This window comes from Granulicella paludicola, from assembly GCF_025685545.1.
In the GTDB taxonomy this organism is placed as follows: domain Bacteria; phylum Acidobacteriota; class Terriglobia; order Terriglobales; family Acidobacteriaceae; genus Granulicella; species Granulicella paludicola.
Genome location: NZ_JAGSYC010000022.1, coordinates 115,344 through 346,029 on the forward strand (window position 1 = coordinate 115,344; position 230,686 = coordinate 346,029).

The 230,686-nt window shown below is 59.2% G+C and carries 150 protein-coding genes and 2 tRNA genes; 67 read left to right on the forward strand and 85 right to left on the reverse strand.

Annotated elements, in window-relative coordinates; translation table 11 throughout:
- Positions 1-212 precede the first annotated feature (212 nt).
- Both OHL14_RS06590 and OHL14_RS06595 read right to left on the reverse strand, forming a co-directional pair.
- Entirely contained in the window at positions 213-425 is a 213-nt protein-coding gene (locus tag OHL14_RS06590; RefSeq protein WP_263378537.1) for a DNA-directed RNA polymerase subunit omega, read from the reverse strand.
- A gap of 543 nt (positions 426-968) precedes the next feature.
- Positions 969-2,573: a YifB family Mg chelatase-like AAA ATPase gene (locus OHL14_RS06595; protein WP_263378538.1), complete on the reverse strand. Its 1,605-nt coding sequence runs from the start codon at positions 2,571-2,573 to the stop codon at positions 969-971.
- 102 nt (positions 2,574-2,675) lie between these two features.
- Between OHL14_RS06595 and OHL14_RS06600 the strand changes: the two genes are divergently transcribed.
- Entirely contained in the window at positions 2,676-3,026 is a 351-nt protein-coding gene (locus OHL14_RS06600; RefSeq protein WP_263378539.1) for an MmcQ/YjbR family DNA-binding protein, read from the forward strand.
- Positions 3,023-4,519, forward strand: a complete 1,497-nt coding sequence (locus OHL14_RS06605; protein ID WP_263378540.1) for an L-serine ammonia-lyase — start codon at positions 3,023-3,025, stop codon at positions 4,517-4,519. The genes OHL14_RS06600 and OHL14_RS06605 overlap by 4 nt, the downstream gene beginning before the upstream one ends.
- Positions 4,520-4,541: 22 nt before the next feature.
- Here the strand turns inward: OHL14_RS06605 and OHL14_RS06610 are convergent, their stop codons facing one another.
- Complete coding sequence (locus OHL14_RS06610; RefSeq protein WP_263378541.1) at positions 4,542-5,303, reverse strand: class I SAM-dependent methyltransferase; 762 nt, start codon at positions 5,301-5,303, stop codon at positions 4,542-4,544.
- A gap of 422 nt (positions 5,304-5,725) precedes the next feature.
- Between OHL14_RS06610 and OHL14_RS06615 the strand changes: the two genes are divergently transcribed.
- Complete coding sequence (locus OHL14_RS06615; RefSeq protein ID WP_263378542.1) at positions 5,726-6,433, forward strand: RsmE family RNA methyltransferase; 708 nt, start codon at positions 5,726-5,728, stop codon at positions 6,431-6,433.
- 63 nt (positions 6,434-6,496) lie between these two features.
- Here the strand turns inward: OHL14_RS06615 and dnaJ are convergent, their stop codons facing one another.
- The 5 genes from dnaJ to OHL14_RS06640 all read right to left on the reverse strand — a co-directional run bounded on the left by dnaJ (position 6,497) and on the right by OHL14_RS06640 (position 10,936).
- Positions 6,497-7,621: a molecular chaperone DnaJ gene (dnaJ, locus tag OHL14_RS06620; RefSeq protein WP_263378543.1), complete on the reverse strand. Its 1,125-nt coding sequence runs from the start codon at positions 7,619-7,621 to the stop codon at positions 6,497-6,499.
- Positions 7,622-7,683: 62 nt separating this feature from the next.
- Positions 7,684-8,226, reverse strand: coding sequence for a nucleotide exchange factor GrpE (locus OHL14_RS06625; protein WP_263378544.1), 543 nt, complete (start codon positions 8,224-8,226; stop codon positions 7,684-7,686).
- Between the two features lie 206 nt (positions 8,227-8,432).
- Positions 8,433-9,512, reverse strand: coding sequence for a heat-inducible transcriptional repressor HrcA (hrcA, locus tag OHL14_RS06630; RefSeq protein WP_263378545.1), 1,080 nt, complete (start codon positions 9,510-9,512; stop codon positions 8,433-8,435).
- Positions 9,513-9,552: 40 nt separating this feature from the next.
- Positions 9,553-10,383: an Mrp/NBP35 family ATP-binding protein gene (locus tag OHL14_RS06635; protein ID WP_263378546.1), complete on the reverse strand. Its 831-nt coding sequence runs from the start codon at positions 10,381-10,383 to the stop codon at positions 9,553-9,555.
- A 31-nt stretch (positions 10,384-10,414) separates the two neighbouring features.
- On the reverse strand, positions 10,415-10,936 hold the full coding sequence (locus tag OHL14_RS06640) for an acyl-CoA thioesterase (RefSeq protein ID WP_263378547.1): 522 nt from the start codon (positions 10,934-10,936) through the stop codon (positions 10,415-10,417).
- A gap of 59 nt (positions 10,937-10,995) precedes the next feature.
- On the opposite strand from OHL14_RS06640, the gene OHL14_RS06645 reads away from it, so the two are divergent.
- A complete protein-coding gene (locus OHL14_RS06645) occupies positions 10,996-11,304 on the forward strand; it encodes a tetratricopeptide repeat protein (RefSeq protein ID WP_263378548.1) in 309 nt (102 codons plus the stop codon).
- A gap of 9 nt (positions 11,305-11,313) precedes the next feature.
- Here OHL14_RS06645 and OHL14_RS06650 read toward each other — a convergent pair whose 3' ends face one another.
- The 3 genes from OHL14_RS06650 to ftsY form a co-directional block, all read right to left on the reverse strand.
- Positions 11,314-11,967, reverse strand: a complete 654-nt coding sequence (locus OHL14_RS06650; RefSeq protein ID WP_263378549.1) for a riboflavin synthase — start codon at positions 11,965-11,967, stop codon at positions 11,314-11,316.
- A gap of 17 nt (positions 11,968-11,984) precedes the next feature.
- Positions 11,985-13,151 (reverse strand): bifunctional diaminohydroxyphosphoribosylaminopyrimidine deaminase/5-amino-6-(5-phosphoribosylamino)uracil reductase RibD, encoded by a 1,167-nt coding sequence (ribD, locus tag OHL14_RS06655; RefSeq protein WP_263378550.1) that lies wholly within the window; start codon positions 13,149-13,151, stop codon positions 11,985-11,987.
- 343 nt (positions 13,152-13,494) lie between these two features.
- Positions 13,495-14,478, reverse strand: a complete 984-nt coding sequence (gene ftsY, locus OHL14_RS06660) for a signal recognition particle-docking protein FtsY (protein ID WP_263378551.1) — start codon at positions 14,476-14,478, stop codon at positions 13,495-13,497.
- A 439-nt stretch (positions 14,479-14,917) separates the two neighbouring features.
- Here ftsY and OHL14_RS06665 point away from each other — a divergent pair, with 439 nt between their 5' ends.
- Positions 14,918-16,681 (forward strand): alpha/beta hydrolase-fold protein, encoded by a 1,764-nt coding sequence (locus OHL14_RS06665; protein WP_263378552.1) that lies wholly within the window; start codon positions 14,918-14,920, stop codon positions 16,679-16,681.
- Between the two features lie 101 nt (positions 16,682-16,782).
- Here OHL14_RS06665 and OHL14_RS06670 read toward each other — a convergent pair whose 3' ends face one another.
- Entirely contained in the window at positions 16,783-17,886 is a 1,104-nt protein-coding gene (locus OHL14_RS06670; RefSeq protein WP_263378553.1) for a mechanosensitive ion channel family protein, read from the reverse strand.
- Between the two features lie 187 nt (positions 17,887-18,073).
- Between OHL14_RS06670 and OHL14_RS06675 the strand changes: the two genes are divergently transcribed.
- The 6 genes from OHL14_RS06675 to OHL14_RS06700 all read left to right on the forward strand — a co-directional run bounded on the left by OHL14_RS06675 (position 18,074) and on the right by OHL14_RS06700 (position 25,756).
- Positions 18,074-20,881, forward strand: a complete 2,808-nt coding sequence (locus OHL14_RS06675) for a choice-of-anchor D domain-containing protein (protein WP_263378554.1) — start codon at positions 18,074-18,076, stop codon at positions 20,879-20,881.
- 112 nt (positions 20,882-20,993) lie between these two features.
- Positions 20,994-22,571, forward strand: coding sequence for a sigma 54-interacting transcriptional regulator (locus tag OHL14_RS06680; protein ID WP_263378555.1), 1,578 nt, complete (start codon positions 20,994-20,996; stop codon positions 22,569-22,571).
- 18 nt (positions 22,572-22,589) lie between these two features.
- The gene (locus OHL14_RS06685) at positions 22,590-22,814 is read left to right on the forward strand and encodes a hypothetical protein (protein WP_263378556.1); all 225 of its coding nucleotides are present in this window, start codon (positions 22,590-22,592) and stop codon (positions 22,812-22,814) included.
- A 2-nt stretch (positions 22,815-22,816) separates the two neighbouring features.
- Positions 22,817-23,731, forward strand: a complete 915-nt coding sequence (locus tag OHL14_RS06690; protein ID WP_263378557.1) for a DNA-formamidopyrimidine glycosylase family protein — start codon at positions 22,817-22,819, stop codon at positions 23,729-23,731.
- 59 nt (positions 23,732-23,790) lie between these two features.
- Positions 23,791-24,465, forward strand: coding sequence for a class I SAM-dependent methyltransferase (locus tag OHL14_RS06695; protein WP_263378558.1), 675 nt, complete (start codon positions 23,791-23,793; stop codon positions 24,463-24,465).
- A gap of 67 nt (positions 24,466-24,532) precedes the next feature.
- Entirely contained in the window at positions 24,533-25,756 is a 1,224-nt protein-coding gene (locus OHL14_RS06700; RefSeq protein ID WP_263378559.1) for a vWA domain-containing protein, read from the forward strand.
- Positions 25,757-25,821: 65 nt separating this feature from the next.
- Here OHL14_RS06700 and OHL14_RS06705 read toward each other — a convergent pair whose 3' ends face one another.
- Together OHL14_RS06705 and OHL14_RS06710 are read right to left on the reverse strand one after the other, a co-directional pair.
- The gene (locus tag OHL14_RS06705; RefSeq protein ID WP_263378560.1) at positions 25,822-26,706 is read right to left on the reverse strand and encodes a hypothetical protein; all 885 of its coding nucleotides are present in this window, start codon (positions 26,704-26,706) and stop codon (positions 25,822-25,824) included.
- A 45-nt stretch (positions 26,707-26,751) separates the two neighbouring features.
- Positions 26,752-27,318 carry an NUDIX domain-containing protein gene (locus OHL14_RS06710; protein ID WP_263378561.1) on the reverse strand — a complete coding sequence of 189 codons (567 nt, stop codon included), beginning with the start codon at positions 27,316-27,318 and terminating at the stop codon, positions 26,752-26,754.
- A 129-nt stretch (positions 27,319-27,447) separates the two neighbouring features.
- Between OHL14_RS06710 and OHL14_RS06715 the strand changes: the two genes are divergently transcribed.
- Positions 27,448-29,481, forward strand: coding sequence for an alpha-1,4-glucan--maltose-1-phosphate maltosyltransferase (locus OHL14_RS06715; RefSeq protein ID WP_263378562.1), 2,034 nt, complete (start codon positions 27,448-27,450; stop codon positions 29,479-29,481).
- Positions 29,482-29,503: 22 nt separating this feature from the next.
- Here the strand turns inward: OHL14_RS06715 and OHL14_RS06720 are convergent, their stop codons facing one another.
- A complete protein-coding gene (locus OHL14_RS06720; RefSeq protein WP_263378689.1) occupies positions 29,504-30,421 on the reverse strand; it encodes an MBL fold metallo-hydrolase in 918 nt (305 codons plus the stop codon).
- 63 nt (positions 30,422-30,484) lie between these two features.
- Between OHL14_RS06720 and OHL14_RS06725 the strand changes: the two genes are divergently transcribed.
- From OHL14_RS06725 to OHL14_RS06735, 3 genes are read left to right on the forward strand one after another with little or no spacing between them, the layout of a single operon-like run.
- A complete protein-coding gene (locus OHL14_RS06725; protein WP_263378563.1) occupies positions 30,485-32,878 on the forward strand; it encodes a xanthine dehydrogenase family protein molybdopterin-binding subunit in 2,394 nt (797 codons plus the stop codon).
- Entirely contained in the window at positions 32,875-33,354 is a 480-nt protein-coding gene (locus tag OHL14_RS06730) for a (2Fe-2S)-binding protein (protein ID WP_263378564.1), read from the forward strand. The genes OHL14_RS06725 and OHL14_RS06730 overlap by 4 nt, the downstream gene beginning before the upstream one ends.
- 5 nt (positions 33,355-33,359) lie before the next feature.
- Positions 33,360-34,235: an FAD binding domain-containing protein gene (locus OHL14_RS06735; protein WP_263378565.1), complete on the forward strand. Its 876-nt coding sequence runs from the start codon at positions 33,360-33,362 to the stop codon at positions 34,233-34,235.
- Between the two features lie 175 nt (positions 34,236-34,410).
- Here OHL14_RS06735 and OHL14_RS06740 read toward each other — a convergent pair whose 3' ends face one another.
- Both OHL14_RS06740 and OHL14_RS06745 read right to left on the reverse strand, forming a co-directional pair.
- A complete protein-coding gene (locus OHL14_RS06740) occupies positions 34,411-34,968 on the reverse strand; it encodes a nucleotidyltransferase family protein (RefSeq protein ID WP_263378566.1) in 558 nt (185 codons plus the stop codon).
- Complete coding sequence (locus OHL14_RS06745; RefSeq protein ID WP_263378567.1) at positions 34,965-36,050, reverse strand: XdhC family protein; 1,086 nt, start codon at positions 36,048-36,050, stop codon at positions 34,965-34,967. The genes OHL14_RS06740 and OHL14_RS06745 overlap by 4 nt, the downstream gene beginning before the upstream one ends.
- A gap of 373 nt (positions 36,051-36,423) precedes the next feature.
- On the opposite strand from OHL14_RS06745, the gene OHL14_RS06750 reads away from it, so the two are divergent.
- Together OHL14_RS06750 and OHL14_RS06755 are read left to right on the forward strand one after the other, a co-directional pair.
- The gene (locus OHL14_RS06750) at positions 36,424-38,100 is read left to right on the forward strand and encodes an OmpA family protein (protein WP_263378568.1); all 1,677 of its coding nucleotides are present in this window, start codon (positions 36,424-36,426) and stop codon (positions 38,098-38,100) included.
- Between the two features lie 219 nt (positions 38,101-38,319).
- Positions 38,320-38,396 (forward strand) — tRNA-Pro (locus OHL14_RS06755).
- 285 nt (positions 38,397-38,681) lie between these two features.
- On the opposite strand, the gene OHL14_RS06760 is transcribed toward OHL14_RS06755, so the two are convergent.
- The 6 genes from OHL14_RS06760 to OHL14_RS06785 all read right to left on the reverse strand — a co-directional run bounded on the left by OHL14_RS06760 (position 38,682) and on the right by OHL14_RS06785 (position 49,143).
- Positions 38,682-39,779 carry a nucleotidyltransferase family protein gene (locus OHL14_RS06760; protein WP_263378569.1) on the reverse strand — a complete coding sequence of 366 codons (1,098 nt, stop codon included), beginning with the start codon at positions 39,777-39,779 and terminating at the stop codon, positions 38,682-38,684.
- Positions 39,780-39,787: 8 nt separating this feature from the next.
- Positions 39,788-40,351, reverse strand: a complete 564-nt coding sequence (locus OHL14_RS06765) for a hypothetical protein (RefSeq protein WP_263378570.1) — start codon at positions 40,349-40,351, stop codon at positions 39,788-39,790.
- Between the two features lie 271 nt (positions 40,352-40,622).
- Positions 40,623-42,293 (reverse strand): NHL repeat-containing protein, encoded by a 1,671-nt coding sequence (locus tag OHL14_RS06770; protein WP_263378571.1) that lies wholly within the window; start codon positions 42,291-42,293, stop codon positions 40,623-40,625.
- 229 nt (positions 42,294-42,522) lie between these two features.
- Entirely contained in the window at positions 42,523-43,011 is a 489-nt protein-coding gene (locus OHL14_RS06775) for a PqqD family protein (RefSeq protein ID WP_263378572.1), read from the reverse strand.
- A 31-nt stretch (positions 43,012-43,042) separates the two neighbouring features.
- A complete protein-coding gene (locus OHL14_RS06780) occupies positions 43,043-44,368 on the reverse strand; it encodes an NHL repeat-containing protein (protein WP_263378573.1) in 1,326 nt (441 codons plus the stop codon).
- A 2-nt stretch (positions 44,369-44,370) separates the two neighbouring features.
- A complete protein-coding gene (locus tag OHL14_RS06785) occupies positions 44,371-49,143 on the reverse strand; it encodes an IPT/TIG domain-containing protein (RefSeq protein ID WP_263378574.1) in 4,773 nt (1,590 codons plus the stop codon).
- Between the two features lie 371 nt (positions 49,144-49,514).
- Between OHL14_RS06785 and OHL14_RS06790 the strand changes: the two genes are divergently transcribed.
- On the forward strand, positions 49,515-51,770 hold the full coding sequence (locus OHL14_RS06790) for a winged helix-turn-helix domain-containing protein (protein ID WP_263378575.1): 2,256 nt from the start codon (positions 49,515-49,517) through the stop codon (positions 51,768-51,770).
- 517 nt (positions 51,771-52,287) lie between these two features.
- Here OHL14_RS06790 and OHL14_RS06795 read toward each other — a convergent pair.
- Genes OHL14_RS06795 through OHL14_RS06805 form a run of 3 tightly spaced genes read right to left on the reverse strand, consistent with a single transcriptional unit; the run spans position 52,288 to position 59,888 of the window.
- Entirely contained in the window at positions 52,288-52,908 is a 621-nt protein-coding gene (locus OHL14_RS06795; protein ID WP_263378576.1) for a hypothetical protein, read from the reverse strand.
- 9 nt (positions 52,909-52,917) lie between these two features.
- Complete coding sequence (locus OHL14_RS06800; protein ID WP_263378577.1) at positions 52,918-58,005, reverse strand: beta strand repeat-containing protein; 5,088 nt, start codon at positions 58,003-58,005, stop codon at positions 52,918-52,920.
- Between the two features lie 23 nt (positions 58,006-58,028).
- Positions 58,029-59,888: an FG-GAP repeat domain-containing protein gene (locus OHL14_RS06805; protein ID WP_263378578.1), complete on the reverse strand. Its 1,860-nt coding sequence runs from the start codon at positions 59,886-59,888 to the stop codon at positions 58,029-58,031.
- Positions 59,889-60,211: 323 nt separating this feature from the next.
- Here OHL14_RS06805 and OHL14_RS06810 point away from each other — a divergent pair, with 323 nt between their 5' ends.
- Positions 60,212-60,793 carry an ECF-type sigma factor gene (locus OHL14_RS06810; RefSeq protein ID WP_263378579.1) on the forward strand — a complete coding sequence of 194 codons (582 nt, stop codon included), beginning with the start codon at positions 60,212-60,214 and terminating at the stop codon, positions 60,791-60,793.
- Positions 60,794-60,842: 49 nt separating this feature from the next.
- Entirely contained in the window at positions 60,843-63,623 is a 2,781-nt protein-coding gene (locus tag OHL14_RS06815) for a serine/threonine protein kinase (RefSeq protein ID WP_263378580.1), read from the forward strand.
- A 102-nt stretch (positions 63,624-63,725) separates the two neighbouring features.
- Here OHL14_RS06815 and OHL14_RS06820 read toward each other — a convergent pair whose 3' ends face one another.
- The 3 genes from OHL14_RS06820 to OHL14_RS06830 form a co-directional block, all read right to left on the reverse strand.
- Positions 63,726-66,884, reverse strand: coding sequence for a DUF4450 domain-containing protein (locus tag OHL14_RS06820; RefSeq protein WP_263378581.1), 3,159 nt, complete (start codon positions 66,882-66,884; stop codon positions 63,726-63,728).
- A gap of 440 nt (positions 66,885-67,324) precedes the next feature.
- Complete coding sequence (locus tag OHL14_RS06825) at positions 67,325-68,620, reverse strand: hypothetical protein (RefSeq protein ID WP_263378582.1); 1,296 nt, start codon at positions 68,618-68,620, stop codon at positions 67,325-67,327.
- A gap of 75 nt (positions 68,621-68,695) precedes the next feature.
- Positions 68,696-72,418: a TonB-dependent receptor gene (locus OHL14_RS06830; protein WP_263378583.1), complete on the reverse strand. Its 3,723-nt coding sequence runs from the start codon at positions 72,416-72,418 to the stop codon at positions 68,696-68,698.
- 276 nt (positions 72,419-72,694) lie between these two features.
- Between OHL14_RS06830 and OHL14_RS06835 the strand changes: the two genes are divergently transcribed.
- Positions 72,695-74,698 carry a TPR end-of-group domain-containing protein gene (locus OHL14_RS06835; RefSeq protein ID WP_263378584.1) on the forward strand — a complete coding sequence of 668 codons (2,004 nt, stop codon included), beginning with the start codon at positions 72,695-72,697 and terminating at the stop codon, positions 74,696-74,698.
- A 78-nt stretch (positions 74,699-74,776) separates the two neighbouring features.
- Here OHL14_RS06835 and OHL14_RS06840 read toward each other — a convergent pair whose 3' ends face one another.
- From OHL14_RS06840 to OHL14_RS06860, 5 genes are all read right to left on the reverse strand, one after another.
- Entirely contained in the window at positions 74,777-75,952 is a 1,176-nt protein-coding gene (locus OHL14_RS06840; protein ID WP_263378585.1) for an FAD-dependent oxidoreductase, read from the reverse strand.
- A 435-nt stretch (positions 75,953-76,387) separates the two neighbouring features.
- Complete coding sequence (locus OHL14_RS06845) at positions 76,388-78,382, reverse strand: S9 family peptidase (RefSeq protein ID WP_263378586.1); 1,995 nt, start codon at positions 78,380-78,382, stop codon at positions 76,388-76,390.
- A gap of 89 nt (positions 78,383-78,471) precedes the next feature.
- Positions 78,472-81,435, reverse strand: a complete 2,964-nt coding sequence (locus tag OHL14_RS06850) for a TonB-dependent receptor (protein WP_263378587.1) — start codon at positions 81,433-81,435, stop codon at positions 78,472-78,474.
- 148 nt (positions 81,436-81,583) lie between these two features.
- Positions 81,584-84,244 (reverse strand): M14 family metallopeptidase, encoded by a 2,661-nt coding sequence (locus OHL14_RS06855; protein WP_263378588.1) that lies wholly within the window; start codon positions 84,242-84,244, stop codon positions 81,584-81,586.
- 263 nt (positions 84,245-84,507) lie between these two features.
- Entirely contained in the window at positions 84,508-86,823 is a 2,316-nt protein-coding gene (locus tag OHL14_RS06860; RefSeq protein ID WP_263378589.1) for a GH92 family glycosyl hydrolase, read from the reverse strand.
- A gap of 309 nt (positions 86,824-87,132) precedes the next feature.
- Between OHL14_RS06860 and OHL14_RS06865 the strand changes: the two genes are divergently transcribed.
- Positions 87,133-89,355 carry an alpha-galactosidase gene (locus OHL14_RS06865; protein WP_263378590.1) on the forward strand — a complete coding sequence of 741 codons (2,223 nt, stop codon included), beginning with the start codon at positions 87,133-87,135 and terminating at the stop codon, positions 89,353-89,355.
- Between the two features lie 68 nt (positions 89,356-89,423).
- Here OHL14_RS06865 and OHL14_RS06870 read toward each other — a convergent pair whose 3' ends face one another.
- The 5 genes from OHL14_RS06870 to OHL14_RS06890 all read right to left on the reverse strand — a co-directional run bounded on the left by OHL14_RS06870 (position 89,424) and on the right by OHL14_RS06890 (position 99,692).
- A complete protein-coding gene (locus OHL14_RS06870; RefSeq protein ID WP_263378591.1) occupies positions 89,424-91,829 on the reverse strand; it encodes a glycoside hydrolase family 2 protein in 2,406 nt (801 codons plus the stop codon).
- 36 nt (positions 91,830-91,865) lie between these two features.
- Complete coding sequence (locus OHL14_RS06875; protein WP_263378592.1) at positions 91,866-93,086, reverse strand: hypothetical protein; 1,221 nt, start codon at positions 93,084-93,086, stop codon at positions 91,866-91,868.
- A complete protein-coding gene (locus tag OHL14_RS06880) occupies positions 93,083-94,276 on the reverse strand; it encodes an alkaline phosphatase family protein (protein ID WP_263378593.1) in 1,194 nt (397 codons plus the stop codon). Before OHL14_RS06880 ends, OHL14_RS06875 begins: the two co-directional genes overlap by 4 nt.
- A gap of 30 nt (positions 94,277-94,306) precedes the next feature.
- Positions 94,307-95,731: a tetratricopeptide repeat protein gene (locus OHL14_RS06885; RefSeq protein ID WP_263378594.1), complete on the reverse strand. Its 1,425-nt coding sequence runs from the start codon at positions 95,729-95,731 to the stop codon at positions 94,307-94,309.
- Positions 95,732-95,849: 118 nt separating this feature from the next.
- Positions 95,850-99,692 carry a TonB-dependent receptor gene (locus OHL14_RS06890; RefSeq protein ID WP_263378595.1) on the reverse strand — a complete coding sequence of 1,281 codons (3,843 nt, stop codon included), beginning with the start codon at positions 99,690-99,692 and terminating at the stop codon, positions 95,850-95,852.
- A gap of 262 nt (positions 99,693-99,954) precedes the next feature.
- Between OHL14_RS06890 and OHL14_RS06895 the strand changes: the two genes are divergently transcribed.
- A complete protein-coding gene (locus OHL14_RS06895) occupies positions 99,955-103,767 on the forward strand; it encodes an FG-GAP-like repeat-containing protein (RefSeq protein WP_263378596.1) in 3,813 nt (1,270 codons plus the stop codon).
- A 263-nt stretch (positions 103,768-104,030) separates the two neighbouring features.
- Positions 104,031-105,794: a CRTAC1 family protein gene (locus tag OHL14_RS06900; protein WP_263378597.1), complete on the forward strand. Its 1,764-nt coding sequence runs from the start codon at positions 104,031-104,033 to the stop codon at positions 105,792-105,794.
- Here OHL14_RS06900 and OHL14_RS06905 read toward each other — a convergent pair whose 3' ends face one another.
- Positions 105,795-106,856 carry a tetratricopeptide repeat protein gene (locus OHL14_RS06905; protein WP_263378598.1) on the reverse strand — a complete coding sequence of 354 codons (1,062 nt, stop codon included), beginning with the start codon at positions 106,854-106,856 and terminating at the stop codon, positions 105,795-105,797. It lies immediately after the preceding gene.
- 402 nt (positions 106,857-107,258) lie between these two features.
- On the opposite strand from OHL14_RS06905, the gene OHL14_RS06910 reads away from it, so the two are divergent.
- On the forward strand, positions 107,259-109,853 hold the full coding sequence (locus OHL14_RS06910; RefSeq protein ID WP_263378599.1) for a beta-glucosidase: 2,595 nt from the start codon (positions 107,259-107,261) through the stop codon (positions 109,851-109,853).
- 532 nt (positions 109,854-110,385) lie between these two features.
- Here OHL14_RS06910 and pyrB read toward each other — a convergent pair.
- The 5 genes from pyrB to OHL14_RS06935 are packed head-to-tail and all read right to left on the reverse strand — an operon-like array spanning position 110,386 to position 115,098.
- Positions 110,386-111,315, reverse strand: coding sequence for an aspartate carbamoyltransferase (gene pyrB, locus OHL14_RS06915; protein ID WP_263378600.1), 930 nt, complete (start codon positions 111,313-111,315; stop codon positions 110,386-110,388).
- On the reverse strand, positions 111,315-112,565 hold the full coding sequence (locus OHL14_RS06920) for an amidohydrolase family protein (RefSeq protein ID WP_263378601.1): 1,251 nt from the start codon (positions 112,563-112,565) through the stop codon (positions 111,315-111,317). Before OHL14_RS06920 ends, pyrB begins: the two co-directional genes overlap by 1 nt.
- A complete protein-coding gene (gene pyrF / locus OHL14_RS06925; protein ID WP_263378602.1) occupies positions 112,555-113,385 on the reverse strand; it encodes an orotidine-5'-phosphate decarboxylase in 831 nt (276 codons plus the stop codon). The genes OHL14_RS06920 and pyrF overlap by 11 nt, the downstream gene beginning before the upstream one ends.
- Entirely contained in the window at positions 113,382-114,041 is a 660-nt protein-coding gene (gene pyrE, locus OHL14_RS06930) for an orotate phosphoribosyltransferase (protein ID WP_263378603.1), read from the reverse strand. The genes pyrF and pyrE overlap by 4 nt, the downstream gene beginning before the upstream one ends.
- Entirely contained in the window at positions 114,031-115,098 is a 1,068-nt protein-coding gene (locus OHL14_RS06935; RefSeq protein WP_263378604.1) for a beta/alpha barrel domain-containing protein, read from the reverse strand. Before OHL14_RS06935 ends, pyrE begins: the two co-directional genes overlap by 11 nt.
- Before the next feature lie 251 nt (positions 115,099-115,349).
- On the opposite strand from OHL14_RS06935, the gene OHL14_RS06940 reads away from it, so the two are divergent.
- The 6 genes from OHL14_RS06940 to galE all read left to right on the forward strand — a co-directional run bounded on the left by OHL14_RS06940 (position 115,350) and on the right by galE (position 124,417).
- Positions 115,350-116,531: an efflux RND transporter periplasmic adaptor subunit gene (locus OHL14_RS06940; protein ID WP_263378605.1), complete on the forward strand. Its 1,182-nt coding sequence runs from the start codon at positions 115,350-115,352 to the stop codon at positions 116,529-116,531.
- Positions 116,528-119,740 carry an efflux RND transporter permease subunit gene (locus OHL14_RS06945; protein WP_263378606.1) on the forward strand — a complete coding sequence of 1,071 codons (3,213 nt, stop codon included), beginning with the start codon at positions 116,528-116,530 and terminating at the stop codon, positions 119,738-119,740. The genes OHL14_RS06940 and OHL14_RS06945 overlap by 4 nt, the downstream gene beginning before the upstream one ends.
- Positions 119,741-119,751: 11 nt before the next feature.
- Positions 119,752-121,125 carry a TolC family protein gene (locus OHL14_RS06950; RefSeq protein ID WP_263378607.1) on the forward strand — a complete coding sequence of 458 codons (1,374 nt, stop codon included), beginning with the start codon at positions 119,752-119,754 and terminating at the stop codon, positions 121,123-121,125.
- Between the two features lie 110 nt (positions 121,126-121,235).
- Positions 121,236-122,393, forward strand: coding sequence for a galactokinase (galK, locus tag OHL14_RS06955; protein WP_263378608.1), 1,158 nt, complete (start codon positions 121,236-121,238; stop codon positions 122,391-122,393).
- Positions 122,394-122,396: 3 nt separating this feature from the next.
- The gene (locus OHL14_RS06960; RefSeq protein ID WP_263378609.1) at positions 122,397-123,434 is read left to right on the forward strand and encodes a UDP-glucose--hexose-1-phosphate uridylyltransferase; all 1,038 of its coding nucleotides are present in this window, start codon (positions 122,397-122,399) and stop codon (positions 123,432-123,434) included.
- 8 nt (positions 123,435-123,442) lie between these two features.
- Positions 123,443-124,417: a UDP-glucose 4-epimerase GalE gene (galE, locus tag OHL14_RS06965; protein ID WP_263378610.1), complete on the forward strand. Its 975-nt coding sequence runs from the start codon at positions 123,443-123,445 to the stop codon at positions 124,415-124,417.
- On the opposite strand, the gene OHL14_RS06970 is transcribed toward galE, so the two are convergent.
- Positions 124,414-124,908, reverse strand: a complete 495-nt coding sequence (locus OHL14_RS06970) for a DUF2165 family protein (protein ID WP_263378611.1) — start codon at positions 124,906-124,908, stop codon at positions 124,414-124,416. The two genes, galE and OHL14_RS06970, sit on opposite strands and share 4 nt — an antisense overlap.
- Positions 124,909-124,994: 86 nt before the next feature.
- Between OHL14_RS06970 and OHL14_RS06975 the strand changes: the two genes are divergently transcribed.
- The 3 genes from OHL14_RS06975 to hpxZ are packed head-to-tail and all read left to right on the forward strand — an operon-like array spanning position 124,995 to position 126,807.
- Entirely contained in the window at positions 124,995-125,468 is a 474-nt protein-coding gene (locus tag OHL14_RS06975) for a RidA family protein (RefSeq protein ID WP_263378612.1), read from the forward strand.
- Between the two features lie 2 nt (positions 125,469-125,470).
- Complete coding sequence (locus tag OHL14_RS06980) at positions 125,471-126,418, forward strand: acetamidase/formamidase family protein (protein ID WP_263378613.1); 948 nt, start codon at positions 125,471-125,473, stop codon at positions 126,416-126,418.
- Entirely contained in the window at positions 126,415-126,807 is a 393-nt protein-coding gene (gene hpxZ, locus OHL14_RS06985) for an oxalurate catabolism protein HpxZ (RefSeq protein ID WP_263378614.1), read from the forward strand. The genes OHL14_RS06980 and hpxZ overlap by 4 nt, the downstream gene beginning before the upstream one ends.
- Here hpxZ and OHL14_RS06990 read toward each other — a convergent pair.
- The 7 genes from OHL14_RS06990 to OHL14_RS07020 form a co-directional block, all read right to left on the reverse strand.
- On the reverse strand, positions 126,797-127,618 hold the full coding sequence (locus tag OHL14_RS06990) for a DUF3891 family protein (RefSeq protein WP_263378615.1): 822 nt from the start codon (positions 127,616-127,618) through the stop codon (positions 126,797-126,799). The two genes, hpxZ and OHL14_RS06990, sit on opposite strands and share 11 nt — an antisense overlap.
- Before the next feature lie 74 nt (positions 127,619-127,692).
- Positions 127,693-128,466: an ABC transporter permease gene (locus OHL14_RS06995; protein ID WP_263378616.1), complete on the reverse strand. Its 774-nt coding sequence runs from the start codon at positions 128,464-128,466 to the stop codon at positions 127,693-127,695.
- Positions 128,463-129,221, reverse strand: coding sequence for an ABC transporter ATP-binding protein (locus tag OHL14_RS07000; protein ID WP_263378617.1), 759 nt, complete (start codon positions 129,219-129,221; stop codon positions 128,463-128,465). The genes OHL14_RS06995 and OHL14_RS07000 overlap by 4 nt, the downstream gene beginning before the upstream one ends.
- A 5-nt stretch (positions 129,222-129,226) precedes the next feature.
- Positions 129,227-130,915, reverse strand: a complete 1,689-nt coding sequence (locus OHL14_RS07005; protein WP_263378618.1) for a CocE/NonD family hydrolase — start codon at positions 130,913-130,915, stop codon at positions 129,227-129,229.
- 8 nt (positions 130,916-130,923) lie between these two features.
- Positions 130,924-131,718 carry a creatininase family protein gene (locus OHL14_RS07010; RefSeq protein ID WP_263378619.1) on the reverse strand — a complete coding sequence of 265 codons (795 nt, stop codon included), beginning with the start codon at positions 131,716-131,718 and terminating at the stop codon, positions 130,924-130,926.
- Positions 131,715-133,085 carry an FAD-binding oxidoreductase gene (locus OHL14_RS07015; RefSeq protein ID WP_263378620.1) on the reverse strand — a complete coding sequence of 457 codons (1,371 nt, stop codon included), beginning with the start codon at positions 133,083-133,085 and terminating at the stop codon, positions 131,715-131,717. The genes OHL14_RS07010 and OHL14_RS07015 overlap by 4 nt, the downstream gene beginning before the upstream one ends.
- Before the next feature lie 54 nt (positions 133,086-133,139).
- Positions 133,140-133,685, reverse strand: coding sequence for a nucleoside deaminase (locus OHL14_RS07020; RefSeq protein WP_263378621.1), 546 nt, complete (start codon positions 133,683-133,685; stop codon positions 133,140-133,142).
- A 68-nt stretch (positions 133,686-133,753) separates the two neighbouring features.
- Between OHL14_RS07020 and OHL14_RS07025 the strand changes: the two genes are divergently transcribed.
- The 3 genes from OHL14_RS07025 to OHL14_RS07035 all read left to right on the forward strand — a co-directional run bounded on the left by OHL14_RS07025 (position 133,754) and on the right by OHL14_RS07035 (position 137,542).
- Positions 133,754-135,025: an amidase gene (locus OHL14_RS07025; RefSeq protein ID WP_263378622.1), complete on the forward strand. Its 1,272-nt coding sequence runs from the start codon at positions 133,754-133,756 to the stop codon at positions 135,023-135,025.
- A 31-nt stretch (positions 135,026-135,056) separates the two neighbouring features.
- Complete coding sequence (locus tag OHL14_RS07030) at positions 135,057-136,034, forward strand: ABC transporter substrate-binding protein (protein ID WP_263378623.1); 978 nt, start codon at positions 135,057-135,059, stop codon at positions 136,032-136,034.
- A gap of 155 nt (positions 136,035-136,189) precedes the next feature.
- Positions 136,190-137,542, forward strand: a complete 1,353-nt coding sequence (locus OHL14_RS07035; protein WP_263378624.1) for a sugar MFS transporter — start codon at positions 136,190-136,192, stop codon at positions 137,540-137,542.
- A 170-nt stretch (positions 137,543-137,712) separates the two neighbouring features.
- On the opposite strand, the gene OHL14_RS07040 is transcribed toward OHL14_RS07035, so the two are convergent.
- From OHL14_RS07040 to OHL14_RS07060, 5 genes are all read right to left on the reverse strand, one after another.
- Complete coding sequence (locus OHL14_RS07040) at positions 137,713-138,066, reverse strand: hypothetical protein (RefSeq protein WP_263378625.1); 354 nt, start codon at positions 138,064-138,066, stop codon at positions 137,713-137,715.
- Positions 138,067-138,089: 23 nt separating this feature from the next.
- The gene (locus OHL14_RS07045) at positions 138,090-138,275 is read right to left on the reverse strand and encodes a hypothetical protein (RefSeq protein WP_263378626.1); all 186 of its coding nucleotides are present in this window, start codon (positions 138,273-138,275) and stop codon (positions 138,090-138,092) included.
- A gap of 5 nt (positions 138,276-138,280) precedes the next feature.
- Positions 138,281-139,999, reverse strand: a complete 1,719-nt coding sequence (locus tag OHL14_RS07050) for a hypothetical protein (protein WP_263378627.1) — start codon at positions 139,997-139,999, stop codon at positions 138,281-138,283.
- Positions 139,986-140,612, reverse strand: coding sequence for a hypothetical protein (locus OHL14_RS07055; protein WP_263378628.1), 627 nt, complete (start codon positions 140,610-140,612; stop codon positions 139,986-139,988). The genes OHL14_RS07050 and OHL14_RS07055 overlap by 14 nt, the downstream gene beginning before the upstream one ends.
- A 90-nt stretch (positions 140,613-140,702) precedes the next feature.
- Positions 140,703-140,903 (reverse strand): allantoinase, encoded by a 201-nt coding sequence (locus OHL14_RS07060; RefSeq protein ID WP_263378629.1) that lies wholly within the window; start codon positions 140,901-140,903, stop codon positions 140,703-140,705.
- A gap of 65 nt (positions 140,904-140,968) precedes the next feature.
- Here OHL14_RS07060 and trxB point away from each other — a divergent pair, with 65 nt between their 5' ends.
- From trxB to msrA, 4 genes are all read left to right on the forward strand, one after another.
- Entirely contained in the window at positions 140,969-141,937 is a 969-nt protein-coding gene (gene trxB, locus OHL14_RS07065; protein ID WP_263378630.1) for a thioredoxin-disulfide reductase, read from the forward strand.
- 45 nt (positions 141,938-141,982) lie between these two features.
- Positions 141,983-142,909: a hypothetical protein gene (locus OHL14_RS07070; protein ID WP_263378631.1), complete on the forward strand. Its 927-nt coding sequence runs from the start codon at positions 141,983-141,985 to the stop codon at positions 142,907-142,909.
- A gap of 192 nt (positions 142,910-143,101) precedes the next feature.
- Entirely contained in the window at positions 143,102-143,944 is an 843-nt protein-coding gene (locus tag OHL14_RS07075; RefSeq protein WP_263378632.1) for a transporter, read from the forward strand.
- Positions 143,945-144,112: 168 nt separating this feature from the next.
- Positions 144,113-144,787, forward strand: coding sequence for a peptide-methionine (S)-S-oxide reductase MsrA (gene msrA, locus OHL14_RS07080; protein ID WP_263378633.1), 675 nt, complete (start codon positions 144,113-144,115; stop codon positions 144,785-144,787).
- Between the two features lie 27 nt (positions 144,788-144,814).
- Here the strand turns inward: msrA and OHL14_RS07085 are convergent, their stop codons facing one another.
- The 6 genes from OHL14_RS07085 to mreC all read right to left on the reverse strand — a co-directional run bounded on the left by OHL14_RS07085 (position 144,815) and on the right by mreC (position 155,399).
- Positions 144,815-146,302: a SulP family inorganic anion transporter gene (locus OHL14_RS07085; protein ID WP_263378634.1), complete on the reverse strand. Its 1,488-nt coding sequence runs from the start codon at positions 146,300-146,302 to the stop codon at positions 144,815-144,817.
- A gap of 62 nt (positions 146,303-146,364) precedes the next feature.
- Positions 146,365-149,880: an Rne/Rng family ribonuclease gene (locus tag OHL14_RS07090; RefSeq protein ID WP_263378635.1), complete on the reverse strand. Its 3,516-nt coding sequence runs from the start codon at positions 149,878-149,880 to the stop codon at positions 146,365-146,367.
- A gap of 619 nt (positions 149,881-150,499) precedes the next feature.
- Positions 150,500-151,597, reverse strand: coding sequence for a rod shape-determining protein RodA (gene rodA, locus OHL14_RS07095; RefSeq protein ID WP_263378636.1), 1,098 nt, complete (start codon positions 151,595-151,597; stop codon positions 150,500-150,502).
- Positions 151,598-153,538 (reverse strand): penicillin-binding protein 2, encoded by a 1,941-nt coding sequence (gene mrdA, locus OHL14_RS07100; RefSeq protein WP_263378637.1) that lies wholly within the window; start codon positions 153,536-153,538, stop codon positions 151,598-151,600. It lies immediately after the preceding gene.
- A gap of 96 nt (positions 153,539-153,634) precedes the next feature.
- On the reverse strand, positions 153,635-154,159 hold the full coding sequence (gene mreD, locus OHL14_RS07105) for a rod shape-determining protein MreD (RefSeq protein WP_263378638.1): 525 nt from the start codon (positions 154,157-154,159) through the stop codon (positions 153,635-153,637).
- A 4-nt stretch (positions 154,160-154,163) separates the two neighbouring features.
- The gene (mreC, locus tag OHL14_RS07110; RefSeq protein ID WP_263378639.1) at positions 154,164-155,399 is read right to left on the reverse strand and encodes a rod shape-determining protein MreC; all 1,236 of its coding nucleotides are present in this window, start codon (positions 155,397-155,399) and stop codon (positions 154,164-154,166) included.
- 141 nt (positions 155,400-155,540) lie between these two features.
- On the opposite strand from mreC, the gene recG reads away from it, so the two are divergent.
- A complete protein-coding gene (gene recG, locus OHL14_RS07115) occupies positions 155,541-157,955 on the forward strand; it encodes an ATP-dependent DNA helicase RecG (protein WP_263378690.1) in 2,415 nt (804 codons plus the stop codon).
- A gap of 3 nt (positions 157,956-157,958) precedes the next feature.
- Here the strand turns inward: recG and OHL14_RS07120 are convergent, their stop codons facing one another.
- Both OHL14_RS07120 and OHL14_RS07125 read right to left on the reverse strand, forming a co-directional pair.
- Positions 157,959-158,393: a response regulator gene (locus OHL14_RS07120; RefSeq protein ID WP_263378640.1), complete on the reverse strand. Its 435-nt coding sequence runs from the start codon at positions 158,391-158,393 to the stop codon at positions 157,959-157,961.
- A gap of 695 nt (positions 158,394-159,088) precedes the next feature.
- Entirely contained in the window at positions 159,089-160,000 is a 912-nt protein-coding gene (locus OHL14_RS07125; protein WP_263378641.1) for a PhzF family phenazine biosynthesis protein, read from the reverse strand.
- 396 nt (positions 160,001-160,396) lie between these two features.
- Between OHL14_RS07125 and OHL14_RS07130 the strand changes: the two genes are divergently transcribed.
- The 6 genes from OHL14_RS07130 to OHL14_RS07155 all read left to right on the forward strand — a co-directional run bounded on the left by OHL14_RS07130 (position 160,397) and on the right by OHL14_RS07155 (position 164,763).
- Entirely contained in the window at positions 160,397-161,053 is a 657-nt protein-coding gene (locus OHL14_RS07130; protein ID WP_263378642.1) for a peroxiredoxin, read from the forward strand.
- A 46-nt stretch (positions 161,054-161,099) separates the two neighbouring features.
- A tRNA-Cys gene (locus OHL14_RS07135) sits at positions 161,100-161,175 on the forward strand.
- A 165-nt stretch (positions 161,176-161,340) separates the two neighbouring features.
- Positions 161,341-162,516: a phosphoserine transaminase gene (locus OHL14_RS07140; RefSeq protein ID WP_263378643.1), complete on the forward strand. Its 1,176-nt coding sequence runs from the start codon at positions 161,341-161,343 to the stop codon at positions 162,514-162,516.
- A gap of 94 nt (positions 162,517-162,610) precedes the next feature.
- The gene (locus OHL14_RS07145; RefSeq protein ID WP_263378644.1) at positions 162,611-162,895 is read left to right on the forward strand and encodes a hypothetical protein; all 285 of its coding nucleotides are present in this window, start codon (positions 162,611-162,613) and stop codon (positions 162,893-162,895) included.
- A 90-nt stretch (positions 162,896-162,985) separates the two neighbouring features.
- Positions 162,986-163,435 carry a BlaI/MecI/CopY family transcriptional regulator gene (locus tag OHL14_RS07150; protein WP_263378645.1) on the forward strand — a complete coding sequence of 150 codons (450 nt, stop codon included), beginning with the start codon at positions 162,986-162,988 and terminating at the stop codon, positions 163,433-163,435.
- Complete coding sequence (locus OHL14_RS07155; protein ID WP_263378646.1) at positions 163,432-164,763, forward strand: M56 family metallopeptidase; 1,332 nt, start codon at positions 163,432-163,434, stop codon at positions 164,761-164,763. Before OHL14_RS07150 ends, OHL14_RS07155 begins: the two co-directional genes overlap by 4 nt.
- A 26-nt stretch (positions 164,764-164,789) precedes the next feature.
- Here the strand turns inward: OHL14_RS07155 and OHL14_RS07160 are convergent, their stop codons facing one another.
- Positions 164,790-166,094, reverse strand: a complete 1,305-nt coding sequence (locus OHL14_RS07160) for a hypothetical protein (RefSeq protein WP_263378647.1) — start codon at positions 166,092-166,094, stop codon at positions 164,790-164,792.
- 276 nt (positions 166,095-166,370) lie between these two features.
- On the opposite strand from OHL14_RS07160, the gene OHL14_RS07165 reads away from it, so the two are divergent.
- Together OHL14_RS07165 and OHL14_RS07170 are read left to right on the forward strand one after the other, a co-directional pair.
- The gene (locus tag OHL14_RS07165; protein WP_263378648.1) at positions 166,371-169,892 is read left to right on the forward strand and encodes a TonB-dependent receptor; all 3,522 of its coding nucleotides are present in this window, start codon (positions 166,371-166,373) and stop codon (positions 169,890-169,892) included.
- A gap of 104 nt (positions 169,893-169,996) precedes the next feature.
- Positions 169,997-171,448 (forward strand): GH1 family beta-glucosidase, encoded by a 1,452-nt coding sequence (locus OHL14_RS07170; protein WP_396271067.1) that lies wholly within the window; start codon positions 169,997-169,999, stop codon positions 171,446-171,448.
- Between the two features lie 3 nt (positions 171,449-171,451).
- Here OHL14_RS07170 and OHL14_RS07175 read toward each other — a convergent pair whose 3' ends face one another.
- Entirely contained in the window at positions 171,452-172,477 is a 1,026-nt protein-coding gene (locus OHL14_RS07175; RefSeq protein WP_263378650.1) for an acetamidase/formamidase family protein, read from the reverse strand.
- 70 nt (positions 172,478-172,547) lie between these two features.
- Positions 172,548-173,261 (reverse strand): TetR/AcrR family transcriptional regulator, encoded by a 714-nt coding sequence (locus tag OHL14_RS07180; RefSeq protein ID WP_263378651.1) that lies wholly within the window; start codon positions 173,259-173,261, stop codon positions 172,548-172,550.
- A gap of 160 nt (positions 173,262-173,421) precedes the next feature.
- On the opposite strand from OHL14_RS07180, the gene OHL14_RS07185 reads away from it, so the two are divergent.
- The 3 genes from OHL14_RS07185 to OHL14_RS07195 are packed head-to-tail and all read left to right on the forward strand — an operon-like array spanning position 173,422 to position 179,329.
- Positions 173,422-174,618, forward strand: coding sequence for an efflux RND transporter periplasmic adaptor subunit (locus tag OHL14_RS07185; protein WP_263378652.1), 1,197 nt, complete (start codon positions 173,422-173,424; stop codon positions 174,616-174,618).
- 11 nt (positions 174,619-174,629) lie between these two features.
- Positions 174,630-177,857 carry an efflux RND transporter permease subunit gene (locus OHL14_RS07190; protein ID WP_263378653.1) on the forward strand — a complete coding sequence of 1,076 codons (3,228 nt, stop codon included), beginning with the start codon at positions 174,630-174,632 and terminating at the stop codon, positions 177,855-177,857.
- Positions 177,854-179,329, forward strand: coding sequence for an efflux transporter outer membrane subunit (locus OHL14_RS07195; protein WP_263378654.1), 1,476 nt, complete (start codon positions 177,854-177,856; stop codon positions 179,327-179,329). The genes OHL14_RS07190 and OHL14_RS07195 overlap by 4 nt, the downstream gene beginning before the upstream one ends.
- A 133-nt stretch (positions 179,330-179,462) precedes the next feature.
- Here OHL14_RS07195 and OHL14_RS07200 read toward each other — a convergent pair whose 3' ends face one another.
- Both OHL14_RS07200 and OHL14_RS07205 read right to left on the reverse strand, forming a co-directional pair.
- Entirely contained in the window at positions 179,463-180,629 is a 1,167-nt protein-coding gene (locus OHL14_RS07200; protein ID WP_263378655.1) for an ROK family transcriptional regulator, read from the reverse strand.
- Positions 180,630-181,003: 374 nt separating this feature from the next.
- A complete protein-coding gene (locus OHL14_RS07205) occupies positions 181,004-182,263 on the reverse strand; it encodes an alginate lyase family protein (RefSeq protein ID WP_263378656.1) in 1,260 nt (419 codons plus the stop codon).
- Between the two features lie 403 nt (positions 182,264-182,666).
- On the opposite strand from OHL14_RS07205, the gene OHL14_RS07210 reads away from it, so the two are divergent.
- Positions 182,667-183,836 (forward strand): GntR family transcriptional regulator, encoded by a 1,170-nt coding sequence (locus OHL14_RS07210; protein WP_263378657.1) that lies wholly within the window; start codon positions 182,667-182,669, stop codon positions 183,834-183,836.
- Positions 183,833-185,335, forward strand: coding sequence for a glycoside hydrolase family 32 protein (locus OHL14_RS07215; RefSeq protein WP_263378658.1), 1,503 nt, complete (start codon positions 183,833-183,835; stop codon positions 185,333-185,335). The genes OHL14_RS07210 and OHL14_RS07215 overlap by 4 nt, the downstream gene beginning before the upstream one ends.
- Positions 185,336-185,530: 195 nt before the next feature.
- Here the strand turns inward: OHL14_RS07215 and OHL14_RS07220 are convergent, their stop codons facing one another.
- Both OHL14_RS07220 and OHL14_RS20030 read right to left on the reverse strand, forming a co-directional pair.
- Positions 185,531-186,091 (reverse strand): DUF4199 domain-containing protein, encoded by a 561-nt coding sequence (locus tag OHL14_RS07220; protein WP_263378659.1) that lies wholly within the window; start codon positions 186,089-186,091, stop codon positions 185,531-185,533.
- A gap of 149 nt (positions 186,092-186,240) precedes the next feature.
- Entirely contained in the window at positions 186,241-186,684 is a 444-nt protein-coding gene (locus tag OHL14_RS20030; RefSeq protein ID WP_317890398.1) for a response regulator transcription factor, read from the reverse strand.
- 146 nt (positions 186,685-186,830) lie between these two features.
- Between OHL14_RS20030 and OHL14_RS07230 the strand changes: the two genes are divergently transcribed.
- The gene (locus tag OHL14_RS07230) at positions 186,831-188,159 is read left to right on the forward strand and encodes a sugar porter family MFS transporter (RefSeq protein WP_263378691.1); all 1,329 of its coding nucleotides are present in this window, start codon (positions 186,831-186,833) and stop codon (positions 188,157-188,159) included.
- 770 nt (positions 188,160-188,929) lie between these two features.
- Here OHL14_RS07230 and OHL14_RS07235 read toward each other — a convergent pair.
- The 4 genes from OHL14_RS07235 to cysD all read right to left on the reverse strand — a co-directional run bounded on the left by OHL14_RS07235 (position 188,930) and on the right by cysD (position 193,140).
- A complete protein-coding gene (locus OHL14_RS07235) occupies positions 188,930-189,766 on the reverse strand; it encodes a sulfite exporter TauE/SafE family protein (protein ID WP_263378660.1) in 837 nt (278 codons plus the stop codon).
- A gap of 65 nt (positions 189,767-189,831) precedes the next feature.
- A complete protein-coding gene (locus tag OHL14_RS07240; protein WP_263378661.1) occupies positions 189,832-190,545 on the reverse strand; it encodes a phosphoadenylyl-sulfate reductase in 714 nt (237 codons plus the stop codon).
- Positions 190,542-192,176, reverse strand: a complete 1,635-nt coding sequence (gene cysN / locus OHL14_RS07245; protein WP_263378662.1) for a sulfate adenylyltransferase subunit CysN — start codon at positions 192,174-192,176, stop codon at positions 190,542-190,544. The genes OHL14_RS07240 and cysN overlap by 4 nt, the downstream gene beginning before the upstream one ends.
- Before the next feature lies 1 nt (position 192,177).
- Positions 192,178-193,140, reverse strand: coding sequence for a sulfate adenylyltransferase subunit CysD (gene cysD, locus OHL14_RS07250; protein WP_263378663.1), 963 nt, complete (start codon positions 193,138-193,140; stop codon positions 192,178-192,180).
- A gap of 569 nt (positions 193,141-193,709) precedes the next feature.
- Here cysD and OHL14_RS07255 point away from each other — a divergent pair.
- Entirely contained in the window at positions 193,710-196,919 is a 3,210-nt protein-coding gene (locus OHL14_RS07255) for a TonB-dependent receptor (RefSeq protein WP_317890399.1), read from the forward strand.
- A 50-nt stretch (positions 196,920-196,969) separates the two neighbouring features.
- Here OHL14_RS07255 and OHL14_RS07260 read toward each other — a convergent pair whose 3' ends face one another.
- Positions 196,970-198,208 (reverse strand): MFS transporter, encoded by a 1,239-nt coding sequence (locus OHL14_RS07260; RefSeq protein WP_263378664.1) that lies wholly within the window; start codon positions 198,206-198,208, stop codon positions 196,970-196,972.
- Between the two features lie 103 nt (positions 198,209-198,311).
- Here OHL14_RS07260 and OHL14_RS07265 point away from each other — a divergent pair, with 103 nt between their 5' ends.
- Complete coding sequence (locus OHL14_RS07265; RefSeq protein WP_263378665.1) at positions 198,312-199,997, forward strand: fucose isomerase; 1,686 nt, start codon at positions 198,312-198,314, stop codon at positions 199,995-199,997.
- 155 nt (positions 199,998-200,152) lie between these two features.
- Positions 200,153-202,753 carry a glycosyl hydrolase 2 galactose-binding domain-containing protein gene (locus tag OHL14_RS07270; protein WP_263378666.1) on the forward strand — a complete coding sequence of 867 codons (2,601 nt, stop codon included), beginning with the start codon at positions 200,153-200,155 and terminating at the stop codon, positions 202,751-202,753.
- Between the two features lie 70 nt (positions 202,754-202,823).
- On the opposite strand, the gene OHL14_RS07275 is transcribed toward OHL14_RS07270, so the two are convergent.
- A complete protein-coding gene (locus OHL14_RS07275) occupies positions 202,824-204,365 on the reverse strand; it encodes a GDSL-type esterase/lipase family protein (RefSeq protein WP_263378667.1) in 1,542 nt (513 codons plus the stop codon).
- 228 nt (positions 204,366-204,593) lie between these two features.
- Between OHL14_RS07275 and OHL14_RS07280 the strand changes: the two genes are divergently transcribed.
- A complete protein-coding gene (locus OHL14_RS07280; RefSeq protein ID WP_263378668.1) occupies positions 204,594-207,026 on the forward strand; it encodes a hypothetical protein in 2,433 nt (810 codons plus the stop codon).
- A 36-nt stretch (positions 207,027-207,062) separates the two neighbouring features.
- The gene (locus OHL14_RS07285) at positions 207,063-208,346 is read left to right on the forward strand and encodes a sugar MFS transporter (RefSeq protein ID WP_263378669.1); all 1,284 of its coding nucleotides are present in this window, start codon (positions 207,063-207,065) and stop codon (positions 208,344-208,346) included.
- 66 nt (positions 208,347-208,412) lie between these two features.
- Here OHL14_RS07285 and OHL14_RS07290 read toward each other — a convergent pair whose 3' ends face one another.
- Positions 208,413-209,462: a glycosyl hydrolase family 18 protein gene (locus OHL14_RS07290; protein ID WP_263378670.1), complete on the reverse strand. Its 1,050-nt coding sequence runs from the start codon at positions 209,460-209,462 to the stop codon at positions 208,413-208,415.
- 91 nt (positions 209,463-209,553) lie between these two features.
- Positions 209,554-213,012 (reverse strand): TonB-dependent receptor, encoded by a 3,459-nt coding sequence (locus tag OHL14_RS07295; RefSeq protein WP_317890400.1) that lies wholly within the window; start codon positions 213,010-213,012, stop codon positions 209,554-209,556.
- A 415-nt stretch (positions 213,013-213,427) separates the two neighbouring features.
- On the opposite strand from OHL14_RS07295, the gene OHL14_RS07300 reads away from it, so the two are divergent.
- Positions 213,428-215,494 carry a beta-N-acetylhexosaminidase gene (locus tag OHL14_RS07300; RefSeq protein ID WP_263378693.1) on the forward strand — a complete coding sequence of 689 codons (2,067 nt, stop codon included), beginning with the start codon at positions 213,428-213,430 and terminating at the stop codon, positions 215,492-215,494.
- Here the strand turns inward: OHL14_RS07300 and OHL14_RS07305 are convergent, their stop codons facing one another.
- Positions 215,495-216,280 carry a DeoR/GlpR family DNA-binding transcription regulator gene (locus OHL14_RS07305; protein WP_263378672.1) on the reverse strand — a complete coding sequence of 262 codons (786 nt, stop codon included), beginning with the start codon at positions 216,278-216,280 and terminating at the stop codon, positions 215,495-215,497.
- A 185-nt stretch (positions 216,281-216,465) separates the two neighbouring features.
- Here OHL14_RS07305 and OHL14_RS07310 point away from each other — a divergent pair, with 185 nt between their 5' ends.
- Genes OHL14_RS07310 through OHL14_RS07320 form a run of 3 tightly spaced genes read left to right on the forward strand, consistent with a single transcriptional unit; the run spans position 216,466 to position 221,183 of the window.
- Positions 216,466-217,563, forward strand: a complete 1,098-nt coding sequence (locus OHL14_RS07310) for an SIS domain-containing protein (protein WP_263378673.1) — start codon at positions 216,466-216,468, stop codon at positions 217,561-217,563.
- Positions 217,564-217,588: 25 nt separating this feature from the next.
- Positions 217,589-218,503 carry an N-acetylglucosamine kinase gene (locus tag OHL14_RS07315; RefSeq protein ID WP_263378674.1) on the forward strand — a complete coding sequence of 305 codons (915 nt, stop codon included), beginning with the start codon at positions 217,589-217,591 and terminating at the stop codon, positions 218,501-218,503.
- Positions 218,504-218,549: 46 nt separating this feature from the next.
- Entirely contained in the window at positions 218,550-221,183 is a 2,634-nt protein-coding gene (locus OHL14_RS07320) for a glycoside hydrolase family 3 C-terminal domain-containing protein (protein WP_263378675.1), read from the forward strand.
- 68 nt (positions 221,184-221,251) lie between these two features.
- Here OHL14_RS07320 and OHL14_RS07325 read toward each other — a convergent pair whose 3' ends face one another.
- Positions 221,252-222,619: a glycoside hydrolase family 125 protein gene (locus OHL14_RS07325; protein ID WP_263378676.1), complete on the reverse strand. Its 1,368-nt coding sequence runs from the start codon at positions 222,617-222,619 to the stop codon at positions 221,252-221,254.
- 216 nt (positions 222,620-222,835) lie between these two features.
- Here OHL14_RS07325 and OHL14_RS07330 point away from each other — a divergent pair, with 216 nt between their 5' ends.
- Positions 222,836-225,145: a GH92 family glycosyl hydrolase gene (locus OHL14_RS07330; protein WP_263378677.1), complete on the forward strand. Its 2,310-nt coding sequence runs from the start codon at positions 222,836-222,838 to the stop codon at positions 225,143-225,145.
- A gap of 59 nt (positions 225,146-225,204) precedes the next feature.
- Here OHL14_RS07330 and OHL14_RS07335 read toward each other — a convergent pair whose 3' ends face one another.
- Positions 225,205-226,128: a dihydrodipicolinate synthase family protein gene (locus OHL14_RS07335; RefSeq protein WP_317890401.1), complete on the reverse strand. Its 924-nt coding sequence runs from the start codon at positions 226,126-226,128 to the stop codon at positions 225,205-225,207.
- Between the two features lie 51 nt (positions 226,129-226,179).
- On the opposite strand from OHL14_RS07335, the gene OHL14_RS07340 reads away from it, so the two are divergent.
- On the forward strand, positions 226,180-226,992 hold the full coding sequence (locus OHL14_RS07340) for a GntR family transcriptional regulator (protein ID WP_263378678.1): 813 nt from the start codon (positions 226,180-226,182) through the stop codon (positions 226,990-226,992).
- A 58-nt stretch (positions 226,993-227,050) separates the two neighbouring features.
- Here OHL14_RS07340 and OHL14_RS07345 read toward each other — a convergent pair whose 3' ends face one another.
- Entirely contained in the window at positions 227,051-230,647 is a 3,597-nt protein-coding gene (locus tag OHL14_RS07345) for a TonB-dependent receptor (RefSeq protein WP_263378679.1), read from the reverse strand.
- Positions 230,648-230,686 lie beyond the last annotated feature (39 nt).

Consider the following 230,686-nt stretch of genomic DNA (forward strand, 5'->3'; position numbering starts at 1 on the left):
TTTCGAACGGGAAGGATGCAGCAAGAGTGCAGCGTTTTACGAGATCCTGATTCCTTCGGGGTGATTATCAATTACTGTAGCAGACGCCTCAGGTTGTGACCTGGGTTACATCCTCTATCCAGTTTTTGAGTGTGGAAAATCAGGGGAAGTGTGATTGCGGGCAGTGTGCCGGGGACACAGTAGGCATCTCCCGGCCTGAACCTTGGAGAGATTTATGCGGCGCGACGCTCGGGAACTACCTCGCCCGACTCACTGACGGGAGCCATCGGGACAGTATCCTTAAAGCGGTCCAGAACGTCGTTGGTCGTATCCTGCAGGCGGGTATTGGGCTTGTGAAGCTTGCGGGTCGCCTTCGAAGCGAGTTGACAGAGCTTGTAGCGATTATTGACGTGCGTGAGTGCTCCAAAAATCAAATCTGAGCGCATAAATATTTCTCCTGTAAGTGCGAGGCGAAGGACGTCGGACACGATTGAGTCCAGTTGTCTTGCCTCGAGGTCAGGCTGCCAGAAGCGACGGGCCGAACCGGGAAGTAGTTAAGTAGATGCAGCGGATAGAGACAAGTTGCATCGAGACATTGGCACATGCGAATCATCCTGTTGAAACTGAATGAGCCGCAGGGCTTTAAGCTTGGTGCAACGATCTGCTCAACGGACAAGGAGATCTGCACCCGCTGAACTGCAGGACGTACGCCCCGGAACAACGGCAAGATACGGCAAAGGAGGGAAGTTCTTCCAGCTGAGGATACGGCTAACGGTAGGGGTAAGTCTCAACTGAAGCTACGTCGCTAGGGGAAAAGCTGGATTGTTTCCTACTTAAGCACCATAAATTGTCCAGCCAAGTGGGTCAATCCTTTTTTCCGGACTTCACTGGGCCCCGTATACACAAAACAGGATTTTCTATGCGTTAGGTGCAATTCGATTCAAATCGGGACGATCTGCCCGCATCCGGCGTATCGTACGAAGCTGGCGTCACGACCAATAGCTCCGATCCAGTGTGCGGTATTGGATGGCCTCCGCGATGTGCTTGACCGCAATGCTCTGCGCAGCCTCGAGGTCAGCGATGGTTCTGGCCACCTTCAGAATGCGGTCGTGCGCTCGCGCCGACAGTCCCTGCTGCTGCATCGCTCGTTCGAGCAGGCGTTCCGCGTCGGTAGAAAGCTCGCAGAAGGTCCGAATCTGCTGCGTGGTCATCTGTGCGTTCGCGAAGGTGAAAGGTTTAGCTCCCGTCCGACCTCGCAAAGCCAACTCAGGGCTGCTGGCGTATTGCAGGAAGCGGTCATGCTGTCGCTCTCGAGCAGCCAGTACCCGGGCGCGGATCTCCGCCGAACCCTCACTCGCAGTACCGCTGCGCAGTTCCTTGTACTGCACCGCGGGGACTTCGATGTGAATGTCGATGCGATCCAGCAGCGGCCCGCTGACCTTGCTGACGTAACGCTGAATCATCGGCGGCGTGCAGCTGCAATCACGCGAAGGGTCGTTGAAGTAACCGCAAGGGCAAGGATTCATCGCCGCAGCCAGCATGAAGCGCGCTGGAAAGCTCAGCGACATGGCGGCACGCGCAATCGTCACCGTGCCGTCTTCGAGCGGCTGGCGAAGGACCTCAAGCACGTTGCGCGGAAACTCCGGCAGTTCATCCAGAAACAGCAACCCGTTGTGAGCAAGCGACACCTCACCCGGACGCGGGATCATGCCCCCGCCGATCAACCCGGCATCGGAGATCGTGTGGTGCGGCGACCGAAAGGGGCGATGCGTCACAAGCCCTTGCTCCGTATCCAGAACGCCGGCAACGGAGTGGATCTTCGTCGTCTCGAGTGCTTCCTCAAAACGCAGTGGCGTAAGGATTGAAGGCAGTCGCTTCGCGAGCATGGTCTTGCCGCTGCCGGGCGGCCCGATCATCAGAATGTTGTGCCCGCCCGCGGCAGCAACCTCAAGCGCGCGTTTGGCGACGTGCTGACCACGGACATCGCGGAAGTCCGAGTGATACTCGGCCGCCTCATTCAGCAGCGACGCGCTATCGACCGTAAGCGGCTGAATGAAGAGGCTTCCCTGCTTCGTCGAATTGAGGAGTTCGCGCACCTCGAGAAGCGAGCGCACGGGATAGACATTCACCCCTTCCACTACCGCCGCTTCGCGAGCGTTCGCCGCAGGAATGACGAGATTCTTGATCTTCGCATTGCGCGCAGCGATAGCGATGGGAAGCATGCCCTGCACGGCGCGAAGCGAGCCATCAAGCCCCAGCTCGCCCACGAGCACGAAGTCGGCAAGGGCGTCGCTCTGGATTGCAAGCGCTCCATACGCCCCCAGAATGCCGATGGCGATAGGTAGATCGAACCCCGAACCTTCTTTCTTCAGGTCGGCGGGCGCAAGGTTGATGGTGATGCGTGTCGGCGGGATGTCGAACCCGGAATTCTTGATAGCGGAGCGAACGCGATCCCGGGATTCTCGCACGGCGGCGTCCGGCAAACCGACGGTGGCGAAGATCTCTTTTTCCACCTGGGCGCCAAAGTCGACCTCGACGTCGATGATGTGGGCGTCGATGCCGTAAACGGCTGCGCTGCGTGCTTTGAAGAGCATGTGCCTGATGTGTCCTTGAGGCAGAAGATCCAGTTGCGGGAAGTTCGGCAAGTGTAGCATTGCCCGCACTAGAATTGTGGGTGAGATCCGAGGTTGGCAGCTATGGCTAAAGCTCACAAGGTTAAAGCAGGGGAGGGGGAGTTTCGCAGGCTCGCGCTGGAACTACCCTCCGTTCTAGAAAGCGCGCATATGGGCCATGCCGACTTCCGGGTAGTGAAAGGAAAGAAGACGAGAATCTTTGCAACGCTCTCAGGACTGGAGAAGGGCTACGGTGTAGTGATGCTCACGCTCGAACAGCAACAGGAGTTTAGGAGAGAGAGGCCAGAGATATTTGCACCTGTGCCGGGAGGCTGGGGCCGCGGTGGTTCTACGATGATGAGACTGGTCGCGGATGAAGAGACGATGCGCGGAGCCTTGAACACCGCACACGGAAACGCAGAACGGAAGCTATGAATACGAGTTTGTTTGAGTTGTTCAAGATTGGCATTGGCCCTTCGAGTTCTCATACGGTGGGTCCAATGCGGGCTGCATTACGCTTTGTACGTGAACTGGCGGCGCGAGGTGAGCTCGGTTCTGCCATCACGGTGGATCTCTACGGATCGCTCGCGCTGACCGGAATAGGGCACGGGACTGATCGAGCGGTGCTGATGGGCTTGCTCGAAGAGTCGCCTGACACTGTGGAGTTGGAGACGATCGATGCGCGGCTCACGCAGCTACGAGAGTCTCGCGAGCTGAGATTTACCGGCGGACATGATGTGCGGTTCGATCCGGCGACGGATTTGCGCTTTCGCCGAGACCAGATGTATCCCGATGCCGGAGTGGTCACTCACCCAAACGGGATGCGGATGAACTCTCTGAATGCAACCGATGAGGTGATCTACACCCAGACCTACTACTCCATCGGCGGCGGCTTTGTCCTGTCAGCTGACGAGCTCGCGAACGCGAACACGGCAACGAGCAAGCGCGTTGTGCCCTACCCCTTCTCAAGCGCTGACGAACTGCTGAAGCTCGGCGAAAAGCATGGGCTCACGATCGCAGAGATGGTCCGAGCGAACGAGGTCGCATTACTAAGCGATCCGACGATCACGCGACGGATCGATCGCATCGTGTCGCCGCTACGCCCTGGCAACGAAGCTCCACCGCAGATGGACACGCTCACGCCCGTGCAGCAGGTCGAGGCAGCGATTCTGACCTTGTGGCAGACGATGAGCGACTGCATCGCGCGCGGCATCACGACCGAAGGCACGTTACCAGGAGGCCTGAATGTCCGTCGCCGCGCTCCCGGCCTCGCACGTCGACTCGCAAAGATGGATGAGGTAGGGGCAGTACGTGATCCTCTCGCTCCGCTCGACTCGGTCACGCTGGTAGCGATGGCTGTGAACGAGGAGAACGCAGCTGGCGGTCGAGTCGTCACCGCTCCAACGAACGGCGCCGCAGGAGTCGTACCGGCAATTGCGTATTACTATCTGCACCATGCCTCCGACGCGCTAACGGAGGAAGAGCGGAAGGCAGGATTGCTGCGGTACTTCTATACTGCGGCGGCCATCGGCATTCTCTACAAAGAGAATGCGTCGATCAGCGGAGCGGAGGTAGGTTGCCAGGGTGAGGTTGGCGTTGCCTGCTCCATGGCTGCTGGCGGACTCGTAGCCGCGATGGGTGGCGATAACGCTGCCGTCGAAGGCGCCGCAGAGATCGCGATGGAGCACAATCTGGGCATGACTTGCGACCCAATTGGCGGTCTGGTACAGATTCCCTGCATCGAACGCAACGGTATGGGCGCAGTGAAGGCGGTGAACGCAGCTCGGCTCGCCATGAACGATCAGGGCGTTCACAAGATCTCGCTGGACCAGGTGATCGAGACGATGTATCGCACAGGCATGGACATGCAGTCGCGATACAAGGAGACGAGCCTGGCCGGACTCGCCCTGAACATCATCGAGTGTTAAACCGGACTGCACACCGAAAACGTCAGTCCAGACGGCCAGCAGTGATCCAGCATTTGCTGAAGATCGTAAGCTCATCCCCGCGTGCGAAGCGTTCGAAGTGGACGCGCAGCGCCTCCTCGAAGGCAGCGTAACGCGGATCCTCAGGCAATGGCACCATGGATAGCGACAGCGTCTGGCGGAGATAGCTCATCCAGTCGAGTTGCTGCTGTCCTTCGATGCTTGCCTGGTAAAAAGCACCTCTGAAAATCTCCTCCATCTCTTCGTGAACGCGATAGCCAGAGCGCACGTATTTGTAGTCCGTGCCGAAGTGGTGAAGAAGCTGCTCGAAGGCGAGCGCCTGCTCATCCGCATCCTGTAAACGCCCCAGGGAGGCGAGCACTACCCAACTTTCCGGCTTGAGGATTCGGCGAAACTCGGGAATCGCAAGCTCCTGATTGAACCAGTGGAACGCTCGCCCTGCGGCGATGATGTCGACCGAGTGATCGGCGAGCGTCGTGGCCTCGGCGGTGGCATTGACCACGGAGAGAGCGGGCCACTGCACCTCGAGCTTTGCGCAGACGGAGCGCATCTCCTCATTCGGCTCGATGGCAATCACATGGTTACCGTTGTTGAGAAACACCTCGCTCAACATGCCGGTGCCCGCTCCAATATCGGCAACAATTCTTTGTGACGTGAGGCCACACCACTCATGCAGATGCGGAAGTATTTCTGCCGCGGGATAGCGCTGACGGTAACGATCGTAATCCTCCGCGCGACCTGTGAAGCGATGCGTGTTGCTGGACATACTCACTTAGACGCGAACGAAGCGACGAAGGTCGATCCTCTTTGCAGCCATGCAAGCGTGAAGTTGAAGGAGACGATGCGCGATGAGAGTGCGTGTGTTACCGAAAGATGTCTTTGCATCGAAGAGCTGCGCTCTCCCACAAGAAAAAATCGTGACGATTGCATCGTTTTTTTCTTGACTCTTCCGCTGCGGAAAACAATACTCTCGTTAGTTGCTTCACGCACGTGAACGCGACGTCGATGGTGACATCGAATGGGAGCGCAGGCAAACGCAACCAAGGCAAAGGCATCAACCTAAAGGCAACACATTCAGGGAGCGCACACGATGCGCTCCCTGAAGTGTTTTTACGCCAGTGTTCATGCATGTTTGCGCTACACATCATGCCCGTCGCCGATACGCGTGCCGCATCGTATTCTAGACACATGACACGACGCCGATGGATCGCCGACAGCCGTACCGACACAACCGCAACCCTTACCGGTGATCAGGCGGTCCACCTTGCGCGTGTGCTGCGAGCGCAGCCTGGACAAATCTTTGATGTAGTTGCGGGCGGGTTTTTGCACCGCGCCGAGGTTCTGTCGGTGAACGAAGAGTCCGTCGTCTTCACGCTCCATGAAGAACTCGAAGCCGAAGCTGCGCTACCCGTGCACCTGCTGATGGCGGTCTTCAAGTTCGATCACATGGAATGGGGCATCGAGAAGGCGACTGAGCTTGGCGCAGCGCGGATCACTCCTGTACTCGCACGCAGAACCGAGAAGCACCTGGCGCAGGCAGCAGCCAAACGCGTGGAGCGCTGGCGACGCATCACACTCGAAGCTTCGAAGCAGTCGCGACGAACGGATGTGCCGACCATCGACGAGCCGATGCCATTGAAGCTCGCGCTTAGTCACGTGACCTCGGAGACGAAGCTGCTACTTGCAGAGACCGAACAGGAAAATTCTTTGCGCGCCGCCTTACAGGGTGAAGTTTCGCGTGTCTCGCTCGCCATTGGCCCCGAAGGCGGATGGACGCCAGAGGAGATGAGCCTCTTCAGCGGGAGCGGCTGGCAGCCTGTAACCCTTGGCCCAAGAATCCTGCGAGCGGAGACAGCAGCCATCGCAGGCCTCGCTATCTGCGCCGCCTTGCTTTAAGAAGCTCCGCACAATAAAAAGCCCCACCTTGCGGCGGGGCTTTTTTGTTTCGGTCCATAAGCGCTAGCTGAACATCTCTTTCACCTTGCCGAAGAGACCGCGGGAATGCGGTGTGTTCTCCACGGCAATGGTTTCGCTCAGCTGCTTCATCAATTCCCTCTGCTGCTTACTCAGCTTCGCCGGGGTCTGTACACGGACCTCGACGATGAGGTCGCCCTTGCCATGCGAGTTCAGGTGAGGCACCCCCTTGCTGCGGAGTTTGAACTCGCGACCGCTCTGAGTGCCTTCAGGAATCTTCAGTGTCTCGGTGCCATCAAGCGTCTCAATGTCGATCTCCGTGCCGAGCGCCGCCTGCGGGAAGCTGATGGGAATAACGCAATGCAGGTCATCGCCATCGCGCTCGAAGAACCTGTGCGCCTTCACGTCCAGCACCACGTAGAAGTCGCCAGCCGGACCGCCAAAGCGGCCGGCTTCACCTTCACCGGAGTAGCGGATGCGCGTCTCCTGCTCCACGCCGGCGGGCACCTTCACGTTGATCGTATGCTCGCGAGTGACGCGCGTATCGCCCTTGCAGGTAGTGCAGGGATTGCGAATAACCGAGCCCGTACCACTGCACACCGGACAGGTGCGCGCAACGGAGAAGAATCCCTGCTGCGATCGGATCTGGCCGCGTCCACCGCACTGCTGGCAGGCCTCCGGCTGCTTGCCGTTAGCGGAGCCTGTGCCCTTGCAGTCGTCGCAGGTTTCTGCGCGACGGATCGTGATCTCGCGCTCGACACCAAAAACAGCCTCTTCGAACTCGAGCTTCATCTGGAACTGCATGTCGCGGCCACGCTGCTGCCGTGACGGACGGCGACCACCGCTGCCGCCCATGTTGAACATCTCGCCGAAGAGATCTCCGAAGATGTCCCCTAGATCGCCCTGTCCCTGGAACGGATTGCCGCCGCCGGGGAAACCGCCTGCGCCATTTACACCAGCATGACCGTAGCGGTCGTAGGCTGCGCGCTTGTCCGCGTCGGAGAGCACCGAGTAGGCCTCGCTGCACGCCTTGAACTTCTCCTCGGCCTCGGGATTGTTCGGGTTGCGGTCGGGGTGGTACTGCATGGCAAGCTTGCGATACGCGGTCTTGATTTCGCCATCGGAGGCGGTGCGCTCGACGCTCAGGATTTCGTAGTAATCGGTCTTCATAGTTGCAGGCATAGGAATGGATCGGCACTTCGTACTTCGGCAGAAAGTTGTCTACAGAATAGCTACTCGCTCTTTTGTGCGGTGTTAACAGCAATGCGAACCAGGGCAGGGCGAAGGAGTTTGTCGCGCAACTTATAGCCACGACGAATCTCTTCGAGGACCTGATGGTCAGGATGCTCAACGGTTTCGATGCTGCCGAGCGCCTCGTGGATTCGCGGATCGAACTGCGAGCCGACTGTCTCGACGGTTTGCACCTGGAGCGTGCGCAGCGCCTCTTCCATTTGCTTGAGGATCAGTTGCACGCCAGCCCGAAGCTGGGCGACATCGCCATCGGCCTTCAACGCCAGAGCGAAGTTGTCCATTACGCCGAGGAACGGCTCGATCGCCGACTGCGTGGCGTGATCGCGGCTGTCCTGACGCTCCTTCTGCTCACGTTTACGGGCATTATCGAATTCGGCCTGCAGGCGAGCGAGGCGATCGGTCAGCTGATCGCGTTCGCCACGCAGCTGCTCGAGCTCCGCGCCGGTCTCTTCTCCCGCATTGATGGTTTCGACATTGGTCTGATCGTTGGTCTCGGTCGGGTCTTGAATCTGCTCGGTACTCATAGATGTGTCCTTTTCGTTGTTCGTGCTTCTTGAAGACCACTGCTCGAAGCGGGCTTTCAAGTCTGCCAAAGTCGTCATGGGGAGATTCCTGTCTCGGCGCTGCAGCGCATCTTGCCGAACGCGACAAACTCGCGCTTGGGCGAATATCCCACCATCTAGTGTCTCTTAATCTGCTGGCAAACGTCTTGGGTCGTTTTTGAAACGCTTTACGGAATTACACCGTCCACCAATTCCCCTGAGGTATTTCGATGCAGAATCCGGGCGATGTACCCGACAGCGTCGATTGCATTCTGATAATGCATGCGCTGAGGACCGAGAATAGCGACGGTTCCCAGCGCCTCACCCTCCAGACCGGCAGCACGTGCAGGGGCAGCAATCAGCACCAGACCCGCCATGCTCGGGTCCTGCTGGTCGAGATCGAAGACGACACGAACGGAGTCCTGCCGAGCATCGACATAGGCGCTCAGCAGCTCGATCAGCCTCTGTTTCTCTTCAAGCGCCGACAGCATCGCACGCAGACGCTCGCGATCTTCCGGCAGGCCGATCAGGTTCGTCACACCGCCAATATAGACCGCCTGCTGCGTGCTGCCAGGAGGTACCGCCTGCGACCATAGTGCGCTGGCATCAGCAAGTTGCTGATAGGCATTGCGCTCCTGCTCGATGCGGCGCGATAGCTCCGAGCGAACGCGATCGATGTTCCAGCCGCGAAAGTGCTCGTTCAAGAAATTAGCGGCCGTCTCCAGCTGCACGCTCGATAAGTCCTGATCGAGCGCCAGCACGCGATCACGGACCATGCCGCTGCGCGTGACGACCACCGCGAGCACACGCTGCGCGGTGAGGCGACTGAAGTGGATGTGCTCCAGAAGATCCGTCGACGCAGCAGCACCGATAGCGAGACCTACTCCGCTCGAGAGCGCGGCAAGTACATGCGAGGTGCGTTCGAGCAGCGCCGACGCGCCTGCAACGCCCGCAAAGGAGGTGTCGATCTGAGAGTGCAACTGCGTCTGCAGCGCGGTGTGCGGCGCCGCTTGCCGGCCGGTGAGATTGGCTACATAGAGGCGAAACGCCGCCGCCGATGGAATCCGCCCGGCGGAAGTGTGTGGTTGCTCGAGCAGCCCTGCGTCGGCCAGCTCGGCCATCTCATTACGGATAGTGGCCGAACTGATCGATCCGGCAAAGACCGTCTGCGCAAGGGTGCCGGAGCTCACAGGCTCGCCAGTGGCAATGTAGCTGTCGATGATCGCGGTAAGGATCTCGCGCTGCCGGGTTGTGATGGGTCTCGCCATACCTGATTAAAGCTTACGCTCCTCGTCAAGTGGCTACGGCCTAGCTGATCTCGAAAACGTCCTCGGAGTTCGCTGCGATCTGCTCGGCGCGGGCAACAACCTTCTCCGCAATGGCGAGGAACTCCCTGCCGCGGGCCGAGCTATCGCCAGCGAGCGATGCAGGCAAGCCACGATCACCGCCTTCGCGCACAGCGGGGTCCATATCGATCGAGCCGAGGAACGGCAGCTTGTACTGCTTCGCCGTCTGCTCCGTCGAGCCAGCGCCAAAGACATCGAGTACGGTGCCATCGGGCAGCGTCATCTGGCTCATGTTCTCCACGAGACCGATGACCTCAACGTTCACCTGGTGGAACATCTCCAGGGCCTTGCGCGCATCCTGCAGCGCGACGGACGAGCCTGTCGAGACGACGACAGCTCCAGTGAGCGGCACAGTCTGCACGAGCGAGATCACGACATCCCCGGTTCCCGGAGGCAGGTCGACGACGAGGTAATCGAGTTCTCCCCAGAGCACCTGCTGCAGGAACTGGCGGATGATCTGATGCAGCATCGGCCCACGCATCACCATAGGCTTGTCGCCGGGGCTGATGAGCGCCATCGAGATGAACTTCACACCGTGGCCGACGAGCGGCTCGATCATGTTGCCTTCGAGGATGTTCGGCTGACGCGTCTGTCCAAGCATGGTCGGCACATTCGGGCCGTAGATGTCCGCGTCGATCACGCCTACACGATGACCCAGCTTGGCGAGCGAGATGGCAAGGTTTACCGCGACGGTCGTCTTACCGACTCCGCCCTTGCCTGAACCGACGGCGATAACGTGCTGAATTCCGGGCAGAGCCTGCGGGCCCGGCGCTGCTGCTTGCGAATGTGCCATGCGTTGCCTCTTCTTTAGTTCTGAATGCTGTTTAGATGTGCCACTCGGGGGTGAGCGTCGCGCGGTTTTCTTTCTTGCGCGCAACCTCGCCGGAGCGCATCTCGCGGCGGTTGCCTGCATCTTCGAAACGTCGCTTCTGGTGCTCGGTCTCAGGAATGATGTGCGGCACGGTGAGGCGCTTACCGGTATGATCGAGCGCTACAAAGGTGAGATAAGCGGAGGCCACGTGGCGATAGGTCTGCTCGCGGACATCCTCGACCATGGCCTTCACACCGATCTCCATCGAGGTGTTGAAGGCGCGATTGACGCTGGCCTTCAGGATCAGGATGTCGCCGAGTTTCACCGGCGCGACGAAGTCGATGTGATCCATCGAGACGGTGACAGGAATGCCGCGAGCGTGGCGCGTGGCGGACATCGCCGCCACAAGATCGATGAACTGCATAAGGCGACCGCCAAAGAGGTTGCCGAGGGGGTTGGTGTCGCCCGGAAAGATGATCTCGGAACGCTCGGACTGCGAGGCGGAGACGGGCCGGGCTGGGTATTCTTCACTCATGTCTCTATTCTAAATGGCCGTGATTGAGGCGGTGAGACAGGGACAGCTAAGATGGAACCATGGACAAGATTGGAATGTTGACCGAGATACTGCAGCAAAACCCCGCAGACTCCTTCGCACGGTATGGATTGGCGATGGCGTATGTCGCCGATGGGAAGAGCGACGAGGCGCTGCGCGAGTTTGCCGAGACGATCGAGCGCAACCCGGATTATGTGCCTGCGTACCAGATGTCGGCACAGCAGCTGATGAAGGCCGGCCGCGTGGAGGAAGCGAAAGCGCGGCTCGAAGCCGGTCTCGCTGCGTGCGACCGCACCGGCAACAGCCACGCCGCGAGCGAGATGGGCGGCATGCTCGACGAGATCGGCTAGACGCTCTCCTTAGTATCCATTCGCCAGCAGATACGCTGGCGTCAGCCAGCCGTCGTCGATCGGCTTGTGCTGTGCGGCTGCATACTTCGCAAGTACATCCGTTTCCACGTTGATCTTTGCGCCTGGTTTCAGGCTGTGCAGGTTGGTCGCAGCGTAGGTGTGCGGAATCACGGCGATCTCGATGCGCAGACCGCTAACCCGAGCGACGGTAAGGCTGATGCCGTCGAGTGTAATCGAGCCCTGCGAGATGACCTGCGTTGCGAGCTGCGCGGGCAGCTCCACCGTCATGCGCCAGTCGCTCGTGGCGAGGTCATGATGTAGCGGCAGCAGCGAGACGAGCGTAGCCGTGGCATCGACATGACCCTGCACGACGTGTCCACCCAGCGGCGAGCCAGCGGGTGTCGGCAGTTCGAGATTCACAACGGTTCCAGTGGCGAACGAGCCGAGCGTTGTGCGTTCAAGAGTCTCGGTTGCGAGGTCAGCAGCGAAGTGCTCGGGATTGCCCGCATCGAGCGCGGTGAGACAGACGCCGTTGACGGCGATGCTGTCGCCGACGCGCCAGCGATGGGCTAGATCGGGGGCGTTGAGGATGAGCCGCGTTGCTCCTTCTCCAGGAGTGAGCGAGACGACGTTGCCGGTGGCTTCGATGAGGCCTGTGAACATGGCTCTAGTTTACGGTCTCATTCCATCCTAGACCAGGGATCGTGCAGGTAGCCGATGATGCGGATGTCTTCCGTGGGCTCGTTCGCAAAGGTCTCGCGGCGGGAGCGAGTGAGCCGTTGCTGCATGATATAGGGAGATTCGAAGCCTTCGGCAAATGGGATGCCATCGAGCCCGAACTCCTGCTCGGAGTAATAGAGGACCAGCTTGTCGACGAGGTCGGCGCGAAGCAGAGCGCCATTCAGCGCAGCTCCGGCTTCGATGAGAACACTTAGAAGTTGGCGGCTCGCCAGCTCTGCGAAGAGAGCGTTGAGATCGAGGTGGTCATTGCTTAGATTGATGCGAAGGACCTCTGCTCCGCAGGCTGTGAGCGCTGCTTCGCGCTCAGCCGGTGCGCTTGCAGCAGCGACGAGAAGAAGATTCTTCGCTGCTGAGGTGACGAGCGCGCTCTCGACTGGCGTGCGCAGCTGGCTGTCGAGCACGATGCGCAGCAGAGGTCTACGGCGCGGAAAGCCGCTGCGATCGGTGAGCGAGGGATTGTCCGCTAGGACCGTTCCGATGCCCGTGAGGATTGCGTCCGATGCGTGCCGCAGCGGCTGAACACTGGCTCTCGCAGCTGACCCGGTGACCCAATGCGGTGCGGTTTCAGTGCGTGCAGACGCGGGGGGAGCGAGCTTGCCGTCAACGGAAAGCGCGGCCTTCAAGGTGACGAAAGGGCGCTTGTGCTGGATGAAGTGAGCGAAGGCATCGTTGAGATGACGTGCTGCGAGCGCCAGCGCTGATGTGGGAGCAGCGATGATGGTTTCGATTCCTGCTGCGCGGAGCTTCGCGATGCCACTTCCTCGCACGAGCGGATTGGGATCGATGGTGGCAATGACGCAGCGCGCGATGCCCACGGCGATGAGGGCATCGGCACAAGGGCCGGTGCGACCATGATGCGAACAGGGTTCAAGCGTGACGTAGGCAGTCGCGTTGCGGAGGTCGTGGTGCTGGGCAGCAGCCTGTTTAAGCGCTGCGATTTCGGCGTGGTCGCGAGCGTCGTAGTGATGCGCGCCCTTGCCGAGAACCGTTTCGCCGTGCGCCAGAACGCAGCCGACGGTCGGGTTTGGGGAGGCGAGACCTACCGCTGCGCGCGCAAGATCAACTGCGGTTGCGAGATGGCGTTCGTCGAGCGGCAGGAGGCACATGCATCTTCAGAATAGCTGTTGAAAGCACCATGGCGCGCGAGCGAGTCGTGATGAGAGACCGGAACCTCGAAGCCAGCACTGACAGAATCGGCTGGCGGAACGAACGGGTCGTTGTGATGCGCGGCGTTGGTGCTGCAGCGTCCGAACGAACAGATCATAGCGAAGAGCACGGTGATGAGGTGGCCCAAGGTAGTTCTCCCTGTGGTGATGCTGATTGCTAGAGAGAGAATCGGCCACGCAGACCGCGGTGTAGATACCACTTTCGGGGTGTAGTTGTCGCTTTCTAATACAGAGACAGGTTGCCGTTCCAGATTGGAGAAACGAAGGTCATAGGCTGCGGCAGTTAATCGATCAGCGAGTCGACAAAGGATGCAGGATCGAAGGGGATTATGTCTTCGAGCTTCTCTCCAACGCCCGCGTAGCGGACCGGAAGGCCGAGTTCGTGGGCGATGGCGACGACGATTCCGCCCTTGGCCGAGCCGTCGAGCTTGGTGAGCACGATGCCGGTGACGTGCGCGGCTTCGGTGAAGATGCGGGCTTGCTGGAGGCCGTTCTGGCCTGTCGTGGCGTCGATGACGAGCAGCGTCTGGTGCGGCGCGCCGGGAATGAGCTTCTCGGCGGTGCGGCGCATCTTGTCGAGCTCCTTCATCAGGTCGGATTTTGTGTGCAAGCGACCTGCGGTATCGACGAGAAGGATTCCAGTGCTGCGGGCTTTTGCTGCGGCGAGCGCGTCGTAGAGCGCGGCGGAAGGATCTCCGCCTTGCTTGGTCTTGATGAGATCGACGCCGGAGCGATCGGCCCAGACTTGCAGCTGCTCGATGGCGGCGGCGCGGAAGGTGTCTGCCGCGCAGAGCAAGACTGTGTGGCCTTCGCGGCGATATTGCGCGGCGAGCTTGCCGCTGGTGGTGGTTTTGCCTGCTCCGTTGACGCCGACCATCATGATGACTTCTGGCGGCGCTGAAGGATGCTTGATCGGCATTTCGACCGAGTTCAGGATGCGGAGCAGCTCGGCCTTGAGCAGCGACTTGAGCTCTGCGCCGTCGCTGATTCCCTGGCGAAGCGCGCGGTCGCGCAGGCTGGTAATGATCTGCTGCGTGGTCGCAGAGCCGATGTCGGAGGCGAGCAGGGCGAGTTCGAGGTCGTCGAGCGAGGCGTCGTCGACTTCGCGGGTGAGCGCGACGACGGAGGAGATCGAGTTTGAGAGCGATTCACGCGTGCGCGTGACCGCTTGCTTCATGCGGTCGAAGAGACCGCGCGGCTGCTCGGGCTGTTCTGCTGGTTCAGGAGTTTCCGGGGTGTTGCGCTTGCCGAAGATCGAAAAAGCCATCGTGACTTCAGTCTAGCGGAGGCGGCTGATACCGGGGTACCCCCCTTCCCCCCTCTACTTTTTGAGGCAAAGTCTTGAAAACAAAAGAGAAGAGTGGCAATGTTGCGCGAAAGTATTGAAAAGGATGGAGTTACACGACGAACGGAGCGAATGCGGTGGCTCGAGCTTTGAGTTTCCGCGGCGTCGTCCATTTGTGCGCGGATTCTTTTCTTCTATCTCTATGTTATCAAGCGGGGCACAGCAAACATGCAAATACTTTTCGTGGCTTAAATGTTTTATTTTGTGTTGTTTGCGAAAGATGCGGTCGCCCTGGGGCTTGACACCTTTTCCCTAGTGAACAGCTCGTCGCCGCGGCAGTTCGGCGATGCATAGAAGCTTTCTATCAACGGCATGAGGTGTCGCATACAGGGGAGCAGCGACTGCTAGGCTTACTAGCAATATGCCCAACCCTTTCAAGCTTTCTCTGGCCGCTCTCGCCTTCGTTGCGTTTCCCTTCTACGGCTTCTCGCAGTCGCCGCTGCGGATTGAGGTGACCGTTCCTTCCGATGCGCCGCTCAATGGGCATCTGATTCTGGCGATTGCGAAGGTTGAGGGAGCAGCGGCTGGTCGGGGTGGGCGTGCCGGTGGTGTGCGGGAGCCAAGGATGATGCTGTCGGAGACGTATACCTCGGCGCAGGGGTTTGGTGTGGATGCGGTCGATGCCGCGCCCGGCAAGCCGCTGGTGGTGGATGCGAAGACGATCGGGTATCCGTTGCCGAACCTTGGGGTACTGCCCGCTGGCGACTATCTCGTGCAGGCCGTCTTCAATAAGTACGAGAGGTTCAACCTGGCCGATGGCCGCAAGCTGCTGCTACCTCCCGACCAGGGCGAAGGCCAGCACTGGAACCGCAAGCCGGGCAATCCCTATAACGAGCCGGTGACGGTGCATCTTGACCCGGCTTCAAAGACCCCGATCAAGATCACGCTGGACAAGGTGATCCCTCCGATTGCGGGGACGGACGACGACCCCGAGGTGATTGCCAAGCGCGATCCTGAGGCAGCGAAGTATCTGAAGTACATGCGATTCAAGAGCGAGAAGTTGAGCAAGTTCTGGGGCCGCGATATGTATCTGGGAGCGTGGGTGCTGTTGCCTGCGGGCTATGACGAGCATCCCGATGCGCACTATCCGCTGGTGGTGTACCAGGACCACTTTCATGCCGGCTCGATTGCATTCAACAGCAAGCCGATGGCTGGCGGTCGTGGACGGCGCGGTGGGGGCGCGGACCGTGGCTATGTGCTGTACCAGGACTGGACGAACGGGACGATGCCACACGTGATTCTGCTGTATGTGCAGAATCCGAATCCGTACTACGACGACTCGTATGCGGTGGATTCAGCGAATGTGGGGCCGTATGGATCAGCCATCAACGAGGAGCTAATTCCGGCGGTGGAGAAGCAGTACCGCGGCATTGCACAGGGATGGGCGCGGGCGACGTATGGTGGGTCGACAGGTGGATGGGAGTCGCTCGCGACGCAGGTGTTCTATCCGGAGATGTACAACGGCGTGTGGTCGGCTTGCCCAGACCCGGTGGACTTTCACGCGTATCAGAACATCAATCTGTATGACGATCCGAATGCGTTCTACCGGCGCGGGGACTTTGGCGAGGTGCCGGTGGGCGGCGATCGCAAGCCGGATGGTTCGCTGACGGCGACGGCTGAGGGTGAGTTCCGGTTCGAGTACGTGCTGGGCACGCACACGCGGTCGACGGAGCAGTGGGCGATCTGGCAGGCGGTGTTCTCTCCGGTGGGAGCGGATGGATATCCGGCCGATGTGCTCGATCCGCTGACGGGCAAGATCGATCCGAAGGTGGTCGCATACTGGCATGACCACTGGGACCTGAATGCAATTCTGCAGCGCGACTGGAAGACGCTGGGGCCGAAGCTCGAAGGCAAGATCCATGTGGCGGTGGGCGATGGGGACACGTACTTTCTGAATAACGCGGTGCATCTGTTACAGAGGTCGCTGGACACGACGAGCGATCCACATTCGGATGCGCAGTTTCAGTACGGTGCGGGGGAGCCGCACTGCTATACCGGTGGGCCGACGGAATACACGATGCAGCAGAACAGTGCGAACTGGCTACAGCGGATTCTGCCGCAGATGACGGCGCATATGGTGGCGACGGCGCCTGCGGGGGCGGATACGAAGAGCTGGAGTTATTAGTGTTGTGGAGCGGAGAGAGTTGTGGGGTTCAACTGCAGGTCTCTCCGCTACGCTGCGCTTCGGTCGAGACGACAAAGTTATGGGTGGGGGTCAGGCTGCTGCTAGATTCGGGGCTTTGCAGCGGCGTCCAGCGGGATGCTGCCTGATGAGCCATCGGGGATGCCGGCGAGGCGGGTGGTGGGCAGGGCTGTTGGGTGGTGTTCGCGAACGTAGGACATCATGGCTTCACGGACGAGGCAGCGGAGGTCGAAGCTTTCGCTGGAGTTGCGGGAGCTCATGAGGCAGCGGAGTTCCATGGATCTTTCGGTGAGGTTGGTGACCTGCAGGCCGAGCACCTTGCCGTCCCAGAGAGGGGAGGCACGGACGATGCGGTCGAGTTCGGCGCGGAGTTCTTCGACGGGGATGGTGTAGTCGACGTAGAGGAAGGCCGTGCCGAGGATGTCGGAGCTTTCGCGGGTCCAGTTGGCGAAGCTGTTTTCGATGAACCAGCTGAGCGGGACGATGAGGCGGCGGAGGTCCCAGATGCGGATGACGACGTAGGCCGAGGTGATCTCTTCGATCTTGCCCCACTCGCCCTGCACGACGACGACATCGTCGATGCGGATGGGTTCGGTCATGGCGATCTGCAGGCCGGCGAGGAAGTTTTCTGCGGTGGACTTCGCGGCGGCGGCGAGGATCAACGAGGCGACGCCTGCGGAGGCGAGCAGACCGCTGCCGTAGTGCCAGATGCGGGGGTCGTTGAAGGTCCAGAGCAGCGCGCCGATGGTGAGGACGATGACGAAGGTGACAGCGATGCGGCGGAAGACGGCGAACTGCGTGTGGACACGGCGGGCCTGGAAGTTGTTTTCGGATTTGAGGTCGTATTTGCGGGTGAGGTAGACCTGCACGACGTACACGATGCCAACGCAGAACCAGCCCAGCGCCGCGACGATGGCGAGCACGAGCCCCTGGCGAATGATGCCTTCGTAGCGATCGGGAAGATCGGGCACAAAGGGCAGAGCGATGGCGATGCAGGTGAGGAGAAAGATGGCCCGCGCGGGGCGGCCGAGGTAGGTCTGCAGGCCCCAGCCGAGGCCGGGTTTGTCCTCCTGGCTTTTGCGCAGGAAGCGAAAGATGACGAAGTGAACGAGGTTCGCGAGGACAAGCGCGGCGCAGAACAGGAAGATGGCGAAGAACCATCTGTGATGCAACTGCAGGGTATGCATACTTTGATCGATCTCCAAAGAAGGTTGGTTATGCCGACCTGCGGCTTCCCTGTTTTGATGCGATTCAACGAGCGGCGACGAGCGGAGTTTCCTCTATTGACAGCTTTAGGTCGTATGCCCTATGTTATCGTTCCGCAACAGAAACTAATTCTGATTCGGAACGAAAATTTGTTCCTGGAGATGTGCCATGCTGCGTTCTTTGGCGATGAAATCCTGCGTTTTCACCTTCGGGCTGGCCTCGGCGCTGGCCCTCACAGCGACGGGCTGCGGCTCGGGCAACAGTTCACAACGCGCCCTGCTGATCAGCGGCGCGCTTGGCTTTACAGCACTGACTACAACGCCAAGCGCGACCCAGACGACCCAGATTGAGAACATTGGAACGCAGACGGTGCATGTCTCTTCGGTGTCGATTACGGGCACGAATGCGGCGGACTTTACGCAGACGAGCAGCTGCGGCGATATTGCTCCGGGAGCTGCATGCAATGTCTCGGTGACGTTTGCTTCGAGCACTGCGGGGAGCTTTCTGGCGTACCTGAACGTGGCGAGCAATGCGGGTGGTGGCGGGTCGCTGCAGGTGGCACTGACGGGGACGGCCACGGTGCCGGTTCCGGGCGCGACGCTCTCGACGACGACGCTGAATGTGGGCTCGGTGACGGCGGGGACCTCGACGACGGCGATGGTCACGCTAACCGATAGCGGCACGGCCCCGCTGACGGTGGGTACGATTTCGCTCTCGGGTACGGGCGCGAACCTGTTTGCGGATACGACGACCTGCGGAGCGACGGTGGCGGTGAACGCGTCGTGCACGTTCAACGTGAGCTTTACGCCGCAGGTACCGGGCGCGTATGCAGCGACGCTGAATGTGCCGAACAATGCGACGGGCGCGCAGAGTGTGTCGCTGGCGGGCACGGCGACGGCGGCGGGGATCACGATCGATACGACGGTGGCCGGGGACTGGAAGATCTCGAACGGCATCCTGAACATCGACTTCGATTCGACGCGCAGCAACATCTGGAGCATGGTGATGGCGGGAACGACGGACCAGCTGGTGGATACGACAGTGACGAACAGCAGCGGGCACCCCTCGGGCTTCTACATGGACAACTCGGGATTTGGAACGGTGACGGGAGTTCCGGGGTACACGAATGTGCCTGCGACGGCAACGACGCCTGCGTATCTCGACTGGTGGGTGACGTATCCGTCGAGCGCGGCGAATGCGTATACGTATAGCGAGCACTGGATCGTGACGGCGAGCGATCCGGGGCTGCATGTTTACTTTGTGGCGAACCATGCGACGACGGACATTGCGGGGAGCATCGGGCAGGTGCAGTGGGTGTTCCGCGATTCGTTGAGCGCGTTTCCGAATACATACTCGGTGGATGCTTCAGTGAACAATCCTGGCGTGACGACGGTGCCGCTGCCGACGGCGGCGCAGGACTTTTCGACCGATCCGGGGCGTGCCGTGCAGGATGCGACGGTTGATCTGCATGGGTTTGCGCTGCCTGCCGGATTTACACGCGAGTTTTATACGAAGTACGACCACGACGGCTATGAGTATCTGCACAAGGCGCATGGTCTGTACGGATCGCAGTACGGGATATGGACGGTGTTTCCGAGCCACGAATCGATGGTGGGCGGGCCGACGAAGCAGGACCTGTATTTCACCGGGAACCTCGACATGATTGAGGCGTACTCCAACCATCTGGACAATCCGCTGACGCTGACGACTGCTTCGGGCACGGCGAGCTCCCGTCTGTTCGGGCCGTTCTATGTGCGGTTCAACAAGCTGGGGACGGCGTTCACCACGACGGGCAACACGCTGGCGACACCGGATGATCTGTATGCCGATGCCCTGACGGCGGGCAACAGCTTTGGAACGTTTTACAACAACGAGGCGCAGTTGCTGACGGCAGGGTATGTGCCGACGACGAACCGCGGCTCGCTCAGCGTGTCGGTAAATGGGATCAGCGGGCTGGGTTCGACGGCGACGAAGGCTGCCTGGGCGGTGCTGAGCGATCCGGGCAAGAACTTTCAGTTCTCGAGCGCGGGAGCGCAGTACTGGGCGGATGTGACGACGACGGGAACGGCGACGTTCAACAATGTGATTCCGGGAACGTATCGGCTGTCGGTGTTTGTGCTGGGGCAGTTTGGCGAGTACCGGAAGGACGGCATTGTGGTGAATGCGGGAGGGACGACGAATGTGCCAGCGGTGACGTTTGTGCCGGAGAACTTCGGGACGACGGTGTGGACGATCGGCACGCCGGACCGCTCGTCGCATGAGTTTCTGCACGGGCACGATGCGAAGGGATTCGACGACAAGGAGTACTGGGGCACGTGGAACTACTGGTCGGATTTTGCGGCGAACAAGGGATCGGTGGTCTATAACGCGACCTCCGGTCCGGCGGGTGCGGCGACGAATGATCCGAACCAGTGGAACTACAACCACTGGGGCACGTTCGATCCGGGTCTGTATGACGCAGCGAACGACACCACCGACAACTACACGCACACGATTCCGACGTACGTAGCTTCGTTGAGCACAGCTGCGGGGACGAATGGTGTGACGACTCGCACGCCGACATGGACCGTGCATTTTGCAACGCCGCAAAATGTGACGAACTACACGTATGCGGTGCTATCGGTGGCGCTGGCCTGCGACTACGGGTCGTATGTGACGACGCTCAACACGACGTCGCGGACCTGGGGGTATCGGACGGGTGTAGCTTCGGACTGCTCGATTCGGAGCGGGCTTTCGGGGTACTACCAGTGGATTGCGCTGCAGTTTCCGATCAGTGCGCTGAACCCGGCGGGGCAGGATAACGTGCTGACGCTGGGCGTGAGCCAGACGTATGGCGCGATGGACGACGCTCTTCGATTTGAACTCACCAACAATCCGGCTACGCCTTCCACAACGGGATGGAGCGACTACGAGTTCGTTCCCACGTCGAGTACGTCGGGGAACATTCCGGCGAACGATTCTGTGGCGAATCCATAGGACTTAGCCGCCAGCTGTTGCATTTTGCGGGGGCTGGCGGCGGTTCTGCTGCGCATTAGGAGGAGCGAGGGGTTGCGACCTTCGCGGCTGACGAACATCTATACTCAGATATATGTCGGAAACCACCCTACCGCGCACACTCGGCCAGCTTCGCTCTTCTGAGTTCACCCCTGAACGCGTCAGCCGCAGCGTGAAGGACGAGATTCGTGACAACCTGATCGTGCGGCTGCGGGAGATTGCTCCCGGTGGTAAGCGCGAGGGCGAGTCGCTCTTTCCGGGCATCGTGGGCTATGACGATACCGTGGTGCCGCAGGTGGTGAACGCGCTGCTGTCGCGGCACAACTTCATCCTGCTGGGACTGCGTGGACAGGCGAAGAGCCGTATTCTGCGCGCGCTGACCACGCTGCTCGATACGCATTGCCCGTATGTGGCGGGATCGGAGTTGCGGGACAATCCGTATGCTCCGCTCAGCAGGTTCAGCAAGGATTTGATTGCCTCCTTGGGCGATGACACGCCGATTGCGTGGATGACGCCGGTGGAGCGCTATGTGGAGAAGCTCGCGACGCCCGATGTAACGGTGGCTGATTTGATTGGTGACGTCGATCCGATCAAGGCGGCACGCAGTGGACATGAGCTCGGCAGCGAGTTGACGATGCACTATGGCCTGCTGCCGCGAGCGAACCGTGGCATCTTCGCTATCAACGAGGTGCCTGATCTCGCGGGCAAGATCCAGGTGGCGCTGTTCAACATCATGCAGGAAGGCGACGTTCAGATTAAGGGCTACCCTGTGCGGCTCGAGCTGGATGTCGCGATCGTATTCAGCGCGAACCCTGAGGACTACACGGCGCGCGGCAAAATCGTGACCCCGCTGAAGGACCGCATCGGTTCGGAGATTCGCACTCACTATCCGGAGAGCGTGGATGAGGCGATCAGCATTACGGAGCAGGAGGCCTGGACGGCTCGCACGTATGCACCGGGCGATACGGCGATCCAGAATATCGTGATTCCGCATTACATTCGCCAGATTGTGGAGCAGATCGCATTCATCGCACGTGAGGACAAGAAGGTCGACAAGCGGTCGGGTGTGTCGCAGCGCCTGCCGATCTCGACGATGGAGCTGGTGCTTTCGAATGCCGAGCGCCGCGCGTTGATGCATGGCGAATCGCTGGTGGTGCCGCGCGTGGGCGATCTTTTCGCTGCGCTGCCGGGCATCAGCGGCAAGATCGAGCTGGAGTACGAAGGCGAGATGAAGGGCGCGGATGTAGTGATCCGCGAGATCATTCGCCAGTCCGTCGCGGCGATCTATGACACGTACTTTGCGGACACAAACACGCAGCAGATCGAGCAGTGGTTCAACCTAGGCGGTGCGGTGGAGTTGAACGACAAGCAGCCTTCGCAGACGGTGTTTACCGAGATGAAGGGTATCCAGGGGCTGATGGAGAAGCTGTCGCCGCTGAAGGTGAACTCGCGCACGCCGGTCGAGGTGGCTGTGTCGGCTGCGGAGTTTCTGCTGGAAGGCATGACGGCGCATAAGAAGATCTCGCGCTCGGAGGCCCGCACGTTCACGGCTGGCGAGAAGCGGCGTCGGAATGAAGATGCTGCGGAGATGGCAAGCCGGATGCGGGATAAGCTGCAGGAGCGGGATACGGATGATCTGCCACGGAATCGGACTCGGCGGGGATTCAATTAAGCCTTACAATCTCATTTCATGTGGGATGAGAACGACTCTTTCGGGCGGTGGTTTCAAGGAGTTCTGGCATTGATCCTTGTGCCGATTGGGCTGGCTGCCGAGTACTACGACTGGACACGGCTGTCTGGGAGCTCTTACCGATACGGTATTGGCGGAATTTTTGGCGGCGCACTTTATCTGGGCTATCGCTGTGCTCGCTACGCTATTACGGGGCGAGGCAACATCAATCGCGATAACTACTAACTATGCCCGAGCTGCCCGACATTACGGCATATCTCACAGCGCTTGAGCCGCGCGTTGTGGGGCGGGTGTTGGAAGGGCTTCGGATTACTTCGCCGCTGCTGTTGCGGACCGCTGTGCCTCGGATTGATACGGTAGAAGGCAAGACAGTGCTGTCGCTGCGAAGGATTGGCAAGAGGATCGTGTTTGTTTTCGACGATGAGCTGTTTCTGGTGCTGCACCTGATGATTGCGGGGCGGCTGCACTGGCGGGAGCTGGATGCCAAGAAGGGGCGGCCTTCGCTGGGTGGGCGGAGCAATCTAGCTGCGTTCGATTTTCCAAATGGCACGCTTACGCTGACCGAGGCCGGAACGAAGCGGCGGGCATCCCTGCACCTGGTGCAGGGTGAGGCGGCGCTGGCGGAGCTTGATCCGGGTGGGCTCGATGTTCTTTCGCTGAGCGAAGAGGCGTTTGTGCAGACGCTTTCGGCGGATAACCGGACGCTGAAGCGTGCGCTGACCGATCCTCGGGTGCTGTCGGGGATTGGCAATGCGTACTCCGATGAGATTCTGTGGGCGGCGCGACTCTCGCCGCTGGCGCAGACACGTAAGCTGAAGGCGGAGGAGTCTGCGCGGCTGTATGCGGCGACGCGGGACACACTGCGGCTGTGGATCGATCGGTTCGACGCAGAGGCAGCGCAGGCGTTTCCGGAGAAGGTGACCGCGTTTCGGCCAGAGATGGCGACGCATGGGCGATTCAACCTGCCGTGTCCGCGGTGCGGGACGCCGATCCAGCGGATTCGGTATGCGGACAATGAGACGAACTACTGCCCTACGTGCCAGACGGGCGGCAAGGTGCTGGCGGACCGCAGCCTGTCACGACTGCTGGGGGCGGACTGGCCGCGGACGCTGGATGAACTCGAGGCGCTGAAGCGGAAATAGCAATATCAATTCTGCTTATATGAATTGCGTATCACATCAGCGAGTCTTATGGTCTAACTATGAGACCGAACAATACGCAAGCCGTCTTCGATGCCACTGCTGCCACCTATGACCGCGACCGGATGAAGCTGATTCCGGGGCATGAGGGGTTCTATGCTGCGGCACTGGAGCTGATTCCTGCGGATGCAAAGACGATTGTCGACCTGGGTGCGGGGAGTGGGTTGTTTTCTGCAATGCTGCATGCGGCGTTTCCTGCGGCGGGGCTGTATCTGATCGATTTCTCAGAGGCGATGCTGGAGCTGGCGAAGAAGCGGCTGGGCGATGCGCCCAATCTTCACTATGTGCTGGCGGACTACTCAACCGTGGCGCTGCCAGAGGCTTGCGATGCGGTGGTCTCGGCGCTGTCGATTCATCATCTTGAAGATGAAGGCAAGCGGGCGATCCTGGGGAACATCTACTCTGCTCTGCGGCCGGGTGGGGTGTTTGTGAACGCCGATCACATTGCGGGGCCGACGGCAGAGCTGGAGGTGACGTATCAGCAGCGGTGGCTGGCTGAGATTCGGCGGCTGGGAGCGACGGAGCAGCAGATTACGGACTCGCTGTATCGGCAGCAGGAGGACCGCCGGACGCCGGCGGAGCTGCAGCTGGCATGGCTGCGGGAGGCTGGGTTTGCGGATGTGGATTGCTGGTTCAAATATTCGAGCTTCGCGGTGATGACAGGCACACGGGCATGACATCGTGGCCGTCTACGCATCCAAGCGAGCCTCCGACCATCTAAGCTAGTAGGTGACGGAGACCTGCATGAAACTGACCCGCTACACGAAGTTCACCGGCGATCTTTCCTCGAGTATTGACCTCGAGGACCTGATGCAGGCGCTGTCTGATTTCCTGCTGGATTCCGGGTTCGACGATCCGTACTCGCCGTTCCAGGCGAATGATGACTCGATGGAGGGCCTGCGGGAGTCGATACGGCAGGCGCTGGAGTCGGGCGAACTGCTGGATGAGGATGCGCAGGAGCATTTCGACAAGCTGGAAGAGCCGCAGGTGGAAGAGTTGATCGACAAGATCATCCAGCGGATGAAGGACGAGGCGTACCTGAACGCAGAAGAGCCTAGCGCAGGCCAAGGCGAGCAGGGTGACGGCGAAGGTGAGGCCCGGTTCGAGGTGACGGACAAGGGCATGGACTTTTTGGGTTTCAAGGCGCTGCGTGAGTTGCTGGGGCCTTTGGGCAAGTCTTCACTGGGTCGGCATGACACGCTGCATGAAGCAGCGGGCGTGGAGACGAATGGCAGCTCGAAGCTGTATGAGTTTGGGGACTCGCTGAATCTCGACATTACGGCGACGCTGAACAGCGTGTTTGCGCGTGAGGGCGGGCCGAACAGCTCGGGCACGATCAACCTGGAGTATAGCGATCTACATGTGCAGCAGGCGGACTATCAGTCGTCGTGCGCGACGGTGGTGCTGCTGGACTGTTCGCACTCGATGATTCTGTATGGCGAGGACCGGTTTACACCTGCGAAGCGCGTGGCGATGGCGTTGTCACACCTGATTCGCACGCAGTATCCGGGGGATTCGCTGTCGCTGGTGCTGTTTCATGATTCGGCGGAGGAGATTCCGATCTCGCAGCTGCCGCGCGTGAAAGTGGGCCCGCACTATACGAATACGCGCGAAGGTCTGCGTGTGGCGCAGAGGATTTTGAAGTCGAGCGGCAAGGACATGAAGCAGATCGTGATGATTACCGACGGAAAGCCTTCGGCGCTGACGATGGAGGACGGTCGCATTTATAAGAATGCGTTCGGGCTCGATCCGATCGTGATTGCAGAGACGTTGGAAGAGGTAGGTCGCTGCAAGCGGTCGGGCATCATGATCAACACGTTCATGCTGGCGCAGGATTTCCAGCTGGTGCAATTTGTGCAGAAGATGTCTGCGATGTGCCGAGGCAAGGCGTATTTCACCACGCCTGAGACGCTTGGGAATTATCTGCTGATGGACTTCATGTCGCGGCGCAGCAAGCACATCAACTGAAGCCAACAAAGACACAACGCCCTCCTTCGAATAACAAGGAGGGCGTTGTTCCACGAGACTGCAACTTACGACAGCTTGGGTGGTCCCGACGGTGGCGTGGGTAGGTTCTTTTTTGCAGCGTAGGCCTCATAGGCAGTGATCAGGTCGTTCATCTCCACCTGCGAGAGAAAACCTTCCTGCACACACTTTTTGAGGGCTGCCTGCTCGTTGGTCCATTCTTCGACGGTGAACAAGGGTCCGGGGATTCCGATTTGAATTAAGGAGCGCAGGCCAGCCACTGTCTGATTGCAGGAGGCTTGAGCTGCGGATGGAGCTGGAGGAGACTTGTAGAAGGCGAGCGCAGACATCGAGACGCCCTTCCCTACCGCGAGGTTTGCCGAGGTACTGGACGCGGCCGGAAGGAGAGTTACCCACTTGTCGAAGATTGCGCCGCTCGACGTGGGGGTGATCGCCGTGATCGTCTCAGCAGTCGAGGTGGTGTTGACGTAGCCGTCGACGTTGGCCTCTGTGGTTGCAGAGCCTGCAGGATTGTCAGGCGCGACTTTCACGAAGGTATCGTTGATCAGCGCACCTGTTGTCTCATTAAATTGATCGATCGTGGCGCCGGAGCCGCCTTCCAAACCGCCGCCTCCAACGGGAACGTAGACCACGAGCACAGATATGTCTGCTGTACCGACGGTGACACTGGGCGGTGGAATTGTGTTCTTTGTGGAACTCTCGCCGCCCTGCGTTCCTCCACTGACGTTTACAAAGGAAAAGTCATACTGAGAGGTTCCTGCAGTGAAAGTGGCAGGCTGGACACCGGCCTGGAAGGTATCACCGGCAGATAAAGTTCCGCCGGACAGTGTTTGAAGCGATTCAAAGCCTCCTGAGGAAGATCGTGGCTGACGCGTGTGGGGCCCGCTGGCGAAGAAGACGTAATCGTACGTTAGCTTGGGCATAGCAGCCATGCTGCTCCGCCGTGGGTATCTCGTCAAGATTTTTTTGCGTTAAATTTAGTGGCTCACCGCAGCGTACTGTCGATCGCGCCAGATGCGGTAGACGCCCCATGCAGAGACGGTGCAGTTATCCCGGATACGGCCGTCGAGGATCATGGATTCGAACTCTGTCACGCTGACGCGATGGACGGTCATGCCGTGCTCTTCGGGCTCACGGTTGGTCTCTCCCTGCGTGAGATCTTCGGCGAGATAGATGTGGTGCAGCTGGCGCATGGCACCGTAGGCGATCCAGAGGTCAGTGAGCGGGGTCATCTTTCCGGCACGTAGGCCGGTCTCTTCGGCAAGTTCTCCGCGCGCGAGCTCTTCAGGGATGACATTGCCCTGCTCCCAGCCACCCTGCGGAAGTTCGAAGTAGCTTTCTCCGACGGTGTAACGGAACTGGTGGACGAGCCAGAGGAACTCACCATCAGGAGTCTTCTCAAGAGGGATGACGATGACGGCTGGATCTTTGTCCAATACCCCATACATTCCTCGGTGGCCGTCGGGATATTCGATGATGTCCTCGCGGACGCGGGACCATTTGTTCCGGTAGACCTCGCGGCTGCTGATGGTGCGGATCGTCATGCTCTTTCCTCAGACTTCATGGTATGCGAACGGCATAGCTTCGCTCTGCATCTAAAACGGTGTAAGGTGGAGAGCGCGATTGCAGCCACCATCCCCCCTGAATTATTTGCATAGGAGTATGTCCCGGTTATGAAGCCACAAGAAGGTCGCAAACGAGTCATCATTGAAGAGATCCAGCCCAGCGTCGATGCGGGCCGCTATCCTGCCAAGCGCGTTCTCGGCGACCAAGTGGAGGTGACCGCTGCGATCTTCGGCGACGGACACGATCACCTGGGAGGACGGCTACTGTTTCGACACAGCTCGGAGCGCACGTGGCAGAACCAGTACTCGACGTTCAAGGAGATGGGCAACGATCTGTGGTCGGCTAGCTTTACGGTGGACCGTGCGGGCTTGTGGTACTTCACGATCGAGGCGTGGGTGGACCACTTCGACACGTGGCTGAGTGATTTTGGCAAACGGCTTGCGGCGCAGCGGGATTCCGAGCAGGACATACCGCTGGCTCTGGAGATTGGTGCAGGTCACCTTGAGACTCTGAGCAGCCGTGCGAAGGGCGATGATAAGAAGCTGCTGAAGGAAGCGGCGACGAGTTTGCGAGGATTGGCTGCGGAGAAGTGGGCGACGTATGATCTGCCTCTCGTGGGAACGGCTGAGGGTGCGGGGATGCTGCAGTCCTCGGTTATTGAGACGGCGGCGAAGTATCCGAACCTGCCTTTTGCGACGCGCTATGAAAAGGAGATTCCGCTGTGGGTGGATCGCAAGCGCGCGCAGTACTCGAGCTGGTATGAACTGTTTCCGCGATCGTGTTCACCTGTCGCCGGACAGCACGGCACGTTCCGCGATGTGGAGGCTCGCGTGCCGGAGATTGCGGCAATGGGGTTCGACGTGCTCTATCTGCCGCCGATCCATCCGATTGGCGTGAACTTCCGCAAGGGTAAGAACAACGCGGTGAGTGCGCAGCCGGGTGATGTGGGCAGTCCATGGGCTGTAGGCGCTATCGAAGGCGGGCATACGGAGATTCTGCCGGAGCTCGGCACGTTTAATGATTTCGATGCGTTGTTGAAGACTGCTAAGCAGAACGGCATGGAACTGGCCCTGGATATTGCCTTCCAATGCGCGCCGGATCATCCGTGGGTGAAGGCGCATCCGGCGTGGTTTATCCAGCGGCCCGATGGCTCGATTCAATATGCGGAAAATCCGCCGAAGAAGTACCAGGACATCTATCCGCTGAACTTTGAATCGAGCGACTGGCGCGGGCTTTGGGATGCGTTGTACAAGGTGTTCAAGTTCTGGGTCGACCGTGGCGTACGCATCTTCCGCGTAGATAATCCGCATACCAAGGCGCTGCCTTTCTGGGAGTGGTGCATCGCGGAGATTCACGAGACGGCGCCGGATGCGTTGTTCCTTGCTGAAGCGTTCACACGTCCGCACGTGATGTATTCGCTGGCAAAGGGGGGGTTCACGCAAAGCTATACCTATTTCACGTGGCGCAACACGAAGGCGGACCTGCAGGAGTATTTCGAGGAGATATGTAACGCGCCGGTGGCTGATTTCTTTCGACCGAACGTGTGGCCGAATACGCCGGACATCCTTCATGCTCAGCTGCAGATTGAAGAGCCGGTGGAGCGGCGGTCGATGTTTATGCAGCGCGTGATCCTGGCGGCAACGCTTTCGGCGAACTATGGCATCTATGGGCCGTCGTACGAGTTGTGCGACTGGAGACCAGCGAAGCCGGCTGCGGGTAAGACGAGCAGCGAAGAGTACATGGACAGCGAGAAGTATCAGATTCGGGCGTGGGACTTGAAAGATCCTATCTCGATCGCTCCCTTGATTATGCAGCTAAACCAGATACGCAAAGCTAACGTGGCGCTGCAGGCGAACAGTGGGCTGCATTTTCACGATGCGGAGAACGATCAGATTCTCTGCTATTCGAAGACGACGGCGGATAAAGCGAACTCGATTCTTGTGGCGGTGAACCTGGATGCGAAGAACGAGCAGGCGTGTTTCGTCGAGCTCGATCTAGTGGCGCTGGGGCTGCAGGAGGGGACGCCGTTCGAGGTGGAAGACCTGCTGACTGGGGCGAGGTATGAGTGGAACGGGACGCGCAACTATGTTGCGCTGAAGCCCGCTCTGCCTGCGCATATCTTCCGCATCAATAGAACGTAATGCGAGTGCGAAGCTCGCAGGTTCATTGCCACGCGTGCGGCAGTGAGCCTGCGGGCTTTCCGGACTTGATCTCTGCGTAGATGATGCCTATGTGCTGCGACATGTCCGGTCGCGTCCAGTTCGCATCGCGCTGCGGCAATGTAACCTTGAGCTGGTTCAATGGCAGATTGATCTGAGCTTTCACGGCGGCATAGAGGTCGCGGAGGAACGTGGCCTGACCCGTGACGATCTCAACCCCGCCAGCCGCGCCGTGGCCGGGCAAAACAATCTTCGGGCCCAGAGCTGCGGCCTTGCCTAACACCTTCGGCCAGTTGGCTACGTTGGCATCCCACAGCTTGTTGCGCGGGCCATTCACGGCGGCGTCGCCGGTGCAGAGGATCTTCTCTTTGGGTAGCCACACGTAGCCATCGCCCTGGGTGTGTCCCCAGCCGAGATGCAGGAAGTCGACCTCGCGATGGCTGTCTCTGAGTACGAACTTTCGTCCTTTGAACACCTGCATCGGTGGCTGCACAGCCGGCTCGTGGAGGGCGCGCACATCCTCGCGCTTCTCCATCGCAGCTTGCCAGCGTTGCGGCTCATAGCGAAGCATCTCGTTGCGCACGCCGACGTACGCGAGGGTGGTAGCTCCGGCCTTGGTCCAGAGGGCGTTGCCGTAGGCGTGGTCGCCGTGGGCGTGCGTGTCGAAGACGTACTTAACGGGTTTGGGCGAGAGCTTCGGGATCTCGTCCATGAGTTCGCGCGTGCGACCGGGATAACTCGGATCGACCAGCACGAGATAGGTATCCATCTCAATCAGAATGGAGTTGCAGTAGCCCGCGTGGGCATCGCCTTCGAGAAACCATACGCCCGGCGCGACCAGCTTTGGCGGCAGCGACTGAGCCGAGGCCACGCCGGACGCAGTGATTATCAGGGCTATTACCGTCCGCAGCAATCGATGCATCACAAAAAGACTCCACTTGTACTATTCTCTTCTGATACCTGAATCCGCAAGGCGAACCAGCTTATGCCTCAACGCAACGCCATTCTCGGAGCCTCTCCCATTCGTAAGGAGGGCCGCGCCAAGGTCCTTGGTGCCGCACAATATACGGATGATCTGGCGCTGCCGGACATGTGGCACGGAGCGACGGTACGGTCGACGGTTGCGCGTGGATATATCCGCAACATCACGTTTGCGCACGAGGTGAACTGGGACGAGTTCTGCATCGTGCGGGCGTCGGATATTCCGGGTAAGAATGTGATTGTGCATCTGATGCAGGACCATCCGTGCCTGGCGAATGGCTACGTGAATCATCCCGATGAGCCGATCCTGCTGATCGCGCATCCGGAGAAGGCGGCGCTGCTGCGTGCGCTTAAAAATATTCACATCGACTACGACGAACTGCCGGGTGTCTTCACGATCGAAGAGTCCGAAGCGGCGGTGAAGGCGCTGGTAGAGAAGAACGATGATTCGCGCATCATCTGGCCGACGCCGAAGGCTGATTATGAGGGCGGACCGAACTGCTTCAAGACCTATGAGATGTACTCGGGCGATGCGGAGAAGACCGAGACGGGGCTGGAGGCTGCGTTTGAGACGGCGGACTTTATCGTAGAAGGCGAGTACGCGACCGGCGCGCAGGAGCAGTTGTACATCGAGAACAATGGCGTGATCGCCGAATGCTTTTACACGCAGCAGGGCGAGGTGGAATCGGTGTGTGTGCGCGGGTCGATGCAGTGCCCGTTCTATCTTGTTCATGCGCTGACGCTGGTGTTTGGACTGCCCGATGACAAGTGCCGCGTGATTCAGGTGGAGACCGGTGGAGCTTTTGGCGGCAAGGAGGACTTCCCTTCCGTGATCGGCTCCCACGCTGCGCTGCTGGCGATGAAAAGCAAGCATCCGGTGAAGATCATCTACGACCGCGCCGAGGACATGGCGGGAACGACCAAGCGGCATCCTTCGCGCACGCGACATCGTACGGCAGTGCGCAAGGATGGAACGTTGCTGGGTGGAACGATTGAGGTGACGCTCGATGGCGGAGCGTATGCAACGCTGTCGTCGACGGTGCTTTCGCGTGCGACGATCCATGCCTCGGGGCCGTATAAGTGGCCGCATCTGCGTGTGCGTTCGAAGGCGATGGCAACGAACCTTCCGCCGCACGGCGCGTTCCGCGGCTTCGGTGCGCCGCAGTCGCTGTTTGGTGTGGAACGGCACATGGACCGCATCGCGCATACGCTCGGACTTACGCCGGAAGAGGTGCGCCGCAAGAACTTTCTGGGTACGGGCGATACGACGGCGACGGGACAGCCGCTGGTCGATAAAGTGGACATGCAGCACATGTTGACGCGGGCGCTCAATGAGGCTGGCTATCACGAGAAGGTCGCGCGGTTTGCGGAGGAAAACAAGCACTCGCTGATCAAGCGTGGCGTGGGCTTCGCTGCGTTCATGCATGGCACGGGCTTTACGGGGTCGGGCGAGCGTCGCTTGAACTCGCTGGTGTATCTGGATGTGCTGGAGGATGGGCTGCCACAGATTCTGGTGTCGTCCACTGAATTTGGACAGGGGACGAATACGATTCTTTCGCAGGTGGCCGCGCAGACGTTGAACCTTCCATACGAGGACATTCGACTGGCTCAGCCGGATACTAGCGTGGTGCCGAACTCCGGGCCGACGGTCGCGAGTCGCACGGCGATGATTGTGGGCAAGCTGGTGGAGCGCGCGAGCCTGCAGATGCTGGAGACCCTGCGGCTGCAGGTGCATCTGCCTGCGGATCACACACGCGAGGAGTTTATTGCAGCAGCGAAGGCGTATCGCGCACAGTATGGAACGCTGCGCGCTTCGGCTCGATATGAACCGCCGGCTCCGATCTTCTGGGACGATGAGAAGTATCGAGGCGATGCCTATCCCGGCTATGCGTGGGCTGTGTATGTTGCCGAGGTCGCCGTCGATATGAGGACGTATATGGCCACCTGCACGCGTTTCGATGCGCTGCAGGAGGTGGGCAAGGTGATGCATCCGGTGCTTGCGAAGGGACAGGTGGAAGGCGGCGTGGCGCAGGGTATCGGCTATGCGCTGTACGAGAAGTGCGTGTGGAAGGATGGACATTTGGCGAACAACCAGATGACGAACTACATCATGCCGACGAGCGCGGACCTGCCGCCGATCCATGTGCACTTTGAAGAGGTGCCAAGCATCCACGGGCCGATGGGAGCGAAGGGTATCGGCGAGCTGCCGATGGATGGGCCTGCTCCAGCGATCATGAATGCGATCGAGAACGCGACGGGGATTTCGTTCTGTACGATTCCGCTGCTGCCGGAGGATATCTTCGAGCGCGTGCAATCGCTGGGACATCCGCATGGCGGGACGGAAGATCTCGATCCGAGCGTCGACCGCGATACGCGCGTGGAAGAGGTGAGCGCATGAGTCTGGTCCACCTTACGATCAACGGTGAAAACAAGAGTGTAGAAGTGCCGCCGATGAAGCGGTTGCTCGATGTGCTGCGCGAAGACCTGCACCTGACCGGGACAAAGGAAGGCTGCGGCGAGGGCGAGTGCGGAGCCTGCGCGGTGCTGCTGAATGGCGAGCTCGTGAACTCATGCCTCATCCCTGCACTACAAGCCAATGGCACGAGCCTGTGCACGATTGAGGGTGTGAGTACGGAGGGACATCTGCATCCGATTCAGCAATGCTTTTTGGAGAAGGGTGGAGCGCAGTGCGGCATCTGCACGCCCGGCATGATTCTGGCGACGCAGCATCTGCTGAACAAGTATCCGAATCCGACGATGGAGCAGATTCAGGAAGGCCTCGCCGGGAATCTGTGTCGCTGCACGGGGTATATGCGCATCTTCGAATCGGTGCAGGAAGCGGCCAAGCTGCAGAACGCGGGAGCCGGGGCTTAGATTTCATGCATTCAGACGTGACACAGTTCGATCTTGCGGCGCCGCCTTCTCTACAGGCTGTGCTGAAGCAGCTGGCGGCCGAGCCAGGTAAGCACGCTCCGATTGCCGGAGGCACGGAGATGATGGTGGCGCTCGGCGCGGGGCGACTGCAACAGAGGTCGCTGCTGTCGATCCAGCATCTGCGGGAGCTGCGGTTTATTCGCGTGGAGGATCGCCTCCTCCACATCGGATCGGGGACGACGTTCACGGACATTCGCCGCAGCGCGGAGATCGCGAAGCATCTGCCGCTGCTGGTGCAGTCGGCATCGTGGACGGGGTCGGTCGCGAACCAGAACCGCGGCACGATCGGCGGCAATATCTGCAATGCGTCGCCTGCTGCGGACACGCCGCCTGCCTTGCTGGCGTATGGTGCGACGGTGACGCTTGTGAGTGCGAGTGGCGAGCGCACGATGCGCTATGTCGACTTCCATCTGGGCTACAAAAAGACGGCGCTGCGACCGGATGAGTTGCTGCATAGCATCCACGTGCCGCTAGTGTTTGGCGATCATCGGCAGTACATCCGCAAGGTAGGAACGCGGAATGCGCAGGCGATCTCGAAGATTGCGCTGGCGGCCGTTGCGAAGGTGGAGGAGCAAAGGCTTGCAGATGTGCGGCTCGGTGCGGCTTCACTGACGGACCGGCCTGTGCGTTGCTCTGCGACGGAGGCTGTGCTCAGCGGTGCTTCGCTTGCGTCGGATGCGCTGGAAGAGACGATTCGCCTTGCACGCGCGGCGCTTGCGGGCGAGACGCATGCGATCGACGACATCCGCTCGACGGCGCGTTATCGGGGGGCGGTTGCTGGCAATTTACTGGAGGAGTTTCTTCGGTCGCTGGCCGGGTAGTTTTTCAGTTTGAAGATCCGCAGCCTCCGGGGCTAAAGCCCCTTATTTTTAGACCTGACTTTACGTACGGGCTGAAGCCCATACCCTTCAAAGCAGATTTGTTCATGAACTTTCAGGGCGCGACGGGTAGCTTCCTTGTACTGGCTAAAGCCCGTGACCTTCAAAGCAGATTTGTTCAGAGCTTCTTCAGGGCGCGCTGCAGGTCCTGCTCGGTATCGATGTCGAGTGCCAGATCCTCGTTGTCGAGCGCGGCGGCGTTCCGTAACAGATCACGCGCGCCTGCATCGCCTTGCAACTTCAGGAGGTCTGCAAAGACGGCTGCGGGAAAATAGGCGGGGACGCCGATCCTGCCCGCGTAGTGCGAGCCTGTAACGACCTCCACATCCTTGCAGAGAGCTTCGAGGTGCTGCGGTGTCAGCAGCACCTGATCGCAGGTCATCACTACGGCGCCGGTTGCGTTCTGCTGCTGTGCTACCTGGATGCCGAGGCGAAGGGATGAGGCCATGCCTTCCGCGGCTTGATCGTTCTGGATCACGATGAGGCCTGTTTGGTGCGGCGCGTCGATGGGAATGCTGGTGGGGCGAACGACGACGAGGATGGGATGAAGAGCGGCTTCGATGGCGACTCGAATGGCACGAGCCAGCAGCGTTTCACCGTTGAGGACGACGTCCTGCTTGGGCCGGCCAAGCCTTGTAGACGCACCAGCCGCGAGGATGATGCCGGCGATGCTCACAAGGCGCACTGTGCCTGGAGATATTGCGAGGCTCCGCCTTTGGCGATCAGCTCTGCGACGGTGGCTGGCGTCATACGGCCACCCTTGGGAATCTGGCAGACACCGAGTTTCCCCTCGCAGCAGGCCTGGATTTCGGCGACGGTGGCGAGCGCGATAGCCTCGGCTCCGTCCCCACCTAGATCGAGGCCGATGGGAGCGAATACGCGTTCGCAGACCTGCTCTACGTCCCAGCCGAGTATCACAGCCGATTCGCTGAGCAGCAGAGCGCTGCGATGGCGAGCTCCCAGCAGACCGAGGTAGCGGGGGGATCGGGGCAGAACCTCCGTCAGCCAGGCGCGGTCCTGTTCGTAACTGTGGGTCATGATGACGACCGCATCGTGGTCTGTCACGGAGATGCCGTTGAGAGTGGTTGCAACCAAAACCTGCTCGGCCTGAGGAAACCGCTCCGGCCTCGCCCAGCTTGTGCGCCCATCGACGACGGTCACGGTCCAGCCCATCTGCGCGGCGAAGCTGACCATGGGCTGCGCGTCATTCCCTGCTCCCAGCAGCAGCAGACGCTGCGGCGGCTCCATCCGTTCGGTGAACGTCTGCGCGGCGTCGGATAACGGCAGAATGTTTCCTGCGATCAGGCGTCCGGTAGCGTCCTGCACGAAGCGGTTGAGAGGTGTCCCATTTCCAGGCAGAAGGGTGACGACCTCACGCGCTTCGCCATGTCGACTTCCATCGGGCAGCGAGGCTTCGATGGCCTCCATCAGCGCGGCGAACTCTGGCGTATCGGCCGGCTCCAGCAACAGATACAGCGTGCCGCCGCACCCCAGGCCGTAGGGAATCTCCTCGGTGTCGTCGAAGAGCGTGGAAAACCGTTCGACGACAGCGCCGGCGCGCACCCTCCAGGCAGCGCGGCGGAGCAAATCCGCTTCGAGACAGCCGCCGGAGATCCCGCCGACGTAGGTGCCGTCCTCGCAGATCAGCATGCGGGCGCCGACGCGACGATAGCTCGATCCCTCGACGCGCACCAAGGTGACCAGCGCACGGGCTGTACCGCTGCGCCACGCCTCCAACAGTCTGCGCCTCTCGAGCATCCGACTCCTTCTCGCTTGGTACGGACCGTCCTCTTAGACAGAAGCGGACGTCGCCCAGCGTTATCTGCAAGGTTAATAGACGATGCATCACCCCGTCATCTTTCGCGCGGACTCGACATTGATATCACTACGCCGCACGGACACTTTGCGATACACTTCTATGGAAATACACCTGTTTTTTTGATCCCTGCCTCGCTCAGCGGAGATGAAGCTTGACCGACTCTGCGGTGCCGGGACTGATCTTCTCCAGCTTCCGGTCTCGCACGCTGGATGACAAAAAGGCTTTAGGAATCAAACAAATCCATTCAAGTAATGGCTCGACACGAGTAGTATCAAACTGTCACCAATAGTGCATTTTGGAGGAATTAGTATCATGCGTCTCCTCAGCCGGCGTTCTCGCCTTGCTTTAACTCTTCTCTGCCTGCAGTTCGCAGTGGCTGCAGCCTGCTTCGGTCAGGCCAAGCCCCAGGCGGCACGGCACTTCGATTCCGGGATCGATATCTATGGTGGATACGGTCTCTATCAGCCGCTGAACTCGTATGTGAACGGGTACCAGTACCATGCCATCTCCAGCCCGAACGTGACTGCCAGCTTCGCGGACTACATAACGCCGAGCTTCGGCGTTCAGGTGGAAGGTAGCTACTTTACGGGTAACAACAATGTAAACGGCCAGTATGGCGCGTGCGGCACCATCACCTGCAACCAGCGCATCTACACCGCTGAGGCCGGCCCGATCTATCGCTGGGTAGAAGGCCCGTTCGTCCCGTTTGTGCATGTACTTGGCGGCGGCGTTCGTATGAACGGCCCCGCGCAGCAGTCGCTCACCTGGGGTGAGGGAGCTACGGTCGGCGCAGGTGTCGATTATGTTCTGCCGATCCTGCACCATCACTTCGCCATCCGTCCGGCGCAGGTGGACTATCAGTACGCACACATCAGCTATCCCGGTGCCGCGCCCCTCAAGGGCGGCGAAGCCAACATCAACGCCGTGAAGATCTCAGCCGGCCTGGTCTTCCACCTCCGCGAAGCAGACGAGCACATCACACCCCTGGTGTACGGATGCTCGGCCTCGCCGATCGACGTCTTCCCTGGCGAAACCGTCACCGTCACCGGCAGCACGGTTGGTCTGCGCAGCAAGCGCACACCGGACTACAGCTGGGCGACCAAGGGCGGCGTCCTGACCTCGAATGGCCAGATCGCGACCATCGACACGACAGGTCTCGATGCCGGACAGTATGACGTCATCGGCCGCATCTCCGTCGGCAGCCAGCCCGGCCAGCAGTCGTACTGCTCGGCTCCGTTCAACGTGAAGGCTTACAGCGCTCCGACGATTGCCTGCACCGGCTCGACGGAACAGGCTGAGGCCGGTACGACGCTCGAGGTCGATTGCACTGGACGCAGTGAGCAGAACCGCCAGCTCACCTACTCGTTCACCACCTCGGCCGGACAGCTCGCCGTCGATCGCAACAAGGCGATGCTCTCCACCGCAGGTCTGCCTCCGGGCAATATCACGGTCACGGGCACAGTCAAGGACGATAAGGGCAAGTCGGCTACCTCCACGGTCGTCTTCGTCATCACCGCTCCGAAGCCGCCGCCGGTCTCGCCGGTCACTCAGCTCTGCGTCCTCAACTACTCGCGTGACGTTCATCGTCCGGCTCGTGTAGACAACGAGGCAAAGGGCTGCCTGGATCAGATGGCACTGGCTCTCAACCGCGAGTCTTCCTCCAAGCTCGTCGTAGTCGGTAACTCCGACCCTGCCGAGAAGCCCGAGGTCGCTGCTGAGCGTGCGATGAATGCTCGCCAGTACCTGGTCAACGAGAAGGGCATAGATTCGGCTCGCATCAGCGTCCGCGTCGGTGAAACCTCCGGTAAGACGGTCAAGAGCTACCTGGTACCTGCAGGCGCGACCTTCGCTGAACCGAACACGCAGCGTTTCGATGAGAAGCGGATCGTGCGTCACGGTCAGGCGTACGGCGTGCCCCGCAAGCCGGGCAGCAAGCCGGTTCACCATAAGGCAGCAGCGAAGAAGGCTGCGGCACCCGCAACCAAGTAACTCACACAGACAGCTGTAAAAACGAGGGCCGTAGGGGATCAGGAAAACCTGATCATCTACGGCCCTCAAACTTCTGGTAAACTAAATTTCGTTGGCAACCAGCGGGAAGTTCCTCAGCTGGTCAGCGGACGGTTCGGCTCAAGCATCTTCCCGGAGCCTGCAACCTCCTCTCTTAGGCTGGCATACCACCTCATCCGAAGTTCTTCGGTTGCATGGCGTCGGGGCGTAGCGCAGTCTGGTAGCGCACCTGCTTCGGGAGCAGGGGGTCGGAGGTTCGAATCCTCTCGCCCCGACCATTTCTTCATTTTGGCCCTTTCGTAGATCACATCGAACGGGTAAACATATGAAGGCCTGATAGTTAGAACACCGATTGAATCGTTCGAAAGGCCGCCTAGCGGTCTGGCCTCCTATTACGATCTCTCCCTAAAGCTAAGTAATTATGCCCCAATCGCGAGTTCGAAATAGCTCCCACCGGCTATCCGCGCTTGCGCCTCGAGAGCCATCAAGAGACGATTTAAACTGCTGCTCGCTCGTCTCACGGTAGTTGATCTTTTGCTTCCAGAAGTCACTCTGGGTTCTTTTCAGAGAGCTTTAGACAAGCCCACCCCACCGCGGCGAACACTCTTGAAGACCAGGCGAAGCTTACGGATACAAGCAATTAGCCATTGGTTTTCGATGTGAAACCTGGCTGCAAGCGCACGATCCTCACTGCTGTTTGCTCCCAACACATAGAGCAAATAGCGCACCTGAGCCACTCGGGTCGGTCTCAAGATAAAAAAGAGCCGCCTTGGAGAACACCAGAAATTCTGCGTGTTTGAGGACTCAAAGAAACGTGACCAGAGACTCTCAGCAATACGGTCTATCCGAATCGCCGCCTTTGAATTGAGACTCAATTCCGCGCTGGTTTCTAAGCTATATAACTTTCGCGCCATAGCGTATCCGAGTTCCAAGATAGGTGCGACGAATTCTATGTCGCCCGCACGCACGGCACAAGCTGATGGGGTTCCCCACTTCTCGATCGCAAGAGCTACATCGAGGATGTAGCACAACTGCTCATAGGAGTGCTTGATGCCGTGAACACACAAGAAAAGCAACTCATCCGACGGTGAGAGGACGTAAGCAGGCTGTCCGGCGAACGTGACAGGGGTCGAGTTCGCGAAGATGCGATCAAGATCGATACATAAGTCCTCCTGGCAGATGAGATCGAAATGAAGTTCGACCATGGTCGCGCCCCGTATCCATGTCTGATGTCGCCCTTCATCGTCGATGCCACGGATAAACCCTAGGGCAGTGAAGACATCCCCCGCTATTGCAAGGTCTCTATGCCGGACCAGCAGGTCGATATCTCGGCTCGTCCGCAGATTGGTGCCTCCATACAAACGTTCCGCCATGCTGGTTCCCTTGAGCAGAATGACCGGTAAGAACTCGGCAGCGAGCGCTTGCAGGATAGCTTTCACTTGAGAGGTCCACCAGAAGTTGCTGATGGTTATTTCGCGCTCAGCAGCGGCGCACCGGAGGTCGAACTCTTGGGGCAGAGCAAAGTCGGCGCTTCGTAATTTGAAAAGGAAGAACGGGAGAACTCTTTCCAGTTCGGCGCGATCAAAAGCCTCCTGTAGCTGCACAGGAAGGAGCGTCGAGACATCTTCGCCTTCGCGCAATACAGAGAGAAGTGCTTCCATTCCTCGTGTCATCGAAGGCCCTGAATATTGTTGTTGTTATGTGCACATGAAAGGCTTGCAAGCAACGCAGCGCTCGTCGCATCCGCCTCGCCTCGGGAAGAAGTCCATGCCGTGGCGTTGCGCAGCATGGCGGCGAGCGTTGCCATTACGCGGATCGGGGTTCGCTGAACGGGTATGGAATGCTTGAGCATCTCGAGCAACGCCAGGCCGTGGCTGACGCTCTGCGCGGACCAGTGAGAGCCTTTTACATAATGAGTGAAGACGATCATGGATACAGGCAAACGGCCCGCACCAATCGAGCCGCCTAGTTCTGAAACAGGCATACTTCGTTGCAGGGCATCGCCCGGTTTCCGCATGGACAGGTCTCGGGCATAGGGGTGCACAAAGCCCTCATCGTCGAGGACGGCGTACTCGTCCGAGTAATACGCTGCACCAGCACGAACGAGCGCGGCAGTCAGGGTGCTCTTGCCCGCAAAGCTTGTACCAGGAAGAACGAGAGCTTTGCCATTGAGAGCAACCACGCCTGCGTGCACGAAGACATATCCTTCAGCGTAGTTGGCGACGTGAATCATCAGCGCCTGCCTAAGGGCATCGCAGACAGAGGTCAAGTCTTGCGACTCGAGAAGGACCTCTGTTCCCTCGCAGCAGCGAAAGCGAGTAACTTCTCCGAATGATGATAGGGAGAAGCTTTGCGCAGCTGGATTTGCACTCGAGCCCATTTCTGTCCCGAAAGGTAAAAGCGAGGACAGCTCTGCGAACAACTCGGGAGTCTCCGCAGCGAGGCACATAGGCACGCCATAGGCGGTACAGTGCAGTAGGTTCGCCAATATCATGGGTAATAGCTCACGGTTGAGAGGGTGGCCCCAACAGAGGTGTCTTTACAGGACTTGCCAGCCCGACGAACTCGGTCATTGTGTTGCTGCCCGAGTTAGATAGCCATAGGTTGCCGCTGGCGTCGATGGCGATACCATACGGCTCATGCAAGGGAGCGTCCAACCCAAAACCCGCGGCAGGCGAACGAAGCGTTGCCGTGTTCGCAGTGAGTGCCGTGATGCTGTTACCGAAGTAGTTTGCGGCCCATACGGTTCCGGCGCTGTCGATGGCGATGCCCTTTGGAGAAACGCCGGTGCTTGCGGTACTGATCGTCGCGACAGTCTGACCTGCCGACGAAAGCTCGATGACACTGTACGCTCCGTAGTCTGCTATCCATACGTCGCCGGACGGGTCGACTGCTATGCCTTCGGGATCAACACAGCAGGAGTAGGTGCTGACGTCGCCGAGAGGAGTTACATGCGCGATTCCCTTTTGCAAGGCGAACCAGGCGTTCTGCGAAGCGTCGATGGCTACCGCGGACGTAAACGGAAGTTGCGAAGCTGCGTATCCGGATGCGCCAGAGACAGCAGTACCATCGGATGCAAGCAGGCTTGCCGAAGAGCTGCCGTAGTCCGCAACCCAGATAGATCCACTGGACGTCGCCGCGACTGACAGTGGATAGTAAACCCCACCAGCGGTGTAGCCAAGGCCGGACAGCTCCGCACCCAAGGAGCTGAATTTACTGATGCTTCCGGAGTATCCGTTTGTCGGGGTGAAACTCTGCTGGTTCGTGACCCATGCGTTATCGGAGCCGTCTACCGTTATCCCATAGGACGCGTATAGTCCCGCACCATGAAATCCATCGGGCGCAGCTGGAACGCCGGTAGAGGAGAACTTCGAGACAGCACCGCCAGCGTAGTTGGCGACCCACACGCTTCCACTCGAGTCGATCGCGATACTTCCTGGAGTGGATAACCCCCCGCAGCCAGAGGTGCAGTTGCCGTAGGTCACGGACAGTGTCCAGTCCTGTGGCGCGGCACTGAGTTTCGGCTGAAACGTGGTCTGCCCTGCGCTAGCCATGAACACAGCTGCGACATTTCGAGCGGGATTACGAATGATATTCAGGACTGCCTGCAGGATCGTCGAGGGCGCCGATCCTCCTTGCGTGGCGCCTGCGAAGAGCGATCCACAAGACGTTCCACCATTAGACCCAGTGCACCCCGCCAGCGCATCCGCGAGCGTATTGATCTTGGCCGTCTCGAGTTTCGCGGCGACGGGCAGACTTGCTCCTGGCGAGAGTCCGGTTGACGTGTTGGCGAGGTTTTCCGCGAGGGCGAATGCATTGCGCAGACCCATAGCGTTGGTGGCGGATGCGCCGATACTTGCATCCGTCCCGAAGAAGGATGTCAGAGCCCAGGCCGCAGCTGCCGTTGTTGCCTCATTCACGACAGTGTTCCCTGCTGTTGATATGTTGCCACAGTCCCCCAACACAGCGACAAGCACGATGGCCTGATTCGTTGTGCCGCTCGCTGGTCCCGGAATGCCGCCTCGCGCTACGAAATAGGTCTGTGTCGTGGCGGTGGAACAGGTGAAGCTCTCAGCGATGCTGAACAGCCCCGAGCTATCGGTGAGGGGTGCCTGCCCAGACAGCAGAGCGACCGCACCCATTCCGTTACCTGAGGCTCCAGCAGCAAAGAGCATCACAGAGGCTCCGATCACCGGTTGCCCCGCTGCGTACACATGACCAGTCAACGTGCTACCCAGAGGGGTGACAGGACTGACCACCGTGCCAGGCGCGGCCCCGCAACCCGAGAGAGCCGCGATGACACAGAGAGCTATGATCGCTGTTACTGCGCTTAGCCATCGTCTAGTTGGATTCGTCAGCGATGCATACATGGTCAACCTTTCCCATCGGTTTAGCCGTGCTTCACTACTGAGAGACGCCCGACGAGGAGCCGCCGTCCTTCGTGGAAAAGATATCAGTGTTGGGATTGGCGCGATTGGGTGCTGGCGCAGTGCAATTTGCGCATCCGCTGTAGGCCTGCGCCGCAGTGGGGGCGGTGATGGCTATGACGACAGGCAACAGCATGGCGGCACGGGCTCCTAGCTTGAGCATGGCATCGCGGCGGGAGAGAGTCACCGAAGCAAGATGTGCGTTTGACTCGAGCAGGCCATCGCGCATCAAGTCCGCGAGTGCGTACTGCACGAGTTCTTCGGTGACAGGCATAGCCAGAGCGAGCGAAGCTGCAGCTGCGATCACAGCTGCAGTCGTCGCGCCGTCGCAGCAGCTCCAGATGGCCGCGGCAACAGGGTTCAGGCAGTATGCCTTGTGCGTTTGTTCGTCGTAAATCAGCGTCTCCTGGCCTACCTGCTGGATGGACAGTTGCAGCGTTCTGCGGCGTGGTAGCGGGTTCGACATTGGTATCTCCTTGGCCCAGCTTGCGGATCGTTTACTTGGGGTTGATCGCGATGGCGAGCGGTGTCGTGATGCCGCTGCCTGTGTAGGGTGAGCCGGTGAGCGCTGCTCCCGAAGAACTGAACGCGCTCACGCTGGCGTTGCCGCTGTTACTCACCCACACGTTGCCCGTGCCGTCGATGGCGATGCCCTTTGGCGCGTTGAGCTGTGCACTGCTGCCATATGATGTGCTGGAGGTGCCGAGCGGAGCGAGCTTCGTGATCGTGTTGCCGCCGCTATTCGCGACCCAGGCGTTGCCGCTCTGATCAATCGCCAGTGCGTACGGCACGCTAATGTTCTGCGTGAACCCTGTTGCCGTCGAGAGCGCAGTGCCAAGCGGATTGAACTCGGAGACACTGCTGTTGCCCGCGTTCGCAACCCATATATTGCCCTCCTGGTCGGTCGCGATGCCCTGCGGATTGCTCAGACCTCCGCCCGAGTGCGTGATCACGATCGACCACGATAGCGGCGGTAAGTTCACATCAAGTGCCGGCGAAAACACCGGCGAAGCCGAGCGAAGCATATTCAGCGACGCAACATTCGTCGAAGGATGCTGCGCGATGAACAGCGCTGCTGAGATCGTGTCCGACGTGCCGCCCGTAAGATAGAACAGCTTATCGCAACCGTTGCCCGTCGACGTTCCGTTCGAGGCAACACCATCGCTTCCGCCGGAGTTGATGCACTGCTCGAGGATGTCGGCGAGCGTGTTGATCTGCGCAAGAGGCAGCACCGCGCCGCTCGGCAACGATGGTCCGGAGACAGCGCCAGTCGCCGTGTTGACCATCTTGTTGATGTTCGCGAACGCGTTTGCGATGCCGACTGTATTTGTTGCTGAAGAACCGATATGCGTTGCGTTCGTCATGAACGGAGACAGCGCCCAGACTGTAGCGACGGTTGTCACTTCATTCATGTCGATGAAGTTATTCGCGATCGTTGAGCACTTCCCAAGGCCGACCATCAGCGCAAGGTTCGTATTCGTCACCGCCGGCGTGCTGCCAACCGCCGCGATCGGCTGGCCACCTGTGCCGACAATATACGTCATTGCATCGCCTGGGCAGGTGTACGCAGGCAGGTTGAAGTTGCCATACGCTGTGGTCACGAACGGAGCTCCAAGCGGAGTCGCCGCCGAACCATAGCCCGTCATGCCAACGGTGTATAGCTGCAACGAGATCCCGCCTACCGGCTGCTGGCCACCCATCACGATTCCGTTCACCTTCGTCGATGCTGGAACCGTGATAGGCGACGTGCTTGTAGACGAGAGAGTGCCAAGACCGCAACCCGTCGTGAGAAGAAGAACTGCGCTGACTACAAGAAGCTTCATGTTCATGGACGTGCTCCTGGGGTACCGCTCGTGACCGCTGTAGACAGTGGCGCTGCCGGTCCAGCTCCGCCGATGATCTCGTCAACCGTATTGGTCGTAGGGTTGGCGATCCACACATCGCCAGAAAGGTCGATCGCGATGGAGGATGGTGCAGCCGTCGTGCTGCCTTGCGCAACAGAGGCGACAGCACCGGCATTCGACAGCAGCGTAAACTTGCCGCTGCTGTTGGTCACCCATATCTGGGAGTTGCCATCGATAGCCAGCGCCGACGCCCCAACCAAGCCAACATTGTTGTATTCGTTGACCCCTGCGCCCAGAGACGAGAAGCGCGAAATACTCGTGCCGGTGTTCACGATGGACCACATGTGCCCAGAGGAATCGACGGCCGCGCCCACCCCACCGTAGGCCGTTCCCGGGGATGTCAAGCTGCCGTTGTTGGCGAACGATTCGATTTTGCCGCTACCCGCAACAAAGACGAGTGGAACGAGAACGGCGTAGCTTTGCGAGACCTGCGTCGCTGCGGCGTAGTTGCCGCTGGCAGCCTGCGATGCCGTGATGCTGCAGGTGCCTCCCGCAACGTCGGTGATAACACCCGATGCCACGGTGCAGACCGATGTCGTGGTTGACGTGTAGGTGATCGCCGCGGGCGAGTTGGAGGCGGCGGCGAGTACCGGAGGCGTTGCCGAAATCACCGTGTCGGCGAGTGCGGGAAAGGTGATCGTGGAGGCGATTGCCGTATAAGTGAACTTATCGGCCGTGACGACTGGCGACGTACCGGCTGCGGTGGTAACGGTGATGTCAACAACGCCAATATCACCAGGGGGCGAGACTGCAGTAACTCGAGTTGCGCTGACATACGTAACGCTGCTTGCCGCCGCACCGCCAAACGATACCGTCGCGCCACTTGCAAACTTCGTTCCTGTAATCGTCACGGTGGTGCCTCCGGCAGCCGACCCGCTCGTCGGAGAGATCGCCGTCACCGTCGGTGGCAGATAGGTGAACTGGTCAGCCGGAGTCGTTGTGCTGGTGCCTTGGTAGGTCACGGTGATGTCCACCGTGCCCGAACTATGGGCAGGCGCCGTTACGGTTATCGAAGTCGTACCATTCACCGTCACTGTAGTAGCCGCTGTTGTGCCAAACGACACTGTCGCTCCGGTGAAGAACTTGGTGCCTGTGATCGTCACAGTCGTGCCAGCAGATCCACTCGCTGGCGAGACCTTAGTCACGGTGGGTGGCCCATAAGCATAGCCGGTCAGGTTGATTGCCTGGGTGGCAGAGACAGCATTCAGATTATTGTTCGTGAGAGTGAGCGTCCCGGTAGTTGTGCCATCGGCGGGAACGACCGGTGCAAATATGATCGGCAGGTTGCAGGTGGCGCCGGACGCAAGCGAGGCCGTCGTGGAAGAGGAGGTGAGCACAGGACATTCTCCAGAGTCGCCAACCTGCAGACCGAAGTTTGTGGACGCGCTGGGGTTGACGCCGCTCGAAGGAACACTAAAGATAAGCGGCTGGGTGCCGTAGTTGGTAATCGAGGTTGTCAGCGGTTGCGAGGAAGATCCATCATTTTCTTGGAATTCAAAGGACAAGGTGGGTGGGCTTGAGCGAGTGAGTTCGAAGATACCGGCCACTCCGCCGGTGGTAAATCCATCACTGGAGACATACATATTTCCTTGTTCGTCCAGGCTAATCCCGAACTGTGACGTGATCTGAAAGATGCTCTGGACACAGGAAGAACTGAAGCAGTTCGGCGGCATTATGTCGATGCTGCCGGTTCCGTAGTCGGCGATGTAGACATTTCCGTTGGGATCGACTGCCACTCCCATTGCACTCGCGAAGCTGCCGCCTCCCAGCGCGGTGACGCAGCTTGCCGAAAGGCAGTCCGGAGACAGCATATCGACGACGGGTGTGCCGGGAACGACGAAGTAAACATTTCCCGCGAAGTCGATCGTCATTGTCTGGTAGGTGGAGAGACTGCCGACGCCACCGCCCAGATTCTCATAGCAACTGGAAGACAAACAGTCCACTGGAATCTCCGTAAGGCCCTTCGTGCCGGGGACATAGATATTGCCGCTCATGTCTACGGCAAGCCCTGTTCCACCCGTAACGGTTGCGCGTGTGGAGGCACAGGAGCCGCGACATCCGGGTGGCAGGACGACCACATCCGTGGAGCTCAATACATATATGTTGCCGATTCCATCGACCGCCAGAGCCGTCGGCTGCAGACTGGGCAAAGAGATCTGCGACTGGCAACCAGAGCCCAGGCAGCCTGCCGGGATGACGGTGATGTAGTATGCGTTTGTGCCATTGGATGATGGCAAATACAACGTACCGGCGCCATCCATCGCAAAACCTTGCTGCGATCCATAGATCTGGGTAGGCGACGACGCTGGATAGATGATCTGGGGTCCCATCCCCTGGCCGGCGATATAGGCACTCGCGACGATTGCCGCGGATGTTCCGGAACCTGTCGAAAGCGCAATGCCTCCGCTGCGAATACCTGGATAAAGCGGTTTGAAGGTGTAGTTGACGGTGCAGGTCGCGCCTACGGCATAGGCCTTGCCGCTCACGCAGCTACCGCCTGTGGCGAGGTTGTAGTCCAAGCCGCTGGCGCCCATAGTCGTCACGCTTGTGGTCAAGGCCGCACCCGCGCTTACCGCTGTGGTAAAGGTCAGGGTTGCGGTCAGCGTGGGGCTCGAGGTTCCGACGTTCTCTACCAGAACCACCTGGAAGCTCTGTGGCACAGACGCAGCCGCTCCATAGTGTCCCGTTGCACTCTGCGATGCTGTGATGGTGCAGGTGCCCAGCTTGAGATCGGTAATAGAGGTTCCAGCGACCGTGCAGACCGCCGGTGTATTTGTGGTGTAGGTAACCGGCTGACCCGAGGTAGCGGTGGCCGTGAGTGCCGGAGGAGCGCCTCCTAGAGACGCGTCCGCCAACACCGGAAAGGTGATCACATTCAACAGTGTGTTCGTGTAGGTGAACTGATCGCCTGCGGTTTTGATGCTCTCACCCTGTGCGTTGGTGGCTTGGATATCAACGACGCCGACCGCCTCGGCGGGTGCAACGGCGGTCATCTGGGTGGCACTCACCAGATGAAAACTACTCGCGGGCGCGCTGCCGAATTTGACTGCGTTCACCGCACCCAGGAAAGTACCATTGAGGGTGACCGTCGTTCCCCCTGCGGGCAAGCCGTCGGTAGGCGAGATAGAGGTGATGGCAGGAACGGTCGTGGTGGCGCTTCCGCTCAACGCAATCGTCTGTGTCGATGCCGAGACATTAGCATTGTTGTCGGTCAGGACCACGCTCCCAGCCACCGTGCCGCTTTCCGGCAAAACTGGGGCGAAGTTGATGGTGAGTGTGCAACTCGCATTGGCGAGCAGAGTTGCCGCGGAGCCACCGGCGCTGACAGAAGGACAAGCACCCGTGCCACCGGTTGCCAGTGTGAAGCTCGAGGAGACACTTGGATTCACGCCCGAAGACGGCTCGGAGATAGTGAGCGGTTCGTTGCCAAAGTTGGTCAACGTGACGGTCTGAGGCGTTCCAGTCGAGCCGTCGTATACGTTTGGAAATGTCACGGATGGCACGGTTGCCCGAAGGATCTCGCTTATCGTGGTGTTACCGTCATCCGCAACATAAAGATTTCCACTTCCATCCAGGGTTACACCGATGGGATTGCTGAACGCGCTGCTAATGGTCGTGACACAAGTACTCGCGTCAGCAGGAGTGCAGTTGGGCGTCATCACCTTGACTTCGCTGTTGCCCGAGTCGCCGACGTAGACGTTTCCGTTGGCGTCCACGGCCACCCCCGAGGGGCCGTTGAAACCACCCCCAAGCGTCGTGATAGCACAGCCGCTGATGCAGTTTGCAGGCGTTGATTTGATGGCATTGTGGCCGTAGTCCACGATGTAGATAATCCCATTGGCGTCCACCGCAATGTCCTGGGGGTCCAGGAAGCCGTATTCTATCGTCAACACGCAGGAAGAGGACGTACAGCCGCCCGGAATCTCCTTAATCGCGTTGTTTCCGGAGTCCGCAATGTAGACCAGTCCATTCGCATCCACCTTGACGCTTGTGGGTTTGTAGAATCCGCCCGCCAGGGGCAACGCACAAGTTGCGACGGCGCAATCAGGTGCCATCTCTTTGACAAGGCTGGCGGTATAGTCCGCAACGTAGATGTTTCCGGCACCATCCAGGGCGACGGAAGCTGGTCCTTCAAATCCTCCGCCTACAGTCGTCACGCAACTCGCGGTCGTGCAGCCCACAGGAATCTTCAAGACGTTTCCGCCTCCGAAGTTGGCGACATAGATATCGCCAGCACCGTCTATAGCTAAGTTTTTAGGGCGGCTGTAAGTTCCCGGCAATGTGTTGGTCGTCGTCTGCGGAAAGATCGTTTGTGGGCCGGTACCTATGGCGGAGATGAGCGTCGTCGCCATCACCGCGCCTCCGTTCGAAATCAGTTCCACCGCGCCGTAGCGTATACCGGAATACTTCGGCTTGAAGGTGTACTTGATAGTGCAAATAAAACCACTGTCTTCGACAGTCGAGACCGGACAGGTGCCTCCACTCGCATAACTGAACTCCTGATTTGGCGACCCCTCCGTCAATACAACGAACGCGGTTGCCGGTGTCGTGCCGGTTGTATTCGATAGCGAGACCGAGACTTCGACGGTAGCAGTTTGCACCGCGCTGGTCGTCCCGATCGGCACGGTCAACTGCGCCATGGTGGTTTGCGCCGCACCCGCCAGCAGCACCAGCGTGGCAAGTCCCGTGACCATAGAAACCTTTGAGCGGTGAAGAATAGAACCTGATGATGGGGAGACGTGGATCATGACGTGGGCCTCAGACTGGTTGAGAACGCGGGTGACCGGTTGCTTTGTACAAGTCATTGCGCTCGGCGGACAGACGCTCACGAAAAATGCGAGCGCAGAAGGAGTTAAACCAACTGGCACTGCTGAGGGAACCGGCAGTTATGCAGTTCAGATTCCCGGTGATATGGCGCTGAAAGAATCTCTGTAGACGAACCTTAGGCGATTGCGCGCGACAGGACGATGTATTCCAGCTAAAATCGGTCTAACTTCGACATAACGGTCCAACCGCATTCTTTTCAACGCCAGACTCAACGCCTTAGGGCCCATGACTCGGATTTATGGCCACGCACGTGAACGATGACTCCTCTTCGAAGCAGAACAGGGTACGCTTCGGGGCATTCGACTTCGACCTTCGACGCCAGGAACTACGCAGGCAGGGGCACCTCATCCGGCTGCCAGCCGCTCAACTTCGCCTGCTCAATCTGTTCCTGGAGCGGCCCGGCGATCTGATCACGCGTGAGCAGATCAGCTCCCACCTGTGGAACGATACCGGCACAATCGATGTGTCGAGCGGCATCAACACCTCCATCAATCGGCTGCGTGGCAACCTCAGCGACCCACTGAACTCTGCCGAATACATTGAGACAGTGATTGGTCTCGGCTATCGCTTCGTAGCCGAAGTGGTGCCCGTATCTGCGCCTAGGGCCGAGTCGCACGAAGCTGCAACGCCACCCCCAACAACGCTCGATATGGCGCCACCTGCACCGGCTGCTCTTCACGAATTCGCGGAGACGTCTGCCGCGGCACAGCGCCGATCATTTTCACATCGACAACGGCTGGCGGTGGGGAGCCTCCTGCTTCTGGTTGTCGCCGGTTCAGTCGCACTGTGGCGCAGGGGCCGATCCAGGCCGAGCATTGTCGCCTTGTCCGCAACGAGGCCCTCTCCGCTCTTTCACCTTAGGCCTGTGACTTCGACCGCCCCGGGTGAGGCGATCTCCGCAGTCGCCGTATCGCCGGACGGAAGATCCGTGGCTTTCAGCAACCGCGCGGGCGTCTCCGTGCATACATTTGGAGGCGGGGACATACTGCTGCCCTCGCGACCGTTCTTTCAGGTCAGCCGCATCTCATGGTTTCCGGATGGAACTCACTTATTGCTGAGTGGAATGGATACCCAGACGCATCGGCATCAGGTATGGGGTGTACGCCTCGGAGAAGGTTATCTGCGATTCTTTGCGGATGATGCCGATCTGGCGACGGTCTCTCAGGATGGAAGCTCCGTTGCCTATACGCGGCAGAACGGCATGGAACTTTGGGTGGCAGGTGCTGGCAACGACGGCGCGCATCAGCTTCTGGCTGATCCTCGAGGCAGCTTTCCCTACCTGATCTGGTCTTCGGCGGGCGATCATCTGCTGGTCGACCATCGAGCAGCATCCCCGGGCTCCGACAGCTATGAATCAATCGACGCCCGAAACGGAATAGTGCTGGCCCGCGAGAGCCACATGGTCTTCTCGTCGGGCTACCTGCTTCAGGATGGACGGCTCTACTTCCCGCTCACGGAGTCGGCTAATCCTGCAGCTGGGCAGACACAGTTAATGCTGGTTCACACCGATCCTAAAACGGGGAAGGCGCTGGATAAACCGCAGATGCAGCAACTCTTCAGCGGATACGGCAGAGCCCTTTCGGCCTCACTTGACGGCAAAAGAATCGCGCTTGCGCTCGATTACGCCACGGTAAACGTCTTCGTTGCGGACCTTCGTCGGCCCGGCCCTACGCTTGAGAACGTTAGAGAGTTGCCGCACAAAGTAGAAGAGAGCTATCCCCATGCATGGACGTCCGACAGTCGAGCTGTTTTGTCCGAAAGCAGCGCGCTGGGTGTATGGGCCATCTTCAAGCAACCTCTGGACGCTGCAGAATCCCAGCTTGTTGCGAAGCTTCCTACCGGCGCCGCCATGGCCCAAATCTCTCCGGATGGGCGCTGGATATTGTTCCTTCAGTTCGCGAAAAGCAACACCCCGCCAATTGGCTTCTTTCGGGTCCCGGTAACCGGGGGCGTGGTCTCGCAGGTCCCGGTCAGCACCCAGCTTGAAGACTTTGTGTGTTCTGTCTCCGCCAACGGGAGCTGTGTCGTACGTGAAACAATCGGCAACACGGAATTGGTTTACTCTGCGCTCGATCCTCTCACGGGCGTCGGACGGGAACTGGCGCGAACTCCCTGGCATCCTATCGTGCTGGGTGACTGGGGTCTCTCGCCGGATGGCTCCACTCTCTCAATAACCGATCACGACGTCGTTCACCCTAGCATCCACCTGGTAAGTCTGGCCGGCCGACGCGCGGAAGGCCCCAGCGAACTACCGCTCCGCGGACATGGGACGCTGTGGGGCTCAAACTGGGCTGCCGACGGGCGTTCGCTCTTCGTTGAGTGCAGAACCAAGGATGGCTTTGAGCTGGTGAACCTAGATCTCGGCGGTAAAGCCGTCGTGCTACGCAAGAGTTCCGTAACGCTGTGGGGCATTCCATCACGAGATGGAAAGAAACTTACTTTCCCCGACCGAACTAGCAGCAACAATGTATGGGCCTCTGACACCATGCAGTGATCGAAGCATCACAATCAAGTAAGGACCGCCCACACACGCTAAAGGGCATGGGCTGCAATGCTGGTTTCTGCTCGTACAGCGACTGCCGAGCCAGAGTGGGACCAGCAATTCTTCTCATGCGTGTACTGACTTAATTTTAATTACCACCGATGCTCTAGCTGGGACTGTGTGGAATGGGTCAGGAAGTTCGAACCTGCGCCCTATCCGTCAGACCGCGCAAGCCGAAAAATTCGAAAATCGTCCACCAGGGCCGACCATTTCATCATGTTGGCCCTTTCGTAGATCATATCGAACGGGTAACGAATGAAGGTTCACCCTTTAAGCACCCACTGAAAAGTCCGAAACAGCTCCCGCTCCTATGCTGTCGCGCATGAGAAGACGAAGGTAGCCACAAGCTTGTCGGCGTACAAGAGCCTGTTAGCGTAGCAGGGCCGAAATGGCAGGTTGGCCACTTTCCTTCGCGACCTAAAATCCCTCTGTCACTGCGGACCCTACGTCTTCCCCCATCGTCGGCGTCTCAGTGTTTCGTGGAAAAGAGTGAGAAAATCACGCCGCTACTGAGACGCAGGTCATTCTGATGATCCGTGTCACCATTTGCGTAGTTTGTGGTCAGGTACTCGATGTCGATCAATTTGAAGGATAGGCGGTGATGCAGTTTAAGGTTGATGCCTCCGCCGACCGTCGCTGCGAACGAATTACCGATGCCATCGCCAGCCAGACTTGGAGCTTTGGATAGACTGCCGCTAGCATACGCGCCGCCGATCGCGAGCTCGCCGTAAGGCTGCAAGTACGTATGCCTAAGCCGAGGTGAATAGCGTGCACCCGCCGTGTAGGTGAGGAGCGTGAGATCGTAATTGAGCGTACCGATCCCGCCCGCGTGTGTCGCTCCAACTTGAGCGACCAAAGAAACGGTCGAATCGTGTACAGGGCGCACATACGCAACACCGCCACCATTGAGATGAATGCATCCGCAGTTGCCGGGAGGGCCGTTGGTCCGCGTGTAGTCGTAAGTCAACTCGAGCGCGGAGGGTGTGCCGTGCCTGGGCTCTGCTTGTTGAGCCACCGCGAGGCGGAGCGCTGGCACGGCAAGACCAAGCAAAACGAGGGTGACGGGGCGAATGGCTCTTGTTATCTGCATAGAAATCCTTTAGTAGTTCACCGTGATCCTGATTGTGGTGGATTGCTGCGTGGTCCCGCTGGTGCCGGTCACGGTGACGTTGTAAGTCTGCGGATGATCGCCGAAGTACGAGATGCCACCATTGCAGCCAACCAAACCAATGCTTCCGATCAGCGCAAAGAAAATCAGCAACAGCCTCTGAAGGCGTTTTCTCTTCGCCGCAAGCAGAAAGGTGAGGAGCGGGAGGGCGGATGCAAGAATAGAGATGCCCGGAGCGCGGTGCGCTGTGGCAACCGCCTGCGCTGTCTGAATGGTGAGCGTGGAGGATACGGCGGTGCTTCCCGGAGTGAGGGAAGCCGGCGCGAAGAGTGCGGTAGCGCCGCTAGGTAGTCCGCTCGCGGAAAGTGCGATCGGGTTTGTATATGTGCCATTTACCGCAGTCACCATGATCGAGTACTGCGCAGAGCCGCCCGGGAAGATCGTCTGCGGAGCAGTGTTGGAGGACAGCGCGAAGCTAGCCGCAGACGGACTGGAGATCGCGAAAGAGATCGCGTTCGACGTTCCCCCACCTGGCGCCGGGTTCGTGACGGTCACGGGGACATTTCCTGCGGTAGCTACATCCGATGCAAGGATCGCTGCCGTAAGCTGCGTGGCGCTAATGACCGTCGTTGCGCGGGACACGCCGTTGAAGTTGACGATAGCTCCAGCCGCGAAGCCCGTTCCGTTGACCGTTATGGGGAACGCTGCCGACCCAGCCGCCACACTGGACGGCTGCAGAAGAGTCACCGTCGGGAGCGGGTTCGTTGCGATGGCGTTGATAGTGAACGTGACTGCGTTCGAAGTGCCGCCGCCCGGCGCTGGGTTAGTCACTGTTATTGGGACTGTGCCAGCGGCCGCTACATCCGTTGCAAGGATGGACGCCGTGATTTGGGTAGCGCTGACGAACGTTGTCGTGTGCGCGGTTCCATTGAAGTTGACGACAGCTCCACTCACAAAGCCGGTGCCGGTCACATCCAACGTGAACGCGGCTGCACCCGCCGTCACACTGGAAGGCTGCAGAATAGTCACTGTCGGGGTCGGATTCGTTGCGATGGCGTTGATGATGAACGCCACTGCGTTCGAAGTGCCGCCGGCCGGCGCTGGGTTCGTCACCGTTATAGGGACTGTACCTGCGGCCGCTACATCCGTAGCAGGGATGGACGCCGTGACTTGGGTAGCGCTGACGAATGTCGTCGCGCGTGCCGTTCCGTTGAAGTTGACGACAGCTCCGTTCACAAAGCCGGTGCCGGTCACTGTCAGCGTAAATCCAGCCGAACCCGCATTCGCGCTCGACGGCAGTAGCGAACTGAGTACGGGCAAGGGATTGCCAGGGGCATTAATGGTGAAGGTAAGAGCGTTCGAGGTGCCGCCGCCAGGTGTAGGATTCGTCACTGTCACAGGAATAGTGCCAGTGTTGGCCACATCCGCTGCGAGAACTGATGCCGTGAGCTGGGTGGCACTGAGGAAGGTGGTCGCGCGCGCTGTCCCATTGAAGTTGATGACAGCTCCGCTCACGAAACCGGAACCGTTCACAGTGAGTGTGAATGCGGCCGAACCTGCCAGTGTGCTGGAAGGCTGCAGGGAGGTCAGCACGGGCGTCGGATTGCTGCTGATGTTCGCCGCTGACTGATTCACGGTAAAGGTCTGGCAGCCAGCAGTAATCGTGAGCGTGCGTGCGGCTCCACTGTTCTGCGCGACGCTGTAATATACCGCACCCGTGCCAGTGCCGGAGACGCCGCCAGTGATGTCGAGGCTATCCGGATTGTTGGACGCTGCTGTCCACTTGCAGAAGCTAAAGGAAGCCGTGACGGTGAAGTAACTGGAGAGGCCACTGGAGGTAACAGATAGGGGAGAGGGCGTGATCGCAAAAGTGCAGGTATTCGCTGAGGCTTGGTTAATGGTGAAAGTTGACGTCGCGATAGAGTTACCGATGTTGATGGATGTTGCGGTCGGGCCTAGTGTGTTTTTTGCAACGGTGTAGTTCACTGTTCCAACCCCGGTACCGGAAGCGCCTGAGGTGACTGTCACTTGCGAAGGATTGCTGGAAGTAGCAGTCCACGCGCAGCTGGAAGGGGTAGGAGTAACCGTCACCGATCCCGTGCCTCCGGATGCAGCTTCAATCGACGCGCTAGAGCTAAGTACGAAGTAGCAGGCTGGAGCCTCCTGATTGATTAGCGTGACGTTGCCGCCGACCGTGATGCTGCCTAGGCGCGCAGGCCCGGTGTTCGGAGCGACTTTGTAGGTGACAGGGCCGCTCGCCACGAGCAGATTGGAGTTGTTCGTGATAGTGATCCAATTACTCTGCGGATAGGCCTCAACGAAAGGAGCACAGCTGGAGTTTGAGAGGGAGGCATTGATCGTGCCGCTGCCGCCTGTTGCATCCAATGCAATCGTCGACGGCGAGAGCGCAACGCTGCAGACGGAGCTCGAACCGGCGTCCTGCGTGAAGTTGAATGTCTGACCAGCAACGGTGATGCTGCCGGATCGAGTGCTTGCCGAAGTGTTTGGAGCAAAGGCGACATCCACCTGTCCGGTGCCCTGCGCAGACGCCTCGTCGAGTACGACGGCCCACGGAACCGTCGAGGTGGCCGTCCAAGAGCAACTGGGCACATTGGTGGTCACGTCGACGCTCTGCGCAATCAGATTTGTGCCCGTGTTTTCTACGCTTGTGTCGAGTAGAGAAAAGACAGAGTAGGTGCAGGCACTGGCGATGTTGAAGGTTGCGTTCCCTGAGTATGTTCCCGGATTGGTGACTGAAACGTACACCGACCCTGTCGAAGTCAACAGCGATGCCGGAACCGATACCTGCAAAGCACTACAGAAGCTTGGCTGGAAGGTGTTGCCGCAAGTCTGATTGTCGATAAGCCCCAGAACAGGCAAGGTCGTTCCGTTGAAGGTCACGGTGGAGTCCGTGGTGAAGCCGAGACCGTAGATGTTCATCGGTAGCGCCGGGCCGTTCGCAAGAGCAGCAGCAGGATCTACATGGTCGATCGACGGATAGGGATAGGAGGCAGTAGCTGTGGAGCTCGAGACGTTGTTGAGAAGATTCGGATCGGTCTCTGTTGCTGTGACGTTTGCCACGTTTGTGATGCTACCTGCCGTCAGAACTTGCACCGGAATTGAAAGGTTGACCGAAGCTCCCGTTGCGATGGCCCCGAGGTTGCAAGTGATGCTGTTGCCATTGACGGCGCAGATGCCCTGGGAAGTAACGATGGGCGATTGGCAAACTCCGACGTTGCAGTAGGTGCCGCTCAGCTGCAGTTGAGCAGGCAGTACATCCGTGAAGGTGACGTTATGTGCTGTTGCCGGGCCATTGTTGGCTACGACGGCGGTGTAGGCGGTAAGTCCAAAGTCCGCTCCAAGTTGGAGACCTGAGGTTGGCTTGGTCAGAATGACACTCACGTCTGCCTGTGTGAGGTCGACCGGATCCGCGATCGTGCCGGAGCAGTTAGCGTCCGTGGTGATAGCCGTAGAGCCCAGGTAGGTCTTGCCCTGACCATAACCGCTGGGATCATTCGAGGGGTTCGAAAAGAACTCGATTGTAAAGGTGGTGCTGGGCAGGCCATCGAAGGAGCCAAGCAGATTGAGAGCATTCGCTGCCTGTGTCGCCGCGACAGCTTTGGAGAACTCGGAAGTGTTTCCGTTGGGATCGGTCGCAGTCGCGGTGATGTAGGTGCCGCCCGTTCCCGCGGTCAACACCGGATAATTTTGCAGAAGATTCGCCCCTGCACTCGTCGCATTGCAATGGCTGTTCGTACCAGGGCCTGCAGCATCGAGATCGATACCCAGGGCTGCATTGCCGAAGATGGAGTTTGCGCTGATGCGATTGCCAGACCCTGTCTTCACCCGGACACCGGCACCTCCGTTGGAGGCGATGACATTGGCAATCGTCACGTTCCCTGTGCCGGGGCCGCCGCTCGTGCCGGGATCAATAAGAACTCCGTTGAGGGCGTTGTACGCGATGAGGTTTCCGGCACTAATAGAGTTGTTAGTCCCGCCCAATGCGATGGAGACACCATTGCCCTGATTCGGCAATGCCTTCGTTCCCGTGGTGTCCGTGCCAATGGAGTTGCCTTGCACCGTGCTGCCGATGTACGGCGTGTAACCGGGCGAGCTTTGTGAGGTGCCGTTAATCAGCACACCGTCCAGCAAATTTCCGGAGATGACATTGCCCGCGCCTGCCGTGGTGCCACCGACCGTGGTGTATCCGGCAGGCACACTTGTGCTGCCGCTTTGTTGCCCACTAAGAAAGCCCTGAGTCGTGTTAGGAACGGCAAAGGTTCCCGTGACATCCGTGCCGATGTAGTTGCCCTGAACCAGGTTGTAGAAGGCGTTGTCGTATATGGCAACACCAACCTTATTGCCAGACAGCAGATTCCGTGCGGAAGGCGTTGTGCCGCCTATGAGATAGTTCGTCGGATTGTGATCGATGATGACGCCGAAATTTGTCGGCGAGAGCACCTTGGTTCCGCTCGCATCGGTGCCGATGTAATTCCCTTGAACATACGATCCGGTTGCCGCGCCGTTATTCGTGAGATCGTTGATGTCCACGTTGTTGTAGCCGTTGCCTGCGATGTAATTTCTGGCTCCTGCCAGCGTGCCGCCAATGGTAATGGTCGATCCGTTCATGCCGACCCCGTCCTGTACGTTCCCCATCACGGTGGCTCCCGAGCTATCCAGGCCAACGAAGTTGCCTTGCAACTGTGCCTCATACGCCGTGGAAAGAAAGGCGATGCCGTAAATGGTGTTGGCAGAGATGATGTTCCTGGCTTGCGGAGAGGTCCCGCCAATGATGTTGCCGGTACCCGAGCCAAAGAGTGGGCCGTTATCCGCGAAGATGCCGATACGGTTGGGCGATGGCGTCTTACCATCAGCCGTACCAAAGAAGTTGCCTTCAATAAAGTCACCGACTCCGTTTGCTTCGATGCCTTCAGCACCCGAGGCTGTGCCGTTTGACGCAATGTTTGGATTCGTCCAGCCCGTGAAAGCGAGGCCGCGTATCACCGTGCCGGAATCATCGAAGGGGACGAGACCTGCGCCGCCGGGTGTCGTCGCCTTTCCGCCGTCGATCTGGATCACGATCTTCGCATTGTCACCAGCCGTCAGAGTGTTTGGGCTTGCGCCCGGCTGCGTGTATCCGTCGATCGTGACGGCGTAGTTGATTGGCGGGAGTGCGAAGTAATCGAGGCTGTTTGGGACGTTCTCGGAGAGCGGTTGAATCGTATAGATGCCGGTCGCTGCGTTGTATCCCGGATCGCTGGTGGGAATATTGAAGACGATGCTGTAGACTCCGCCGTTCGCAGCCGCCGCGTTCTGTGAGTTCTCGATGGCTGCACGAAGAGACCCGCGGGCGGAGAGTCCTTTTGACTGATATCGGTGATGTCGAGCGTGTTTGTGACCGTGAAGACTGCGGTCGGCGCGACATCCTGGGGCGTCACAACCGGAACACTCGAATTGCTTTGCAGCGTGACCAGACCACTGAGACCGTGCTGACTGAGGCGCATCGGGAGCGCAGCCACAGGGGAACTGCTCGCGCTGAGTGTCCCCAGCAGGTTCATCTGCGGAACACTGCCGGTTGCTACGCCGCTCGTCGCTGCGCTTAGCTTTTTCTGTCTGGCGCTTGCGAGTGTGGATAAGACGTGAACAGCACTGCCCTGGCTGTCGATAACTACCAGATCCTCTTGCGCTGAGCCGCTGATGCGGGCAGCTGTTAGTGAGTGTGCGGTCGCGCCTGTGGCTGTGGGAAGCGAAACCACGCTCTGCTCTGTCCACTCTGCAGAAAGCGTCGGAGTCGCCCGCCGCAAGGCTGACGCGCGGGCCTGACCGCCGCTCACAAGGGCGCTTCCGAAGGCGGCAGGCGTGAGGTCACTCCTCCCGCCGGCGACCATCATCGTGGGCACGGCATTCGAGTTACCCAGGAGGCTCGCAGCTGCAGTGGGCGAGACCGAGTGCTCAAATATGTGAATGTTCCCATCATCGCCAAGGACGGCGAGGCTCGGTCGTTGTCCCGTGAAATCTCCAGAGGCAAGTGCCGCGACCCCGAAGCTGAGCGATTGTGTCGAAAGCTCAGCAGCAGGCACACCGGCGGCGGCAGTCGTCGAAAGCTTTCTGTCTCTGCCACGAATCAGAACAAGCTCGTTGCCTGCTCCGACAGCGAGATCGCGCAAGGCGCTCCCGGAAAATTTGCCGAGTGCCAGCGAGGTGGCAACCTGTTTCGTCGCGAAGGTCTCTGGCTGTCCACGAAGAGCACCGAGCGGCGACTGGTAGACCGCAACGGCACCGCCGCTGCTTGCGGTCATTGCAACGATCAGGTCGCTCAGCCCATCCGGCTGGTTCATTTCACCTGCAATCAGGTCCGTTATACGACCAGCGACTTCAACGCGCTTCGCAGCTGCAAAACCACCGTGGCCATCGCCTTTCAAAAGACAAAGAGCCGTGCTGCCCCGCTTTGCGACCACAATGTCGAGGTGACCGTCAGCATCGAAGTCCCCCGTAGCAATAAAATCTGGAGACTCTGGGGTCGCGAAAGAGCGTGGATTCGAAAGGAATGCAGCCGGGGTGCCGTACTGCGCTGCCACGCCGTAAGGCCAGAGCGCGGCAATGTTTCCCCGGTAGATCGTCACGCTTCCACCGTTTCCAGCAGCTGAAGCGCTCACGAGGTCGGGCACACCATCCTCGTCGAAGTCCGCGGATGCAAGGGCAAGCGGTGTGCCGGAGCCAACGTTAGCAGAGGTCAGCGGATGACCGTCGCAGAGCGAGAGCAAGGGATTTGCAGCGGGGGCTCGCAATGCCACCAGCCCCTGCGTGCCTGTCACCGTACAGGAGCTGCCGCGGCTGGTCACTGCCACGTTTCCTCTCTGCGCACAGGCGACGGAGCCGCCAGCAAGACCAATAAGACCCACTGTAAACAGGAAGACGTCGGCAGAGAACAGGCGAAAGATGCGTGTCGAGGTAAACATCATGAACTCCTTGGAAGCTTCCGCTCTCAGGCGGTTTTTGAATCGGACAACGACGTGGAGGCAAGCGAATCGACGAGGGCCCGGGATAAGCGCTTACAGACTCCACGTGCCTTCGGCACGCGTTCGTGGGGTGTGTATATCCATATGGCGTAGAGCGCCCGGAAAGTGCGTCATAAGAATTTCCGTTTAGCGAACTCCTCGTAAGCAGACTTATCTTGGCTTTGAAAAATCATCATCAGCCGCTGCGAGCGCTGGTACACTCGGGAGCAATCCCAAAATTGAACCGCAGCTGCGTAGAGCAACTTTCCGGCTGAAATGGAGTCCGCGTGGCGGATATTACGATTCTGCTTCGCAAATGGGAAGCCGGCGAAGCAGACGCCCTGGAACAGCTAATCCCCCTCGTCTACCCTCAACTGCGCCAGGTGGCCGCAGCCTACATGGGACGCGAGAAACGGAAAGACCTGCTGCAGCCTACGGCTCTGGTGCATGAGCTTTACCTAAAATTGATTCAGCAGAAACGCGTGGCATGGGAAGACCGTCGCCACTTCTATGTCTTTTCCGCGCGCTCGATGAGAATGATTCTGATCGACCATGCTCGCAGCCAGCAAGCTCAATCCCGTGGCTCGGGCATCGTCCCGGTGCCGCTGAACGAAGCTCTGGCGTGGGTAGAGATTGGAAGTCCTGAACTTATAGAGCTGGATATGGCGCTGGAAGAGTTGCACGCTATCGATCCTGCAAAGGTGAGACTCGTAGAGATGCGCTATTTTCTCGGCTGCACCGCTGAAGAAACGGCCGCACTGCTTGATATTTCCAAAGCTACTGTCGATCGCGAGTTGCGCTTCATCAAGGCGTGGCTCTTTCAGCGCCTATACCCGGACCGTCCAACACCGAAAGCAATTGAACATTGAGGCACTTTGCCACCTCTTCACGCTATATAAGTCGAGCTATCTATTCTTAGTGCCGAAGGTACGATTGCCTGCCACCGCCTCCAACGACGACTTCTCCCGGCTTGAAGAGCTGTTTGATCAAGCGCTCTCCCTGCCGCAGCAGGACCGTGAAACGTACCTGTTGGATACGTGTGCGGGCGACACGGATCTGCTTGCGCGTCTACGCGCTCTCCTCGCGGCCCACGAAGACGAGGAGCAGGTCAGCGATTTGCATCGCCAGACCCAAAAAGAGGAGAACACCTTTCAAGGCCGCCGACTTGGTCCCTACGAGCTGGAGTCGCTGCTGGGGCGCGGAGGCATGGGAGCTGTCTATCTAGCACATCGCGCCGATGGCCAGTATGAAAGCAAAGTCGCCATCAAGGTAGTTGATTTACCGTTGGCTACCGACGCTTTCTACGACCGTTTTAAACAAGAGCGCCAGATTCTCGCGAGGCTCACCCACCCGCACATCGCGCGCTTGCTGGATGGCGGCGTCAGCGAGGATGGCATCCTCTTCCTGGTGATGGAGCACGTCGAAGGAACACGCATCGACGATTACTGTCGTTCACACAAAATGACAGCGGAAGCGAAGCTACGCCTCTTCGTCGCCGTTTGCGGAGCTGTTCAGTTCGCTCATCAAAGCCTCGTTATCCATCGCGACCTCAAGCCCGACAACGTGCTTGTCAGTGAGGATGGCGCGCCTCATCTACTCGACTTTGGCACGGCAAAGCTGATGTCGAGCGATGGCACGGCCGACACGCGCGGGCTCACACGAGAAGGGTTTCTTTCATTCACGCCTGCGTACGCCAGCCCTGAGCAGGTGTTAGGAAGGTCCGTTACGACCAGCAGCGACACATACTCGCTCGGCGTGTTGCTCTACCAGATGCTGACGGAACGTCTCCCGTACGAGCTCAACGACTTCACTGCTGAGGAGATGATTCGTGTCATCTGCGAGCAGGAGATAAGCCCTCCTACGTCCGCAGATCGCACCTTCCCCGATAAAGACCTTGAGGCGATTCTTGCCAAGGCGCTGCGCAAGGAACCTGAACAGCGTTATCAGACGGCCGATGCCTTTGCTGCAGATGTCCAGGCCTATCTGGATCATCTGCCGGTGTCGGCTCGCAGAGGCAACCTACGATATCGCGCACGGAAGTTTTCACGGCGCCATCGTCTCGCGCTTTCCTTCACCGCGGCGCTCGCGCTGACGCTGCTTATGGGGGTGTTTGCGGTACTTCGGCAAACTCACGCTGCCAGAGTGGCAGAGCAGAACTCCGAAGCGAGTGCAAAGGACCTGAGCCAGCTCAGCGACACGTTGCTCACAGAGCTGGATGATGCCATCAAGCAGCTCCCAGGATCGACAGGTGCGCAACAACTCCTGGTGGCCCGAGTTCTCGAACATCTGGATCGTATGGCGCAGAATCCGCGCAGCAACAGCTTCACAAAGGTCAGCCTTGCCAATGCGTATGTGCGGCTTGCCAGCCTCCAGGCAAGCCCCTACGAACAGAACATTGACGATGTGCCTGGAGCGCTGCACAGCCTGGAGAAGGCGACAACTATCCTGACGACACTTGCAGCCGCCACGCCATCGGACGCGACCGTCTTGTTGGCCCTGGCCCGCGCACAGGATGCGCGAGGCGAAATCTTAAGCTTTGCAGACGACAGTGCTGGTGCTGCCAAGAACCTTAACGATTCCGTCAAGACCTACGAGGGCTTGCTGAAGAGCCCTGCCGCATCACCGGCCCTCTTCTTCGAAGCGGGTAGCGTCATCGACACACTGGGAGACGTCATGGGGCAGGACACCGGGTTTGCCGATCCCGAGGCCGCTCTTCGCGACTATCGTCTCGCCATCGATTTCGATCGTCGTGCCCTGGCGATGAATCCGGACTTCAAGCCTTCTCGTCGAGGGCTCGCTACCATGCAGATGAAAATCGGCAACGTCGAGCTAGACGAGCAACCTGCGGTAGCTCTCATCGACTTCAAGGCCGCCATGACGATGCTGGATGCCTTGCCCGCGGTCGAGCGCTCGCGACTCGACCTTACGCGATTACGAGCTCTTTTATTGAGAAAGCAGGCGCTATCGCTGTCAGAGCTTGGCAGATATGCCGAGGCTGACTCTCTCTTCGCTCAGTCCACCGCGATTTACATGCAGATTGCCGCCGCTGATCCGAAAGACCTGCGAGCACTGAGAGATCTCGACAGACTACTTACGAATGAGACCTTCAGTGTTGAGAATGAAGCCGACCCAAGTCTTACAGTTCCAGCGGCTGCGCAGCAGCAGGAAAGCTCCAGTCGTCAAGCATTAGCGAGGGCTGAAGAGTTGGAAGCCCAACGTGCGGTCACGCTTGAAAAATTGCTGCAGGTAAGTCCCGGCGACGTTATCCCTTCACAGGAGTTGGCGGCGGTGCGCGTGCGACTCGAAACTCTGCGCCTGGCGAGACGTTCGCCCGATGATCTCACACTGCGGCGCGATAGAGAGGCGCTTGATACTTTGCGATCGGCTGCGTCAAAAGAAGCAGCATCGACGTTAGTGTTAGACATGGCAGGTCATGCCTTCATGGACGTTCGGCCTACTTCCCTTCGCGATACAGCATTCGCTCTTCAATGCATGGAGCGAGGCACAGCCCTTACGCATCGCAAGGTACCCTCGTGGCTTCTCTCACTCGCGCAGGCATATCGTGCGTCCGGTGATCCAGTACGAGCTTTGGCGTCGGCCCGCGAAGGCTTAGCTCTGTTGCCTCAAGATAACGCCGATAGGAACTTTCGCCTCCGCAGGCAGCTGGAGTATGAGCTGAAGTTTTCTCGGAAACAATGAGCATTGCGCTTACAGCATGCAACGTTCGAGTGATGATCGTTTGGAGTTTCTTACTTTATAACGCCGATGAGTTTGGCTGGTGCTTGAACTAGATTCGTCTTTTCACGCGCGTTCAAGCGTAACCCCCAGCAACGCAAAGACAACACCATAGAGTTCGACTCTAAACTCGACAGATGCCAACTCTCTTGTGGGGTCTAATGCAAGATAAAGTGCAGTGGCTGCGCCTCCTGGAACCAAACGACCTTTGCCTTTAAAGTCGCCTACCGTGATCATCCGAGTTTCTCCACTCATAAGATCAACGCGAGGGGGCAAGGGATCTTCTCCGTAGAACAGGTAGTCATCGAACAGATAGTCCTGTTCAATAGGCCACCATGTTTGAGGGCTACGCATCTCCAGCTTCTGCGTTACGCCATCTACATGTCGAATGGTCATGGTCGCATGCACCATGTGGCTGCATTGCGGCACAGTGGTGCCGGTGACGAGGATATAGATCCCTTTGGCGGAGCCTTGCAGGGGCACGCTCCTAACGGCGGCATCCGGCTCAAAACGAGATAAGAAGAAACAGTTCTCATGACCGTCCGCATGCATCTGGAAGGGAACGCTGTCGGCAACCATCAGCGTTGACGACGCTCGGATACCACGATCGTCAATGACGAATGGCTCACTGATGTCGGCCCATCCACCCAGCAGCGTGTCTGGAATCGCCAGGGAACAGTATGGAGATCGAGGGCTCGTATATCTGCGTGTGAAGATGGTCGAGAGATGGCTCGCCATGAACGGCGATAGATCGACACATTCCAGACTGGTGTTCTGAGCGGGCCGTTGGAAAACCGACCGTGAAGCTGATGGCTTCCCTGTAAAGCTGATAGGTATGAGCCAATGTGCATCGCCGCTCTTTCTCCGTGCAAAGACTGTGTGTACACCTGTGTTCCTGATGTGACCATCATGCAGGCAACCCTGCGGATCTTCGATCTGTTGGAACGTAAGGCCAGAAGGCAGCTGCAACAAGTCGCCGACTGTATACGTTTTGTGCACGGGGGGAGCTGCTGGACTCTCGCCTCGCCAATGAATCTCGATATGTGACGCCAGATCCTGCTCTACTTCGAAAACCAGCCACGGGCGTCCGATAGACTCTTCATCGAATGAACCCACGATAATGCTCGCTTGCGCAGATATAACTGGAAGCACCGTGCTTCGCGCTGGCAGGACAAAACGCACCCTGACACGCTTTCTAAACTTGCACGTGAGCGCATAGACTTCCTTTTGCCCCTCACGATCCCATTTCAAAGAGAAGTCGCGATGCGTCATCGAAGCCCTGTTCCACTCTTCAGGGAAGCCTGGCATCCACGTTACTGTACCTTCCAGCAAGTTCGGCCTGATCCCGTACAGCCCTTCGAGCATCGCACGCGCGGTGATACCGATTGGGTCGCCAAAGTCTCTTTGCGCTTCCTGCCGATGGACGTCGAGTTGCGACGTCATATGAAAGTTCCCCGGACACAAACCTTGATACATGGAATCAAGAAGGTTGCCCTTGAACAAGCGGAAAGCTTCCTCCTTCATCCCGATCTGCCACATGGCAAGAGCCATGTGCGAGTTCTCCGCCATGAGCAGAAGATTCAGAGACCACATATAGGGAAACCAGTTTGAACAGGACAGGATGTAGTGACCACCCCCTGGGACACCATCACCTTCGATGGGAACCGGCTTATATGAAGAAAGGCGATTCGTTGCCATCTGCCATGCCTGCTGCTTGTTCAATACTTCGGAATCGATCGCGTGATACAGGGTCCAGAGCGCAGCGTTATCGTAGACAGTCTGCGGTTCCATCAGATCTTTGGTCTCGGCTAGTTCGCCCTTCTCCGAAATCCAGAGGAGGCGTTGTATGGCGTCATCAATTTGCCGCGCTTCCAAGGAGAACGGTTCCGAATCTTCTCCCAGCATCTTCGCTATCTCTGCCGCTCGATGGAATGAGAACGCGTTGTAGGCCGTGGAATGTGCGGTACCACCGCCGTTGTATTGGAGATTGTCACTCGCCCAGATCGCTGCGTACGCCTCATACAATGGCAGCTTTTTATTTTCGAAGAGAAACTCACGGCGAAAGAGCCGTTGTTCCCAATGAAGATGGCGTTGATAGGCTGGCCACATCTCTTTTGCGAACTGCAGGTCTCCTGTCCACCGCAGATGACGCAGTAGAACATCGAAGAAGACAAGATTCATATCGTAGTGATTGTGAGAAAGATCTCCATTGGAGTGGAGCAGACTCTCCTTTCGAGACATGCCTTTATTTGGATCGAAGGGCCCTGTCGCAGGCGAGTCCGCGCTCACGGCGTTGGTATTCTGACGAGCTATCCAGCGGCGAAAGTGTGTCTGCGCTTTATCGTGCTCGCCCAAAATATCCAGGACGTAAGGTCCTCGCCAACCGGCCAATGGCGAGCGCCACGCAACTGCTCCATGCATGACACAGCCCTGGGTTTCATCCCATATGCCTGTTTCTGCAGAGCACAGCGCGACCGCAGCAGCATTTACGTATGGGTCTGGGCAGTCAAGGACGAGGCGCGAAGACGCGGCAAGGAAGAAATCCCCAGCTCTAAGGAACGACGCCTCTGGAGAAAGATCAGTAATTTTTGCGTCTGGCTTTTCATGACTAATTCGAATGTAAAGCGCCTGCTTGTTCAAAGATGCCGATCCAACCAGAATCGATGAGGCATCTTGCTCGTTGCTCGCGACAGAAAAGATTTTCTCTGGAGCCCGCAGCCACCGGCCATAGGAAGAGATCGCGAGTGCCGAATGCTCTGGAAATTCCATGCGAAACTTCCCCGCCGGACTTTCCAGTCTCGCGGACTCCACGCCAAGTGTCGACTCCAGTGAAAAGTGGTTCTGCGTGCAGTCTTGTTCGCTGACCTGGAAAAGTTCTGACACAGGCCGCGACTCGCAACCGATGTCCCCACCACGCTTTCCTTTGCGCCCGCTTGCGCCGCCGAAGGCCCAGGCCAGATGAACGTTATCTCGCGGCTCGGAAAGCGCAGCACTCACGATCAAAGACGCATCATCATAGCCGGTCAACGTTTCGAGATGTAAGGTCGCTCCTCCCAGCAGTTTGTCACGAATCTCATACATCATCCGGCCACGCTCATAGCGAGCAAGGACACTTTCAGCCTCAGATGCCCACGTGGAAGCTTCGTTCACGACGATGCCTAATTTGAGATTGCCTCCATGGCCGGGTAAGTAAAGTGAGAACTCCGGAAGATCACCTGCGTCCACGCGAAACGCACTTGTCGAATAAAGTGGCCGGTTGAAGAACTCCTTACCGTTACGAATTACAAAGCCGCTGCCCTCAGGGACATAACGTAGGGGTCGGGAGGTCGCACCTCGGAGCAGGGGTTGAATCGTCCCAGAGGTAATCTCTGGCGGCGGGCCCACTGCACTTGCCTGGATACCGAATGCGCCGAGGCGCCGGAGGCTCGGCCATGAGGTTGCCGCAGTGAGTTGTAGTAGAAAGTCTCTGCGCGTCGAAGCCGAATGAGTCATGTTCACCTATTGTTGGTGTGTCGAGGCATCAGTACAACGGCGATGTATTCCCGATTCTCTTGAAGTTGAAGTTCCTGCGCACTCTCTATCGTCGCACTTTGAAGCCCAGTCCGCCTTTTGCGTGTGGAAGTGAGTATGCCATCTGCCATGGGGATCCTTGCTTCTGTTCGAGATCAGTTACAGCTCTTGTTCTTCTGGGTTCTCTTCGTCGCAAGTTCGTTCAGGTACATCTCAAGGTGGCTGTAGCCTGTTCGTGCGTCGATGCTTTGGCCGTCGCTGGGATCGTGCGGATTCAGATGATGATTCCGCTCCCATACATCTGGAAGGCCATCGCCATCACTGTCTTTGATCGGCGTAAAGGTCACAGCCAGAGGGTGTCCCCCATCCGCCGACTCGTCGGCAATGAGAGCACCAAGCATGCCGAAAGAGGTCAACTCCTCGATCAGCTTTTGGTCGACCGCATCGCGGCATATGGAATCTCCGGCGTCACGGGAGATTTCGCCAACGATCCCTTCAGCATCGCTCAAACGCACGGGCACATCGGGCTTGGCAAAGGGTTCAGGTACGACGTCCGCTTTCATCTGTTCGAAGTCATCTTGCTGTACAAGCCTTCCATCGAGCTTGCCATTCCGATTCAGGTCAACAAAATTTTCGGACTGGTAGACATGGTCCGTCCTGGTGAACTCGCCGATGAAGTTATCTGAAGAGCTGGGCCCTTTGATGAAATAGTTGCCAACGATATCTGCGTAGTGAGGCTCGGCTCCGTGCCCGCCCACGTAGCCGTCGACGCCCCAATTGTAGACAACGTTGTTTACATACTGAATGTGACCCTTGCCTTTTGGGTTGCGGCTCTTGTTGTCGATCCAAAGGTTGTGGCTCAATGTGAGGTAATCGCTCTCGCACAAGCAACCGAAGCGTTGCGGCACTATCCCCTGGCCAATGATGGAGTGCTGAATGGTGGAGTAGCTGTTGCCGTTGGTTTGAATGTTGTCCCACCGCCCCCATTCGATCGAGAGATGATCCAGCATCACATGCGAGGCATCCGCCAGGTTGAGCGAACTTACCTTCGGTGACTCTGCGATACCGCCGCGGAACCTTAGATAGCGGATGATGATGTTGTGCTGATGAGTCATCGATACCTTGGCATCGGCGATCGTGATGCCGGACCCACCCGCAGTCTGTCCTGCAATGGTGAGGTTACTGCCGAGCACCACATCGGATCTCAGATGAACTACACCGCTTACCGCAAAGAGAACCATCGCGTTCGAGCTACCGGCAGCGACTCGAAACGAACCCGGGCCATCGTCGTCCAGGTTGGAGACGACAAGCACCCGTTGTCCCCGACCTCCTGACGCCGTCGCCCCGAAGCCTTCAGCACCAGGAAAGGCAAGCTGCTGCGACGAGGCGAGAGGGGCAGCCGTAAAGCAAAGCACAGCGAAGGAGAGGATTGGTGCAGCACGCCAAAGCATTAGGTACATCCTTGAAAGACGAAAGATAATGAGCGGGAAGCCTCGGAAACATCGGCTTCCCGCTTTGCGAGGTGATTAGAAGTTGAACTTGCCTGCGAACTGAACGCTGCGTGCAGAGTTTCCTTGCGATGTGAGAATACCGAAGGCTTGAGGCGACCCTGTAGCAACGCCCAACCCTCCGAATTGCACGTGGTTGGTCAGGTTGAAGATATCCGCCTGAAAGGTGAATTTCAGAGTGCGGTAGATGGGAAAGCTCCTCTTGAGGCCTGTGTCCACATCGTAGGTGCCCAGGTTGAAGAGGTGATACGGCTGCGTGCGTGGACCATTGCTGAAGTTATAGCCAGCATTCCCTGGAGTTGCCACAAATGCATTGATATCCAAATAGTGCGTGCTTGCCAGGGTCGCCACTGTCTTGCCCTTTCCGTAGGACCCATTGATGTGAGGATCGCCCGTGTAACCGGGAGTTTCCTCAGCAAAACAGCTGTCTGGCGTCTTGCAGTTGAGGCCACTGATGGTCAACGGCGAGCCGGACGTCTTGGTATAGATGAAAGAGACCGCCCATCCGCCAAGAACGTTCCGGGTAAGGAAGTGCTTTCCTCCCCACTGGTCTCTTGCGCCTATAGGCAACGCATAAAGACCATACAGGTGCAGATTGTTGGGAATGTCCGTGGTACTCACCGTGCGGTCAAGGCGGTAAGCCTTAGTGACACCGACACCGCCATCGATCACATTCGCGGGGATGGGATAACGGCTACGGATAGCCAGGTCATCGATGGTTTTAGCGAAGGTATAGTTCAGCGTTGCCGAAAGTCCGTGCCACTCAAGCTGCTTCAGCGTGAGCTGTAGAGAGTTGTAGTTCGCGCTTCCAGTGTTACCCCAGGTATCGGAGACGCTGGAATACTGCGGATATGCCTTAAGCATTTGGCCGATCGTAGCCGAAGGTCCCCCGTAGTTGCTGTAAGGAATGTTGATGCCAGGCAAGATGGCCTGCGCTTCGGCCAGGTAGGTCTGGCCCGTCTTAGTGTCAATACCGCCGGGGAGCTGAGCGAGCAGGGGGCCCAGGATTTCATATTTGGCATCAAGTTCGTTGTTCTGCGGGCCTCGCAATCCGGCTGCGAGAAAGTGCGATTGATTGCCAACGTAGTCCACGCTGAGCGTGAGCTTATTGGTGAAGGCATGTTGAAGACCGAAGTTATACGCCTCCGTGTAGGGAGGCCGTCCTGATAGGTAAGGATCTGCGTAGCTGATGGAGTTGGCCGTGACAGCCACTCCGGCTGTATTGATGTAGTTGCCAGCGTTAGCCGTGGAGGAGAACGTCGGCACCGCGCTGTACGACGGAATGCTCGTGTTGGAGTAGGCACCGAGGTTGGGATTCAAATAGAACGCCGGCTGCTCGCCCTGCACGCTGCTTGCAAAAGCAGCACTGCCGGTAAGACCGACTTGCCCCGTACCGTTGTAAGCGCCTGTGGAACCGCCAACACCGCCGTTGTGGGTGTACATCAGAGAGAAGGAGGCACGCACGACATCTTTGGGCGTGTACTGGTATGCCACTCCTACGCGTGGGCCGACGTTAGTGTAGTGGGTATGCACAACGGTATCGCAGTTGCAGGTTCCGTTGCCGTGGCCGATGAACTCGAGGGCGCCGGGAGTGCCAGTGGCCGGGTTGGTCAACGTGGAGCTTAGGGTCGACCAGTGATCGTGGACCTCTTTATACGGCGTGTACAAATCCCAACGCAGCCCGAGGTTGAAGGTCAGATTCCTGGTCACCTTCCAGTCGTCCTGCACATACGGCGAGAACGCCTTGAACCGCCCGCCGAGGGTAGAGAAGTTCTGGGAGTAAATAGAGGTAGAACTCACTGCTCCGATCAAGTAGCTTGCGTAGGAGCCGCCCGAAGCCGGATTCAGCGTTCCGATCAACTTGCTGGACGGAGCATCGGCCGCCGTATAGAACTCACCCGTGCTCGCAGCTGCCATGGTGTAGGTCATCGGTGTAGACGCGCTGTCGGCGACCGACTGGTTGAACTGCAACCATTGAAAGTCTCCACCGATGGTGAGGTTGTGCTGGCCCTTGGTCCAGGTAAAGTCGTCAGCAATGGTGTAGGTATTGACGCCCTCATGAAAGCCACTCGGTGAGGAGTAGCCGGTGGTGCCGTCGATGCCACCCGAGAAGCTAATGGCCGGAGCGTTGTCGCTGGCCTGACCGGCAGGCGTGTTGCCGATACCCAGCGCTGCGTTGCTGAATGTCTTATCGCCTGCAGTAGGCGCTTTCACCGGGGCCCAGAAGCGGGTCAAACCGTAGCGCAGCTGGTTCACCTTATTAGGGGAAATCGTCCAAGTGTGCTTGATGATATCGGTCGTCGTGAGTTCCGTAACGATCGTGCCGTTCACATACGGATAGGGCAGCACAGTCGTGGAGCCATAGTCATACGGTCCGATGATCTTCTTACCACTGGTAGAGATCAGGGCTATGGAGTGCCGGGGACTGAGGGTGTAGTCCAACCGTCCTGTTAATCCCCAGTTGTTGTCATTCGTGGGATAGCCATAAAGATAGTTGTTGGTGAGATTGGTGTTGATGGGCTGCGGCAAATTCTTTTGGAAGGTGTTCCAGATAGGCGAGATCTCGGACGCCGGGATCACGTTCAGTGTGGGAATGCCATTGAGCATTCCATCGAACTGCTTCACACAGGGCACGCCGCCATTGCTGGCCGTGCAGCTGGCATAGGTGGTGGGGTCGTAGATCTTGTAAGGGAAGGCTGTGAAGTTGCCAGCGCGCTCCTGCAGCGTCGGGATCGACTGATATTTGGGGTTTGCGGTGTTGGAGTAGTGGTACTTGTCGTAATTGACGAAGAAGAACAGCTTGTTATGCACCACAGGACCGCCGAGTGAGAAAGACATCTCGGTCTGATGGTCTGGCGCCTTCGGCGCGGGCGCGGTCCCACCGGTGACCGTAGGGACCGTCGTGGCCTTCGCAAAGAAGCTCCAGGCATCGAGAGCGCCATTGCGCATGAAGAGGTTGGCGTTGCCGTGGAACTTGTTGGTGCCTTGCTTGATGGAGAAGTTTTCCGAGCCCACGCCCTGGTACTGCGCGCCTGCGCCGGAGGTCTGTACCTGCGTCTGCTCGACCGCCTCGATGGAGAGATTCTGGTTCAGCTTACGGTTATCGCCCTGCGAGTCGACGGTGGTCATCGGCACGCCTTCGACGTACATCTCGTTCTCGTTCGCGTTGGTGCCATCGAAGTCGCCGGAGCGGCCGCCGCTTTGCACACCATTCTGGAGTGCAGCAAAGGCGGTCGGGTCGCGGGCGACGCCGCTCCCCAAAGTGACGGGTAGCTCAGAATAGACACGATTTTCGATGACGCCTCCCAACGTGGCGTTGGATGTCTGAAGATTCGGAGGGGCCGTGGTTACATCTACCGTTTCGTTCGCTGAGCCGATCTTCAGCACCGGATTCACGGTGGTTACGGCAATGGCGTTCACGGTAATGTGCTCCTGCTTCAACGCCTCGAACCCCGGAGCCTTCACGGTCAGGACATATTCGCCCGGAGGGAGAGGCGAAATCGTGTAGTAACCAGAGCTGGTCGTATTGCGCGTAGTCACCACATTTGTGGTCGTATCCCGGGCTTCGACGACAGCCGACGGAACGACCGCACTTGTGGGATCGGTAACCGTGCCTGAGATGGCGCCCTGGCCAGTGATTTGGGCAAAGGCCGGGCGTACCGCAAGCGCAAGAACGAACAGAAACGCGACGCCTTTAGCAATGGAAGAAAAGGGAACCTTCCGTACTGAGAGCAGACTCATAATTGTGAAGCCTCCATAAAGAGTTACCGTCGAACGGGAGGAATTCGCTTCCAAGAAGGTCGAGGATTCGCTCAAACGCGCAACAATCACCTATCGAAAAACGTTGCCATTTGAACATCGCGTTTGCGAGACTGAACACGCTACTAACGGCTTGCTTGCACGTTTGCGCACGAACTACCTTGATTTTTCAACTATTTAGCAGGGCGTTTGTTCGCTCTAACCGAAGCGCAAACGGTACGTTTGCTGTGATAGATTTGATCGCGGAGGCGCCGGGGCATGGAGTCCATCTCTGAAACTTGGAAATCGGACGGCCTCTCCTCAGAGGAGATTCTTCAGGTCCAGCGGCATCTGGAGACGGTGATCGCCAGCCCGTCGTTTGCCAGTAGCAAACGTGCCACCGATTTCCTGCAACTGGTCGTCGGACACGCTTTGAATGGCGACTTCGACGCTCTGCGCGAACGCATGATTGGCTCAGAGATGTTTGGGCGACCGATCGATTACGACACAGGCAGCGACTCCGTGGTCCGAGTGAAAGCGACCGAGGTCCGCCGAAAGCTCTCCCAGTTTTACGCAGAGAACGAATATACGAGTGTTCGTGTGGAACTCCCCAGCGGTTCATACGTCCCGCGCTTCTGGTTCCAGTTGCCCGAGGCTATCGGCTCGGGCGGGCTTTCGGATGAGCCGGTGCGCCATCCGGAACCAGTGGACGTCTTATCGCCCTCATCAGCACCAGCGACAGTGATTGATTTAACGGAGAACGGGGCGACCCCGCCGAAAGCAGGCAAGCCCGCACGCCTCTGGCCGCATCCAGCGAAGACGTGGTATCGGACAATTGCGTTTGCGATTACAGCCCTTGTACTTATCGTCTTGGTCGTGATCGGCTTCAGGCATTGGCTGATTGCGCCCCACACTGCAGTGCCGATCCACTCTCTTGCCGTGCTACCCCTGGAAAATCATTCTGGAGTGCCCGCGCAGGAATATTTTGCCGACGGTTTGACGGCGGAACTGATCAAGGACTTCGGGCAGGTTTCGTCGCTGCGTCTCGCCCCGCTATCTTCCGTGATGAGCTATCGGAGTTCGACGAAATCACCGCAGGAGATCGCAAACGAACTATCGGTCGACGGTCTGGTGCAAGGCAGCGTGTTGCGGGAGGGAAACCTTGTGCTGATCAACGTTCGCCTTACCGAAGCCCGGACCGGCAGACTTCTCTGGATGCACTCGTATGTTCGTGAGTTGACAACTGCTCTGGCTTGGCAGGGAGAGGTGGCCCAGACCATTGCGAAAACAATCGATCAGAGCATTCGGTCGAGGTCAAGAGCAGTTCCTGTCCCAGGCGCTCCACCTGATCCAGTTGCGGAAGATCTCTATCTGCATGGGAAATATCTGCTGGAAGCGGAAGACTGCGTCAACGCTGCGGACTTCTTCCGTGCTGCGATCAATGTGAGCTTCAACTATCCGCAGGCGCAGGCATCACTCGCCTTTTGCGATGGGCACCTCGGTGAAACGGATCGGATCGACTCCATCGATGCCTTTTCCATGCAGAAGATGGAAGCGCAGAGAGCCGTGGATCTCGACGAAGCCCTTGCCGACGGACATGCCGAACTCGCCAATGCAGCCATCAACCTTAACTGGGACTGGGCTACGGCCGCAACCGAATTTCGGCGAGCCCTTGAGCTGAGCCCCAAGTCCGCCTCCATCCACGAGGAGTACGAGCGCTACCTGGCACGCACCGGAAGGATTCGCGAAACGCTCACTGAGATACAGCGCAATGAAGACATGGACCCGTTCTCCAGCCGACTTTACCATCTCGAAGGCCTGATCCTGTACGACTGTCGTCAATATGACGCGGCGCTGCTACTTATTCAGAAGGTACGAACCCTGGACATCCCGCAGCCGAACTGGCACTTTCTTCTCGGTGAGATTTACACGGAGAAGAAAGATTATGCGACTGCTCAGGCTGAGTTTTCTCGAGCGGGTGTGCGCCCCCAGGCCAATGGCCACCTCGGCAACATGTATGCGCGCCAGGGCAGGGTGCAGGATGCAATGGACTTGATCTCTCATCTGGAAGAATCGGTGCGGACTGAGGGAGTAGGAAGATATGAGATCGCCCTCGTATACGCTGGATTGGGGAAAAAAGATGAAGCCTTCGAATGGCTGGAAGAAGCGTACAAGGTGCGAGACGAAGGTCTTACCTACCTGAAGATCGATCCTTGTCTCGATCCATTGCGGTCTGACCCACGTTTTGACGACCTCCTCAGTCGAGTGGGGCTGGCACAGTAGATATTCCACCTATGCGACCGAAGACTGGATGAGCCTCCGCTGTAGGTTGCGCCAGCAACGGTTCCTGCGTAGAAGTTCTCAAACTTCGTCCGCGGGTTGGGTGCCTTCGTTCTGACCAAAACTTCGAAACAAAGCAACCACACGATCCGCGGCATCCGGCGCGTAGAACATCTCGGTATTGGCCATCGTGTCCGCCGTCGTCTGGCCCATCCGGTCAAACATCTCCGCCTCATACTTCGCAATCGCATCAGCAGATGTACTTTCGGTGAGGAGCAACTTCGATAGCACCAGGGCGTCGAGCATGGCCATGTTCACACCCTCTCCTGCATAGGGCGGCATCACGTGCGCGGCATCGCCAATCAACGTGACATTTGGCTTCGGATCCCAGTGCTGATCGGATGGGCACGTGACCAGCGGACGCCACACCAGCGAGGTGGCCTCTCGGAAGAGCGGATCCCACACTTCGCTCCAACCTTCGAAGTTGACATGAAACCATGCGACCCGCTCGTCCGGGGTCGTGGCCTCTTCGAGGCTTTCCTTCGCTCTGCCGTCATGCGTCTTCAGACCTGCGTACATCAACACGCTGCCATCCGGTTTGGTGCCCATGCCGATCGTTCTTTCACCTCCCAGAGCCATCAAAGCCGCTCCGCCGAGAAGACTCCATAACGCCGGCATGGCGTGCTTCGCCGCGGGAACCAGCGCCTCGACTAGTGATACCCCGACATACTTCGGGCGAATTGGAGTGACCAGCTTGCGCAGGCGAGAGTTCGCGCCATCACTTCCAATCGCGATATCTGCCAATGCCGTTTTTCCGCCCGTGAATCGCAACAGAACCTGTTCGCCCTGCATATCTGCGGATTCCAGCTTGTGATCCCACTGCACCGTCTGGGGCTGGAGCGAGTCGAGCAGGAGATCGCGCAGGGGTCCGCGCTCAATCTCAGGTCGCCTCCCAGCACCGGATACGCGGCGAGCATGATCGTGAAGAACTCTTCCGCTGGCATCGGTAAGGCGAAGCCGGTCGAGATCCGGCCGGTGATTGGCCCAGAACGCATCCATGAGGCCAGCGGCTTCCAAGGCGGCCAGTCCGGACTCTTCATGCAGGTCTAATGCGCTGCCTTGTACGCGCGCGCTGCGGCTCTGATCACGCTCGTACACCACGACTTGCGCACCGCTCTGTTGCAGTAGCCGGGCCGCTGTCAGCCCACCCGGTCCCCCACCAACGATGGCAATCTTCTTTCCGTCAAGGGAACTCATAGATACTTGCTTCGACTTGTATTGCATGAACCGCTCCTCAAGGTGTTCGACCTGAGCGGTTCGACGGTTGCAGAACCACACGGACGAACAAGATGGACGCATAGCGTCTGTTGTTCGTCGAGGGGATCTTTTGCAGAAAGCAAAGGATCAGAGCTTCCGTCTCCGAAAGGACTTGGGCTTACCAAACCAAGTCTGCCTTTTCCGACACGAGCAGAATACCATTCGCAAAGGAACACGTCCCCATGAACGCGCTTCGGTGGACTTGCCTGTGGCCAGACCTGAGAGCCTTGTCGTTAGCTCGACTGCTCATTGAGCTGTCGAGCATAGGCTGCAACCCAGCGGTTCAGAAGGTCCTCCGCGTAAACATCGAAGGCCTACCGGATCGCAGAAACGCCGACCGGCAGGCCTTCAATGTATGGAGAGCACGCCCGCAACTTATTTGGCTGAAGTTGGCCCCGTGACAACCGTCGACTTGGGAAAGGCCACCTCGCCTGTGGAGGTAGAAGTCAGACCTATCTTCGGGTTGACGTAGTGCTCCAGAAAGGCAAGCTCTTTCTCCCACGAGTCGATCTTGTGTGGAGCGGTGCTGACCCAGTGGAGCTCATTTGGGTAGGTAAAGTAGTAGACGGTCTTGTGATGCTCTTGCATGGCCTTGACTAGCAGAGCAGCGTTGCCCGGTGGAACCTGCGGGTCATCTTCTCCGTGCATAACAAGGAGGGGCGTCTGAATCTTGTCGACCTGAGCGATGATATCGGCACGACGATAAACCTCCGGCTTCTCCGCAGCAGGACCACCCATCTTCATCTGCCAGCGAATCGCAGAGTTTGGATTCGTGCGCTCGTTGAAGAGGGCTCGATCGGCAACACCTGCAAACTCGATCGCAGCAGCGTAAAGCGTTGGATAGCGTACGAGCATGTAGAGCGTCATTGTAGCGCCATGGCTTATGCCACCGATGGCCATACGCTTGGGGTCGACAAGACCGCGAGCCACCACATACTTCGCTCCACCCGCAACGTCCTCGACCTCTCCACCACCCGGATCCTCAACATTCAAATTGCGGAAGACCTCTCCGTAGCCATTGCTGCCGCGATAGTTGGGCTCAAGCACCACATACCCTGCGCCCGCGAGATACTGCGCCCACGCATCCCCACGGAACGTATCCTGTCCCTCAGGGCCACCATGCACCCACTCCACAAGCGGGAGGGAGTTCTTCGGATGCTCACCCGCCGGAACATAGAGCATGCCGACGATCTCGCGCCCATCTTTACTCTTCCACGTAACGCGTTCAGGCGTAATCGCATGAGTGAACGCCTTCAGCGTAGTGTTGGTGATCTGCAAGACATCCCCTCTTCCATCCGCGTTCGCAAGGAAGAGGTCATTTGTCTCACGTGGATTCTGATGATGAAAGAAAAGGTGCTGACTATCCGGGGTCCACTCTGGAGCCGCCGTCACACCGGGCACGTCGAACTTTGCCACCTGGTGCGCCTCACCGCCAGTTGTCGGCACAACCCAGAGATTCGTGGATTCGAGAATACCTCCGCGGCTGGAGGTAAAGGCAATGCTCTTCCCATCAGGAGAGAATTGAGGGCTTTCGTCTACGAACGCTCCATCGGTGATCTGCTTTGGAGCACCGCCCGCGGTCGGTAGCAGATAGATATGGTCCCAGCCGGAGTTCTGCAGTACGGCTGCGAGATTGACCCCATCAGGGGACCACTCCACTCCCCGAATCGACCAACCGCCACCGCGATCGACAGGCGAGGTATAGAGAGTGCGCGGCGCCGACTTCGGTTGACCTGAAGCAGAGTCGAAGTCAAGAATGCGGATACTGCCGCTGAAGTGCTCCTCACTACGCTCGACATAGGCAATGGAGTTTCCATCTGGAGACCAGCGTGCATCGCCCGACTCAACCTTAGCCTCCGTGAGGAAACTCGTGACATTGCCATCCGCACTGACGACTAGAAGAGAGCTGCCGCCGCGACGTCCGCTCTCAAAGAGTATCCAGCGGCCATTGGGCGACCAGCGCGGACCGAGGTCTGTGGACGAGCGCGGATCGCCTGGTCCCGGAGGCGCATTCGTCAAACGCTTCGGTGAACCACCAGCGACGGAAACAACCCAGATACCTCCCTGACTCGCAAAGGCAAGGCGTTTGCCGTCGGGCGACCATGCGAGACCGGACTTCCCGCCCACAGTGCTCGTCAGCGGCTCAGGCCAGCCACCGATTGAAGGCATGAGCACGATCTGTCCTGAGCGCGCAAGCGCCAGTGTCTTCCCATCAGGGGACAGCACCGACTCTCCAATTGGCTCGGTGGAGACGAGATCCTGCAGCGTGAGGTGCTCGGATTCTTGCGCAGGCGGAGTCGTCTGCGCACCAAGTCCTGCAGTTGAGGCGGTCATCACCACCCCTAAAATGTATCGGCGAAAGAAGGTCATCTCTGTCCTCGGGTGAAATCAATGAAGCTGTGTCTTACAGAAGAGGCGGGCAAGACAATTCTCATGACTGCCCTGCCTCTACCGCATGATTAGAAGTGATACCGCAAGCTGATCTGCGCGGAGCGAGGCTGCTGCACGTTCTGCAAAGTGCCGAACGTCGCCGACGAGATATTGTTGCCGTTCACAAACTGCTGTCCGGCCCCGTTGTTCGTAATGTTATAGATGTTCAGATCAGCCTCGATGTTCTGCCGGTCCGTAATTCTGAACTCACGGCCAACCAGCGTATTCCACTGGATCAGCCACGGGCAGAAGATCTGACCTGTGCCTCGGTCCTTATAGGCAAACCGATAGGTCGTTGCCAGTGGGTTCGAAACCGTGCGCCCCGCAATCGTCAACGTCGACGGTCCATACTGCCCTGCATACGGTGTACCGAGCGCGGTCAAGGTTGTAATCACCGGGCCGCCGGGCGTGCCTGACTGCGCCGTGATCGTGCTGGAAAGGCGAATGCCCCACGGAGCCTTGTACGTTACGCCGGTGCGAGACTGGTTTCGTTGCCACATGCGATCGCGTGTGTCGCCGGTCCAGTCATTCGTCACATTGCCACGTACGGAGCCAAGGCCTGCGTTGTTCGCAAACTTCGTCGGCTCTACGATAGCCGTGGGATCATTCGGTTGGAACGTTCCACCGAGATGATCTGGCGAATATGTGTAGGTGCTGAAGAGTTGTAATTTCTTGGTCTGCTTACTCACTGTGACCTCGTACCCCTGATACACAAACCAGTTCCACTTATTGTTGGTGATGTAGTACGTGTTGTTCAGAGCAGAGTTTATAAGTCCACTCCACACCGTACCGCTCGCGGTGGTGGTGTAAATCTGGTTGGTATCGATCTCTGCCGGTCGATCACGATACTCGCGATCAATATAGCTCGCATCGATGACTACCTCGCCTGGCAGCTGCGTGCGATAGCCCACGAGCCACTCGCGCACATACCCCTGATGGCGATCGGGATCAAACGTCTTGCCGAGCAAGTTCGAGGTGCTCGCCGGCTTGACGATGGTGTTGAGAATCGTGCCATTCGGGTTGTAATACGTGTCCGTTGTGGCCACGGTACTCGTTGCCGCCGTGCCCAGATAGCTCGCATTCGTGATGTCAGTGAGCTTCGTCCAGCTGGCGCGAACGACATTCTTCTGGTTCTTGGTAAGAACGTAAGCACCTCCGACGCGAGGAGCGTAATTCCAGGAATGCTGCGTCGTGACCTTGAACTGCTCATCGCGTCCCGAGATCCAGTCCGGCCGAATTCCCGCAGTGATCGATAGACGCGCAATCGGCTTCCAACGATCCTGCACATACCAGGCGTAGTCGTTCGCACCGATGTAGCTGCTCAGGAAGCTCGATGTACCACCAACCGACTGCGTATGAAAGATTATGTACCCCTGTGTTGGATCATTGGGATTATTGAGGGCCGCGTCTTCCTGAACCACTCCGCCATTGTTCGCATAGTAGGTAGTGACTTTGCTTAGTTCATGTGGCTCCAGGTAAAAACCTCCACCAATCTCATGCGAGCCCCACGCGTTCGGGACGTAGTATGTAGCGTCGCCGGAGATCGTCGGCTTCTTCGCAGGATTCAAAGACACCGATGAAAGATTGTTGAGCGTCGCCAGCGATGAGCCTTGCCCGACAAGCGTACCCGCAGATGCGGTCGACGTCAGATAGATATCTTCTTCAGGCTTACTGCCTACGCCGCCAATCGCACCCAGGCTGCTGTTTACGCCTTTGTTGTTGTAGGACGCGAGGAATCGAGTCGTAAATCGCGGCGTCCATTGAGAGAGCAGGCGTACGCCGTACGCTCCTCCACCATACTGACTGTGGGCAATGCTGGTGGCATACCACTGATAGTTTGCATCCTGCTTGCGGCTATCGTATTGAACCAGCGCGGTCAGACGGTGCTTCGGCGAGAGTTGCACCGAGCTGTTCCCCAGGAACACGAAACCGCGCGAGTCATTTGCGAACGTCTGGAAGCCGGGAGAAAGATCCTTCAGATATGTATTCTGCGCGGAGGTCTGGCTAATGCCATCGTCACGGTGAATGTAGCGGCCGGAAGCGAAGAACCACCAATGCTGCTTGAGTATCGGTCCACTGAACGAGAAGTCGGGCTGCTGCGATGCAGAGGCTGCAGCATTGCCGCCAGGAACGTTATTACCATTCAAAGATGCCGGACCGGCGAGGTAAAGCAGCGAGCCGTGATACGTGTCCGCACCCACCGGACTCGCAAGATTGATCACCATACCCATCGCAGCAGGCGACGACGCGTCGTTCGCGCCGGTTTTGATCTGGATATCTCCAAGCGATTCGTTGGCTATGCTGATTGTGTTGGAAGGCCAGTTCTGCTCGAAGCTCCCGATGTCCATGCCATCGAGAAGCACCGCGTGATTCTCATTTTCTGAACCGCGAAGGAAGTAGGTCTGTCCGCCTTCTGCGTCGCTTGAGGCACTGATGATGCCCGGCGTAATCTGCAACGAATCCGACCAGTCGTGTCGTCCGGTCACGGGAATATTGCGGAGCAACTCTCCACTCAGGTTCACGGCTTGCTCTGCGCTCTGCGTGTCAATCAGCGGAGCATCACCGGCGACCTCAACGGACTGCTGCTCGGAACCCACCTTCAGTGGCACATCGACCGTCACGTTCAGTCCGGCCCGGACGATCAGACCCACACGGATAAATTTCTCAAAACCCGGAGTCTCCGCCTGTATCGAGTAGTCCACGCCTTGCGGTAGATCCGCCAGCCGATAGTTGCCTTCCTGATCGCTTACAGCCTTGAAGCTGCCGCCAACAGCAGGACTATGCGCCGTGATTGCCACACCTGCGATCGAAGCTCCGGTGGTGTCGGTCACGTGACCGTGAATCGTTCCGTCCGCAGTAGTCTGCGCGGCCAGTGGCATGGTGAATATCACAACGTAAAACAAAGCGATCGAAAAAGCGGCGAACAGACTTCGTCGCAGCGGTATGGAAGGAGGGCGGCGAAAGATAGAAGCGGTGTCTTGCGGGGTATTCATAGATCTCTCCAGAAGTTTTCGTCAGACCGGAAGTTTGAGAAAGCGCACGACTCCTGACCATCGGTGAAGCCGATGGTGGCGGGCTGTCGAGACGGGAAGCTAGATGAGGATTAGTTACAACAACGGAGGCGAAGCTGACGTGGCGTCACTAGTCACCTCCTTTGCGGCCGGCGGCTTGGGCTAGAGGAACGCTCTTGGAGCTCGAGTAGAGCAAAGCGTTGAAGAGGAACTTATAGTCGACCTCGGAGATAGCGCGGTACTGGGGGCGGAAGCCGAAAAGAATCAGATGCCCCTTGCCAACATTCTGCTGCGCGATGACGGACGTGCCCTTAAGGAGGTTGCCGCCTTGGACCCAACCGCTCAGCAAGGGCGTCTCCGTTGTGAACGAAGCGATCGACTGCGCATCTTGGCTCACATGAAACACAGGACCGTTTTCGTAGAAGATGGGAACGGTTGGTGTGGACCCGAAGGCAATGGGATTCGTCGGGTCGACAGACACCTGCAAGATCGATCCGGGGATGTAGAACTGCTTGCGGTCGATGCTGTCGAGCCCATTCTCAATCGCGCCGCCCTTCTTGGTATAAACCTCGGAGGCACGGTTGAACGTAATGATGGTGCCGCCGTCATGGGTAAAGCCGTCGAGCGCCGACACACCCTCAGGGCCGAGACCTCCAGTGAACTCAGGCGGCGTCTGCGGCTGTGGCGTGCCGCTCTCACTGCCTGATGCACGGCGAGCACGACCACCAGCAGCGGCGGGTGCATTGCCAGCCGCAGTTGGCGCAGGTGATTCACCCTCACCAAATCCGCGGCTACCCGAGGTGATCGCACGCCCGGAATTATCTGGCAGAACAATCACATCGAACCGCTGATCGAGGCCACCCTTGCGTATATCAGCATCCACGAGACGCGTGTACGGAATATGGTTCTGATCGAAGATAAAGCGCGTCCAGCCCTCGTCCATCGACGGCACCCAGCTTTGATAAAGACCGATGCGAGGCAGATGAACAACAAGCGCGTTGCCCGTAGGGACCGACGTTACAGGCTTGATGTCGAGAGCGTAATCTGCAGCCAGTTTATTGAGCTTCGCCTCAACACCCGGCTGCGACGGAATGTAGATAGTGCCGGGATCGGCGCCTGAAGTAAGACGATACGCCTTCACATTCTGACCAAGCAGAGTAAAGAGCGCATACACGCTGGCGTTTGTCCTATCTGCAATAAGGTAGCCCTTCGACGAGCGCCCCTCAACGCGCCCCGCCACCGGAGTCGCCGTCGTAACTGGCTCGCTGGCGGCATCGAACTTGTCCTTCACCTCAACAGCATCCACACCGAACAGTAACGGCAATGTCTGGGCCGTCACATCGTACGGTCGCTGCAACGGGCCGCCGGGATATTCAGCAATATTCGGATAGTGCTGAATCTCGAGCACGCTCTTGGCAAAAGCGGCAAAGGGCTGTCCAAGTTTCACGATGTAGCTTCCTGCAGCAAATTGCTTGCCGTTGGCACTAAACGGTGCGGTCGCTCGCTGCACCTCAACATCCGCAATACGCAACGTGTTGATCAGTCGCGCGGTCACGACAGGATCGGTCTGCTCTGCCGGGATGACCCAGGCATACGGCTGACCAAACGAGCGGTCCACGGCATGCTGACCAATCGCGTAGAAGTTCGTGAGATAACGCTCGCGGAAGATCGCCGCGTTGTACGCAATCGAGAAAAACGCGTCGTGCTGATAGTCGACAATGTCACCGAGACGCCACCAGCCGCCCTTCCATGGGTTTGGGAAATTCCAGGCAGCCACCTTCGCGTCATAGCCAATGCCACGACCCAGCTTCTCAAAAGGAAGATTCACTGGCGAAGCGATGTTGACGCTCGCCGATTCGGTCAGGATACGAAGTCCGTTATGGAGTGAGATGTAATCACGCAGCGGTGACCAGAAATCGTAGACACCATACGACAGCACGCCCGTCTTACCGGTCTGAGCGATCTCGAGCGCCGTATTCGATCCGAGTGAGTTGATCGATGAAATCAGCAGCGGATCGATGTTTGGGTCAAACGGATCAACGAACGGCGGCAGATAGATACGGGCCGCGTTCTCGCCCTGCTGATGCATGTCATACAAAATTTCCGGGTGCCAGCGATTCAGCACCTTCTCTGTCGTAAGCCGCGTCTCCACCTGCGTGAACGTTGCCCAATCACGGTTGTCGTCATGGCCCGTGTAGTGGTGCCAGATAACGACAGGCTGCGATCCTTCGTAGGGGGTGCCGAGATACTTCTTATACCAGTCAACAACCAGCTGTTGACCATCGGGATTCTGCGAAGGCACCAGCACGATGATGACGTTATGCAGAATCTCCTGGATACGCGGCGTATCCCCGGTAGCTAGTTCATACGCAAACTGCGCGACACTCTGCGAACTCGCAATCTCCGTCGAATGGATATTTGCCGTCACGGCAACAATGGTCTTCCCTTCTGCGATGAGCTTCTTGGCTTCTTCAGGAGAAGTAATTCGCGGGTCGGCCAGCCGACGCTGGATATCGAGATAGTGGTCCAGATGCGCGAGGTTCTCCGGAGCGGAGATTGTCACCGCGACGAAAGGACGACCCTCGGTCGTCTTACCTAACTCTTCATAGCGAATGCGGCTGCTCTCCGTTGAAAGCTTCTTATAATAAGCCGTAAGCTCATTCCAATCTGCAAGCTTACGATCTGCACCTAGCTTGAAACCGAAGGCCGCTTCGGGTGACGTGACTGCTTCCTGGGCACCTGCGGAAGCCAAACCTAGCGCGAACAAAAGAGCTGCGACGATTTTCTTCATACACTCCTCAAATGGGTAAGAGCTTTGCGTGTTCGATTTCTTGTTGCGCCGTTCCAAACGAAGGTCAGGAAAGCCGCTGCAGATGCTGCAATAGATGTGGCACAGCCTCAGGAAGCAATGCCAACAGATGCGACAAAACCAGCGAATGGACTCTTGAATGGGCTACAGCGAGAGAGGAAGGAAACAACAACAGCGCAGCGTCAGGGGATGACGGGCGGCCACGAGATGGCTAAGTTGCTTCATATAACGAAGATTATACAGGTTCATCTACTGCAGAGTTGAAAATCGGCATCGGATGCAGAAGGTGGTGGGACCGCTACTCCCCAGGTCTTCGAGGGTGCAGATCCCATCTGCAGTTCCAGTACGCCGCCGTTGACGATATCAGCATGGCGGAACCAAGCCTTATTCAGCGGCTTGCCGTTCAGCGTTGCGGCTTGCACGTAGCGATTGAGGCCATCGGCACCAGCCCCCTTTGCGAGGATGCGCAACATCTTTCCCTTGCCGACGGCCACACTTGCATCCGAAACGGAAGGCGTACCGATCAGATAGATGTCTTGCCCTGCTACGGGGTAAATCCCGAGAGTGTTGAAGATGAGCCAGCTGGACATCGCGCCGGAGTCATCGTTGCCGGGAATACCCGCTCGGGTGTCCGTGAAGTATTTCTCGAGCGTCAAGCGAAGCACATCGGCAGTCCGATCGGGGCGTCCAGCCCAAAGATAGAGCATAGGCAACATGAAGCCTGGCTCGTTCGAAACATCGTAGTGACCGTGAGTAAAAATGTAGTCGAGGCGTCGCGTGAACTCTTTGGATCCACCCGCAAGTTCAACGATGCGCTTCGTATCCTGAGGTGCGTATAACGAGTACGTCCACTCGTCGCCTTCGTAAAAAAAAGTCCACCATGAACCGCGGGCGATCGAGTTCGGTGCAGCCCAGGAGCCATCAGCGTGGCGCGGACGAATGAAGCCGCTGAAGCCGGGTACGCTTCGCTTTGCACGTTCGTTCACGTCGGCACCTTCGATAAGCTTCGGGTCCCAGAGGTTCTCGAAGTTGTGCGAACGCGCCAGGTACTTCGCTGCAGTAGCTTGCTCTCCCAGACCACACGCGACCTCTGCAATCGAAAAATCATCGTTTGCATATTCGACCGTTCGCGATCCGGCACGCTCATCCGACGTAGTCACGTAACCGAGCCGGTTGTAATCCGTAATGCCTCCTCGACCTTCCTTTTGAGCGTCCTTCGGCTCAGCCTCAGCATTGTGGATCATCGCTTTTAGCGCCAGTTTGTAATCGATGCCAGGCAAGTGTTTTACGAACGCATCGGCCACCATCACATCGGTGTTGCTTCCACCTTGCGTTCTTCCAGTGTCATTTCCGCTGCGTGCATCGGGCATGTAGCCTTCGTGCTGATAGATATCCAGTAAGGAGCGCACAAGGTCGCGCTCCCGCTCAGGCGCAATCAGCGTAAGCAGAGGAGCAGAGGTACGAAACGTGTCCCAGATGGCGTAGTAGTCGTCATAGTACGGCTCACTTGACTGCCACAGAGGGTTTTCTCCTGTACGGTCCACCGGCATCAGCATGGTGTGGTAGAGCGCGGTATAGATCTGCCGCATCTGCGAACGTGTCGCTCCACGCAAACGGATGGTTTGCAACTGCTTCTCCCATTGCGCCAGCACCTGCCGACGCGCGGCATCCAGATCGAAGCCTGGCATCTCTGAGGCCAGATTGGCCCGCGCTTGTTCGATGCTGATAAACGAGATGCCCACCTTCACATGGATCGCTTGGTTGGGTCGCGTGCTGAAATCGAGGATGGCTCCGAGTGGTGTCTCGGTTGTCACAATCGCGTCCTTGGCATCCGTAATCGAGCTGCCTGTCCACGTACGTGATGCTCGAACAGGTGCATCCGTCTGCAGATCGAAATAGACGCGGTACTCGCCGCCGCGATTCCAGCCTCCGCTGTAGCGTCCAACGCCTGAGATCTCACGCGGAGAGACGACGTGGATCTCGCCGCCATCAAAGTGCTGGTCCTCCCAACCTTTGCCGTTTCCGCGGCTCAGGCAGTGCTCGACATCCACTGTCAGGTGGGCATCTTGGGAGGCGGGGAAAGTGTATCGATGAATACCTGTGCGTCGCGTCGACGATACCTCTGCGCGAACGCCGTAGCGGGTAAGCATCGCCGTGTAATACCCTGGCGCAGCTTGCTCTGCATTTCTTGGTGATGCGAGGTTGCCCGGCGTCACCGGGCCCGTAACGGGTTGCACCAGAACATTCCCGTACTTGCCCTGGGCTCCACTCAGATGCGTATGGGAAAAGCCGAGGATGAGTCCATCGCTGCTGTAGCCAAAGCCAGAGGGTCGATGGTCGAAGGTCTCCATGTCTGGGCCCAGCTTGACCATGCCGAAGGGCACGGCTGAGCCGACAAAAGTGTTTCCGCCCCAATCGACTCCGATGTAGGGATCGACATAGGACGTAAGCGATGCTTCATGCTGCTGCGCGATAGCCGACCAGGGATGAACCGTCAGCAAATAGAGGATGCCTACAGAAAAAGAAACCGACAGCCGCCGCAAGTTATCCGAAAGGGTCATATACATCCTCAAACATATCCCACCGCCGAGAATGATATCGCAGCCTCCCCGCTCTTCGAATGAATCTCCTCCACCCGAGCCACCAGCTTTGCGGAACTGCCCGGGGCACAGATGACGCTGTCGCGATGGTGGCTAGAAAAGTCTGTGTAACGCCTCGGTTTCACGCCGAAGAATGTGATCGCTCGTTCGGTCCACGCCTGTCCGACCACCCTGCCCAAGATCAGGCTTTACAACTCTGTAGCCGCAGGCAGAGTATGTTGCGTGAAACCTAAGATGTTATCGTTTACATCCAAGAAGGAACCCCTCCCCATGCTCCATCGCCATCCCCTGCGCCATGCTGCTCTCCTTATCCCGATTGCCATCCTCGCGGCAGTCTCGTCAGCCCAGAAGGCCGACTCTATCCACTACGATGAGCACACCCGCATCTTCCGCATGGATGCCGCCGATGTGACCTACGCATTCGGCGTGAACAACGTCGAAGAGTTGGAGCCCGTCTACTGGGGCCGCGCCGTTGCAGCCAACGATCCGCTGCCCGCGCCGCACACCATGCCCGAAGCCTCCTCCAACGATTCAGCACCGACGGTCACTCCGAAGGAATACGCAGGCTGGGGCGGCGGCCTTTATCCTGAGCCCGCGCTCAAGGTCACTTTTCCCGATGGCAACCGCGACCTCGTGCTGCACTACGTCTCGCATAAGATCAACGGCGACGAGCTAATCATTACGGTGAAGGACATCGAGCGCGCCGTCTTCGTCGACCTCCACTACAGCATCGACCCTGCCACCGGCATCATCGGCCGCTGGGCCGTCATCGAAAACAAAACCAGCACGCCCATCATGATCGAAGCCGCAGCCGCGGCCACATGGAACCTGCCGCGCGACACCGACTACTCGCTGCGTTACCTCACCGGCCGCTGGGCTGGCGAGTGGCAGCTGCAGAAGCAGGCGATCCTTCCCGGCGAGACCGTGCTGCAGAGCAAGCGTGGCTCTACCAGCCACCAAAATAATCCTTGGTTTGCCATCGAGCGCGGCGAGCATCCCGATGAAGAGTCCGGCGATGTCTGGTTCGGCGCGCTCGCGTGGAGCGGCTCGTGGCGCATCTCCGTCGAGCAGGATCAGCTGCAGCAGATTCGTGTCACCGGCGGCTTCAACCCCTTCGACTTCGGCTACAAACTCGCACCCGGCAAGCAGCTTGAAACTCCGAAGTTTTTCGGTGGCTACTCGCACGAAGGCATCGGCGAAGCCTCACGCATCCTGCATCGCTTCGAGCTGACGAAAGTGCTGCCGCAGGGACCCATGCCGAAGCCACGGCCCGTCATCTACAACTCGTGGGAGGCCACCGAGTTCCACGTTGACGAGCCCGGCCAGTCAGCTCTCGCAGAAAAAGCTGCATCCATCGGCGTCGAGCGTTTCATCATGGACGATGGCTGGTTCGGTCAGCGCAAGGACGACCACGCCGGTCTCGGCGACTGGTACGTGAACAAAGAAAAGTTCCCCAACGGACTCAAGCCTCTCATCGACAAAGTCCACTCCCTCAACATGGACTTCGGCCTCTGGGTCGAGCCGGAGATGGTCAACCCAGATAGCGATCTCTATCGCAAGCACCCCGACTGGGTACTCAACTTCCCCGGCCGTCCTCGCACCGAGGGACGTAACCAGCTTGTGCTCAACCTCGCACGCAAGGATGTCCGCGACTACGTCTACAACTTCCTCGACGATCTCCTGAGCCACAACCAGATCGCCTTCCTCAAGTGGGATTACAACCGCAACTGGTCTGAACCCGGCTGGCCCGCAGTCGCACCCGACGATCAGAAAGAGGTCTACGTCGAATACACCCGAAACCTCTACGGCATCCTCGCGGAGCTGCGCGCCAAACATCCCGGCGTCGAAATCGAATCCTGCGCCAGCGGCGGCGGTCGCGTCGACCTCGGCATCCTTCGATACACGGACGAGGTCTGGCCCTCCGACAATACTGATGCCTTCGATCGCCTTCGCATCCAGGACGGCTTCACCTACGCCTACACCCCCGAGGTCATGATGGCCTGGGTCACCGACTCCCCGGGCTGGACCAACAACCGCACCACCTCCGTCGCGTATCGCTTCCTCTCGTCCATGCAAGGCTCGCTCGGCGTGGGCGCCAACCTAAATAAGTGGGGCCCTGAAGACTTCGCCACAGCCAAGCAGTTGATCGAAGCCTACAAGGGCATCCGCGAAACGGTGCAGCATGGCTCGCTCTATCGCCTCGTCTCTCCGCGCGATGGCAGCGAAACCTCCGTCACCGAATCCGTCTCGTCGGATAAAAAGCAGGCCGCGCTCTTCACCTTCCTCCACTCCAGCACGATGAACTACCCCTACCCGCGCGTCTTCCTGCGAGGCCTCGATCCAAAGACAACCTACGCAGTAACCTCTATCTACGGCAGGCTCAGCAAAGACACACCAACCTCCGCGAGCGGTAGCTACTGGATGTCGCACGGCGTCGACGTCGAACTGAAGGGAGACTTCCAGACAGCCGCCTTCCGTTTCGACGCCAAGTAAACGCAGCACCCAAGCAGAAGACCCAGCCACATCGGCTGGGTCTTCTGCTTTGCATCCACTCTCTGCGACTACACCATCTCAGCTGGCGCAGCCACCACCTTGAACGACACCGTCTGCGTCCCAAGCCTCGGATGCTTCGCGGTCAGCGTCACCGTTCCCGGCATCTCCTTCGCTCGAATCCACACCGCACCCGTGCCTCCGATCAGCGCGAACGGATTGTCGCCGATCAGCGTTGCAGGTCCTTCCAGCTTGAACATGATGGGATCATTCGCATACGTCCGCATCGCTCCGAACTCATCGGTCACGCGCAGCACCACGCGCGTCGTGTCGGCTCCATCGGCATTCAGCGTCGCGTCATCCGGTAGCAGCGCGAACTTCTGATCGATGCCCTTGCCCGACATCGTCTTCGAGATCGCCACCTTGCCATCGATGATCCCGTCGATCCGCAGATCGCCCCACTTGAACTCGAACTGCTTCAGATCGAGCTTGTCCTTATCGACCATGAACGGCGCATACTTCAGATGCTCGAACTGTTTGCGGTCCGGCTCAAGCTCTCCCACCAGCTTCCACGGATTGCTCTCCAGGCTATGCTCGCGCAGATAGAGTTTCAACTGCTGACAGTTTGAGCAGATCAGCATCTCTCGAAAGCTTGTCGACTCATCACTGTTTGCCCAGTGGAACGCGGGCTCCAACACGACCTCCTCTGCAGGATCGCATTGTGACTTATAGAAGCCGCCCGCCGCTTTATGCTCGCGGAAGATGTCCGTCACACCGTGATAGCAGATGCGATCACCCGCACCGAAGTTGCTGTGCGTGTTGTAGTCAAACGCGCACCAGCCGATGCCACCCGCATACTGCGGATCGGAGGCCAGCTGATTATGAATGCGCGCATGGCGCAACGTGTGTTCGCGCTGACGCTCATCATCGTCCGTCGTCTTCGTCGGGAACGTATGACCCACAAACTCCGTGTTTAGATAACGCGGATGGTTTGGCTTGCGCAGCGGAAAGCCAAAGTCATTCATCGTCATCACATCTTCCAGCAACTCGGTGTCGTACAGATACCGAATGCCGCCTGTCTGCCTTGTGCTATCGAGCGCATGGGCCAGCGCATTCGTCCGCACGTAGAAGCTGTGATCGTCCTGAGACTCGTTGATACGCACACCCCATAGGATGATCGACGGATGGTTCCAGTCGCGCCGCACCATGCGACCCACGTTGTCGATCGCAATCTGCTTCCATGGCTCTGGACCAATGTGTTGCCAGCCCGGAATCTCCTCGAGCACCAGCAGGCCAATCTCATCGCAGCGATCCAGAAAATGACGTGACTGCGGATAGTGCGACGTGCGCACAATGTTGCAGTGCAGCCCGTTGCGCAAAATGTCCGCGTCCTTGCGCTGCACGCGCGCCGGCATCGCCTGACCCACAAACGGGAACGTCTGATGGCGGTCCAAACCGCGCAGCTTCACGATCTTGCCATTCAACTCAAAGCCGTGATCGGTGAAGGTCGCCTCGCGGAAACCGATGCGGCGGTGGTCTTCATCGAGCGCCTTCCCTGCGGTCAGCAGTCGCACATGCACCGTGTAGAGCTGCGGCTCCTGCAGCTCCCACAGCTTGATGCCACTCAACCCATCGAGCGTCACCGTATGCTTCGCAGGGTCCTGCATCGTCTGCGTGCTCGCATACACCGGCGCGGACGTCATCGGGTCCATGCTCGCGTTCGGATCAGGAGCATCGGTCAGCTTGCCTGTGCTTGTCGCCTTCGCTATCACCCGCTCGCCATCGCGTAGTTCGACTTCGATCGTCAGGTCATCGCTGGCCTTGCCTGCGAGGAACACGTCGACATCGACCGTCGGCTTGCCGCTCAGCACATTCTTCGGCTGCGCAAAGATGTTGTCGATGTACGTCGGTGAAACCACCCGCAGCGACACCTCGCGATAGATGCCACCGAACGTCAGATAGTCGATCTCGTACCCGAACGGCGGGATGTCCGGTCGCTCCGTCGAATCCAGCTGCACCACCAGCACATTCTCCGCATCATGACGCAGATGGTCTGTCAGGTCAAAGGAGAACGGCGTAAAGCCACCTTTGTACTCACCCAGCGAAACACCGTTGATCCACACCGTCGAAGCCGTCATCGCTCCTTCGAAGTCCACAAACACGCGCTTGCCCTTCGCTGCAGCCGGTGTGCGGAACCGTCGGCGATACGTGGAGATGAACGCGTACTCCTTCTCGTCCATACTGTGCCACGGCAGCATCACGTTCGTATGCGGAATCACCACGGTCTCAAAGCCGGCATCGTTGAACGTCGCCAGGTGTGCGCCGTCAACCTTGCTCGGCTTGTAGCGCCAGTTGCGATTCAGCGGCAGCGTCGTGCGGCCCGCACCCTCGTTACCAACCGCCCACGCGGACGCTCCACGTAGCGCCGATGCTGCCATAACGGTCCCACTCAGTTTGATGAACTCACGTCTTTGCATTCTTTCTCCCATTGTCTTCCTGCTAAGTTCGTTGCATCAGCTTGTCACCAATTCCAGCAAGCCTTTCAAATCCATGGCAGAGCTGGACTGCGTTCCGCGCGGCAGCGTCGGCGAAACCACCAGTGCCTGCGCATGGCCTTCGAACCACACCACAAACGCTGACCTCTCCGCTTCCGCCAACCGCTGTTGGTTGATCCAGTGGTAATACGCGCCCATGTCCGCATCCACCAGCGAGCCCACGGCATCCAACTCGGTCGGTCCCTCCGCACTCGCCAGCATCTCATTCATCGGCCGCTGTCGTTGGCGCGGGGCAAACCGCACCAGCATCGTCAGAGGCTCAGCCCGCCGCAGCGCTTCACGCGCCGTCCACTGCGCAAACGTCGTGTTGAAGATCTGCGTTCCCGAACCCTCCGTAAACAGCCGCACCTGGAAGCGATCGAGCACCGCGTCGCCATCGGCGCTCATGCCCAGGTCCGCAGGTGCCAGCCGCGCCAGTCGCGTGCGCAACTCCTCCGGCCCCATGCCCGGCTGCGATACCTGCGCCTGCATAAACTGCAGCAGCCGCGATCGCACCGGTTGCAGCGAGTCGTAACTCACACTCGTCACGGCAGGTATAGCGTGGGCTGGCGCACCGCCCTCCACATACCAGTGGGCATACGGTGCAGGCTGCGTCTTCGCCCGCTCTTGCAATACAGCAAGAATCTGCTCCAGGCCACCTTCGGCCTTCACCTTGTTGAAGTACGTTCCATGCGCTCGCAGGTTACGAAACAGCGGCTCCTGATATGTCGACACACCCTGGCCAATTACAGCGATGCCCAATCGCCGCATGGGTAACGGCGCTGCAGGAGTGGCCACGCGCAACGCATCGCCATACTGCGTCGCCGCCACGCGAAACGCATCCATCTGATGCGAACTCCACAGGTACGCCGACTCCTGCTCCAGAAACTGCGAAGGCTTATTCACCCAGTCGAGCTGCTCGAAGTTTTCTGTCAGCGTCACCTGCGCGAAACCCTGAAAGATCTTCGCCAGTTGCTCCGGCGTCCGCGCCGCCAGATACTTCAGTTCGCGATCAATCGCACCGCGCTCAGCCGGAAACTTGTAGTCATACTCGATCAGCTCTCGCAGCAGGCTTGCGAGAAAACTCAACGGCAACTGCCGCAGCACCGCAAGATTCGCAACTGCCAGCGCCTTCGCCTGCGGAGGATACGCAGCAAACTGTTCTGCCTGCAGACTCTTTGGGAGCATCGGCGTCGTCATCCCAACAACTCCCGGATCGGCCGACCCTGCGACTGCGCCGCCGTGAAGCCCATCATGCCGCCGATGCTCGGCACCAAGTCAATCGACTGCACGGGGCTGTCATAGATCACGCCGGGCCGCGCACCCGCTCCCAGCGCCATCATCCACGTCGTGCGCGATGCAGGATCACCCGTCCGATGGTGTTGGAACCCATTGCCGCCCGAGTCCTCATCGCCATCACGACCGAAGTCAGGCAGAATCAGCATCGTTGTATTACCCGCATACTCCGGCTCACTTTGCACAGCCTGCCACAGCTCAGCGCACAGGCGATCCGTCCTTCGTATCGCCTCCACATACAGCGAATACGCTCCTGAATGCGCGATGTCGATGTCATGCATGGTCAGCCACACCAAGCTCGGCGACTCTTTCTTCATCAGCTGCTTCGCGATATACACCGAAAGCTCATCTGGACTCGACAGCGTCTTTGCATGAGCAGTGAAGTCCGCCACCGACAGCTTCAACACCTGCTCCAGCTGCTGCAGTTCAAACTCACCGCCACCAATCTGCGGCGCATACAGAGGCGTCTCGTAGTTGTCATGCAACAGATGCCCGAAGTCCGCGCTCGAAGCGCCCGCAGCCGCATTCAAAAGATGCTTCGGCAGAATCACACGCGCGCCCATGCCCGGTCCGTAGCCGCGCGCATCGCTCTCGCCGATACGATTAAACCCATTGCTCGGCGCCACCACCCACGCATCCGATACCGGTCTGCCAAGGTCCTTGCGAAAATATTCAAACACCGTCGGATGATCGGGCGGCACAGCTGAAAAATTATTCAGCGTCTCGTACACACCTGTTGCCAGGCTCGCCGTCGCAACGTAGTGCCCAAGGATGCCGCGGTTCGTCACTTGCGTGAAGAAGCTCGATTGCGGTATCAACTCGCCGAGCATATGCGGAATATTGATCTGCCCCTCAGGCGCAAACGTCTCCTGATCGCGAGCTCCGCCTCCGAACGTCACCACAATCACCTTGCGCTTCTTCGCCAGTCCCTGCGCCTGCAGAAACCGCCTGCCCATCAAACTCGTGCCCAGCGCCACGCCCGTTGCATCGCGCAGAAAATCGCGTCGCGTGCGGCTCAACCGACGCGCGATCTCCTGGGGCGCAAGACCGCTCATCTTCCAGTCCTCTCCGGTCATCGCGCCTGTCTTCAACATCAGTCAACTCTCCTCAAAACAATCCACCCACTACGGCTTAGTCTCGCCCGGTGCCTGCGAGCTATACACAAACTGCTGTACCGCCAGACCTTCTTTATCCGACTCAGCCATGTGCTCCGATCGTAGCTTCTGGTACACCGCAAACTCCGCCTGCGCCTTGTCCTTCTGCCCCATACGCATGTAGTCCGTGCCCAGCCGATAGTGCGCATCCGCCAGCTTCGGGCTCAGCTCCACCGCACGCGCATACTCCGGGATCGACCGCTCATACTGATGCTGGTCCGCATACAGATTGCCCAGTTGAAAATGCGCGTCCACCATCTTGTCATCGAGCGCAATCGCTCGTTGCAGCAACACCTCAACCTGCTTCCAATCCGACGCGCCCGCCTCCGCAGGCCTTCCCTTCCACAAACTCATCGCATAGTAGTACTGCGCCAGCGCGTCCTTCGGTTGCGCTTCGGCATAGCGCTCGAACCGCTTGATCACCTCATCCATCTGCGTCGGCGAACTATTCGAAGCCTTCGACAAAAAGTAATACACTCGCGCATCCGCAGGACTCAAATCCGAAGCAGTCAGGAGCGCCTTCACCGCGTCCTCATACAGTCCGCGCGCGTACAGCGAAATGCCTAACCCAATCCATGCCCGCGCTGAGGTCAGATACTTCTGCACCGCGACGTGAAAGATCTCAATCGCCGGCTCATACGTGCGATGCAGCATCAACTCGCTGCCCCAGCTAAAGAGATTCTCCTCACTCGGGTCCATATGGGCAGCCCGCTCGAACTCATTCGCCGCAGCAACATACTTGCCATCTGCTTCTTCGATCTGCCCCCGCAGGTTGTGCAGTTCGCCCGTGTCCTTCACCTTCGTCAGAGACTCCGCAACCATCCGCGCCTTCCCATATTGCTTCGTCAGCAACTCTGCCATGGCGAGATCGTAACCGTTGTCGTACGCGGACGGCTGAATGCCTTGTGCCGCTTCAAGATACGGAATGCCCTCCGATAAACGATTGGCTTGCAGCAACGCTTCCCCGAGATTGTGATTCGCCTTATAACTTCGCGGGGCCAGAGCCTGTGCTCGTTGAAACTCCTCCAAAGCCTGCTCGCCTCGTCCTATGCGCAGCAGGCTTGCAGCTAGATTCGTGTGCGCCTCTTCCGACTTCGGATTCACACGCACCGCCGACTCCAAATACCGCAAGGCCTGCGCATCCTGATGCAGCGCAGCATACGACAGTCCCAGAAGCTCATCAATCTGGAAAGTCAGGATTCCCCGCCCCACATCGCTCTCTGCGTTGCCTGCCGCCGAACCTTCTTCAAGATAGGAGCTGAGGAGACGGATCGCCTCTGCTGGCCGCCCGGCGTTGTACTCGGCCTGGGCAGCTTCAACCATCTTTTCTGGCGTCTGCCTCTCCACCTGTTGGGCCACGATAGTTCCACACAGCAGCCAGCTCGCAACGAACATCCTGCCGCCGACTCTCCCGCTCCACTTCACCCCAGCAACCTCGCCAGCTTACGTCTCTACTAACAATAATCCCCGGAAGGACGCCTCGCAGCATCCTTCCGGGGTTTAGAGCCAATCGTTAGTAGTACAACTTGAACGCCAACTGGATCTGACGCGGATCGTTCGGGTTATCTCGAGTCGATCCAATCGCTCCGAAGTTCGCATTGTTGAAGGTACCTGAACCACTGATCGCGACAACACCGTTGCCACCAAACCCAGGAGCACTGAAGTTCGGATGGTTCACGATATTGAAGAACTCAGCCCGGAACTGACCGCGGAACCGCTGGCTGAACTTCATGTCCTTGAATAGCGAGAAGTCCAGACGGTGGAAGCCAGGCCCAACAGTCGTCCCCTGTGAATCTCCGAGAGCCGCACTGCCTGTCAGCGGTACGCATCCTGCAGGCAGGTTCGGAGTCACCGGCTGGCCGTTCGCTCCCAGTTCGCACGGCTGAGCAAACGCAGCGGGGTTGTTGAGCCATTTGGGTCCGGTAAACGTCGGTGTGCTGACGAGTTTGATGCCAAGATCCGGATTTTGCCCTGCAACTCGAATCGCATTGCAGTTCGTTCCGGCAGTCGTTGCAACCGGGCAACCTAACGTAATCGGCTGACCACCTTGCAGCGTGAGGATGTAGTTCAAAGACCATCCCCCTGCGAGGGCGTTGACCGCCTTACCGCTCGACGCAAGGAACTTCTTGCCGGACCCGAACGGAAGCTCGTACCCGCCACTGAGGTGCAACACCTGACGGATATCGAAGGGTGCAGGGCCGTAGTCGAAGCTTGGTCCGAGCCCCGGTACCGCCGGTGCACGATAGCCGCCCAGACTGCCGCCGTTCAACAGATCACCCGCATCGGTCAACGTCTTCGAGTAGGTGTAAGCGAAGAGGAAGGTCAGACCGTTCATGTAATGCTGTTCTAGCTTCGTCTGCAGACCGTTGTAGTTGCTGTAGCCAACCGTCGACTGGTAGCTGCCGTTCTGAGCGAAGTCGGGGAACGGAATCGTGCCGCCGGCTCCCGGCGAAGTTGTGTTCTTCACGCTGGGTGTGTTTGCAGCCAGCAGCGCCGTCACATTGTTGTTGCCGACGCCTGCCTGCAGATGCTGCGCCTGCGTAAAGACATACGCCACCGTCGCAGACAAGCTCCGCGTCAGAGAGTACTCGACACTGAGGTTGGTGCTCAGCACACGCGGTGTCTTGTAAGCAAACTGGAGACCTTCGAGCGCCAGTCCTGCGGGATTCACAAGAGCAGGATTGAAGCTGAAGCAGGAAAGACCGGATTTGATGGTTGCCGTGCCTCCTGGACCAGCCGTTGCACAATTGGCATACGCCGTGTTGTAGCTGACAGGAGCAACGCCGGATTCACCAGGATTCGTACCCGCCGTCTGTCCCGAATAATTGAACTGGAACTGGAACGGATAGTTCTCGCCGATGTTCGGGCCGTAGCCCTGGTTCTCAAACGAGTTGAAGAAGTAACCAAAACCTGACCGAATCACCAGCTTATTCGAGGCCTGGTACGCCACACCGATACGCGGAGCAACGTTGGTCTTCTGCGTCTGCACAAGTCCCTGTCCGAACTGATCCGTCTGCTCTAGCTTGATACCGTCCTTCGCCAGCAGATTGTAGAAATTCGGATACGTTGTCTGGACGTTGGCATCGGCCTTACCGCTGGCCGGAATCAGGTAGGTCGGCGTCCCATTAGGAGGTCCGCTCGGCACAAAGTTCGCCTGGCCTCCGTTCGTCTCACGGATGGGCGAGAAGTAATCGTAACGAACACCCAGGTTGAAAGTCAGCTTGGAAGTCGCCTTCCAATCATCCTGAATATAGCCAGCAAGGTATGTGCGGTAGTCATAAGTCTTGCTTTCGTTCGAAGCATTGACCGAATCCGCGCCACCCGAGTAGCTGAAGCCGTTGGGCAGCGTTGAGGCCGTCGGTGTGATCACGAACTGCGCCAGGCCAGTCGTGTTCGTATTCTGTGCGGGCACATCCGTGTAGGTACCGTTGTAGTCGAAGTCGCCATGAGAGTACGGCGGCTGCAGCACATCGTTCTTTACCAGCTGCGACTCAATGCCAGCCTTGAAGCTGTGGCTCCGGTAGATCTTCGTGAAGTCATCTGTGATCTGCAGTGTCTGGCTGGTCTCGTCCGAAGGTAGATAGGCGTTGGTGCCCAGCGTCGACAGTCCACCAAACGTGATCTCTGGCAGACCGCCGTTCTCCGCGAACTGTGGGATGCCCTGGATGCCGTACTGCGCGGGAATACCGCTGACCGAACCTTCAGGACCGAAGCGCGTCGTGTGCAGGTGGTTGAATCCAACATGCAGCACGTTGATGGTCGAGGGCGTAAAGACGTGCGTGTAACCCACGACCGACTGATTCGAGTGGGCCGTCTGTGTTCCCTGTTGGAAGGCGCCGCCATCGGCAATGCCTCCAAAAACTCCAGGGATGATCTGAGGATCGTCTACGTAGCTGAAGCGAGCGAAGACCTGGTCCTTCGGGCTGGGGTTGTAGTCCACGCGGATATCAAACGCATCGCGATGCTCGTAGAGCGCCGGGCTCGCCACGTAGTTATTCGTGAAGCCGGTGTTCGTTGGCTTCGGATACAGAGACAGAATCTTTTGCGCTACGGGATCAAGCCGCCCCCCGGGAACCTGGTTCAGATTGCAGCCGCCCAACGTGAAGTTCTGCGTGCTGGCCACACACGTTCCAAACGGATCACGCACATAACCCGACTGCGTTGCAGCGAGTCCAGACACCGGATCGACCTGACCTGCCGTTACCTGGCGAGTCGTTGCAGGGTCGAGCACTGTTCCGCGCGGAATGTTGCGATTCAGATAGTCGACCTGGGGCGTAGTCCCTGCCTGCCCGTTGATCAGGTCGGCCAGATTGCTGTAGTTGCTACTGGTCTCACCTGCCGTAGGAACCGTCGCGGTCGTCGTCTGGCCTTGTACGCGGCGCAGACCTTCATAATCGCCAAAGAAGAAGAGCTTGTCCTTGATGATGCGGCCACCGACAGACGCGCCAAACTGGTTCTGACGGAATGCCGCCTTCTTCCCACCTTGTGGCTCGAAGAAGTCCTTCGCGTCCAGCACATCGTTGCGGAAAAACTCCCACACCGAACCGTGCAAGCTGTTTGTACCCGATTTAATCGTGGCGTTCAAAACAGCACCGGCCGAACGCCCCAACTCGGCACTGAAGTCGGCCGTCTGCACCTTGAACTCAGCGATAGCATCCAGCGGAGGCAGCACAACGAAGTTGGTGCCGTTCAAAAAGTCGACCGCATTCGAGTTGTTGTCGATGCCATCAAGAAGGTAGTTGTTCTGCGCGGGACGAAGTCCGTTCGCCGAAAACGCGCCCGAACTGCCGTTGCCGCGTGTATCCGCCTGAGCCGACTGCGTGCCGGCACCCAGCTGTGCCAGAAACGTAAAGTTGCGGCCGTTCAACGGAAGCGCATTAATCGTCTGCTCCGTCACCACCTGGCCCACCGAAGAATCGTCTGTCTGCAGAGTGGGCGGCGCTGTCGTTACCTCGACCGTCTCGGTCGCCGCGCCCAGCTTCATCGCCACGTTTACCTGCAGCTTCTGCGACACGTTCACCGTCAGGTTCTGCTGCGTCGTCTTCGCAAAGCCATTTGCCGTCACCGAAACCTGGTAGTGACCGATGCGGACAGGCTGGAAGGTATACTCGCCAGCCTCGTTGGTCGTCGCCTGTGTGGTCAGGCCTACGTCCGTGTTCACCAGCGTCACCGACGCATTCGGCACAGCCGCGCCTGTTGAATCGGTCACTGTGCCGGTGATGGCACCTTCATCCACCTGGGCATTTGCGCGCGAGGCCGATAGCATCACGATGCATATGAGAGCGGTCATCAACACGCTCAGTCTCTTCATCCATCCCTGCGGCTTGCCATCTAGCGCTTTGCGATTGTGCTTCATTTCGCTGTCTCTCCTAAAGGGTCCTGCTGTCGTCCGTATCAGGTCGTTTCGTATCGTTGCTGCATATCTTGGTCGCGTTCGAAGGAGAAACCGGCTGTCCGGTTTTTCACGTCTCTGCAAGCGGTTACATTTGGTGCACACGAACATTAGCCCCATTGCCGTTTTCGTGTCAACCTAATTGACGAGAAACCTCTAGTTCATTTGAACCAGCGCGCCGTAGTGCCGATGCTATCCTTCAATCGCAAGGCCAGCCCTCCCCCTCATGCCACGTCCAGCTACCCCCAGAAACCTCTTCTCACGCCGCGAACTCCTTCGAAATCTGGGGCTCGCCCCGCTCATGCTCAGGCCGTCACCCCTCTTCGGAGCCAGCCTCTTCACCGACCTCCTCGCTCCTGCAGCCCCGGCCTTCGCCTTCGCAGAAACCCGCTACAAACCTCACTATCCGCTGCCTTCCGACCTCGCCGACGTCCTCGCCCTCGTCCCTCCCGGCTCCGACGACTACCTCACCGAGTGCTACGCCTTCGAGATCACCGCCCAGCTCCAGCAGCTCGGTCGCGCCCTGCAGCACGCCCCCACTGACCTCGCTCTCCTCTCCAGCCTCCTGCCCGACATCTTCGACGCCTCCTCGCTCACCCCGCTGCGGACCGCCCCCATCCGCTCCGGCTTCGGCCTCGACATCATCGAACGAACCTTCGCCCCTGCTTCCTCGCACACCCGCGAGCAGTTCCTCCAATCCTTCTCCGCCTGGCTCGGCCCGCTCTCACGCATCGAGACCACCGAGTTCGAAATCTTCGCCCTCACGCCCACGAACGCCTCGCCCCTCACCGTCGAGCTCTCCCTCCGCTACAATCTCGTCGCCACTCAACATGACGCCCACCGGCAGGAGCGCGTCGGCACCTGGCACCTCACCTGCACCCAAACCTCCGCCGGCACCTGGCTCATCCACCGCCTGCAGGCCGACCCCGAAACCCTCGCCCTCGGCGACGCCACCGGCTTCGTCGACATCACTCCACAGGCCCTTGGCAGCATCGACTCCTACCAACGCCAGTTCCTCCCCGGCGTCGATCACTGGCGCACCGTCCTCGACGGAGCCCTCGGCACCGACCTCTACGCCAACAACGGCATCGCCGCCGGAGACTTCGACAACGACGGCTTCGACGACCTCTACATCTGCCAGCCCTCCGGCCTGCCCAACCGCCTCTATCGCAACCGCGGCGACGGCTCCTTCGAAGATGTCACCGACAAAGCCGGCGTCGGCGTCCTCGATAACACCGCCTGCGCGCTCTTCGCCGACTTCGACAACCGTGGCCTGCAGGACCTCCTCGTCGTCTGCGGCAGCGGCCCGCTGCTCTTTCAAAATCAAGGCGACGGCACCTTCGCACTCAAGCGCGATGCCTTCCAGTTCGCCCACGCTCCCGAAGGCACTTTCACCCACGCCGCACTCGCCGACACCAACAACGACGGCCGTCTCGACATCTACCTCTGCACCTACCAGTACTACCTCGGCCTCGACCAGTACCACTACCCCGCGCCGTACTACGACGCGCGCAACGGCCCCGCCAACTTCCTCCTGCGCAACACCGGCGGCGGCAAATTCATCGACGCCACCGAAGCCTCCGGCCTCAACGCCGACAACAACCGCTACAGCTTCGCCTGCGCCTTCGGTGACTCCAACAACAACGGTCACCCCGACCTCGTCATCGCCAACGACTTCGGCACCTCGCAGCTCTATCGCAACAACGGCGACGGCACTTACACCGTCGCCTCCCGCGACTCCCACATCGAAGACGTCGGTGCCGGCATGTCCGCCACCTGGTCCGACTTCAACAACGACGGCCACCAGGACATCTACATCAGCAGCATGTGGGAGGCCGCAGGCCAGCGCGTCTCCACGCAGCCGCAGTTCCATCCCGAAGCCTCGCCGCACATCCGCTCGCTCTATCAGCGCCACGCCCGCGGCAACGCCATGTACGTCAACCACGGCGACGGCACCTTCGAAAACGCAGGCACAAAAACCAACACCGCCATGGGCCGCTGGTCCTGGTCCGCCGATTTCTGGGACGTCGATCACGACGGCTTCCCCGACCTCTACGTCACCAACGGCTATATCTCCGCGCCCAATCAGGACGACCTCGCCAGCTTCTTCTGGCGGCAGGTCGTCGCCAAGTCTCCCGACGACGCCACCCCACTCCACGCCTACGAGCACGGCTGGAACGCCATCAACGAGCTCGTCCGCTCCGACAGCTCCTGGAACGCCTTCGAGCGCAACGTCCTGTTCGCCAACAATCGCAACGGCACCTTCTCCGAGGTCTCCGGCGTCCTCGGCCTCGACTGCCTCGAAGACAGCCGCTCTTTCGCGCTCGCCGACATCGATCACGACGGTCGCCTCGAAGTCATCCTCAAAAATCGCAACGCCCCCCAGCTCCGCATCCTCCGCAACAACATGCAGAACCTCGGCGACTCGCTCATCCTTCGCCTGCGCGGTCACAAATCCAACCGCGACGCCGTCGGTGCCTCCGTTACCTTGCAGTCCGGCGACCTCAAGCAGACGCGCTACCTGCAGGCAGGCTCAGGCTTCCTCGCACAGCACTCGAAGGAACTCGTCTTCGGCCTCGGCAAATCCGCAGCAACCATCACCGCAGTCGTCCGCTGGCCCAGCGGCCTCACCCAAACCTTCGTAGCGCTTCCCGCCAACCATCGCATCGAGCTTGAAGAAGGCAACGACACACCCATCGTCAAACCCTTCGCAACTCCACCCGCTGCCTACCTCAAACCCGCGCCCCCACCGCAGCTCGCACCACTTCCCGACATCGTCGAAACGTGGCTCATCACGCCGCTCAAAGCGCCCGACTTCTCTCTGCCCGCACTCGACGGCACCACCCACACCCTCAAGCAGCATCTCGGCACCTTCACGCTGCTGCATCTCTGGTCGTCCACCGTCCCCGGCAGCGCGGAGCAGCTTCATCATCTCCAGCAAGCCGCCAGCAAACTCCAGATCGTCGCCCTCAACATCGACGACGCCGACCACGTCGCCGCAGCCCGCACCGTTGCGAAACAATCCGGCCTCACCCTGCCCATCCTCTTCGCGACAGAAGACGTCGCAGGCATCTACAACCTCCTCTTCCGCTACCTCTATGACCGCCGCCGCGACCTCGCCCTACCCACCTCCTTCCTGCTCGATAGCGAGGGCATGATCCTCAAGGTCTATCAAGGCCCCGTCGATACCGCCCATCTCCTGAACGACATCCGCATATCCCCCAAAACCCCCGCCGCGCGCGAAGCTCTCGCTCTGCCCTTCAAAGGCCAGCGCATCACCGGAGCCTTCGAACGCAACGACTTTACCTACGGCATCGCCATGTTCCAGCACGGCTATCTCGATCAGGCAGCCGACTCCTTCCAGCAGGTCGTCGCCGCGCAGCCCAACAACCCCGAAGCCTTCTACAACCTCGGCACGCTCGACCTCCGTCGCAACAACCTTGATTCAGCCCGCCAGCATCTGGAACGCGCCCTGCAACTCCGCCCCGGCTATCCCGAAGCCCTCAACAACCTCGGCATGATCGCCGCCCAGCAAGGCAACACCGCCGTCGCCGTCGATCACTTCCAGCAATCGATCAAGCAGAACCCAACCTACGAGATTGCGCTCCTCAACCTCGGCAACATCTACCGCCGTCAGGGCGACTACACCCGCGCTCTCGACACCCTCTCGCGCGCGCTCGCTCTCCAGCCCAACGACCCCGAAGCCAACTACGCTCTCGGCATGTTGAACGCACAACAGAACCAGCTCGCCCCCGCAGCCGACTACCTGCAAAAGGCCATCGCGCTCCGCCCCATCTACCCCGAAGCTCTCAACAACCTCGGCATCATCAACGTCCGTCTGCAGAATCTCGATAAGGCCCGCAACCTCTTCGAGACCGCCATCCGCGTCGCCCCGAACAACGATCAGGCCTACCTCAACCTCGCCCGCCTCTACGTCCTGCAAGACAACAAACCAAAGGCCCGCGAGGTCCTGCAAAACCTCCTCCACCTCCAACCCCAAAATCCCAAAGCCACCCAGGCCCTCGACCTCCTGCAATAAAAGATGTGACCACCCCAAAAATGCTCGTCATCTCGACCGGAGCAACCAGTTTCATCGCCTCGCACAAATGCTTGTCATCTCGACCGGAGGCGCGCTTTTGCGCCTCAGTGGAGAGACCCCTGTATTGACAGCAGCGATATGCGAAGCACGAGCCTGAATGCCTTACTTCGCGTCCTTCGCGCCTACCTTAGCGTCCTTTGCGTTCAAAGCCTTTGCACTTATCACTAACCCCTTGCCACTCGTCACTTCTCTATAATTCCGCCATGCAACGTCGTCGCTTCCTCGGCTCCTCTCTCACGCTCCTCGGAGCAGCCCTCACCGACGCCCTCGCCACGCCCCTCTGGCGCTGGAAGCACACCCTCACCGTAGAAGCCGCCGAAACAAATGGCGTGCAATTCGTAGACGTCGCCAAGCAAGCCGGTCTCAACGTCACCAATGTCTGGGGAGGCATCGACCACAAGCGCTCCATCATCGAAACCAAGGGCAGCGGCCTCGCCTTCTTCGACTTCGACAACGATGGCTGGCTCGACATCTATCTCACCAACGGCAACCGCCTCGACACCACCTGGCCCAAGGGTCAAGCCCCCACCGCGCATCTATTCAAAAACAATCGCGACGGCACCTTCACCGACGTCACGGAAAAATCCGGCCTCGGCATCACCGGCTGGCACACCGGCGTCTGTGTCGGCGACTACGACAACGATGGCTTCGACGATCTCTTCGTCTGCTACCTCGGCCACAACCGCCTCTTTCACAACAACGGCAACGGCACCTTCACCGACGTCACCAAAAAGGCTGGCCTCTACGAAGAGAAAGGCCGCTGGGGTTCGGGCTGCTCCTTCCTCGACTACGACCGCGACGGCCACCTTGACCTCTTCGTCTGCAACTACATCCAGCTCGACCCCGACCACGTCCCCACCGAAAGCGAAACCCACTTCTGCCAGTGGAAGGGCGTGCCCATCATGTGCGGCCCGCGCGGCCTGCCCGCAGGCACCAATCTCCTCTATCGCAACAACGGCGACGGCACCTTCACCGACGTCAGCGAAAAGTCCGGCATCCTCAAGCCCGGCCCACGCTACTCCATCACCTCCGTCTCCTACGACTTCGACAACGACGGTTGGCCCGACATCTACATCGCCGTCGACTCCCAACCCAGCATCCTCTTCCAGAACAACCACGACGGCACCTTCACCGACATCGCCGTCATGGCCGGCTGCGCCTACAACGAAGACGGCCACGAGCAGGCAGGCATGGGCGTCGCCGTCGCCGACTACGACTGCGATGGTTTCTTCGACATCTTCAAGACCAACTTCGTCGACGACACCAGCAACCTCTACCACAACAACGGCGACGGCACCTTCACCGACCTCACCCAACCCTCCGGCATCAGCGTGAACTCCCGCTACGTCGCCTGGGGCTGCGGCTTTATCGACATCGACAACGACGGCTGGCAGGACATCCTGCAGGTCAACGGCCACGTCTACCCCGAGGTCGACCGTTACAGCTTCGGCGAGTCCTTCAAGAACCCCCGCGTCCTCTACCGAAACCTCGGCAACGGCAAGTTCAAGGACATCTCCGCCACCTCCGGCCCCGGCATCAGTGAACGCTTCTCCAGCCGCGGCGCAGCCTTCGGCGACTACCTCAACAACGGCAGCATCTCCGCCCTCGTCCTCAACCTCAACGACCCACCCTCGCTGCTTCGCAATGAGGCCCCCACCACCAACAACTGGATCAAGCTCAAGCTCATCGGCACCCACTGCAACCGCACCGCCATCGGCGCGCGCGTCCGCGTCATTACCGGCAAACACATCCAGATGGACGAAGTCGCCAGCGGCACCAGCGTCATGAGCCAGAACGACCTCCGCCTGCACTTCGGCCTCGGTGCCGCCACCACCGCCGACGTGATCGAAGTTAAATGGCCCACCACCCAAAAAGTAGAGCGCTTCCCCAAAGTCGCCGCCAACCAGATCCTCACCATCCGCGAAGGCGCAGGCATCATCAACACCTACAAACCCAAACCCGCCTGACTACTGCACCCCCACCGCCCCATCCTTCGCAAACAAAAACTGCTTCACGCTCCTCCGCTCCTTCTCCGTCGCCGCCGCCTGCTCGCGCTTCACCCGATCATGCTCTGCAAACGCAGCCTTCGCCTCCTCCGCCTTCCCCAGCCGGTCATACGCCACCGCCAGCCGATAATACGCATCCGCCAGCCCTGGTTCCGCCGCAATCGCCTGTTTGTACAGCACAATCGCCTCGGCCAAATCCTTCCGCCCCGCCGCCATCACCCCCAGCTGCAACTCCGCCTCCGCACATTTCGGATCGAGCCGCACCGCCTGCTTGAACATCCCCTCCGCGCGCGCATCCCCCGCCTTCAGCAGAGCCATCGCATACAGATAACTCGCCTCCGCACTCTCTGGCCGCATCTTCACAAACCGCGCCAGCCGAGCCTCCGCACATGCCAGCACCCCCGGCGCCGCCATCTGCACCTTGCCAAGAAACTCATACGGCACCACGTCCGCCGTATCCAGGTCCGAAGCCGCACATAACCTCTCCGCCGCCTCGTCATACCGAGCCCCCGCAAACAGCGCCGTCCCCAATCCCGCCTGCATCCTCACCGACCGCGGATACGCCGCCGCCCCCTTGCGAAACACCGTCTCCGCCTGCCACACCGCCCGATGCACCAGCAGCTCCGATCCCCACGCAAACAGGTTCGCCTCACTCGGCTCCACCGTCGCCGCCTTCTCCAACTCCCTCACCGCCGTCAGCGGATCGCCCTTCGCCTCATCGCGTTCCCCCGCCAGCCGATACGCCTCCCCCGCACCACTCCCCGCACTCGCACCCTTCAGCCCCGCCGTCGCACTCGCCAGTGACTCGCTCGTCCGCAGCGTCGCATCCGACCCATGCCCACCCACCGCCGTCCAGTCCGTCACCCCCGCCACCTTCATCTGCGGCGCGTCTTCAAACTCCATCGCATCCGCTGCAGGCTTCTTCGCCTCCGGCTTTTGCGGAGCACTCGCCTGCCCCAGCGCACACCAGGTCATCCCACCCACCAGCACCACACTCAACGTCTTTGAAAACAAACCACGCATCGTGCAGCCACTATATCTCCATTTCCGCGGCCATGAATCGCCCCTTTCCCTTCCCCATGAATTGTCATCTCCACCGACCTGCGAACCCACCGATAGGAAGTGTCATTGCGATGCGGAGTGGAGAAACCCCTGCATTTGCAAAAGCGAGAGGCGAAGCCGCGAGCCTGTCCACACTCCTGGCTCGTCCACTCCTCGCTACAGGCTGAACAGCCGCGTGCCCCCTCCATACGCAACCTGGTCGCAGATGGGTGGACGTAACCCCGCACCGAACCACCCACAACCGCCTGTCTAGCCAGCGCATTTCCTCGCCCCTCTTCTCAACTCTCTCTTCCCAGGTCTACTATTCAACCACTTGACGGCAACCGTTTGTCTACTACGCAACGACCGCAACCAAGGACGCCTATGCTCACCCGCACTCTCCTCCTCGCCACGCTCGCTCTCTCCTCGCTCGCCACCTTCGCCCAGGCCCCGCACCCGCTCTCCGCAGCCGACCAGCAGCACGTCGACGACCTCATCCACAAGATGTCCCTCGACCAGAAGCTCGACTACATCGGCGGCACCGGCTTCGGCATCCGCGCCGTTCCCGAGCTCGGCCTGCCCGCCATCAATATGTCCGATGGCCCCTACGGCACCCGCTCCAACTCCGGCTTCCCCTCCACCACCTACGCTGCAGGCATCGGCCTCGCCGCCTCGTGGGACCCCGCCCTCGCCGCCCGCGTCGGCGCTGGCATCGGTCGCGACGCCCGCGCCCGCGACGTCCATTACATGCTCGGCCCCGGCGTCAACATCTATCGCTCGCCCCGCAACGGTCGCAACTTCGAATACTTCGGCGAAGATCCCTTCCTCGCCTCGCAGATCGCCGTCGGCTACATCGAAGGCATGCAGAAACAGGGCGTCTCCGCCACCATCAAGCACTTCATCGCCAACAACTCCGAGTACCTCCGCCACGACTCCAACTCCCTCGTCGATGAGCGCGCCCTCCGCGAGATCTATCTGCCCAGCTTTGAAGCCGGGGTCACCCAGGCCCACGTCGGCGCCATCATGGACTCCTATAACCTCATCAACGGCCAGCACGCCACCCAGAATGGCTACCTCAACACCGACATCGTCCGCAACGAGTGGCACTACCCTTACACCGTCATGTCCGACTGGGACGCCACCTACGACGGCATCGCTGCGGCCAACAACGGTCTTGACATCGAAGAGCCCAGCGGCAAATTCATGAACCGCGCTGATCTCGCCGCCGCCATCAAGTCCGGCAAGGTCACCGAAACCACCATCGACCTCAAGCTGCGCCACCTGCTCACCACCGACGTCGCCTTCGACTGGATCAGCTTCGGCCCCGACGGTGCCGTCCACGCCCGCAATCAGCAGGACCCCTCCATCTCCGTCGTCGACGCCGCCAACAACGAGGTGGCCCTCGACTCCGCCCGTGAAGCCATCGTTCTACTCAAAAACGAAGGTCACCTGCTTCCGCTCAACCCGACAAAACTCAAGACCGTTCTCGTCGTTGGCCCCAACGCCTACCCCGGCGTTCCCGTCGGCGGCGGCAGCGCAGGCGTCGTTCCCTTCCATCTCGTCTCCGACGTCGAAGGTCTCACCTCCGTCCTCGGCCCCAACGTCAACGTCCTCTACGACCGCGGCCTGCCCACCCTCGGCCACCTCGCCAACAACACTGCGTTCACCACTAAGGAGCGTAACGGCGAACCCGGCGTCACCCTCGAAAGCTTCGCCAACGACAAGCTCGAAGGCAAGTCCACCAAGCAGAACGTCCCCCACATCACCCTCGACGGCATCAGCATGAAGGAACTCATCGCCAATCTCGACGCCCTGATGCCCACGCTCTTCAGCACCCCGCCCAAGTCCATCTCGCACCGCTTCACCGGCTTCTACACCGCCGCCAAAGACGGTCGCTACATCGTCACCCTTGAGAACGGCGGCGAAGGCAACGGCGCCCGCGTCTACGTCGATGGCAAGCTCCTCTACGACGGCTGGGCCCTCGTCCGCGCCTTCCAGCCCGCCTACACTCTCACGCTCTCCGCTGGCCCGCACAAGGTCGTCGTGGAAGAGTGGCAGCGCGGCGTCATCGGCGGACACATGCTCTTCGCCGTCACCCCTGCCTCCGAGATCGTCGACCCCCACGCCCTCGAACTCGCCTCGAAGGCCGATGTTGTTATCGTCGCCGCTGGCTTCCAGCAGGAGAGCGAATCCGAAGGCGGCGACCGCACCTTCAATCTGCCCTACGGCGAAGACGAGCTCATCAACGCCATGGCCTCCGCTAACCCCAAAACCATCGTCGCCATCACCGCCGGCGGCAACGTCGACTCCAACGCCTGGCTCGACCACGTCCCCGCTGTCCTCCAGACCTGGTACGGCGGCCAGCAGGGTGGCACCGCCCTCGCCGAAGTCCTCTCCGGCAAGATCGACCCCTCCGGCCACCTCCCCATCACCTTCGAGCGCCACGCCGAAGACAACCCCACCTTCGCCGACTATTACCCCGCTGAAGGTTCCATCGACGTCCACTACAACACCGGCATCTACGTCGGCTACCGTGGCTACGAGAAGGCCCACACCAAGCCGCTCTTCCCCTTCGGCTACGGCCTCTCCTACACCACCTTCAAACTCTCAAAGCTGACCGTCACCCCTGAGCTCTCCGCGAAGGAACCCCACGTCACCGTCTCCTTCGACGTCACCAACACCGGCAAGGTCGCCGGAGCCGACGTCGCCCAGGTCTACGTCTCCGACACCCACGCCCCCGTCGACCGCCCCGAGCACGAGCTCAAGGGCTTCGAGCGCGTCCAGCTGGCCGCCGGCCAGACCAAACACGTCTCCGTCACCCTCACCCCGCGCTCCTTCGCCTACTACGACGTAGCCGCCAAAAAGTGGACCATCGCCCCCGGCGACTTTGCCATCCACGTAGGCGACAACCTCGAAAACCTCACCCTCCACTCCACAGTAAAAATCCCTGCAACCGAAGTCCCTGCCTCCACCTTCTAATCCACCGCACGTTCACAAGAAAGCAATCGGCCCGGAGATACCTCTCTCCGGGCCGATTGCTTATCTTCCCACCCCACCTTTTGCTTGCCCCCTCGGAGGGAATCTGCATTTGCCTTTGCCATCCCGCGCCACAACTCGGGTACCCCGACGCTTCAGCGTCGGGTCTCATACATCCGATAAGAGGCTAGGGCTTTAGCCCCAGGGTTTGCCTTCTTCCACCCTCCCATACTGCACGGCGGATGTGAGAAGCACGATCGTATCGCCTCATCCGACCCAAATTTCCTGTCAAGCCCCCAAAAGCATCTCAAACAGAAATCGCCAATATCCACGCGCCTTTTCACTCAAAAAACAAATGGATGTTTACCCCTTCCGACTCGCTACAATAGAAATAGAGAGAAAAAACCGCCAGGGTCTAAACCCGTTGGCGGCTTTTTCACACCCAGGAAACAGACCTTCTTCACCGCCCTCCAGACCTAACCCACCTCAAATGAAGACTTTGAGACCTAAAGTATGGGGGGGGAGGGGGTACCCTCTACGCCAGCAGATACTTCAGCAGCGCCATCCGAATATAAAGCCCATTCTTGGCCTGCCGGAAGTAAGCCGCTCGCGCGTTGTCGTCCACCTCAGGCGAAATCTCATTCACCCGCGGCAACGCATGCATGATGATCGCCTCCGGCTTCAACCGATTCGCCATCGCCGCGTCGAGAATATACGCATCCTTCACGGATTCGTACTCCTCCGCCGAAGCGAACCGCTCCTTCTGCACTCGCGTGATGTAAAGCACATCGGCCTGTTCCAGCACCTCGCTGCCCAGCTTCTCGCTCTCGCGAAACGTCGCATGCTTCTCCAGCAAATACTCGCGATGCTTCAGCGGCAGTCGCAACTGCCAAGGCGAAATCAGGTCGAACTGCACATCCTTGTACAAACAAAGCAGAGGCAGCAGCGAGTGAATCGTCCGCCCATTCAGCAGGTCGCCAACCAGCGCCACGCGCAGCCCGCTCAAACGGCCCAGCTCTTTCTTGATCGTATAAACGTCAGTCAACGCCTGCGTCGGATGTTCGCCCACGCCATCGCCCGCATTGATGATCGGCACCGGCGAAATCCGCGCCGCTTCCGCAGCAGTTCCCTGTTCGAAGTGACGAATCGCGATCGCATCCGCATAACCGCTCACGATGCGCACAGTATCCGCAATCGTCTCGCCCTTGGTCGCAGATGAGCTCTCGCGCATATTCTCAGCCGTCAAGACACCGCCGCCGAGCTTCTGCATCGCCGCTTCAAAGGAAAACCGCGTTCTCGTGCTGGGCTCGTAAAACAACGTCGCCAGGATGCGTCCGCGCAACGGATCGGTCAGCGCTCGAAACTTGTCGTCGCGATCCATCGCATTCGCGCTCTCAAACAGTCCCAGCAGAAACTCGGGATCGTCGAACTGCCGCGCACTGATCACATGCTTCAACCTCTCCATCAGCGCGCTCCTGCACTTTGGAGATAGCTCTTCCCGCGAATGACTGTAGCCTTCACGCGTCCCGGAAACGTAAACCCTTCAAACGGAGACCACGCGCACTTCGTCCGCATCTCCTCCCGCTTCACCAGCCACGGAGACTTCAGATCCAGAATCGTCAACGACCCCACATAACCGGGAGCGATCACGCCAAACCCTTCACCCAGTTCCGCCGGAAGAAACTCCTTCACAAACCTGCCCGGATTGAACGCACAGACTCGCGCAATCTCCTGCGGGGTAAAGCGATGCTCCTGCATCAACCACGTCGCAAACGCACCGTAAGTATCCAGCAGCGGCACACCGCTAACGCCAGTCGCCTTCTCCTCCAGCGTGTGCGGAGCATGGTCCGTAGCAACATAATCGAGCAGACCGTTCCGCAGCGCCTCGATCAGCGCCAGCCTGTCCGCAGGTCCGCGCAACGGAGGATTCATCTGCAGCGCCAGCCGATTTTCATCCGTCAGCATCGAGTCGTCGAAGAACAGATGATGCGGCGTCACCTCAGCAGTCACCGTCACGCCGCGAGCCTTCGCTGCTGCGATCTTCGGCAGACCACCTTCCGTCGAGTAATGACACAACTTTCCCTGCAGCTCGTACTTCTCGATCAGGTACAGCGCAAACTCCGTTGCCGTGATCTCCGCGCGAGCCGGTCTTCGCTGCTCATGCGTCGGCTCGCCTTTGCTTTCGCGCAGAATCTCCGGGTCTTCGCAATGGAAGCTCACATTGCGTCCGCGATACTTCGCGATCTGTCCTTCCAGCTGCTCCTGCGAGGCGAAGAACAGGTCGCCGACCGAAGGCCCCATGAACGCTTTATACGGCACATGTCGAGTCAGCGGCTCCGTCTCCGGTCCAATGCCCGCGTACAGCGTCACATGCACCACTGACTTCGCAGTCAGTTTCTCCTTCTCTGCATACCGAGCATCGTCCACAGGCGCGACAGGATTGTTCGGCATGTCCGCAACCTGCGTCACACCGCCATGCAGCGCTGCGTTGCTGGTCGTCGTAAAGTCTTCCTTGTACATCTGCGATCCACCCGCGTCCTCGCGAGCGTGGATGTGAATGTCGCCGAACCCCGGAAAGATAATTGCATCGCCAACCTCGATGTCGCTCTTCCCCGTCTTCGGTCCAACAGACGTAATCAGCCCGGTCTCGTCGCTAATCTCGATAGCGCCTTCGAACACCCGATCGTGGTTCGCAATCAATCCCTCAACGCGCATGATGAACCTCGCTAGAGCCAGAAATGGCTGCGTTGATCTCGTCCCGCAGCTCTCGTGCAGCCTTCGCCGGATCGGCTGCAAACAAAATGCCGCGCGAGCTGCTGATCAACAAACCTTTGCCCTTGGCATCGAGTCCCGCAGCTACCACCGAAGCAGCGTCGCCGCCCTGCGCTCCAACACCAGGCACAAGAAACGGCACGTTCGGAGCTACCTCGCGGATACGGCGCATCTCCTCAGGATAGGTCGCTCCAACCACCAGCATGCAGTTGCCGTTTGCGTTCCACTCGTTGCTTACGCGCTCTGCGACCTGCTGCCAAAGCGGTTTGCCATCGCAGTTTAGATCTTGAAGTTCGCCAGCTCCGGGATTCGACGTCCTGCACAGAATGATCGACGCTTTGTCCGTGCGCTCGAGAAACGGCGCAAGCGCCTCGCGACCGAGATACGGATGCAGCGTGATCGAATCGAAGCCCATCTGGTCGAAGACCGACGCGACATAGCCGCGATTCGTGTTGCCAATGTCGGCGCGCTTGGCATCGCAGATTGTCACAATCTGTGGATGTTCGCTGCGCAGATACGCGATCGTATGCTCCAGTTCCTGCAGCCCTACGACACCGCGAGCTTCGAAAAACGCCGTGTTCGGCTTGTAGGCCGCGGTGAACTCGTGCGTCTGCTGAATGATCCATTTGCAGAACTCGAACAACGGCAGTTCCAGGCTGTGAAAGCGTTCAGGAATCCGATCCATCTTGGGGTCAAGCCCAACACACAACAGCGATTTCACAGCCTCGACGCGCGCCTCGAACTTCGCAATCACAGCGCTCACGCTGACACCTCAAACCCTTGTCGCTGCGCCCAGCCGTGCGGCTCCTGCAGCCAGTCCTGCACGGTCTTCGCTCCATCGACATCGATTGCGCCGCGCTCCAGCGCAACCGTCAGCACCGTCTCAAAGTCCGTTGCAGCATGCAGCCGCACTCCCGCCTTCTTGAAAGCTTCAGCTGCCTCGACAAAGCCGTAGCTGATGATCGCGAGGCAATCCTCGACGACTGCGCCTTCTTCACGCAGAGCCTCAACCGCAGCCAGGCTGCTGATACCGGTTGTTACCAGATCTTCTACCAACACGACGCGGAGGCCTTTGACATCGCCACCTTCAACCCGCTTCTTCGTGCCGTGCCCTTTGGCCTCTTTGCGGATGAACACGGAAGGCTTCTGCATCGCAAAGCCCAGCGCCGCGCTGTGCGGAATACCTGCAGCTTCGACTCCGCCAACAACGTCGAGCGCAATCGCATCGTCCGCGATCATCTGCTCAAAGCCACGAATCACCTTCGTCCACTCCGCCGGATGAAAGGGAAACCGCCGGTTGTCGCAGTACACGGGAGACTTGATCCCCGACTTGAACGTGATCGGCGCAGTCGGTTTGAAACCAACACCTTCAATGGCGATCAGCGCCTCTGCAATCTCTCGCTTCGCACTAGAGCTCATGTGCCTGCTCCTTTACTTCCCTGGCCAGCGTCGGCTTCCACATCGCACCCGTCGCGGACATCACCGCGTCCGCGCCAGCCCTGCGAAACCGATCAAAACCTGCTGCATCGGTAACTCCGCCCACACCAACGACTCGGTATTTCAGACTCAGCGACTCACGCAGCCGCACCAGCCGTTCCACCATCTCCACACCAGCCCACTGGATCGCATGACCGCAGACACCGCTGCTCAGACGACCTTCACCTGGCAGAGCTTGCTGACCCTGCTCGTCGACGACATTGGCTGAGACCGTGTTGATGGCAGAGATGCCATCAACAACGCTGCCGACTTCGCGCACAAACTGGCCCAGCCGTTCATCGTCACCGAAGTAGGCGATCTTCGTAACCAGCGGAATGTCGCCAAGCTCATTTTTGATGGCCTCGGCGATCTCGCGCGCTCGTGGAATATCGAAGCACAGCAGCGCAGCCGTTCCCTCATTAGGACAACTGAAGTTGACCTCGACGATCTTGACGCCGGTCTCTTTCAACAGTCGCGCACCGGTCACGTAGTCGGCGATGTACGCAGCGACACTACCCGTCTCCGACTTCGTGCCCTGATAGCTGCCGACGACGACTTGTCCGGGAGCAGCATACTTCACGACCGCGGCCATGTCCGGCTGCCAGAACTCGGGATCGTACGAAGGAACGCCAAAAGAATTCGTAATTGAGAGCGGCTCGGTGTAGTTTCCATCGGCGACGAGGGTTCGCCCCGTATGCAGGTCTCCGTCCACATGCACGGCCAGCACGTTCGGCCACGGATGGCTCGGATATTGACGGGTGCGCACCGTTTTATAGACGGGCAGATCGAAGCCCATATCGAGAGCGGCTTTGACGTATTTCCCATTGATCAGCGGGCCGGCAGGAATGCCGAACGGGGTATTCACCGGCTGGCCAAGGAAGCTGTGTTTTGGCGTTTCGGAAGAGGGAATACGGTGTGGGTCGGCGAAGAGGCCGAAGGGGCCGTGCTCGAAGTTGTCCTGGTACGACCGCAACGGGTCGTAGAAAGGCTCAGAGAGCATGTAGGGAAGCACCTGCTAGAAGCAAGTATATCTCACAGAGTCTGTTGGAAATCTGAACTCGACTCCGTTCCCACAGCGTCTAAACAGCTGATTGCAACGTAACGACAATATCGGAATTTTTATGACTTCTTTGCTTCTTTTATCGGAAGATGAAGGAAAGACACCGTTGGCTGGCACAACCAAGCGCCGGACCACACAATAGAAGGAACCACCGAACGACATTGCCACACTCAGCGACCCAACCTAGGAAGATGATGCTCAATCGACAGCAGCACCGAGACACCCGTGTAAGCCTCCTCCACCGCCTTACCCTCCCCTGCGCTTTTGCTGCACTCACGCTCAGCGGCTGCAAGGATAAGGCACCGAATCCAGCGGACGAGGCACCCGGAAATCCTCAGGTTGTGGAGACCGGCGGCAGCTCCAGCGTCACCGTGAAGAACCCCTCGCGCTTTTCGCTGACACAGTCTATAAGCCAACCGGTGGTCAGCTCGATCGACGTCACGGGTTCGGTGAACCCGGATGTCTCTCGCGAAATTCCCGTCCTCTCGCTGGCAAACGGCCGCGTGGTCGCGCTGCACGTAGGACTCGGTGACACGGTGCACAAGGGTCAGCTTGTGATGGAGGTCCAGAGCCCGGATGTCGCCACGGCCTTCAATGCGTACCTGAAGGCTGTCAACGATGAGCATCTCACCTCGGTAACGCTCACCCGCGATAAGCTGCTCTACGACAAGGGAGCTATCCCGAAGTCACAGCTCGAAGGAGCGCAGGATGGCGAGGACGATGCCCGTGCCGACCTCATCTCAGCCGAGCAGCAACTAAAGATTTATGGCGTCGACAAGAACCACCCTGGCGACAGCGTTAAGATTTACGCACCCGCTTCTGGCGTGATCATCGCGCAGAATGTCACAGCCGCAGGTGCTACCGGCATCACCTACGCGGGAAATACGGGCTCGCTCACGATCGCCGATCTCTCGCACGTGTGGGTCATCGTCGATGTGTACGAGAACGATCTGAAATCGGTTCATCTCGGACAGCACGCCGACATCCATCTGAACGCCTATCCAGGGAAGACCTACTCGGGAACGATCTCCGACATCGGCGCACAGCTCGATCCGAGCCTGCGCACGGCAAAGGTACGTATCCAGGTACAAAACCCGAACAATGAGCTACGCCTCGGCATGTTTGCTACGGCCACACTCTCGTCTTCGAAGGCTCAGGAACAGGTGGCCGTGCCCACAACCGCAATCCTGCAACTGCATGACCGCAGCTATGTCTTCGTCCCCGGCACCAGCACAGGCAACTTCCGTCGCGTCGAAGTCAAGACAGGCCGTTCGCTCGATAACAACATGGTGGAGATCCTCTCCGGTCTTGCCACCGGACAGCAGGTCGTCGCCAACGCCCTCAGCCTGCAGAACACGGCGGACCAGGAATGATCCGAAAGATCGTCGACATTGCTCTTAACAACCGCTTTATTGTTCTGCTGGCGGCAATTCTGCTCTTCGCCTGGGGCGCCATCTCGTTTCATAACCTTCCGGTAGAAGCGTATCCAGACGTAGCCAACAACTACGTCAACATCATCACGCAGTGGCCCGGCCGATCGGCCGAGGACGTCGAACAGCAGGTGACCGTGCCGCTGGAGATCGCCATGGCGGGTATCCCGCACATGACGCATCTGAGGTCTACCACCCTCGCGGGACTGTCCAGCGTCACCATGATCTTTGACGACGACAGCGTCAATGACTGGAACCGCGAAAAGGTGACCGAACGCCTCGGACAGGTCACGCTGCCCACAGGTCTGCAACCGCAGATGGGCACCGACTGGAGCCCGGTTGGACAGATCTACTGGTACACGCTGAAGAGCACGAACCCCCAGATCGACACGATGCAGTTGAAGAGCATCGAGGACTGGGTGCTCGAAAAGCAGTTCCGCAGCGTGCCCGGTGTCGTTGACGTGTCGAGCTTCGGCGGCGTCACACGCGAGTATCAAATCACCATTGACCCGGACAAGCTCATCTCCTACGGCCTGACTGTAGCGCAGGTGCAGCAGCAACTGGCGGCAAATAACGTCAACGCTGGCGGCAGCTTCATCGAACAGGGCCAGCAGCAGATCAACGTGCAGGAAGTGGGCCTCTTCACCAACGTGCATGACATCGAGCAGACGGTGTTGAAGGCTTCGAACGGCACCCCTCTGCGCGTCAGCGATATCGGCACAGTGCAGCAGGGCGCAAAGATTCGGCTTGGCCAGATCGGCAAGACGTGCCGAGAGTACACAGGCACATGCGAGCCTAGCGACAAAACAGATAAATCTACGGGCAAATCCATCAGCCGCAAGGATGGCAAGCTGATCGACGATCCCGATGCAGTCGAAGGTGTATTGCTGCTGCAGAAGGGCGAAAACTCCGACCAGGTCCTTGAAGGTATCCACGAAAAGGTCAAGGAGCTGAACGAGCACATCCTGCCTAAGGGAGTGGAGGTTGTTCCGTTCCTCGACCGCAGCGATCTGCTGCACTACACGACGCACACGGTGCTGCATAACCTCACCGAAGGCATCGTGCTGGTCGTCATTATCCTGTTCATCTTCCTCGGCAACTTCCGCGGAGCGTTGATCGTTTCACTTACGATCCCGTTCGCGCTGCTCTTTGCCTCGATCTGTCTCGACCTCCGACACATCCCGGCAAACCTGCTGTCCCTCGGCGCGCTGGACTTCGGCATGGTCGTAGATGGAGCGGTCGTGATGGTGGAAAACATCGTTCGCCATCTCAGCCATCAAAAGGACCCCAACAAGCCGGTCATCGAGCAGATCCGCGAATCCGTGCACGAAGTGCAACGTCCGGTCTTTTACGCCATCGCGATCATCATCACCACGTACCTGCCGATCTTCACGCTGCAGGCCGTGGAAGGCCGCCTGTTCAAGCCAATGGCCTGGACCGTCGCCTTCGCCCTCCTCGGCGCGCTGATCTTCTCGATGCTGGTAGCGCCAGCGCTGGCGAGCTTTGTGTTTCCCAAGGGCACCTCTGAGTGGGAAAACCCCGTCCTGCACTGGCTCACGACACGGTATCGCACCGCCGCACTTTGGGCGATCGATCACCGCGCGGTACCGCTTAGCGTGGCCGGAGCGCTCCTTGTACTCGCGGGTTACCTTGCCTTCAGCGGAGCCATCGGTTCCGAATTCCTGCCGCATCTTGATGAAGGCGCTATCTGGGTGCGCGGCTCGCTCGCTCCCAGCACCGGCCCAACTACCAGCCTCGATCTGGCGAACAAGACCCGCATCATTCTCGCGAGCTTCCCGGAGGTAACGCAGGTCGTCAGCCAAAACGGACGTCCCGACGACGGTACAGACACCACCGGCTTCTTCAACACCGAATACTTCGTCGACCTGAAGCCAAAGAACGAGTGGCGTCCAGTCTTCCACGAGAACAAGGACGAGCTGATCGCCGCGATGAACCGTGAACTCGAGAAGGAACCTGGCGTGATCTGGAACTTCTCGCAGCCCATCTCCGATAACGTCGAAGAGGCAGTCAGCGGCGTGAAGGGTGAGCTTGCAGTAAAGCTTTACGGCACCGACCTGAAGACGCTCGAAGCCAAAGGTGACGAGATCGTCGCAGCCATGAGCAAAGTCCCCGGCGTCGCCGATCTTGGGCTCTTTCGCGTCATCGGCCAGCCCAACCTGAATTACAGCATCGACCGCGTAGCGGCTGCCCGTTACGGCATTAACGTAGCAGACATCCAGAACGCGATCGAAGGCGCAGTAGGCGGCACCATCGGCGGTGGCCCTGTGACACAGGTGCTTGACGGCGAAGCGCGCTACGACGTCATGGCGCGCTACGAGAAGAAGTACCGCTCCACTCCCGACGCCATCGACAACATCCGGCTGTTGGCTCCATCCGGTGAGCGCGTCTCGCTGGCGCAACTTACCCACGTCAAGGTCGCCGACGGCGCGGAGGAGATCTACCGCGAAGAAGGTAGTCGCTTCGTCGCGATCAAATACAGCGTGCGCGATCGCGATCTAGGCAGCACTGTGGAAGACGCTATCCGCGCGGTAAATAAGAACGTGCAGCTGCCGCCTGGTTACAAGCTCAGCTGGGCCGGAGAGTACGAGAGTCAGAAGCGTAGCTCGCGCCGACTGATGCTCGTGCTGCCCATCACGATCCTCATCATCTTCCTGATCCTCTACGGCATGTTCAGCTCGGCCAAGTGGGCGACTCTGATTCTATGTAACGTCATCGTCGCCCCAGTAGGCGGTCTCGTTGCGCTCTGGATCACAGGCACACACTTCAGCGTCTCCTCCGGCGTCGGCTTCCTTGCACTCTTTGGTGTCTCCGTGCAGACCGGCATCATCATGCTGGAGTACATCAACCAGATGCGCGTCAACGGCCACGCCGTGAAAGACGCCGCCGTGGAAGGCGCCGTGCTGCGACTTCGCCCCATCATGATGACCATGCTCGTCGCGACGCTCGGCCTTCTGCCGGCAGCGACCTCGCACGGCATCGGTTCAGACTCGCAGCGTCCCTTCGCCATGGTCATCGTCGGCGGTCTTGTGGGCGCTCTTGTCATGAGCGTCTTCCTGCTGCCAACCCTCTACGTCTGGGTCGCGCGAAGCACCGATGTGCTACCGCAGCCCGATGCCGAGTTCGAGAACTGAGGCCCGGAACTATGCCCGCATTTGTACGACATCTTCGCTCTTCGCGCCTTGGAAACAAGCGCTATGCTCTGCTGGCGATTGCAGCCACTTTCGTATTGCAACTGCCACTCCACGCTCAGACCCCCGGAGGCAGCTCAAGCAGCACCGATCTCCCACCGGCGGACTACGCAAAATCCATCCAGATTCCCGATCCACGGAAGCCTCTGCCTGCAAAGTCCGGCGCGCTCACCCTGCAACAGGTTCTCGACGAGGCCCGCACCAAAAATCTCACGCTGCTCGCCGCCGAGCGTAACCTGCGCGCAGTCAAGGCCCAGGAAATTCAGGCAGGCGTTCGCCAGAATCCGAACCTCGGGTTCGCTGGCTCGGACGTAACGGAGCCTAGCTCCAGCAACAACCCTTACAGCTACTCCGTGCAGGTTTCGCGGCTCTTCGAGCGCGGCGACAAGCGCAAGTGGCGTCTCGAAGACGCACGCGCCACCACAGCGCAGACGCAGGCACAACTGGAAGACACGACACGGCAAACGGTGCTAGCCGTGAAGACAGCGTTTACCAACATGCTGATGGCGAAGGCCTCGCTGCAGCTTGCCAGCGATAGCCTGAAGGAGTTTCAGCATGAGGTGAAGATCGCGACGGATCGATATCAAGCGGGCGACCTATCGAAGATCGACTTCGAACGTCTCGACTTGCAGCTCGCCAGCTTCGAATCCGATGAGTCCAATAACATCGTCGCTCTGCGCCAGGCGAGTGATCAGCTCCAGACGCTCATGGGTATCGAAACTCCGAGCATGAGCTTCGACATCCTGGGCGATGTCGTCCCCCCGCTAGTGGCGCAGTCGCAGGCTGCGTTGCTGCAGACCGCAATCGATAAGCGTCCCGATTATGCTGCCGCGAAGTTCGGCATTGCTGCCGCAGAAGCGAACCAGAAGCTCGCGTACGCCAACGGCACCACGGATCCAACGCTCGAAGCCGAGTACGACCGATCCGGTACGGAGAACTCTGCAGGTTTTTCGGTCAACATTCCACTGCGCATCTTCGACCGCAACCAAGGCAACAAGAAGACTGCCGAGTTCCAGACAGAATCCTCAAAGTTTACTGCGGCTGCTGCACACAATCAGGTAGTTTCAGATGTCGACCAGGCCTGGGTGAACTACGAGCAGTCTAAACGGCTCTCCGATCGCTATACGCAGCATTATCTCGATGAAACTACCGACGTGCTGAGCATCGCCCAGTTCGCCTTCGAACACGGCGGCATCGCGCTGATCGACTACCTCGATGCAGTGCGCGACACACGCACCACGAACACTGCCGCTATCAGTGCTTACCAGCAGACCTGGATTGCCATCCATCAGCTGTCAGCCGCCTCGGCATCTGAGCTCATTCCGTAGAAAGCCCCCAACCGAATAAAGCCCTCTCATTGATGGCTTTGCGCGGTTGGGGTCTTTCCGTGAAAACGTTTGCATAAGTTGCCGTATGATGGTTGCAGAGATTTGACATCATGACTGGCTCGAACTCCCTCCCCCACCCTTCTGACGACCACCGCTTCCTCGCACCGGCGCGGGTAAACCTCCTCGGCGAACACACCGACTATACCGGCGGATTCGTGTTGCCGATGGCAATCCCTTTCTACAACCGCGCGACAGTCACCCCGGCAGAGAGCGGCTACAGCTTCAGCAGCGCACTGTTCGAAACCACCCGCGCGATCACTGCCGAGGACCGTTCGCCTCGCGCACGGAACTGGACGGATTATCCAGTCGGCGTACTGCGACAACTTCAGCAGCGCGGCATCGAACCACCCCCGTTCCACTTGCACCTCAGCGGCAATGTGCCCTTCGGTGCAGGCGTCAGTTCCTCCGCATCCGTTGAAATCGTCACCGCCTACGCTCTGCTGGCGTTCACAGGCACACGGCTAAAGCTCGAAGAGATCGCCGTCCTTTGCCGCGCTGCAGAGAATGAATATGTCGGTTCGCCATGCGGCATCATGGATCAGTTCTCCATCGCGGCGGCGAAAGCCGGACACGCTCTGCTGCTCAACACACGTACCCTGCACTATGAGCACCTGCCGATGAACCAGGGCGCACTTGCAGCTACTCAGATCGTCGTCTGCAACTCCATGGTCAAGCACTCCATCGCGTCCGGAGAGTACGGCATCCGCCACAAGCAGGTGATGGATGGCCAGGCAGCAATGCAGAGAAAGTTTGCTGGTCTCGCCGACCTCGGCGACGCCACATTACAGCAATTGGAACAGGCACGTGGAGAGATGTCGCATGAGTCCTACCTACGCTGCCGCCACATCGTCTCGGACAACGCCCGCGTGATGCTGGCGAAAGACGCGATGTTTGCGGGCGACCCCGTCTCTCTCGGCAGGCTCATGCTGGAAGGTCACGCCAGTGAACGAGATGACTTCGCCTGTAGCTGTGACGAGGTGGACTTCCTGGTCGATACCGCAGCATCTCTCCCCGGCTGCTTCGGTGCCCGGCTCACCGGCGGCGGCTTCGGCGGCTGCACGGTGAACTTAGTCGATCGCAATCAGAGCGAGGCCTTCTCAGCAGCTCTGCGCAAGGCGTATCAGGAGAAATACGATATCGCAGCCGATGTGTTTGTTTGCGATGCGGTCGACGGGGCCGAGATTCGCAACTCTACGGAGCAGGTTTAGCTAATGAACGATACCTTTTTACAATCGCCGCACCGTCGCTGGAACGCGCTCAAGCGCGAGTGGGTGCTTGTCTCTCCGCATCGCACGCAGCGTCCGTGGCAGGGCCAGACCGAAGAGACCGCGAAACCCACGACTGCGCAGTATGATCCGACCTGCTATCTTTGCCCCGGCAACACCCGCGCCGGTGGACACATCACTCCGGACTATAGCGGCACCTTCGTCTTCGAAAACGACTACGCAGCTCTAAAGCCCGATGTGACGCCCGCAACCTTCGACCTGGCGAGTGCCGGTCTTCTGCGCGCAGAGACCGAACGTGGCATCTGCCGTGTCGTTTGCTTCGATCCTCGCCACGACCTCACACTCGCCACCATGGAACTGCCCGCGATCCGCCGCGTCGTCGCAACCTGGGCGGAACAGGCCGCCGAACTTGGAGCCGATCCAAAGATCCAGTACGTGCAGATCTTCGAGAACCGTGGTGCCATGATGGGCGCGAGCAATCCGCACCCCCATGGACAGATCTGGGCTACCGAGCATATCCCGAATGAGCCCGCGCTCGAACTCGCCTCGCAACTGGAATACTTCGCGGCGCACGAATCGCCACTACTTTCTGACTATCTCTCGCTCGAGCTGAAGCAAGCCGAACGCATCGTCGCAGAAAACAATACCTGGGTCGCCCTTGTACCTTTCTGGGCCGTGTGGCCGTTCGAACTGATGCTGCTGCCGAAACAATACGTATCCTCCATCGATACGCTCAGCGAAGAGCAACGCGAAGGCCTGGCCGCTATGTTGCAACAGGTTGCCGCTGGCTACAATCGCGTCTTCGATACGCCGTTTCCGTATTCCATGGGTCTGCACTCCGCACCCACCGATGGCGAACCACATCCCGAGTGGCTTATGCATCTGCACTTCTATCCGCCGCTGCTGCGGTCCGCTACGGTGCGCAAGTTTATGGTCGGCTTCGAGCTACTGGGTTCACCGCAGCGCGACATCACACCGGAATCCGCAGCCGACACGCTGCGCAAGGTTATGGCACAGTCTTAGGAGAGAAGATGAACGTCCTTATCACCGGCGGCGCCGGATATGTCGGTGGCACCGTAGCCACCATCCTGATGCAGGCAGGCCACAAGGTTACCGTGCTCGATAACCTCTGCCACTCCAAGCGCAACGAGGTTCCAGCAGGTGCCGAATTCGTAGAACTCGACATTGCCGACCGCCCTAACGTGGAGTCGCTTCTCCGCGAGTTGAAGCCCGATGGCGTCTTCCACTTCGCGGCGCTCATCGAAGCCGGCGAGTCGATGCAGAAGCCCGAGATTTATTTCCGCAACAACACCGCTTACACGCTCGCGCTACTTGAGGCCATGCACGCGACCGGGACCAATAATCTTGTCTTCTCTTCCACCGCAGCTGTCTACGGCGAACCGAAGTCCACGCCCATTCCTGAGACCGCCGACCTCGCCCCGACCAACGCCTACGGCGAATCCAAGCTCCTCGTCGAGCACATGCTGCGCTGGTTCCATCGCATCCACGGTCTGCGCTATGCCGCTCTGCGCTACTTCAACGTGGCTGGCTCGCTGCCGGGTCGCGGTGAAGCGCACGAACCGGAGTCGCACCTCATCCCGCTCATCCTTGATGTGGCCCTCGGCCGCCGCGACAAGATCTTTATGTACGGCGACGACTACGACACACCCGACGGCACCTGCATCCGCGACTACATCCACGTCGCCGATCTTGCGGACGCTCACATCCTCGCATTGAAGGGCCTTGAAAAGACGCCGCAGATGATCTACAACCTCGGCAACGGCAGCGGCTTCTCAGTGAAGGAAGTAATCGAAGGCGCGCGCCGCATCACGGGCCACGCTATCCCCGCGGAGATCAAGCCACGACGTGCTGGCGATCCGGCCAGGCTTGTCGCCAGCTCGGAACTCGCCAAGGCCAACCTCGGCTGGCAGCCCAAGTTCTCCGACATCGACAGCATCCTTCAAAGCGCTTGGGACTGGCAACAGATTCGCTACCAGCAGCGCTAAGCTTCTGGCTCCGCCATCATCAAAATCAACAGGACGACGCCTTCGCAAGTGAACATGCGAAACGCGGCGTCCTGCCCGTTCCACAGCTTCGATTGCCACATCAGAAACCACTCCGCGCCAACTGACAGAAACGCCACAAACCAAAGCAGCATTCCTGCGGTAAGCGCTGCGATACCCAATCGCTTGGCTCGCTGGAATTCAGCAGCAGGAACATGCAATGCACGAAACAGCGCCACCGAACCCCACCAGCACAGCACCGCGTTGAGCGTCTCCCACACGATGATGCTCACATAGAACGCCACGTGCACCGCTGGAGCTGAGATCGCGCGCCACATCCCCTGGTTGCCAGGAAACGTCGAGTCCATCATCAGCACATGCCGCACAAACTGGTAGTTCGAGTTGAAATCGGTGATGTTGTTGAATGCGACCAGCGTGAAGAAGAACGCCATCGCAGCCAGCAACAAGACTTTGGCTAAACGCGCCATGCTCATGAAGAGCTCCTTATCCGGTGAGGTGTTCTCCATGCTATCGCAACTCTGTTCGCGACTATGCGCCGTGCTACAGTATCTCCATTCCAATGAATAGCCCTGCACCGATCAACGATCCTTACGCAGCCCTACAGCAGCTTGGGCTCAAGCTTCCTCTGCCTCCCGCGCCCGGTGGAAACTATATGTCTGCAAAGACCAGTTCCGGCATCGTCTATCTCGCAGGAGTCATCTCGCAAACTCCAGATGGTCTGTTGACCGGTACAGTCGGCCTTGACCGCACCATGGAAGAAGGCTATGACGCAGCCCGCAGCTGTGCGCTGTTGCAGCTTGCGGTGCTCGAACAGCACCTGGGCTCACTCACGAAGATTCGCAGCATCCTCACCGTCAACGGCTATGTGAACTCTGTTCCCGGCTTCGCGGATTCGCCCAAGGTCATCAACGGCGCCTCTGATCTCCTACTTGCCGTCTTTGGCGAGCCGGGCCGTCATGTGCGCGCAGCCATCGGGGTCAGCGGTCTGCCTCGGCATGCGATTGTCGAGCTGCAGATGACGGTGGAGATCTAACCATGGCTGAACATCAACTCTCAGCAGCACCCACGCACTCTCGCTGGAACGCCGACCTGCCGGCGCGTCTGATCATAGCCCCCGGCGACACCGTTCACTTCGAATGCGTGGACTCCAGTGGAGCGCAGGTGCATCCCGGCATGACCGTCAAAGAGTTCCAGGAGATCGACCGCGGTCTCATTCATGCGCTTACTGGACCCATAGCTATCGATGGTTCAATGCCGGGCGACGTGCTGCAGATCGATGTGCTCAACGTGCAGCACAAGGGTTGGGGCTGGTCCAGCGTCATCCCGGGGCTGGGCTTTCTCATGCAGCGCTTCGCTGATCCTTTTCTATTTCACTGGAGTCTCGAGGCAGAGTTCTCGTACTCGCTCGCGCCTGCCGCATTGCCGCTGCGGCCCTTCTGCGGCATCATGGGCGTCGCTCCCGCCGAACGTGGCGAGTTCCGCACACGGCCGCCAGGCATCTTTGGCGGCAATATGGACGTGCGCGAACTCGCCACCGGCTCCACGCTCTACCTGCCCGTACAGCAGCAGGGTGCGCTGTTCTCCTGTGGCGACGCCCACGCAGCGCAGGGCGATGGCGAAGTCTGCATCAACGGCATCGAATGCCCCGCAGATGTCTCTCTACGTTTCAAGCTTCACAAGCAGCAACCGCTATCCGCACCTCTTATCGAATCAGCACCTTCGGACGAGTCCGGCCCCACCTGGCTCGTCGTTGAATCGCACACAGATACCCTCACCGCCGCCCTCAACGCCACCGATCGCATGGTCGACCTGCTAGTCTCACGCTGGGGTTTTGAGCCCGTCTATGCCTACCTACTGTGCAGCGTAGCCATGAAGCTGCAGATTAGCCAGGTGGTCAATGAGCCGATGATCACGGTCTCCGCAGCGATCGCAAAAAGCATCCTGCCAGCACGGACGCTCTTTCCTGTTCAAGGCCTCGCATGATCATCAACGATCCAGACACCGTCGCCGAATTGCAGCAACTCTATCCACGTTACGAAGACGCGCTCGTTAACAACGACGTGGAAGTACTCACCGCGATGTTCTGGTCGTCGACCCACGCGATTCGCCTTGGCGCAGGTGAGAACCTCTACGGCGTCGATGAAATTGAAGCCTTTCGCAAATCACGCCCCTCCGTGGGCTTAGCACGTCGCACCATTAGGCTTGAAATTGTCACCTTCGACACCGACTTCGGCAGCATCACGCTGGAGTTCGAGCGAGATACGCCTAATGGCATCGTGCGTGGACGCCAGAGTCAGGTGTGGGTGCGGCTCGATGAAGGTTGGCGCGTTGTCTCCGCGCATGTCTCCATCTTGCCAGCGCCTAAGACGTAACAGAGACATCGAGCTCTTCATACTTCGCCGCGTCGAGCGCAGCCTTTAGCTCTTCGTTGCTCGCAAAGCTCTTGCTCGGCACATACCGCGCCCGCAGCTTGAAGACGATCTTCTGCTCTGCGAACGGATAGGGCGTCAAACGAAAGCTCCGCTCTCCAACGCGCTCCACTTTCACCTCGCTCGCGCCACCACTCTTCAGCGGAAGAGCGTGCAGAAGATTCGCATCACCATCAAAATCGACACAGCTAAGCAGTGAGAGATTGTCGCAGGCCTGCAGTAGCTGAAAGTGCTTGTCCAGCGACTCCAGCGTCAAGTGGTCCGCGTCCATCTCGCCATCTTCCAGCAGCCGTTCGCGGAGCGCGCGCTGTAGCGTCTTCTGCTCCACCAGAAACTCATCGAGGAAGGGCAGATCCTCCGTTCGAATGGTACTGCGGTCCGCTCGCTCCGAGAGCAAATTATAGGTATGCATCGAAATCAGAATCGCAGCATATGGCTCTTCCTGCGCGATCAGTTGTACAGCTTCTCGCCGCACTTTGAGATAAGCAGCAAGATCGATCTCCTCAAACGCGGAATACTTCCCGACCAACTCCGATGAAAACGCCGCAGGTTTGCCCGCCTTCGTCACCATCGGCATCGCATCCCGCCCGCGCCAACCATCGTCATGCCTATAGATCGCACGCAGTACGCGCTCCCAAGGCTCTGGCGCTGCAAAGAAAGCATTGCCCCAATGCGAGGCGAACTCGCCCGCAAGGTGCGCGTGGTCCGGATGCGTCACCAGCCACCAGCCGTCACTCGTCTCGAATCTCAGCACGCAATTTTCTCCACTCTTAACCTGACTTCTATTGGGTCTCTCTTAGCTGAACAGACACGTTTCAGACCGACAAATCATGCCGATTCATGCCACTTGTGCAGCATGAGCCATTCGAAGAACATCACAGTGAACAGCATTGAAAACCCCAACGCAGTCGCCGCGATCACATACGCAAACAACAGATCAATCTGTGCCTGCGTCTGCGCGTACAGTATCGAGTATCCGATTCCCCCATGCCCAACCTGACCGGATCCAGCAAAGAGTTCTCCGGTGATAGCGCCGATCACGGCGATTCCGCTGGCAATGCGCGCGCCCAAAAAGAAATGCGGCAACGCATGAGGCAATCGCAACCGTCGCACGATCTGTCCCTGGCTCGCGTTGTGCATCAGGAAAAGTTGCACCAGGTTCTCATCCACGCTCACCAACCCCTGCGTGGTATTCGCAATGATCGGTGCCAGACAGATGATGAATGAGATCACTCCAACCGACAGCATCCCTGGCCCAAACCATACGATAATCAACGGTGCCACCGCTACGATCGGCACCGTCTGCAGCATCACGGTGTAGGGGAATACAAGTTTTCTCACCCAATCCAACCGAGCAAAGATCAATGCGATTAAGACACCCACAACGATGCTTGCGATAAGGCCACCGACGGCCGCCTCGGCAGAGACAACCGTCGCCGACCAGAGATCCGGTAGGTGCAGCAGGATTGCCCTTCCCACAGACATAGGTGTGGGCAACATGAAAGGCGCGATTCCGAATGCCAGGATCGCCAAACGCCAAAGCAGCAGAGCGCAAGCAAACACAGCAAGGCTCGCTGCGGCAAAGATACCCTTGCTCTTCATACGCGGTGCGCCTCCCTCAACAACTTCGACGTACGATTCACCAGCACATCGAACTCTTCGCTCTCACGCATCTCCGCAGTTCTTGGGAACGGGAGATCGACCACGATGTCGTGCGCAATTCGACCTGGATGAGGAGCCAGCACGATGATCCGCGACGACAGAAATACCGCCTCCGCAACCGAGTGCGTCACAAACACAACCGTCCAGTTTTGTTCTTGCCGTAATCGAAGCAGCTCTTCATTCATACGATCGCGCGTCATTTCATCGAGTGCCGCGAACGGCTCATCCATCAACAGCAGTCGAGGTCTCGTCGCCAATGCTCGCGCGATCGACACACGCATCTTCATGCCGCCAGACAGCTGCCGCGGATAGCTTTTGCCTACTTTCGACAGCCCCACCAGCTCAAGCAGCTTCTGAACAGTCGTCGCAGTCTCTTCGCGTGTGCGCCCTTCAAGTTCCAACGATAGCGCTACATTTCGCTCCACCGTGCGCCACGGCAGCAGAGTTGCATCTTGAAACACGAACGACACCAGCTGCCGTGCATTCTTCGGCAGTATCCCGTTCACTGCGATTTCGCCATCCGAGGGCAACGAGAGGCCGGCGACCAGCTTGAGCAGTGTCGACTTCCCGCAGCCTGAGGGCCCGATGATGGAGACAAACTCCCCGCGCTCAATCGATAGATCGACTCCCTGAAGCACCGGCACCTCATCCGTAGAAAAGCGTTTGCTCACGCCCGTCAGAAGCACTTCAGGCACACTTGTCATGAGATCACCGGCAAGACTAGCGCAGAAGGTCGCGCCATGTCGTGGAACACCATATGCGTCGAACGTCCCCAGTTCCAGGGCGTCATCTCTTTCGGCTTCGTCGCATTGGACGGATTGCGATCGTAGAGTGGGAACGCGGAGCCCGCTACTTCCAGACGAATCTTTTCTCCCGCGGCAAACACCGTCGATGTAGGTTCCAGCGAGAACTCCCAGAGCTGAGTTGTCTCCGCCTTATAGGCATCGCCAAACAAGAGCGCCGATCTTGCAATGCCAATGCACACAAACTCCGCTCGGCCACTCGGCAAAACACGCACCAGCTTCGCAACAAGATCTGCCTGGCTCGCTGAAGTTGCAACATAAATACGCACAGCAGGCGCGCCAAAGACATGAGTCGCTTCACTTAGAGACTCGCTGGTATACACCAGCAGGTTATTGCCCATCTCCAGCGCCGCCTGATCGGTCGGCCCGCTCACTCCCATCGGACCACCAGGAGACATCACCGGGACTTCCGGGTCGTAGCTGAAGATATCTGCCGACTCCTTTTCCGGGCTTTTCAAGCTCAAAAACCCGTCGCCTTTGCGCGATTCTGCTCGGCCTCCGCTATGCAGATACAGCGTCTCCCTCGCCGAACCTTCCCAATCATCCGCAGTCATCCACTGGTTCACACCCATAGCGAAGTGCCGCACCTTCGGCTCATCAGTGAACGTGCCTGCATCCTTCAGCCAATGATCGAACCAGCTCAGCAGAAACTCATCGGTGTTCAACAACGCTCCGGCACCAAGATCGCTCTCACCAACACGATCACCCCAGGGAATATGCACCCATGGACCGGCCAGCAAATACTGGTGTTCTTTTGACTGAGCCTCTCGCCGCAGCAGCTCGAACCCGCGCACACTGCCTTCGAGATACGTGTCATACCAACCCGAAACATGCAACGCAGGTACCGCGATCTTCGCAGCCCGCTTGCTCACATCCATCCCACTCCAGTAGTCGCAAGGCGTATCATGCGCAAACCAGTCGCGCACATACGAAGGAAGTTCCGGATCCACGATCGCAGGATGCTCCCCATACGGCATATACCCAGTCTGCGCTCGCAGATTAGCCCATGCTGCACCGAGCCGCTCACGAGCCTGATGCAGACCACGACGAACCGCATCTTCCTTCAGCATCTGCAGGCCCCACCCCTGCGAAGACGCCAGCCGCAACGCGCCGTTGTGATAAAACCACCCTGCATAAAAATCGCATGCGGTCATTGCTGGGGCGATACACTGCAGACCTTCCGGCTGCTCTGCCGCAGCTAACAATTGCGCAGCCCCCTGGTAAGAAAACCCATACATGCCCACACGGCCATTAGATTCTGGCCTCGTCCGCAGCCACGCAATCGTCTCCGCACCATCGCGGCCTTCGTTGCGGAACGGATAAAACTCGCCTTCCGATCCACCACGCCCACGCACGTCCTGAATCACAACGTTGTAACCGCGCCGCGCAAACCACACCGGATGCGCATACACCACTGTTGACGCGATATCGCGCCCATACGGCTGACGCAACAACAACGTAGGCCACGGCCCGTCCCCCGCAGGATAGTAGTGGTCCGAACGTAACACCGTACCATCCGACAATCGCCACGGAACGCCGCGCTCCAGCTTCACTCCGTCGCCAACATCTACCAACCGCTCCGCCATCTCGACCCCTAAGGCTTGTAATGGTTCTCATACTCATAAGCCGCCATCAACGCAGCGGCGGCTTTCTCGGCGCACGCCGCGATCCAGCGCTCACCGTTATGCGCAGTCGCAGCCGTCGGGTCACCCAATACACCGCTCGGCGCGATATCGCGCGTCAACCATGCAAAGTTCACTGCGCCATTCTCCGGCGAAAGCACATTCGCATCCTCGACATGCGCAATGTAGTTGCTGGTATAAGCGTTCGTGTCCACCAGCTCAGGAGTTGCCGCCAGCAGCCACGCCGTTTCGACTTCACCTGCATGAAAGCCATACTTGGCCTCCTGCGGAGCTATACCCTCCAGCTTCGCGCCAGCGCCGCCACTCATATGAAACGTGCGCAGGCCAAACTCCGCGCGCAGGTCGCGAGCCATCACATCATTAAGCGAAGTATTCCCGCCATGCGTGTTGTACAGCACCAGTTTTTTGATCCCCGCCGCCGCAACGCTCGCTCCGATGTCACGGAGCACGGCCATGTACGTCGAGGCCGACAGTGTCATCGTGCCTGGAAACCCAAGGTGCTCATTACTCTTGCCGTAGCACACCGACTCCAGCGCGTAGATATGTACGTCCGCAGGCAGCAGTTGCAACGCCCGTCCAAGCAAAAGATTACCGATCAATGTATCGGTCGCCAGCGGCAGATGATGGCCGTGCTGTTCAATCGCAGCGGTCGGCAGTACCAGCATCGTCTTGTCTTTCGGCAGCGCTTCCACCTGCTTCCAGTTAAGGTAAGCGAACTTCCGCGAGTCAGGAATCCAGGTCTTCATATCGATTGCGCCTCCTGGGTTTCACGCTTCACAAAGCTCGCCATCTTGCCCGGATTCATGAGTCCTTTGGCGTCGTACTTGTACTTCGCCATTAGCTGTACATTGTCCTCACGATACCGCCCGCCACCTTCGACATGGTTTACATGTGGATTCGCAACACCCACACCGATCTCACGGCAGTACGCAATCATCTCGTTCAGCCGCTCCTCCGTGCTGAATCGCACGACTGGAATCGCCGCGGGAAATACCACGCTTTCTCCGTTCTTCATCCACTCGATGTGCAGCAGAAAGTCTTCCCCATATTTCGACTTCAGCAGTCCAAACTGCTCCCGTGCCGTATTTGTATGGAAGCCGCACTGCAGATACGTGTACTCCGCATCCGCCTTCATCGCCCAGAGTGTCGTGTGGTTCCACGTATAGTCTGAAAGCAACGGCTGCGTCTTCAAACCTTCATACGGTTCAGCAAGTGTCACGGTCGCGCCGGCCTTCACGGCTGCCTTCTGCAACGCCTCGCGTTGCACCTCGGCAATCAGCAGAAATACCTGCGCCTCGCCTTCGCGAGCCAGCTGTTTCACCGGAGCGAAGAACTTTGGCAGCGGCCACTCGAAGACCGTCACCAGCCGCTTGTCCCACTCGCTGCTCTTCGCAATCTGCTCACTGAAATCAAAGGCTGCATCGAAGCTCTTGAACGTGAGCGCCACCTGCGCCCACGCGATAGCGGGAGTCAGCGTAAACCAAATCTTGGTGATCACACCATTCGTCCCCCACGAATGCAGAATCTCATGGACGGCCTTGCTCTCATGCTTCACCACGCGAGGTTCCGCCTCCATCGTGACCACCTCGATCGCGCGGACCGTTTCAAAGTCGCGCAGACCGCCATGCTTCACCGAGCCCACACCACCTGATCCGCCACCAAGGAAACCGCCCAGCGAGGCCTTCGCAACCGTTGAGGGATAACAGCGCAGCTCCCAGCCCTGCTCTCGCGCTGTCGTCTCCAGCACGCCCAGCTTTACACCCGGCTCGCACACCGCGACACCATCTTCTTCGATTGACTCGATCCGGTCCAGGCGCTGCAGATCGAGCACCACGCCTCCGTTCAACGGAATCGCCTGCCCGTAGTTGCCTGTACCCGCGCCCCGCACCGTGACCGGAACACCCTGTGCATAGCAGTAGCGCATTACCGCACAAATCTCATGCACGCTCACGGGCTGCACCACAACATCGGCGCGCTTGTCATCCAGCAGTGGCTTCAATATCGGCGAATACCAATAAAAATCCCGAGATAGGCGCTCCAATACCTGCGGCTGCGTCAGCACCCGCGACGCATCGCCTAATATCTGTCCCAGTCCTGCTGCTAGATCGCTCATCGAAACTCCTGCGCAAACACGCACTCGGTGCAGCCTTAAGCCAAGCCTGACAAACTATTTTTTTCTGCGGGTACTCCAGGTGCGGAAGGCTCGTTGCATGTTGGGGTGTGTGAACAGTGTAAGGCACAGCGCCTGCTCTATCGGCCCCACCACCTTGCACCGCATGTCACTGCGTTCTGCGACTTCTTTCGCCGCAATCTGTATCTGTCGGCAGAACCGGTTCGCGTCTGCAATCGTCGCGCCATACACCACGCGGTCCAGTCCAGCCCACAGCGCGTTTGCCATACACATCGGACACGGTTCGCAGGTGGTGTACATCGTGTAGCCTCTGAGCGAAAGGCTCTTCAGCTTCTTGCACGCCAGTCGCACTGTTCGCACCTCGGCGTGCGAGCTGGGATCGAACTCCTTTGCCACCGCATTGTGCGCTCGCATTAACCGTTCGCCAGATCTTGTGTTCACAATCTCCGCACCAAAAGGAATAGGTTTGTCTGTATCCAGCGTCTTCGCTGTCCATGCGGCAAGCGCACGCATCCGCTCAGCATCCAGTGAAGGTCCGCGCAAAGGCTTTTTTGTAGCGATGGTCATATTCGAACTTAGCATGCTGGCACCTCTCTTATTCCCGCGAATTCTTTCTCAAGAGACACGCTATCCGCCGTTACAATCTGCGCATGTCCACATCCAGCTCGCCGCTCCAGTCGCTCCGCCAGCGATACCTTGACCATCAAAGCAGCCCTATCGCAGAGCTGGAGAGCGCGCTCCTACACTCCAATACAAACATCTCTCATAACGTCTATGTCACACAAAACGCAGCTTGGTCTCGCGGCGAAGCCGAACGACTGGACCGCGATAACTTGGCGACGCAACCACTCTGGGGCATCCCGGTCTCGCTTAAGGACTGCTTCGACCTCGCGGGTTTCACGTCGTCCTGCGGCTCAGCCTTCTACCGCGACCACAAAGGCATCGCCTCCGAAGACTCAGCCGTCGCAGCCAGGCTTCGCACAGCAGGTGCGATCATCACCGGTAAGACGCACCTGCATCAGCTCGCCTACGGCATCACCGGACAGAACGCCGACTTCGGCGACTGTATGCAGCCCAATGCGCCCTCACAGCTCACGGGCGGCTCGTCCAGCGGGGCCGCCGCCAGCATTCAGGAAGGTTCTGCGCTAGCAGCCATCGGCACTGATACCGGCGGTTCCATCCGCGTCCCTGCTGCTCTCTGCGGCCTCAGTGGCTACCGCTCCTCCCTATCGCTCAACACACCTGAGCTCTGGCGCGGTGGCGCTCATCTCGCGCCATCTTTCGACACCCTCGGGTGGCTCTACCGTGATCTCGCCGACGGCGCACTCCTCGGCCATGCGCTCTTCGATCTCCCCTTTGCACCCGCACCGGAGCTTGCCGGCCTGACCGTCGGTATCCCCAGTGCCAGTTTCCTGCACGACTGCGCCCCCACGATCCTTGATACCCTCAATCGCTGGCAGTCGAAGCTCGCTCAACAGCACGTCGCGCTCTCCCGCTTCGATGCTGCATTCTGGAACGACGCAATGTCGATCTTCGCGCCCATACAAGCCAGCGAAGCCGCAACGCTCCATCGCGGTAACTTCACCCACTTTGAAGCGCCGATTGCCGAGCGCCTCTTCTGGGGCGAGTCCATCACCGCAGATGAACTCACGTCCCTTCGCGCCCGACTGGACATCTTTCGCACCGCCACCAACGCTCTGTTCGAGCACTTCGACTATCTCCTGCTCCCGTGCTCCCCTATCCCTGCGCTCTTCGCCTCTGATGATCAGAGCGAAGCCCGCGCCCGAATCCTCCGCTACACCACGCCCATCAGCCTTTGCGGTCTGCCTGTCGTCACTCTGCCAGGGGGCCTCCAGCTCGTCGCTCCGATGAACGGGGACGCCACACTCTTGGCTCTCAGCGCAACACTTGCCAATGCATAATGGAGAGCGTCTTTTCATGTACGCTGCAAGCATGATCCTTCGCCGCGCCTTCTGCCTCTCGACGATCGCTCTTAGCCTTCTCGCGGCCTCCGGCTGCCGCAGGCCAACCGATACCAACGGCCTCACGCATGTATCCCTACAGACCGATTGGTATCCGCAGCCCGAGCACGGCGGCTTCTACACCGCACAACTCAAGGGCTATTACAAGCAGGAGGGTCTTGACGTCGAGATCATCCCCGGCGGCCCGTACATCTCCGGCGATCCACTCGTAGCGAGCGGCAAGATCCAGTTCGCGATGAACTCCTCAGACCACATTCTGGAGGCCATCGCCAACGCGCACGAGCCACTTCTTGCCGTGGGTGCCACCATGCAGCACGACCCCCAGGGCATCCTGCTGCACGCCAACTCTCCCATCCGTACCTGGACCGATCTCAACGGCCACACCATTGCCGTCAAGCCCGGCTCTACCTGGTGGGAGTTCCTCGTTCACAAGTTCCACCTCACGAACGTGCATGAGGTTCCCGCGACCTTCTCCGTCGCCAACTTCATTCAGGACCCCAGCTACATCCAGCAGGGCTTCCTGACCTCTGAACCATATTTTGCTGGCAAGGGTGGCGCCCCGGCCCGCATGCTTCTCAACCGAGATGCTGGTTACGATCCCTATCGCGTCTTTTACACCTCTACGGTCTATGCGAAGCAGCATCCGGATATCGTGGCGAAGTTCGTGCGCGCCTCGATCCGCGGCTGGAAGGAGTACCTCCGCGATCCCGCCGCCACCAACGCCGAGATCGAAAAGTTGAACCCTGCCATGTCCGCCGACTGGACCGACTATAGCTATAAGACCCTCAAATCCGGAAACTTCATCACGGGAGACGATGCTTCCGGCGTCCAGATAGGCCAATTCGATCCCGCCCGCTGGCAGACGACTGCCCAGCAGCTTCGAGACCTCGGCGTGATCCAGCAGCCCCTCGACCCTACCAGCGGCTACACGACCCAGTTCCTCAAGTAAGCGAAGGCGACGCTGGATTGAAAATCAATAATTCCCTATGGAAACTCGACTAGTGTGCACGCCAAAACGAGCGCGGTGCAGGTACTCTAAATAGTGCAGATACCGTTCCAGCCCCAGCTGCTGGCAGTCGTACCGATTTCACGAAGGAGCTTCACTTGGCCGTCCCCACCCGCAATGTAAGTGCACCCGGCTATCTAGCCGACGGGCAGATCAAAACCGACATGCGCGCCATGAGCGTCGCTACCGCCCTCTTCTTCATGGTCGGTTTCCTCACGTGCCTCAACGATGTCGTCAGCCCGCACCTCAAATCTATCTTCGGCCTGAACTACTCCGAAACCCAGGCCATCCCCTTCTTCTTCTTCTCCTCGTATTTTGTCTTCAGTTACCCGGGTGGCAAGCTCGTCGAGCGCGTCGGCTACAAGAAGTCCATGGTCACCGGCCTGCTCGTTATGGCTGCCGGAGCGGTCGGGTTCCTTCCCGCGGCTCACCTCGCACTCTTCCCGCTGTTCCTCACGGCACTTGTCATCCTCGCCGCTGGCATGACTATCGTGCAGGTGGCGATTAACCCCTACGTGACCGTCATCGGACCCGCCGCCACCGCAGCCAGCCGCCTCAACCTCGCGCAGGCAGTCAACTCCTTCGGGACCTTCATCGCGCCGTTCATCGGCACGTATCTGATCCTGCGCAACGCACAGGCTCCCGCCTCCACAGCGCAGCTACTGGCCATGTCCGACGTCCAGCGCCAGAGCTACCGCGTCGTCCAGGCTTCCACCGTCCAGGCTCCGTACCTCATCATTACCGTCGCGTTGGTGCTGCTCGCTCTTGCGCTGGCTGCCATCAAACTCAAGCCGCAGACAGGCCACACCGACCTGACCCAGGACTTCCGCCCCGGTGCCTTCGCCGAGGCTCTGGAAAAGCCCAAGAGCATCTGGAGCCACAAGTGGGTGATCTTCGGCGCGCTCGGTATCTTCTGCTACGTTGGCGCGGAGGTCTCCATCGGCAACCTGCTCATCAACTACATGGGCCTGCCGAAGATCGCGGCCCTGCCTGAATCCACCGCCGGGTACTTCCTCATGGTCTATTGGGGCGGCGCCATGGTCGGTCGCTTCATCGGATCAGCAGTGCTCCAGAAGCTCCGCACGGGTCCTGTTCTTAGTGCCGCTGCGATCGGAGCCTTCCTTCTGGTCGTGCTGTCGCTCTTCACCACGGGACACGTCGCCATGGGCGCACTCCTCGCCGTTGGCTTCTGCAACTCCATCATGTTCCCATCAATCTTCACCCTCGGGATCCAGGATCTTGGCCCGCTCACCAGCAAGGGCTCCAGCATCCTGATCGCAGCCATCCTCGGCGGCGCGATCGTGCCCAAGATCCAGGGCATCATCGCCGATCACATCGGTTTGCAGCCTTCCTTCTTCATCCCGGCCATCTGCTACGTGTACATCGCGTCCTTCGGCATCGCGGCCATCAGCCGCCCTTCCGCTGTGGACGCTCCACACATGGTCGAGTAATCAGACCGCAACCTAAGACGACGAAGGCCGCTCACATGAGCGGCCTTCGTCGCTCTACCTAAACTCTTAGTCACGGCTCCTTCGATTCCGACATCTCTTGGGTAAACAAAATCTGCACTCCCACTCAGCGGACTCTCTGCGTTACATTCCGCATGGCAGCGAACGCATGTTCAAGGCCTCACCACAACTCCAACACTCACAAACCCCGTCGCTCCACTCGCCGCCGCGATCTCCACCAGCTGTGGCTGCCCCGGCACTACCATTGGCGCAACCGACACTTGCCCGTTTGCGTCCGCCGTCATCGTCACCTGCTGAGCCTTCAGCACCGGAGCCGCAGCACAAGGCCCCACAGCCGTGCAGACACCCTCCCAGGCATAGTCCGTCTGAAACACCGTCACAGTGGCTCCACTTACAGCATTTCCACCCGCATCGCTCACCTGCAAGACCACCGCAGACAGAGCAGTCCCCACCGTCACGCTCTGTCCGGCACCGCTCACAACCGAAATCGTCGCTGGAGGCCCCACCACTATCGCAGTCGCCGCGTAGGTTAACGCTCCAACGATATCGCTGCTGCCCCCGTCGTCGTGTCCAATACCTCGACATCGACCGCCACCGCACCTGCCTGGGCCGCACTCTGTGTTGGAGCCACCGCCACAATCTTCGTCGCTGTCCAGCTCGTCACCTTCGCTGGCACACCGTTCACCAGCACCTCGTTGCCCAGCCGAAAACCCATCCCCGTCAGCGTAATCGTCCCGCCCGCGCTCCCAGCAACGCAGGCGACACGCTGTCTGCGTACAGCACCCGCGCCTGATAACCAAAGTCCGGTCGCCCTTCGCCATACTGGTCAGCGATCACCAGCCGATAAGTTGCATTCGCCCCCGTGGGCGCTGCCGCCATCCGCAGCTGCGTCACTCCTAATGCCATCGCATTCATCGCCACCGGTTGGCTGGCTACCGTCGGCAACGTCCCCGTCGGATCGCTCGCTGCCCACACCCCGATTACGGGCTGTGCCTTCTGCACCGTGGCGTCTCCGCTCTCATCCGATGCAGTCGTTTCGATCGTCCACGTCCGCCCCGGCTGGACCGTCATCGACAGCCACGAACTGTGCCCCATCCCACATAGCAATCCCATCGACCAGCCACTGGGATCCACCGCAACCGGCAGCAACTCTGTCTCATCGCTGCCCGGGTTGCACGTTCCCGGCTCGTTCGTCATCGGCGTCCAGAACGCCTGCTGCACGCCGGGTTGCGCGAACGACGAGACTTGCGCCGGTGGTCCCACGCTCAACGACATCGGCGTGCGCACATACGGTCCTAGCGCATAGCTGCCCGTATATAGCGGATTGATCGCCTCCGGCACCACATACAATCCCGTAAACGGAGGCGCAATGGGCACACGGCCCATCGCGTAATACTCGCTCCAGATGTTCCACTCGACACCGGAGTTCAGCAGCAATGGCGTAGCTCCCGAGACCGGATTGCCCGCGTCAATCTGGAACAGCTGCCCCGTAATCCCCGAAGCCTCCTGCCAGCCCTGCCAGCCGCCCTCCTGGCTCAGGGTCACCGTCATGTTCAGCAGATCCATCCCTTGGCCTGTCGAAAAATACGTCCATCCCTCGACGAATGCCGCCCCCGTAGAACTAACCTCTTTACCTGGGCTCACGTTCGCCGCCGTCACCGGGTACAGCAGGGCCAGTGTCGAAATATCGTCATCCCGCAGCACAAAAGGGTTTGGTACACAAAGGTAGGTGTAAGGCCCGCACACCACGTCGATCGGATGCATGACCGGCCAGTGCGCCATCTGCTGCGCCGTCGGCTGCGTAGCTCCGGTGAAGACGTTGTCGTTTAGCTGCGACCACGCCAGTCCCAGCACGCGACCAAAAGCCCGCATCGTCTGATACTGCATCTGCAGCAGAGATTGCGGCGCGCTCGTCACACATCGTCCATTCAGCACGATCAAGGCGTGTTGAATCGTCCCCGTTGCTCCAAAACCATCGACGCTCTCCGTCACGCCGTTCTGCCTGCATCCGCTCGGGCTGCTCGCACCCGACCCCAACAACAGGTCCGTTACGCTACCATCCGTGTCATAGATTACCGCGATGGGAATGTTCAGATAATTCGTCGCCTGCGCATCCAGCGGAAACACAATCTCCGTGCCGTTAAAGAAGGCGTTCGACCCATTCACGTGTTCCGCCAACTGCCCGCTCTGCCCTAACGTCAGGTTCGCCGTCGGGACATTCCATACCGCGGCAGCGGCAGCGACCATTGCATCCGCTTGGGCATGACTCGCATACACACTCAAACCTCCCGGATCAGTCGCATAGGTCACCTGGGGCGTATAAAACGCCATCATCAGCCCCGCCTGCGGATACTGCGTTCCAGTCACAAATCGCGGCCCACCCGCCCAGCTCAAAGCTGTCATTAGCAGAAGCACCACCAGCCAGCTACTGCGCTGCATGAGGCTCCTCCAGCACACGCATCTGCCCTTGCACCTTGACCGGCATGGGCCTCCAGCCGCCCGGCAGCTCGCGCACGCCCGGCTCCTTACCCGTCGCTAGGCTTGCCACCGCCTCCGGAAGCGCCACCGCCTCCACCATCATCGGCTGCCCCACCGCCCTCTGTATCCGAGTCGCCAAACGCCGCACATCCGGCAGCGGAGCCGCGTCCGCTCCCATTGGCACCAACGGAACCACGCCCTCCATTCCATCCACCGGAGAGTTCAGCCCCGCCCCGTTCGGAGCGTTCAGAAACCACATCGCCCGCTGCCCGACTGCATACCTCTGTTGTCCCCCAGCCCAGAGTCCAGCCCACTCCCGCAGCGTGTACGTCGCGCCCACAGCCCCCTGCACCACCTGCTGCACGCTGAAGCGGACCTCTACCACGCCGCCGCGGCGCTCGACAGCCACCACCAGTCCGACGAACACCACACCAGCTCGACTCGCCAGGTTCCGCAGCGCTCCGCCCACGCTCACATCGACAGCAGGAGCGGCCGTCAGCGCCACAGGTTCGCGCCGCACCTGCGCCCCGGCGACCCCAGCAGCGAGAATTAGCATCATTCCCACATAACGCATACGCAACGATCCTCCATTGCCTCTTTCGTCGCAGGGGAGGATCGGTGCTCCTGTGTCCCAACCTCGGACACAGCTACAAATTCAGTTGCTCTAGATCTCGGGATAAAAGTCGAAGAATGCTTCGACGCTGTGCTTCAGCTGCGCCTCAATCTGCTCGCGGCTGCCCTCCAGGATGTGCATCGTCACCTGGGTCTCGTTTCCGTTCTTCAGCGTTACCGGCGCTGCCTTCACAGCTGCCACCTCATCGGCGGGCAGCAACCTCATTCCATACACCAAAACCAGATCAGCCATAGCTTCATCGTACTCCGCGACCCCCTGCTCCGAATCCTTCTCCTCCCGGTACAATCAAATCAACTATGTCCGACGCCTCCACCACAACTCCAGAAATCCGCGACACCGTAATTCTTGGCTCCGGCTGCTCCGGCCTCACGGCCGCCATCTACGCAGCCCGCTCCAACCTCAAGCCTCTTGTGCTCGAAGGACATGAGCCCGGTGGCCAGCTCTCCATCACCACCCTGGTCGAAAACTTCCCCGGCTGGCCCGAGGGCGTCCAGGGCCCTGAATTGATCGAGAACATGAAGAAGCAGGCTGTTCGCTTCGGCGCCGAGCTCAAGCTCGCGCATCTCACCAGCGCCGACCTCTCCAAGTCTCCTTATGAGCTCACCGTCGGGAAGGAGACCATCCTCACCCGGACGCTCATCATCGCCTCCGGCGCCTCGGCCCGGTGGCTCAATCTGCCCTCCGAGCAGGCCCTCATCGGCTTCGGCGTCTCCTCTTGCGCCACCTGCGACGGCTTCTTTGCCTCCGGCAAGGAAATCGCAGTGATCGGCGGCGGCGATTCCGCCATGGAAGAAGCCATCTTCCTCACCCGCTTCGCCACCAAGGTGACCATCATCAACCGCACCGAGAACTTCCGCGCCAGCAAGATCATGCTCGAGCGCGCCCTGGCGCATCCCCAGATCGAGTTCCTGCACAACACCGTCGTGGAAGAGTGTCTTGGTGTCGAAGATAAGGACCTCAAGGGTCTTAAGCTCTACAACAAGAAGACTGGCGACCGCTGGACGCTGCCCGTCAGCTTCATGTTCCTCGGCATCGGCCACACCCCGAACGCCTCCGCCTTCAAGGGACAGATCGATCTGGACGCCGACGACTACATCAAGACTAACGAGAACGTCTTCGTCACCCTCATGGGAGAGCGCCTACCCGGCGTCTATGCCTGCGGAGATGTACAGGACCGTCGCTACCGCCAGGCCATTACCGCTGCTGGCTCCGGCTGTATGGCCGCACTCGAAGTCGAAAAATTCCTGGAAGAAAAGGGCCTTTAACTGAACTTCACCAAGCGATCTTTTGTTACCTCCTGCTCGCTCGCGATGCTCCTCAGCACCGCGGCGGCAGCGCAGCAGTCTCTGTCACCAGCTTTACCCGACGCTCCCTCTGCAATCCTCTTGGCCGAGACCTCTCCCTATGTTCTGCCAGTCGACGCCGGGTCGGTAAGCTCCTTCCCTGTGCCGGACTTCAGCTCCTCTGTCCTTGACGAGAACCTCGACCTCAATCTCCAGCAGTCCACCGACACCCCGCAGACCGCGCCGCAGAAGAAACGCAGCAGCCTCCTCGGCGATGCCGTGGATGCCAACGGCAATCCCATCCCGCTTGAAAAGCAGCAGCCCAAGCGAATCCTCGGCTTCATGCCGAACTACCGCACCGTCTCTGCAGGCGCGGCGACCCACCCACTCGGCTGGAAGTACAACTTCACCGTCGCCACGCGGCAGGCTTTCGACTACTCATCGTTCATGTTTCTGGGACTCACCTCGATCACCGCGGAAGGCCTAAACGAGCATCCAGCCCTGGGCAAGGGTGTTGGTGGTTTCTACGCCTACACCTGGCGCGGCTTCCTAGATAAGACCGACGGCACCTATCTCTCCGCTTTTTTCCTCCCTAGCCTGCTACACGAAGACACGCGCTACCACCCGCTCGGCCACGGGCATCGCATCGTGGTTCGCGCACTCTATGTGATCAGTCGTCAGGGCGTCGCCCAGACGTACGGCGGTCGCCAGACCCCGAACATCGCGGGCCTCGGCGGCAAGGTGCTTACCCAGGTCATCTCGCGTAACTACTACCCCGCAGGCTCGACTGACTTCGGTGTCCTCGCCGAAAAGTTCGGCTACTCCGTCATGCGCGACGTAGCCTTCTCCTCCATCCGAGAGTTCTACCCCGATATCGCCGCTCACTATATCCGCAAGCACCAGGAGAAGGCAGCTCGCATGTCCGCCCGCGACGTGAACTCCGTCACTCCTTGATCGCAGACAAACCTTACATCTGGCCGTCCCATTCATACTTAGCTCCGCCGCGTATGAGTGGGACGGTGACCTATCCGTTCTAGACCAAGCCCACCTGCACGCCTCACCTCAAAATCAATCTTTCGATGGATGCGTCTCTCCTCCCAGACTCCCTAGAGTGGGCGTGCCCAAATTTTCTCTTTGAAAGACATCATGAACCATAAGCTTCTTCTCACTGCCTTCCTCGCCGCAACAGCCCTCCCCGCAGCAAACGCCCAGTCAAACAACTTCTTCTCCGCCTGGCAGGATCGCGTGCGTTCCACGCTCGCACAGCAGCCCTCGTTCCCCATCCCGGTGATCGCGCCGTCCTCGCAGATGGTCCAACTCTTCCGGTTTGACCTCGTCCACGAGTACACGCCAACGCGCACCGTCACCACTATTTACGACAACAGCAAAGGTGTGAACCTCGTCCCTCTGCGCAACGTCGAACTCGACATCAACCTGCCGCCTTTTATCCACCACAACACGCCTAAGTCCATCGACGGCCCCGGCGACTTCACCACGGTCCTCAAGTACCGCCCCTTCAAGAGCAACGACAAGGGCCACCGCTACTCCGCCGCCATCCAACTCGCCGCCTCCGTTCCCACCGGAAGCTATAAGAACGGAACCGCGGTCAGTACCCTCACGCCTACCCTGATGGGCGCGAAAGGCTTCGGTAGCCGCTTCTCGCTGCAGTCCACCCTCGGCGGCACGCTCCCTACCAGCGAGACCAAGACCCTCGGACGCACCGTCACCTGGAACACCACCGCCCAGTACAAGGTCGGCAAGATCTTCTATCCCGAAGTCGAGGTCAACGCGAACTACTACCACCTCGGCCCGAACGATGGAAAGAACCAAACCTTCCTTTCGCCCGGCATGATGGTCAGCAAGCTCAAGTTCCGCAAAGACCCGAAAGACCGTCTTTCCCTCATCTTCGGCGGCGGCTTCCAGGTCGCCACCTCGACTTACCACAGCTATAACCACGCTGTGGTCTTCACCTCCCGCTTCGCCTTCTAACCCAGAGAGTCGCTGGGACCGCACATCTCGCGCCCGAGATGTGCGGTCGCGAGAGTTCTACCTGCTTCTATCCACCCCATCCAAATTGCCCAGCGCAGCGTTGTAACCCATAGCGCCGTCTCGGCGTCTGATAGAAGGTCCGCAACATAGACCTCTGAGGTTTCAACCATGCGTTCTCTTCGCTTCGCCCTCCCCGTCGCCCTGCTTCTTTCGCTCACCGCATGCAACGCGCAGGAAGCCACGCACGGACCGCTGCCGGTAGCCAAGGTCGATGTTCCTCTCGCGACCACTCCGGGCAAGGCCACGGCAGTGTTCGCAGGTGGCTGCTTCTGGGGCACGCAAGCCGTCTTCCAGCGCGTCAAAGGTGTGATTCACACCACCGCAGGTTACTCGGGCGGCACGAAGAACACCGCCACCTATGCCGACGTCACCACCGAGACCACGGGTCATGCCGAGTCCGTCGAGGTCGTTTACGATCCCTCTAAGCTCACCTACGGTCAACTTCTCCGCGTCTTCTTCACCGTGCACGACCCCACCACGCTCAACCGCCAAGGTCCGGATGTGGGCACCTCGTACCGCTCTGCGATCTTCTACAACTCCCCCGACCAGAAGCGCATCGCCGAAGCCTACATCTCGCAACTCACCGCGGATAGATCCTGGCCGCATAAGATCGTCACCGAGGTCACGCCCTCCAAGGGCTTCTTTCCCGGCGAAGACTATCATCAGGACTACGCCCTGAAGAATCCCAACAACCCCTACATCATGGTCTGCGACCACCCAAAGATTGCCACCCTGAAGGCCGACTACCCTGAGCTGTACGTCGAGTACCACGGCTCACGTTAGGCCTCACTCCAGCCTTCCAGCAGCAATTCAAGAAGCGGTGCGTTCATCCAGCGGAAGCAGCGTGACCTTGCCATCCTTCTGCCGCAGCAACCGATCGCAGTTCTCACTGAGCCCGCGAATATGCAGGGTCTTTCCAAGCACTCGATAACGCCCCGCAAGACCTTCGATCGCCTCCAGCGCGGACGAATCCATGATCCTGGCGTGGTCAAACTCAAGGTAGACCTCGTTGGGATCATCCTTCGGTGTGAAGAACTTTGTAAACTGCGCCGCAGACGCGAAGAAGAGGCTCCCACGCAGCCGGTAACGTTTCAGCTCCGGCGTTGACTCCACCTCTACCTCGAGCTCCTGCGCATGGTCCCACGCGAAGACCAGCGCCGCGATGACGATTCCCGCCACGACGGCTACCGCCAGATTGGTGAGCACCGTCACGAGCGTCACCACGATCATCACCAGCGTGTCGTGCTTTGGGACCTTCGCCAGATTGCGCAGGCTCTTCCAGTTGAACGTCTCCGCAGACACCACAAACATCACACCAACCAACGCAGCCAGCGGAATACGTTCAATCAGCTTCGATCCAACAAGAATGAACGAGAGCAGAAAGCTACCGGCAGCGATGCCCGAGAGCCGCTTGCGACCGCCAGCATTCAGATTGATGATGCTCTGCCCGATCATGGCGCAACCACCCATGCCGCCAAAGAGCGCGCCGACAAGATTGCCTGCTCCCTGCGCCATGGACTCGCGGTTCGGTCGACCTCGCGAGTCCGTTATCTCATCGATGAGGTTCAGCGTCAGCAGTGTCTCAACGAGCCCAATCACAGCGAGAATCACCGCGTACGGCAGAATGATCCGCAGCGTCGCCAAGCTGTAAGGCACCTGCGGGATATGGAAGCTCGGCAGCGAGCCATGGATCGACGATAGATCGCCCACCGTGCGCGTGCTGATGTGGAGGGCAAACGCAACAGCCGTCGCTGCGAGGATTCCCGCGAGCGCCGAGGGGAACGCCTTCGTCAGCTTCGGCAACAACACCGTTACCAGAACCGTCACCGCCACCAGCGCCAGCATCTTCAGCAATGCAGTTGGCGCCATCCAGCTCTCAGAACCATTCGCCAGCCGCATATGAAAGTGCTGCAGCTGAGCCGACGCAATGATGATCGCCAATCCGTTCACAAACCCCAGCATCACCGGATGCGGCACCATGCGGATCAGCTTGCCCAGCCGAAACCAGGCAAACAGAATCTGCAGGACGCCCGTCAGGATCACGGTAGCGAACAGGTACTCCACCCCGTGCTGCACCACCAACCCCGCCGACACCACGGCCATCGACCCAGCAGCGCCGGAGATCATCCCCGGACGCCCACCCCAGATCGCTGCGATCAGGCAGATGATGAACGCCGCATACAGCCCCGTTAGCGGATTCACATGCGCCACCAGCGCAAACCCCACCACCTCCGGCACCAGTGACAACGCGGCCGTCAATCCGGCCAGCAACTCAACCCGAAATTCAAACAGCTTCATACTCCCCCGTAAAACAAAAGGCCACCATATCGGTGGCCTTTCGCCTTTCACTACTCGTTGCTTTAGTGGATATCGAACTGCTCCGGATGAAGGCTGGGATCGCTCTTCACCAGGATCGTCTTGCGCGAGAGCTCTTCCATCTCCTGCAGCCACTTGCCGCCGTTCGACTTCAGCTGCTTCACCACCTCCGGATGAACGCGAAGCATCACATCGCCCTTGTCCATGTGCTTGTGCATCTTGCGCATCTCGATGTAGATGTCGTTGCACACCGTCACCGGCGACTTGACCATACCCGTTCCCTGGCAGACGCCGCAGGTTGTCGAAAGCGTGCGCTCGAGCGACTGCTTCACACGCTTACGCGTAATCGCGACGAGACCAAAGTCATTGAACTGCAGCACCTTCGAAGGAGCACGGTCCGACTTGAGCTCTTCCTCAAGCGCAGCCATCACCTTGTTCCGGTTCTTGCGTTCATCCATGTCGATGAAGTCGATGATGATGATGCCGCCAAGATCGCGCAGACGGATCTGGCGAACGATCTCGGGGATCGCATCGAGGTTCGTCTTCACGATGGTGTCTTCGAGCTTAGTCGTCTTGCCGACGAATTTGCCTGTGTTGATATCGATCGCCACCAGAGCTTCGGTCTGGTTGATCACAATCGATCCACCGGACTTCAGCCATACCTTCGAGCGCAGAGCCTTATTGATCTCTTCGTTGATGCCGAACTGCTCGAACAGCGGGGTATCCTTGCTGTAGAGCTTCACGCGGCGGATGAGGCTCGGTTGGAAGCGCTGCAGGAAGCGCAGAACACGCTCGTACTCAGCTTCGGTATCAACCCAGATCGCGGAGAAGTTGTCCGTCACCTGATCGCGCAGGATGCGCTCAATCAGGTTGAGATCGTGGTAGATCAGCGCAGGCGACTTCGAGCTCTCGGAACGCGTCTTGATGTCGGCCCAGAGGTTAAGCAGGAAGCGTAGATCGCTCCGCAGTTCCTCTTCGCTGGCACCCGAAGCTGCGGTACGCACGATGAAGCCACCGCTCGCATCGCCACGCTCGGAAAGCAAAATCTCCTTCAGGCGGCGACGTTCGCCATCGGACTCGATCTTACGGCTGACGCCCACATGACTGACCGTCGGCATAAACACCAGGAAGCGGCCCGGCAACGCAATGTGGCTCGTGATGCGCGCGCCCTTCTTGGCAATGGGCTCCTTCGCAATCTGAACGAGCACCTCCTGCCCGGGCTTCAGCAGATCGCTGATGGCCGGCAGATCCGTTGCCTGTACTGAAGGACGTCCGCGACGCTCGCCGCCACGACCGGAGGAACGACCGCGGTCGCGGCCACCCGAGCTGCTACGATCACCGCCGCTACGATCAGAGCCGCTGCGATCCGAAGTGCTGGAGCTGCTGCGTTCGCCGCGGTCACGTCCACCGCGACGACCATCGCGACGTCCGCGACGACCACCTTCGCGGGGGGCACGATCGCCAGCGGGCTGCTCGCCTTCAGTGGTTTCAGTAGCGCCAGCTTCGGCGTACTCGCCTTCTTCTACCTCGGACAGATCGGAGCCTGAGAACTCATCGCCCTCTTCTCCTTCCTCCTCCGTTGACTCAAACTGGTCTTCCTCAAGGTCCTCTTCGTCGATATCGAAGTCGTCTTCCTCATCGTGTTCGTCTTCGTGAGCGACGGGTTGTGCGCCCGTGATCTCGTCGATGGACATGTCACGGATCATGCGACCGAGGTCGGCTGCATGCTCCAGCGTCTCCTCTTCCATGTCATCGTGATCGGCACTGGCATGAAGCGGAATGAAGGCATCGTCCTCGTCGTCGAGCAACTCCTCCTCGAGGACACCTTCGCCCGGCGCGAAACCCTGTGCAGGCTGGTTCGATTCGACCGCCTCTACCTGTGGCTCAGGCGTATAGGACTCGTGCGCATGCTCTTCGACATCGACTTGTTCTTCATGCGGCGCCTCGACTACAGACCCTGCCTGGTGCTCAACGGAGTGCTCTGTCTCAGCAGTAAGCTCTTCGACCGGAGCGCTCTGGCGGAACTCGCGCGGGCTTACCGGGTCGACGCGGAACGAGGCCGAAGCATCGTCCTCCGGCTCGTACTCTGTAACGATCTCCTGAAACTCGGCAGCTTCCTGGAACTCAGCAACGGGCTCGCGGCCTTCTTCCTCGGTGTCTTCCGAAACCTCCGGAAGGGTGACATCCACAGGATGAATCTCCTCGTCGGTATCATGGCCTGAGGTCACACCGGGAAGAACAGCCTCTGCGGGCGACAGCGTCGCGGCGGGAGCAAAGCTCTGCACGTGCGGCTCATGCGGAGCCTCGTGGCTCGGCTCGTGATGAGTCTCTTCATGAGCAATTGGCTGCTCGGAGAGGCCTGTCTGCTCGTGAGCTACAGGCTGTTCATTCGACGAGCTGGATTCGTTGCGGGGACCGCGGCGCTGGTCACGGTCGCGACGACGATCCCGGCCACGGCCGAAGTCGCCACGCGAGTCCGAAGATTCGCTGCGCGGCTCGTTGCTCGACTGGGCCGCGGGCTCGCGGCGGCGGATGGTCTCGCCAGGAAGAACTGCCCCGCCGTCCCATGCATCGGCAAGGACAAACTCTGTCGAAGGCTTGGGGATGATGACGTTCGCAGGAAGATTCGAAGACTGTGAACCTGCCGCAGATCCCTGCTCCTCGCCCTTGCGATACTTTGAGAGCGACTCACCCGGAAGGATAAACGGCTCTGGCTCAGGAGCAGATGGCTCAGTCGAAACCGGCTCTGCATCGTTGCGCAGACCACGCGGCGCAAAGCGCCCGCGTATCGCGTCGTGACGGCTGTTGTCGCGTCCGCCGCGACGGCGGTCACGGCCGCGATCGCGCCCGCCACGGTCGTTACGTTCCTTGAACTCACGAGGAGCTTGCTGCTCAGAGTTCGACTCTGCTGGCTGCTCATCGGAAGCCTGCGCCTCAAAGGACTGACCTTCGAATTCATCATCCTGCTCAATGAAAGGCTCTGAACTCTCGGGCGCTGCCGAGGTCGTCTCCCCCTCAGCCTCGCGATTGCCACCCCGTCCGCGGCGACGGCCACGACGGCCGCGCCACCGGCGGCTGCCATCGGCACCAGGAGCGCCTTCGCCAATCTCTTCGCCTTCAGGAGCGCGATCTGCGCTGAGCAACTCGTCCTCGACAGGGACGGCAATCGGTGTCGCTTCGGCCTGGGCATTGCGGGGACGTTCATCGCGGCGTCCACGGCCGCGGTCATTGCGATCGCGGCGCTCTCCGCCACCCTCGCGCTTTTCGCCGCTGCTTTCACGCTTTTCGCCGCCGCTGCGCGACGCACCTTCGAAGTCCGCGGACTCGCCGGCTTCTTCCATGAAGTCTGTGATGTAAAGGAAAGCATCGCGCTCCAGACCGATGTCTACGAAGCTGGACTGCATTCCGGGAAGGACGCGGGTGACGCGGCCGTTGTAGATCGAGCCTGCGAGTGTGTACTCATTTTCGCGCTCGTAATAGATCTCTGTGAGTTCGTCTTTTTCAACGATGGCAAGCCGCGTTTCGTGCGGCGTGCTGGAGATGTAAATTTCCTTCGACATTGCTCTGCTTTCTGCTCGTTTCGGCTCAAAGGCCGAAAACGTGCTGGCAGAACAGGCGAAGATCATGCTGCATGAGGTGCGACGCTATCGCGTTTGCCTCAGGCAGCCGCCTCTCTGGGTGAGGACAGATGCTGAGCGACGGTGACTGGGTAAGAGCTCCAAAATCGTGACGTAGGCGCAACGCGCGAACGCCCCCACTGCACCGCTTTGCGCGGGGAGGGAGGGCCGAGTGAGGATGTGTCCAGTGGGATACCGCGTGTTGAGGACTTGCTTGAAATCACCTCGAACACCTGTGCGCAAACGGAGTTTGTGACCAACTCAGCCGTTGAAGGCGGGGCCGTTAACCGTCCGTTCACGTTCATACTCAAAAACCTGTCCGACCCATCGGATGCTGATCCGTGCCTGGCCGGCCTTCTTATAGAAACTTTTGCGTTCCGCTACGGCGGGGAAATAGTTCGCATCCGCCGAGCGAGGGTTTGCTTGTTCGTCCGGTATACGACCGGACGCCTGCCTATAGTATGCACTAAAGCAGGGAGTCGGGAGTAGAGAATAGGGAGTAGAAAAGACAAAGCAGTAGGACCTGAAGGCCTACTGCCTGACCTGCTACCTATTCGGCGCCTCAATTCACAAATCGCCGCATCCGGATATTCATCACGATCCCCAGGGCCAGAAAGCTGAACAGGACCGAAGACCCGCCGTAGCTCATCAGCGGCAGCGGAATACCGGTCACCGGCATCAATCCCACGCACATGCCTATATTGATAGCGATCTGGAAGAGCATGACCGCCATAATGCCCATGATAATCAGCGTTCCCGGCGGATCAGCAGCGGTCTGGGCGTTCTGAATCAGCCGCACAAGGATAAGAAAGTACAGCAGCAGCACCCCGACCGCGCCGATAAAGCCATGCTCCTCGCAGAAGGCAGCGAAGATGAAATCGGTATACGGAATTGGTAGGAAATCGCCCTGGGTCTGCGTACCCTTGCTGGTTCCCTTACCCCAAAGCCCACCCGAACCCACCGCGATGAGCGACTGACGGATCTGATACCCGGAGCCTTTAGGATCACTGTCTGGATTGAGGAAAGCGTCGATGCGCTTCTGTTGATAGGGTTTCAGGTGTTTGCCGCTGGCGACCGCCAGCCCGCCGAGAAGCGCGATGCCGGCAAGGATGATGCCAGCCTGACGCAGCCTCATGCCGCCGAGAAACAGCCCCGTAATCAGGATCGGCGAGTAGGTGAGGGCCGTGCCCAGATCGGGCTGCGTCAGCACCAGCACCATCGGGCCGCCAATGAGTGCAAAGGACTTACCGACCTCCGGCCAGCTCATCTCGCGTCCATTGGCAATGATCTCCCAGAAAAAGCGAGCCGCGACGATGATGAGCACAAGCTTGACCCACTCCGACGGCTGGAAGTGAACCCCACCGCCGAGGTTGATCCAGCGGCGCGCACCAAGCACCTTCTGCCCGACCAGCTTCACCGTGACCAGGCAGCCGACGCCGATCCCATACGCCCAGTAGGCCACACCCAGCAGCCGGTGATAGTCAATGAACGAAATGGCAAACATCAACACGATGCCGACGCCAATAAAGAGCATCTGCTTCTGCTGGAAGCCGTGAAACTTCGTCATCTCGGTGGCAGAGCGAATCTCCAGCACGCTGATCACGGAAAGAAGAAGGACAAAGCCAAGCAGCACCCAGTCGAAGTCACGAAATCGAACCATCTATCGTGTTCCGCCTGTCGGATCGGGGGTAGCAGGAGCAGTACCGCTGATGCCTGAGGGTGCGTCCGCATGGTCTTCGGCGGCTGGCTTCGGCGCAGCCGCCAGCTTCATCAGATTGCCCGAGCGTTCGCGCTGCTTGTTCACATACGCCGTAATCACCTGAGCCGCCAGCTTGGCGGAGTTATTGCCCCAGTAGCCGTGCTCCCAAAGGACAGCCACCACGATGTCTGGATTGCGACGCGGCGTCATACCAACGAACCAGGCATTGGGAATCGTGGACTTATCAGCGCTACCCTTCTTTCGTCCGCTGACGACATCAGCCGTGCCGGTCTTGCCCGCAAAATCGATGCCTTCTAGATGAGCTTCATACGCCGTGCCGATGGTGCTCTGCGTAACGTTGGCCATGTCATCGGTGATGATCTGCCAGTTGGCGGGCGAAATGTCGATCTTCTTCACGCCGGAGCCCGGGTGCGCGTCTTCTATGGCCTGCAACATCTCGGGCGAGACCTCGTCTGGGAAGACAACGTGGGGGCGAACAAAAACTCCACCGGAAGCAATGCCGCTGAGCGCGCGAGCCAGTTGGATCGGGCTGGCCTGCAGAGCTCCCTGACCGATGCCTACCGAAGGAGTCTCGCCGGCGTACCACTTGTCATGCTGCGCCTTCAGCTTCCACTCTGCACTGGGCATGATGCCGGTAGCTTCATCGGGAAGGTCGATGCCCGTCTTCTGACCGATGCCGACCTCGTGCCCGTACTTCGCGATCGTTTCAATGCCGAGCCTGTCCGCAAGTGTGAAATAGTAGCTGTCGCAGGAGTACGGCAAAGCATTGTGAATGTCGACCATGCCGTGGTGCTTGTCGCAGCTGAAAAAGTGGCCTTGCAGTGTCACTCCTCCATTGCAGACGACGTGCATATTCTGCGCGGCGTTCTCCTCAAGCCCAGCAAGCGTCATGATGACCTTGAACGTCGACCCCGGAGCCAGCTGAGCCTGAATCGCCTTATTCATCAGCGGATGGTTCGGGTCGTTGATGATCTGGTTCCAATAAGACTTGCTCAGGCGGACAGCGAACTGGTTCGGATCAAAGGTTGGCCCCGAAGCCATCGCAAGGATCTCGCCGGTATGCGGATCCATGGCAACAATCGCTCCCGACTTGCCCTCGAGCGCCTTCTCCGCGGCCATTTGCACATCGAGATCGATGGTCAGCCGCAAATCCTTGCCAGGCGTAGCCAGCTCCTGCCCCAGCACGCCAACCTCTTTGCCGTGCGAGTTCACAATCACATCGCGCGCGCCATCGGTGCCACGCAGCACCTCGTCATACGCTTCTTCGACGCCGAACTTCCCGACCACATCGCCGGGGGCGTAGAAGGCGAACTTCGACTGATTCAGATCGTTCTCTGAGACCTCGCCAACGTAGCCGATAAGGTGAGCCGCGAAGCCATCACGGGGATAGAGGCGGCGCTGCTCCTCCACCGTCTCCAGCTCTGGCAGCTCGTTGCGATGCGCTTCAATGAAAGCCTGCTCGTCTGGGGTAATGTCCTGCTTCAGCGGAATGGGCTGATACTTGGGCGCGTACTGATACTTGCGCAGAATGCCCTGGATGTCATCGACGGTCATGTGCAGACCAGTCGCGATAAGCGGCAGATCGCTGTCGAGGTTCTTCTGGTCGCGCAGGAGCAGGCAGCGAACCGAGGGATAGTTGTCCACGATGATGCGGCCTTCACGATCGAAGATGCGGCCACGCGGCGCGAGCACAGGCTCCTTGCGGATGCGATTCTGGTCAGCAAGGACGCGGTAGCCATCCGCTCCGAGAATTTGCAGACGCCAAAGACCCGCGCCAAGAATAAAAAGCACCAGCGCAACGACATACTGCGAAGCGTGGAGCTTCACGGTGGAGAGCTTCTCTTCCCGAGTGATGCTTTCGAGATCTTCTTCAATGGCCATTTGGATGCCCTGTAGATGATTGTATGCGCTTTGCGCGGGTCTGCTGAGTTAGACGGTTACAGCATGAAACCGGGTCGTTACGGGTCGAGCAACTGACTAGTCCCGCGTCTTGAAGCGGTCGAGCAAAAAGTAAAGCGGAATCCCAACGGCGGTATTCGCAACCGCCCGCAGCAGCTCGTGTACCGGTTGCAGCCGAAAAGTCGGGTCAGCCAGCAGCCAGCGCGAGATGAGAAAGATCAGCGCGCTGTGCAGCAGGCTGAATAGGAAGGTAATCAGGCCGCGATTAACGGGGTTTTCCATATCCACCGCGAAACCGACGCTCGCTGCGAGATAGCCGATGATCGCTTTGGCGATGCCGAAGACTCCAAACGGGTGGTTCGTTAGGCCGTCCTGAAAGAGTCCGATGGCCGTGCCGGTGAGCGTGCCGGAGATCTGGCTGCGCCGAGCAACAGCGAAGAATATTGTCGCGATCAACGGCAGATCGAGGATGCCGAGGCGCGGGAAGGTCTTAGGCAATAGGGACTGCAGGATCAGGCAGACCAGCGGCGCCAGAATGGTCACCGAAGGGTGAAAGCCATACTGGTCCATCTCGCGCCGGGATGTGTAACTGAGTTCTGCCATCGGACTAGTCTTCCTGGGGTGGTTCTGAGGTCGTCGGAGTGCTCTCGGTGGGGGTCTGCTTCGGCGTGGACCGAGGCGCCCGTGGCGGCGGCGTATAACTGGAGGCCGGCGCGGCCGCGCCCGGTGTCAGCGACTCCGCCGGTGGGCTGTCATTGGGGCTGTAACGGTCCGGATGCAGCGCTGGCTTCGGATGCGGAATACCGGTGCTGGGCGCGCCCGGGGTTCCGCCTGCCGGCGTGTCGGGAGCACTCGGATTGTTCGGGTCGATAGGTTCATCGGGGTGAATACTTGGCAGCTTTTCAGCAACAAGGTCCGCGGCACGCTTCATCTCGTCGGCGCGCTGCTGCGCGGCAGCGGCATCCTGTTGCGCGCTCGGCGTTAGATTACTCTGCGTGCCCGTAATGACAAGCACCTCCTCCAGCTCGGTTAGGTTCGCCGCGGGCTTGATGGAGATGGCCGTATAAGGCTGGTGCTGCGGATCGGGCGCAATCGATTCGATTCTGCCGACGGGAATGCCGCGAGGAAATACCAGGTCGCCGCCGGAAGTCAGTACCTGCTCGCCGGGCTTGATGCGGGAGTCGGCCGTGAGGTTATTGATCTGCACCTCGCCCGCCGCAGCGCCTCGCAGAATGCCGCGGATGCGCGTGGAGGCCAGGATGACGCCCGCCCCAGAGCTTGGGTCCGAGATAAGCAATACCTGCGCGGTATGCGGATACACGTCGCGCAGCTTGCCCACAATGCCGTCCGGAGTAATAACCGCCTGCTCTGGCTTCAGCCCGTCAGCCGAGCCCTTATCGATGAGGATAAGCCGCGAGCGGTCCGAACCACTGGTTCCAATTACCTGTGCAGCTACGGTGGAGCTGACATACTGCTGCTTGAAGTCCAGCAGCTTCTGCAAGCGGCGTCCCTGCACGGCGTCCTCGGAGAAAGACGCCTCCTCTTCGCGAATGCGGGCCAGATCTAGTTTCAGCTGCGCGTCCTGCTGGCGCACGTGGCGCAGGTCCATATAGTTGGACCACACGCCCCGCACCTTGAGGCTGGAACCGTGAAGAATGCGCTCGATCGGCGTCACCGTGGCAGAGATCCAGCGCCGCGAGAGCGTAGACTCCCGTCCATCCGGCATATCCGTCCCCAATCCCTGAGCAGGCCGCTGCACCTGCATCGCAAGCGCCACGACCTGCGCAACGATCACGGCGATGAGCACCAGCGGGTTCTTGTATCGGGTAAAAAATGAGTCCATGGGGAGACAGCAGCGCGCGAGAGACCGATCCGTTCTATATCTATTATTCCACTCTGATTGAAGCGTTGCGAGGGGGGCTGTGGGAAGTGTCGAGGCGTATGCCTTCTGCACAGCCTCACTGCTACCATCGAAGCCGTGCCGATGGACCTGAAGACTCCGGTGAAGTACATCAAGCGCGTAGGCGAGCGAGTCGCCGCGGGCCTGGCGGAGCGCGGAATTGTCACAATCGAAGATCTGCTCTACCACCTACCCTTTCGCTACGAAGACAGACTTCACCCCAAACCCCTAAGCACCTATCGCCCAGGAGATATAGCAGGCCTGATCGGTGAAGTTCGCGGCAGTGCCTTCCTGAAGACACGCGGAGCGCCCATCTTCGAGATGACGGTCGGCATCAAGCCGCCTCCGCAGGGTTCCAAGGAAGAGTTGGATGGTCTCTTGAGACCACCGCCGTTAGCCGTGCTGGAGACGATCAAGTGCCTGTGGTTTCACGGCGGGTACCTGAAGGACAAGTTCAAAGCCGGTCAGATGATCGCGCTCTACGGCAAGCTCGAAAGCTCGCGCACCGGAAGTGCGCTCGGCATGATGCCCGGTGCAGGCGCGGCGGGTGTGAAGTTCAAGATGGTGCAGCCGACCTTCGAGATTCTCCCCGACGCGATGGCTACCGGCGAGGACGCCGAGTTCACCATGTTGGAGATGGGCCGCATCGTCCCGGTGTACGAATCGCTCGGCGGCAAAACGCCATGGGGTGCGAAGCTGACCTCGCGCTGGCTGCGTCGTGTCATGTGGACGGTCTTCAAGGAGTTGCTCGAAAACGGAGCCGAGGCCGACGAGACGCTGCCCACGCTGCTGCGCGAGCGACTCGGTCTGCCCGGGCGCATGGAGTCATTGCAAGGTCTTCACTTCCCGGCCGCCGGCACAGTGATGACCGAGCTGATGAGCGCTCGGACCCCCGCGCATCGTCGCCTGATCTTCGAAGAGTTCTGGTATCTGGAGCTTGGCCTGGAGCTCAAGCGACGCAGACTGCGCGAACGCGAAGGCACCGTTTTCGTAACCGATGCCAAGGTGCGCGAAGCTCTGAAACAAGTGTTGCCGTTCAAACCCACCAGCGCGCAAAAGCGCGTTCTCGGTGAGATCGCCGGAGACATGCGGAAGCCACAGCCGATGCGCCGCCTGCTGCAGGGCGATGTAGGCTCAGGCAAGACCATCGTGGCATTTCAGGCCGCCTTAGTGGCAATCGAAAACGGTTATCAGGTAGCCATGATGGCCCCGACGGAGATCCTCGCCACGCAGCATTATCTAGGCGCGAAGAAACTCCTCGGCGGCGTCGTGTCGCCGAAGACAGGCAAACCCTACCGCGTCGCACTGCTGACCGGGTCGCTCGATGACCGCAGCAAGCGCGAGGTGCGCGGGCGTATCTTTCGCGGCGAGGTGGATCTTGCGATTGGCACGCATGCGCTGGTCGAAGAGAAGGTCGACTTCGACAACCTCGGCCTCGTCATCGTGGACGAGCAGCACCGCTTCGGCGTGCAGCAGCGCTTCCAGCTGATGCGCAAGCCCGGTGCCAGCGGTGTCGCCACCGAGCCCGATGTGCTGGTGATGACCGCTACGCCGATTCCGCGCACGCTGGCACTCACCATGTACGGCGACCTTGAGGCGAGCGTGATCGATGAGCTCCCCCCAGGCCGTTCCCCGATTGTGACCCGCCGCCTGCAGCAGGACCGCAGCGATGAGGTGTGGGGCTTCGTCCGCAAGCAAGTCGAGGCAGGGCGACAAGCATACGTGGTCTACCCCGTCATCGAAGGCGAGAAGGACGATCAACCAGAGCTGGACTTCGCTTCCGCAACAGATGAAGAATCGCTAAGTCTTCAAGCAGAAACTTCTGTCGCGCTGAAGACAAAGAAGGGCTCGACAGAGAAAGCCCCTCGCAAAAAGCCACAACGACAGAAGCTGCGCTCCGCCACCGAGATGTTTGAAGAGTTGAGCGCCGGTGCATTGAAGGGACTGAGGCTTGGCCTGCTCCACGGCCGCATGAGCGCCGACGACAAGGAAGTCACCATGGCACGCTTCAAGCGCGGCGAGATTGACGTCCTCGTGTCTACGACAGTCATCGAGGTCGGCGTCGATGTGCCAAACTCCACCGTCATGGTCATCGAGCACGCCGACCGCTTCGGCCTCGCCCAGATGCACCAGCTGCGCGGGCGAGTCGGTCGCGGTGCAGCGAAGAGCTATTGCGTTCTGGTGACGAGTGCCGCGATCTCGCCTGAAGCCGACGAACGCCTGAACGCCATGGTGCGTACGCAGAACGGCTTTGAGCTCGCCGAGTTCGATCTGCAACTGCGCGGCCCAGGCGAGTTCTTTGGGACGCGGCAGGCAGGCCTGCCCGAGTTCCGCGTAGCCAACCTTGCCCGCGATCGCGACCTGCTGGAGCTAGCCAAGATCGAAGCCGCCCGCTTCGTCGAAGCCCCCGACCCTGCGATGCCACGGCCAGAGATCGAAGCCGTATGGGCTCGACTCAAACAGCAGTGGCAACGCAGGTATGGGCTAGTCGAAGCGTAAGAACTAACCAGCGACCGCCATCTCGTGCGGCATCATCTCCGCCGTCGGCATCTGCTTCTTCGGCCCACGCTTGCGAGCGACAAGGATGCGAATGCGGTCTAGGATCTCGGCGGGAGTGCAGGCCCCTTTGGGCAGGAAGGCGTCGGCTGCGGCCGCACGGTCATAGCCCGTCACCGTGTTCGAAAGGATCAGCGCGGGCAGCCCAGGCAGGAGCTGCTTGGCGCGGCGGACCAGTTCGTTGCCATCCATTTGCGGCAGCTGCAGATCAGACATCAGCAGGTCGATGGAGCCAGGCAGAGCGCCCTGGAGGTATTCGATGGCCTCGGCCGCAGAGGCGCAACCGACAACGCGATAACCGCGGGTCTCAAGGAGGAACTTGCGGACAGATAGGACTTGTTCGTTCGCTTCGACGCAGAGGATCAACTTACGAGGGCGCATGTTTCTTGTTCTCCGTGCCGGTATCTCCGGCTTCAATCGTTAAAGGCTTTTCCAAAAGTGCCGGGCTGCGGGTTAGCAGGGCGGCGAAGGCATTGTGTTATCTGTGCAAGCTGCATTTCGGGCCGAGCAAAGGCGTTGCCATGCCTGGGAGAGCACGCGCTGCCAAAACTCGGGTGAAGCTGTGTTCGCGGGGCGAAGAGTCTATCGGGACGCAGGGGGAGTGCTGCCGGTGGGGACTGTGGAAGGCGGTGGAAAGAGTGCAAAACTCTCCCCTCCGCTTCCCAGAAGTCTCTGGAAGCAGTGCCGCTGCGTTCTTGGAATGGCTTTGAGACAAAAGGTCTCTCAACCACTCCCTTCGGAGCGCGGTTAGAGAGAAAAACTGACCATTCGGAGAGGCCTTCGATCGCGCGGCGTGTTACTCACTGTCCCTGCGCGTTGGTCCCGAAAAGCTGGCTTTTCTCAGTAAATTGTGGTTGAAACGAAATCCAATCCTGGTCGTGACGGCCCCGAGGTCAAGTTGCGACGGGCATAACCGTGACGAGCGATTTGCTGAGAGTACAGACGTGAACACACCGTGACAACGGCGAAATTTAGGCGAATAACCGAAGGTTTTGAGGTAGCGCGTCCACCGCATCAACGATACCCCTTGCAGATGTTGACGATTGTGGTTCTCACGCTGTGTAAAAGTGCCTTGGTTATGGCAGGAAAAACCGTCCCATTGCAACGGGAATGGTGCGGCCCGAAATGAACACGTTTTGAACTTTGCCGTCGAGCCGGGAGGCGCGCGCAGAGATCAAACTCGGCCGCTTCATCTCAATGCCCTGTTCGATGTGCACTTCCGCATCCGGCACAGCGAGCCCATGCTGCACAAGCCAGGAAATACAGCATCCAGCCGCCGATCCCGTGGCTGGATCTTCGCCGTTATAGAACTGCATGCGCGCATGCCACTGCGGTTTGTCACGCGATGTGTTGCCCGTTGGGGCAATGCAGTAGAAGAACTTTGCGCCGATGCTGGCCAGGAACGGATCGGCGCTTCGGCGATCGATCTGGATGCGGCTGGCCACCTCGAGTGACCGCAAAGGCACAATGCAGAACGGCAGTCCCGTAGATACGCACTGGGGTGCATATGTTGCTGAAAGATCCTCCGCCCTCAAGCCGAGCAAGGGTGCAACGACTGCAGGATCACAGACCGTGCCAAATACGGGATCGTTCTGCCGCATCGTGCCGACGACACCCGGCACACCGTCCGTCGGCAGCGCAAAGCGCACCGGGATCGGCCCTACATTCAGCCGCAGCGTGATCGTCTCCGCGCCACGTAGCGTGGGATGATGCAAGTGCAGCCAAGTCGCAGTTCCTAGCGTCGGATGACCGGCAAAGGGAAACTCTTCCTCAGTTGTAAAGATGCGAACGCGGACGCCGTGCTCCGCCTCGTACGCGGGGTCCTCCGGAAAGACGAAGGTCGTTTCAGCAAGGTTAGTTTCGCGAGCCAGCGCCTGCATCTCTTCGGTAGAAAGCGAGCGTGCATCGTGAAAGACAGCGAGCGGGTTACCGGCAAGCGGCTGCTCTGCGAAGACATCAAGGATGGAATACTCAAGCGTGCGGGACATACTCTGATGGTACTTGCGGGCGAGGGTGGGGAGTTGACAGGTTCGAGCAGTCCCCGTACCTTGGTTTTACCGCAATGGGGCAAACTGCTCCATGCTGATGTCTCACATTGGCGGCGGTTCTAAAGTTTAGGAAGACACGTATGAAGCTGATCCTCTCCAACTCGACTCTCTGCTGCCGCTGCTGTTGCTGCGCGGGTGAGCGTGTGGGCGAGTCGAGACGATAAGCAAAGCGTCAAGAAACGAACATCACGACCCACCCAAGGCCAGCGCCGGGTGGGTTTCTTGCTGTTAGGCGGTACGCCAGGCAAGAGACCACGGCAAGGGCCCCCGGGCGATCTTCAACAGTTGCACGAACTCACGGGGAGCGAGCTCCCTCAAGAAGGACGGAAGGAAATCATGTCACTCCGCATCAACGACGTTGCACCCGACTTCACCGCAGAGACGACGCAGGGCCCCATCCACTTCCACGAATGGATCGGCGACAGCTACGCAGTCCTCTTCTCGCACCCTAAGGACTTCACTCCGGTCTGCACGACCGAACTCGGCGCGGTCGGCTCGCTCGAAGCTCAGTTCGCAGCCCGCGGCGTCAAGCCCATCGGCCTCAGCGTCGACGGCGTCGAGAACCACGCAAAGTGGGCCAAGGACATCGAAGAAGTGACCGGCGCAAAGGTGAACTTCCCCGTCATCGGCGACACCGACCTGAACGTCGCGAAGCTCTATGACATGCTGCCCGCCAGTGCTGGCGACACCTCCGAAGGCCGTACGCCCGCAGATAACGCCACCGTGCGCGTGGTGTACATCGTCGGCCCCGACAAGAAGATCAAGCTGCAGATGGCGTACCCGATGACCACGGGCCGCAACTTCGATGAAATCATCCGCGTCATCGACTCCATCCAACTGACCGCGAAGCATAAGGTCGCAACGCCTGCGAACTGGAAGCAGGGCGAGGACGTCATCATCACGGGTGGCGTCTCGAACGAAGATGCGGACAAGATCTTCCCGGGTTACAAGACCGTGAAGCCCTACCTGCGGACAACAACGCAGCCGAAGTAAGGCAATAGAGATTGGCAGCGTAGAGTTACATGCGCGGCCTCAATGAGCACCGGTGGCGAAGTGGCTAACGCGCTGGTCTGCAAAACCAGTATTCATGGGTTCAAATCCCGTCCGGTGCTCCAAAAGTTCAGCCACCATCCACACTGGCACGCAAGCGGGCCCATCTTTCGGTGGGCCCGCTGTATTTCTGCGACCAGGCTCCGGGACTCATTGCAACACGCTTCAACGGGTCTATCCTAAGTAGGGTGGAAGATCTCAACCACGACCAGACATGGAGAAGGATTCAATTGAAAGAGCTCGTAACTCGACCTGCAAACCTACCGAAGAACCCGCACTTTTCATCAGGACCCTGCGCAAAGCGTCCCGGCTGGTCGCTGGCTTCACTGAGTGATGCCCTCGTCGGACGCTCGCATCGCTCAAAGCCTGGCAAGGCGAAGCTTCAAGAGGTAATTGATCTTTCTCGTGAGATTTTGGGCATTCCCGAGGACTATCGCATCGGCATCGTCCCCGCTTCGGATACAGGAGCAATCGAGATGGCCATGTGGTCGATGCTCGGCGCGCGCGGAGTCGACGTCCTCGCCTGGGAGAGCTTCGGTAAAGAGTGGGTCACCGACATCACAAAGCAGCTCAAGCTCGCGGATGTGAATGTGTACGAAGCTCCCTACGGCGAGCTTCCAAATCTTGCCGGCGTTGATTCAAACCGAGATATTGTCTTCACCTGGAACGGCACCACCTCCGGCGTCCGCGTGCCGAACGCAGAGTGGATCTCCGCATCGCGAGAGGGTCTGACCTTCTGCGACGCGACCTCTGCAGCCTTCGCCATGGACCTGCCGTGGCAGAAGCTCGATGTCACGACCTGGTCGTGGCAGAAGGTCTTAGGCGGCGAGGGAGCACACGGCATGATCGTTCTCAGCCCGCGCGCCGCAGAGCGGCTGACCTCCTACAATCCCGGCCGGTCTCTGCCGAAGATCTTCCGCCTCTCCAAGGGCACCGAATTGATTGAAGGCATCTTCAGCGGAGAGACGATCAACACCCCGTCCATGCTGGCGGTGGAAGATGCTCTCGATGGCCTGCGTTGGGCTAAGTCCATCGGCGGCCTCACTCACCTGGTCAAGCGTTCGGAGGACAACCTCAAGTCTGTCTCCGATTGGCAGCAGAAAAGCTCCTGGGCCGCCTTCCTCGCAGCAGAACCCGCAACACGGTCCTGCACCTCGATCTGTCTCACGATCAACGACGCTGACTTCGCGACATGGGACGCCAAGAAGCAGGCTGCCTTTCTCAAATCCCTCACAGGCCTGATCGAAAAGGAAGGCGCTGGATTCGACATCGCCTCCTACCGTGATGCCCCACAGGGCCTCCGAATCTGGGGCGGCGCTACAGTAGAAACGGCTGACATCCAATTACTGCTGGAGTGGCTCGACTACGCCTTCATCACGACGAAAGCTGCGCTGTCGGCTTCTTAATCGAAACTCTCGGCCCGCCTGCGGGTCATGGCACAGAGCGAACCTGTTCGCCGTGCCATGACCCGCGGCCAAGCGAGGCTGAGAAGGAGAAACCATGATCGATGTTGTGATTCACGTTGAACTGCGCGGCATGGCCGACGAAAGCGTCTACGCCGAGCTGCACCAGGGGATGCTCGCTCGCAAGTGGCGCGCCACCTTGACCACGGACGACAAACAGGATCTCCCCCTTCCCGACCTGACCTACAGCGGGCAGACCGAAGAGACAGTCGACTCCGTCTCTCAGACTCTGCACGACTGGATTGTCGCCAGCATCTGGAATGAGGGCGCCACCGTTCTCGTAACCGAGCTCACCGCCTGGTCCATCTCCGGCGATTACTGAGTTCTCAAAACCCGTTTCCGCGTTGGTAGCAAAGAGTTTGCGAGGCATCGCTAACTAGTTCCTTAGTTGCTCGTCTAGGAAGTAGCCAGTATGCCGCCGCGCCCTTCCAAAACGCTGACCGAAGCCGAGCTCAGACTCATGCGTCTCCTCTGGAGCATGGGCGAGTGCTCCGTGCAGGACCTCGTCTCTGCCCTACCCGCAGACTCCAAGCTGGCCTACACCTCGATCCTGACGACCATCCGTATCCTCGAAAACAAAGGCTACGTCGTCCACCGGCAGGCAGGCCGTGCCTTCCTCTATTCCTCCCGCATCGCCGAACACCAGGCCCAGCAGACCGAGGTGCGCCACGTGATGAATCGGTTCTTCGGCGACAGCCGCGAGAGGCTGATGCTCGCGATCCTCGGCGATGGCGAAGTCAAAGAGGAAGAACTCGAGCGACTCAAGCAGCTCATTGCAACGGCTGAAAACTCGGCTAACAACCCCCCTCAAAACCCTGTAGCGAGGCCCGCACCGGCAGAGCAGAACGAAGGCAGGCAATGACGCCCACACTCGCCGGCATCGCGGACACCCTTGCCAAAGTCTGGATCGCAGGCCTCTGGCAGGGAGTTCTGTTTATCCTCCTCGGAGCCGTCCTGCTGCAACTGCTTCCCCGGGCCGCAGCGGCCTTCCGCCACGGCGTCCTGATCGCGCTCTTCGCCCTGTCAGTGGCCCTGCCATGGCTCTCGTTTCATCCTGCTGCATCGACGGGCCATGCGCTCCGCCTCGCTCCGTGGATGGCTGTCGGTATCGCCGCCTGCTGGGGCATCGGCTTCAGCTTTCGCGCAGTTACGCTCGTCATCGCGTGGCAGCATCTCCGCTCCGTCCGCCACAACGCCGTACCATTTCCGATCGAGACAATGCAGTTTCACCACCTGCCCCTCGATGGTCGCCGTCTTCCGCGGATTTGCACCTCGTCTGCCGTAGACTCACCCCTGATCGTCGGCTTCTTTCGACCCGTCCTTCTGCTGCCGGAATGGCTCGCGCCCACTCTCGGCGCAGAAGAGCTCCGCCAGATCGTCCTGCACGAGTTCGAACATCTGCGCCGCGGCGACGACTGGTGTAACCTTCTCCTCCACGTCGCTCTCACGCTCTTCCCGCTCAACCCCGCGCTGCTGTGGTTCAACCGCCGTATCGGTGTGCAGCGTGAGCTCGCCTGCGATGCCGCCGTGGTCGCGGCGACCACACGCCCCATCGATTACGCAGCCTCCCTCGCGCGCATCGCCGAGCAGCGCCTCCGTCGCAACACGCTTCGCCTCGCCCTCGCGGCCTGGGGACGCCAGTCCGAGCTCACCACCCGCGTTCATGCCCTACTCGAGCAGCCACGAAGCTGGTCACCAAGACAGCGGTCTCTTACAAGCGGAGGTGTCGCGGCTACGCTCTTTGCCTCCGTCTTCGGACTCGCACACGTGCCTCAACTCGTCCGCATTGAATCACCCACCGTAGCTATGGCTTCCGAGAGTGCCGACAGCCAGCTACTTCCCACCACCTCGTCCAGCCACAACGAAGGCGCATTCGTCCGGTTCGTGCCTGCCTCTTACCATGCGAAACCGGCTGCGCATTCCCAGCGCCCCGTCGCTCATAAGACAGTCGCGAGAGATACACGCCGCGTCCAGCAGCCCACCTACGAGTATGCAGTCGCAGCCGTGGAGGAATCACCCGTTCCCCAGCGCACGCATGCCGTCGCTGCCGACCATGCCACCGTCGAGGCAGTCAGCTTTCAGGAAGACTCAGCCCAATCCGACGCCCCGATCCGCGCCATCCACGCGGGCTTCTCCCCTACCTACGTCGCTGTCCCTGTCCCCAATGGCTGGATCCTGATTCGTCTCTAACTCACCGCCTTCGGATACGGTGCGTTCTACCAGACGGCGACTGTAAGGATGCGTGGCGATCCGGACATCCCGTTCACCACATCCGTACTCAACACCGCCTCGAAATCCCGATTGCGGAACCCCGGGCCGACACGTCGCCGAAGCTCTTCGAGTTGCTGTGGATCAGCCAGAAACTCACCTGCAGCCGCTGTCCCGCTCATCCCGATACCCGCGACAATCACCTCAAGCTCCCCGGTAGATGAGTCATGGATGCGCGCCACAATCGCATAGTCGCGAGTTACCGTCAGCAACGGTTTCTTCAGATCGAGTGACCAGTCTTTCGCTGCAGGGTTCGTTGCATCGGCAATCCAATAGGATTCGTCATCGCTCCCCGCAAAACGAAAGCGCAGTGGATTGATCGCGTGCATGGTCCATTGGTTATCCATGCCCCCCACCAGCACCGCAGGCCCTTGCCTCAAGTCATCCAGCGAGGTGGCCACGCTCATGCGCAGATGATTTTCGCTTCCCTTGCCCGCAAGCAGATCGGAGACGCGCATCGCCGCCGCCATATCCGAGAAGACAACGTTCTCTCCCAGCGACTCATGCTCCAGAAAGTTCGGGTCCGGCGAAATATGCCCGCCCGCTTTCATCGGCGACAACTGATTGACCAACTGGCCACCCACAACCTCCGACTTGGCCGTAATCGCGGCCTCGCCCCCGGCTCGTGGAACGCAGAACGTAATGGCACGATGTCCCGCGAGCAAAGGTGCCCAGAACTCTTCCGTCGCGCTAGGATGCATCCACCGCCAACCGAAAAATCCGGCAACGACGGCAACCCCTACAGCCGCGCCCAGCCAGAGCAAGCCTGCACCTCGTGCAGACCTGCTGGACCGAATCACGGAAGCGGCCTGCACCTCCGGCAGTGAAGGAGCCGTCGGAAGATCGGGCAGAGGTACGACGTGCGATCGCAGGCTATCCTGCCGCGGCCGGAACTCAGGCTCATAACTCCCCGGCAGCAGCTCGATCCGCATCTCGCTCTCGTGCGCTTCCTCGTGGTAGTACTGCGCAATCCGCTTCCGAATCTCAGCGACGGTGACGCGAACGATAGGGTCGGTGGCAGTGTCGTAGTCCGCCGGCCGGTCGAAGACGCGAATGCCCAGCAGCCGCTCCTTCAGGAACTCGCCACGACCCTCCAGCGCCTCCTCAACAATGAAACGGAAGAGTGCGGGGTACCGCTTGCTGTTACGGAAGTGCGTGGTCTGGAGCAGGCGATGCAGTTGCTGACGCACCGCCGCCTTCTCCTCTTCCGTAGTCGGGTTCCAAGCAATCCTGTCGTAGGTTTCAGTACTCATCGTGTTCTCAAATTCCTACGGCCAACAGCATAAGCCTTATATCGTGACATGACAAATCGTCTTTACCTGCTCTTTACCTTTACCCAAAATACCCAGTTTCCGCATATTTCTCCCGGTAAAGACCCGGTGCTATACCAGATGCCACCTATACATCCGTTGTCTGCGCTTCCTATAGTCCTCGGCGATCCAAAGAACTCTTCGTGGACGCCGTGAACCTTCCTCGGCGTCTGTCCATGCCGTTTCATCGCACCTAACAATACCGATCAAGGAAGCAACATGACATCCATCCATCGATTTAGTTCCACCTCCACCGGCCAGTGGACCCGTACCCTCCGCAGGATAGGTCACCTCGTGAGTCTACTCACGGTACTGATCTTCGCCTGCAGCAGAGCGTCAGCGCAGATCACGACCGCCGATATCGTTGGCACCGTCACCGACCCCACCGGCGCCCTGGTTCCCAACGCCAAGGTCAAGCTCGTCAACGTCGACACGCACGATCAGCGCGACGCTACCAGCAATACCAGTGGCGACTTCCAGTTCACTCTTCTGCCGGTCGGCCGCTACAACGTGACCGTCTCGGTCCCGGGCTTCAAGACCTCCACCATTTCGAACGTCGCCGTCGAAGCGGGCGACCGTGCCCGTGCCGACGTCAACCTCGCTACCGGTATCCAGAACGAAACCGTCACCGTAGAAGCAACCACTCCCCTTCTGCAAGCCGATAACGCCACCGTCAGTTCCACCGTCACCGCCAAGGCCGTGCAGGACCTTCCGCTCAACGGTCGTAACTTCGTCCAGCTCGTACAGCTTGTTCCCGGAGCCAACGAAGGCCCCGGCAACGGCCTCACCTCCGGCGGCCGTCCCGACGATCGCCGCGTCTCGGCCTCCTTCTCCGTCAATGGACAGGACGACACCCTGAACAACTACATCATCGACGGCGCGGACGACAACGAACGCATCATCGGCACCATCGGCGTTCGCCCGAACGTCGAAGGCATCCAGGAAATCACCGTCCAGACCAACAGCTACTCGGTCGAAGCAGGCCGCACCGCTGGAGGCGTAGTCAGCATCACCACCCGCTCCGGCACCAACCAGTTCCACGGCTCCGCCTACGAGTACTTCCGCAACGACGCACTCGATGCCCGCAACGTCCTCCAGCGCACCGGCCGCAAGCCAGAGCTTCGCCAGAACCAGTTCGGCGGCAGCTTCGGCGGCCCCATCATCCACGACCGCACATTCTTCTTCGGTGACTACGAAGGCTTCCGCCAGGTCTCTGGCCTGACCTACTCGAACACCGTGCCAACGGCCGACCTGTACAACGACCTCAACGGTCTTGCCGGTGGAACGCCGCAAGCCATCATCGCTGCTTCCAATAACGGAGTCGCAACCTACTGCGCCACCGTCACCACCTGCATCGACCCCATCGCCCTGAACTATCTCAAGCTCTATCCGGCGCCTACCAACTCCGGGCAGACCAACAACGAGGTCATCAGCCCCAGCAAGACGCAGTACAGCAGCACGGCAGATGCCCGCGTCGACCACCACTTCAACAGCAACAACCTGATGTTTGCCCGCTTCTCGTTTAATAAAACCGACACCTTCACCCCTCCCGGTCTCGGCAACGTCGGGGGTTTCCAGATCTCCGGCGGCCGTTATAACTTCTCCGGCCCGGCTACGGACAAGGCCTACCAGTACGGCCTTGGCTACACCCACATCTTCAACCAGAACCTTCTGCTCGATCTGCGCGCCACCTACACCCGTATCAACAACCTCTCGCTGCCGCTGAACTACGGTCAGAACGCGGACACCAAGCTCGGCTTCGGCCCGAACATGAACTTCAACACGCTGTCGAACTTCCTCACGCCTATCTCCTTCGGCTCCTTCCCGGACATCGGCGACGGTGCCTACGTGCCGCTGCAGGACATCGACAACACCTTCCAGTACTCCGGCACCCTCAGCTGGACGCTGGGTAACCACAGCGTAAAGGTGGGCGCACAGCTCATCCGTCGCCAGTCCCGCAACGTACAGAGCGCCTTTGCCGCTGGCCAGTATGGCTTCGGTCTAACCAACGACAACGCCACCGTCGCCAATCCGGGCGTCACCAACGTTCTGCAGCAAACCTACATCAACCAGCTCGCTTCTTCGCTGGTCGGCGCTTTCACCTCCGAAGGTCGCAACTACGATATCGATCCGCCTGACTACCGCTCGTGGGAGCCAAGCGGCTTTGCTCTCGACTCCTGGAAGGTGAGCCCCAAGCTCACCGTGCAGTATGGTCTTCGCTACGACGTCTTCACCCCCTTCACCGAAGCCCACAATCACATCTCGGACTTCGACTTCAACAAAGCGGTAGGTTCGAACGCTACGAACATCGGCTCGGCACTACTGGTAGCAGGTCAGAATGGCGTCAGCTCTACGGCTGGCATCAAGACCGACTACTCTAACGTCGCTCCGCGCATCGGCTTCTCCTACTCAGTAACGCCAACCATCGTCGTCCGCGGCGGCTATGGACTCAGCTACTTCCCCGGCAACTACACCTCAAACGCCGATCTGAAGAACGCTCCGTTCGTCAGCGTGTACTCGCCAAGCTGCGGCCAGTCGGATCTCGCGATCAAGCTGCAGACAGGCGCAGCCTATGGCAACCTGCCCACCTCGGGCTACAACTCGGCCTGCTTCACTGCCGCGAACGATTCCACGCACACCTTCGACGCGGGTCTGCCTCTGCCCACGCCTCAGTCCATCACCAGCAACGCTCTGTCCTTCGTTGCAGAAGACACTCATTTCCGCTCTGCACTGATTCAGCAGTACAACCTGCAGGTTGAAAAGCAGTTTGGTGCCAACGTCTTCACCATCGGCTACGTCGGCAACGTTGGACAGCATCTGCCTGAGACCATCAACGACATCAACCAGCCTGCACCCTTCAACCCCTTTGCCACCGGTGCAAGCAGCGCCTTCAAACTAGCTGGCCTTCTGCCGAACCTCGGCAGTGTCGGCTGGATGCAGAGCGAAGGCGTCTCCAACTACAATGCACTGCAGACCTCCTTCCAGCGCCGCTTCTCACATGGCCTGGCCTTCGATGCCAACTACACCTGGGCAAAGGACCTGAGCGACATCACCGGCTTCTCCGAAGAAGGAGACCAGGGATGGAGCAACGCCGATCCGACCCGCATTCGCCAGATCGACTATGGCATTGCGGAGAACGATATCCAGAATCGGTTTGCGCTCTCGCTCAACTATGAGCTGCAGTTCGGCTCGTCCTTCACCGGCATCAAGCGTGCCGCTCTTCACGGCTGGGAGATCAACACCATCACCGTCTGGCAGAGCGGTAAGCCCATCTCCATCTACAACGGTGGCAATACCGACTACGACACCAACCCCGCCGCTCCCGATTACAAGATCGTCTACGGCAACCGCGCGACTCCGGTCAACAGCGGTGGCAACGACCGTCCCAACAAGATCGCCAGCAACCACAACCCGCACACCCTCACCCAGTGGTTCAACACCTCGAACTACGCTCCTCAGGCGTTAGGAACGATCGGTTCGGCCAAGCGCAACTCCGAGTTTGGTCCGCGCTTCCGCCACATCGATCTGTCCTTGTTCAAAGACTTCGCGTTGACTCAGCGCTACACGCTGCAGTTCCGCGCCGAAGCCTTCGACATAACCAACACGCCTGATTACTTCATCCCGAACAACAACAACGGCGCAGCGCAGCTCGGCAGTTCGACCTTCGGCCAGGCTGGCAACGCCGTCGATCCGAACTACACTCCTCGCGAAGTGCAGTTTGCGCTCAAGTTGAAGTTCTAACCTGTTGCCTTGTACCCAGGCCGCCGATCCGATAGATCAACCTTCGGGTCGGCGGCCTTTTTGCTGTAAGCTTGTCCCACTCCAGGAGCACTCCCTTGTTGAAGATCTCAAGACGTAATCTCGCCCGCGTTCTCGGCGGCTCTGCCGCTTCGCTCTGTCTACCGCACACAGCGTCAGCCACACTGCTCAATGCACCTGCGCCAGATCCCTCGCCCGCACGCACCTTCCCGCAAGGCTTCCTCTGGGGCTCCGCAACCGCCTCCTACCAGGTCGAAGGCGCCATCCACGAGGGTGGCCGCGGCACCTCCATCTGGGACACCTTCTCCCACACTCCCGGCAAGACCTTCAACGGCGATACCGGCGACGTTGCCGATGACTTCTATCACCTCTATCCAAAAGACATCGAGTTGATGAAGTCCCTCGGCGTCAAGACCTTCCGCTTCTCCGTCGCCTGGACACGCATCTTCCCCAATGGCACCGGCGCACCCAACCAGCAAGGCGTCGACTTCTATCGCAGGATGATCGAAGCTCTGCTCGCCAAGGGAATTCAACCCTTCTGCACCCTCTACCATTGGGATCTGCCGCAGACCCTGCAAGACAAGGGCGGCTGGGAGAACAGAGACACGGCCAAGGCCTTCGCCGATTACGCAGGCTACACCGCAGGCAAGCTTTCCGACCTCGTCTCGCACTTCATGACCATGAACGAGATGAGTACCTTCGTCGAACTCGGCTACGGCACCGGAACCCACGCGCCCGGTCTCAAGGTCGGCCAGAAGCGCCTCGCGCAGCTCAACCATTACGTCGTGCTTGGTCACGGCATGAGTGTGCAGGCCATCCGTGCACAGACCCGGCCCGGCACAAAGATCGGCATCGCCGACAACATCACCGCGACCACTCCCGTCATCGAATCGCCTGAGCACATCGCCGCCACGCGCAAGGCCTTCCGTGAAGAGAACGCCATGTTCCTCACCGTTGTCGAAGAAGGCCGCTATACCGACCAGTACCTGAAGCGTCTCGGTCCCGACGCTCCAAAGTTCACCGCCGAGGAGATGAAAACGATCGCCTCCCCCATGGACTTCGTCGGCGTCAACATCTACACCCCAACCTACGTCCGCGCAGACAACTCCGAGAAGGGCTACGCCGTCGTCACCCCGCCCAAGTCCTATCCGCACATGTATAGCTCATGGCTCAACATCGGCCCTGAAGCTCTCTACTGGGGTCCCAAGCTCATCCACGAAACCTGGAACGTGAAAGAGCTCTACATCACCGAAAACGGCGCGTCCTCAAAGGACGAGGTCGCTCCCGACGGCGAGATCTACGACACCGACCGCGTGATGTATCTTCGCAACTACCTCACCCAACTCCATCGCGGCGTCTCCGAAGGCATCCCCGTAAAGGGCTACTTCCTCTGGAGCCTCCTCGACAACTACGAATGGGCTGACGGCTACGAAAAGCGCTTCGGCATCACCTACGTCGACTTCAAGACGCAGAAGCGCACACCCAAACTCAGCGCAAAGTTCTACAAGGACGTCATCGCAAAGAACGAGGTTCTTTAGGACTTACTTCTTCGCTGCATCCGTAAAGATGTTCTTCGGCAACATCGCATGAACGCCTACATTGCCATCGACCAGCTGTGTGATATCCATATCCACCGCAACACTCGAGAGCATGTAGGCGTCGTCGCGTGACATGTGCTTTTCCGTCACGAGAAAGTCGATCATATCGCGCAGCGCAAACTCGGTCGCCTCTTTCAAATCCGGGCTGAACCCCATCGAGATGTAATGCGTCGGCGTCTCCGCTCGCGGCCAGTTCAACGCTTCATGCTTGTGCAACACGAACTTGAACGTCCCCGTCAGGAACGTCTCCATCGCGGTGATATCGACCTCGCCATTGCCCTGCCCCGCATGACCATCGCCAGCGACAAACAAAGCACCCTTAGCCGCCACAGGGATATACAGCGTCGTCCCCGCGACCAGTTCCTTGTTGTCCATGTTGCCCGCATGTGAGAACGGAGGCGCACTATCCACACGCCCCTGACCCGGTGCCACACCCATGCTGCCGAAGAACGGATGCAGCGGAATATCGATCCCCGGCGCGAAGTGCCCGATCATCTTTGCGCGGTCCAGCGGGATAATGCGATTCCGGCTGTAGGGAAAGTCCATCGGCAAAAACCCACGATGCAATCCAAAGCCGTTACAAGCAAAGTTCGCGTCGATGTCCACCTTCAGTATCTGCACCTCGAGCACATCGCCCGGCTCCGCGCCCTCGATCGCCACAGGCCCCGTAAGAATGTGACCGCCTGGCCCCTTCTCGCTGTCAGGAATCGCCGCCTTGTAGATGACATCGTTGTACGCAGGAATATCTTCCGGCTTGATGCCGCGAGCCACCAGCCGCTCCGTCGACCCGCACGTCGACAGCGTCTGAATGCTCACCGTGTCGCCGCTCTTGACCGTGATCGCGGGCTTCGTCACCGCATAGTGACCCCACTCAATCGTGCTCGGCGTAGCGAGCAGCTTGTAATCCTGTGCAGACGCGGAAGACACACCAGCCAACGAAATCCCGGCAACAAGAAGCAGACGGCGCATGAACACCTCACAAATTTTGAAGAGACCTCTACAGCTTACCTGCGCCCCGGCCTATGCCGTTAGCCCAGCCCTAAGCCGTTACCACCGCCGCGTCCTCGTCTTGCACCGTCTGCGTCTCATTCGGGCTGCCATCCAGTCCCAGCACCACATTCAGCAGCCCCGGCAGCAACGCCTCCAGCCAAGCCAGCGTTAGATCGCGCGGGCTGAACAGCGCGTTCAGCGCAAATCCTTCCAGCAACGCCTCGATCGCCAGCGTCTTGCTCCGCGTCTCCGCGGAATCGTGCTTATTCGGGAAGAACTCCGCCAGCTCTTCTTCATGCACCATCACGCTCGCCGCAATGTGCTTATCGGCGAGTTCCTTCAGCAGATCAGGATGCCGCAGCGCGAACAGCTTGAACTCGATCTGCAGCAGTAGCGTCTGCCGGTCACAGATCTGCTCGATGATGTGCCTTTGCACTGCCGCAATCCGCGCATCTTCATCCACTGCAGCCGTCAGCCGTCCACGGATCTCTCGTGCGCGGCTCTGCATCGCACGCGTGCGCAGCGCGAGAAATACCTCAGTCTTATTGTCAAAATTTGCATAAAAGGCGCCGCGGCTGCGGCCCGCCTCCGACGCAATATCCTCAATCCGCGACGCCTCAAAGCCATCCCGCGCGAAGATCTTCTCCGCAGCCGCCAGCAGCGCGTTGCGCGTACGTTCAGAGCGCTGAACCTGCAGACTCACACGCGGAACGACCGCCGTTTTCGACGACGAAACCTTGCGCCGGATTGAAGCATCTGACACTAGAGCTTCGTCTTCCACAGACTTTTCCATCATCTTTTTGAACCGCGCGACCAGTTTCGAGCATATATACATGCGTGTATGTTTTCAAGAAGAGATGTTTCCGCACCCGTCTCCCCTAGATTTTGATTCCCGTATCCCACGCAGGTTGAGGTTACCCCTTATGTTCTACCGTTCGTTCTCGTCCAAGGCGCCTATCTTCGCCGCCAGCCTTTCTGCCGCCTCCTTGATCGTTCTGGCAGGCTGCAAGTCAGCCGCGCCCCCGCCGCCGGCAGCGGGCCCCGTACCCGTACAGGTCGGTACCGCCATCCAGCAAAGCGTGCCGGTCACCGGAGAGTGGGTCGCCCAGACCGACGGCTTTGTGAACGCCCAGATTCAGCCACAGGTCTCCGGCTACCTCATCCGCCAGGACTACAAGGAAGGCAGCGTCGTCGGCAAGGGACAGATCCTCTTCGAAATCGACCCCCGTCCCTTCCAGGCCATCCTCGACCAGGCCAAGGGTCAGGTAGCCCAGGCGCAAGCCAAAGTCGGTCTCGATGAGATAAACGTCAAGCGTGACACTCCCCTCGCCCAGGCACACGCCATCGCGCAGAGCACGCTCGATACCGAGACGCAGACCCTGCAGCAGGACAAGGCCAGTGTCGCCACCGCGCAGGCGCAGGTCGATGCCGCTGCTCTCAACGTCGGCTTTACCAAGGTCCGTTCCCTCATCGATGGCATCGCCGGACAAGCCGCGCTCCAGGTCGGCAACCTCGTCAGCACCTCCTCTGTGCTGACCTCCGTCTCGCAGGTTAGCCCTATCAAGGTCTACTTCTCCATCAGCGAGCAGGAGTACCTGTCCCTCGTCGAACGCGCCAAGCAGGGCGGCCACGCCGACCTCCTCAGCGCCGGCAACTCGCTGCCTCTGAAGCTCACCCTTGCCAACGGACAGGTCTACCCACAGACCGGCCGCATCATCTTCGTCGACCGCAGCGTCAGCGCGCAGACAGGTAGCCTCCGCATCGCCGCTCAGTTTGCGAACCCCGGCAATCTACTGCGCCCCGGCCAGTTCGGCCGCATCACCGCCCAGACCCAGATCCTGCAAAACGCCATCCTCATTCCGCAGCGCGCCGTGGCTGATCTCCAGGGCATGAACCAGGTATACGTCGTCGGTCCCGACAACACCCTTCACGTTCATACCGTAAAGCTTGGACCGCAGATCGGACCCAACATCGTGATCTCCGGTGGACTGCAGGGCAACGAGACCGTCGTCACCGAAGGCCTCGACACGCTCAAGGACGGCGAGAAGGTAACTCCTCAGCCTGACAAGGGACTCAACGCTCCCGACGCAACGCAAACCCAGAGCGGCCAGAACCAGTAAGGGAAGCAACCATGTCAAAATTCTTCATCCGCCGGCCCATCGTGGCCATGGTGATCGCCATCCTGATGGTGATCGGTGGAACCGTCACGGTGCTCAGCTTGCCCACCGCGCAGTTCCCCAATATCGTTCCGCCTGAGATCCTCGTGCAGGCGACCTACCCCGGTGCCGACGCCAAAACCCTCGAGCAGGCCGTAGCTACGCCCATCGAACAGCAGATGAACGGCGTCGACAACATGAACTACATGGAGTCCACCAACGCCAGCAACGGCCTCACCCAGCTGACCGTGGACTTCGACGTAGCCACCAACCCTGACACCGATCAGATTCTCTCGCAGCTCCGCGTCTCGACCGCCCAGTCGCAGCTGCCTTCGATCGTGCAGGTCGCCGGACTCACGGTGCAGAAGGCGCTAACCTCGCCGCTGATGCTGCTGACCGTCTCGTCGCCCAAGTCGACCTACGACGGCATCTTCCTCGCGAACTACGCCAACATCAACCTGGTGGACGCCATCACCCGCGTCAAGGGCGTCTCGCGCGTGCAGGTCTTCGGAGCCGGTCCGTACGCACTCCGCGTCTGGGTCAAGCCTGACCAGCTCGCCAAGCTCGGCGTCACCGTCCCGCAGATCACCGCTGCCCTCTCCACGCAGAACAACGTGAACCCCTCCGGCCAGATCGGCGGCGAACCTGTCCCCAGCGGACAGGAGATGACCTACACCGTTCGTACCCAGGGTCGTCTCGTCACCGAAGAAGAGTTCGGCAACATCATCCTGCGCTCCAACCCCGATGGCTCCATCCTGCACCTCAAGGACGTCGCCCGCCTCGAGCTCGGTTCGCAGACCTACAACCTCAACGGGCGCTTCGACGGCAAGCCCGCCGCCGTCCTCGCTGTCTATCAGCTCCCTGGCTCCAACGCCGTCGAGACCGCCAAGAACGTTCAGGCGGAACTCAAGACGCTCGAAGCGAGCTTCCCGCCTGACATCATCAGCGGCGTGCCGCTCGATACCACCAAGGCCGTCAACGCCGGTATCCACGAGATCATCGTCACGCTCGTCATTGCGCTCGCGCTCGTCATCCTGGTCGTCTACATCTTCCTCCAGGGCTGGCGCGCTACGCTCATCCCCCTCCTCGCCGTGCCCGTGTCGTTGATCGGTACCTTCATCGTCTTCCCGATGCTGGGCTTCTCCATCAACACGCTGTCCCTCTTCGGCCTCGTACTCGCCATCGGTCTCGTCGTCGACGATGCCATCGTCGTAGTCGAAGCTGTCGAACACCACATCGAAGAAGGCATGAACCCGGTCGATGCCAGCTACGCTGCCATGGAGCAGGTGTCCAGCCCGGTTATCGCTATCGCGCTGATTCTGTCAGCCGTGTTCATCCCCACCGCCTTCATTCCCGGCATCACGGGTCGTCTGTACCAGCAGTTCGCCGTCACCATTGCGATCTCGGTCATCTTCTCGGCCTTCAACGCCCTCACCCTCAGCCCCGCACTCTGCGCTCTCCTGCTCAAGCCGAAGACCGAGAAGAAGGGCCTGCTGCAGAAGTTCTTCAACGGCTTCAACAACCTCTTCGGCCGCGTCACCAACGGCTATGTTAAAGGCTCCGGCTGGCTCGTGCGCAAGTCCTTCGTCGTGGTCTTCATCATCCTCGGCGTCAGCGCACTCGTCCTGCTCATCGGCAAGCAACTCCCCGGCGGCTTCCTTCCGACCGAGGATCAGGGCTACGCCTTCGTGAACCTGCAACTCCCGCAAGGTGCGTCGCTGCAGCGTACGACCGAAGCCTCGGCTGACGTCGAAGCTGCCCTGCACAAGGTCCCCGGCGTGCAGAGCGTCATCTCCGTCGTCGGCTTCAGCCTTCTGTCGCAGACCCAGTCCACCTACAACGCCTTCTACTTCGTCACCTTGAAGGACTGGGACGATCGTAAGAGCAAGGATGAGCAGTTCACCGTCATCCAGGCGAACCTTGCCAAGGCGCTCGGCGGCATCAAGCAGGGCATCGCCTTCTCCTTTGCTCCTCCGGCCATCGCTGGTCTGGGAACCTCAGGCGGCGTCTCGCTCGTGCTCGAAGATCGCTCCGGCAACAGTGATCCGCAGTTCCTCACCCAGAACGTCTACAAGTTCCTCGGTGCAATCTCGCAGAATCATCAGCTGATCGCCGCTGCCATCCCGACCTACTACCCCGCTACGCCGCAGCTCTTCGTCGATGTCGACCGCGAGAAGGTGGCCCAGCAGCAGGTGCAGCTCTCCGACGTCTACACCACCATGCAGGCGTTCATGGGCGGCAGCCTCGTCAACTACTTCAACCGCTTCGGTCGCCAGTGGCAGACCTACGTAGAAGCCGAAGGCTCGTCCCGTACGAACATCGATAACATCGGCCAGTTCTACGTCACCGCCGCCAACGGCAATCGCGTACCGCTTTCGGCCCTCACCTCGGTTCGCCGAGTCACCGGCCCTGAGTTCACCACGCGCTTCAACGAGTACGAGGCCGCCAGCATCACCATCGTCGCTCCGCCGGGTGTCAGCTCTGGTCAGGTCATGGCCTACCTCGAGCAGACCTTCGCCCAGACCATGCCGAAGGGCATGGGTATGGACTACACCGGCCTCAGCTTCCAGGAAAAGAAGGCACAGGAAAGCATCCCTGCCTGGGTCGTCTACGCCATCTCCATCGTGCTCTGCTTCCTCATTCTGGCAGCACAGTATGAGAGCTGGTCGCTTCCCTTCGGCGTGCTGCTCAGCACTCCAGTCGCCATCCTGGGCGCGTATCTCGCTCTCTTCGGTCGGCATCTGGAAAACGATGTCTACGCGCAGATCGGTCTGGTCATGCTCATCGGTCTCTCCGCGAAGAACGCCATCCTGATCGTCGAGTTCGCCAAGGACGAATACGAGAAGGGCGCAACAATCTTCGACGCGGCCATGAGTGCAGCTCGGCTCCGCTTCCGCCCGATCATCATGACGGCCTTCGCCTTTATCCTCGGTTGCGTCCCGCTCTGGGTAGCCTCCGGCGCTGGCGGCGTCTCGCGTCAGATCCTCGGCACGGTCGTCATCGGTGGCATGTTGGCGGCAACGCTGATCGCCGTCTTCCTCGTGCCGACGACCTTCTCGCTGGCTGAGCGTGTCGCGCAGAAGTTCTCCAGCGCGCACAACGCCAGCCTCGACTCCGACCACGACGCCGGTCCGCCACGCGGCGATCGCTACGGCCAACCGGTACCTCACCAGAAGAACCCCTCGGACGGAGGTCACGCTTGAAACGCCTAACTCTATTTACCGTCAGCGCAGCTTTGGCGACGACCCTCGCCGGCTGCAAGGTCGGGCCCAACTACAAGCGGCCCGTCGTCAACACCCCCGCAGAGTACCGCGGGGCCATGGCACCCGACGCCACCAACGGCGCCTCCGCCACGCCGCTCGGTGCACAGAAGTGGAACGATGTCTTCACCGATCCCGTCCTCCAGGCCCTCATCACCGAGGCCCTGAAGAACAACTTCGACGTGAAGATCGCCGCGGACCGCGTCCTCGAAGAAAAGGCAGCCGTCGGCGTCACCCGCGCCGGCCAGTTCCCCACGCTCTCCGGCGGCGCAAGCTACGACGCTGTATCCTTGCCCGGCGGCCTGCTCAGCGGACTCAGTGGCAATAACAACAACAGCAGCAGTGGCAGCAGCAACTCCAACAGCAACAACTCTCGCTCCAACCTGTACTCGGGCGGACTTACGGCATCGGCTGCCTGGAACCTCGACTTCTGGGGCATGTACCGCCGCATGACCGAGGCTCAACGCGCCGAGTATCGCGCCACGCAGTGGGCGCAGCAGACCACCTACTCCACCCTCATCGACGAGATCGCCACAGACTACTACCAGCTGCGTTCCCTCGATGCGCAACTTGCCGCCACGCGCCAGACCATCGACGCACGCAAGCAATCGCTCGACCTCACCAACACGCTGAACAACGGAGGCAGCGGAACACTCGCCGATGTTCGCCAGGCCGAGGAGCTCTACTACACGGCACAGGCCGAGGTTCCCTCGCTCGAGCAGCAGATCGCGCAGACTGAAAACAACATCGGTCTTCTGCTCGGTCGCAACCCCGGCCCCATCCTGCGCGATGTCACAGCCTCCACGGACATCATGGCCAAGGCTGCCCACCCGGTAGCCGTTCCGGTCGGTCTTCCCTCGGAATTGCTTGAGCGTAGGCCCGATGTGCGCCGCGCAGAAGAGCTGCTGATACAAGCGAATGCAAACATCGGCGTGGCAAGAGCACAGTTCTTCCCTTCCCTCTCACTCTCTGACACCGCAGGCACGTCTTCTTCGCAGTTGAAGAAGATCTTCGACTCCGGCAACATCTACACCTACGCAGTCGGTTCCTTGTCGCAGCCCATCTTCGACGGCGGCAAAATCCGCAACAACTATCGCGAGGCCCAGGCCAAGGACAAGGAACTTCTCGATACCTACCAGCAGACCATCGCCGGTGCGTTCCGCGACGTCTCCAACGCTCTCGTCGCCTACTCCAAGTCCCGCGAATACCGCGAGCAGCAGGAGAAGCTGGTAGCTTCTTCCGCCGACGCCGTGCGCCTCGCGCGCATGCGCTTCAACGCCGGAGCGACCAGCTACCTCGAGGTCCTCACCAACGACACCACCCTCTACAACGCACAGCTCTCCCTGGTCACCGCACAGCAGCAGGAGGCTCAATCCCTCGTCCAGCTCTACAACGCTCTGGGCGGCGGCTGGTAAAAGCACGAAGCAACTCAAAAAGCATGAAGGGACTTGAGCATCGCTCAAGTCCCCTTTTCTGTTCAGAATCTCCGAAGAGCATCTACTTCTGCACTCGCCGTCGCATTAGCCCTACTCCCTACTCCCTGTCCCCCTACTTCTCCCCCATAGCATCATCCCCCAGTACTAACGCCACCGCACTCCGCAGCCGCGCCGTATTTCCGTCATACGCAGGCCGCAACAAAGGAGGCTTCGTGAACGCATTCTTCTTCATGTGCGCCTCCACAATCGACCCGAACTGGTGCCACACCGTCGTGATGTCGCCCACCACCACAATCTCTTTCGGCGCCAGCGCCACCGCAATCAGCCGAATCCCGCGCCCCAGGTTCTCTGCCATCTTGGTCATCGCCTGCACCGCGAACGCATCGCCACTCTGCGCTAGCTTCAGCAACGCCTCAAACGTGATCGGCACAGCCGACTTCACCAGCTCGCCGTAGTACCCCACCGCCGCACGATTGGACGCCACCACCTCCCAGCACCCCTGGCTGCCACATGCACACGGAGGCCCATCCGGCGCAATCTGCACATGCCCAAACTCCCCCGCGAGTCCGCTCTCTCCACGCAGTAGCTGCCCGTTCGCAAAGATCCCCGTGCCGATACCCTCGGCCACATTCACCACCACCAGATCGTGCAGCCCATCGCTCCCGCCGAACCAAACCTCGCTCAGCGCGCAGGCATTTGCCACGTTGTCCATCTTCACGCGCAGCCCTGTCGCGCGCTCCATCTTCGACTTCAAACTCAGCACAGGCCAGTTAAGGTTCGGCGCAAAGATCAGCTTCTGTAGATGCACGTCTGCGCGTCCCGGCAGGCTGATGCCAATGCCATCGAACGACAAATCCTCATGCGCCGCCAGCAATTTACGAATCGCATTCACGATGGCGTTCAACGCCTTCGTCGCGCCATCCGGCACCATCACCACCTGCTGCGTTACGATCTTCCCCGCAAGGTCCGTCACCGCAATCGTCGTCTGTGCCGGATGAATATCCAGCGCAATGATCGCCCGCTTCGAGTTGATCTCCAAAAACGTCGGCCTGCGTCCACGCGGCAGATGCCCCACCGCTCCCTCGACGATCCAACCCTCTTCGATCAGGTCTTCGACAATCAGCGAGATCGTGCTCCGCTGCAATCCCGACACGCGCGACAGGTCTGCTCGAGAGATCGGCTGCTTGGTGCGGATCAGGTTGAAAATCAGATTTCGATTGATCCTGCGAGGCGTCTTGTTCGACGCCGTCTGCGTTCGATTAAAGCTAAAGCGCTGCAAGGGCGGGCCTCCGCACGGCTTAACAGGATGATCGCAAAGGACTCTCAACTACACGTCCATCCCTGCGGTCATTTTCACCGTACACGTTTATATCAGCCACGCAACACATTTGTACTCCGTGCGAACAAAAGAACGATCACACCCATGCTCTGCCCTTGCAAAAGGGATATTCATTTCGTGCTGCATGGCAAAAGAGAACCCTGTCATCCTGAGCGTAGGTTGGAGCGCACTTTGCGCCAACCGCAGCCGAAGGACCCGAGGAAGCCTGTCGCAACACAAAAGCTCGAAGCTTTCTTGCCTGCAAACTCGACCGCCTCTCCCTCAACGTTGCAGCCGACGTGAGGTCTGATGCCGACAGGACGCGCCCCAAATCTTTACACCCACAAGACCGGCTGCCGCACGGGATAATTCCGCACAATCTCCCCTACCGTCGGATCAGGATTGAGACTCTTCCACAACGCCAGCCACTCCGCGTCCTTATACGCTAACCCTGCAAACAGCAGGCTCGGCTGCCGCACCGGCAACTCCTCAAAGTGCTGCACGTCGAACGGATACGGCCACAGCTTCTTGTCCGCAATAAACGGAGCCATGTACGCAACGGCCTTCCGCAGCCCGCGCCCATCCGACGTTGTGAACGCAAACAGATCGTCTGCCCCACCGGGCACCGAAAGTATCTGCGCAACCGTTGCCAGCACATCCAGATCGAACAGCGAGTAGCTATACGGCTTCGTCCGCGCTACCTCCAGCGGCAGGCTGCCGTTCGCCGCGATCTGCTCCGGAACCAGCCTCTCCCGGAACCGCTGCCTGCACTCTCGCTGCAACGCCGCATTCCCTGTAAACCGCGAAAACTCCGCCACCTGCATCACCCAGCAGCTGCCATGGTTGTTCTTCTGGTCGCGCTCTTCCTGCCCATTCGCTGAAGTCGTCAGCCACTTCAGATAGTCGCCGAACCACGCCCGCAGATCGAGATTCTCCTGCAACGAGAACACATCGGTTCCCGCCATCAGTAATCCTGCCGCCCGCACCGGCTCTACCAGATGGATCGTGTCGATGATCCCGATACCGCGCCCCTTGTTCACACCGAAGATCGCCTGCGCATACTCCAGGTTCGGATTCATCTTCGTCGCCGGATCCAAAAACCAGGCTCGCAGATGCACCGCAGCCTGCTCCGCATACCGCCGCTGCCCCGTCACCTTCCACGCCGCCGTCAGCGCGGGCACCATCACGCTCATCCGCACCATCGCCTCCCGGTGCTTCGTGAAGTTGTCCGGGTTCGTGAACCCGTCCTGCCGTAGGTACGGTCCGTCCGGATGCTCCGGGTCAGGCCACCAGTAGTCGCCTTCCGAGAAAAAATCATGCAGCCCGCCAGCACTGCGAACCCCATGCGAGGCCGTGATCGTCACCGGCTCTTCTTTCAGAAATCCATTCGCCGCCCGTACAATCCGCGCGCGATCCACCTTCGCCACATCGATCCCAACCTCCGGAGCAGCGTAGGAAACCCGCGGGGCTGCGGCAGCAGCCACAGCCGCAGCCGTGCCTCCCAGAACGAACCGTCGACGACTCAAACTTCGAACCAAAGCACCCATGCTGTTGCCCCACTCCTCCCCCGCAGCGTCCGGCAACCGTCCGCTCAACGCCGCTGCTCCCATAGTTATACGGCCTCTCACACCCTCGCCCCATGAACCGGCCCACCGCCTTGCCAATTCAGGACAAGCGGACCATCTTCCTTCCCCGTCGTCCCCCGCCGACACTATCTGCTGGACAAACGCACCCCCGAGTGTGCAATATTCCGTGCATCACCTAAGCACGCAGCATACAGCAGCAGCAGTCGGAGCTAGTCAACCGGGGCATCAACTTACCTCAACAGGCATCGCAAACAATCGAACCTATAGTAATTTCCGATAACAACCATCGAATCTTACGATAAGTTGACTACACAATCTCTCGCTATCCTGTCTACACTGATCGAAGGATGTTTTTTTAGAGATTGGCCGCGCTGAAACTCCGAGCAACCGTGGCCGCAGGAGAATCGAAACCATGTTGATGCAGGAGCACGGAGAAGCGACCGTCGACACCACCGCGACCCCAGCGGCCAAGGTCCAACCCAAATATCGCCAGATCGTCGAAAGTCTGCGCACCAGCATCACCACCGGCCAGTATCGAAACGGCGGCCGCCTGCCCAGCGAAGCCGAACTCGTGCGCCGCTTCGGCGTCAGCCGCATGACCGCCGTCAAAGCCGTGCAGCAGCTCCAGCAGGAAGGTCTGCTCGTTCGTCGCGCTGGCTCCGGAACCTACGCCGCCGAGTTGTCCCGCAGCCTCAAGCCCGTCTTCGGCCTCATCATCCCCGACCTCGGCAACACAGAAATCTTCGAGCCCATCTGCAAAGGCATGACCGGCTCACCCTCCACCGCCGCCGGCCAGGGCTGGTCCCTCGCCTGGGGACACTCCTCCACCCAGACAGCCAACAAGGAGTTCGAAGCCGAGCAGCTCTGTCGTCAGTACATCGATCAGCACGTCTCCGGCGTCTTCTTCGCTCCCCTTGAGTTCGGCCCACGCCGCGACGCCGTCAACCGCCGCATCCTCAAAGCCCTCAAAACCGCGCGCATCCCTGTCGTCCTGCTGGATCGCTCCGCCATCGAGTTCCCCGGCTGCAGCGAGCACGACATCGTCGGCCTCGACAACCGTCGCGCCGGATGGATGATGACCGAACACCTCCTCCGCACCGGCGCCCGGCGTCTCGGCTTCTTCGCCCGCGAAGGCTCCGCCGAAACCGTCGACGATCGCATCGCTGGCTTCCGCGGAGCCCTCTACGCTCACGATGTCCCCCTGCGCAAAGGCCAGGTCGTCCGCGCCGACCCCGCCGACATCCACGCCGTCGACGAGGCCCTCAAACGCGAAAAGTTCGACGCCCTGCTCTGCGCCAACGACCACACCGCCGCGCGCTTGATGCGCACCCTGCACAGCCTCAACATCAAAATCCCCCAGGACCTCCGCATCGCTGGCTTCGACGACGTCCGCTACGCCGAGCTCCTCCCCGTCCCGCTCACCACACTTCACCAGCCCTGTCTCCAGATCGGCTCGGCTGCCATCGCCGCCATGCTCGACCGCATCGCCAACCCTACCCTGCCGCCCCGCTCCATCCTGCTCAACGGCCACGTTGTCATCCGCCAGTCCTGCGGCTTCGACGCCTCGGTCACCACCGCATGAGCCCCTTCACCCGCAGAGACTTCGTCGCCCTCGGCGCAGCCGCTCTGGCTGCCCTGCCGAAGTCTCTGCGCGCGCAATCCCCGGACGCGATCGCCACTAAACTCGCCGCCGACCCCATGCGCCCGCAGTTCCACCTCCTCCCCGCCCGCAACTGGATGAACGATCCCAACGGCCCCATCTACTTCGCCGGCAACTATCACATGTTCTTCCAGTACAACCCCCTCGCCGCCACCTGGGGAGACATGAGCTGGAACCACGCCATCAGCAAGGACATGGTCCACTGGCAACTCCTCCCCGTCGCCATGACCCCCACCCCCGGCAGCTACGACTCCTTCGGCGTCTTCTCCGGCTCCGCCATCGCCGTCGGCAAGCGCGTCTATCAGGTCTACACCGGCACCAAGCAGGGCCCAAAAGACCTCGCCACCATCGCTGGCGATCCCAACAACGTGCAGGAGTCCCAGTGCCTCGCCTGGTCCGACGACCCGCGCCTCATCCACTGGACCAAGGCCGACAACCCCATCATCCCGCTCCCTCCCACCGGCATGAAGATCACCGGCTTCCGCGATCCCTCCGTCTGGAAGCAAAACGGCGTCTACTACATGACCGTCGGCTCCGGCGAAGCCCAGGTTGGCGGCTGCGTCCTCCTCTATCGCTCCAAAGATCTCCACACCTGGGAGTATCTGCACAAGCTCACCAGCGGCACCTGGAACGGCAAGCCAACCCAAAACCCCTGCGACGACGGCGAGATGTGGGAGTGTCCCGACTTCTTCCCCCTCGACGGCAAACACGTCCTCATCTACTCGACCCTCGGCAAGGTCTTCTGGCAGTCCGGCAAACTCGACGAAGCCACCATGCTCTTCCACCCCGAGCACACCGGCCTCCTCGACCTCGACGCCTTCTACGCTCCCAAAACCCAGCTCGACGCCCACGGCCGCCGCATCCTCTGGGGCTGGATTCCCGAGCGCCGCAGCGAGGACGCCATGCGCTCCGCAGGCTGGAGCGGCATGATGAGCCTCCCCCGCATCCTCAACCTCGACCCCGACGGCATCCTCCGCATCACCACCCCGCAACAGGTCAGCGCACTCCGCGGCACCGCCCAACCGCAGCTCGAAAGCCTTACCGGCATCCGCAAACTCCTGCCCGGCGCCTCCGGGGAACTCCTCTGCACCGGCCGCAAAGGCAGCGCCTTCGAGCTCCAGCTAAGCTGTCCCGAGCTCCCCGAGCTGCTCCGCGTCAAGTACCTCCCCGACACGCACAGCTTCCTCGCCGACGGCAAAGAGATCAAGCTCCAGCCCGCCGACACCCCCACCCTCCATGCCTACATCGACGGCTCCGTCATCGAACTCATCCTCGGCGAGCGCATCGGCTACACCAAGCGCTTCTACTACACCGCCCCCACGGCCCCGGACGTCCAGCTCTCCGCCACAGGCGCAGGCCTCACCTCGCTAGACGCCTGGCAAATGCACCCCATCTCCCCCAACCGCCTCACCACCCTATAACCGTCAGACCGGGCACCCACCGCTTACCCAAACCGGGCATCACCCTCTAACCCAAACCCGGCACCCACCCTTTTTGTCATTCCGTAGCGAAGCGGAGGAATCTGCATCTGTGTAGCGACGTGCGAAGCACGAGCCTACCCACTCCAATCTCAAACACTCTTAGCTCCAGGCTGAACAAAACCCCTGCACCCAAGCTCAGCGCCCGTCCACGACAGCCACAGCCCCCACCATCCCCTCCACCCGCCTCCGCCGCAAAATCCCTGCCGTCACCAGCACCATCACCAACCCCACCGGCAGCGGCTCCAGCAGCGTCATCGACATCCGATACAGCGGGTTCGCATACATCACCTCAAAGTGGCGCGCCTCCGCAATCTTGGCGTCGAGCGCAGCGCCCTGCAGTCCAGAATGTTCCGCCTGTTTTACCAGACTGGCCGTGTAGTCATGCGCAAAGTTCTTCTCCACCGTCGCCACCAGCACCTCCCACATCGCCACATAGCAGGCGCACGTCATCAGCATCATCAGCGCACCCGCCGCAAAGGCACGCCCAAAGCTGATAAAGCCGCCCAGCTCCATGTCGCGATACTGCTTCACCCCCACAAACACGACCAGGAAGCTCAGCACCATCGTGGTGTAGCCCACAGCCATCGCCACGCCATTGCTCGTCTTCAGCAGATGCTCAAACGGCACCGTGGCCGCCCCCAGCACCGCCAGCACGACACCGCTCAGCAGACCGTACTTCAACACATACTTCTTCATCTCTTACCTCCGTATGCGGACCGTCTCAGACTCCAAAAACGTTAGCTCCCTTGGCCCGTCACCCCACTTTGCGGAAAACCAACCCGCAGCGCGTCATACTTTCGCATGATTTCTTCTGAAATCCTCAGAATCATCCCAAAGCACGAGCTTCAGGACAGCAGCCCAAGCTCTTTGCCGCGCAGCACAGCCTCCGTCCGCCGCCGCGCCCCCAGCTTGTCGAACGCCCGGCTGCAATGCGTCTTCACCGTGTTCTCGCTCACAAACAGCGTCTCGCCAATCTCGCGATTGCTCAGCCCCCGCGCAACCAGTTCCAGGATCTCCAGCTCTCGCCGCGTAATCCCCAGCCGCTCGCGAGCGGCCTCATCCTTCGCGAAGCTGGGTACGGCAGCAGGAACACTCACTTCCACGATCCGCTCCCGTGGAGCCAGCAACCGCGTCCCCAGCCAGATCCCCGTCCCTGCAAACAGAATCGCGATCAGCACGCCATAGATCGCCACCGAGTGCTCCAGCACCACAAAGTGAAACTCCGTCCACTGCAGCAGAGTAACGAGCACGCCTCCTGCCAGCCCGAAGATCAACACCTGCTTCCGCATCGCACCCTCTTCAAAAAGCTTGCTGCCATCGTATCGCGCACCCTTCCTTCGCGGCTATCTGCTTTTGCACCACCTCCCTACTCCCTCCTCCCTATTCCCCACTCCCTGCTCTATGTGTTTGAATCATCCTGCGAAAGCATTCGGAGATTCTTTTGAACAAATATCTGTTGAAGGCCACAGCCGTGGGAGCGCTCGGCGGGCTCCTGTTCGGTTTCGATACCGCAGTCATCGCAGGCGCAAACGACCAGCTGACCACCGTCTTTCACCTGACGCCGACCACGCTCGGCCTCACCGTCTCCATCGGCCTCTTCGGCACCATCCTCGGCGCCATGACCTCCGGCGTCCTCGGCCAGAAGATCGGCGGCCGCGAAGCCCTCCGCATCATGGCCATCCTCTATCTCGTCTCGTCCATCGGCTGCGCCTTCGCCTGGAACTGGGACGCCCTCATGGTCGCCCGCTTCGTCGGCGGCATCGGCATCGGCGGCTCCTCCGTACTCGGCCCCGTCTACATCGCGGAACTCGCCCCGGCCAAATGGCGTGGTCGCCTCGTCGGCACCTTCCAGATCAACATCGTCATCGGCATCCTGCTCGCCTACCTCTCGAACTACATCATCACCATCCTGCACACAGGCGCTCTGCAGTGGCGTTGGGAGTTCGGCGTAGCCATCCTGCCCTCGCTCTTCTTCCTCATCCTGCTCTACACCATCCCGCGCAGCTCCCGCTGGCTCGTCACCACCAACCAGACCGACGAGGCCCTCGAAGTGCTCAAGCTCATGGGCTCGCCCGACTCCGAAGCCGAGCTCCAGGAGATCATCTCCTCCGTCCACCTTGAAAAAGGCTCCACCTCCGAGCCGCTCTTCCAGGGCAAGTACAAGCTGCCCATCTTCCTCGCCATCTCCATCGGCATGTTCAACCAGCTCGCCGGCATCAACGCCATCCTCTATTACTCGAACTCGATCTTCGCCGCCGCCGGCTTCAAGGACACCTCCGCCGCGCTTCAGAGCGTCGCCATCGGCCTCGTCAACCTCTTCGCCACCTTCCTCGGCATGACCCTCATCGACAAGCTCGGTCGCAAGACCCTCATGCTCATCGGCTCCGTAGGCACGGCCATCGCCCTCGCTGGCGTGGCTGGCATCTTTGCGACGAACTCCCACCAGAACCTGCTCGTCTGGTGCCTCATGCTCTTCATCGTCTTCTTCGCCGTCTCGCAGGGAGCCGTCATCTGGGTCTACATCTCCGAGGTCTTCCCCTCCCGCGTCCGCTCCAAGGGCCAGAGCCTCGGCTCCAGCTCCCACTGGATCATGAACGCCATCATCGCCTTCGCCTTCCCCCTGATCGCCGTCCGCTCCCACGCCGCCCCATTCGTCTTCTTCGCCGCCATGATGGCCGTCCAGTTCCTGGTCGTCCTCTTTATCTACCCCGAAACCAAAGGCCAGACCCTCGAAAAGATCCAGGCCAACTTCGGCATCCACTAAGAAAGATTGCCGCCAGGACCGACCCCACCCACGAATTGTCATTTCGACCGAAGCATCGCAGCTTTATCGCGATGCGCAGCGGAGAAACCTGCTTCTGCGCCAGCGATGTGCGAAGCACGAGCCTATCCCTCCCCTATCTCGTCCACTCTTATCTCTAAGCTGAACAGAACCCTGCGCACCCTGCCTCCCCTAAGAATTGTCATTTCGACCGAAGCATCGCAGCTTTATCGCGATGCGCAGCGGAGAAACCTGCTTCTGCGCCAGCGATGCGCGAAGCACGAGCCTATCCCACTCCTATCTCGTCCACTCGTATCTCTAGGCTGAACAGAACCCTGCGCACCCTAAGAATTGTCATTTCGACCGAAGCATCGCAGCTTTATCGCGATGCGCAGCGGAGAAACCTGCTTCTGCGCCAGCGATGTGCGGAGCACGAGCCTGTCCCTCTCCTATCTCGTCCACTCTTATCTCTAAGCTGAACAAAGCACCAACCACCTCAACCGTACGCCCCGATCCCTAGCTTTTCCTGTCAACCCCCAACAACCCTGCAAAACAGAAATCCCCAACAACCACGCGGGTTTTCTCTCCAAAAGTAATTGGATGTTTGGTAGTTGCGATTCTCTATAATAGAAATAAAGAACAAAAAGCCGCCCGGCATAAGCAGGGCGGCTTTTCTAATGGACAGGTCCAGACCAAACAGGCAGAAGTCCAGACTTAACTCCCTCCAGCTCAAGACTTTGAGACTAAAAGTACGAGGGGGGAGGTGGGGGTACTTACGGGGTCGTCGTCCTATTCGCACCCGGAATCTGATGCGCAGCAACCACCGAAGCAGCAGCTGGCTTCGGCGCAGAAGCATTCGGCTTGAAAAGCGCGTTATAGCAGAACTGAATCCCAATCACCGTAAGCCAGAGACTCAACACCAGCCGCAACGTGCGGTTCGGAATCTTCGGAGCAAATCCCGAAGCCAGAACGCCACCAATCACACCGCCGATCGCCATCTTGATCAGAATCGCCGTCGCATAATGCCCACCAATCATGTGAACACCGCTTCCAACCAGCGCAATCACAAGCCCGAAAGCAAGATCTGTACCAACAACCAGCGGCGCAGACAGATTCGTCATACTGAGCAGCGCAACCGTTCCAAGAGCTCCAGCACCTGAAGACGAGAACCCGACCTCAGCGCCAATCGGCAGCATAATCAAACCGATCAGCTTCGCACGGTCCTTGTTCGGTCGAGCAATGCCAGCAGGCCGGAAATGCCGATAAATATGCCAGCCTGACGTAAAGATGATGATCGCGCCCAGCGCAAAGTAAAGCGCAGCACGAGGTCCGCTGCTGGCAACATGCTTGAACATGATGGAGCCAAAGATCACTCCCGGCAAACCGCCGAGCAGCATAAAACCCAGCACGCGATAGTTCACCTGCTTGCGAACAACCTGCGCCGGAACCACGATGAGCTTCACAATCGCCGAATACGCCAGCGCTGTCGAGACCGCAATCTCCAGCGGCACATGCAGAAACAGAATCAGCAGCGGCGCTGTAATCACGCCCGCGCCAACGCCTGTAAGCGCGATGACGACGGCGATAAGGAATCCAATGATGTAGTCCATGGTGAGGCTGGCTTGCCTTCCGGGAACGAAGTCCCTGCACTTCTACTGGCTTTGTACGACGAGGTCTAGTGGCTTTCGGAGGCGTCGCTCGCAGGCGAAATATGAATGCCGCACTCTAGCTTCTGGCCGCCCCAGCGGCCAGAACGAGGATCGTTCGGATCGAGTGGCAGCGTCGTACAAGGCTCGCAGCCGATGCTCGTATAACCCTTGTCGTACAGGCTCAATAGCGGCACATCATGCTCCATCGCATACGTCCAGACATCCCTCGCGTTCCACTCCGTGAGCGGAGAAAGCTTGCGGATGCTGCGACCCGAGGGCAACGTAAAGTCATCAATCTCTTTCAACGCAGCTCGGCTCTTGGCCTGCTCGCGACGCAGCCCAGTGAACCACACGTCGTAAGCCTCGAGCGCAGCGAACAGCGGCTTCACCTTGCGAATACCGCAGCACTTGCCGGGGTCGCTCTGGTTCAGAATGCCGAACTGCGACTCCTGCTCTGCAACTGTGATCTCGGGTTGAAGGCTCGTGAGGTTCATGCGCCACTCGCTCGCCATGCGATCGCGATACTCATAGACCTCGGCGAAGTGATAGCCAGTATCAAGGAACACCACCGGAATATCCGCTAGGTGACGCTGCACCATATGGAGCAACACCATGTCTTCCGCCTGAAAGCTGTTTGTCAGCACGAGCTTGCCAGTCGCCGTGGCAATGGAATCCGCGACAAGCTGCTCTGCCAAAGCAATCTTTTCTACCGTGCTTGGAACCGCAGCGACGTCACTCACGCGCGACCTCCATTCAGGATGCCTTCAGTCTGCAGATGCTCAATGAGCGCGCCGGTTGCAGCGAAGGTCTTCGCGTCGAAGGTTGTGAAGTCGCGTAGCGCCGCACCTGCAGCATCAGACAGATCGCCTTCCACCAGCACGATCAACCCAAGCGCCAGCAGCGCATGCAGTGTCTTCTCCGCCAGCACAGCGGTGCGAACGACCAAAGCGCCTTGCGCAAGCAAAGCATGTTCCACCTCGCCAATGTCGAGCGACGACGTTGCAGAAAAAGCGATCAGCGCGGGCTTGTGCGCAGCGTTCGCCTGCTCATTCGAAAGTCCTCTGCGGATCATGCCCGCAGCCAACGTCGCATTGCTGTGTGGATCGATCAGAATGAAGTTGCCGGTCGCTCGGTTTTCGGCGTAGGGATCGAAATACAGCGCGCGTGTGAGCTCAATCTCAACAGTACCGATGTCGTTCATCCCCAGCGCATTGACGGCCTCGTCCGCAAAGGTCTGAATGTTCGTCCGATGCTGTACGCGCGTCACGCGCGCAGGGATCGTCGCAGAACCATGCTTCAGCAGATACGGCGTATGCGTCTCGAGGCGGCTCTCGTTGAACCACACCAGCGAAGCTTCAAGCGCCGATGCGCGCCGCGGTTGCGAATCCGGTGTCGTGATCATGTCGCCACGGCTGATATCGAGCTCGTCTGCCAGCGTGAACGCAATCGACAACGGTGCAGTCGCCTCAGCAAGGTCGCCATCGAAGGTAGTGATAGCCGTGACCACACTGCTACGACCCGAAGGCAACGCTGTCACCGTATCGCCAGGACGCAGAGTACCCGAAGCAATCTGACCTGCAAAACCGCGGTAGTCCTGGTTCGGGCGGATCACACGCTGCACGGCCATTCGGAACGGCTCATTTGCAACATCAGTCCACACAGGAACCGTTTCAAGATGTCCCAGCAGCGTGGGTCCTTTGTACCAGGGCGTGCGCGTGCTGGCCTCGACGACGTTATCTCCATCGAGTGCCGACACTGGAATCGTGGTCAGCGAGGAGTTGCCATACTGTTTCACCAGCGCAGCAAAGTCGCGCTCGATCGTGCGGTAGGTCTCCTCATCAAAACCTACGAGGTCCATCTTGTTCACTGCCGCAACGAGATGACGAATGCCCAATAGCGACGCGATGTACGCATGACGGCGCGACTGCGTAAGTATCCCCTTACGCGCGTCGATCAAGATGATCGCCAGATCAGCAGTAGAAGCGCCCGTCGCCATGTTTCGCGTGTACTGCTCGTGACCTGGAGTGTCCGCGATGATGAACTTGCGACGCTGTGTGGCAAAGTAGCGATAGGCGACGTCGATAGTAATACCCTGCTCGCGTTCCGCTCGAAGGCCATCGGTGAGCAGAGCAAAATCGATCGCGGGCTCACCATTCGCAGTAACGGCGCTGCCCTTGCCGGTCACAGCGCGCACCTGGTCTTCGTAGACCGAGCGCGAGTCATACAGCAGACGACCAATGAGTGTGGACTTGCCATCGTCCACCGAGCCTGCAGTGGAGAACCGGAGCAGGTCCTTAGTCTCTTCGGAGCGAAGGAAGTCTTCGATGGCAAAGTCAGTTGCGGGTTCGAGAACTGCGTCAGTGAAAGACATTTTAGAAGTAGCCCTCGCGCTTCTTGATCTCCATCGAACCGTCGGTATCGTGGTCGATCACGCGGTTGGCGCGCTCGGAGCTGCGGAAAGACAGCAGCTCCGCAATGATCTTGGGAATGGTATCGGCATCGGAGCGAATGGCGCCGGTGCAAGGGCTGCAGCCGAGCGAGCGCAGGCGCGACTTTACCATCTGCACCTCTCCGGGAAGCGACTTGACGAATGACTGCTCGACAGGTATCAGCGAGTCTCCGCGCACGATCATCTCGCGCTCCTTTGCATAGTACAGAGGCACGATGGGAATGTTTTCGAGCAGGATGTAATGCCAGATGTCCAGCTCAGTCCAATTGCTGAGCGGAAATACGCGAATGCTTTCGCCAGGCGAAATGCGCGCGTTGTAGAGGTTCCAGACCTCAGGCCGCTGATTCTTGGGGTCCCACTGACCTGCCTTATCGCGGAAAGAAAAGATGCGCTCTTTCGCGCGCGACTTCTCTTCATCGCGCCGAGCTCCACCGAAGGCTGCGTCGAAGCCGCCGTTGCGCAGACCATCAAGAAGCGACTGCGTCTTCAGCAGGCCGCAGCAGCGCTGCGTGCCGAGTACAGCAGGGTTTGCGCCATTGGCAATAGCGTCTTCGTTGCGCCAGACATGCAGATCGAGATCGAGTTCCCTCGCCAGGTTGTCGCGGAAGGTGAGCATCTCGTGGAACTTGAACCCGGTGTCTACATGCAGCATGGGAAACGGAATCTTGCCGGGGAAGAAGGCCTTCTGCGCGAGCCGCAGCATCACGGAGGAGTCTTTGCCGATGGAGTACAGCATCACCGGATTTTGAAACTCGGCTGCGACCTCGCGGAAGATGTGAATGCTCTCAGCCTCAAGCAGCTTGAGATGCGAGAGCCGTGCAGGAGTCAGCGCCACTGTTGTTTCGGCTGTTGCGTGCAGCGCGGACTCGGTCAGAGTAGAGCTCATACGGTGATGTCCCTTGTAGATGTGATTCGCGAGATGCGGTGAGGAAGCGAAAACAAAACCCACTCGCGTTTGGAGTGGGTGCTTGTTCCTACGTGTTGGACTGGCGTCTAGGCCTATCGACAACACGCGCACCCACAGATACACGCCTGACAGCAACAGCTGCAACAGGAGGTATTTGCGAAGGTGCGAGAGAAAACCATCTCCTTAAGGATGCGGGAGGGACCCAGGTTTGTCAATGAAGGGTTTGACGTGGCGGCGGATAAACGCTATGTTCAAACGAACCGTGAAGTCCGTTGCCTATACCGCCTGTTGCTGCTGTCGCGCTTGTCGCGAGGCGTGCTGCTGCGCGGTTGAAAGGCTACGGTAAGTTGCAGGTTCGAGTATTTCTCGTTTAGATCCTGAAGCATAACCAGAGCGATTGAACCCACGCAGAGCCGGATACGGCGCGTGGGTTTTGTTTTGCTGCGATGGACCTGCACGCAACTTCCTGACCCCCTTGAACAAAACCAAAGAGATGCACGCGATATCCGATGTCGCGCCTCGTACCCAGATTTTTCCAGGAGAATATCTTGTCTATCTCTCGCACAATTCTTGTCCTGATGGCCCTCGCCACCCCGGCGGCGCTGCATGCCCAGGTGGTTGGCGGCACCATCTCCGGCCGTGTGACCGATGCCACCGGCGCGGTGATTCCAAACGCTCATGTGGCTGTTCGCAATGAGGAAACCGGCGGCCTGCGCAGTCTGACGACCAATCGCGATGGCGAGTTCTCTGCCCCCTCCGAGCCTGTCGGCAGCTACACGTTAGAGGCCGAAGCACCCGGATTCAGCGACTACAAGAACACTGGCGTGACGCTGACGATCGGCCAGACGCTGGAGCTGACGCTGACGTTGCGAGCCGCCGGTTCAGAGTCAGTGACGGTCAACGATACGCCGCTGAGCGTGAACACCACGACCGAGCAGACGGCAGGCCTCGTGAACTCGCGGCAGGTAAAAGAGCTGCCGTTGAATGGCCGCAGCTACGATCAACTCATTACGTTGAACCCAGGCACGGTGAACGCAACCAACCAGCGCGCTGGTGGCGTCGGCACGTCGAACTCTTCCGTGGGCAGCATGTTTGCCGTCTCGGGTCGCAGGCCGCAGGACAACCTTTTTCTGCTGAATGGCGTTGAATACACCGGCGCCTCGCTCATCAACGTGACACCGGGAGGCACGTCGGGACAACTGCTCGGCATTGATGGCATTCACGAGTTCAACGTAGTCACGGATACGTACTCCGCGGCCTACGGCAAGCGCGATGGAGCACAGATCTCCATCGTGACGACCGGTGGAACAAACGCGCTGCACGGCTCGGTGTACGAGTTTGCGCGCAACAGCTTTTTCGACGCGCGGAATTACTTTGACGGAGCGCGCATCCCTGAGTTTCAGCGCAATGACTTTGGCGCCTCACTCGGTGGGCCGATCAAGAAGGACAAGGCGTTTCTCTTTGCGAACTACGAAGGCTATCGCCAGAACCTTGGCGAAAGCCTGGTGACTCTCGTGCCAGATAACAACGCGCGCCTTGGACTGCTGCCGAACTCGAAGGGCGTCGAGACAGCTGTCCCCGTCAGCCCGGTATCTGCGCAGCTCCTGAACCTGTGGCCCGTGGCGAACGGCCCCGAGGTACTCGACCCCAACACGGGCTTCCTGACCGGCATCGCTAAGTGGATCGGTACAGCGCCGCAGAAGATTCGCGAAGACTTTGGCACGACGCGCTTCGATGAAAACCTGGGGACGAATGACACCTTCAACTCCGTATATACGGTCGATGACTCCTCCGCGACCACACCTTCCGCCGATCCCTACTCCTACGTGACCGAGCGGTTGCGCGAGCAGGTGCTAAGCGCCGAGGAGAAGCACATCTTTGCGAAGATCGTGAACATTGCGCGCTTCGGATACTCACGCGCGAGCTACTACTTCTACGGTTATGTGCCGGCGGCTCAGCAGGCGCTGACTCCAAGCGTGCGGGCAGGTGTGCCGACCTACGCGGTAGTCATTGCCGGTTCAACGGCCTCGAATGGAGCTTCGTCGATCACGACCGCTGGCGCGAATGTTGGTTCGAACAACGGGATCACGCGCAATCTATTTACCTTCGACGACCACGGCTATTACACCGTAGGCAAGCACAGCATCCAGGCAGGCGTGTGGGTGCAGCGGCTGCAGTCAAACGACAATCTTGCGCAGGACCAGTATGGACAGGCTGCGTTCAACTCTTTGACGACGTTCCTGGCCGGCAGCATCAAGACCTTCACCTATGCTCCTACCACCACGGAACTCGGGTGGCGGACCCTGTTTGTGAACGCCTTCCTCGAAGACACCTATCACATCACGCCTCGGCTGGAGGCACGTGTAGGCTTCAGGAGCGAGTCTTCGACCGGTTGGAGTGAGGTGCAGGGGCGTGCAGGTGTATATACCTTCACCGACAACGTGATCAGCTCAACGCCCAGCATCCGAGGGAATGCGATCGGCCCGAACCATGCGCTCTTTTTGCCCGAGCCGCGCGTGGGGCTTGCATGGAATGTCTTTGGCAACGGACGCACGAGCGTGACCGCGGGCGCGGGCCTGCATCACTCACTGCTGGACGCACTCGACTACCGCCTGGATCAAGCTGCACCGTATAACACCGTGTACTCCTACGCCGGATCGACCGTAACGAATCCGACGGGGGTAACACCGCAGGTATCACCTTCGACGGTGGACAGCGGCATCTCGACGCCCGCTCTGCTGGCTTACAACCTGAAGGTTGAACAGCAAATCGCACCGTCTACCTCGCTCTCGATCGGTTACGACGGCTCGCGCAGCTACCATCAGATTTTGAATGGAGATCTGAACGAGCCCGCCTACCAGGTGCTCGCGAACGGTCGCATCTACTACCCCACCACAACGAAGGCCAATCCTGCCGTGGCGAACACTACGTCCTGGTGGAGCGGAGGTTCGGGTAACTACAACGCGCTGATCGTTGACCTGCGACACGACCTTTCGCACGGTCTTCAGCTGCGTGGAAACTTCACCTGGGCAAAGAACCTCGACGACGGCTCTGCTTGGAACACGTCGGTATCCTCGAATACGCCTGCGTTCGTCTCCGTGCCTTCGCTGCCGCACCTGGATTATGGTCCGGCGGCCACCGATATTCGTCACGCGGCCGCAATAAACGGCACGTATGAACTTCCTTTCGGCACAGGCAAGTCGTACCTCGCAAATGCAGGGCACGCAACCGAAAGAGTGATCTCGGGTTGGTCGATCTCTTCGATCGCAAACTTCCTGTCTGGCTTCCCTTTCTCTCCGCAGCTGGGCTACAACCCGACAGGTTCGGGCGATTCGCGCAATCCTGTGCGACCAGACGTGAACACAGCTTTCAGCGGCAAGCTGTACACGAGTGGCACCACGGCCCAACGCGTGGCGCAGTACTTCAATCCCAACGTCTTCTCGGCGCCAGCTTATGGCTATGTCGGCAACGTACGTCGCGACTCACTTGTTGGTCCCGGTTACGCAGACTGGGATGTATCGCTACTGAAATCGACAGCGATCACGGATCGCGTTCGGCTACAGTTCCGTGCGGAGTTCTTCAACGTTTTGAATCACACAAACCTGCAACTGCCAAACGAGGTCGTCTTTTCTGCGGGACCGACACAAGGAACCGCGGCCAACCAGACCGCAGCAGCTACTTTCGGATCGCCCGGTGTGATCTCGGCGACGGCAAACACCAGCCGCCAGATTCAACTGGGAGCTAAGATCCTCTTCTAAGGAAGAGGCCTCCTGACCGCCGGGACAGTTGTCCCGGCGTTTTTTTGCGTTCAGGAAAGCTGCGTGCGCGAGATACGACGAGAGCCCACCCACAGCGCGATGGCGATACATAGGTAGATGACCGCAGTCGCGCTAAGGCAGGCGCTAAGCCCGAAACTCTTTGATGCGAGCCCGATGCATAGCTGTGCCGCAGCTCCACCGAGCCAGCCGAGAGAGTTCATCAAACCCAACGCAGTGCCGCGCAATTCGATCGGCGTCACGTCATAGAGCGCAGCCCATATGTTCGAATCGTAGATACCCTTGAAGAGACCAAACCCGATCATTGCCGCCATCACGGCTGCAACGGTCGTTGTCCATCCGGACAGGAAAAGAAAGGGCACGCCGCAGAAGAGGCCAAACGACTGCACCGCCATACGCGCGCCACGATCGCCCTTCCTTTGCCTCACGCGATTATCGGCAAGAAACCCGCCACTGATAACACCGATGACCGAGGCTATCTGCAGGTAAGCCGTTCCGTTCAGGCCGGAAAGGCTGAGGCTCATGTGGAATTTCCGAAAGAGAAACGTTGGCATCCAGACAGTAAAGATCATTGCCACGAAGTTTGCGCCAATAAAAACACCAATGAGCAGCCACGCTGCCGGATTGCGGCTGACCGCTCGAAGCCCATCCCACAAGGGACTCGTAGATGGCGGAACACCCGCCGCAGCATCAGACATTCCGCGCAGAGGTTCTTTCAAAAACAACCAGAGCGCTCCGCCTAGCAGGATGCCTGCTAAGCCGAAGATACGGAAGCCGAGGCGCCAACCATAGTGCTCACCTAAATAACCTGCCGCTGCTCCGCCTGCGATGCTGCCAATGTAGACACTTGATTGATGGAGCGCCATGGCACGGGACCGTGTATCGACGGAGTGGTAGTCGGCGATCAAAGACATCGCTGAAGGAAAATAAAAGGCCTCGCCCAGACCGCCGAGCGCAATGCCTGCCACCAGCAGTAGATAGCTGTGCGCATACGAGGTGAGTGCGGTTGTGACCGACCAGAAGATGAGTGCACCAAGCACGAGGGTACGCCGCGAAACGCGGTCACAAAGGAAGCCGCCGAGTGGACCGAATACAGCGTAGGCGCACATGAAAGAGGCGCTGAGAACCGAAAGCGATGCGTCCGTCAGCTGAAACTCTTTCCCTAGAAGCGGAAAGACCGTAAAGATGAGCTGGCGGTCAGCATAGTTGAGAAAGCAGACGCACCACAGCATCGCCACCACGAACCACTTGTATTGTCCACTCGCTCCCATTCCTCGAAGATATCCGAACAGAGTGGCAGAGCGCGCGACAAATCTTTACATTCTGTCTACAACCTGTCGACAGAAAAGAAAGTGTTTTGCTATAGTCCGGCTTATGTCCACCCATGCATCTCGCGACAAGACAGCTCCGCATATCACCCCTCCCTCTCCTCTCGGAGCGAATCAGGCCTACCTGATCACGAGCGGTGATCTACGACTCGCCGCAAACCAAACCTGCTGGCCGGCGCAAAGAGACCTCGAAGACCGCTTGACGTCTGCTTTTGCCGCTGAGGGTATCGAGCTGGTTCGCGCCTTCCCCGTCAGCGCGTTGGAAGGGCATGGCTTCATCTCATCGCAGCGCATGGGCATGGACGTCTTCATGGGCATTCATCCCAAAGCCCCTTTGGTCTTTGCCACCGCGGCATGGCAGTACACGCACCACGTATTACCGGGCCTTCGGAGTCATCAGGGGCCTATTCTGACAGTCGCGAACTGGTCCGGGCAGTGGCCAGGGCTTGTGGGGCTCTTAAATCTGAATGGATCACTTGTGAAAGCAGGCGTACCCTTTTCAACTCTTTGGAGCGAGGATTTCACCGACGTCTTCTTCAAGTCGGCGCTGAAGCAATGGCTCAAGGAACAGGTGATCACGCATGACCTGAGCCATGTTCGGGCTTTGGCTGCGTCGGCTATTCCTACGGAAGCGGCTGCTCTGGGACATTCTCTGGCGCAGGCCTTGAGGCGCCGGAAAGCCATACTCGGCGTCTTCGACGAGGGATGCATGGGAATGTATAACGCCATCATTGACGATGAATTGCTGAACGCCTCGGGTATCTTCAAAGAGCGTCTGAGTCAGTCTGCTCTGGTCGCCTTCATGCGAACGGTGACAGATGCTGAGGCAAAGTCCGTGTATCAATGGCTCGTCGATAAGGGTATGAAGTTCGACCTCGGCAGCGAACCCACGACCGAATTGACGCTGGATCAGATACTCGCGCAATGCAAAATGTACATCGCCGCAGTCCGTATGTCAGACAGTTTCGGCTGTGATGCCATTGGCATACAGTACCAGCAAGGGTTGAAGGACATGACGCCTGCCTCCGACCTCGTCGAAGGTCTCTTGAACAATGCCGATCGTCCTCCCGTATTCCATGCCAACGGGGATGAGGAGCTCTATGCCGGCGGTCCGCTGGTTCACTTCAACGAGGTGGACGAAGCTGCAGGCGTCGACGGGTTGGTAACAAAGCTTTGCTGGGATGCACTCGGGCTTGATCCTTCATGTACCTTGCATGATGTGCGCTGGGGACAGCATTACAAGGGCCTTGGCGGCGACGGCAGAGCGCTCGACGAGTTTATCTGGGTACTGCAGATCTCCGGCGCTGCGCCTGCAAACCACTTCGTCGGAGGCTATGCGGGAGCAACCAGCCAGCGCCAGCCAGCGATGTATTTTCCACTCGGCGGCGGGTCGCTGAAGGGCATTGGGCGCCCGGGTGAGATTGTCTGGAGCCGTGTATTTGTAGAAGCCGGCGCTCTGCACGTGGACCTGGGCCGCGGTACGGTCGTCAGTCTACCCGCAGAGGAGACCGAGCGGCGCTGGCATGAAACAACCTACCAGTGGCCCATCGTTCATGCAGTGCTGCACGGGGTAAGCCGCGATCAGTTCATGGCTCGGCATCGCGCGAATCACCTCAATATTGTTTATGCACCGACCGCGGCTCATGCCAATGAGGCGCTTGCACTGAAAGCGGCGATGTTTGCCGAACTTGGAATCGCCGTTCACTTGTGCGGAGACGTCCGGCTCTCTTAGACAATCCGGCTGGCTCCAATTCGCGACGCGATTGGTCTAAGCTGGTACCCGTATACAGTACCGATGTATCGGCAAAGAAGGAGTCAGGTTTGATCAATCGGATGAAGGCGGTTCTTGCGCTCGCAATCTGTGCAGGCGTAGCGTCTGCGCAAGGTATGACCAGTCGTGTAAATGCCAATGGCGGATGGAAGCTGCAGTTTGCGTCTAAGGTGCAACTGAGCGGCGAGGAGGTATCTTCCGCTATGTATGATCCTAAGGGTTGGTACGCAGCGACGGTCCCCGGTACCGCGCTCACCACCTTAGTGAACAACCACATCTACGCGGAGCCGACGTACGGCGAGAACGATCGACCAGAGTCTATCCCTGAAAGCCTCGCCCGAAATTCGTACTGGTATCGCACGACGGTCGCCGTACCAATTGCTTATCGTGGTCGCCACACATGGCTGCACTTCGATGGCATCAACTACTCCGCGACGGTATGGGTAAATGGAGCGAAGGTCGGCACGATCCGCGGTGCATTCATCCGCGGCTTGTTCGATATCACGGCTCAGGTCAAGCCGGGCAGCAAGGCTGTGGTCGCGGTGCTGATCGATCCTCAGCCGCATCCTGGCACTCCGCACGAGCACACGCTGCGCGCAGGTATCGGCCTGAACGGCGGTGACACAGCACTCGATGGGCCAACGTTTCTTTCCTCCATCGGCTGGGACTGGTTGGCAACCGTACGCGACCGCGAGACAGGCATCTGGCAGGGCGTCTATCTTGACTCGACCGGGCCGGTGCTCTTGAAGGATCCGCTCGTTACGACCGATTTGCCGCTTCCCAAGACGGACTCTGCGGATATTGGTATCTCAACGACGGTCGAGAACGTAACCGATACGCAGCAGACAGGCGTGGTCCATGGACGCATCGAAGGCATCTCCTTCGAGGAAAAGGTAGAGCTCGCGCCGCACAGCTCACAGTTGGTGAAGTTCGACAGCAAGTCGACACCGGCGCTGCACATGCTGCATCCGCGGCTTTGGTGGCCAGCCGGTTACGGGGCGCAAGCTCTGTACGACCTGCACCTGGAGTTTGCGCAGGGAGCAGCAGTAAGTGACACGCAACGGGTGAAGTTTGGCGTGCGCAAGATCCAATACTCTGTGCCGGAGTCAGACAACCTCACGATCAGCGTAAACGGCGTTCGCATGTTCCTGCGTGGCGGCGACTGGGGTCTGGATGAAGCAATGAAGCGTGTGCCTCGCGAACGCCTGGAAGCGCAGATCAAGCTTCACCGGTTGGCGAATATCAACCTGATCCGCAACTGGGTCGGGCAGAGTACGAGCGAGGATTTGTACGAGCTGTGCGATCAGTACGGGATCCTGATCTGGGACGAGTTTTTTCAGCCCAATCCCAGCGATGGCCCTGAGCCGCTGGACGTTCCTACATACATGGCGAACGTACGTGACAAGATATTGCGGCTCCGCAATCATCCATCGATCATGCTCTGGTGTGCACGAAACGAAGGCGACCCGCCGCCGGTAATCGATGCTGGCATCAAGCAACTGATAGACGAACTCGAGCCTACGCGTCTCTATCAGCCGAGTTCTACGAGCGGCCATGGTGTAATGTCGCACGGACCCTATCACTGGCAGGAGCCTGCTAAGTTCTACAACGTCGACGCGGCCTTTAAGACGGAAATTGGCAGCGTATCTGTACCGACCCTGGAGTCCATCCAAGGCATGATGCCGCAGAAGGACTGGGAGACGATCAACGACGACTGGGCGATCCACGACTTCGCCCGGGGCAACTCCGGTGCCGACACCTACCCGGAAATGTTGAATCAGCGCTACGGCAAAGTGCTGAATCTCGCCGACTTCGTGCGCAAAGCGCAACTCGCGAACTACGAGGGTTATCGCGCCATGTACGAGGGCCGCAATGCGAAGCTGTTCGCTCCGGCAACTGCGATCATCACATGGATGAGCCATCCAGCGCAGCCAAGCTTCGTGTGGCAGCTGTATCACTACGACCTCGAGCCGAATGCTTCCCTGTATGGCGTAAAGGCCGCCGGCGAGACGGTGCATGTGCAGTGGAATGAAACCACTGACCAGGTGGAGGTCATCAACAACCTGCCCACGGCTCTGCAGGATGCCCGGCTGAAGGTGACGGTGTACGCGCTGGATGGGAAGGTACTAAATAGCGAACAACGCGTCGTCAATGCCGAAGCGAGCAAGGCCACAGACGTACTTCTAGTGAAACCAGGTGAGGCCTTGCAATTCGTACGGTTGGAGTTGACCGATGCTGCGGGCAAGCCGCTGTCGCGAAATTTCTACTGGCGCGGCGCCGCAGGCACTCCGGACAATTTGACCTCGCTGAACTCGCTATCGCAGGTAACGCTGAAGGCTACAGCTGTCCGCAGAGATGCACTGGGGAAGACGACCATCTCAGTCACGCTGAGCAATCCCACCGAACACGTCGCTTTGATGACGCATGTGCAACTTCATCACCGCGCAGCTAATGCGACAGGAGAAGGAGACCGCGTGCTGCCAGCGTTTGCCAGCGAGAACTACCTGTCTCTCGCTCCAGGCGAAACGCGCGAGCTGAGCATCGTTGCTGACACAAAACTGTTACAGGGCGGTGAGGCTGTAGTTGCTGTCGACGGCTGGAATGTCGGAATCACTGCGGCAAAGTCGCCTGGTGTGGTGGTTGAGCTGAATACGAACGCTCAGGTCGATCACTGGCCCGTGACCTATCTGCCTTACCAGAAGGAAGCGCTGCGATAGCACCCGCAGTTTTTGATCGCAGAAATGGGGAGGGACAACCCTCCCCATTTCTGCGTCTATAGCAAATCCTCTAGTTCGAAGACTTCGTGTTGAACACAGCGCTCAGAGCATTGCCCCATATCTGGTAGCCAGCGTCGCTGGGATGTGTGCCGTCAGGCATGAGAGCCTTCGGTAGAGTACCGTCAGGAGTCAGAAACTTGGCTCCTATGTCGAGATAAGTGAGCGACGAATCGCCGCCAAAGCGACCTTTGAGAAGCGCGTTTGTCTCAGCGATAGGTGCACGTAGGCGGTAGTCGGGCTTTTCCCCGCGTGGCAGAATTGCCATCAGGATCACATGGCTCTGTGGGGTAATTCGCCGAACCTCTTCGATCACCGCACGAATACCTTCGACAATCTCCTCCGGTGTGTTGGCACGGGCATGGTTGGTAGAGGTGAGGTTATTCGTGCCGATCATCAGCACGACCCATTGCGGAGTGAGGCCACTCAGTTCGCCTTGGCGCAAACGCCACAAGACGTTCTGCGTACGGTCCCACCCAAAGCCCATATTGAGAACGGAAGAATCATTCGTTCCAAAAGTTTGACTCCAGGCCGAGGGACCATTCACGTGGGCTGCGTGCGGCAGGCCGCCCCAGAAGTGCGTGATGGAGTCACCAATGAGCACCACGCGCGGCTGCATGCTGTGCTCCATCATCTTTTGCTGAGCGAGTTCAGCGTTGTGGCGCGCGAACCAGTCATAACTGTCCTGTTCGAGCCAGGGCACAGGGATAAGTGACGTGTTGATGTCGACCATTGCATTGAGCGGAACGCGAGTGTCTTCGTCCATCAGGCGCGCGAGCGTTGGCTCGATAGCTTCGGCCATTCGTCGCTGGCCCACGGTGTCGGGGTGCAGAGCGCCGCGATGCGCTGGCAGGCGCGGGTCATAGAAGATGCTGGTATCCAGCATGCCTTGCTTGCGAAAGATGGAACCGATATCGAGATAGGTAACGCGTGGGTTTTCGCCATAGCTGTTGGCCAGGTAGCGGTTGACGGCCAGGTCAGCGGACGTCTTGTTGGCAGAGACGTCGCTGGGCAAGATGCCGAGTAGGAGAATGTGTGTTTTCGGCAGCTTAGTCTCCAGCCTGGCGACCACAGCGTCTATGCCGACCTCAGTCTGCTCGGCGGTTTGCGGAGGCGACTGGGTCGTGCCTCCCGTGTTGTTCGTGCCGATGAGCACGAGGGCGACCTTGGGCTGCAGAACTTCCACCTCGCCGTGATCAAGACGCCAAAGGAGGTTTTCGGTGGTGTCCCCGCTGAACCCCAGGTTGAGCGCGTGGCGTGGGGCGTAGAAGGTTTGCCACGTCGGCTGGAAGTTCTCGTCCGGCAGCTTGCTCTTGTCGTAGTTGTTGGTGATGGAGTCGCCGAGCAAGAGTAGTTGCGTGTCCGCATTGGACCTGCCAGCGGAGACGATCGCCTTGTGGCGGTCCGCCCACCAACCTTCCCCAAGACGATCCAGTGGGACCACGGCAGGATTGGCGGTAGCAGGCCTGGGAATCTGAGCCGACAGAGAGCTAGCAGCCACGGCAGAAAGGACGAGCGCGACTAGCCAAGAGCGTGCGTTTTGAACGGAGGACATACTGATTCTGGCTCCTTTGATTGCCTGCCAGCAGGCTCTAATGATTGTCGTTGAAGAGGGTACGACGGTTTTCAGGCAACGTGTGATTCTGTCGACAGAATCGCCTGAAAACTGTGATATCTTCTGATCTAAATGAGCAAAACTTGCCGAAATGATCATTTTCCAGCGTTCACAGATCGAGGAAGAAGATACGTTCGACCGCTGATCCTTGTCTCGCTTTCATGTTGCATGCTAACGTCAGCAGCCGCTCTGGCACAGGCCGCCACTCTCCGCATCTCCGTTCCTGCTCACCAGACGGTACAGGAGCGCGCAGCCACCGCAATGTTCGTAGAGGAGGAGGCGAAACGTACCCCAACACATACGACCGCGAGTATCTCGACTGGAAAGCTAAAAGATGCAAACTCTGGCGATGAGATCGTCCTGCTGGCGCAACGCGATGCCATGGCACTGTTACTGCCGGAGGAGCTTGCAGCGAAGTGGCGCAAGACTGTAGATGCCCTGCATACAAACGATCATGCCGAGGGCTTCAGTGTGGTGTCTCTAGCCTGGAAGGGAGGACACGTAATCGTGGTGGCGGGCAATGATGTTCGTGGTGAGCTCTTCGGCGCAGGCTGGCTGTTGCGCAACACGAACTACGCGGCTAGCGTCCCTTTGCTGCCGTTGAACGCAAAGATGTTTTCTTCGCCGGATAAGCCGGTACGTGGACACCAGATCGGCTATCGCTTCAAGAACAACACCTACGACGATTGGACGCTGGAGCAATTCGAGCAGCACATCCGTGATCTCGCGGTGTTCGGCACGAACACGATCCAGGTGATCTCGCCCGCTTCCGACGATGAGAAGGCAAGCCCGCTGTTCCATGCACCTGCGCTTGATGTGTTCTATGGTCTGTCTCGCCTATGTAATAAATACGGTCTGGATTTCGATCTGTACTACCCCGAGATGCGCGAGGATTACAAAGACCCGGCAGCGGTATCCGCGGAGTTGAAAGACTTTGAAGCGCTCGTCAGCAAAACACAACGCATCGACGCTCTCTATGTGCCAGGCGGTGACCCAGGGCACACTCCGCCGGAGGTGCTGTTCCCGCTAGTGGAGCAGGAAGTAGAGATCCTGCACAAGTACCACCCGGCAGCAACCGTGTGGGTATCGGCCCAGGGCTTCGATCGAGAGCGCTACGCGAAGTTCTACGATCTGCTTGCGGATGAGCCGAAGTGGCTAACGGGCGTATTCTTCGGACCTCAGTCGCGCGATAGTTTTGAGACGCAACGCCGTAAGATCCCTGCAAAATACCCTCTGCAGTTTTATCCCGACATCGCTCACACGATGCATGCGCAATTCCCAGTACCGCAGTGGGATCCTATCTTCGCCCTCACCGAGAGTCGCGAACCTATCGATCCACGGCCAAAGGCATTTGCAGAGATTTATCGTCATTATGCCGCTTTGAATAATGGCTTCGTTACCTACTCCGAAGGCTCGAATGATGACGTGAATAAGATGCTGTGGAGCCAGCTGGGTTGGTCGACGCAAGCACCGGTCGACGGCATCCTCGCAGAGTATGCGCGCTACTTCCTACACCGCGAAGGCGCGCAACAGACGCTCACCGTGAATACGATCAAGGGTCTGGAAGAAGACTGGAACGGGCCGCTGTTGCAGAACCAGCAGATCGCGAAGACGAAGGCCGGACTCGATGAACTTGAGCACGAGTCCACACCCGAGCAAATTGCAAAGAGCTGGCAATGGGAGTCTCTGCTGTATCGCGGAACCTACGATGATTATCTACAGCGGAAGCGGAAGCGCGAACTCGGCACAGAGACTGCGGCTCTCGCTGCTCTTGACGATTCGACACTGGCCTCATCCACTCGCGTAGCAAAGGCTGAGGCAGCTCTCAACGCTAGCAAACCGGACGTCGTCGAGCAGACCGAGCATGATCGACTCTTTGCTCTCGGTAAGGAGCTCTTCAACAACGGTGGCATCCAGCTGAGCGTGAAGCTTTATGGTGCTTCGGGGTGGGAACGTGGCGCGAACCTTGACCGCGTGGATACGCCGCTGAACGATGCAGCGTGGCTCGGAAGCGCGATGGCTGTAGCTATGAGGAAGGACGATGAGTCTTCGCGTGCCTCGGCTCTACAGGCCATCGCTCAATGGAGTATCCCTTCACCGGGCGCGTTCTATGACGACCTCGGTGATCCCACGATGGAGCCGCACCTGGTGCGAGGAGAAGGTTGGCAACGCGATCCTGAACTTTACAGGACGGCCATCGACAGCATCGCGGATCGCACGCTGGGTACAGAGCTGAGCGGCGGCAAAGAACCGTGGCGGCTTTCGTGGCTGGACTACAGTGAGACTCTCTATGAAACGCCACTGGAGCTGCGCTACACCGCACTCGACCCGCACAAGAGCTATCGCGTACGCGTGACCTACGCAGGCGAAGACTACGCGCTGCCATTACGACTTACCGCCAATGGTGTTGAGGTCCATTCTGCCCGTCTGCGCAAGAGCAATCCAGAGACGGTGGAATTTGCCCTGCCGGCAAGCATCGCGCCGAATGGCACACTGACGCTCGAGTGGACTGGGCCTGCGGGCAGCGGCGGGAGCGGTCGCGGGCGACAGGTCGCGGAGGTCTGGCTGATTCCGCAGGACGCCCACATCCCAGCACACTAAGCAAGTAAGATCACGATCAGAGACTCTGGAGGCAACATGGCAGTTGGCAGCACGGGCGAAGAAGCCGTTTCGATTCGCAGCACAGGTTCAAGAGACTATACGCTGCCCATGGTGTTGATGGTGGCGTTGTACTTCAGTATCGGCTTCATCACCGCATTGAACGACATCCTTGTCCCGCACTTCAAGGACCTGTTTCACCTGACAAACGTGCTCGCGCTGTTGGTGCAGTTCTGCTTCTTCGGTGCGTATTTTGTGATGTCGCTGCCTTCAGGCTGGATCGTAGGGCGCATTGGCTACAAGCCCGGTATCATCTCCGCGCTGGCAACGATGGGTGTCGGTCTGCTGCTGTTCGTTCCCGCATCTATTGTGATCTCGTATCCGCTGTTCCTGTTTGCGCTGTTCATCGTAGGCAGCGGACTCGCACTGCTGCAGGTCGCAATCAACCCCTACGTGGGCGCGCTGGGCAAGCCAGAGACGGCAGCACAGCGCATCACTATCTGCGGCTTTTTGAATTCTTCAGCGACAACGATTGCTCCCAAGGTTGGCGCGGCCTTCATCTTCATCGCTGCTGGAGCAACAACAGCTGAACTCGCTCACTCCGTACGGACGCCCTATCTTCTTCTGGCAATCTTTACGTTGTTACTTGCAGTCATCACCGCGATTGTTCCTCTGCCTGAGGTAATGGAAAAGCGCATTGAGGGCGAGATCATTGAAGGCAGCGCATGGGGTTACCGCCACCTGAAGCTGGGCGCGGCTGCAATCTTCACCTACGTGGGCGCGGAGGTCGCGATCGGCAGCGTGCTCGTCAGCTATCTCGGCCAACCGTCAATGGGAGGACTCTCCCACGTAGCCGCCGCAACGTATGTCTCCTACTACTGGGGTGGCGCGATGATCGGGCGCCTGATCGGGTCGTTCGCTTTGCTGAAAGTGCGTGCCGAGCGCGCGCTGGCCTTTGTCGCCGTGATGGCTGCGGTGCTGGTTACGACGACGATTCTGGGGCACAGCCGCTTTACTGGCATGGCCATCGTGGCATGCGGCCTCTTCAACTCCGTCATGTGGCCCTGCATCTTCCCGTTGGGCGTCAAAGGACTGGGCAAGCTCACCAGCCAGGGTTCAGGCATCCTTGTGATGATGGTGGTCGGTGGCGCCGTTATTCCAGAGATCCAGGGGCTGCTCGCCGACAAGTTCGGCTATCAGCACAGCTTCATCGTGGTATTGCTCTGCTACGTCTACCTGATCTACTTCGCGCTGAGCGGTTACAAGGTACGCCAGCCGCGGTTTGCGACCCTTCCGAATTATGTTCCACCCGTTGAGATCTAACGAACGTCACCGACACACAAAGCGGCCCACCTCAACCGAGGTGGGCCGTTTTACTTGCGTTGATAGCTATCGCTTCGCCGGAATCGCCGCCCAAATAGCGGGATCTTCTTCACCTAACACCCACGAACAGACGCCTTCTACACCCGCAGCCTTCGCCATCTCGTAGCGGTCCATGAATGCTCGCTTATCCGTATAAAAAACGTACTCTCGCATCTGATCATGGTTGAAGTAGAACCAGGGCGTGTGTTCCTCTTCATCCCACTGCAGCTTTGCGTGGTACTGATCAGCCAGCAGCATCAAGCTGGGATAGCCGATGTAGTCCGCCGTCACGTTCGGCTTCTTTTCTGCCTTATCGAGGCCAGGATCGCCGGTGTACCAGTGATACCCGTAGAGCGCGATACCCAACGACAGCTTTTCCTTCGGCACATACTTCAGTGCAAAGTCGAGGTTCTCCTTCGTCCACAGCCAGCCACCGACGGGGCCCGGCGTCGTCCAGTGCGTATGCTGGTCGTACGTCATCAGGCAGATGAGATCGACCGACTCCCCTAGCGCCTTCAAGTCGTAGCCCATGCGCCACTCCTCGAAGATCCACTGACTGAACGCCGTCTCTCCGGGATGACCCGGCGCGTACGGGCACACATCGATCTGCACCTGCAGGTGCTGCTTGTGCAGTTCCGTGGAGATCTTTGCCACCATCGCAGAGAGCGCATCACGGTCGGTCCACATGACGTCTTCAATGTCGAGGTTCACGCCGTCATAGCCATGTTCCTTCGATTCCCGGATGAGCGATTCGATCAGCGCATCCTGCGCCTTGGCATCGTTCGCAAGATCATGCAGCTTCTTATGATCGAAGATCGCAAAGAGAGGAATGATCGTCATGTGGGCATCTTTGGCGGTCTTCAGCACAGGCAGGTTCGGCTCGCCGGTTACGAGCCCGTCGCCTTCAATGTGATACCAGGTCGGCTCGATGATATCGATCTTGTCCTTGTGCTCCATAAAGGAGTGGACGGAGGCAAGCCCATTGCCCATCCAGAAGGTGGTCTTCTGCGCGTGGGCCGCGAGACTGCTGAAGAGCAGTGCCGTCCCCATACTGAGTGTTGAAATTTTTCGATTCATGAAATCCTCGTACTCTCAAGCCTACAGAAAAGTGCCGAGGAGATGTTTGTCTCCTCGGCACGGTAGATGACTGCGTCAACGAGCCACACGATTAGAACTGATACTTAAGCTCGAACTGAATGTGGCGCTCGGTCGACCGCGTGCTGGTGATCGCTCCGAAGGTTGTGTCGGCAATGTTGTTGTCCGGGTTGCCATAGCTGGCTATGTTGCCCGCGTTGAAGAAGTCGGCGCGGAAGTCGACGTGCTGATCGTGGTACGTCTTGAAGCTCTTCTGGATGGCAGCATCGATGTTCAGGAAGCCTGGAGCACGAAGCGAACCGGTGTGAACATCTCCGAAGCGCGTAGAAGGCTGTTCCTCATACACGCACGAACCCGTGGTGTCTGAAGCGCAGGCCGTCGTCATGTTCGGATCGGTTCCAAACCAGTGCGCCACCGAACGGTTCGCGATATGAACAGGGTTCAATTGCATCGGACGCGCCGCCCCCGTGTAGGCGTTTACCTTACTTGAGTAGTACGCGTTCGACGAAACCGTTACAGGGAAGCCGGTGTAGGCTACGCCCGAGCCGCTGACCTTCCAACCACCCAGAAGTTCCTGGACGATGAAGTTAGAGCCTCCGCCCCAGCGCTGACCTTTACCGTAAGGCAGCGTGTAGGTGCCTGTAGCGTTGAATGCATGCCGCACATCATCGCCTGCCGGACCGTAGTCGCCGTGGATGTTGTAGTAGTCCTGCTGGTAATACTGCTGAGCGATATCAGCGGCTCCGTAGTAGCCAATGTCATCCGTAAGCGCATGGGCAAAGGTGTAGTTTGCAGTGAACTCCAGTCCAGCCGTCAGACGCTGCCGGAAGACCGCCTGAAGAGCGTTGTAGTTCAGGTTCGAATCCGAAGCCGTAATCTTGACCACACCGTTGTTTCCAACGATGCTCGCATACGGTTGCGGAGCGGTGAGGCTGGGAGCCTGATCGCCATAGGCAGGATCAACGAGATGATGACCGATCTCACCGAGGTATCCGACCTGCAAGGAAGATGTGTTTGTGAGCTGATACTCCGTCGTCAACGAGAACTCCTGAATCACAGCCGACTGCAAATTATTCTTCCAGGCGTAGAACGTCGTCACCGGCGGTGTGCTCGTCGGGAAGCCATTGCTAGTGATGACAGGAGTACCTGCCGAATACGCTGCACCCGTGTAGCCCGGAATGACCGCCTTCGTCTCAAAGTCGTTGTGAAATGGAGGATTTTGCGTGAGGCGAAGGTTTGCTCCTGTGCCTTCCAGGTAGGTGGTGATGCCATAGCCACCACGGACGACCATCTTTGCCCGCGGTTGGTACGAGAACCCAACGCGTGGCATGAAGTTGTCGTAGTTGGAGCTATAGCAGGCGCGCGTGGGGCAGACCGTTGCGTTAGCGAACGTATTCGCTCCCGGAACAACGCCGGCATACTCAACAACTCCAGTTGCGAGGTTGATGTTTGCCTGCTTGTTATTCACCTCGTAGATCGGTTGGTCGTACTCGTAGCGAATACCCAGATTGAAGGTCAGCCGCGGCGTGATCTTCCAGTCATCTTGCGCGAAGTAAGCGTTGCGATATTGACGCTGACCGGTGCGTCCTACAACCTGACCAACGGTCGCGTCCTGTGCGTAGTTCTGCAGGAAGTCAGCGAAGCCATAGGTAATGCCAGAGGCTGCCGCGCCGCCTGTAGCTGAATACCCGCTGGTGAACTGACCAGTGTAGGTGAAGGTTCCAAGTTCGCCGTCATTGCCAGGATAAAAGCTGTTCTGCTGATAGCGCGTCAATTCAGCGCCAAACTTGAGCAGATGCTTGCCCTTCTGCCAGGTGAGGTTATCGCTGTACTGGAACACGTTGTCGATGAAGATTTCAGGCGTGGGGTTGGTACCGACGTTGGTGACTGCCGCCGGTGCACTGGCCGCGTTGGCGGCGGTGTTGGAGAAGCTTTGCAGGCTGAAGCCAGCTGTCTCCTGCGCCTGGCTTGGAATGCCTACAACAGAGTTACCGTTGAGGCCGAAGACGCCACTCGGATCGGTTGTGACGCCGCTGTTGTAACGAACTCGCGCAAACGAGGCACGAGCGAGATTCACGATCGAAGGATTGACGGTGAAAGTCCAGTCCGCTGTAAACAAGTGATCGGGGTAGTTGGAGGCAGAAGGAAACTGCACCGGCAGCGGTTCCTTCGTGGTACCGTCCTGTGCGTAACCCTGAGAGTAGCGGGCCGAAATTACGTTGCGGTTCCAGAAGTGCCAATCGATCTTCACGTCGGCCTGATCATTCCGCTGGTAGCTACCGGACGGACCTGTGAGGTTGTTTGCCACTCCCGTCGGATCGGTCGTCGCCGCATTGGGCAGCGGGTAGATGTTTGGATGTGCAAAGAGATACTTGGCTACAGGGTTCGTAATAGGAACGCAATTGTGAACATAGGGTGTAGGAGCAGTGCCCTGCGTGTTGTAGAGCTGGATAGGACTTGCCAGCGTCAGGAGCGACGACAGATCCGCATCACCAATCGGGCAATTCGCTGTTGCAGTTAGACCGCGGAAAGCCGCAGGCGCAACGCTGACTTGCGTGGTGCCGCCAGTGTGCTCGCGATAACCCTCATAGTCGATAAAGAAGAACAGCTTGTCCTTCCAGATCGGACCTCCAAGCGTGCCACCAAAGATGGACTGGGTATACGGGCTCCGGGGGGTGATGCTCGGAGCACTGTATTTGTGCACCCAGCTATTTGCGTCGAGGTTGTCGTTCTCAAGGAAGCCGAAAACACTGCCGTGAAACTTGTTGGTGCCGCTCTTCATAACCATCAGCACTTCGCCGCCGTTGACGTTGCCGAACTCGGCGTTGGCGTTCGAGCTGATCACGCGGATCTGATCGAGTGAATCAGGGCTAGGGGTGTAGCCGATGGTGTTGTTCAGGTTCTCGTTGATCTCCTGACCATCGAGAATGTAGTTGTTCGACTGGCCGCGGTTGCCGTTCACGTTCGGCAGCGTGCTGGTGCCTGTGTCGCGCTCCGTGGAGGACTGACCACCGAACGCACCATACTGCGTCGACACGGCTCCGGGTGTGAAAACAGTCAACTGCGAGAAGTCACGGCCGTTTAGTGGAATGCTGTTGATGGTGTTTTCGGTGAAGGTTTCGCCGAGGGTCGCATTCTCGGTGTTCAGGATCGGCTGAGACTGTTCGCTCACCTCAACTGTTGTGTTGTTCGAGCCAAGCTTCAGGGCCACATCAATCTTGGCAACCTGATCGATTTCCAGAGAGAACGGACCATAGCTCTGCACGCTAAAGCCATTGGCGGTGGTCACCACCTTATAGCGACCAATCTGCAGGAAGCGGACGTTATAGATGCCTGCACCATTGGAGGTGTCGGTCGTCGTGACGCCGGTGTCCACGTTGGTGACAGCGACTTTGGCGCCAGGAATGGCTGCGCCGCTTGGATCGGTCACAGTGCCAGTTACCGATCCCGTAATAGTCTGTGCGGCTGCGGTTAAGGGGATACAAAGGAAAACCAGCATCCAGCGTATCGCTCTGAAATATTGCCTATTCATAAGATTTTGTCTCCGGCCAAAGGATTTGATCCAACAACGATGAACGCCCAAATTTCAGCTTTTGTAATCACTTTTTTGTCTAAATGGACCCTAGACGCTCATTTATCGCTATTGAAATTGGAATCTATCCCATGACCCCCGCTCGCCGCAACAAGAAATTCATCCTCGCTACATGTAATTTTCAAAATTTCCGACGGAAGCGCGATTTGTTGGTTCGCCGCCTGAAGAGTGGTGACGAAAGGCGCCACAAATATGACCTATTTTCATCAAAGTAATTAGACCTCACACACCTAAATGTTTATTTGCATTCAAATCAGTCAATCTGACGGTTTAGGCTGACAACATGATCCTGATGCCCGCGCTGCCATCTTCGACCGGCCCGCTATCTCCACTTTGCAAACTTCTGTACGCACGTATGTGCTGTGTCGCTGTCCTGTTTTGCCTTGCCCCCATAAGTGTTTTGCGAGCGCAAACTGCGACACAATTGCACCTTGTTCCCCAACCACGTGAGTTGCACAGTGTAGGTGAGTCCGATGTGCACTCTGCCACGACAAGCGTCCCTGGCGGCGACGCCGAAGACCTGTTCGCCGCCTCGAATCTCGATGCATTCTTGGCCGAGGTAGGAGTCAAAGTGGCACCCAGCGTCGGCGCACCCGATCTCATAATCAACCTGCTGCGCGCGAACTCAGACGCGGGCAAGTCTGCGCTGCAGGCGGACAAGCTGGCCTTCGATCCGGCGATGGACGCAGAGGGCTACGTACTAGTCTCGAAGCCAGGCAGCGTCACAATTATCGGCAAAACCGCTGCCGGCGTCTTCTATGGCGTGCAGACACTGAAGCAACTGGTGCAGCGTAAGGACGGTGTGACCAAGCTTTGGCTGGGTACCGTGCGCGACTGGCCTGCCATGAAGTATCGCGGCATCGACGACGACCTCTCCCGTGGGCCCTTCCCGACGCTTGCATTTCAAAAGCACCAGCTCGATGTCTTCGCGTCTTACAAGGTGAACCTCTATTCCCCCTACTTTGAGCACACGCTGGCTTACTCGAATGAGCCTCTGGCTGCTCCGCCGGGAAGCTCCTTGAGCCGCGCTGAAGCGCAGGAGCTCGTTGCCTATGCGACGAAGCTACACATCACGATCGTGCCGGAACAGGAAGCCTTCGGACATCTGCACCAGATGCTGAAGTATGAGAAATATTCAGACCTTGCAGAGACGCCTCACGGCCACGTGATCGCGCCGGGACAGAGCGGATCGCAACCGCTCATCAAGAGATGGTTCACGCAGATCGCGCAGGACTTCCCCAGCCCCTTCCTGCACATCGGCGCGGATGAGACCTTCGAACTCGGCACAGGGCGCACCAAGCCCGATGTCGACAAGCGCGGGCTCGGTCCGGTGTACGCAGACTTTCTCACGCAGATTCACACCACGCTCGCCCCGCTGAACCGCCGTCTGCTCTTTTGGGGCGACGTGGCTTGGAACGATCCCGCTGCCGTGGAAAAATTGCCGAAGGACATGGTCGCGATCCCTTGGATCTACTGGCACGAAGACAATTACGACGCGAACATCACGCCGTTCAAGAAGGCGGGCATCGAGACGTGGGTTGCCCCCGGCGATGCAAACTGGTCGGTGGTCTATCCGCTGGGCGCAGCTGCGCTGGATAACATCTCTGGCTTCGTCGAATCCGGCCAGCGACTCGGCAGCACCGGCGAGCTGACCACGGTGTGGAACGATGATGGCGAAGGTCTCTTCAATCAGGATTGGTTCGGCATTCTCTTCAGCGCCGCCGCGGGATGGCAGCCAGGTAAGAGCGATGGCGCGGCCTACCAATCCGCCTTCGGGACGCGCTTCTACAACGACACGACTGGCCGCCTCGACGAAGCCGAGAAAGAGATCATCGCCGCAGAAAATTTGATCGATGTATCGGACGAGACCTTCTGGCTCGATCCATGGAGCAAGGAAGGTCTCGCCAAGGGCGCGAAGATGCGCGCGAAGATCCCCGAGGGACGACTGCATGCGGAGAAGGCCATCGAGCTGATCCTGACCGCTCGAGCGAACGATTCGACTCTGCGCGAATTACCCGCACTTGATGCCATGGAGCTTGGCGCTCGGCGCATCGACTTCATCGGCATGAAGTTCCAGCTGGCTGAGGAGATGGCAGCCGCCTACGCCAAGGCCTACGCGATGAAGGACGATCCCAAGAAGAAGACGGAGACACGGGAGCTGCTCTCGTCCCTCAGCGATATGAACGGCCGCTGCCAGGACCTGCGCGACGGTTACTCGATGATCAAGAATCTTTACCGCGCAAGCTGGCTCGCGGAAAACCGCCCCTACTGGCTGGACAATGTGTTGGTGCGTTACGACCTGCGCATCCAGCTGTGGCAGCAGCGCGGCGAGGCCATTCGGCAACTCAACGAGACGTGGCAGGACACCGAAGTGCTGCCCACAGCTGCTGAAGCCGGAGTGCCTGCACCGCCCAAGCCGTAGCTACACGCAGATCACTTTGATACCAAGGTCTGTCAGCTTCTTGCTGGCGGCCTTCGGCAGCGAGGTGTCAGTCACCAGAACATGCACGGCAGACATGGGGCAGATGAGCGCAGGGCTCACCTGCCCTATCTTGCTCGAGTCAGCCACAACGATAATCTCGCGCGCCTGACGAATCATCGCCTGCGACACCGTCGCCTCTTCCGGCTCAAGCGTCGTCACTCCGCGTTCAAGATCAATCCCGGTCGCACTGATGAACGCCTTATCGAGATAGACATCCTTCAACATGTTCAGCGCAGGCTGCCCCGCAAGCGCGAAGGTCCAGGCCCAGGCAAGTGTGCCGCCGGTGATGGTCGTCTTAATCGCGGGTTGATTGCACAATTCCATGCCGATATTGAGGGCGTTCGTAATCACTGAAATTCCGCGCCGATGCCTCAGCGCCCGGCCCAGCTGCGTGGTCGTCGTACCCGCCATCAGGCCGATTGTCTGCATCTCCGAGATCAGTTCGCTAGCCGCCAGGCCAATGCGACGCTTCTCGTCCGCAAACCGCAACTCACGCGCTTGGAACGAAGTATCGTGGCGGAAGGACTCATAGAGAAGCGGTTCGACGAGCGTCGCTCCTCCGTGAGTCCGCAGCACCAGGCCACGTTTCTCAAGCCGCGCAAGGTCACGCCGTATGCTCGGTGCAGAGGTGCCGATCTGATCGACAAGCTCCTGTACGGAGATGTCACCCGCACGCAGCAGCGCGCGCATGATCTTATCGGCTCTTACGTCAATCTTCTTGGACATTTCTATTTTTCCCGTTGATTCAGGTGTCTGAGCTTAGCGAATATGGCGGAGGATTGCCAACATTCCCCTTGAACTGCTGATAAACGTAACGTAATCTGATTGTATAGATGCGAAACGATCAAAATTTGAGCATCGAGGTTATGCAAGTGCCTGAGAACACGTCTCCCCTCCCTTATCCACACTGGATGCTTCGCGAGATCAATGAGCAACCCGTCGCCCTCAGCACGACGCTGTCGAAGTATGTGGATGGCGACCGCTTCCGCGAGGATGTCTGCGCCCCCGTGCGTGCATGGCTGCTGGCAGCGAAGGATGAGATTGTGATCGCCGCCAGCGGATCGAGCCGCCACGCAGGTATGGTCGCCGAGATCATGTTTGAAGACATCAGCGGCATTCATGTCGATGTTGAGTACGCCAGTGAGTATACCTATCGCGCGGAGAAGGCGCTGAAGCGTGCCTCCGTCATGGTGATCTCACAGTCCGGCGAAACCGCCGACACGCTCGCTGCCCTGCGTAAGGCAAAGGCCGCCGGACATCCTACGCTTGCCATCACCAACGTTGCCAGCTCCAGCATGGCGAACGACGCCGACGTCTCCTTCCCCACTGAGGCTGGACGCGAACGCGCCGTTCCCGCAACGAAGAGCTTCACCGCGCAGCTGCAGAACATTTATCTGCTGGCCTTGCTGGCCGCCGAAGAACTGAGTGAGCTGACCAAGGATGAGGTATCTATTCGCCTCGCCGAACTCGCCGCCGCACCGGCTGCCATCACCGCCCAGCTACCCGCATGGACCAAGTCCATCGAGGTCATCGCAGAGAAGTACCGTACTTCAAACAGCTTCCTTTTCCTGGGCCGCGATCTCCACTACCCCATCGCGCGCGAAGGCGCTCTGAAGCTGAAGGAGTCTGCCTACCTGCATGCTGAAGGCTATCCTAGCGGCGAGCTGAAGCATGGCCCGAATGCACTGGTCGCCGAAGGCACTCCGCTCGTGATGCTTGCAACCTACGACCCAAACGATGACGGCTCCATACTCCGCTATGAGAAGGTCCTCCAGCTGATGACCGATATGCGCAAGCAGGGTGCGGAAATTCTCGCCGTCGCCAACACGGAAGATAATGCAATAGCGGCTCTCGCCAGCGACACGATCTTTGTCGAGCCTGCCCGTGAAGCGCTCCTGCCCATCTTCGAGGCGATTCCCCTGCAGTTGCTCTCGTACTTTGCCGCGATTCAGAACGGCATCGACGTCGATCATCCTCGGAACCTGACGAAAGCCGTTCTGGCCGAATAGAGTAGAGGCCGAGGGAAAAGTACGGATGAGTTATTTCTTAGCGATTGATGCCGGTGGCACGAAGACCGACTACCTTCTGGCCGACGAGACGAACGAGCTGGCCCGCGTACGCACAGGCACTATCAAACGCATGCGCACCGACGCGGACACCGCAGCGTCGAATCTCGACAAAGCACTGAAGGACCTGACTGCGATATCGGGCGTGTCCATGCAGTCGATCAGCTATACCTGCATCGGCACCGCGGGAATTACCGTGCCGCTCGTAACCGACTGGCTCCGCGAGGCCTTTGCGGCCCGCGTGGGTGGCAAGCTGATCTTATTGGGTGACGTAGAAATTGCCCTCGACGCCGCTTTCTTTGGAAAGCCCGGCGTACTGGCCATCGCAGGTACGGGTTCCAATGTCGCCGGTCGCGACGCAGCAGGAAATCTGCATGGTGCTGGTGGACATGGTCCCGCTCTGGCCGACCAAGGCTCAGGCCATCGCATTGGGCATGAAGCTCTACGCGCGCTCTTTCGCGCTATCGATAATGAGCAGACTACGTCACTACTACCCGCGGTTCTCGATCTATGGAAGCTGGCGGGCGTCGATGACATCGTAGCGAAAGCCAACGAGCTTCCGCCTCCCGATTTCTCGCGGCTAACGGAGGTCGTGTTGCAATGTGCAGAACAAGGGGACACCGTCGCTGCTGAAGTACTCAAGCAGCAAGGCGAAGAGCTCGCCGAAGTGGTGAGCCTTGTCATGCGGAAGGTCATGCGCGGAGCCGCTGATTCCTCATGGGTGCCAACCGTAGCCTTCACCGGCTCTATCATGGAGAAAGTTCTGCCCGTGCGAATCGCTCTCATCGCAGCGTTGGAACGCGAGTATCCGGCTGTGCAGACCATCGCGGGCACAGTCGATCCCATCAGCGGAGCTCTATGGCGGGCACGCAGCGGACGATAGTCCATACAGCAAAAGCAAGCGGGGCAGACCGTGCTCCCGAAGGAGCATGATGCGTTACCGTAGTCTTCTCTCGTTCGCCCTCGTAGCCCCGCTTCTTTTGCAGACCACCGCAGCGCAGCAGCTCTGTGCCAATAAGCAAACGCAACAACAACTGGACGCACGCATCGACGCAATCATTGCAAAGATGACTTTGCAGGAGAAAGTGCTCCAATTGGATGACCGTGCCCCCGCCATCGCGCGACTCGGTATCCCCGCTTACAACTGGTGGAACGAAGGTCTGCACGGCCTCGCACGCGATGGGTACGCGACAGTATTCCCGCAAGCTATCGGCCTCGCCGCCACATGGGACGCTGCGCTACTTCATGACGTCGGCGATACCGTATCCACCGAGGCCCGCGCCAAGTTCAACCCCCTGCTGCATCAGGACACTGTGCGCTATGGCGGACTCACCGTCTGGTCGCCAAACATCAACATCTTCCGAGACCCTCGCTGGGGACGCGGCCAGGAGACCTACGGCGAAGATCCGTTCCTCACCGCAACGCTTGGCACTCAGTTTGTCGAAGGTGTGCAAGGAAACGATCCCTTCTACCTGAAAGCCGACGCTACCCCGAAGCACTTCGTCGCTCACAGCGGCCCCGAAGAAGGTCGCGACAGCTTCAACACCAAAGTCAGTGCACACGATCTCGCCGACACCTACCTGCCCGCTTTCCATCAGCTCACAACAACGGCACACGCAGCCGCGCTGATGTGCTCGTACAACGCAATTAATGGCACACCGTCGTGTGCTGATGGCGAGCTTCTGCAGACGCGCGTTCGAGATAGCTGGGGCTTCAAGGGCTACATCGTCTCCGATTGCGATGCGGTCGGTAACATCTCCACCTATCATCACTATGCGCCCGACGCTGCACACGGCGCAGCAGACGCGCTCCATGCAGGAGTCGATCTCGACTGCGGCAACACCTACGCATCGCTCAAAGACTCCGTCGCACAAAGCCTCGTCAAGGAAAGCGAAGTGGACCATGCGCTTCACCGATTGCTTCTCGCGCGCCTGAAGCTCGGCATGATGGATCAGGCTTCCTGCACCACGTACGACCGCATCGAGGCCAGCGCCAACGACACACCCGAGCATCGCCAGCGCGCCCTGCGTGCGGCCGAAGAGTCCATCGTGCTGCTGAAGAACGACGGCGTGCTCCCACTGAAGCCCTCCGCCAGCATCGCGCTCATCGGTCCCAACGCCGACATGATGCGCGTGCTCGAAGCCAACTATCACGGCACCGCATCGCAGCCAGTCACGCCCTACGACGCGCTCACCGCACGCTTCAAAAACGTTCACTACGCACAGGGCAGCCTGCTCGCCGCAGGCGTCACAGCACCCATCCCGCGTAACGTTCTGCGCACTGACACTACCACCACCGCCGCTGCCGGGCTGCACGTCCAATACTTTACAAACACCACCTTCGAAGGGGAACCAGCCTTCACCGAAACGGTACCTAAGGTCGATCTCGATCTCGACCGCGTCGGCCCTTCGACGAAGATTACCGCGAAGCAATATTCCGCACGCTGGACCGGTGCCATCCTCCCGCCTGCATCCGGTGCCTACAATTTGCACGTAAACATCGAGCGCTGCTGGGACTGCAAGACCCACGATCACTTCAAGCTCTACATCGATGCAAAGCTCGTGCTTGAGAACAACGGCGAAAAGGCCACACCAAATGAAATCGCCGTCCAATTCGGCGACACGAACCCGCACGCCATCAAGCTCGAACTCGCTCACACCGGCGAGGACGAGGGTATGGCACTCGAATGGGAGCCGCCGGCCAACGCAATGATCGAACAGGCCGTCGAAGCCGCAAAGCAATCCGATGTCATCGTAGCCTTCGTTGGCCTCTCACCCGATCTCGAAGGCGAGGCGCTACAGGTCCACCTCGAAGGCTTCCTTGGCGGCGACCGTACGACATTGGGCCTTCCCGCGGCTCAACTGAACCTACTCAAGCATCTGCATGATCTGAACAAGCCGATGATCGTCGTGCTGAATTCAGGCTCAGCTGTCGCCCTCGATGCTGCACCCTTCAACGCAATGCTTGCCGCCTGGTATCCCGGCGAAGAAGGTGGTGATGCCCTCGCCAACGTGCTTTCCGGTAAGACCAGCCCTTCCGGCCGCCTGCCACTCACCTTCTACCGTTCCGTCGACGACCTGCCCGACTTTAGTGACTACAGCATGGCGCACCGCACCTATCGCTACTTCGACGGCCCGGTTCTCTATCCCTTCGGCTACGGTCTCAGCTACGCAAAGTTCAACTACGGCCCTGTGAAGCTCTCAAGCAAATCGCTAAAGGCAGGCGATAGCCTGAACGCCACCGTCACACTGCATAACACCAGCGCCACCGCAGCCGACGAAGTAGCCGAACTCTACCTCGTTCCCCCGCAGCAGGAGGGATCGCCGCATCTCACGCTCCAGGGCATACAGCGAGTCACGCTCCCAGCCAACGGATCACGTCGCCTCACCTTCACCCTCGCCCCTTCGCAGCTCAGCTTTGTCGACCCCGCGGGACATCGCGCGGTCCGCAGCGGCGATTACCGCATTTTCATCGGCAGTACTCAGCCAGGGAAGGAAGATCTGCAGAACGAGAAGGCCGGAGCGGTCGTTCATATCACGGGTGAGAAGGCGATGGACTTTTAGTTAATGGCTTAGGAAGTCAGAAGGCCTGGGCATCCAGCCCAGGCCTTCTGTTTTGTCCCGTGCCTCACCTACCGCAACAATTCCGGCCGCGTCTCCACTGTCTTCACAATCAACTCACCAAACAACGTATTCGCCCACGCAAACCAGGGCCGCGTGAAGTTGCGGCTGTCGTTCCTGTTGTAGCTTTCGTGGATAAAGCCCTTCTCAATCGCCGCAGCCTTCAGCATTTTCAGCGCATGCGCAATCTCCGCATCCGAGTGGCTCGTCAACGCATACACCGTCTGCGACATAGGCCAGATCATGTCCTTGCCTTCGTGCGGTCCGCCGATTCCCTCACCCGCTGTCCCCTTGAAGAACCACGGGTTACGCTCGCTCCAAACAAACGCCCGCGTCCGCGCATAGAGCGCCGCATCGGGCGAGCTCTCCAGATACGGCAGCCCCAAAAGGCTCGGCACATTCGCATCGTCCATCAATAGCTGGCTGCCGAAGCCATCGACCTCATATGCCCAGATGGTTCCAGCCGCCGTCTGTGCGACCGCATGCTGCTTCAAAGCACTCTCGACTTCAGCCGCCAGGCTGCTCGCCTCGTTCGCCAGCTTGCTGTCGTGCAGAATCGCCTGTGCCATCGCCGCAAGTTGCCGCAGCGACGTCACAGCAAACAAATTCGAAGGCACTAAAAACGGAAAGGTACATGCATCGTCCGAAGGCCTGAAGCCCGAGGCAATCAACCCCACAGGCTTCACCGGGTTACCAAAACCGCGGCTCGGCAGCGACTCCGTCGGATACGGTGACATCCGCATAAAGCTATACGGCCCGGCACCATCCTTACGCTGCTGCACACGCATCGTCTGCACCACAAGCGTCATAGCCTTCTGCCACGCAGCATCGAACGGCTTCGTGTCTCCCGTCTGCTTCCAATAACCATGAGCTAGCCGAATGGGATAGCACAGCGAATCGAGTTCGTACTTGCGTTCGCCCACACCTTGCTTCATCTCGGTCTTGTCCGTGCGACTCCACTCCAATGGCGGTGCGCTCAGGTCAGCCATAAAGGCATTCGCATACGTGTCGATGAGCAGACAGCGCGTCTGCCGTCGAATCACTCCCTCCAGCAACTCGCGCAGTGCGGCATCCCTCGCCGCCATCGGCAGATACGGCCACACCTGCGCGGACGAATCGCGCAGCCACATCGCAGCAATGTCACCGGTAATCACCGCAGTATCCGGCTTGCCTTCAAACGTCCCCGGCTCAACCGTCGTATCCAGCGTGTTGGGATAGCAATTGCGGAACAGGTGCGACATCTGCGCATCGCCAATCTTCGCGCATGTCTGCACTATCAGATCTTCCACAGCCTTGCTGTGGAACTTGCGATCGCCCACAGCAGGCCGCTCACCCGACATGGTCGGATCGGTCGGCACGGCCGCTAGCAAAGTGCGCACGCTTCCGGGTAGTATGGCAGCGCTGGTTGCAGTCATCGTTTTCAGCACGTCTCGTCTATTCCATGGCATCGTTACCATCCCCCGAAACAATAAGTCTTCATCAGGATAATGCCCATTTACAATTCAAACAGTCAAGGATGTGGAATTTTAGCCTCCACTCGACACCCACGAATCTTCGGTTCTGACTGCTACATCGCGTAAGGGAAAACTTTCACCATGATCTCTCGTCGCAACTTCCTGCAAACCTCGATCGGCGCCGCAGCCGCAGCCTACCTTCCTTCGTCCGCGCTAGCTTGGCAAAGCTCCAGGCTCAGCGCAGATGACCCGATCCGCTGGGTGGAGCCCCGCATCGGTACCGGCGGACACGGTCACTGCTTCCCTGGTGCATCTATGCCCTTCGGCGCCGTGCAGCTCAGCCCTGATACGTATGATGATCAGTGGGACTGGTGCTCCGGCTATCACATCTCCGACACCTCCATCATGGGCTTCAGCCACACGCACCTCAGCGGCACTGGCTGCGGCGATCTGCTCGACTTCCTCGTTATGCCCGGTGTCGGCCCGGTAAAGGTTATCCCCGGCACACGCGAAAAGCCAGAGTCCGGCTATCGCTCCCGCTTTAGCCACGACGACGAGGTCATCACACCCGGCTACTATTCCGTCCTACTGAAGGACCCGAACGTGCACGCAGAGCTCTCTGCGACTGAGCGCGCCGCGATTCATCGCTACACCTTCCCCGCCAACAACGAGTCATGGATCATCGTCGACCTGCAGCACTGTTATGGTGGAGCGAAGCAGGTGAAGTCAGGCGAACTCTCCCGCCATGCGGTCGCCGAACTACGTGGTGGCCACGTCACCTCGTCGTGGGGTGCCAACCGCCACTGTTACTTCGCCATGGAGTTTTCGAAGAAGCCCGAAAGTGTCGTCTTCTACCAGGACGATACCGAACTCTCTGCTCTTCCCGCCAAACTCGAAGGAACCAACCTCAAGGCCGTGCTGCACTTCAAGACGCACACCAACGAGGTCATCCTCATCAAGACCGGCATCTCTGCCATCAGCTCGGAGGCAGCCGCCGCCAACCTGCATCATGAGATTCCAGCCTGGAACTTCGACAAGGTCCGCAGCGATGCGCGCGAGGCCTGGCGCAAGCAGATCGGCAAGATCCAGGTGAAGACCGCGAACGAGTCGCACAAGAAGGTCTTCTACACCGCCCTGTATCACATGTCCCTCGGCCCTTGTCTCTTCGACGATGTCGATGGCAGCTACCGCGGCATGGATGACCAGGTCCATAAGCTCGCAGCAGGCCACCACAACTACACTACCTTCTCCTGCTGGGATACCTACCGCGCCGCGCATCCTGCCTACACGCTCTTTGAAACCGAACGCGTGCCTGACTTCGCAAACGCCCTGATCAACATGGCCGACCAGAGCCCCGAGGGCATGCCCGTGTGGCCGCTACAGGGTACAGAGACCGGCACCATGACTGGCTATCACTCCGCGTCGATCATCTCGGAAGCTATCAACAAGGGCTTCCCCGGCATCAATGAAGAGCTGGCCTACAAGTGCATGATGAAGCGCGCCATGGTCGATGACTGGCGTGGCCTGGGTCTCTATCGCAAGATGGGCTACATCCCGGTCGATCTCGAAGGCGAGGCTGTATCGAAGACCTTCGAGTACTGCTATAACGACTGGGCCATCGCGCACGTCGCCCGCAAGCTTGGCCATGCTGATGATGCAAAGCTTCTCGCCGAGCGTTCGAAGAACTACCGCGCCTACTACGATCCTTCCACGCAGTTCATGCGTCCCAAGCTCGCCGACGGCAAGTTCACGGCACCCTTCAACCCCATCGACCTCGGCCACTCCAAGAAATGGCGCGACTACACCGAGTCCAATGCTTGGCAGACGACCTTCGGCGTGCAGCACGATGCCGCTGGCCTCATCGAGCTCTTTGGCGGACGCGAGCCCTTCCTCACCAAGCTGGACGCGCTCTTCACGGTGCCCTCTACTCTGCCCGCTGATGCCCCACCCGACATCGCCGGTCTCGTCGGACAGTACGCGCATGGCAACGAACCCTCGCACCACATCGCCTATCTGTACGTATACGCAGGCGCTCCGTGGAAGACGCAGGACCGCGTTCGCAGCCTGATGGAGACCATGTACGCTCCACTCCCCGATGGCATGCAGGGCAACGAAGACGTCGGTCAGATGTCGGCATGGTTCATCCTCAGCGCGCTCGGCTTCTACTCTGTCGATGCCGTCAGTGGAAACTACATCCTCGGTTCGCCGCTGTTCGATAGCGCCACCGTCGACCTCGGCAACGGCCACAAGCTGGAGATTGAAGTCCACCGCACCGATCCTGCGCACCAGTACATTCAGTCGTTCAGCCTGAATGGCACGCCGCAGCAGCGTGCCTGGTTCAACCACACCGACATCGCCAAGGGCGGAAAATTGTCCTTCGAGATGGGCGCGGAACCCAACAAACAATTCGGTGCCGCGCATGAGGTCGTCCCGCCGTCCCTCACGCTTTAAGAAAAAAGAGGTGGGGCAAAGCCCCACCTGCCGGAGATACAAACAAAGGCTCCCGATGGCTAAGCCAACAGGGAGCCTTTGTTGTCTCGAAACCAGATCAGAAATTGTTGGACTACCTCCCGACGCGCGCTCGAGAGCGGCAAGGGATACTCCGCCTTCGCCAGTCCACGCTCGGCAGCAATCACCTTCAGCCCCCACGGCACAGGCAGCTTCACCAGCCAACCGATAAACTCTTCGAGCGCCGACTTTAGTTGCAGTGACCGCGCACTCTTTGCATCCTTGGCAGCTTCGCAGAACAACGCCAGCATCAGCTCCGGCAACACACACGAAACTCCAGACACCACGCCATCACACAGACCTTCAGCCAGCGCGGGATGCAGAGCGGAGTCGTTGCCGATCACGCGGTTTGCTCTAGGCGCGCAGTCCTTCAACAGCCTCACCGTATCCAGCGAGCCGCTGCTGTCTTTGACTCCCTGGATCTGTGCCTGTTCTGTCACAAGTTTCAACGTCGTCAGCGGCTCAAGTCCCGTCGTGAAGCTCGGTAGGTTGTATAGCAAGGTAGGGAGTGCTGTATGCTGCGCAATCTCTTCCGCGTAGGCCACCAGGTCCTGCTGCTCGTAGGGAAAGAAGTAAGGTATCGGCAGCAACAAACCATCGGCACCTGCGCTCTCCGCAGCACCAATACGTTGCAGCGTTCCTCGCGTGTCAGCAGCGCCGACTGCTGCAATCAGTTTCATCTCCGCGCCGCCCACGACCCTCGCCCGACCCAGCATCGCGCCAAGCTCCTCTGGCGAAGTCAGACAGTACTCTCCTGTCGCTCCATTCAATACGATTCCATCAACACCTGCCTTCAGCAGGAACTCCATGTGGTGCGTCAACTCGTCCAGGTCGACTGCGCCCGCGTCCGTACGCGGCAACGTCATCGCCGTGAAGACTCCACTGATAAGTGTCTTGCGAGTGTTATCAAAGATAGAAATGGTGATGCTCCAATTCGGTAAAGATAGCTATCGTTGTGCTGACATAGAATGGTTCCCATGCCTCAGGATCGATCGTTGACGAAGTCGGCGGCAAGGAAGAAACCTGCGCTCACTCTGCCGCCTCCAGCGGAGTCCGCACGGAGCCGCATCTACAACTACATTCATGACCTCGTGACATCCGGGGCGCTTCCCGGAGGCCATGTAATCTCGGAGCTGCAGGTCTCGCGCATCCTTGGCACCAGCCGTTCGCCCGTGCGCGAAGCCGTCGCAAACCTGATCGCCGATGGCCTTCTCAAACAAGCTCCTAACCGCAGCGCAGTGGTTGTCGACCTCACTCGCGAGGACATCGTTGATCTTTATGAGGTGCGCGAAGCCCTCGAGGTCTACGCCGTGCGCAAGGTCTCGCAGCGTGGCCTTCACCCTGAAAACCATAAACAGCTTCTGGACTATCTCGACAGCTTTCAGCTCATCCTCCGTTCGCTGAAGGCCAGCGGCAAGCGTTTGCTCAGTGAAGAACAGATGGCCGAGTTCTCCAGTCTGGATATGAAGCTTCACGCCTTGCTGGTCCTCTCCACACAAAATGTGCGGATGCAAAAGGTCGTATCGGACACGCGCGTACTGGTGCGGGTCTTCGCCATGCGCCGCAACGGACATGAGATCTCCATGCTTGAGAAGATCCACCGCCAGCATGTGGCCATCGTGCAGGCTGTCGCCAAAGGCCGAGTAGAAGAGGCCGCCACACTTCTCTCCGAACACATTCAAACCAGCCTCAAGGAGCGCCTCGAAGAGTTCGATCTCTGGAAGCGCGATAACGCGATGCGCGATCAGCCCATCGATGCCAGTCTGCCCGGTCGTCTTCGCAAGCGATAGCCGCCGCAACAGAAAGCAGGGCGTGATCCCCTCTCCGGGATCACGCCCATTTTGCTGGTTAGAACTTGTACTTCAACTCAAGTTCCAACTGACGCTGCTGCGACCGCGAGCTCTGCACATAGCCCCAGGTGCTGCCACCGTTCACTGTGCGTCCCTGGTTGTTGTAGCTGGTGATATTCCCAACGTTGTACGCGTTAGCAATAAACGTCAACGTGTGCTCGTGGTACAGCGTCCAGTTCTTCTGCACCGCAGCATCGATGTTGCGGAAGCCCTGAGCACGCTCAGAACCAACGCTCGCCGTACCGAAGATCGGGGCCGAGCCTGGAGCGGCAGCCGCAGGCTGGCCGTAGGCACAGATGCTGTCATCGAAGCCAGCCGTACCGCAGGTGCCCGTGCCGACGTTACCTGAGTGAGTCGCCGAAGGATCAGTTCCCCACGCGCCAGCAACTACATACGAATTGCCGGAACCCGTGGAACCATCTACCGTTTGAACACCGGTCGCATTGTTTTGAGTCACATAGAGGCCATCTTTTACTCCGGTGATCTTCATGTGGCGATAGTGGTTCGCCCGCAACGTGCCCGTTCCAACCGCACCCGAGCTACCGCTCGCAGTGATCGTGTTCGGTTGACCCGAGAATAGAACCGCCGTACCCGAGGCCTTCCACCCGCCTACGATCTCATCCAGCCAGAGCGGCATGTTACGACCAAACTGGCCCTTGCGACCGAAAGGCAGCGCGTAGGAGAAGTTGCTGTTCAGCATGTGACGGCTGTCGCTTGCCGAAGGGCCGTACTCGCAGCTTAGGCAGAAGTTGTTCTGCGGATTGCCGCCTGCCACGTTGTTATCGTTCACCGAGACCAGACCCGAAGTATCGCCCATGGCGTGCCCATAGGTGTAGTTGACCGTGATTTCAAAACCATTTGAAGGACGCAGGCGATAGGTGACCTCGCCAGCGTTGAAGTTCGAATACGCTTCAGTCTCAAGCAGCTCCACGGCGTTGGTGCCGATCGTGAAATTACCCGCTGCAGCCGCGATGACCGTTGAGTTGAACGCCGCGCTTGAAGCTGTACCAACCAACTTCTCCTGGTTGATGTTGCGCTCGTCCGCAAGATGCTGCGCGGTGTTGCCAACGTACTGCACGGTAACACTCTGCTTGTTGTTGATAGCGTATTCGGCCACCAGGCTGAACTGTGTCTCCACCATTGGCTTCAGCTTGTTCCAGGTAGTGAAGCTGACGGCCTGCGTCGCGCCCGTGGTGTTGAAACCATTCGTTACAGCAAAGGGAGTTCCCGCCGAAGCCGTGGTCGGCGTCTGCGCCGTACCCGAAAGGGACTCGTAGTACGGTGCGTTCGTCGTGTGCTTCAGTGCGTTGTAGTCCATGTAGGTGAAGATGCCGAAGCCACCACGCAAGACGAGCTTGGGGTCGATGCTGTAAGCAAAGCCCACGCGCGGTCCAAAGTCGTTGTAGGTGGGACTATACAGCGAACGGCTGTTGCCGTTCTGGCCTGCAAGCTGCAAAGCTCCGGTCGCAGGGTTAAGATTTGCGATCTTGTTTTGGACTTCGTATGCGGGCTGATCGTACTGCCAGCGCAGGCCATAGTTTACCGTCAGCTTAGGAGTGACCTTCCAGTCGTCCTGTGCGAAGACGCCAAAGCGGTACTGACGCAAACCGAACTTGCCGGTCGTCGGCGAAACAGCGTAGCCGCTTGAGTAGTCGAGAAGGAAGTCCGCAAAGTCATAACCCACCGACTGGCCCGTTGTCGGGTTGCCGGTGAACGAACCGCTGTAGCTGAAGCTACCCAGCAGACCGCTGCCCGTATTCTGCAGGAAGTTGTTATCTGCGCGGAATAACTGCGCGCCGAACTTTGTGCTGTGCCTACCGTGCGACCACGTCAAGTTATCGCCGTAGCTAAACTGATTGTCGTAAGCGATATTGCCAGTGCCCGCGGTGCCAACGCTGTTGACGCCCGAACTGTTCGTGCTCTGCGTGAAGCTCTGGAGTGTGAACCCAGGAACCAACTGTGTGTACGGAATTCCTACGAGCGATTCACCACTCGTGAACTGACCTGAGAGATCGCGGTTGAAGGAGTTATAACCGACGCGCGTATAGCCCATGCGGTACTCGTTCACCAGACTCTGGTTGATCACGCGGGTGTACAGCAAAACGCCCTGCTGGAAAGGGAAATCCGTTGCGCTGGCGAAAGAAATCGGTAACAACTGCGACTGTGGATTGCTCACAGCATCACCATAGCTGTAACGCACCGAGAAGCGATCCTTATCCGTCGGCGTGTAGTCGATCTTGATGTCGCCCTGGTTATTTTCCTGCAACGTCTTGGCAGTGTTCTGGTAGTTGCCCTTGATCGGAGCCGCGGATGCGACCTCATTTGGCAGCGGCAGTAGCTCCGGGTGGGCGAAGAGATACTTCGCCACCGGGTTGTTGATCGGCACGAGGTTCTGATAAAAAACTCCACCGATGGTCTGATTCAGCGGCGCGTTGCCATGCTGCGTGTCATAAAGCTGAGCAACAGCCGAACCGAAGTAAGCATCGCCCGCGAGCGGCGACACGCTTTGATCGACCGCGCCCGCAGCAGCCGTGGTGTTACCGCGCCACGCGTTAAGCGGTAGGTTGAGGCGGCTCGTCGATGCCGTGGGGAGACGATACGCCTCATAATCGCCAAAGAAGAAAAGCTTGTCCTTGAAGTGTGGCACCGGACCACCAAAGGCGACGTTGTAGTTCGATTGCGTGTACTTCGAGCGCGGCGTGAATGAATTACCGGGCAGAACGCGCTTATTACCGAAGGTGTTCGCGTCCATCATCCAATTTTGGAGGTACGCCGATGCGGCCCCGTGATACTGGCTGGTTCCGACCTTCATCGTGTTCAGCACCTGCGTGGCGCCGTCGCCATACTCAGCAGGTGGTACGACCGACAGGATCGTAATTTCCTGCAGAGCTTCCTGCGGAATGTTGTAAGCAGGCGCACCAAAACCATTCGTAAGATTCGCACCGGTATCCACGATGCTGATACCGTCTAGCGTGAAGTTCGTAGTGTACGTACGGTTGCCGTTGATGTTCGGCAGCGTCGCAAAACTCTGCACACGCAGGCCGGAGTTGTTTGGGCTGCTCACCGAGCCGTTCCACTGGTTGCCATCCGCAACTGAGCTGCCCGGCATCACCTGCGTCAACTCCGTCGTGTTGTGTCCGTTGATCGGCAGGTCGTCGATCATCGTCTGCGAGATCGTCGTGCTGATCATGCCGTTCTCAGTGTTCAGCAGCGGCGTCGAATCGCTCGTCACCTCGACCGTCGACTCGGAGCCCGCCGTCAGCTTCGCGTCGACCTTCGCCACCTGGCTAACTTCCAGCAAGAAGGGTGCTGTCACCTTCGTAGTAAAGCCTTTGTCCGTGATCGTCACCTTGTAGGTACCGATCGGCAGGAACCGCACGCTGTAGATACCGTCGTTGTTCGTCGTCACGGTGTTCTTCACGCCCGTGGCCACATTGGTCGCCGTCACCTGCGCACCTACAACCACTGCACCGGTCGGGTCCGTGACCGTACCACCGATATCGCCAGTAATCGTCTGAGCAGACAGTCGCAGACCGCAACACAGCGTCAGCATGACCACAACAAAAAGATTCAACACTAACTTCTTACTACGCATATTGCCTCCTGATGCGTTCCTAAACCAGTTCTCTACATT

What these genes read in the sequence shown, in the direction of transcription:
- OHL14_RS07215 (WP_263378658.1), top strand. Translation starts at nt 183,833, where the DNA reads ATGAGCCCCTTCACCCGCAGAGACTTCGTCGCCCTCGGCGCAGCCGCT.
- OHL14_RS07280 (WP_263378668.1), top strand. Translation starts at nt 204,594, where the DNA reads ATGCTAACGTCAGCAGCCGCTCTGGCACAGGCCGCCACTCTCCGCATC.
- OHL14_RS06680 (WP_263378555.1), top strand. Translation starts at nt 20,994, where the DNA reads ATGTCGGAAACCACCCTACCGCGCACACTCGGCCAGCTTCGCTCTTCT.
- OHL14_RS06870 (WP_263378591.1), bottom strand. Translation starts at nt 91,829, where the DNA reads ATGCAAAGACGTGAGTTCATCAAACTGAGTGGGACCGTTATGGCAGCA.
- OHL14_RS06835 (WP_263378584.1), top strand. Translation starts at nt 72,695, where the DNA reads ATGGAGTCCATCTCTGAAACTTGGAAATCGGACGGCCTCTCCTCAGAG.
- mrdA (WP_263378637.1), bottom strand. Translation starts at nt 153,538, where the DNA reads ATGGCCATTGAAGAAGATCTCGAAAGCATCACTCGGGAAGAGAAGCTC.
- ftsY (WP_263378551.1), bottom strand. Translation starts at nt 14,478, where the DNA reads ATGGCTTTTTCGATCTTCGGCAAGCGCAACACCCCGGAAACTCCTGAA.
- OHL14_RS06725 (WP_263378563.1), top strand. Translation starts at nt 30,485, where the DNA reads ATGCCTCAACGCAACGCCATTCTCGGAGCCTCTCCCATTCGTAAGGAG.
- OHL14_RS06785 (WP_263378574.1), bottom strand. Translation starts at nt 49,143, where the DNA reads ATGGTCACGGGACTTGCCACGCTGGTGCTGCTGGCGGGTGCGGCGCAA.
- trxB (WP_263378630.1), top strand. Translation starts at nt 140,969, where the DNA reads ATGTCCGACGCCTCCACCACAACTCCAGAAATCCGCGACACCGTAATT.
- OHL14_RS07320 (WP_263378675.1), top strand. Translation starts at nt 218,550, where the DNA reads ATGATGCGTTACCGTAGTCTTCTCTCGTTCGCCCTCGTAGCCCCGCTT.
- OHL14_RS07185 (WP_263378652.1), top strand. Translation starts at nt 173,422, where the DNA reads ATGTTCTACCGTTCGTTCTCGTCCAAGGCGCCTATCTTCGCCGCCAGC.
- OHL14_RS06895 (WP_263378596.1), top strand. Translation starts at nt 99,955, where the DNA reads ATGCCACGTCCAGCTACCCCCAGAAACCTCTTCTCACGCCGCGAACTC.
- hpxZ (WP_263378614.1), top strand. Translation starts at nt 126,415, where the DNA reads ATGATCATCAACGATCCAGACACCGTCGCCGAATTGCAGCAACTCTAT.
- OHL14_RS07050 (WP_263378627.1), bottom strand. Translation starts at nt 139,999, where the DNA reads ATGCAGCGCAGTAGCTGGCTGGTGGTGCTTCTGCTAATGACAGCTTTG.
- OHL14_RS07120 (WP_263378640.1), bottom strand. Translation starts at nt 158,393, where the DNA reads ATGCGCCCTCGTAAGTTGATCCTCTGCGTCGAAGCGAACGAACAAGTC.
- OHL14_RS06670 (WP_263378553.1), bottom strand. Translation starts at nt 17,886, where the DNA reads ATGCATACCCTGCAGTTGCATCACAGATGGTTCTTCGCCATCTTCCTG.
- OHL14_RS07020 (WP_263378621.1), bottom strand. Translation starts at nt 133,685, where the DNA reads ATGCTAAGTTCGAATATGACCATCGCTACAAAAAAGCCTTTGCGCGGA.
- OHL14_RS07015 (WP_263378620.1), bottom strand. Translation starts at nt 133,085, where the DNA reads ATGAGCGATCTAGCAGCAGGACTGGGACAGATATTAGGCGATGCGTCG.
- OHL14_RS06885 (WP_263378594.1), bottom strand. Translation starts at nt 95,731, where the DNA reads ATGTTCGTTGCGAGCTGGCTGCTGTGTGGAACTATCGTGGCCCAACAG.
- OHL14_RS06760 (WP_263378569.1), bottom strand. Translation starts at nt 39,779, where the DNA reads ATGGAAGCACTTCTCTCTGTATTGCGCGAAGGCGAAGATGTCTCGACG.
- OHL14_RS07060 (WP_263378629.1), bottom strand. Translation starts at nt 140,903, where the DNA reads ATGGCTGATCTGGTTTTGGTGTATGGAATGAGGTTGCTGCCCGCCGAT.
- pyrE (WP_263378603.1), bottom strand. Translation starts at nt 114,041, where the DNA reads ATGAGCTCTAGTGCGAAGCGAGAGATTGCAGAGGCGCTGATCGCCATT.
- cysN (WP_263378662.1), bottom strand. Translation starts at nt 192,176, where the DNA reads ATGTCTTTCACTGACGCAGTTCTCGAACCCGCAACTGACTTTGCCATC.
- OHL14_RS07030 (WP_263378623.1), top strand. Translation starts at nt 135,057, where the DNA reads ATGATCCTTCGCCGCGCCTTCTGCCTCTCGACGATCGCTCTTAGCCTT.
- OHL14_RS07175 (WP_263378650.1), bottom strand. Translation starts at nt 172,477, where the DNA reads ATGCGCCGTCTGCTTCTTGTTGCCGGGATTTCGTTGGCTGGTGTGTCT.
- OHL14_RS06940 (WP_263378605.1), top strand. Translation starts at nt 115,350, where the DNA reads ATGATGCTCAATCGACAGCAGCACCGAGACACCCGTGTAAGCCTCCTC.
- OHL14_RS06935 (WP_263378604.1), bottom strand. Translation starts at nt 115,098, where the DNA reads ATGCTCTCTGAGCCTTTCTACGACCCGTTGCGGTCGTACCAGGACAAC.
- OHL14_RS06695 (WP_263378558.1), top strand. Translation starts at nt 23,791, where the DNA reads ATGAGACCGAACAATACGCAAGCCGTCTTCGATGCCACTGCTGCCACC.
- rodA (WP_263378636.1), bottom strand. Translation starts at nt 151,597, where the DNA reads ATGGTTCGATTTCGTGACTTCGACTGGGTGCTGCTTGGCTTTGTCCTT.
- OHL14_RS06615 (WP_263378542.1), top strand. Translation starts at nt 5,726, where the DNA reads ATGACACGACGCCGATGGATCGCCGACAGCCGTACCGACACAACCGCA.
- OHL14_RS20030 (WP_317890398.1), bottom strand. Translation starts at nt 186,684, where the DNA reads ATGCGGAAGCAGGTGTTGATCTTCGGGCTGGCAGGAGGCGTGCTCGTT.
- OHL14_RS07025 (WP_263378622.1), top strand. Translation starts at nt 133,754, where the DNA reads ATGTCCACATCCAGCTCGCCGCTCCAGTCGCTCCGCCAGCGATACCTT.
- OHL14_RS06920 (WP_263378601.1), bottom strand. Translation starts at nt 112,565, where the DNA reads ATGCGCGTTGAGGGATTGATTGCGAACCACGATCGGGTGTTCGAAGGC.
- OHL14_RS07210 (WP_263378657.1), top strand. Translation starts at nt 182,667, where the DNA reads ATGTTGATGCAGGAGCACGGAGAAGCGACCGTCGACACCACCGCGACC.
- ribD (WP_263378550.1), bottom strand. Translation starts at nt 13,151, where the DNA reads ATGTGCCTCCTGCCGCTCGACGAACGCCATCTCGCAACCGCAGTTGAT.
- OHL14_RS07070 (WP_263378631.1), top strand. Translation starts at nt 141,983, where the DNA reads ATGCTCCTCAGCACCGCGGCGGCAGCGCAGCAGTCTCTGTCACCAGCT.
- OHL14_RS07085 (WP_263378634.1), bottom strand. Translation starts at nt 146,302, where the DNA reads ATGAAGCTGTTTGAATTTCGGGTTGAGTTGCTGGCCGGATTGACGGCC.
- OHL14_RS07220 (WP_263378659.1), bottom strand. Translation starts at nt 186,091, where the DNA reads ATGAAGAAGTATGTGTTGAAGTACGGTCTGCTGAGCGGTGTCGTGCTG.
- OHL14_RS07190 (WP_263378653.1), top strand. Translation starts at nt 174,630, where the DNA reads ATGTCAAAATTCTTCATCCGCCGGCCCATCGTGGCCATGGTGATCGCC.
- OHL14_RS06605 (WP_263378540.1), top strand. Translation starts at nt 3,023, where the DNA reads ATGAATACGAGTTTGTTTGAGTTGTTCAAGATTGGCATTGGCCCTTCG.
- OHL14_RS07330 (WP_263378677.1), top strand. Translation starts at nt 222,836, where the DNA reads ATGATCTCTCGTCGCAACTTCCTGCAAACCTCGATCGGCGCCGCAGCC.
- OHL14_RS07010 (WP_263378619.1), bottom strand. Translation starts at nt 131,718, where the DNA reads ATGAAGACCTGGATTCCTGACTCGCGGAAGTTCGCTTACCTTAACTGG.
- OHL14_RS06710 (WP_263378561.1), bottom strand. Translation starts at nt 27,318, where the DNA reads ATGACGATCCGCACCATCAGCAGCCGCGAGGTCTACCGGAACAAATGG.
- OHL14_RS06865 (WP_263378590.1), top strand. Translation starts at nt 87,133, where the DNA reads ATGCTCCATCGCCATCCCCTGCGCCATGCTGCTCTCCTTATCCCGATT.
- OHL14_RS06650 (WP_263378549.1), bottom strand. Translation starts at nt 11,967, where the DNA reads ATGTTCACAGGCCTCATCGAAGCCACCGGCAACGTCGTCTCGCTCACT.
- OHL14_RS07315 (WP_263378674.1), top strand. Translation starts at nt 217,589, where the DNA reads ATGAGTTATTTCTTAGCGATTGATGCCGGTGGCACGAAGACCGACTAC.
- OHL14_RS06840 (WP_263378585.1), bottom strand. Translation starts at nt 75,952, where the DNA reads ATGAGTTCCCTTGACGGAAAGAAGATTGCCATCGTTGGTGGGGGACCG.
- OHL14_RS07155 (WP_263378646.1), top strand. Translation starts at nt 163,432, where the DNA reads ATGACGCCCACACTCGCCGGCATCGCGGACACCCTTGCCAAAGTCTGG.
- OHL14_RS07075 (WP_263378632.1), top strand. Translation starts at nt 143,102, where the DNA reads ATGAACCATAAGCTTCTTCTCACTGCCTTCCTCGCCGCAACAGCCCTC.
- OHL14_RS07265 (WP_263378665.1), top strand. Translation starts at nt 198,312, where the DNA reads ATGTCCACCCATGCATCTCGCGACAAGACAGCTCCGCATATCACCCCT.
- OHL14_RS07150 (WP_263378645.1), top strand. Translation starts at nt 162,986, where the DNA reads ATGCCGCCGCGCCCTTCCAAAACGCTGACCGAAGCCGAGCTCAGACTC.
- OHL14_RS06855 (WP_263378588.1), bottom strand. Translation starts at nt 84,244, where the DNA reads ATGAAGAAAATCGTCGCAGCTCTTTTGTTCGCGCTAGGTTTGGCTTCC.
- OHL14_RS06715 (WP_263378562.1), top strand. Translation starts at nt 27,448, where the DNA reads ATGAAGCCACAAGAAGGTCGCAAACGAGTCATCATTGAAGAGATCCAG.
- OHL14_RS06750 (WP_263378568.1), top strand. Translation starts at nt 36,424, where the DNA reads ATGCGTCTCCTCAGCCGGCGTTCTCGCCTTGCTTTAACTCTTCTCTGC.
- OHL14_RS06595 (WP_263378538.1), bottom strand. Translation starts at nt 2,573, where the DNA reads ATGCTCTTCAAAGCACGCAGCGCAGCCGTTTACGGCATCGACGCCCAC.
- OHL14_RS06850 (WP_263378587.1), bottom strand. Translation starts at nt 81,435, where the DNA reads ATGAATACCCCGCAAGACACCGCTTCTATCTTTCGCCGCCCTCCTTCC.
- hrcA (WP_263378545.1), bottom strand. Translation starts at nt 9,512, where the DNA reads ATGGCGAGACCCATCACAACCCGGCAGCGCGAGATCCTTACCGCGATC.
- OHL14_RS06700 (WP_263378559.1), top strand. Translation starts at nt 24,533, where the DNA reads ATGAAACTGACCCGCTACACGAAGTTCACCGGCGATCTTTCCTCGAGT.
- mreC (WP_263378639.1), bottom strand. Translation starts at nt 155,399, where the DNA reads ATGGACTCATTTTTTACCCGATACAAGAACCCGCTGGTGCTCATCGCC.
- OHL14_RS07160 (WP_263378647.1), bottom strand. Translation starts at nt 166,094, where the DNA reads ATGAGTACTGAAACCTACGACAGGATTGCTTGGAACCCGACTACGGAA.
- OHL14_RS07310 (WP_263378673.1), top strand. Translation starts at nt 216,466, where the DNA reads ATGCTTCGCGAGATCAATGAGCAACCCGTCGCCCTCAGCACGACGCTG.
- OHL14_RS07045 (WP_263378626.1), bottom strand. Translation starts at nt 138,275, where the DNA reads ATGGGTTTTCGGCTGGGCAACGAGGTGCTGGTGAACGGTGTGCCAGCG.
- galK (WP_263378608.1), top strand. Translation starts at nt 121,236, where the DNA reads ATGACTGGCTCGAACTCCCTCCCCCACCCTTCTGACGACCACCGCTTC.
- OHL14_RS06900 (WP_263378597.1), top strand. Translation starts at nt 104,031, where the DNA reads ATGCAACGTCGTCGCTTCCTCGGCTCCTCTCTCACGCTCCTCGGAGCA.
- OHL14_RS06970 (WP_263378611.1), bottom strand. Translation starts at nt 124,908, where the DNA reads ATGAGCATGGCGCGTTTAGCCAAAGTCTTGTTGCTGGCTGCGATGGCG.
- OHL14_RS07235 (WP_263378660.1), bottom strand. Translation starts at nt 189,766, where the DNA reads ATGGACTACATCATTGGATTCCTTATCGCCGTCGTCATCGCGCTTACA.
- galE (WP_263378610.1), top strand. Translation starts at nt 123,443, where the DNA reads ATGAACGTCCTTATCACCGGCGGCGCCGGATATGTCGGTGGCACCGTA.
- OHL14_RS06645 (WP_263378548.1), top strand. Translation starts at nt 10,996, where the DNA reads ATGGACAAGATTGGAATGTTGACCGAGATACTGCAGCAAAACCCCGCA.
- msrA (WP_263378633.1), top strand. Translation starts at nt 144,113, where the DNA reads ATGCGTTCTCTTCGCTTCGCCCTCCCCGTCGCCCTGCTTCTTTCGCTC.
- OHL14_RS06600 (WP_263378539.1), top strand. Translation starts at nt 2,676, where the DNA reads ATGGCTAAAGCTCACAAGGTTAAAGCAGGGGAGGGGGAGTTTCGCAGG.
- OHL14_RS07125 (WP_263378641.1), bottom strand. Translation starts at nt 160,000, where the DNA reads ATGTCCCGCACGCTTGAGTATTCCATCCTTGATGTCTTCGCAGAGCAG.
- OHL14_RS06805 (WP_263378578.1), bottom strand. Translation starts at nt 59,888, where the DNA reads ATGATGTTTACCTCGACACGCATCTTTCGCCTGTTCTCTGCCGACGTC.
- OHL14_RS06775 (WP_263378572.1), bottom strand. Translation starts at nt 43,011, where the DNA reads ATGTCGAACCCGCTACCACGCCGCAGAACGCTGCAACTGTCCATCCAG.
- OHL14_RS06790 (WP_263378575.1), top strand. Translation starts at nt 49,515, where the DNA reads ATGGCCACGCACGTGAACGATGACTCCTCTTCGAAGCAGAACAGGGTA.
- OHL14_RS06950 (WP_263378607.1), top strand. Translation starts at nt 119,752, where the DNA reads ATGCCCGCATTTGTACGACATCTTCGCTCTTCGCGCCTTGGAAACAAG.
- cysD (WP_263378663.1), bottom strand. Translation starts at nt 193,140, where the DNA reads ATGAGCTCTACTCTGACCGAGTCCGCGCTGCACGCAACAGCCGAAACA.
- OHL14_RS07270 (WP_263378666.1), top strand. Translation starts at nt 200,153, where the DNA reads ATGACCAGTCGTGTAAATGCCAATGGCGGATGGAAGCTGCAGTTTGCG.
- OHL14_RS06830 (WP_263378583.1), bottom strand. Translation starts at nt 72,418, where the DNA reads ATGAGTCTGCTCTCAGTACGGAAGGTTCCCTTTTCTTCCATTGCTAAA.
- mreD (WP_263378638.1), bottom strand. Translation starts at nt 154,159, where the DNA reads ATGGCAGAACTCAGTTACACATCCCGGCGCGAGATGGACCAGTATGGC.
- OHL14_RS06945 (WP_263378606.1), top strand. Translation starts at nt 116,528, where the DNA reads ATGATCCGAAAGATCGTCGACATTGCTCTTAACAACCGCTTTATTGTT.
- OHL14_RS06975 (WP_263378612.1), top strand. Translation starts at nt 124,995, where the DNA reads ATGAATAGCCCTGCACCGATCAACGATCCTTACGCAGCCCTACAGCAG.
- OHL14_RS07285 (WP_263378669.1), top strand. Translation starts at nt 207,063, where the DNA reads ATGGCAGTTGGCAGCACGGGCGAAGAAGCCGTTTCGATTCGCAGCACA.
- OHL14_RS06705 (WP_263378560.1), bottom strand. Translation starts at nt 26,706, where the DNA reads ATGGCTGCTATGCCCAAGCTAACGTACGATTACGTCTTCTTCGCCAGC.
- OHL14_RS06690 (WP_263378557.1), top strand. Translation starts at nt 22,817, where the DNA reads ATGCCCGAGCTGCCCGACATTACGGCATATCTCACAGCGCTTGAGCCG.
- OHL14_RS06875 (WP_263378592.1), bottom strand. Translation starts at nt 93,086, where the DNA reads ATGACGACGCCGATGCTCCCAAAGAGTCTGCAGGCAGAACAGTTTGCT.
- OHL14_RS06960 (WP_263378609.1), top strand. Translation starts at nt 122,397, where the DNA reads ATGAACGATACCTTTTTACAATCGCCGCACCGTCGCTGGAACGCGCTC.
- OHL14_RS06675 (WP_263378554.1), top strand. Translation starts at nt 18,074, where the DNA reads ATGCTGCGTTCTTTGGCGATGAAATCCTGCGTTTTCACCTTCGGGCTG.
- OHL14_RS06590 (WP_263378537.1), bottom strand. Translation starts at nt 425, where the DNA reads ATGCGCTCAGATTTGATTTTTGGAGCACTCACGCACGTCAATAATCGC.
- OHL14_RS06665 (WP_263378552.1), top strand. Translation starts at nt 14,918, where the DNA reads ATGCCCAACCCTTTCAAGCTTTCTCTGGCCGCTCTCGCCTTCGTTGCG.
- OHL14_RS06745 (WP_263378567.1), bottom strand. Translation starts at nt 36,050, where the DNA reads ATGCTCGAGAGGCGCAGACTGTTGGAGGCGTGGCGCAGCGGTACAGCC.
- OHL14_RS06610 (WP_263378541.1), bottom strand. Translation starts at nt 5,303, where the DNA reads ATGTCCAGCAACACGCATCGCTTCACAGGTCGCGCGGAGGATTACGAT.
- OHL14_RS06735 (WP_263378565.1), top strand. Translation starts at nt 33,360, where the DNA reads ATGCATTCAGACGTGACACAGTTCGATCTTGCGGCGCCGCCTTCTCTA.
- OHL14_RS07090 (WP_263378635.1), bottom strand. Translation starts at nt 149,880, where the DNA reads ATGTCGAAGGAAATTTACATCTCCAGCACGCCGCACGAAACGCGGCTT.
- OHL14_RS06780 (WP_263378573.1), bottom strand. Translation starts at nt 44,368, where the DNA reads ATGAAGCTTCTTGTAGTCAGCGCAGTTCTTCTTCTCACGACGGGTTGC.
- OHL14_RS07295 (WP_317890400.1), bottom strand. Translation starts at nt 213,012, where the DNA reads ATGAATAGGCAATATTTCAGAGCGATACGCTGGATGCTGGTTTTCCTT.
- OHL14_RS06720 (WP_263378689.1), bottom strand. Translation starts at nt 30,421, where the DNA reads ATGCATCGATTGCTGCGGACGGTAATAGCCCTGATAATCACTGCGTCC.
- OHL14_RS06795 (WP_263378576.1), bottom strand. Translation starts at nt 52,908, where the DNA reads ATGCAGATAACAAGAGCCATTCGCCCCGTCACCCTCGTTTTGCTTGGT.
- OHL14_RS07345 (WP_263378679.1), bottom strand. Translation starts at nt 230,647, where the DNA reads ATGCGTAGTAAGAAGTTAGTGTTGAATCTTTTTGTTGTGGTCATGCTG.
- OHL14_RS06685 (WP_263378556.1), top strand. Translation starts at nt 22,590, where the DNA reads ATGTGGGATGAGAACGACTCTTTCGGGCGGTGGTTTCAAGGAGTTCTG.
- OHL14_RS07305 (WP_263378672.1), bottom strand. Translation starts at nt 216,280, where the DNA reads ATGTCCAAGAAGATTGACGTAAGAGCCGATAAGATCATGCGCGCGCTG.
- OHL14_RS07165 (WP_263378648.1), top strand. Translation starts at nt 166,371, where the DNA reads ATGACATCCATCCATCGATTTAGTTCCACCTCCACCGGCCAGTGGACC.
- OHL14_RS07130 (WP_263378642.1), top strand. Translation starts at nt 160,397, where the DNA reads ATGTCACTCCGCATCAACGACGTTGCACCCGACTTCACCGCAGAGACG.
- pyrB (WP_263378600.1), bottom strand. Translation starts at nt 111,315, where the DNA reads ATGGAGAGGTTGAAGCATGTGATCAGTGCGCGGCAGTTCGACGATCCC.
- OHL14_RS06995 (WP_263378616.1), bottom strand. Translation starts at nt 128,466, where the DNA reads ATGAAGAGCAAGGGTATCTTTGCCGCAGCGAGCCTTGCTGTGTTTGCT.
- OHL14_RS06825 (WP_263378582.1), bottom strand. Translation starts at nt 68,620, where the DNA reads ATGCTTTGGCGTGCTGCACCAATCCTCTCCTTCGCTGTGCTTTGCTTT.
- OHL14_RS06910 (WP_263378599.1), top strand. Translation starts at nt 107,259, where the DNA reads ATGCTCACCCGCACTCTCCTCCTCGCCACGCTCGCTCTCTCCTCGCTC.
- OHL14_RS07145 (WP_263378644.1), top strand. Translation starts at nt 162,611, where the DNA reads ATGATCGATGTTGTGATTCACGTTGAACTGCGCGGCATGGCCGACGAA.
- dnaJ (WP_263378543.1), bottom strand. Translation starts at nt 7,621, where the DNA reads ATGAAGACCGATTACTACGAAATCCTGAGCGTCGAGCGCACCGCCTCC.
- OHL14_RS06730 (WP_263378564.1), top strand. Translation starts at nt 32,875, where the DNA reads ATGAGTCTGGTCCACCTTACGATCAACGGTGAAAACAAGAGTGTAGAA.
- OHL14_RS06905 (WP_263378598.1), bottom strand. Translation starts at nt 106,856, where the DNA reads ATGCGTGGTTTGTTTTCAAAGACGTTGAGTGTGGTGCTGGTGGGTGGG.
- OHL14_RS06635 (WP_263378546.1), bottom strand. Translation starts at nt 10,383, where the DNA reads ATGGCACATTCGCAAGCAGCAGCGCCGGGCCCGCAGGCTCTGCCCGGA.
- recG (WP_263378690.1), top strand. Translation starts at nt 155,541, where the DNA reads ATGGACCTGAAGACTCCGGTGAAGTACATCAAGCGCGTAGGCGAGCGA.
- OHL14_RS06625 (WP_263378544.1), bottom strand. Translation starts at nt 8,226, where the DNA reads ATGAGTACCGAGCAGATTCAAGACCCGACCGAGACCAACGATCAGACC.
- OHL14_RS06860 (WP_263378589.1), bottom strand. Translation starts at nt 86,823, where the DNA reads ATGACCCTTTCGGATAACTTGCGGCGGCTGTCGGTTTCTTTTTCTGTA.
- OHL14_RS07275 (WP_263378667.1), bottom strand. Translation starts at nt 204,365, where the DNA reads ATGTCCTCCGTTCAAAACGCACGCTCTTGGCTAGTCGCGCTCGTCCTT.
- OHL14_RS07005 (WP_263378618.1), bottom strand. Translation starts at nt 130,915, where the DNA reads ATGGCGGAGCGGTTGGTAGATGTTGGCGACGGAGTGAAGCTGGAGCGC.
- OHL14_RS06845 (WP_263378586.1), bottom strand. Translation starts at nt 78,382, where the DNA reads ATGACCTTCTTTCGCCGATACATTTTAGGGGTGGTGATGACCGCCTCA.
- OHL14_RS07300 (WP_263378693.1), top strand. Translation starts at nt 213,428, where the DNA reads ATGTGCTGTGTCGCTGTCCTGTTTTGCCTTGCCCCCATAAGTGTTTTG.
- OHL14_RS06770 (WP_263378571.1), bottom strand. Translation starts at nt 42,293, where the DNA reads ATGCTCTTTGCTGCTGGAGCCTCAGGTAACGGAATGGGTGCGGTCGCT.
- OHL14_RS06980 (WP_263378613.1), top strand. Translation starts at nt 125,471, where the DNA reads ATGGCTGAACATCAACTCTCAGCAGCACCCACGCACTCTCGCTGGAAC.
- OHL14_RS07290 (WP_263378670.1), bottom strand. Translation starts at nt 209,462, where the DNA reads ATGAATCGAAAAATTTCAACACTCAGTATGGGGACGGCACTGCTCTTC.
- OHL14_RS07260 (WP_263378664.1), bottom strand. Translation starts at nt 198,208, where the DNA reads ATGGGAGCGAGTGGACAATACAAGTGGTTCGTGGTGGCGATGCTGTGG.
- OHL14_RS06640 (WP_263378547.1), bottom strand. Translation starts at nt 10,936, where the DNA reads ATGAGTGAAGAATACCCAGCCCGGCCCGTCTCCGCCTCGCAGTCCGAG.
- OHL14_RS06890 (WP_263378595.1), bottom strand. Translation starts at nt 99,692, where the DNA reads ATGAAGCACAATCGCAAAGCGCTAGATGGCAAGCCGCAGGGATGGATG.
- OHL14_RS07055 (WP_263378628.1), bottom strand. Translation starts at nt 140,612, where the DNA reads ATGCGTTATGTGGGAATGATGCTAATTCTCGCTGCTGGGGTCGCCGGG.
- OHL14_RS06765 (WP_263378570.1), bottom strand. Translation starts at nt 40,351, where the DNA reads ATGATTCACGTCGCCAACTACGCTGAAGGATATGTCTTCGTGCACGCA.
- OHL14_RS07340 (WP_263378678.1), top strand. Translation starts at nt 226,180, where the DNA reads ATGCCTCAGGATCGATCGTTGACGAAGTCGGCGGCAAGGAAGAAACCT.
- OHL14_RS06880 (WP_263378593.1), bottom strand. Translation starts at nt 94,276, where the DNA reads ATGTTGAAGACAGGCGCGATGACCGGAGAGGACTGGAAGATGAGCGGT.